The organism is Providencia sp. PROV_01 (genome assembly GCF_053098325.1).
In genome coordinates this window covers 2,681,026-2,911,711 of record NZ_JBRFKD010000002.1, presented here as the reverse complement: position 1 = coordinate 2,911,711, position 230,686 = coordinate 2,681,026, and the positions used below count along the sequence as shown (strand labels likewise).

Annotated in this window: 212 protein-coding genes, 1 tRNA gene and 9 pseudogenes (1 of these 222 cut by a window edge); 134 read left to right on the top strand and 88 right to left on the bottom strand. The window is 38.9% G+C overall.

All coding sequences use genetic code 11. The features are described 5' to 3' along the window. Window positions 1-328 precede the first annotated feature (328 nt). Entirely contained in the window at window positions 329-670 is a 342-nt protein-coding gene (locus ACU696_RS14125; RefSeq protein WP_181937006.1) for a hypothetical protein, read from the top strand. A 48-nt stretch (window positions 671-718) separates the two neighbouring features. On the opposite strand, the gene ACU696_RS14120 is transcribed toward ACU696_RS14125, so the two are convergent. Then, a complete protein-coding gene (locus ACU696_RS14120) occupies window positions 719-1,363 on the bottom strand; it encodes a glutathione S-transferase family protein (protein WP_004910501.1) in 645 nt (214 codons plus the stop codon). A gap of 284 nt (window positions 1,364-1,647) precedes the next feature. Here ACU696_RS14120 and sra point away from each other — a divergent pair, with 284 nt between their 5' ends. The 7 genes from sra (at window position 1,648) to ACU696_RS14085 (ending at window position 6,232) form a co-directional block, all read left to right on the top strand. Continuing rightward, window positions 1,648-1,836: a stationary-phase-induced ribosome-associated protein gene (gene sra / locus ACU696_RS14115; protein WP_004910503.1), complete on the top strand. Its 189-nt coding sequence runs from the start codon at window positions 1,648-1,650 to the stop codon at window positions 1,834-1,836. Window positions 1,837-2,062: 226 nt separating this feature from the next. Continuing rightward, a complete protein-coding gene (locus tag ACU696_RS14110) occupies window positions 2,063-2,842 on the top strand; it encodes a YaeF family permuted papain-like enzyme (RefSeq protein ID WP_196718502.1) in 780 nt (259 codons plus the stop codon). Window positions 2,843-3,172: 330 nt separating this feature from the next. Further along, window positions 3,173-4,102, top strand: coding sequence for a Gfo/Idh/MocA family protein (locus ACU696_RS14105; protein WP_109911283.1), 930 nt, complete (start codon window positions 3,173-3,175; stop codon window positions 4,100-4,102). An 80-nt stretch (window positions 4,103-4,182) separates the two neighbouring features. Beyond that, window positions 4,183-4,620, top strand: a complete 438-nt coding sequence (locus tag ACU696_RS14100) for a hypothetical protein (RefSeq protein WP_004910509.1) — start codon at window positions 4,183-4,185, stop codon at window positions 4,618-4,620. 114 nt (window positions 4,621-4,734) lie between these two features. Continuing rightward, the gene (locus ACU696_RS14095; protein ID WP_004910510.1) at window positions 4,735-5,163 is read left to right on the top strand and encodes a universal stress protein; all 429 of its coding nucleotides are present in this window, start codon (window positions 4,735-4,737) and stop codon (window positions 5,161-5,163) included. 125 nt (window positions 5,164-5,288) lie between these two features. Next, a complete protein-coding gene (locus ACU696_RS14090) occupies window positions 5,289-5,624 on the top strand; it encodes a hypothetical protein (protein ID WP_004910512.1) in 336 nt (111 codons plus the stop codon). Window positions 5,625-5,794: 170 nt separating this feature from the next. Next, window positions 5,795-6,232, top strand: coding sequence for a universal stress protein (locus ACU696_RS14085; protein ID WP_004910514.1), 438 nt, complete (start codon window positions 5,795-5,797; stop codon window positions 6,230-6,232). 53 nt (window positions 6,233-6,285) lie between these two features. Here the strand turns inward: ACU696_RS14085 and ACU696_RS14080 are convergent, their stop codons facing one another. Next, a complete protein-coding gene (locus ACU696_RS14080; protein WP_036958707.1) occupies window positions 6,286-6,579 on the bottom strand; it encodes a DUF5339 family protein in 294 nt (97 codons plus the stop codon). A gap of 246 nt (window positions 6,580-6,825) precedes the next feature. On the opposite strand from ACU696_RS14080, the gene ACU696_RS14075 reads away from it, so the two are divergent. Continuing rightward, window positions 6,826-7,224, top strand: coding sequence for a hypothetical protein (locus ACU696_RS14075; protein ID WP_231136489.1), 399 nt, complete (start codon window positions 6,826-6,828; stop codon window positions 7,222-7,224). Here the strand turns inward: ACU696_RS14075 and ACU696_RS14070 are convergent. Beyond that, window positions 7,221-7,862, bottom strand: a complete 642-nt coding sequence (locus tag ACU696_RS14070; protein WP_004910519.1) for a TetR/AcrR family transcriptional regulator — start codon at window positions 7,860-7,862, stop codon at window positions 7,221-7,223. The two genes, ACU696_RS14075 and ACU696_RS14070, sit on opposite strands and share 4 nt — an antisense overlap. Window positions 7,863-8,061: 199 nt before the next feature. On the opposite strand from ACU696_RS14070, the gene ACU696_RS14065 reads away from it, so the two are divergent. The 4 genes from ACU696_RS14065 to phoH all read left to right on the top strand — a co-directional run bounded on the left by ACU696_RS14065 (window position 8,062) and on the right by phoH (window position 11,867). Continuing rightward, on the top strand, window positions 8,062-8,874 hold the full coding sequence (locus ACU696_RS14065) for a threonine/serine exporter family protein (protein ID WP_004910522.1): 813 nt from the start codon (window positions 8,062-8,064) through the stop codon (window positions 8,872-8,874). Then, on the top strand, window positions 8,865-9,335 hold the full coding sequence (locus tag ACU696_RS14060; RefSeq protein WP_004910523.1) for a threonine/serine exporter: 471 nt from the start codon (window positions 8,865-8,867) through the stop codon (window positions 9,333-9,335). Before ACU696_RS14065 ends, ACU696_RS14060 begins: the two co-directional genes overlap by 10 nt. Window positions 9,336-9,611: 276 nt before the next feature. Next, window positions 9,612-10,586: an endonuclease gene (locus ACU696_RS14055; protein WP_419181534.1), complete on the top strand. Its 975-nt coding sequence runs from the start codon at window positions 9,612-9,614 to the stop codon at window positions 10,584-10,586. A gap of 495 nt (window positions 10,587-11,081) precedes the next feature. Then, complete coding sequence (phoH, locus tag ACU696_RS14050; protein WP_004910528.1) at window positions 11,082-11,867, top strand: phosphate starvation-inducible protein PhoH; 786 nt, start codon at window positions 11,082-11,084, stop codon at window positions 11,865-11,867. Window positions 11,868-11,941: 74 nt separating this feature from the next. On the opposite strand, the gene zinT is transcribed toward phoH, so the two are convergent. The 5 genes from zinT to ACU696_RS14025 all read right to left on the bottom strand — a co-directional run bounded on the left by zinT (window position 11,942) and on the right by ACU696_RS14025 (window position 16,329). Next, the gene (gene zinT, locus ACU696_RS14045) at window positions 11,942-12,586 is read right to left on the bottom strand and encodes a metal-binding protein ZinT (RefSeq protein ID WP_109911338.1); all 645 of its coding nucleotides are present in this window, start codon (window positions 12,584-12,586) and stop codon (window positions 11,942-11,944) included. Between the two features lie 216 nt (window positions 12,587-12,802). Next, on the bottom strand, window positions 12,803-13,642 hold the full coding sequence (locus ACU696_RS14040) for a siderophore-interacting protein (protein WP_004910533.1): 840 nt from the start codon (window positions 13,640-13,642) through the stop codon (window positions 12,803-12,805). A gap of 213 nt (window positions 13,643-13,855) precedes the next feature. After that, window positions 13,856-13,987 (bottom strand): DUF2474 domain-containing protein, encoded by a 132-nt coding sequence (locus ACU696_RS14035; protein ID WP_004264009.1) that lies wholly within the window; start codon window positions 13,985-13,987, stop codon window positions 13,856-13,858. Window positions 13,988-13,991: 4 nt separating this feature from the next. Then, entirely contained in the window at window positions 13,992-15,002 is a 1,011-nt protein-coding gene (cydB, locus tag ACU696_RS14030; protein WP_209101416.1) for a cytochrome d ubiquinol oxidase subunit II, read from the bottom strand. Then, the gene (locus ACU696_RS14025) at window positions 14,992-16,329 is read right to left on the bottom strand and encodes a cytochrome ubiquinol oxidase subunit I (RefSeq protein ID WP_109911286.1); all 1,338 of its coding nucleotides are present in this window, start codon (window positions 16,327-16,329) and stop codon (window positions 14,992-14,994) included. Before ACU696_RS14025 ends, cydB begins: the two co-directional genes overlap by 11 nt. 247 nt (window positions 16,330-16,576) lie before the next feature. Between ACU696_RS14025 and ACU696_RS14020 the strand changes: the two genes are divergently transcribed. Continuing rightward, window positions 16,577-18,001, top strand: coding sequence for an aminotransferase-like domain-containing protein (locus tag ACU696_RS14020; protein WP_004910542.1), 1,425 nt, complete (start codon window positions 16,577-16,579; stop codon window positions 17,999-18,001). Between the two features lie 95 nt (window positions 18,002-18,096). Then, window positions 18,097-18,663, top strand: coding sequence for a HutD/Ves family protein (locus ACU696_RS14015; RefSeq protein WP_226537837.1), 567 nt, complete (start codon window positions 18,097-18,099; stop codon window positions 18,661-18,663). Here ACU696_RS14015 and ACU696_RS14010 read toward each other — a convergent pair. Beyond that, entirely contained in the window at window positions 18,660-19,271 is a 612-nt protein-coding gene (locus ACU696_RS14010) for a LysE family translocator (RefSeq protein ID WP_196723347.1), read from the bottom strand. The genes ACU696_RS14015 and ACU696_RS14010 overlap by 4 nt on opposite strands. Before the next feature lie 160 nt (window positions 19,272-19,431). Here ACU696_RS14010 and ACU696_RS14005 point away from each other — a divergent pair, with 160 nt between their 5' ends. From ACU696_RS14005 to ACU696_RS13970, 8 genes are all read left to right on the top strand, one after another. Beyond that, window positions 19,432-19,905, top strand: a complete 474-nt coding sequence (locus tag ACU696_RS14005; protein ID WP_115167334.1) for an Lrp/AsnC family transcriptional regulator — start codon at window positions 19,432-19,434, stop codon at window positions 19,903-19,905. Between the two features lie 648 nt (window positions 19,906-20,553). Further along, window positions 20,554-21,897 (top strand): radical SAM protein, encoded by a 1,344-nt coding sequence (locus ACU696_RS14000; RefSeq protein ID WP_447343130.1) that lies wholly within the window; start codon window positions 20,554-20,556, stop codon window positions 21,895-21,897. A gap of 10 nt (window positions 21,898-21,907) precedes the next feature. Beyond that, window positions 21,908-22,597: a TorD/DmsD family molecular chaperone gene (locus ACU696_RS13995; protein WP_209101425.1), complete on the top strand. Its 690-nt coding sequence runs from the start codon at window positions 21,908-21,910 to the stop codon at window positions 22,595-22,597. 28 nt (window positions 22,598-22,625) lie between these two features. Next, the gene (locus ACU696_RS13990) at window positions 22,626-25,208 is read left to right on the top strand and encodes a molybdopterin-dependent oxidoreductase (RefSeq protein ID WP_213637438.1); all 2,583 of its coding nucleotides are present in this window, start codon (window positions 22,626-22,628) and stop codon (window positions 25,206-25,208) included. 13 nt (window positions 25,209-25,221) lie between these two features. Further along, window positions 25,222-25,764, top strand: a complete 543-nt coding sequence (locus ACU696_RS13985) for a DMSO/selenate family reductase complex B subunit (RefSeq protein WP_004264054.1) — start codon at window positions 25,222-25,224, stop codon at window positions 25,762-25,764. An 11-nt stretch (window positions 25,765-25,775) separates the two neighbouring features. Then, entirely contained in the window at window positions 25,776-26,630 is an 855-nt protein-coding gene (locus ACU696_RS13980) for a dimethyl sulfoxide reductase anchor subunit family protein (protein WP_209101432.1), read from the top strand. A 257-nt stretch (window positions 26,631-26,887) separates the two neighbouring features. Further along, window positions 26,888-29,011, top strand: a complete 2,124-nt coding sequence (locus ACU696_RS13975; RefSeq protein ID WP_109911293.1) for a TonB-dependent receptor family protein — start codon at window positions 26,888-26,890, stop codon at window positions 29,009-29,011. Between the two features lie 18 nt (window positions 29,012-29,029). Then, on the top strand, window positions 29,030-30,175 hold the full coding sequence (locus ACU696_RS13970) for an ABC transporter substrate-binding protein (RefSeq protein ID WP_198634920.1): 1,146 nt from the start codon (window positions 29,030-29,032) through the stop codon (window positions 30,173-30,175). Between the two features lie 74 nt (window positions 30,176-30,249). Here the strand turns inward: ACU696_RS13970 and ACU696_RS13965 are convergent, their stop codons facing one another. Genes ACU696_RS13965 through ACU696_RS13955 form a run of 3 tightly spaced genes read right to left on the bottom strand, consistent with a single transcriptional unit; the run spans window position 30,250 to window position 34,238 of the window. After that, entirely contained in the window at window positions 30,250-32,070 is a 1,821-nt protein-coding gene (locus ACU696_RS13965) for a CocE/NonD family hydrolase (protein ID WP_117161964.1), read from the bottom strand. A gap of 4 nt (window positions 32,071-32,074) precedes the next feature. After that, the gene (locus tag ACU696_RS13960; protein ID WP_226537839.1) at window positions 32,075-33,490 is read right to left on the bottom strand and encodes a YfcC family protein; all 1,416 of its coding nucleotides are present in this window, start codon (window positions 33,488-33,490) and stop codon (window positions 32,075-32,077) included. 25 nt (window positions 33,491-33,515) lie between these two features. After that, window positions 33,516-34,238 (bottom strand): IclR family transcriptional regulator, encoded by a 723-nt coding sequence (locus tag ACU696_RS13955; protein ID WP_117161963.1) that lies wholly within the window; start codon window positions 34,236-34,238, stop codon window positions 33,516-33,518. Between the two features lie 464 nt (window positions 34,239-34,702). Here ACU696_RS13955 and ACU696_RS13950 point away from each other — a divergent pair, with 464 nt between their 5' ends. Beyond that, entirely contained in the window at window positions 34,703-35,683 is a 981-nt protein-coding gene (locus tag ACU696_RS13950; RefSeq protein ID WP_209101436.1) for a Gfo/Idh/MocA family protein, read from the top strand. Between the two features lie 38 nt (window positions 35,684-35,721). Here ACU696_RS13950 and ACU696_RS13945 read toward each other — a convergent pair whose 3' ends face one another. After that, complete coding sequence (locus ACU696_RS13945; RefSeq protein ID WP_164529350.1) at window positions 35,722-37,371, bottom strand: alpha-keto acid decarboxylase family protein; 1,650 nt, start codon at window positions 37,369-37,371, stop codon at window positions 35,722-35,724. 124 nt (window positions 37,372-37,495) lie between these two features. Between ACU696_RS13945 and ACU696_RS13940 the strand changes: the two genes are divergently transcribed. Beyond that, window positions 37,496-38,389, top strand: coding sequence for a LysR family transcriptional regulator (locus tag ACU696_RS13940; protein WP_117161962.1), 894 nt, complete (start codon window positions 37,496-37,498; stop codon window positions 38,387-38,389). Window positions 38,390-38,458: 69 nt separating this feature from the next. Here the strand turns inward: ACU696_RS13940 and ACU696_RS13935 are convergent, their stop codons facing one another. Next, entirely contained in the window at window positions 38,459-39,637 is a 1,179-nt protein-coding gene (locus ACU696_RS13935; protein ID WP_110731894.1) for a calcium:proton antiporter, read from the bottom strand. A gap of 456 nt (window positions 39,638-40,093) precedes the next feature. Here ACU696_RS13935 and ACU696_RS13930 point away from each other — a divergent pair, with 456 nt between their 5' ends. Further along, complete coding sequence (locus ACU696_RS13930) at window positions 40,094-41,707, top strand: GMC family oxidoreductase (RefSeq protein WP_123382012.1); 1,614 nt, start codon at window positions 40,094-40,096, stop codon at window positions 41,705-41,707. 104 nt (window positions 41,708-41,811) lie between these two features. Here ACU696_RS13930 and ychF read toward each other — a convergent pair whose 3' ends face one another. Further along, entirely contained in the window at window positions 41,812-42,903 is a 1,092-nt protein-coding gene (gene ychF / locus ACU696_RS13925; protein WP_004910600.1) for a redox-regulated ATPase YchF, read from the bottom strand. Between the two features lie 102 nt (window positions 42,904-43,005). Continuing rightward, entirely contained in the window at window positions 43,006-43,596 is a 591-nt protein-coding gene (gene pth / locus ACU696_RS13920; RefSeq protein WP_004910601.1) for an aminoacyl-tRNA hydrolase, read from the bottom strand. Window positions 43,597-43,895: 299 nt separating this feature from the next. On the opposite strand from pth, the gene ychH reads away from it, so the two are divergent. Next, complete coding sequence (ychH, locus tag ACU696_RS13915; RefSeq protein WP_004910602.1) at window positions 43,896-44,168, top strand: stress-induced protein YchH; 273 nt, start codon at window positions 43,896-43,898, stop codon at window positions 44,166-44,168. 304 nt (window positions 44,169-44,472) lie between these two features. On the opposite strand, the gene prs is transcribed toward ychH, so the two are convergent. Genes prs through lolB form a run of 3 tightly spaced genes read right to left on the bottom strand, consistent with a single transcriptional unit; the run spans window position 44,473 to window position 47,005 of the window. Further along, window positions 44,473-45,420 (bottom strand): ribose-phosphate diphosphokinase, encoded by a 948-nt coding sequence (gene prs / locus ACU696_RS13910; RefSeq protein ID WP_004910604.1) that lies wholly within the window; start codon window positions 45,418-45,420, stop codon window positions 44,473-44,475. A 56-nt stretch (window positions 45,421-45,476) separates the two neighbouring features. Beyond that, on the bottom strand, window positions 45,477-46,352 hold the full coding sequence (ispE, locus tag ACU696_RS13905; RefSeq protein ID WP_109911298.1) for a 4-(cytidine 5'-diphospho)-2-C-methyl-D-erythritol kinase: 876 nt from the start codon (window positions 46,350-46,352) through the stop codon (window positions 45,477-45,479). Next, window positions 46,349-47,005: a lipoprotein insertase outer membrane protein LolB gene (gene lolB / locus ACU696_RS13900; RefSeq protein WP_447343129.1), complete on the bottom strand. Its 657-nt coding sequence runs from the start codon at window positions 47,003-47,005 to the stop codon at window positions 46,349-46,351. Before lolB ends, ispE begins: the two co-directional genes overlap by 4 nt. Window positions 47,006-47,587: 582 nt before the next feature. Here lolB and hemA point away from each other — a divergent pair. The 7 genes from hemA to ACU696_RS13865 are packed head-to-tail and all read left to right on the top strand — an operon-like array spanning window position 47,588 to window position 54,200. Then, entirely contained in the window at window positions 47,588-48,850 is a 1,263-nt protein-coding gene (hemA, locus tag ACU696_RS13895; RefSeq protein WP_004910608.1) for a glutamyl-tRNA reductase, read from the top strand. Between the two features lie 31 nt (window positions 48,851-48,881). Next, entirely contained in the window at window positions 48,882-49,964 is a 1,083-nt protein-coding gene (gene prfA / locus ACU696_RS13890; RefSeq protein ID WP_004264135.1) for a peptide chain release factor 1, read from the top strand. Next, entirely contained in the window at window positions 49,964-50,797 is an 834-nt protein-coding gene (gene prmC, locus ACU696_RS13885) for a peptide chain release factor N(5)-glutamine methyltransferase (RefSeq protein ID WP_004910612.1), read from the top strand. Before prfA ends, prmC begins: the two co-directional genes overlap by 1 nt. A 22-nt stretch (window positions 50,798-50,819) precedes the next feature. After that, window positions 50,820-51,629, top strand: a complete 810-nt coding sequence (sirB1, locus tag ACU696_RS13880) for an invasion regulator SirB1 (RefSeq protein ID WP_109911300.1) — start codon at window positions 50,820-50,822, stop codon at window positions 51,627-51,629. 46 nt (window positions 51,630-51,675) lie between these two features. Beyond that, window positions 51,676-52,530 carry a 3-deoxy-8-phosphooctulonate synthase gene (gene kdsA, locus ACU696_RS13875; RefSeq protein ID WP_004255137.1) on the top strand — a complete coding sequence of 285 codons (855 nt, stop codon included), beginning with the start codon at window positions 51,676-51,678 and terminating at the stop codon, window positions 52,528-52,530. Window positions 52,531-52,542: 12 nt separating this feature from the next. Continuing rightward, window positions 52,543-53,445 (top strand): TIGR01212 family radical SAM protein, encoded by a 903-nt coding sequence (locus tag ACU696_RS13870; RefSeq protein ID WP_004910623.1) that lies wholly within the window; start codon window positions 52,543-52,545, stop codon window positions 53,443-53,445. A gap of 20 nt (window positions 53,446-53,465) precedes the next feature. Then, window positions 53,466-54,200 carry a tetratricopeptide repeat protein gene (locus ACU696_RS13865; RefSeq protein ID WP_109911301.1) on the top strand — a complete coding sequence of 245 codons (735 nt, stop codon included), beginning with the start codon at window positions 53,466-53,468 and terminating at the stop codon, window positions 54,198-54,200. A 51-nt stretch (window positions 54,201-54,251) separates the two neighbouring features. Here ACU696_RS13865 and dauA read toward each other — a convergent pair whose 3' ends face one another. From dauA to ACU696_RS13835, 6 genes are all read right to left on the bottom strand, one after another. Further along, window positions 54,252-55,985, bottom strand: coding sequence for a C4-dicarboxylic acid transporter DauA (dauA, locus tag ACU696_RS13860; RefSeq protein ID WP_109911302.1), 1,734 nt, complete (start codon window positions 55,983-55,985; stop codon window positions 54,252-54,254). Between the two features lie 274 nt (window positions 55,986-56,259). After that, the gene (locus ACU696_RS13855; RefSeq protein WP_226537840.1) at window positions 56,260-56,649 is read right to left on the bottom strand and encodes a hypothetical protein; all 390 of its coding nucleotides are present in this window, start codon (window positions 56,647-56,649) and stop codon (window positions 56,260-56,262) included. After that, window positions 56,642-58,000 carry a phosphatase PAP2/dual specificity phosphatase family protein gene (locus ACU696_RS13850; protein WP_117161960.1) on the bottom strand — a complete coding sequence of 453 codons (1,359 nt, stop codon included), beginning with the start codon at window positions 57,998-58,000 and terminating at the stop codon, window positions 56,642-56,644. The genes ACU696_RS13855 and ACU696_RS13850 overlap by 8 nt, the downstream gene beginning before the upstream one ends. 181 nt (window positions 58,001-58,181) lie before the next feature. Next, a complete protein-coding gene (locus tag ACU696_RS13845) occupies window positions 58,182-59,948 on the bottom strand; it encodes a bifunctional alpha/beta hydrolase/class I SAM-dependent methyltransferase (RefSeq protein WP_198634925.1) in 1,767 nt (588 codons plus the stop codon). 9 nt (window positions 59,949-59,957) lie between these two features. Beyond that, entirely contained in the window at window positions 59,958-60,581 is a 624-nt protein-coding gene (locus tag ACU696_RS13840) for a CDP-alcohol phosphatidyltransferase family protein (protein WP_110731898.1), read from the bottom strand. Between the two features lie 243 nt (window positions 60,582-60,824). Next, entirely contained in the window at window positions 60,825-61,628 is an 804-nt protein-coding gene (locus tag ACU696_RS13835) for a helix-turn-helix domain-containing protein (protein ID WP_042851586.1), read from the bottom strand. Window positions 61,629-61,781: 153 nt separating this feature from the next. Between ACU696_RS13835 and ACU696_RS13830 the strand changes: the two genes are divergently transcribed. From ACU696_RS13830 to ACU696_RS13810, 5 genes are all read left to right on the top strand, one after another. After that, on the top strand, window positions 61,782-62,732 hold the full coding sequence (locus ACU696_RS13830; RefSeq protein WP_196719530.1) for a 4-hydroxyproline epimerase: 951 nt from the start codon (window positions 61,782-61,784) through the stop codon (window positions 62,730-62,732). A 9-nt stretch (window positions 62,733-62,741) separates the two neighbouring features. Further along, window positions 62,742-63,989: an NAD(P)/FAD-dependent oxidoreductase gene (locus tag ACU696_RS13825; RefSeq protein WP_196723371.1), complete on the top strand. Its 1,248-nt coding sequence runs from the start codon at window positions 62,742-62,744 to the stop codon at window positions 63,987-63,989. An 18-nt stretch (window positions 63,990-64,007) separates the two neighbouring features. Beyond that, window positions 64,008-64,874, top strand: coding sequence for a 4-hydroxy-tetrahydrodipicolinate synthase (dapA, locus tag ACU696_RS13820; RefSeq protein WP_123382005.1), 867 nt, complete (start codon window positions 64,008-64,010; stop codon window positions 64,872-64,874). An 8-nt stretch (window positions 64,875-64,882) separates the two neighbouring features. Continuing rightward, window positions 64,883-66,367: an aldehyde dehydrogenase gene (locus ACU696_RS13815; RefSeq protein WP_110731902.1), complete on the top strand. Its 1,485-nt coding sequence runs from the start codon at window positions 64,883-64,885 to the stop codon at window positions 66,365-66,367. 86 nt (window positions 66,368-66,453) lie between these two features. Further along, complete coding sequence (locus ACU696_RS13810; protein ID WP_109911311.1) at window positions 66,454-67,974, top strand: alanine/glycine:cation symporter family protein; 1,521 nt, start codon at window positions 66,454-66,456, stop codon at window positions 67,972-67,974. A gap of 8 nt (window positions 67,975-67,982) precedes the next feature. Here ACU696_RS13810 and ACU696_RS13805 read toward each other — a convergent pair. Further along, window positions 67,983-68,070 (bottom strand) — tRNA-Ser (locus ACU696_RS13805). 337 nt (window positions 68,071-68,407) lie between these two features. Between ACU696_RS13805 and ghrA the strand changes: the two genes are divergently transcribed. Both ghrA and ACU696_RS13795 read left to right on the top strand, forming a co-directional pair. Further along, window positions 68,408-69,349: a glyoxylate/hydroxypyruvate reductase GhrA gene (gene ghrA, locus ACU696_RS13800; RefSeq protein WP_004910644.1), complete on the top strand. Its 942-nt coding sequence runs from the start codon at window positions 68,408-68,410 to the stop codon at window positions 69,347-69,349. A gap of 138 nt (window positions 69,350-69,487) precedes the next feature. Next, window positions 69,488-70,039 carry a TorD/DmsD family molecular chaperone gene (locus ACU696_RS13795; RefSeq protein WP_004910645.1) on the top strand — a complete coding sequence of 184 codons (552 nt, stop codon included), beginning with the start codon at window positions 69,488-69,490 and terminating at the stop codon, window positions 70,037-70,039. A 144-nt stretch (window positions 70,040-70,183) separates the two neighbouring features. Here the strand turns inward: ACU696_RS13795 and ACU696_RS13790 are convergent, their stop codons facing one another. After that, entirely contained in the window at window positions 70,184-70,744 is a 561-nt protein-coding gene (locus ACU696_RS13790; RefSeq protein WP_004910646.1) for a lipoprotein, read from the bottom strand. A gap of 38 nt (window positions 70,745-70,782) precedes the next feature. Further along, window positions 70,783-71,988, bottom strand: a complete 1,206-nt coding sequence (gene mdtH, locus ACU696_RS13785) for a multidrug efflux MFS transporter MdtH (protein WP_004910648.1) — start codon at window positions 71,986-71,988, stop codon at window positions 70,783-70,785. Window positions 71,989-72,572: 584 nt separating this feature from the next. On the opposite strand from mdtH, the gene rimJ reads away from it, so the two are divergent. From rimJ to ACU696_RS13765, 4 genes are all read left to right on the top strand, one after another. Continuing rightward, a complete protein-coding gene (gene rimJ / locus ACU696_RS13780) occupies window positions 72,573-73,160 on the top strand; it encodes a ribosomal protein S5-alanine N-acetyltransferase (protein ID WP_109911314.1) in 588 nt (195 codons plus the stop codon). A gap of 83 nt (window positions 73,161-73,243) precedes the next feature. Continuing rightward, on the top strand, window positions 73,244-74,782 hold the full coding sequence (gene murJ, locus ACU696_RS13775) for a murein biosynthesis integral membrane protein MurJ (RefSeq protein WP_004910657.1): 1,539 nt from the start codon (window positions 73,244-73,246) through the stop codon (window positions 74,780-74,782). A gap of 360 nt (window positions 74,783-75,142) precedes the next feature. After that, complete coding sequence (locus tag ACU696_RS13770; protein WP_004255083.1) at window positions 75,143-75,379, top strand: hypothetical protein; 237 nt, start codon at window positions 75,143-75,145, stop codon at window positions 75,377-75,379. Window positions 75,380-75,422: 43 nt separating this feature from the next. After that, window positions 75,423-75,995, top strand: a complete 573-nt coding sequence (locus tag ACU696_RS13765) for a helix-turn-helix transcriptional regulator (RefSeq protein ID WP_109911316.1) — start codon at window positions 75,423-75,425, stop codon at window positions 75,993-75,995. 21 nt (window positions 75,996-76,016) lie between these two features. Here ACU696_RS13765 and argS read toward each other — a convergent pair whose 3' ends face one another. Continuing rightward, window positions 76,017-77,747: an arginine--tRNA ligase gene (gene argS / locus ACU696_RS13760; protein WP_004910662.1), complete on the bottom strand. Its 1,731-nt coding sequence runs from the start codon at window positions 77,745-77,747 to the stop codon at window positions 76,017-76,019. Window positions 77,748-77,913: 166 nt separating this feature from the next. Between argS and ACU696_RS13755 the strand changes: the two genes are divergently transcribed. From ACU696_RS13755 to ACU696_RS13735, 5 genes are all read left to right on the top strand, one after another. Further along, window positions 77,914-78,468 (top strand): VOC family protein, encoded by a 555-nt coding sequence (locus ACU696_RS13755; protein ID WP_209101441.1) that lies wholly within the window; start codon window positions 77,914-77,916, stop codon window positions 78,466-78,468. Between the two features lie 182 nt (window positions 78,469-78,650). Continuing rightward, window positions 78,651-79,412, top strand: coding sequence for a copper homeostasis protein CutC (gene cutC, locus ACU696_RS13750; RefSeq protein WP_196723374.1), 762 nt, complete (start codon window positions 78,651-78,653; stop codon window positions 79,410-79,412). Between the two features lie 291 nt (window positions 79,413-79,703). After that, window positions 79,704-82,127 (top strand): DMSO/selenate family reductase complex A subunit, encoded by a 2,424-nt coding sequence (locus tag ACU696_RS13745; RefSeq protein ID WP_196723375.1) that lies wholly within the window; start codon window positions 79,704-79,706, stop codon window positions 82,125-82,127. A gap of 10 nt (window positions 82,128-82,137) precedes the next feature. Next, window positions 82,138-82,755 carry a DMSO/selenate family reductase complex B subunit gene (locus ACU696_RS13740; protein WP_004910671.1) on the top strand — a complete coding sequence of 206 codons (618 nt, stop codon included), beginning with the start codon at window positions 82,138-82,140 and terminating at the stop codon, window positions 82,753-82,755. A gap of 1 nt (window position 82,756) precedes the next feature. Next, window positions 82,757-83,533 (top strand): dimethyl sulfoxide reductase anchor subunit family protein, encoded by a 777-nt coding sequence (locus ACU696_RS13735; RefSeq protein ID WP_209101445.1) that lies wholly within the window; start codon window positions 82,757-82,759, stop codon window positions 83,531-83,533. A 61-nt stretch (window positions 83,534-83,594) separates the two neighbouring features. Here ACU696_RS13735 and cmoB read toward each other — a convergent pair whose 3' ends face one another. The 5 genes from cmoB to ACU696_RS13710 form a co-directional block, all read right to left on the bottom strand. Beyond that, window positions 83,595-84,566: a tRNA 5-methoxyuridine(34)/uridine 5-oxyacetic acid(34) synthase CmoB gene (cmoB, locus tag ACU696_RS13730; RefSeq protein WP_004910673.1), complete on the bottom strand. Its 972-nt coding sequence runs from the start codon at window positions 84,564-84,566 to the stop codon at window positions 83,595-83,597. Window positions 84,567-84,568: 2 nt separating this feature from the next. Then, entirely contained in the window at window positions 84,569-85,318 is a 750-nt protein-coding gene (gene cmoA / locus ACU696_RS13725; protein WP_209101448.1) for a carboxy-S-adenosyl-L-methionine synthase CmoA, read from the bottom strand. A 131-nt stretch (window positions 85,319-85,449) separates the two neighbouring features. Then, window positions 85,450-85,848 carry an MAPEG family protein gene (locus tag ACU696_RS13720; RefSeq protein ID WP_004255048.1) on the bottom strand — a complete coding sequence of 133 codons (399 nt, stop codon included), beginning with the start codon at window positions 85,846-85,848 and terminating at the stop codon, window positions 85,450-85,452. Between the two features lie 150 nt (window positions 85,849-85,998). Further along, window positions 85,999-86,403: an NUDIX hydrolase gene (locus ACU696_RS13715; RefSeq protein WP_004910675.1), complete on the bottom strand. Its 405-nt coding sequence runs from the start codon at window positions 86,401-86,403 to the stop codon at window positions 85,999-86,001. Window positions 86,404-86,511: 108 nt separating this feature from the next. Further along, window positions 86,512-86,835: a DUF4377 domain-containing protein gene (locus tag ACU696_RS13710; protein ID WP_109911319.1), complete on the bottom strand. Its 324-nt coding sequence runs from the start codon at window positions 86,833-86,835 to the stop codon at window positions 86,512-86,514. Between the two features lie 495 nt (window positions 86,836-87,330). On the opposite strand from ACU696_RS13710, the gene aspS reads away from it, so the two are divergent. From aspS to ruvB, 6 genes are all read left to right on the top strand, one after another. Continuing rightward, a complete protein-coding gene (aspS, locus tag ACU696_RS13705) occupies window positions 87,331-89,100 on the top strand; it encodes an aspartate--tRNA ligase (RefSeq protein ID WP_123382002.1) in 1,770 nt (589 codons plus the stop codon). 5 nt (window positions 89,101-89,105) lie between these two features. After that, window positions 89,106-89,537 carry a dihydroneopterin triphosphate diphosphatase gene (gene nudB, locus ACU696_RS13700; RefSeq protein ID WP_004910680.1) on the top strand — a complete coding sequence of 144 codons (432 nt, stop codon included), beginning with the start codon at window positions 89,106-89,108 and terminating at the stop codon, window positions 89,535-89,537. Window positions 89,538-89,567: 30 nt separating this feature from the next. Beyond that, entirely contained in the window at window positions 89,568-90,311 is a 744-nt protein-coding gene (locus ACU696_RS13695; protein ID WP_004255032.1) for a YebC/PmpR family DNA-binding transcriptional regulator, read from the top strand. 269 nt (window positions 90,312-90,580) lie between these two features. Further along, complete coding sequence (gene ruvC / locus ACU696_RS13690) at window positions 90,581-91,102, top strand: crossover junction endodeoxyribonuclease RuvC (protein ID WP_004910683.1); 522 nt, start codon at window positions 90,581-90,583, stop codon at window positions 91,100-91,102. 142 nt (window positions 91,103-91,244) lie between these two features. Next, window positions 91,245-91,862: a Holliday junction branch migration protein RuvA gene (gene ruvA / locus ACU696_RS13685; protein ID WP_004910685.1), complete on the top strand. Its 618-nt coding sequence runs from the start codon at window positions 91,245-91,247 to the stop codon at window positions 91,860-91,862. 16 nt (window positions 91,863-91,878) lie between these two features. Further along, entirely contained in the window at window positions 91,879-92,889 is a 1,011-nt protein-coding gene (gene ruvB / locus ACU696_RS13680; RefSeq protein WP_004255021.1) for a Holliday junction branch migration DNA helicase RuvB, read from the top strand. 105 nt (window positions 92,890-92,994) lie between these two features. On the opposite strand, the gene znuB is transcribed toward ruvB, so the two are convergent. Further along, complete coding sequence (znuB, locus tag ACU696_RS13675) at window positions 92,995-93,780, bottom strand: zinc ABC transporter permease subunit ZnuB (RefSeq protein WP_109911322.1); 786 nt, start codon at window positions 93,778-93,780, stop codon at window positions 92,995-92,997. Continuing rightward, the gene (gene znuC, locus ACU696_RS13670; RefSeq protein ID WP_004910688.1) at window positions 93,773-94,540 is read right to left on the bottom strand and encodes a zinc ABC transporter ATP-binding protein ZnuC; all 768 of its coding nucleotides are present in this window, start codon (window positions 94,538-94,540) and stop codon (window positions 93,773-93,775) included. The genes znuB and znuC overlap by 8 nt, the downstream gene beginning before the upstream one ends. 76 nt (window positions 94,541-94,616) lie before the next feature. Between znuC and znuA the strand changes: the two genes are divergently transcribed. The 9 genes from znuA (at window position 94,617) to ACU696_RS13625 (ending at window position 105,132) form a co-directional block, all read left to right on the top strand. Next, complete coding sequence (znuA, locus tag ACU696_RS13665; RefSeq protein ID WP_004910690.1) at window positions 94,617-95,576, top strand: zinc ABC transporter substrate-binding protein ZnuA; 960 nt, start codon at window positions 94,617-94,619, stop codon at window positions 95,574-95,576. A gap of 20 nt (window positions 95,577-95,596) precedes the next feature. Then, window positions 95,597-96,937: a murein DD-endopeptidase MepM gene (gene mepM, locus ACU696_RS13660; protein ID WP_004910692.1), complete on the top strand. Its 1,341-nt coding sequence runs from the start codon at window positions 95,597-95,599 to the stop codon at window positions 96,935-96,937. 118 nt (window positions 96,938-97,055) lie between these two features. Continuing rightward, window positions 97,056-98,030 carry a lauroyl-Kdo(2)-lipid IV(A) myristoyltransferase gene (lpxM, locus tag ACU696_RS13655; RefSeq protein ID WP_004910694.1) on the top strand — a complete coding sequence of 325 codons (975 nt, stop codon included), beginning with the start codon at window positions 97,056-97,058 and terminating at the stop codon, window positions 98,028-98,030. A gap of 708 nt (window positions 98,031-98,738) precedes the next feature. Continuing rightward, a complete protein-coding gene (locus tag ACU696_RS13650) occupies window positions 98,739-99,626 on the top strand; it encodes a LysR family transcriptional regulator (RefSeq protein ID WP_123382001.1) in 888 nt (295 codons plus the stop codon). Window positions 99,627-99,784: 158 nt separating this feature from the next. After that, window positions 99,785-100,306 (top strand): fimbrial protein, encoded by a 522-nt coding sequence (locus ACU696_RS13645; RefSeq protein ID WP_110731910.1) that lies wholly within the window; start codon window positions 99,785-99,787, stop codon window positions 100,304-100,306. 56 nt (window positions 100,307-100,362) lie between these two features. Then, window positions 100,363-101,034: a fimbrial biogenesis chaperone gene (locus ACU696_RS13640; RefSeq protein WP_109913286.1), complete on the top strand. Its 672-nt coding sequence runs from the start codon at window positions 100,363-100,365 to the stop codon at window positions 101,032-101,034. A 1-nt stretch (window position 101,035) separates the two neighbouring features. Further along, window positions 101,036-103,522 carry a fimbria/pilus outer membrane usher protein gene (locus ACU696_RS13635; RefSeq protein ID WP_164528891.1) on the top strand — a complete coding sequence of 829 codons (2,487 nt, stop codon included), beginning with the start codon at window positions 101,036-101,038 and terminating at the stop codon, window positions 103,520-103,522. Between the two features lie 8 nt (window positions 103,523-103,530). Next, window positions 103,531-104,547 carry a fimbrial protein gene (locus tag ACU696_RS13630; protein WP_209101454.1) on the top strand — a complete coding sequence of 339 codons (1,017 nt, stop codon included), beginning with the start codon at window positions 103,531-103,533 and terminating at the stop codon, window positions 104,545-104,547. A 156-nt stretch (window positions 104,548-104,703) separates the two neighbouring features. Further along, a complete protein-coding gene (locus ACU696_RS13625; protein ID WP_164528889.1) occupies window positions 104,704-105,132 on the top strand; it encodes a DUF7832 domain-containing protein in 429 nt (142 codons plus the stop codon). 52 nt (window positions 105,133-105,184) lie between these two features. Here ACU696_RS13625 and pyk read toward each other — a convergent pair whose 3' ends face one another. Both pyk and ACU696_RS13615 read right to left on the bottom strand, forming a co-directional pair. Continuing rightward, the gene (pyk, locus tag ACU696_RS13620) at window positions 105,185-106,627 is read right to left on the bottom strand and encodes a pyruvate kinase (protein WP_109913282.1); all 1,443 of its coding nucleotides are present in this window, start codon (window positions 106,625-106,627) and stop codon (window positions 105,185-105,187) included. Window positions 106,628-106,827: 200 nt separating this feature from the next. Beyond that, window positions 106,828-107,673 (bottom strand): MurR/RpiR family transcriptional regulator, encoded by an 846-nt coding sequence (locus tag ACU696_RS13615; RefSeq protein WP_004910703.1) that lies wholly within the window; start codon window positions 107,671-107,673, stop codon window positions 106,828-106,830. A 472-nt stretch (window positions 107,674-108,145) separates the two neighbouring features. On the opposite strand from ACU696_RS13615, the gene zwf reads away from it, so the two are divergent. After that, entirely contained in the window at window positions 108,146-109,621 is a 1,476-nt protein-coding gene (zwf, locus tag ACU696_RS13610; protein ID WP_004910705.1) for a glucose-6-phosphate dehydrogenase, read from the top strand. A gap of 97 nt (window positions 109,622-109,718) precedes the next feature. Here the strand turns inward: zwf and pdxK are convergent, their stop codons facing one another. Beyond that, entirely contained in the window at window positions 109,719-110,567 is an 849-nt protein-coding gene (gene pdxK / locus ACU696_RS13605; protein ID WP_004910707.1) for a pyridoxine/pyridoxal/pyridoxamine kinase, read from the bottom strand. A gap of 633 nt (window positions 110,568-111,200) precedes the next feature. On the opposite strand from pdxK, the gene mdtJ reads away from it, so the two are divergent. Then, window positions 111,201-111,629 (top strand): multidrug/spermidine efflux SMR transporter subunit MdtJ, encoded by a 429-nt coding sequence (mdtJ, locus tag ACU696_RS13600; protein WP_004910709.1) that lies wholly within the window; start codon window positions 111,201-111,203, stop codon window positions 111,627-111,629. 1 nt (window position 111,630) lies between these two features. Beyond that, the gene (gene mdtI, locus ACU696_RS13595) at window positions 111,631-111,963 is read left to right on the top strand and encodes a multidrug/spermidine efflux SMR transporter subunit MdtI (protein ID WP_004254980.1); all 333 of its coding nucleotides are present in this window, start codon (window positions 111,631-111,633) and stop codon (window positions 111,961-111,963) included. A 177-nt stretch (window positions 111,964-112,140) separates the two neighbouring features. Here mdtI and ACU696_RS13590 read toward each other — a convergent pair whose 3' ends face one another. Then, window positions 112,141-112,488 (bottom strand): RidA family protein, encoded by a 348-nt coding sequence (locus ACU696_RS13590; protein WP_004254978.1) that lies wholly within the window; start codon window positions 112,486-112,488, stop codon window positions 112,141-112,143. A 149-nt stretch (window positions 112,489-112,637) separates the two neighbouring features. Here ACU696_RS13590 and ACU696_RS13585 point away from each other — a divergent pair, with 149 nt between their 5' ends. The 9 genes and pseudogenes from ACU696_RS13585 (at window position 112,638) to ACU696_RS13545 (ending at window position 126,074) form a co-directional block, all read left to right on the top strand. Next, complete coding sequence (locus ACU696_RS13585) at window positions 112,638-114,563, top strand: ATP-dependent DNA helicase (RefSeq protein WP_209101458.1); 1,926 nt, start codon at window positions 112,638-112,640, stop codon at window positions 114,561-114,563. Window positions 114,564-114,657: 94 nt separating this feature from the next. After that, complete coding sequence (gene tsaB, locus ACU696_RS13580) at window positions 114,658-115,356, top strand: tRNA (adenosine(37)-N6)-threonylcarbamoyltransferase complex dimerization subunit type 1 TsaB (RefSeq protein ID WP_164528886.1); 699 nt, start codon at window positions 114,658-114,660, stop codon at window positions 115,354-115,356. Window positions 115,357-115,600: 244 nt separating this feature from the next. Further along, window positions 115,601-116,203, top strand: a pseudogene (locus tag ACU696_RS13575) (Slp family lipoprotein). Window positions 116,204-116,634: 431 nt separating this feature from the next. Then, window positions 116,635-118,323, top strand: coding sequence for a long-chain-fatty-acid--CoA ligase FadD (gene fadD / locus ACU696_RS13570; RefSeq protein ID WP_004910720.1), 1,689 nt, complete (start codon window positions 116,635-116,637; stop codon window positions 118,321-118,323). An 84-nt stretch (window positions 118,324-118,407) separates the two neighbouring features. Then, window positions 118,408-119,529: a ribonuclease D gene (rnd, locus tag ACU696_RS13565; protein ID WP_004910722.1), complete on the top strand. Its 1,122-nt coding sequence runs from the start codon at window positions 118,408-118,410 to the stop codon at window positions 119,527-119,529. A 436-nt stretch (window positions 119,530-119,965) separates the two neighbouring features. Continuing rightward, entirely contained in the window at window positions 119,966-120,709 is a 744-nt protein-coding gene (locus tag ACU696_RS13560) for a Slam-dependent surface lipoprotein (RefSeq protein WP_196723377.1), read from the top strand. An 87-nt stretch (window positions 120,710-120,796) separates the two neighbouring features. Then, the gene (locus tag ACU696_RS13555; RefSeq protein WP_447343128.1) at window positions 120,797-122,209 is read left to right on the top strand and encodes a surface lipoprotein assembly modifier; all 1,413 of its coding nucleotides are present in this window, start codon (window positions 120,797-120,799) and stop codon (window positions 122,207-122,209) included. Between the two features lie 18 nt (window positions 122,210-122,227). Further along, window positions 122,228-125,236, top strand: coding sequence for a TonB-dependent receptor domain-containing protein (locus ACU696_RS13550; protein ID WP_209101473.1), 3,009 nt, complete (start codon window positions 122,228-122,230; stop codon window positions 125,234-125,236). 67 nt (window positions 125,237-125,303) lie between these two features. Continuing rightward, the gene (locus ACU696_RS13545; protein WP_110731912.1) at window positions 125,304-126,074 is read left to right on the top strand and encodes a TonB family protein; all 771 of its coding nucleotides are present in this window, start codon (window positions 125,304-125,306) and stop codon (window positions 126,072-126,074) included. 153 nt (window positions 126,075-126,227) lie between these two features. On the opposite strand, the gene minE is transcribed toward ACU696_RS13545, so the two are convergent. From minE to minC, 3 genes are read right to left on the bottom strand one after another with little or no spacing between them, the layout of a single operon-like run. Beyond that, window positions 126,228-126,512 (bottom strand): cell division topological specificity factor MinE, encoded by a 285-nt coding sequence (gene minE / locus ACU696_RS13540; RefSeq protein WP_004910733.1) that lies wholly within the window; start codon window positions 126,510-126,512, stop codon window positions 126,228-126,230. Window positions 126,513-126,515: 3 nt separating this feature from the next. Then, window positions 126,516-127,331: a septum site-determining protein MinD gene (minD, locus tag ACU696_RS13535; protein ID WP_117161948.1), complete on the bottom strand. Its 816-nt coding sequence runs from the start codon at window positions 127,329-127,331 to the stop codon at window positions 126,516-126,518. Between the two features lie 23 nt (window positions 127,332-127,354). Then, window positions 127,355-128,056: a septum site-determining protein MinC gene (gene minC, locus ACU696_RS13530; RefSeq protein WP_209101476.1), complete on the bottom strand. Its 702-nt coding sequence runs from the start codon at window positions 128,054-128,056 to the stop codon at window positions 127,355-127,357. Window positions 128,057-128,185: 129 nt separating this feature from the next. Between minC and ACU696_RS13525 the strand changes: the two genes are divergently transcribed. From ACU696_RS13525 to ACU696_RS13480, 10 genes are all read left to right on the top strand, one after another. Then, a complete protein-coding gene (locus tag ACU696_RS13525) occupies window positions 128,186-128,455 on the top strand; it encodes a YcgL domain-containing protein (protein ID WP_004910736.1) in 270 nt (89 codons plus the stop codon). Window positions 128,456-128,503: 48 nt separating this feature from the next. Next, window positions 128,504-129,592, top strand: a complete 1,089-nt coding sequence (locus tag ACU696_RS13520; RefSeq protein WP_004910737.1) for a lytic murein transglycosylase — start codon at window positions 128,504-128,506, stop codon at window positions 129,590-129,592. A gap of 19 nt (window positions 129,593-129,611) precedes the next feature. Continuing rightward, window positions 129,612-130,268, top strand: a complete 657-nt coding sequence (locus ACU696_RS13515; protein WP_004910738.1) for a fumarylacetoacetate hydrolase family protein — start codon at window positions 129,612-129,614, stop codon at window positions 130,266-130,268. A gap of 20 nt (window positions 130,269-130,288) precedes the next feature. After that, a complete protein-coding gene (locus ACU696_RS13510) occupies window positions 130,289-130,729 on the top strand; it encodes a YcgN family cysteine cluster protein (RefSeq protein ID WP_004910740.1) in 441 nt (146 codons plus the stop codon). Between the two features lie 467 nt (window positions 130,730-131,196). Then, window positions 131,197-131,406 carry a hypothetical protein gene (locus ACU696_RS13505; protein WP_004910742.1) on the top strand — a complete coding sequence of 70 codons (210 nt, stop codon included), beginning with the start codon at window positions 131,197-131,199 and terminating at the stop codon, window positions 131,404-131,406. Between the two features lie 91 nt (window positions 131,407-131,497). Beyond that, window positions 131,498-131,731 (top strand): putative hemolysin, encoded by a 234-nt coding sequence (locus tag ACU696_RS13500; protein WP_109913289.1) that lies wholly within the window; start codon window positions 131,498-131,500, stop codon window positions 131,729-131,731. Window positions 131,732-133,335: 1,604 nt separating this feature from the next. Further along, window positions 133,336-133,914 (top strand): fimbrial protein, encoded by a 579-nt coding sequence (locus tag ACU696_RS13495; protein ID WP_004910744.1) that lies wholly within the window; start codon window positions 133,336-133,338, stop codon window positions 133,912-133,914. Window positions 133,915-134,024: 110 nt separating this feature from the next. Then, a complete protein-coding gene (locus ACU696_RS13490) occupies window positions 134,025-134,726 on the top strand; it encodes a fimbrial biogenesis chaperone (RefSeq protein ID WP_102140365.1) in 702 nt (233 codons plus the stop codon). Between the two features lie 9 nt (window positions 134,727-134,735). Further along, complete coding sequence (locus ACU696_RS13485; protein WP_123381995.1) at window positions 134,736-137,216, top strand: fimbria/pilus outer membrane usher protein; 2,481 nt, start codon at window positions 134,736-134,738, stop codon at window positions 137,214-137,216. Beyond that, window positions 137,207-138,238: a fimbrial protein gene (locus ACU696_RS13480; protein WP_447343127.1), complete on the top strand. Its 1,032-nt coding sequence runs from the start codon at window positions 137,207-137,209 to the stop codon at window positions 138,236-138,238. The genes ACU696_RS13485 and ACU696_RS13480 overlap by 10 nt, the downstream gene beginning before the upstream one ends. 100 nt (window positions 138,239-138,338) lie before the next feature. On the opposite strand, the gene ACU696_RS13475 is transcribed toward ACU696_RS13480, so the two are convergent. Next, window positions 138,339-138,641: a helix-turn-helix domain-containing protein gene (locus tag ACU696_RS13475; protein WP_109912175.1), complete on the bottom strand. Its 303-nt coding sequence runs from the start codon at window positions 138,639-138,641 to the stop codon at window positions 138,339-138,341. Window positions 138,642-139,354: 713 nt separating this feature from the next. Next, window positions 139,355-139,699, bottom strand: a pseudogene (locus ACU696_RS13470) (DJ-1/PfpI family protein); the annotation flags it as partial. Window positions 139,700-139,939: 240 nt separating this feature from the next. Here ACU696_RS13470 and grxB point away from each other — a divergent pair. Then, on the top strand, window positions 139,940-140,578 hold the full coding sequence (grxB, locus tag ACU696_RS13465; RefSeq protein WP_004910754.1) for a glutaredoxin 2: 639 nt from the start codon (window positions 139,940-139,942) through the stop codon (window positions 140,576-140,578). Between the two features lie 78 nt (window positions 140,579-140,656). On the opposite strand, the gene ACU696_RS13460 is transcribed toward grxB, so the two are convergent. Both ACU696_RS13460 and ACU696_RS13455 read right to left on the bottom strand, forming a co-directional pair. Next, the gene (locus ACU696_RS13460) at window positions 140,657-141,094 is read right to left on the bottom strand and encodes an META domain-containing protein (RefSeq protein WP_109912177.1); all 438 of its coding nucleotides are present in this window, start codon (window positions 141,092-141,094) and stop codon (window positions 140,657-140,659) included. Window positions 141,095-141,108: 14 nt separating this feature from the next. After that, on the bottom strand, window positions 141,109-142,107 hold the full coding sequence (locus tag ACU696_RS13455) for a 2-hydroxyacid dehydrogenase (protein WP_209101652.1): 999 nt from the start codon (window positions 142,105-142,107) through the stop codon (window positions 141,109-141,111). Window positions 142,108-142,341: 234 nt separating this feature from the next. Here ACU696_RS13455 and ACU696_RS13450 point away from each other — a divergent pair, with 234 nt between their 5' ends. From ACU696_RS13450 to ACU696_RS13440, 3 genes are read left to right on the top strand one after another with little or no spacing between them, the layout of a single operon-like run. Next, complete coding sequence (locus ACU696_RS13450) at window positions 142,342-144,939, top strand: YdbH family protein (RefSeq protein ID WP_447343126.1); 2,598 nt, start codon at window positions 142,342-142,344, stop codon at window positions 144,937-144,939. 11 nt (window positions 144,940-144,950) lie between these two features. Beyond that, on the top strand, window positions 144,951-145,163 hold the full coding sequence (locus tag ACU696_RS13445) for a YnbE family lipoprotein (protein ID WP_102140371.1): 213 nt from the start codon (window positions 144,951-144,953) through the stop codon (window positions 145,161-145,163). Beyond that, window positions 145,160-145,489, top strand: a complete 330-nt coding sequence (locus tag ACU696_RS13440) for a YdbL family protein (protein ID WP_004910759.1) — start codon at window positions 145,160-145,162, stop codon at window positions 145,487-145,489. Before ACU696_RS13445 ends, ACU696_RS13440 begins: the two co-directional genes overlap by 4 nt. A gap of 80 nt (window positions 145,490-145,569) precedes the next feature. Here the strand turns inward: ACU696_RS13440 and ACU696_RS13435 are convergent, their stop codons facing one another. Further along, complete coding sequence (locus ACU696_RS13435) at window positions 145,570-146,169, bottom strand: FMN-dependent NADH-azoreductase (protein WP_196723383.1); 600 nt, start codon at window positions 146,167-146,169, stop codon at window positions 145,570-145,572. Between the two features lie 214 nt (window positions 146,170-146,383). Here ACU696_RS13435 and hrpA point away from each other — a divergent pair, with 214 nt between their 5' ends. Next, on the top strand, window positions 146,384-150,283 hold the full coding sequence (gene hrpA, locus ACU696_RS13430; protein ID WP_109912178.1) for an ATP-dependent RNA helicase HrpA: 3,900 nt from the start codon (window positions 146,384-146,386) through the stop codon (window positions 150,281-150,283). A 283-nt stretch (window positions 150,284-150,566) separates the two neighbouring features. Here hrpA and ACU696_RS13425 read toward each other — a convergent pair whose 3' ends face one another. Both ACU696_RS13425 and ydgH read right to left on the bottom strand, forming a co-directional pair. Then, entirely contained in the window at window positions 150,567-151,907 is a 1,341-nt protein-coding gene (locus tag ACU696_RS13425; RefSeq protein WP_371021248.1) for a basic amino acid/polyamine antiporter, read from the bottom strand. A 353-nt stretch (window positions 151,908-152,260) separates the two neighbouring features. Beyond that, complete coding sequence (ydgH, locus tag ACU696_RS13420; protein WP_109912180.1) at window positions 152,261-153,211, bottom strand: DUF1471 family protein YdgH; 951 nt, start codon at window positions 153,209-153,211, stop codon at window positions 152,261-152,263. Window positions 153,212-153,596: 385 nt separating this feature from the next. On the opposite strand from ydgH, the gene pntA reads away from it, so the two are divergent. Together pntA and pntB are read left to right on the top strand one after the other, a co-directional pair. Beyond that, complete coding sequence (pntA, locus tag ACU696_RS13415) at window positions 153,597-155,126, top strand: Re/Si-specific NAD(P)(+) transhydrogenase subunit alpha (RefSeq protein ID WP_209101478.1); 1,530 nt, start codon at window positions 153,597-153,599, stop codon at window positions 155,124-155,126. Window positions 155,127-155,139: 13 nt separating this feature from the next. Continuing rightward, window positions 155,140-156,528, top strand: a complete 1,389-nt coding sequence (pntB, locus tag ACU696_RS13410) for a Re/Si-specific NAD(P)(+) transhydrogenase subunit beta (protein WP_004910772.1) — start codon at window positions 155,140-155,142, stop codon at window positions 156,526-156,528. Between the two features lie 132 nt (window positions 156,529-156,660). On the opposite strand, the gene ACU696_RS13405 is transcribed toward pntB, so the two are convergent. Further along, window positions 156,661-157,857, bottom strand: a complete 1,197-nt coding sequence (locus ACU696_RS13405) for an MFS transporter (protein WP_447343125.1) — start codon at window positions 157,855-157,857, stop codon at window positions 156,661-156,663. A 167-nt stretch (window positions 157,858-158,024) separates the two neighbouring features. On the opposite strand from ACU696_RS13405, the gene ACU696_RS13400 reads away from it, so the two are divergent. Next, window positions 158,025-158,657: a TetR/AcrR family transcriptional regulator gene (locus tag ACU696_RS13400; RefSeq protein ID WP_109912182.1), complete on the top strand. Its 633-nt coding sequence runs from the start codon at window positions 158,025-158,027 to the stop codon at window positions 158,655-158,657. Between the two features lie 49 nt (window positions 158,658-158,706). Here ACU696_RS13400 and uspE read toward each other — a convergent pair whose 3' ends face one another. Next, window positions 158,707-159,654 carry a universal stress protein UspE gene (gene uspE, locus ACU696_RS13395; protein WP_004910778.1) on the bottom strand — a complete coding sequence of 316 codons (948 nt, stop codon included), beginning with the start codon at window positions 159,652-159,654 and terminating at the stop codon, window positions 158,707-158,709. 125 nt (window positions 159,655-159,779) lie between these two features. Continuing rightward, window positions 159,780-160,535 carry an FNR family transcription factor gene (locus tag ACU696_RS13390; protein ID WP_004254821.1) on the bottom strand — a complete coding sequence of 252 codons (756 nt, stop codon included), beginning with the start codon at window positions 160,533-160,535 and terminating at the stop codon, window positions 159,780-159,782. 364 nt (window positions 160,536-160,899) lie between these two features. On the opposite strand from ACU696_RS13390, the gene ACU696_RS13385 reads away from it, so the two are divergent. The 5 genes from ACU696_RS13385 to ACU696_RS13365 all read left to right on the top strand — a co-directional run bounded on the left by ACU696_RS13385 (window position 160,900) and on the right by ACU696_RS13365 (window position 166,503). Then, a complete protein-coding gene (locus ACU696_RS13385; protein ID WP_447343124.1) occupies window positions 160,900-161,910 on the top strand; it encodes an NAD(P)H-quinone oxidoreductase in 1,011 nt (336 codons plus the stop codon). 404 nt (window positions 161,911-162,314) lie between these two features. Then, window positions 162,315-164,255 carry a pyridoxal phosphate-dependent decarboxylase family protein gene (locus tag ACU696_RS13380; protein WP_117162203.1) on the top strand — a complete coding sequence of 647 codons (1,941 nt, stop codon included), beginning with the start codon at window positions 162,315-162,317 and terminating at the stop codon, window positions 164,253-164,255. Window positions 164,256-164,275: 20 nt separating this feature from the next. Continuing rightward, entirely contained in the window at window positions 164,276-165,484 is a 1,209-nt protein-coding gene (gene tyrP, locus ACU696_RS13375; protein WP_004910783.1) for a tyrosine transporter TyrP, read from the top strand. Window positions 165,485-165,755: 271 nt separating this feature from the next. After that, entirely contained in the window at window positions 165,756-166,307 is a 552-nt protein-coding gene (locus ACU696_RS13370) for a PadR family transcriptional regulator (protein WP_209101480.1), read from the top strand. After that, window positions 166,300-166,503, top strand: a complete 204-nt coding sequence (locus ACU696_RS13365; RefSeq protein WP_004910787.1) for a hypothetical protein — start codon at window positions 166,300-166,302, stop codon at window positions 166,501-166,503. Before ACU696_RS13370 ends, ACU696_RS13365 begins: the two co-directional genes overlap by 8 nt. Before the next feature lie 354 nt (window positions 166,504-166,857). On the opposite strand, the gene ACU696_RS13360 is transcribed toward ACU696_RS13365, so the two are convergent. Beyond that, on the bottom strand, window positions 166,858-168,474 hold the full coding sequence (locus ACU696_RS13360) for an ABC-F family ATP-binding cassette domain-containing protein (RefSeq protein WP_447343123.1): 1,617 nt from the start codon (window positions 168,472-168,474) through the stop codon (window positions 166,858-166,860). 418 nt (window positions 168,475-168,892) lie between these two features. On the opposite strand from ACU696_RS13360, the gene ACU696_RS13355 reads away from it, so the two are divergent. The 6 genes from ACU696_RS13355 to ahpF all read left to right on the top strand — a co-directional run bounded on the left by ACU696_RS13355 (window position 168,893) and on the right by ahpF (window position 177,138). Then, window positions 168,893-169,369 carry a GNAT family N-acetyltransferase gene (locus ACU696_RS13355; protein WP_110731917.1) on the top strand — a complete coding sequence of 159 codons (477 nt, stop codon included), beginning with the start codon at window positions 168,893-168,895 and terminating at the stop codon, window positions 169,367-169,369. Between the two features lie 371 nt (window positions 169,370-169,740). Next, window positions 169,741-170,811, top strand: a complete 1,071-nt coding sequence (locus ACU696_RS13350; RefSeq protein WP_004910790.1) for an HlyD family secretion protein — start codon at window positions 169,741-169,743, stop codon at window positions 170,809-170,811. Beyond that, a complete protein-coding gene (gene rbbA, locus ACU696_RS13345) occupies window positions 170,808-173,564 on the top strand; it encodes a ribosome-associated ATPase/putative transporter RbbA (RefSeq protein ID WP_196723386.1) in 2,757 nt (918 codons plus the stop codon). The genes ACU696_RS13350 and rbbA overlap by 4 nt, the downstream gene beginning before the upstream one ends. Before the next feature lie 5 nt (window positions 173,565-173,569). Next, window positions 173,570-174,694 (top strand): ABC transporter permease, encoded by a 1,125-nt coding sequence (locus ACU696_RS13340; protein WP_164529349.1) that lies wholly within the window; start codon window positions 173,570-173,572, stop codon window positions 174,692-174,694. Window positions 174,695-174,882: 188 nt separating this feature from the next. Continuing rightward, window positions 174,883-175,446: an alkyl hydroperoxide reductase subunit C gene (gene ahpC / locus ACU696_RS13335; RefSeq protein WP_004910793.1), complete on the top strand. Its 564-nt coding sequence runs from the start codon at window positions 174,883-174,885 to the stop codon at window positions 175,444-175,446. Window positions 175,447-175,563: 117 nt separating this feature from the next. Next, window positions 175,564-177,138, top strand: coding sequence for an alkyl hydroperoxide reductase subunit F (gene ahpF / locus ACU696_RS13330; protein WP_109912186.1), 1,575 nt, complete (start codon window positions 175,564-175,566; stop codon window positions 177,136-177,138). Window positions 177,139-177,332: 194 nt separating this feature from the next. Here ahpF and ACU696_RS13325 read toward each other — a convergent pair. Further along, window positions 177,333-177,497 (bottom strand): annotated as a pseudogene (locus ACU696_RS13325) (phage integrase); the annotation flags it as partial. Window positions 177,498-177,503: 6 nt separating this feature from the next. Next, window positions 177,504-177,707 (bottom strand): annotated as a pseudogene (locus ACU696_RS13320) (XRE family transcriptional regulator); the annotation flags it as partial. Here ACU696_RS13320 and ACU696_RS13315 point away from each other — a divergent pair. From ACU696_RS13315 to ACU696_RS13300, 4 genes and pseudogenes are all read left to right on the top strand, one after another. Then, window positions 177,699-177,875: pseudogene (locus ACU696_RS13315) on the top strand (baseplate assembly protein); the annotation flags it as partial. The pseudogenes ACU696_RS13320 and ACU696_RS13315 sit on opposite strands and share 9 nt — an antisense overlap. Continuing rightward, window positions 177,860-178,030 (top strand): annotated as a pseudogene (locus ACU696_RS13310) (phage tail protein); the annotation flags it as partial. The pseudogenes ACU696_RS13315 and ACU696_RS13310, both read left to right, overlap by 16 nt. Window positions 178,031-178,067: 37 nt before the next feature. Next, on the top strand, window positions 178,068-178,259 hold the full coding sequence (locus ACU696_RS13305; protein ID WP_004910797.1) for a hypothetical protein: 192 nt from the start codon (window positions 178,068-178,070) through the stop codon (window positions 178,257-178,259). A 12-nt stretch (window positions 178,260-178,271) separates the two neighbouring features. Beyond that, window positions 178,272-178,412: pseudogene (locus tag ACU696_RS13300) on the top strand (tail fiber assembly protein); the annotation flags it as partial. Between the two features lie 22 nt (window positions 178,413-178,434). Here the strand turns inward: ACU696_RS13300 and ACU696_RS13295 are convergent. From ACU696_RS13295 to ACU696_RS13280, 4 genes and pseudogenes are all read right to left on the bottom strand, one after another. Then, window positions 178,435-179,274 carry a phosphoethanolamine transferase gene (locus tag ACU696_RS13295; protein ID WP_264967506.1) on the bottom strand — a complete coding sequence of 280 codons (840 nt, stop codon included), beginning with the start codon at window positions 179,272-179,274 and terminating at the stop codon, window positions 178,435-178,437. A gap of 15 nt (window positions 179,275-179,289) precedes the next feature. Continuing rightward, window positions 179,290-179,946, bottom strand: coding sequence for a hypothetical protein (locus ACU696_RS13290; RefSeq protein ID WP_209101483.1), 657 nt, complete (start codon window positions 179,944-179,946; stop codon window positions 179,290-179,292). Between the two features lie 142 nt (window positions 179,947-180,088). Further along, a pseudogene (locus ACU696_RS13285) lies at window positions 180,089-180,487 on the bottom strand (phage major tail tube protein); the annotation flags it as partial. Between the two features lie 12 nt (window positions 180,488-180,499). After that, a pseudogene (locus ACU696_RS13280) lies at window positions 180,500-180,757 on the bottom strand (phage tail sheath C-terminal domain-containing protein); the annotation flags it as partial. Window positions 180,758-181,121: 364 nt separating this feature from the next. On the opposite strand from ACU696_RS13280, the gene ACU696_RS13275 reads away from it, so the two are divergent. The 3 genes from ACU696_RS13275 to yajD all read left to right on the top strand — a co-directional run bounded on the left by ACU696_RS13275 (window position 181,122) and on the right by yajD (window position 183,679). Continuing rightward, window positions 181,122-182,099 (top strand): DUF1852 domain-containing protein, encoded by a 978-nt coding sequence (locus ACU696_RS13275; RefSeq protein WP_004910801.1) that lies wholly within the window; start codon window positions 181,122-181,124, stop codon window positions 182,097-182,099. 29 nt (window positions 182,100-182,128) lie between these two features. Next, window positions 182,129-183,160, top strand: coding sequence for a methionine synthase (locus tag ACU696_RS13270; RefSeq protein ID WP_109912189.1), 1,032 nt, complete (start codon window positions 182,129-182,131; stop codon window positions 183,158-183,160). Window positions 183,161-183,331: 171 nt separating this feature from the next. Next, a complete protein-coding gene (gene yajD, locus ACU696_RS13265) occupies window positions 183,332-183,679 on the top strand; it encodes an HNH nuclease YajD (RefSeq protein WP_004910806.1) in 348 nt (115 codons plus the stop codon). A gap of 79 nt (window positions 183,680-183,758) precedes the next feature. On the opposite strand, the gene ACU696_RS13260 is transcribed toward yajD, so the two are convergent. Together ACU696_RS13260 and pdxR are read right to left on the bottom strand one after the other, a co-directional pair. Further along, window positions 183,759-184,340 carry a YebB family permuted papain-like enzyme gene (locus tag ACU696_RS13260; protein WP_004910807.1) on the bottom strand — a complete coding sequence of 194 codons (582 nt, stop codon included), beginning with the start codon at window positions 184,338-184,340 and terminating at the stop codon, window positions 183,759-183,761. A gap of 94 nt (window positions 184,341-184,434) precedes the next feature. Continuing rightward, complete coding sequence (gene pdxR, locus ACU696_RS13255; RefSeq protein ID WP_110731923.1) at window positions 184,435-185,922, bottom strand: MocR-like pyridoxine biosynthesis transcription factor PdxR; 1,488 nt, start codon at window positions 185,920-185,922, stop codon at window positions 184,435-184,437. 103 nt (window positions 185,923-186,025) lie between these two features. On the opposite strand from pdxR, the gene ACU696_RS13250 reads away from it, so the two are divergent. Further along, window positions 186,026-186,484 carry a GNAT family N-acetyltransferase gene (locus tag ACU696_RS13250; RefSeq protein WP_184957443.1) on the top strand — a complete coding sequence of 153 codons (459 nt, stop codon included), beginning with the start codon at window positions 186,026-186,028 and terminating at the stop codon, window positions 186,482-186,484. A 97-nt stretch (window positions 186,485-186,581) separates the two neighbouring features. Here ACU696_RS13250 and ACU696_RS13245 read toward each other — a convergent pair whose 3' ends face one another. The 4 genes from ACU696_RS13245 to ACU696_RS13230 form a co-directional block, all read right to left on the bottom strand. Then, window positions 186,582-187,130, bottom strand: coding sequence for an NADAR family protein (locus tag ACU696_RS13245; RefSeq protein WP_209101485.1), 549 nt, complete (start codon window positions 187,128-187,130; stop codon window positions 186,582-186,584). Window positions 187,131-187,229: 99 nt separating this feature from the next. Further along, window positions 187,230-187,952, bottom strand: a complete 723-nt coding sequence (locus tag ACU696_RS13240) for an amino acid ABC transporter ATP-binding protein (protein WP_109912194.1) — start codon at window positions 187,950-187,952, stop codon at window positions 187,230-187,232. Beyond that, window positions 187,939-188,703 carry an amino acid ABC transporter permease gene (locus tag ACU696_RS13235; protein ID WP_004910811.1) on the bottom strand — a complete coding sequence of 255 codons (765 nt, stop codon included), beginning with the start codon at window positions 188,701-188,703 and terminating at the stop codon, window positions 187,939-187,941. Before ACU696_RS13235 ends, ACU696_RS13240 begins: the two co-directional genes overlap by 14 nt. A 65-nt stretch (window positions 188,704-188,768) precedes the next feature. After that, complete coding sequence (locus ACU696_RS13230; protein ID WP_109912195.1) at window positions 188,769-189,536, bottom strand: basic amino acid ABC transporter substrate-binding protein; 768 nt, start codon at window positions 189,534-189,536, stop codon at window positions 188,769-188,771. 295 nt (window positions 189,537-189,831) lie between these two features. Here ACU696_RS13230 and ACU696_RS13225 point away from each other — a divergent pair, with 295 nt between their 5' ends. The 6 genes from ACU696_RS13225 to ACU696_RS13200 all read left to right on the top strand — a co-directional run bounded on the left by ACU696_RS13225 (window position 189,832) and on the right by ACU696_RS13200 (window position 195,318). Continuing rightward, on the top strand, window positions 189,832-190,740 hold the full coding sequence (locus tag ACU696_RS13225) for an AEC family transporter (protein ID WP_209101486.1): 909 nt from the start codon (window positions 189,832-189,834) through the stop codon (window positions 190,738-190,740). A 119-nt stretch (window positions 190,741-190,859) separates the two neighbouring features. Continuing rightward, entirely contained in the window at window positions 190,860-192,320 is a 1,461-nt protein-coding gene (locus ACU696_RS13220) for an AMP nucleosidase (protein WP_004910817.1), read from the top strand. Beyond that, a complete protein-coding gene (locus ACU696_RS13215) occupies window positions 192,301-192,864 on the top strand; it encodes a GNAT family N-acetyltransferase (RefSeq protein ID WP_080641505.1) in 564 nt (187 codons plus the stop codon). Before ACU696_RS13220 ends, ACU696_RS13215 begins: the two co-directional genes overlap by 20 nt. Before the next feature lie 30 nt (window positions 192,865-192,894). Next, the gene (locus ACU696_RS13210) at window positions 192,895-193,317 is read left to right on the top strand and encodes a helix-turn-helix domain-containing protein (RefSeq protein WP_004910820.1); all 423 of its coding nucleotides are present in this window, start codon (window positions 192,895-192,897) and stop codon (window positions 193,315-193,317) included. Between the two features lie 105 nt (window positions 193,318-193,422). Next, window positions 193,423-194,382, top strand: a complete 960-nt coding sequence (gene accA / locus ACU696_RS13205) for an acetyl-CoA carboxylase carboxyl transferase subunit alpha (protein WP_109912198.1) — start codon at window positions 193,423-193,425, stop codon at window positions 194,380-194,382. Window positions 194,383-194,427: 45 nt separating this feature from the next. Beyond that, on the top strand, window positions 194,428-195,318 hold the full coding sequence (locus ACU696_RS13200) for a LysR family transcriptional regulator (protein ID WP_117161936.1): 891 nt from the start codon (window positions 194,428-194,430) through the stop codon (window positions 195,316-195,318). Here ACU696_RS13200 and ACU696_RS13195 read toward each other — a convergent pair whose 3' ends face one another. The 6 genes from ACU696_RS13195 to ACU696_RS13170 form a co-directional block, all read right to left on the bottom strand. Continuing rightward, complete coding sequence (locus ACU696_RS13195) at window positions 195,319-195,777, bottom strand: RES family NAD+ phosphorylase (protein WP_004910825.1); 459 nt, start codon at window positions 195,775-195,777, stop codon at window positions 195,319-195,321. Next, window positions 195,774-196,235: a type II RES/Xre toxin-antitoxin system antitoxin gene (gene parS / locus ACU696_RS13190; RefSeq protein ID WP_004910826.1), complete on the bottom strand. Its 462-nt coding sequence runs from the start codon at window positions 196,233-196,235 to the stop codon at window positions 195,774-195,776. Before parS ends, ACU696_RS13195 begins: the two co-directional genes overlap by 4 nt. A gap of 88 nt (window positions 196,236-196,323) precedes the next feature. Next, window positions 196,324-196,791, bottom strand: a complete 468-nt coding sequence (locus ACU696_RS13185) for a YehS family protein (protein ID WP_196723395.1) — start codon at window positions 196,789-196,791, stop codon at window positions 196,324-196,326. Window positions 196,792-196,982: 191 nt separating this feature from the next. After that, on the bottom strand, window positions 196,983-197,297 hold the full coding sequence (locus ACU696_RS13180) for an AzlD domain-containing protein (RefSeq protein WP_004910828.1): 315 nt from the start codon (window positions 197,295-197,297) through the stop codon (window positions 196,983-196,985). After that, complete coding sequence (locus tag ACU696_RS13175; protein ID WP_004910829.1) at window positions 197,294-197,995, bottom strand: AzlC family ABC transporter permease; 702 nt, start codon at window positions 197,993-197,995, stop codon at window positions 197,294-197,296. The genes ACU696_RS13180 and ACU696_RS13175 overlap by 4 nt, the downstream gene beginning before the upstream one ends. Window positions 197,996-198,053: 58 nt before the next feature. Beyond that, complete coding sequence (locus ACU696_RS13170; protein WP_209101489.1) at window positions 198,054-198,908, bottom strand: helix-turn-helix transcriptional regulator; 855 nt, start codon at window positions 198,906-198,908, stop codon at window positions 198,054-198,056. A 485-nt stretch (window positions 198,909-199,393) separates the two neighbouring features. Here ACU696_RS13170 and leuE point away from each other — a divergent pair, with 485 nt between their 5' ends. Continuing rightward, window positions 199,394-200,035, top strand: a complete 642-nt coding sequence (gene leuE / locus ACU696_RS13165; RefSeq protein ID WP_164528843.1) for a leucine efflux protein LeuE — start codon at window positions 199,394-199,396, stop codon at window positions 200,033-200,035. A gap of 292 nt (window positions 200,036-200,327) precedes the next feature. Beyond that, window positions 200,328-200,801, top strand: coding sequence for an NUDIX hydrolase (locus tag ACU696_RS13160; protein WP_109912202.1), 474 nt, complete (start codon window positions 200,328-200,330; stop codon window positions 200,799-200,801). A 41-nt stretch (window positions 200,802-200,842) separates the two neighbouring features. Here ACU696_RS13160 and ACU696_RS13155 read toward each other — a convergent pair whose 3' ends face one another. Continuing rightward, window positions 200,843-201,457, bottom strand: a complete 615-nt coding sequence (locus ACU696_RS13155; protein WP_196723397.1) for a LysE family translocator — start codon at window positions 201,455-201,457, stop codon at window positions 200,843-200,845. A gap of 151 nt (window positions 201,458-201,608) precedes the next feature. Here ACU696_RS13155 and ACU696_RS13150 point away from each other — a divergent pair, with 151 nt between their 5' ends. Together ACU696_RS13150 and ddlA are read left to right on the top strand one after the other, a co-directional pair. Further along, window positions 201,609-202,493, top strand: coding sequence for a LysR substrate-binding domain-containing protein (locus ACU696_RS13150; RefSeq protein WP_196718394.1), 885 nt, complete (start codon window positions 201,609-201,611; stop codon window positions 202,491-202,493). Window positions 202,494-202,626: 133 nt separating this feature from the next. Further along, a complete protein-coding gene (gene ddlA, locus ACU696_RS13145; RefSeq protein WP_209101492.1) occupies window positions 202,627-203,730 on the top strand; it encodes a D-alanine--D-alanine ligase in 1,104 nt (367 codons plus the stop codon). Window positions 203,731-203,777: 47 nt separating this feature from the next. Here ddlA and ACU696_RS13140 read toward each other — a convergent pair whose 3' ends face one another. From ACU696_RS13140 to hisN, 5 genes are all read right to left on the bottom strand, one after another. Further along, window positions 203,778-204,329, bottom strand: a complete 552-nt coding sequence (locus ACU696_RS13140; RefSeq protein ID WP_164528842.1) for an adenylate kinase — start codon at window positions 204,327-204,329, stop codon at window positions 203,778-203,780. Between the two features lie 118 nt (window positions 204,330-204,447). Then, window positions 204,448-205,221, bottom strand: coding sequence for a GNAT family N-acetyltransferase (locus ACU696_RS13135; RefSeq protein WP_004910844.1), 774 nt, complete (start codon window positions 205,219-205,221; stop codon window positions 204,448-204,450). 3 nt (window positions 205,222-205,224) lie between these two features. After that, window positions 205,225-205,617, bottom strand: a complete 393-nt coding sequence (locus tag ACU696_RS13130) for a hypothetical protein (protein WP_231136482.1) — start codon at window positions 205,615-205,617, stop codon at window positions 205,225-205,227. A 327-nt stretch (window positions 205,618-205,944) separates the two neighbouring features. After that, a complete protein-coding gene (locus tag ACU696_RS13125) occupies window positions 205,945-207,105 on the bottom strand; it encodes an MFS transporter (RefSeq protein ID WP_447343122.1) in 1,161 nt (386 codons plus the stop codon). Window positions 207,106-207,132: 27 nt separating this feature from the next. Next, window positions 207,133-207,933 carry a histidinol-phosphatase gene (hisN, locus tag ACU696_RS13120; protein ID WP_164528840.1) on the bottom strand — a complete coding sequence of 267 codons (801 nt, stop codon included), beginning with the start codon at window positions 207,931-207,933 and terminating at the stop codon, window positions 207,133-207,135. Between the two features lie 88 nt (window positions 207,934-208,021). On the opposite strand from hisN, the gene ACU696_RS13115 reads away from it, so the two are divergent. The 3 genes from ACU696_RS13115 to ACU696_RS13105 all read left to right on the top strand — a co-directional run bounded on the left by ACU696_RS13115 (window position 208,022) and on the right by ACU696_RS13105 (window position 210,425). Further along, a complete protein-coding gene (locus ACU696_RS13115) occupies window positions 208,022-208,792 on the top strand; it encodes a DeoR/GlpR family DNA-binding transcription regulator (RefSeq protein WP_164528839.1) in 771 nt (256 codons plus the stop codon). 111 nt (window positions 208,793-208,903) lie between these two features. Then, window positions 208,904-209,824, top strand: a complete 921-nt coding sequence (locus ACU696_RS13110; protein WP_209101498.1) for an alpha/beta hydrolase — start codon at window positions 208,904-208,906, stop codon at window positions 209,822-209,824. Between the two features lies 1 nt (window position 209,825). Then, window positions 209,826-210,425 carry a LysE family translocator gene (locus ACU696_RS13105; protein WP_209101501.1) on the top strand — a complete coding sequence of 200 codons (600 nt, stop codon included), beginning with the start codon at window positions 209,826-209,828 and terminating at the stop codon, window positions 210,423-210,425. 40 nt (window positions 210,426-210,465) lie between these two features. On the opposite strand, the gene ACU696_RS13100 is transcribed toward ACU696_RS13105, so the two are convergent. Then, on the bottom strand, window positions 210,466-211,248 hold the full coding sequence (locus ACU696_RS13100; protein ID WP_109912213.1) for a GNAT family N-acetyltransferase: 783 nt from the start codon (window positions 211,246-211,248) through the stop codon (window positions 210,466-210,468). Window positions 211,249-211,432: 184 nt separating this feature from the next. On the opposite strand from ACU696_RS13100, the gene yqfB reads away from it, so the two are divergent. Further along, a complete protein-coding gene (gene yqfB, locus ACU696_RS13095) occupies window positions 211,433-211,762 on the top strand; it encodes a N(4)-acetylcytidine aminohydrolase (protein ID WP_004910859.1) in 330 nt (109 codons plus the stop codon). 307 nt (window positions 211,763-212,069) lie between these two features. Here the strand turns inward: yqfB and ACU696_RS13090 are convergent, their stop codons facing one another. The 5 genes from ACU696_RS13090 to ACU696_RS13070 form a co-directional block, all read right to left on the bottom strand. Next, window positions 212,070-212,936, bottom strand: coding sequence for an SDR family oxidoreductase (locus ACU696_RS13090; protein ID WP_109912215.1), 867 nt, complete (start codon window positions 212,934-212,936; stop codon window positions 212,070-212,072). A 28-nt stretch (window positions 212,937-212,964) separates the two neighbouring features. Then, entirely contained in the window at window positions 212,965-213,486 is a 522-nt protein-coding gene (locus tag ACU696_RS13085; protein WP_209101504.1) for a GNAT family N-acetyltransferase, read from the bottom strand. 130 nt (window positions 213,487-213,616) lie between these two features. Continuing rightward, entirely contained in the window at window positions 213,617-214,606 is a 990-nt protein-coding gene (locus ACU696_RS13080; RefSeq protein ID WP_004910863.1) for a D-cysteine desulfhydrase, read from the bottom strand. Window positions 214,607-214,621: 15 nt separating this feature from the next. After that, window positions 214,622-216,049 carry a Na+/H+ antiporter NhaC family protein gene (locus ACU696_RS13075; protein ID WP_164528835.1) on the bottom strand — a complete coding sequence of 476 codons (1,428 nt, stop codon included), beginning with the start codon at window positions 216,047-216,049 and terminating at the stop codon, window positions 214,622-214,624. 175 nt (window positions 216,050-216,224) lie between these two features. Next, the gene (locus ACU696_RS13070) at window positions 216,225-216,767 is read right to left on the bottom strand and encodes a GNAT family N-acetyltransferase (protein ID WP_004910874.1); all 543 of its coding nucleotides are present in this window, start codon (window positions 216,765-216,767) and stop codon (window positions 216,225-216,227) included. 153 nt (window positions 216,768-216,920) lie between these two features. Here ACU696_RS13070 and ACU696_RS13065 point away from each other — a divergent pair, with 153 nt between their 5' ends. Continuing rightward, a complete protein-coding gene (locus ACU696_RS13065) occupies window positions 216,921-217,775 on the top strand; it encodes a helix-turn-helix domain-containing protein (RefSeq protein WP_109912217.1) in 855 nt (284 codons plus the stop codon). Between the two features lie 2 nt (window positions 217,776-217,777). Here the strand turns inward: ACU696_RS13065 and ACU696_RS13060 are convergent, their stop codons facing one another. After that, window positions 217,778-218,677, bottom strand: coding sequence for a LysR family transcriptional regulator (locus tag ACU696_RS13060; RefSeq protein WP_109912218.1), 900 nt, complete (start codon window positions 218,675-218,677; stop codon window positions 217,778-217,780). Window positions 218,678-218,794: 117 nt separating this feature from the next. Here ACU696_RS13060 and ACU696_RS13055 point away from each other — a divergent pair, with 117 nt between their 5' ends. The 3 genes from ACU696_RS13055 to ACU696_RS13045 all read left to right on the top strand — a co-directional run bounded on the left by ACU696_RS13055 (window position 218,795) and on the right by ACU696_RS13045 (window position 221,674). Then, the gene (locus ACU696_RS13055; protein ID WP_109912219.1) at window positions 218,795-219,973 is read left to right on the top strand and encodes an MFS transporter; all 1,179 of its coding nucleotides are present in this window, start codon (window positions 218,795-218,797) and stop codon (window positions 219,971-219,973) included. Between the two features lie 170 nt (window positions 219,974-220,143). Then, window positions 220,144-221,220 (top strand): bifunctional DNA-binding transcriptional regulator/O6-methylguanine-DNA methyltransferase Ada, encoded by a 1,077-nt coding sequence (gene ada, locus ACU696_RS13050; RefSeq protein ID WP_109912220.1) that lies wholly within the window; start codon window positions 220,144-220,146, stop codon window positions 221,218-221,220. 244 nt (window positions 221,221-221,464) lie between these two features. Beyond that, window positions 221,465-221,674 (top strand): hypothetical protein, encoded by a 210-nt coding sequence (locus ACU696_RS13045; RefSeq protein WP_004910885.1) that lies wholly within the window; start codon window positions 221,465-221,467, stop codon window positions 221,672-221,674. 51 nt (window positions 221,675-221,725) lie between these two features. On the opposite strand, the gene ACU696_RS13040 is transcribed toward ACU696_RS13045, so the two are convergent. Next, a complete protein-coding gene (locus tag ACU696_RS13040) occupies window positions 221,726-222,973 on the bottom strand; it encodes an MFS transporter (protein WP_209101508.1) in 1,248 nt (415 codons plus the stop codon). A gap of 535 nt (window positions 222,974-223,508) precedes the next feature. Between ACU696_RS13040 and ACU696_RS13035 the strand changes: the two genes are divergently transcribed. Continuing rightward, window positions 223,509-224,660, top strand: coding sequence for an MFS transporter (locus tag ACU696_RS13035; RefSeq protein WP_109912222.1), 1,152 nt, complete (start codon window positions 223,509-223,511; stop codon window positions 224,658-224,660). Window positions 224,661-224,721: 61 nt separating this feature from the next. Here ACU696_RS13035 and ydeE read toward each other — a convergent pair whose 3' ends face one another. Further along, window positions 224,722-225,912 (bottom strand): efflux MFS transporter YdeE, encoded by a 1,191-nt coding sequence (gene ydeE / locus ACU696_RS13030; protein WP_447343121.1) that lies wholly within the window; start codon window positions 225,910-225,912, stop codon window positions 224,722-224,724. A gap of 303 nt (window positions 225,913-226,215) precedes the next feature. Next, window positions 226,216-227,373, bottom strand: a complete 1,158-nt coding sequence (locus ACU696_RS13025; protein ID WP_109912223.1) for an iron-containing alcohol dehydrogenase — start codon at window positions 227,371-227,373, stop codon at window positions 226,216-226,218. A gap of 251 nt (window positions 227,374-227,624) precedes the next feature. Here ACU696_RS13025 and ACU696_RS13020 point away from each other — a divergent pair, with 251 nt between their 5' ends. Further along, on the top strand, window positions 227,625-230,686 hold the beginning of the coding sequence (locus ACU696_RS13020) for a C80 family cysteine peptidase (RefSeq protein ID WP_209101511.1). It continues 4,258 nt past the right edge of the window; the window shows 3,062 of its 7,320 coding nt (coding positions 1-3,062); it begins with the start codon at window positions 227,625-227,627; its stop codon lies off the right edge, out of view.

The following is a 230,686-nucleotide window of genomic DNA, read 5'->3' as shown; positions in this document are numbered from 1 at the left end:
TTTCTTACTATACTGATTGTTTACAGAGGATCACAATAGAAACGAGAAATTTTCTAGGGGATTAAGAGTAAAAAACAGTTGTAATATTAAACTCAACTTAACATTACACACAATAAGGTTTTAATGTTGAACTTATTTAAATAACAAAATGATAAATATAAGAATATTTACGTTTTAAAGATGGATTTTAATTGATATCTGGTTATCATCATAATGAACATTATTTCAATAAATTTGGTCATATATGGCGAGAATAAAAATGAATTTTTTTAAAGTAATCATTGCGATACTTATTTTTGGTGCTGCATTTCTGTTAGGGGCACTATATATGAAACCAACTCAATTGAGTTTAGTTGAGCAAGTAAAAAAGAATGTTTATGATGTTTTAGCGTACCCACAAGCAGCAAAATTTAGAAATATTGAATATCATTTTTCTCGCTACACTGCGGATAATGGTAAGGTTGGTTATGTTTGTGGGGAGGTGTATCGATATAAAAATGATAAGCCTGACGGATTTAAGCGTTTTATTGTTAAATCTTATACCAATGATGAAGGCCGCATGGATATTTCTATTCCGTTTATTGACGGAGGACATGAAATATTATTGCCTGAACAGGTTAACCAAATTTGGAAAGATAAGTGCTCAAGTCCTGCTTCACCGCTCGAATAAGGAACTACGTGTGCTAAAATTTTGTAGCACACGCTTTTAGGTTATTTGTTATGCGGTCTGTTGGTTTATACATTTTAATGCTGCAGGGCGATTTATCATTTTTTTATAATAGTCAAGTAAAAATGGTGTGTTAGGGCGTTTTATCGGGGTTAATAGCCAACGTTGGATTGATAATGTGATAACGATATCCGCTAGAGAAAAATGGTTTCCATAGAGATAGTTCTGATGATTTTTTTGGGGCTGATTTTTTGATAACACAGATTCAATTATTTGCATTTTTTCATTCCATAAATGGATGCTTTTTTCCACGATTTCAGGTTGTTGTAGAAAAAAAGAATCCTGTCTTACTAGTGCCATAAATGCAGCTCGCCATGCTGGGTTGAGCTCTGAGATTTGCCAATCCATCCATTTTTCTATTTCAGCCCTAGCAAGTGGCTCTTCGGGTAATAAATCCGTCCGTTGGGATTTTGCCACTAGATACCGACAAATTGTGTTGCTCTCCCATAATGAGCCTTGTTCATGAACAAGGACTGGAATAAGCGCATTGGGGTTTAATTTTAAAAAATCGACTTGAATTAAATTCTCATGATTTCCCCAGTGATCTTCATGAATAAATTTAAGATCAAGCTCATGTGCAGTCCATAATACTTTTCGGACATTAATTGACGAAGTGCGGCCTAATATTTTTAACATTTACACCTCTGCTTAGTCGTATGAAATAACCCAATAACATGTTTTTTATTAAAATAGCCTTTCAAGCAAACCGAATATAATTTTAACGTAAAATATATAGTAACCATTGGGAACTAATAAATAAAACTGGATTATATATTACTAGTTTAGTGTTATACTGATTAAGTTACACTTTGTTTTGTTATTATTATGAAACAAAAAAGCCTTTGTGGTCAACGATGACTATGTTTTTTGATGTTCATTTTTTTAATGAATTTTTAATTTAGTAGTTTAAGGAGTCGATAATGGTTAGTAATAATAATGCACGTCGTTTGTTAGGTATGCCTTATAAATTAAGTCGTTCTAAGAAAAACATACGTGTTTCGCTAAGTTCTAAAGATAATGCCGCAGTTGCAGTACAAAAGAATAAAGCGACAGAAAAGAAAACATATCATTCAGTAACTGTTTTTTACCCAGAATATGTTATTAGTTAATTGAATGAATGTAACCCTCTAGTATTCACTAGGGGGTTGATGCTATTTAATTAAAATTGGATTTTTCTTATTAACTTACATTAACTCACTTCAATATACACCATTCCTACGCGTAACATTCAGAGCCTCTTATTATAAAAATAAACGGTAGTCATAAAATAGATTAAAGGATATTATCTGCATTAATTAAAAACTAAAAAGAAAGATCACTATTGGGTGTTGTAGAATGAAATTTTATTGTTGCCTACTATTTTTATTTTGTTTTTCTCTTTCAGGGTGTTCTACTCAATTTAAATCAGATGAAGAAACTAATCGCTTAAAATTTAATATTCAACACGCAAATACGGTTCCTATTGAGGATTCCGTTGAACCGTTGGCAGTTTCTGATATGTTGCCCGGAGATATTCTTTTATCGTCTGCTACAGGGTTAAATTCATGGGGAATTCGGTTATTTAGTATTAGCGGAGTAAGCCATGCATCTATTTATCTAGGCTTGGGCGAAGTTGCTGAATCTGTGGGAAGTGGCGTTAGGATCATTACCTTAGACCAAGCAGTGAAAGATTCTAATAACATGGTGGTATTGAGACAAGCAGGCTTAACATCATTACATGCAGAAAAATTACGCGAATTTTCAGTTCAAAATAATGGAAACAAGTATAACTATAAAGGCATTGTGATGATTGCTCCTTGGATGATCACTAAAAGAGTATGTGAACTTCCGTTAATTGGTGAAACGATACGTAATTTTTGCTTAAAAACCTTAGCTAAAGTTCAGTTAGGCGATAATGTGGACCAAGCTAATGGTTTCTTTTGTTCGCAGTTTGTCCTAGATGCTTATAAGTATGCGGGTATTCCCTTATTTGAAGGTAATTCATCGTGGATAACACCTGCGGATATATTGCATATGCGAACCGGTGATGTGCCGACTTTCATGCCCACTCAACGCCTAGCATATGTTGGGCATTTGAAATCATGGAGTTTTAGTAGTGCAATACGCAGAAAATAATAGATTATTTTAAATAAAAAAAAGGCCAACATATGAAGTTGGCCTGCTAAACTGGAAGCAATGTGAGCAATGTCGTTTGTGATAAACTTGAGTGATTTACTCAAGTATTCACGAGGTAAAAGATAACCATTCTCATTTAAGAAATCAACCCTTTTTTTTATGCAGTTACTTATTCACTCTCCCTGTTTATTTTCATTTTTTGTTTATATAAAACAATCTATTGTGTATTTATTTCTCATCAAAATTGTTTTTTTAACAAAAAAAAATTTTTTTAATTGATATTAATGAGATTATTCTTGCAGAGATTAACCATTAACAGGCGTGTTTACGATGCGAAAATTAAAGGTGGGTGTAGTTGGTTTAGGTTCTATTGCACAAAAAGCGTATTTACCAATTTTAACTAAAGAGGAAAACTGGGAGTTGGTTGGTGCTTTTTCTCCAAATCAATCAAAGGCAAAATTGGTGTGTGATAGTTATCGAATGCCCCTGTTTAGCAGTATTAACGCACTAGCACAGCAATGTGATGCTATTTTTGTTCACAGTGCGACCAAAAGCCATTTTGAGGTAATCAAGCTGCTATTAGAGGCTGACGTTCATGTCTATGTTGATAAGCCATTGACTGAGTTAATTGAACAATCGGAGCAATTAATTCAGTTAGCAGCGCGACGTCAAAAAATGTTAATGGTTGGATTTAACCGCCGTTTCTCGCCGTTTTATTTGGCAATTAAACAAGATATTAAAAATATAGCGTCTATTCGTATGGATAAACACCGTATGGATAGCGTAGGGCCGAATGACTTCAGGTTTACGTTATTAGATGATTATTTGCATGTCATTGATACTATAATGTGGATTGCACAAAGTAATGCAAAACTGATCAGTGGTAGCATTCACAAAACAAATACTGATGAATTGTTTTATGCCGAGCACCATATGCAAGCTGGCCAATGTTGGTTAACAACATCGATGCATCGCAAAGCCGGAAGCCAACAAGAGCAACTTGTTGTCATTGCTGAGGACAGTATTCATCAAATAACCAATATGAACCATTGGTGGAGTGAAAATGCCGTTGGGATCAGCGAGAAAAAACCGGCTAATTGGGACTCCATTTTGGTTCAACGCGGTTTTGATGGTGCAATTCGGCATTTTATTGATTCTGTTTCAAACCAAACTCAACCTTTGATCAGTGGAGAAGAGGGCTTGAAGGCTCAAAGAATGGTTGAAAAAATGATCTCTACAATGAATAAAGTCAGTGGTTAATTATCTTATTTTGTAAAAGTAATTATCGATTTTATTAAACGGTAAAATTTTAGTAGCTCATCACGTTATAGGAACACAGGATGATACCTTTCCAAGATAGCTCTGATGTATTATTTGTTGCAGGGTTTGGGCCGATAGTGACAGATTACAAAAAAAGTCATTCTTTTTATCTTGAGTTGTTAAAGTTACCTTTGAAGCCAATAGAAGAAGGAAGCCAATATTTAACTTGTGAGCAAGATGGGCTAGAAGGTGTTAAACATTTTGCACTTTGGCCTATAGAGCAAGCTGCCCAATCGTGTTTTAGTCAAAATGAGTGGCCTGAAAATATACTCACTCCGCAAAGTTGGATGGAGTTTGAGGTTTCAGACATCGAGAAGATCACGGATATTTGTCTGAAAGAAGGCTATGTCTTATTAGTTAATAATCGCATGGAGCCTTGGGGGCAAACCGTAACAAGGTTATTAAGCCCTGAAGGCATGTTAATTGGTTTAACTGTGACGCCATGGCTAAGAGAATAGCCTGCCTTTATTTGTAGTTAGAGATCTCATTTATCTTTGTGGATAAGAGACATTTATTAGTAATTGTTTATAATTTTGTTGTAGAACTTCATTTTAACTATTTTAGGAGGGGTTATGTATAAAACGATTCTGGTCCCTATCGATTTAACAGAAGATGAATTAACCAGCAAAGCCGTTCGTCATGCTGTTAATCTTGCAAAGCAATCTAGTGCTAAAATTCATCTTATTCATGTTTTGCCAATTTCTTCAGCAATTATTAATGCGTATGCTTTAGGTTACATGGAAATAAAAGACCGTGCGACGGTGAAAGCGGAAGAAGACATGAAAATGTTAATGGATTCAATTGATTTACCTCATGATGACGTTAGTTATACTATAACGTTTGGTTCTCCACGAGATGAAGTGATTAATACAGCAAAAGACATTAATGCCGATATTATTGTCATTGGCTCTCGTCGCCCAAATATTACAACTCATCTTTTAGGGTCAACAGCGGCGGGTATAGTACGTTACGCTGAAACATCAGTGCTGGTTGTACGTTAATAATTAGAGAAGAGCCTGCTCAATGGGTAGGTTCTTTTTTATTTCATTATTTGTATTGCCAATTCAATCAGTTTTAGCACTCAAGTTAATTGATCTTACTTATAACAAGGTGAATTTGAGTCAGTATGGAAAAGTTTTCACAAGAATTACTGCGTGTTGAACACTTTGTTCTGAGAGTTTTACGTTTTTATTTACTCGGGCTTTTGATTTTTTTTCTTGGGTTATTACCCGGTATAATCGGTTTTTATTTTATTGAAGGCCATTCAGCTGTTGAGTCAATGCTTAATGCGTTGTCTATGTTGAGTGGGCAAGCTATTGAGCCGGCTCCAATTACACGGGGAGGCCGTTTCTTTATCGCTATTTATGGTTTATTTTTACAAAGTGTTTTTATTATCAGTATTGGATTAATTGTAACTCCTTTTATTCATCGTATTTTGCATAAATGGCATTTAGAAGAATAATTTTTTGTTGTAATAGTAAGGGGCTTCACAGCTTTTTTAGTGCAGTAAGGCTATACTTCTAAAGACTAAAAAGGAAAATATTCACCCGCTACGCCTAATAACCAAGTTGTAAAAATACGCAACAATATAACTTGAATAAAAACGTCAACATAATTAATAAGGGGCATCATATGTATCAAACAATTTTGGTTCCCGTGGATATATCTGAAGATGTACTAACAGATAACGCATTAAAACATGCTATTTATTTAGCAAAAATTTCAGATGCGAAAATTCACTTATTTCACTCAGTTCCAGATGTTTCAAGATTTTCAATGAGTTATAGTTATCATTATGATTTACTGTCTTCATTTGCTAAAAAAGCACTTGAGCGCTCTGAAGAGCAGCTAAAAGAAATTATTGAAAAGATTGATTATCCGTCAGATAAAATCTCTTATAAGGTGGAGTTTGGTTCACCAAGAGATAAAGTTTTATCAGAAGCTGAGGCTATTGATGCTGACCTTATTGTTATCGGCTCACGCAATCCAAGTATTTCAACCCATTTATTAGGTTCAAATGCTTCTGGGATTGTTTCCTATGCGAAGATCTCGGTTCTCGTGGTTCGGTAAATAAAATAGCCTGCTGAGCAGGCTATTTTTTTATCTATTAAAAGCGAACAATTCTAGGGTGTTTTTACCGCTTCTTTGGCTTGCTCAATTGCTTTAAGTGCTTGGCTGCAAGCTTGCTCTTGTGCATCATCTGGGTAGCTAGCAAGGGCTTTTTTCGCTTCCTCTAATTGTGACTTCATTAATGCAATTTGTTCACCTGCATTGGCTTCATCTTTATATTGTTCTTCAGCTTGCTTAACAAGGTCATTCATTTCTTTGAAATAAGTATCACAGGTTGCACCTGCATTTGCATTAAATGCAGTGAAAGCCATTAAAAGGCTAAACGCAATTGGAAGAGTTTTTTTCATCGTATTTTCGCTTTTAAAATTCATAATATCGTCAGAATAACATTCCATATTCAAAAACGCACCACTCGAACACGTGAATGTTTTTAACTAATAAACTTTTTCTGCATATTGAGAATATTCCTGTTAGTCACTGTCAGAAATAGCATAATTTGCAAAATACAAATGATAATCATTCTTGACTATGGATGATACAAAAGTGTACATTCAAGTACACTTTAATTAATGATGACAACAGAGATGATTGTGATGAGTAAAAATATGATAAAAACAGAAAATTGGCCAATCTGCGAGATGAATATATTTCCATCAACTATGGATGAAACACGTTTATGGTTAGAGGAAATGGATATGTTATTGGCGAGAAGAAATGAATTTGTATTGATATATCCTCCAGTGGTTAAAAAAGAAAAACCATCATCAGAAGATATGCAAAGTATGAAATATGTGCGTCGTTGGTTGAAAGATGCAAAAGAAGCAATGGAACAGCATTGTCGCGCTCTAGTTGTTACGCTACAACCTGATGGCCGAGATAAAGAGGAGATGGAACGCATGGCTCCCATGTTGTCTGCGTTGTATGGTCCTCAAGTTTTAATCGCAACGGATGCAATAGCTGCAAAAGAGCAAGCCCAATCAGTTTTAGCTTAGTCGATTGTGGTTTTACTGATTTTACGGATATAACTGGCGATGATATCGACGGACATAGCAATTTGCTGTTGAATAAATTCATCGCTGGGCTTGAAATCGGCAACACAAAAAGTGGTGATAAACACATCCGCTTTTAGCATTTCTAGGTAGCGTGAAGAAATACTTAATAATGTTGTTTCATTTACTTTAACATCAGGAAGTAAAGCCAATTTCTGTGTTAACAAGCGATAGCTTTTTACAGGGCCTTGCTCAAAAAATGCATGGGTTATTTCAGGGAAACGGTTGTATTCACCTAAAATTAACCGATATAACCCGATGGATTCAGGTTTAAGAACATTCAATAAAAATCGAGAACCATAAAAAGAAAGTATGGACTCAATCGTATTTAGTGAGGGTGTTTTTTCGTTAGGTTCTTGAAAAATATCATCAATCATAGATGCAATAACAGCGGCAAACAACCCTTCTTTATCACCAAAATTTTTATATAAAGTCGTTCGAGAGCCTCCAGCACGTTCAATAATCATATCCAGAGTTGCACCTTCAAACCCATATTGCAGAAAAATTTCAGTTGCGGCAGTGATCAAAGCCTGATGACGACGTCGGCCTTTTGGGGTTTTAGCTGTAAGCGTGCTACTCATGAATGGCTAATCCTACTCTTTGTCTTCAAATAAGAAAATAACATAACAAATTTTACCAAATAGTTTAAATCACGTTACCTCAATCACAGATTTACCTGAAAGAGATCATCATTTAAGCTGATATTTGTCTTTATGATATTTATAAAGATTAACATGTTTAGGATGATATCTGAATGGTTGTCACAATATTGGGGGCAAGATGGCAGAGCATGCATTGAATGAACAAAAAATAGACCAAAATGATCCTGTTGATCAGCAACGTGAGGTAACTCGGCTATGTATTGAGTGTGGCTTATTGTTATTGCAACATGGCGCTGAAAGTATGCTCGTTGAACAATTGACAACCCGTTTGGGCATTGCACTTGGAGCAAATCAAGTTGATAGTGCAATCTCATCTAACTCATTAGTTTTAACCACCATAATTGATGGCCGCTGCCTAACGTCAACACGGCGTATTATTGACCGTGGTATTAATATGCATGTTGTCACCGAAGTCCAGCATGCGGTCATTCTCGTCGAACATCATTTACTAGACCGAAAACAATTACACAAGAAATTATCATCGATTAAACCGTTGCGATATCCTCGATGGTTAATGGTTTTGATGGTGGCTTTATCTTGTGCTTGTTTCAGCAAGTTGAATGGAGGGGGATGGGAAAGTGCATTAATTACATTTTTAGCCAGTGGCTGTGCAATGTATGTGCGACAAGTGTTAACTTCTCATCAAATGAACCCATTGATTAATTTTTGTATCACTGCGTTTGTTGCGACAACGGTCTCTGGATTATTACTGAAAATACCGTATTTAGCAGTCACTGAAACGATTTCTATGGCTGCCAGCGTATTGCTTTTAGTTCCGGGCTTCCCATTAATTAATGCAGTCGCTGATATGTTTAAAGGGCATGTTAATACAGGTTTAGCGCGTTGGACAATGGCGAGTCTCCTTACTTTGGCTACCTGTATTGGGGTTGTATTAGCAATGACAATCTGGGGTTTAAAAGAATGGGCATAGAATTTCTGTTCTCCTTATGTGAAAAAATGCTACTAGCGGCTATACCAGCAGTCGGGTTTGCTATGGTATTTAATGTGCCTGTTAGGGCATTGAAATATTGCGCTTTATTAGGTGCTATTGGCTATGGCTTTAGAATGATATTGATGACACTAGGGCTGCAAATCGAGTGGGCAAGTTTTCTTGCAGCAATTTTAATCGGTATTATCGGTATTCAGTGGTCGCGCTGGTGGTTAGCTCATCCTAAAGTGTTTACTGTTGCTGCCGTGATCCCAATGTTTCCAGGTATTAGTGCCTATATTGCAATGATTTCAGTCGTTAAAATATCGCAATTTGGCTATGATCCTGAATTAGTTGAGGTTCTAGTGACTAATTTCTTAAAAGCGTCTTTCATTGTTGGAGCCTTGTCTATTGGTATTTCTTTACCTGGTTTATGGCTATATCGCAAAAGACCAAGCGTGTAATTTTTAAGGGATGGCTTGCTGGTATTCTTGCTATATCCGTAAGCCATACTTTTTTCTTTTACTAATAAGAGTTAGATATTCTATTAAAGCTGCATAAATTCTGATGTGGGTGTTAACCATAAAATTGAGTCATCGCTGATATCATTAATGCTACTATTTGATTAGAATATGTGATATTTCTTCTTATGCATTAATGTGTTAGAGGAAAAACTAACGCATTCATTTCAATTCTTCGAATATATTCTTATTAGTGGTGTTATTTTGAAACAATTTAGCTTGTCCAAATATTATCAATTTGTTTTTTCGATTCTATTATTTATTTTTTCTGCTTTTTCATTTTCTGCACCAAGTTCATTTACTGAAGCCAAAGCACTGAGTAAAACTCAGGTTTATGCAGATCAAAATCACCAAGGTGAGGGAACAATATACTGTGGGTGCCAGTGGGAATGGGTAGGAAAAAGCGGAGGAAAAGTCGATTTAGCCTCTTGTGGTTATCAAGTGCGTAAACAACAGAACCGAGCCGAACGCATTGAATGGGAGCATATTGTTCCGGCATGGGTGTTTGGTCATCAAAGACAATGTTGGCAACAAGGTGGGCGAAAAAACTGTGTGTCTAGTGACCCTATTTTTGGCCAAATGGAAGCCGATCTGCATAATTTAGCGCCTTCTATTGGTGAGGTGAATGGTGATAGAAGCAATTTTAGTTTTGGGCAATTACCCGCTAATACGCCATATCCATACGGAATGTGCCGCAGTCGAGTTGATTTTAAACAAAAAGTCTTTGAACCAAGAGATGAGGCCAAAGGGCAAGTAGCCCGAGTATATTTCTATATGCATGACCGCTATAACTTATCTATGTCACGTCAACAACAACAGTTACTGATGGCTTGGGATAATAAATATCCTCCAACCCCTTGGGAAATCCAGCGTGATAATCGAGTCGCTAAGGTGATGGGCCATCATAACCCATTTGTGACAGGGGAGAAAAAATGGAGTTTAAATCATAAAAATAGCGCAGAGGGTGTTAATATTTCACCAGTCTCACCTTTAAATCAGCCTCAAGTAATAGAAAATAAATCTATTGTACCAAATACGGTTGAAATTAAAGGTAATCGCAATTCTAAAAAATATCATTTTTCACATTGTGCTAGCTTCAATACCATCGCTGATAAAAATGCCGTCATCTTCACTGACGAACAATTGGCTAAAGCCGCAGGTTTTGAGTTAGCGGGAAATTGTAAAATACGCTAATTATCCTTTAAAACCGCAATAGTTAACTAACTGATTATTGCGGTTTTATTTTTTTATATTTATGTGTGATAACGAAAAATTTTAATAAACGCCCAAAATTTTGTTAGAAAAATGTTGCTTTATCAAAAAAAATGACGCTATATTTAAAGCAGATGAAAACTGCAATAAAAACATGGACTCATTGAGGCACTAAAAATATTGCTGCTTGTCATATTACTGTCATATAGATTCATTAGTTTAAAAGTATCGCTGTTACAGGAGAAACTAATGGGAAATAAGTGTTTATACACGCGAGTACAAAACCGGTTACCACTCCATCATGAAATTTCCATGGTGAGATTGGTAACCGGTTTTTTTATTAGCCGAGTTATTGCATGGAGTTACAGCCACATAATAGATGTTTGATATTAACTTTGAGCTTGAAGGGAGCTCACCTCTGTTTTGAATAGTCCGTCATTTGAATTGACATCACTGATACCTGGAAGGGTTAATACTATGAGTAGACAGAAAGCTGCAACAAAGGCACGTCGTGAAATGAAACGTTCATCACGCAAAGATCGCTCAGGTCGTTTTGATATCAATAACGTCGCATCATTTGCTGAATTTACTGGCATTGAAGCTATCGGTATGGCAAAAGAACGTCGTGATGAATCCCCTATATTGCCCAGAAATGAAGCTCAAAAACTCTATATTAATTCCATTAAACATAAGCAATTAATTTTTGCGAATGGCGAAGCGGGATGTGGTAAAACCTATATCAGCACTGCACTTGCAGCTGATGCGTTAATTCATAAAGATATCAATAAGATTATTGTGACAAGGCCCGTTCTTCAAGCGGAGGAAGATCTCGGTTTTTTACCGGGTGATATGTCAGAAAAGTTTGCGCCTTACTTTCGTCCTGTCTATGACGTATTGGTGAAAAGGCTCGGCGCATCCTTTTTGCAATATTGTTTGCGCCCCGAAATTGCTAAAGTGGAAATCGCGCCATTTGCTTATATGCGAGGTCGAACATTTGAAAATGCCGTCGTGATATTAGATGAAGCGCAGAATGTCACTGTCACGCAAATGAAAATGTTTTTAACTCGGCTTGGTGAAAATGTGACGGTGATTGTCAATGGTGATGTGACCCAGTGTGATTTGCCTGAAGGTGTGTCCTCAGGGTTAACCGATGCATTACAACGTTTTAGTACTGATGAAATGGTTTCGATGGTGAATTTTACTATTGAGGATTGTGTGAGATCACAATTGTGCCATAAAGCCTTATTGGCTTATAACTATTAATTAGTTTTGTTATTAATTATATACCCCGCGATTTGTTCGCGGGGTATAGGTTAAATCTTTATCGAGGCAATTGATTAGTGGTAGAGCATTTCATGTACGATTTGCTCATCTGTGAGGGTATATGGGTAATAGGTTGGCCAATTTTCTAGTTGGCTTAATAATTTTTCCTGAGATTCGTTTCCCATATACAGGTGGAAATGCCCCGAGGCCTGTGGCTCAATAATATGGTCGCTAAACTGGATAAATTTGGGCGCTTTTGAGTTAGCATCTTTGCATTCAAACAAGTAACGGACGCCTTTTTTCCCTGAAGTGTAATGAAGAATTTTGTAACCGGCGTAGTCATATTTACAGCTGCTTACGGCACCGTTTTGGGTAAACTCAATAACATCATTTTCAATTCCAATGCTGTCAACATCGGTGGCATAGCCTTTTTTATAATATTCACGATACTCTTCAACCGTTTTATCTTTATTTTTCTTTGCTTTACTTTCTAAAACTTCATCGAGCTTTCCATTTAATAGTAATGGATTAACCGATTCCCAGATGCCTTGCCAATCGCTAAGAGACCTATCTTTGACGTCAGCATCTTCAAAAATCCCTTTTGAAGCTTGGAGTGCTTTCTCTGATTGTGGATGAGAGTGACTATGTGAGCCATGAGCAGCTGCTGTATAGCTAGTGAGAGCTAATGCGACATAAAGACTGGTTTTTAAAATTGCCATTTTGTACACAGTGGTTTTCCTATTTTTGTAGTGAATATAACGACCATAAAAACCATTATGTTATAACATAACAAATGTAAGAATGAAAAGTATTTTAGCTAGTTTATTGATGAGGAATATAATGACTAAAAACGTGATGAAGGCAGATAGGAGCAGGATATGAGCTCGCTTAGTAGAGTTTATAATCAATAAGCGAGCTAACTATTTGAACCGAAGTTAGTCGTCAGGGTTGTCCATTACAGCATGGCGTTCATGGTGATAACCTTCCTCATCATAACCATATCGCCAGTAAGGAATTGCATAGATATCATCACGACCAAAACCTTTTTCTCGACGAATATAACGACGCAAATCACGAATAATTTGGTCTTCACCCGCAATCCAAAAAGCGCAATCATTGTTTGGAATGTCCCAAGACTTAAACGTGCTAATTAATTCAGCTGTTTTGGTGATATCACCACAGATCCAAATTACGTCAACGTGTTCAGGTTTTTTCAGTTCTCGCACGTCTTTTGGGCTATCTAACCGTAGTACGACTTTACCTTGGGCATTTGCTGGCATTTTTTCTAATAATGCGGCAATAGCGGGTAGAGAACTTGAATCACCGGCCATGAAGTAATGTTGTCTGGCAGGCAATAATGGGTCTGGGCCACCCGGATTGGTAATCCCCATCCAATTTCCTGGTTTTGCATCACGTGCAAATAGGTATGCAGGGCCAGTTGCGCCATCATGCATAGCAAATTCAATATCTATCTCGCTAACTTCAGGGCGGATGGCTCTGACGGTATAGGTACGAACAAATGGACGAGGTTTGTCTTCTGGCCAGCTACGGCCTTCTTTACTTAGGATAGGGAGTGCGGGCTGGCTGATTAAATCAGGGGCTAAAAATATTTTCAGGTGCCCACCTTCACAATCAGTTGGGTATGTATTGAGTCTTTCACCGGTGAAAGTAATGCTGCGAATAGATGGGGTGATATCGGTAATGGATTTGACTTGAATGAGCTGTGGTGGAGCCGGGCGGTAGATGTTTTTTTCAACGGGTTGTTCAGTGGCCACGGACAATCTCCTTTATTAATGATAATTTTATTATATGGTAATTATTATCATTATCATGAATAACTTTGTAAGTTGCAACCGCTAGTGAGTGATTGGAAGAGGATATTTATAAAGAGAGATTTTCAACAGTAGGGAGGCAATTTACAGTGATGAATTGTTGATTTTAATAAAAATGCCGTATGATTTTTAGCATACGGCATATCGAAAGGTAGATTACTTCACTTTCATTCCGGCTGCGGTCATCATCAATTTAAACACGGAAGAGAAGGCAAATAGCGCCAATACACTTCCGAACCAGATAATGGCCATCCAACCGAGTTTTTTCCACCAAGGGGAGGCTGCCACGTTATCAGTGGTAACCTTGTTCTGGGGTAATTTTTCCTCTGAAGACATAGTAACTCCAATAGGTATAAACCAAAATAACAGGAATAATGAATAACGCACCGACTAACATAAAGCCTAAACTTTCGGATGGGCCAGCGGCATCACGGAAACTGACTGCGGGTGGAATGAGCGTTGGCCAGATACTGATACCTAGGCCAGTAAACCCAAGGAAAATCAACATTAAAGCCGCTAAGAATGGCACGCTATCGAATCGTTGTCGCTTAGCACTTTTTAGGATCAACCAAGTACAGCCTAATACCAGTAACGGAACAGGTAAAAAGAAGAACAGGTTTGGCAGAGAGAACCAACGCTCAAAAACGGCCTCATTTAACATCGGAGTCCAGAGACTGATCACCGTAATTACCGCTAACATCAGTAATGTTAATGGCCGTAGAACACGATACATCGTGCTACGTAAGTGGCCCTCAGTTTTCATGATCAACCACCCACAAGCTAATAGTGCATAAGCCACAACAAGGCCAAATCCGCAAAATAGTGGGAAAGGCGCGAACCAATCGAAATCCCCCCCCATGTAAACACGGTTTTCTACATGGAAGCCTTGGATAAAGGCACCAACGACCACTCCTTGAACAAAGGTGGCAAAAATTGAACCCCAAATAAAGGCGTGATCCCAATGGCGGCGGTGTGATTCATCCGCTCTAAAGCGAAACTCAAAGGCAACACCACGGAAAATCAAGGCCAATAACATGAAAGTTAATGGAATTGACAGGGCATCGAGGACAATCGCATAAGCGAGAGGAAAAGCACCAAATAAAGCGGCTCCACCTAAAACCAACCAAGTTTCATTGCCATCCCACACTGGGGCAACGCTGTTCATCATCAGATCACGGTCTTGGCTGTCTTTCAGCGCAGGGTAAAGGATCCCAATGCCTAAATCGAACCCATCCATGACAATATACATCAACATACTAAATACGATGATGACAAACCAAATGAGAGGTAAATCAATGCCCATGAGCTGCGTCCTCCGCGATACCTTTACGAATTAATTTCATCATGTACATATAGCCAATCCCGAAAACACCGCCATAAACGACAAAAAAGGCGATTAAACTGATGCTCATGTGCATTTCACCATGTGCACTGACCGCATCAGAGGTTCGTTGTAGCCCATAAACAACCCATGGCTGGCGGCCAATTTCTGTTGTAAACCAACCTGCAAGGATGGCTATCAGCCCAGAAGGTGCCATTAAAAACATAAAACGTAAGAATGTTTTCGACTCATAAAGGTTTTTACGGTAGCGAAGCCATAAACCCCAAACTCCAGCCGCTATCATTAATAAGCCAAGCCCGACCATTACGCGGAATGACCAAAACACCATAAACACGTTAGGCCTATCTTCTGGGGCATATTCTTTTAGCGCGGGGACTTGTTTATCAATACTGTGTGTTAAAATCAGGCTTGCTAAATAAGGGATTTCGATAGCGAATTCTGTTTTTTCCTTTTCTTGGTTTGGAATACCAAACAAGATCAGCGGAGTGGCTTCTCCGGGTTTGTTTTCCCAGTGACCTTCCATTGCAGCCACTTTAACCGGTTGATGTTTAAGTGTGTTTAGGCCGTGAGCATCCCCGATTAAAGCTTGAACAGGGGCTAAAACTAAAATCAACCACAGGGACATGGAAAACATTTTTTTCATGGCACTGGACTTGTTGCCTTTGAGCAAGTGCCAAGCGGCGGAAGCCCCAATAAAAAATGCTGCAGCAAGGAAAGCTGCTGTAGTCATATGCAGTAATCGATAAGGGAAAGAGGGGTTGAAAATAACGGCAAACCAATCAACGGGAACAATGCGCCCATCAATAATTTCAAAGCCTTGTGGTGTTTGCATAAAGCTGTTGGAGGCCAAAATCCAGAATGTGGAAATAATCGTTCCTAGCGCAACCATGCAAGTAGCGAAGAAATGCAATTTTTCACCTACACGGTTCATCCCAAACAACATAACACCGAGGAAACCAGCTTCTAAGAAGAAGGCCGTAAGAACCTCATAAGTGAGTAATGGCCCTGTAATACCTCCCGCAAAATCTGAGAAAAAGCTCCAGTTAGTGCCGAATTGGTATGCCATAACCAAGCCAGAAACAACACCCATTCCGAAATTAACCGCAAAAACTTTCGACCAAAAATGGAACAGTTTTATATAGTCTTGATCACGAGTTTTAAGCCATAAACCTTGTAGCACCGCAAGGTAACTTGCGAGCCCAATCGTAATGGCTGGAAAAATAATATGAAACGAGACCGTAAACGCAAATTGTATACGGGCAAGTTCCAGCGCAGTTAGTCCAAACATATTGACCCCTGAGTGGATATGTTAATGACACGCAACATTCAACGTTTTGATGAGAGCAATTGAGGCGCTAATCCTTAGCAAAAGAGATTGCTCACACCTGAGTGCAAAATAATCGCCATCCAACGAAAAATGTTTTGTGCTTATAGTTAAAAAAAAGTCAGGTGAATGTGTGGATAAGTAGAACATGAGACGATAAACTATAATAGTAACAATTATTGAGATATTAACTATAACAGTTGAGGCGGCTATGACGAGATACGAACAATTAGCAGCGCAAATTCGTCAGCAAATTGAAGACAATATCTGGCAAGTGGGCGACAGATTACCTTCATTGAGGGAAAGTGTTAAACAGTCTGGTTTAAGTTTAATGACTGTTGTGCAAGCATATCAGTTGCTTGAAAGCCAAGGATGGGTCGTTGCTCGCCCGCAATCAGGGTATTACGTGGCAAACCGCAATAACGCATTTGCTGCCGCAAAAGGAGGTAAAGGGCTACATTTGAATGAAAATGTAGAGATTAACGCCTCTATTTTTGGTGTCTTACAAGCTTGTAAGGACCCGAATATTATCCCATTTGGCTCCGCATTTCCAGAGCCCGCCTTATTAGATGACCCAAAACTCGCGAAATCACTCGCGTCTGTCGCTAGGCGCTTATCGAAATTTAATACACCAGCTAATTTGCCGCCTGGTAATGAACAACTGCGTCGAAACATTGCTCAGCGTTATGCAACTCAAGGGATCCATGTTGCTCCTGATGAAATCGTGATTACAGCAGGAGCCATGGAATCTTTAGTTCTGAGCTTACAATCAGTCACTCAGCCCGGGGATTGGGTCGTTATCGAATCACCTGCATTCTATGGTTCACTTCAGGCAATTGAGCGGTTAAAACTCAAGGCAATTGCTATTAAAACAGACCCGCTATTTGGTATTGATCTTGACGCGTTAGAGGATATTGCAAGCAAATATCCAATTAAAGCCTGTTGGCTGATGACACATTATCAAAATCCATTAGGCGGTACGATGCCGCAAACGAACAAAAAACGATTGGTCGATATCCTGAATAAGCAGCAAATTGCATTAATTGAAGACGATGTCTATGGGGAACTTTATTTTGGTAACAAACAGCCAATACCCGCAAAGGCACTAGATACTAAAGGAAATTTCTTTCATTGTTCTTCGTTTTCGAAATGTTTAGCGCCGGGGTATCGAGTGGGTTGGGTTGCCGCGGGTCAACACGCGACAAAAATTCAACATTTACAAATGATGAGCACCGTTTCTGCTAGCGTTCCCACGCAATTAGCTATTGCGGAGTACTTATCATTAGGGGGATATGACAACCACCTTCGTAAACTGCGTTTAACGATGGAACAACGTCAGCACCAAATGTTGAGTGCAATAGCAAAATACATGCCTCAGTCAGTAAAAGTTAATACACCAAAAGGTGGGTATTTTTTATGGCTAGAATTTGAACCGCCATTTAATGCTATTCGTTTGTACCAACTCGCACTAAAAGAGGGGATCAGCATCGCACCGGGAAGTATGTTTTCCACTAGTGATCAGTTTAATCATGCATTTCGTCTGAATGCATCGTTTACATGGAGTGAAAGGGTGGAAGAAGCAATGAAAACTTTAGGCCGTTTATGTCACTTTTTAATCAATGAGAGGCGTGATTAGTCACATTATCATTGTTAATTCATTGCCTTGAAAGATTAACTTTGCCAATCTAAGTATAAATCTAAATGTGTTAGCAGCAATAAATGGGAGGTAATGTGAAAATAAAATGTTTTGACACAATGGAGTTACCTATCCTGGATTGGCATGATGGCGGGGGGGCCAGCCAAGAAGTATTTTGCTGGCCAGTGGCATCGGACTATTCACTACGCGCAAGTATTGCAACCATTAAGCAAGAGAGCTATTTAAAACGTTATGCGGAAGGAGAAAGGTTGGCAATATTGTTGAATGACCAGCCGCTTCTGTTAACCGATACCAAAGCATTTGAGTGCCGATTAGAGCATGCAGGTGATCATGTCCAATTTTCAGCCCAGCAATTTTGTATGGTAAAAGTCCCAAAGCCATCAGTTAAGTTAATGAATTTTATTTTTCTAGATGATAGGTGGGCGGTTAAAAACTACTTCATCACTGAAGAGTGTAAATTACCAGCTAACCAAGCAGGGTTAGTCTATGTGCTCAATGGTGAATGGGAAATTTCAGGCGCAAATTGCCATCTTATGGCGCAAGGACAAGGAGCCTGGTGGCTACCTGATATCGGTGAAGGGGTGATAAAACCACTTAGCACCGATAGCAAGTTAATCTGGATTGAATTATTGCCTCGCTAACTAGTAGCTAAACCGATAGCAGCGAGTGTTAGCATACCGCCTGCAACCCCCTCGGTTATACGGCGTTTTTTATCATTATAAACTCGCTTATTATGCATGGAAGCAAATAATGCACCTATCACACCATAGATTACGACACACGAAAGTATAAAAGCAGCTGAAAGTATCAAAGACTGAACTGCCACACTTTCTGTCAGCTTAATGAAATTCGGCAAAATAGCGAAATACACCAATAACCCTTTAGGGTTAAGAAAGCTCGTCAGAAATGCTTTAGCTATTACTGCCTTTGTTGACACCGTTTGAATTTTTAAGTCTCCCGCTTTCATCGCAGATAACACCATGCGGATAGCAAGATAAGTGACATAAGTCACTCCAACCCATTTAATGGTGTGGAAAATCATAGGGGAAGCCGCAACAATTGCCGCTAAACCAAGTGCAGCCAGAATCGCATGCGCTATATAGCCCAGTATAATACCTAAATTAGCTTTCAAGGCAGCAGAGGTGCCTCCTGATAATCCTTGTGCGGAAATAAAAAGAATATCTGGGCCTGGTGTGCAGACTAAAGGGACTACGGTTGCGCTAAATAAGAGCAAGGTCTGTAACTCCATTTCAATTCCTCATTATTGTTTATTGTTAATTCACGCAACTGGCCAGTAGCAATAAAATTATAGCGATAATCCAGTGATATTGGATTTTTTTATTGCTTTAAAATAAACAATAATTGGTATTTAATATCAAAAATTAATATTAAATTGAGGTTGAGTACCAATGAAAGAAAATAGGCTAAAATTGGATGCCATTGATAGACGCATCTTACAGATTTTACAAAGAGATGGAAAAATTCAGAATATTGAATTAGCTAAAGAAGTGGGGCTTTCCCCGTCCCCTTGTCTGCGTCGTGTGAAATTGCTTGAAGAAGCCGGGGTTATCAAACGTTATGTGGCCGTATTGGATGGCAGTAAAATTGGAGCCGGTCTTTCTTTATTTGCACGTATTTGGTTTAAAACACAAGATGCCAAGACCATCAACCAATTCGTTGAAGACATTAAACAGATGCCTGAAGTCGTTGAATGCCATCTAATGGCAGGGGAATGTGATGCTTTGATCCGTATTGTAACGCAAGACTTAGCCTCTTATCGTCGATTTCATGCAGATCATTTAACACAAATTAGCAGCATTCAGAGTATAAAGACGGAGGTGCCAATGGAAACGGTTAAGGTGACTTATGCTTTACCACTTTGACGATAATGACCAACCGCGTGATAGTGACGAGTTGGGAGTGTCTAACGATGAATTATAATTATATCTTTAATTATGATAAAAAGATAAATAATAACTATGCTGTATTTATTAGAGAGGTTTATAAAATAAAAGAAATTAAATATGATAAATATGAATAGCTGAACATTTTTTGAAGTTTAATTTTACAAATTGAAATATTATTTCCTCTCTTTTAATGTTGAAAGGTTAGTTTAATATTATTTTAGAATGCTATTAAATGAGGTATTTTAATTTTATATGGCGATTTTTAAAGAGATAATTCTCATATAATGAGAACATGATTGAGTAATAACCTAGCCATAACGACAGCGATAGCTAATCATTTGATATATAAATAATGAAAGGAAAGTTTTTTTGATCCTGCGCAACACCATATTACGTCACTTACCTATACTGATATTAATTAAAAATCAAAATAATATAATGCGAATGTTTCTTATTTAAAATTATTTTCAATTTGCTCGGTAATGATGTGAGTATTTATAAGCATATTTCTAATTGTTATTGGCATTATAATGACAGTCTATTAATTGATTATTTACATTCTGAACCTAATTGAAAATTCACTGAATAATAGGAACTGTTTGCTCATAAATTGAAGGGAAATTTATGATCTATCCTATTACTGATAGAACAATATCGACAGTAAATAATCAAAAATTTAAGCGCTACGCTATTCGCTATTTGGATATCGAACAGCAAACACAGCAGGCAATCATAGAATATGGCCTTAATTTTGAAGCCCCTTTTGCACAGCAACATGAAATTGAGAAACTCAAACTAAGTATAAAGAATCATGGCGCAACTTTTGCCAATAATGGGAAGAGTATACATTGTAATTGGCTCTCGAGTGCTTGCGTGCAATGTCGTACGGGAGAAGGGAGTTATACGACATTTTTGTCATTAAAATGCCACCGCGATTGTTATTTTTGTTTTAACCCAAACCAAGAAAATTATCAGGGTTATCAACAGGAAATGCGTGATGCGCTTGGGGAAATTGATGCAATTGCCGAGCAAGGTTACCCTCTGACCCATATCGCACTAACAGGCGGGGAGCCTCTACTTTTTCGCCAAGAAAGTATCGAATTTTTCCAAGCCGTCCAACAGAAATTACCTCAGGCTCATAGCCGTTTATATACCGCTGGTGACCCATTAGACCGTAATACCGCATTAGCTTTAGCGAAGGCAGGCCTACAAGAAATCCGTTTTAGCATCAAAATTGATGATTCAAAAGAACGCATCACCAAAGTTTTGTACCGCATCGCGTTAGCTCGTGAAATTTTTCCAGCGGTTATGGTGGAAATGCCGGTGATCCCCGGTACAGAACAGCAAATGTATCAGCTATTAACTCAGCTTGATGACATTGGTATTGATGGTATCAATTTATTAGAGTTTTGTTTCCCACTAACAAATAGTGAAGCGTATCAAGCTCGAGGCTTCGAACTTAAAAATCCACCTTATGAGGTGTATTACAACTATTGGTATGCTGGTGGATTGGCGGTTGCACAGAGTGAATTAGCTTGCCTTCGAGTGCTTAATTTTGCACTCGAAAATAAATTATCGCTTGGGGTGCATTATTGCTCTTTAGAAAATAAACATACGGGGCAAGTGTACCAAAGTAATGCTTTTTTTGAACACAATGAAAAAATATTAGGAAAACATTACTTCTTCTCTTCTCAAGATTATTTTTTTAAAAGCGCCAAAGTTTTTGGTGATGATTGTGAAAAGGTGGCGGTTTTACTGAAACAAACAGGCGTTTCTTATTATCAAGATTTGTTACATGGTTTTTTGCAATTTAACCCTGAAGCAATTTACTTATTAACCTCGCTAGACAAACTACCTATTGCGTTGACCTCTCACATTGTTGAGCCCGATGAACAGGGCAATCATTTAATTAAAGAAGTGCAAATTGAACTCACTACACCCGCTGAATTTTTACTGACTGACCTGTAGGGATACATTTATGACTAATGACAACCAAATTTTAGATTTTCTGTATGCGCGTCAATTTGCTTATGACGTATTGCGGCGTTTGTTTATGGAAGAACCAACGCCAGAGTTATTAAGTTATTTGAGAGATTCAGGATTGCTGTTATTTCCCTGTGATGAAGTATTACCCGCGATGAGAAATGCCATAAATGACATGCATAAAGACTTAAACAATAGTCAGCTAAAAGCCAATACTGAGGGTTTTGAAAACTTGCATTGGGATTTTACTCGCTTATTTATTGGCCCAGAAGCCCCGCCAGCAGCGCCATGGGAGTCAACTTATGTTTCCCGTGACAAACTGTTATTTCAAGAAAGTACCTCAGCAGTGAAATCCTTTTATGAACAGTATGGCGTTCATTTACCGGAAGGGGATAGGGAAGCCGCTGACCATATTGGTTATGAGTTAGATTTTATGTGGCATTTAAGCCTGCGTATTACTGAACTTATTGATAGCGAAAATGAAACCGTTGATTGGGTTAACGTAAACGCGTTGTTGCTCGGGTCTGCCACATTTTTAAATACCCATCTATTGGCGTTTATTACGCCATTTTGCCGCTCAATGCATAACCATGCAGACACATTATTCTATCGTCAATTAAGTTCATTAGTTGAGCTTTTCTTACGCAATGATATTAAAAAAATCAATGAATTAGTCAATTTATAATAATAAACAAAATGAAGAGGTAAGAGCAATGTCAGAAAGACAGAAAATAGCCTTGAGTCGCCGTTCATTTATAGCTTGGACATCGGCGGCATCAGTGATGGCTACGTTACCGCTGAGTAAGCAATTATATGCGGCAACACCAGAGGAAGAAAAAGCGGTTGAGCAAGCAACTGATGCGGTCACTCAAGGGAAATGGAAGCCCGTGGCCTGCTGGCATAACTGTGGTGGCCGCTGTGTTAATAAAGCATTGGTGGTTGATGGCGTAGTTGTTAGGCAAAAAACCGATGATGTAGTTGCGGACTCACCTGATTTCCCACAACAACGAGGTTGTTTACGTGGCCGTTCACAACGTAAACAAGTCTTTGGCGCAGATCGCTTAAAATATCCAATGAAGCGTAAAGGCTGGGCTCCCGGTGGTGGAGATAAAAGCTTGCGAGGCCGAGACCAATGGGTGCGCATCAGTTGGGATGAAGCATTAGATATTGTGGCATCAGAATCGAAACGTATTAAAGAAAAATATGGGAATGAATCGATTTGGATCACTGGCGGTAATGGTGTTGATATCCAAAACGTTTATGCGAAAGCCGGGGGATTTGTTGGCGATTGGGGAACAACCTCATGGGGGGCATGGTTTGAAACACCGGCGCATTTAGGGTTACTTGAAGGGTTTTATACTTTTGGTACCAATGACCGCTTTGATATGCGTAACTCCCAGTTAATCGTGATGTGGGGAGCAAACCCAGCGTGGAGCAGCCCTGGTAGCCCAACTTATAATTACTATCAAGCGAAAAAAGCGGGAGCGCGCTTTATTAGTATTGACCCAAGTTATACGACCACGGCAGAGTTAATGGATGCAGACTGGTACCCTATCAACCCCGGTACTGACCATGCTTTAGCTCTGGGTATCATGTCTGCGTTATTAGAAATGGATAGCCCTGACAACCCATTGATTGATTGGGATTTCTTACGCCGTTGTACGGTTGGTTTTGATGAAAATAATATGCCAGCAGGCGCTGACCCAAAAGGTAACTTCAAAGATTATCTGTTAGGCACCTACACGGGAGAGCCTAAAACACCAGAGTGGGCCTCTAATATTTGTGGTCTGTCAGCTAGCGATATTCGCAAGTTAGCGCGTGAAATCGGCGGCACTAACCGAGTCGCATTGCTTACCGGTTGGGCGCCTGCTCGAATCCATAACGGTGAAGGATGGGTGCAAGCATTCTCAACATTAGGCTTTATGACTGGCCATATGGGAAGGCCTGGTCGCATGACTGGGGTCAGCTGCCACTTCGCAGCTGGAAATAATGGCACGCGGCTCGTAATGGCCGGAGCAAGTGGGTTACCTTCAATCCCAAACCCGGTTAGCTTGAAAATTAATCACAATGAGCTTAACCGTGCATTATTAGAGAAAAGATTCCGCCAACGTGGTGTAGGGGATGTCGATGCAAATATCCAAATGATAATTCACCCGTTTAATGCGACACTGCAAACACGAGCTAATATTTCGCAAAGTGTTGAAGCTTATCGTAAAGATGTGGAACTGATTGTAACTGCAGCATATGTTCCACATACTTGTGCTAAATATTCGGATATCGTCTTACCCGTGACGACAGAGTGGGAACGAGAAGGAACCATATTAAATCCAAGTAACCGCGAAGTTATTATAGCTGCGGTGAATGTAACTCCGCCACTTTATGAGGCGAGAAGTGACCAGTGGATTGCCAAAGAAATAGGTAAACGTCTGGGGATTGATATCGATGAGGTTTTTCCTGTTTCGGAAAAACAACAATTTTTTAATAAACTCAATGGCGCAACGATTATTGGTGAAGATGGTAAGACCACAGAGCCATTAATCACCATTACCCAAGCGGATATTGATGAATGGCAAGTAACAGGTAAGCCACAGCAAGGCCGAATTACCCTCAACGAATTTCTTACTGTTGGGAAATACCAAGTCAAGCGTACTTCTGGTGATAACTATAGTTATATTGCCTATGAAGATTTTATTCGCGACCCTCAAGCCAATCCACGACCAACACCGAGTGGTAAGTTCGAAATTTACTGCCAAACATTAGTCGAAAAAGCCGATGAATGTGGTTGGACGAAATTACCTCCCATTCCTGAATATATCCCATCCGCGAGCGGTTATGAGGCAAGTTTTAGCGACTTCTCGAAGAAGGAAAAAGGGGATTATCCATTCCAAATCTATAACCCACACTACTTACGTCGCTCTCACAGCACGCTTGATAACGTGCCTTGGTTGCGTGAACAGTGGCCAAGTCCAATTTATATCAATGCGTCTGATGCTAAACGTTTAGGTATTAAACACGGTGAAACTGTGTTGATAACGAGCCCACAGGGAAAAATTGTGCGTCCCGCATTGGTGACACAAACGATGAAGCCGGGTGTGGTGGCATTACCACATGGAAGTTGGACAAATGTTGATGAAAAAACAGGGATAGATATGGCGGGAGCCGACAATACGCTAACTATTCAGGTCCCTACAGGGCTTGGGACGTCAGGGTGGAACACGATGCTATGTAATATTGAAAAATGGCATGGAGACCAGCTAGTTCCAGATGCTGCAATTCCACAGCGTATTATTTTTTAGGGGGCAATAAGAAATGGATAAACAAGTTGGATTTTATATTAATGTTGCCACTTGCATTGGTTGTAAAACCTGTGTTGTTGCGTGTAAAGACAAAAATGATCTTGAGGTCGGGCGCAACTTTCGTCGTGTGTATGATATTGAAGTAGGTGAATATCCACGTCCTCGGACTTGGCATTTGTCTATTGCCTGTAACCATTGCGATGACCCGCAATGTGTCAGCCATTGCCCTACTACCGCAATGCACAAACGAGAGGAAGATGGTGTTGTATTAGTCGACCATGATAAATGTGTGGGGTGCCGCTATTGCACATGGGCTTGTCCATACGAGGCACCTCAGTTCGATGCCAGTATTGGAATGATGACTAAGTGCGACACTTGTCTTGATCTCCGTGAAAAGGGCGGAAATCCAATGTGTGTGGATTCTTGTCCTATGCGTGCGATTGAGTTCGGCCTAATTAGCGAATTACGTAAAAAATATGGCTCGAATGCAGATATTGCAGGGTTACCTAGTTCAAGTATTACCAAACCGAACTTGGTTGTCGGTACAAAAGGATAAGGAGAATTATCATGCATGAATTTCCATTGGTGGTTTTCACCTTATTTATGCAAGCTTCTGTAGGGTGCTTGCTAGTTTCATTGGTGTGCTATTTTCGTGTACTTGAAGGCGGAAATAACCGACAAAGCGTCCAGTTTATTAAACTGCCTATTTTAGCAAGTTTTATTCTGGGCTGTGTTGGGTTGTTAGGCTCACTATTTCATATGGGGAACCCGCTACACATGTTTTACACCATGTTGCATGTGTCGACCTCATGGATGAGCCGTGAAGTGTGGGCGACGGCAATCTATATGGCGCTCTTGTTTTTCATTATCGCACTGCTATTGCTTAAACAAAATGCGAATGCGTTGCTACTGCTGCTGAGTGCGTTAGCCGGTATTATCTATATGTATGCAATGTCAGCATTATACACTAATACCTTGTTTAACTTATGGAATGGGTTATTTACCTACGCCAGTTTCTTTGGTGCGGTATTATTGCTTGGTGGTGTGGTAGCGGCATTGTTACTGGTAGGTTCTTTACGTCGCCATGGCAAAGAAGAGCAATTAAAACGTGTGGTTAAAATTGCGCTAGGTATTGGTGTTATAGGAATTTTACTCATGTTTCTGGGCGCATTATCTCTACTAGGGAATATGGGAGAGCCAATTTTTATGGGAATGACACCACGTGAACTCCCTGATGGTTTAGTGAGCTTAAGCATTGTTAGAATCATACTTATTGCATTAGGGGTATTGTTTGTCGGTCGTTTACTGTGTCAAAAAAGTGGGCACAATCTGAATGCAACATTCGTCATGTCACTGGCAACACTCTGTATTTTTGTTGGCGAGGGAGTTGGTCGGGTAGTGTTTTTCTCACTAGGCGGTTAGTTCTTATTAGAAGTAAAATATTATCTGTTTTGCTTTTAACCATATGATGTCGTTAAGTAATATGCTCCGAGGGGAAATTTTCCCTCGGATTTTTTAGTTTTCTTCAGTTCTTTTCATTCTAAATCAAAAACAATAACCCTTTATATAATAAGGAATTAAGCTAGAGTAATTTCAAAATAAATAGTAAATTAAGTTGATTATCTGTAATAATTCTAATTATCATTATTGCTCTTAATCTCCTTTGTTACGTATTCCTTATGAATTTAAAAACTAGCAAACTACTCATACCATTAGCAATTTCAGCTACATTAGCGCCTTATTATGTTTTCGCTGTTGATAATTCAAGAAATGATCAAATTACAGTTACAGGTAATTGGCTTGAAAATACTGAAGATGGTGAGGTGGTATTTAATCACCCAGGTGCTCGAACAGTAAGATCTCAACAGCAAATTAAAGAATCGGGCAGTGAAACCATCGGGGATGCTTTAAAAGGTATCCCAGGGGTGCAGGTACGCGAAAGTAATGGGACAGGGGGGAGCGATGTTTCCTTAAATGTAGGGGTACGAGGGTTAACCTCACGTCTTTCACCGCGCTCAACGATTTTACTCGATGGTATGCCATTAGCCGCTGCGCCTTATGGTCAACCTCAGTTGTCGATGTCACCATTATCACTAGGTAGTATTGAATCTATTGATGTGATCCGTGGAGGGGCTTCTGTGCGTTATGGGCCGCAAAATGTGGGTGGCGTAATTAACTTTGTGACTAAACCTATCCCGAAAGACTTTTCTGGGGGTGTTTCACTTCAAACTCAAGGAGCTAAAACGGGAGGGCTAAAGACACTGGTGGATGCGTCCGTGGGGGGCTCAAAAGCGGATGATTCAGCGGGAGCGCTATTGCTGTACTCAGGGTTACACGGGCAAGGCTACCGTAAAAGCAACGATAATACTGATATTGATGACCTGATTTTAAAAACCCGTTATGCCATAACAGATAACGACGAACTACTGGCTAATTTTCATTACTATCATGCGATGTCAGGTATGCCTGGAGGGTTGACTCAAGCGCAATATAATGCGGACCCTTTCCAATCAACACGGCCTTATGACCGTTTTGAAGGCAATCGACAAGATATGTCATTGAAATACAAACATGAAGAAGATGACAAGCAATTTGAGTTAATGACATGGTTTAGTAAAAGTTATCGGGGTAGTTACATAGAAAGTGAGCATAAAGATAAAGCGAATGAAAGGCGTTTAGTTTCTTACCCTCGCCACTATACCGCTTATGCCATTGAACCGAGTTATTCGCAATTATTCCGTTTTAATGATATTTCACACGAAGTGACAGTGGGGTATCGCTATTTAAATGAGACCGCAGACGAAAAAGCTTACCGTTCAAATTGGTACCAAACGGGTACTCAAAGTTCGCGGCCGAGTACCAATGATTATTATCAACACACATCGGGTGGAACAGAAGCCCATGCGATTTATCTTGATGACACTATTGATGTTGGCAACTGGACAGTGATCCCCGGGATCCGCTATGAGAACATTAATATTCATTTAAATGATAGTTTTAAAAACCAAAATAGAAGTAAGCGCTATAGCGAACCACTTCCTGCGCTGGCCGTGATCTATCATATTGATGATGAATGGAAGCTATTTGCCAATGCGAGTACGTCATTCGGCAGTTTACAGTACTTTCAATTGAATACTAAAGGGGTTGGGAATTCCCCTGCGAATGGGTTAAGTGCAGAAAAAGCCCATAACTACGAAGTGGGGACTAAATACGATAATACCGCGCTATCCCTTGAGGCGACCTTATTCTATATCGATTTTGATGACCAACTGCTTTATGTTGAAAATACAACGGGTTGGACAAATTTGGGCGCCACAACTCACCAAGGTGTGGAATTGGCGGCAAGGTATAACCTGTCTGACCTGAGCGATAAATTGGATGGTATCAGTGTATACAGCACCTATACCTACACGAAAGCGGTTAGTAAAAAAGGTGACTTTGCCCATAAAGATTTACCGTTTTATTCACGACAGGTCTTTACCGCAGGTGGCCGTTATGAAACGGGAAATTGGGTATGGAACTTAAATACCTATGCGCAATCTACCCAAGAATCGCCAGGAACATCAAGCCATTATGTAACAAAACCCAGTGCGGATGGTCGATACGGAACAATCCCCGGTTATATGGTATGGGATGCACGAGGTGAGTACCATTTTGGTAAAAGTTTATCTGATTTAACGTTATCTGCTGGTATTAAAAATCTTTTTGATCAAACCTATTTTACACGTTCTACGGATAATAATTATGGTATCTATGTGGGGCAGCCAAGAACTTACTATGTTCAAGCATCCGTAAAATTTTAATAAATACAAGGCAAAACAATGATAATGAGAAAAATTATCAATATATTCGTGCTGATTTTTGGCGTAGTTAGCCTACTATTTTCGACTAGTAGCTTATCCGCACCTATCACGGTGACGGATATAGCGGGTAGGGACGTAACCGTCAATGCGCCGGTATCTCGAGTGATGCTGGCAGATAGCCGCGTTTTGGTTGCGCTGAATATATTACATCCACAAAATCCACTAAAAGGGATTATTGCTTGGGATGATGCGTTAATAAAAAAAGCGCCTGACCTGAGTGTGGCTTATAGTAAAAAATTCCCAGAATTAAGCAAGATCTCTGTTTTCCCAAACCCGTATACAACGGACTTTAGCGTTGAGAAAGCGTTGGTTGCACAGCCAGATTTGCTCATTTTTGATATTGGCTTAAAGAGTAAGCTCACAGAAAGTGGCACTCTATCATTATTGGAAAAAAGTGGCTTACCTGTGATTTTTATCGATTTTAGACAATATCCACTGAAAAACACCCTGCCGAGTATGACGTTATTGGGCCAAGTATTTGGTGAGGAACAACAAGCGCAAGCATTTAATCAGTTTTACCAGCAAAAGTTAGACTTAATCCGTTCAAGAGTGGCTAAACTTAGTCAAGAGCAACGTCCAAGCGTATTTATTGAACGAGCCGCTGGTATCCAAGGTGAAGATTATTGCTGTAAAACGTTTGGTAATGGCAATTTTGGTGAATTTGTTGAAGCAGCTGGTGGAAATAACCTAGGTTCCCAATGGTTCAGTATTGGAATGGGGGGAGAAATCAGTGAAGAACAACTGATTCACAGCAACCCGGACTACTATTTAATGACGGCAGCAGATTGGGATAACACTCGTAAAGGTAGTGCTTCTGTGCCATTAGGATATACCGGAAATAAACAAACTTCTTTGGCTAGGCTGAATAAGCTAATGGATCGCCCTAAATTTCGTTCATTATCTGCCTTCAAAAACAAACAAGTATTGGCACTCTATCAGCAATATTATGATACGCCATTTAATATTATTGCGGTGGAAGCAATTGCAAAATTCATCCACCCTGAGCTGTTTGCAGACCTTGATCCGCAAGCAGATAGCGATTACTTACATAAAACGTTCACTGCCTTAGAAGGTGATGGTGTGTTTTGGGTTCAAGCGGAATAATTATCTTCTCATGTAGCCCGCTTTAGCGCTGTTGGCAGCTAAAGTGGGCAAATAGTTTATTAGCTAATAATAGTTTAAGCCTCGTTGATCACCGGCAAAATAATTTTTGACGGGTGCTCACTAGAAAAATGTAGGCTATTACAGGCTATTTTCCACGTTCTGTCACCTGCGATAGTTTTACCTGTATTTGTATTGAAGTCATACTTAGGGAAGTTGCTACTAGAAATATCTAATCGGATACGGTGCCCTTTTGCGAAACGATTTGCACAGGCAAAGGGCTTAATTTTCACTTCGACAATTTCATTGGGTGTTAATAATTCCTTTTTCTCATATCCATGCCGAAAACGGCAGCGAATAATGCCATCTGTAATATTCATGGCATAACCTTGTGGGTAATCGGCACTAGGTGGGTAAACATCAATAAGCTTTGCAGTAAAATCCGTATCTAAAGCATCACTACTGATCCAAAGCGACACCTCTATTTCACCAGCTAAACAGACATCTGTTTGTAATTCTTCGGTTTCGAAAACTAAGACATCACAACGGGCAGAAAGAGGTAGGTTATTTTGTTTACTACCAAAAAATTGCGGTAATTCACGTTGGTTAAAAGCTCCTCCCCAAAATATCGGTTGGCCTGAAGTTAAGGCGCCGCCAATGGTAGGGACTGGGTGCTTAGGGTCATAACAATAGGATATTGAGGCTGTTTTAGTGTAGGGGTGAAGAGATAATTTGTTATCTGGCCACAAATAATATGCAGTTTTTTCAGTATTTGCTAAAGGCCATTGATGGCAGTTAAGCCATTTTCCACCATGCTCTATACGCCCTTGTCGGTTACGTTTACCGCTTCCACCACCCATCATAAATATCGTTACATCTTCATGATTGTTTTTGGAATTTTCATTTTTTAAGTGGGCTTCAAACCAGTTCAACCGGCAAGAAAGCCAACTTTCACTGACATTGTTATCAAATGCGGCGATATCACCGAACTCTGCGTCACCACTATGCGTGATATTGCGGTCACCATGGAGCCAAGGGCCCATGATTAATTTTTGAGGTGATTGTTTTTTAGTAACAAATGCATGATAGTTATCTAATGTTGAACTGACATAGGCATCATACCAACTGGACATGAATAATACTGGGATATCAGGTATTTGATCATAATAGCCTTCAGCATAGATGCCGATTTTCTGCCAATAATCGGAAAAACACTCTTCTTCCCATTGTTCAAATAAATACGATTCATATTCAGGGACGTGTTTAAGCAATGTTTGTCCTTGATACCATGGCATTGTTGTGAACCACTCATGGACATTTTCTTGTTCGAGTGCAGCTAAAATATCGGGAGATTGCTGGGCGAGTGGGCTTAGTTTAGCTTGTTTAAATGCCCAAGTTGCTTGTTTGAGTTCAAAAGCGCCTCCTTGACGGATCCCACATTGATAGGCGTTGGCAAATCCACCGGAATCCAGCACCATCGTGTGTAAGCCTGGTGGGTTTAGACACGCCATTGCTAATTGTGTATGAGCGGCATAAGAGAGGCCCATTGAACCTATTTTGCCATTACACCAGGGTTTTTCCATAATCCATTGTAATGTATCAAAACCATCTTCGGCTTCATTAATATATTTTGTGAACTTTCCTTCGGACTCATAGCGTCCACGGCAATCCTGATACACAACAATAAAACCATACTCATTGAAGTATTTCGCCATTTCCTGGCGTGTTATTTGCTGGCCTGATACCGTTTTTTCCGAACGAGAAGGTGCGCTTTTATCATAGGGGGTTCGCTCTATAATAACGGGAAAAGACGTAGTTGATTGAGTTTGTGGAAAGTAAACATCGGTAGATAGCATTATTCCATCACGCATTTTTATCCGGTAATTCTTCATATCCATTTTATTAATACCCTATGGTCACGGCGATAGTCAGTAAGCCGATACTGATTGCCATAAAAATTAAAAATAGCGGTAAAATATACTTCGCCCAAGTAGTCCAACTTACGCCTGCCGTAGCTAAGAAGATTAATAACCCACTGGATGTTGGTGTGATCATGTTAGTCAGCCCATTACCCATTAAAAATGCAAAAACGGTTGTTTGAGGAGAAACACCAGAAATTTCACCAACGGGGCCTAAAATTGGCATTGTGACAGCGGCTTGCCCAGACGTTGATGGAATGGCAATGTCTAATAATAGTTGAGAAATAAACATGCTATATGATGAAACATAAGGACCGTGATTACCGACTAGTCCAACTAATTGATGAATAATGGTATCGAGAATTTTACCTTGAGAAAGAATAATTTCGACCGCAGTCGCTAACCCAATTAACACTCCTGCGATAAGGACTTTTTTCATTCCACTGACAAATGCGTTAGCAGCAGCACTTGCGGTTAAACCACTACAAAAAGTTAAAATGACACTTAAGAATAAATAGTAAGCAGATAAATCATTATTTTTCCAATGCCAGCGATTAGATGCATAGACTAAAAATGCAACACCGATAGCTAAGACAATTAACATAAGTTTATGACGATGGGTTAATTGTGTGGTTTGATTATGTTCTTCAACCACATAGCTTGTGAGTGTCGTTTTACGAATACTATAGAAAATAAATAAAATACCGAGTGTAATAAAAATAAGGTACGCTGCAATCCGCATACTTAAACCACTAAAAACCGGTAGACCAACAAGCGGTTGTGCGATAGAAAGTGCATATGGATTGGTGATGGAGGCGAGGTATCCTACCTTAACCGCAATCGCTACAATGGCAAGCCCAATAAGTTCATTCAACCCAACGCGTTTCACTAAGGCAATAACCATGGGAATAACCAAAAGATACTCTTTGGCTAACCCCATAAAGGTACTTCCCATGGAAAATACAATCATTAAGAAAGGGATCAACAAATAGATATTGCCTCGGGTGACGTGAAGCAACCGTTCTAACCCTGATTCTATTGCCCCTGTTTTATTGAGAATTCCAAACATTCCTCCGATGAATAGAACCATATAAATAAGCGGTGATTGTTTAACAATTCCTTCGGGGATCGCTTTAAACAGTTGAGGTAAACTGACGGGAGCGGCAGTACCTTCTGCTGATTTTTCAGTACCTAATAATTGCTCTAACGTGATGTCTTTAGTGATAGTTTGGTAAGAGTCCGGAATGACTTTTTTACCATCGCGCTCATATTGGCCTGAATTAACAAAATAAGTCATTAAAAAGGCAATGATAACAATAGTTAACATTACTAAAACTGGATTCATTTGCCAGCCTGGTGGTGACGATGGAGTTTGTATAGTGTTGTTTGTTGGTTGCATGGTGTTGTCTCTTTTATTGTATTAATTATGAGTCGTAACCGAGCTGCCTTGATATGCGTAAAGCAGACAGAAGCAGTTGTTCAGTCATATCTTGTTCTTTTTCATCAGAAAAACGGCTTAGTGGTAAGCTAATGCTCAGTGAAGCAATGCATTCCCCGTGTTGTGAAAAGATAGGTGCGGCAATAGCACCGATACCTGCGGTTAATTCGCCTCGGGTAATGGAAAAACCTTGTGAGCGTATGGTGGCAATTGATTTTTCAATTGAGGGATTCTTTTCAATAAAATGTGCTTGAACATCTTTAGGGGAGTAAGCCAATAGTACTCTGCCTGACGCTCCAGATCCTAACGGCCGGCGATTGCCAGCTTCACTGCGTACTTGAAGTGATTGCCCTGATGGCTTATGAAGAACTTGTAAAATTTCACCGTTGTCACGTATACGCATTTGAATGTTTTCATCAAAACGTTGACGGAGTTGCTCTGCTTCAACTTCTGCGACTTGGATATAGTTTATTTGCTGGCGAGCGCAATTCCCCAAGCTTAATAATTGATGGCCTAAATGATAGGTCACTGGGTTTTCATTTTTTTGCACGAAATGACGGTTTTCTAACGTGCATAATAAACGGTATACCTTGGATTTATTCATGCCAGATAAGCGTGCAAGTTCACTTAATCCAAGATTGTTTTTTTCACCTAATAGCATTAATAACAATAAAGCATCATCAACGGCAGTGACAATATTCTCTTTCATCTTAACCTCGGTTGGTTTATACAGTAAACCATTGGTTTATTTGATAAAATTAGCATGGAGAATAATAAAAAATGATTCAAGAGAGTTGTTAATAAATTGTGATGTGAGTTAGGGTTTTAAAAAGGTTTATGTCAGTGAAAAAAAGAAAAATGAAATATTTATAAGATAAAACAATTGGTTATATAAAACGTAAAATGAGAAAGTTTTGCTGACAACGTGAATAGAAATTATTGTAAATGGGAAGCTAATCGTCATTTATGGCGGTTATTTGGTTCACCTAGTGAAATTGGCTCGTACATCAGTAATAAATAAAAGAACCTCCAGTGAAAAAATGTGTCATTTTTATTGAATTTTTAAGGAGAAAATACGGGAATGGCAGAGATTATCAAAAAGCATCGAAGATATTTCTTAAATAATGAGCCTTATGGCAAAATGAAATTCACTTTTCTTAATGGATAACAGAGATGAAACTAGCGCTGGTCGGTTCTGGAAAAATAATCATGTCGGCTCTTGATGCTTTAATACAGGTGCAAGGGATAGAGCTAGTCGCACTGTGTGTTCGGGCGGAAAGTATTGAAAAGGGACAGGTTATTTGCCAACAATTCGGTATAGCAAAGTTGTATACTGATTATCAAAAGTTGTTACAAGACCCTGATGTTGAGGTGATATACATAGGTTTGCCAAATCATTTACATTATCAGTATACCTTTGATGCATTGATGGCTGACAAACATGTGGTATGCGAAAAACCGTTTACACCAAATTGGCAACAGTTGCAGACGTTAATTTCCATTTCACAGACTAGGGGGCTTTTTTTGTTTGAAGCCATTACGTCTATTCATACCCCTGAATTTCACTTTATCAAGCAACACATTGATAAAATAGGTGAAATCAAAGTGATTCACGGTAATTATTCCCAATATTCAAGTCGATACAATGACTATTTGCAAGGCCGTATTCATGCTGCTTTTGACCCACAGCAAGCAGGCGGTGCGCTCTATGATATTAATTTATATAACATTTATTTGTTATCAGCCTTGATGGGAGCACCCAATAGTAGCCACTATATTTGTAATAAAGGATTTAATGGAATTGATACATCAGGGGTACTAACGGCCCATTTTGAGCGTTCAGTTGCATCTTGTGTGGGAGCGAAAGATTCGGCGAGCCCCGGTTACTTTATTATTCAAGGCACCAAAGGGCATATTCGTATCACTGGAGCCCCAAGCCTTTGCCAGTCAGTCGAGGTTTGTATTGATGGGGAAATATCCAACGTATCTCGGGATGCAACAATCAATCATATGGTCTATGAGTTTGCATTCTTTCGTGAGCAAATTGCTAGTAAAAACCATGCTAAATGCGATGAATTGCTTGAATTAGCATTAATTGTCTCAAAAATATTGCACCAATCACGAAACGATGTAGGGCTGGTATTTACATCATAAAGACATTGGCAGCGCAATGGCTGCCATAATTTGTCAATTTAAAATGAATATAAAGATGCTACTGATTTACCAAGTTTTTCTGCAAGCTCAGATGCGGCATATCTATCCATAACTACCTCAATATAGGCCGCATGGTTCGATAGTTCGGCCTGCTTAATCGCATTGTCTAATTCATTGCAGTTGGTTACACGCTGACAATACCAATCATTACAACCTAATGCGGCGGGGAGCTGTGCATAATTCCATTGGGGTAAGTCGTTGTAATAGGCTTCCGGATTTTTACACAGAAGTCGTTCAATTAAATAGCCATCATTATTTAGGACGAAAATAATCGGTTTTAAACCAAAGCGGGCAAACTGGCTAATCTCTTGGGCCGTGAGTTGGTGAGAACCTTCCCCAGTCACTAAAATAACTCGCTTCTGTGGCTCTGCAATTGCTGCACCAAAGGCTGCGGGAGTGGCCCAGCCGATAGATCCCCATAATGTTTGGTTGTGAAATTGTGCATTTTCAGGTAATAAAGCAAAACCTAACCCCATAGATGCTGTTCCCGTTTCTGCAATAATAATGTCGTCCTTACGGAACATTTTTTCTAGGCGAGGGTACAAATATGAGGCGGTAATTTGGCCATTTTCACCTTGCTGCGGTGATCCTAATCCTTGAGCTTTGAGCCCGGCATGGTTAAGTGAGGGCGCAAGTTCTTTTAATTTATCTAACACATCTTTCATCAATACATTCGGGTAGATAGCGGAACCCACTTTCACATGGTCAGAAAGAATGTTAATACAGCTTTCAGGGGCAATCGTTGCGGTAAAGCTGCCGGTGTTGAAGTCCGTTAATACTGCACCGATCCCCATAACACAGTCACAGCTCTCGACGAATTCTCGCACATCAGGGTTCATTAGTTTTCCATTATAAATCCCCATATATTGAGAGTTAGATTCGCTTAATACCCCTTTATCCATAAACATGGTGGCATAAGGTAGGCCAGTTTTCTGAATAATAGCCTCAACATCAGTCGTTAAGCCGAAACGAGCCGTTAAAATCCCAGGAATAATACAGGCTTTTGTACTCGATGTGAGTTTTTCAACAATAGCGGTAACCGCAGCTGATAATGACTTGCTATGACTTTTATTTATAGTGATAGTTTCAGGTGTTTCATCTGCTTTAATTGGCATAACAGCATAGTCAGAAGGGAAACCTAAATAAACGGGTCGAGATTCTTGTAAAGCGGTTGTAATTAAACGTTCTGTTTCGGCAATACAATTTTCAGGCGTTAAAATAGCGTGAGCACAGCTTAAATGTTGGCTCATTTGATAAAACACATCGAAATCACCATTTCCTAGGGTATGGTGAACTAAACGGTGTTTTTTTTGAACTCCGCTTGCTGGCATACCAACAAGATGAAAAACGGGAAGATGTTCGGCATAAGCGCCAGCAATACCATTTAAGGCACTGAGTTCGCCGACACCAAAAGTGGTTGATAACGCTGCGGCACCTTTCACACGGGCATAACCATCCGCAGCATATGAGGCATTGAGTTCATTGCAGTTGCCAATCCAGCGCATATTTTCACTTTCACATACTGCATCTTCAATAGGGAATGCGTAGTCACCAGCAACACCAAAAATATCGTGAATACCGATTTGGTAAAGTCTATCTAATACGTATTCGATAACCGTCTTATTCATCATGCTGATCTCCGTTAATCGTCTAGCTTATAGTTCTAAGTTGAATTATTTTTATCGTTTATTATGCTTTAAAGGAAATCACTTAAACTCATTCTATCTATAACTAAAAATTATAGGGGGCGAAATGGACATTCGTTCATTACGTTATTTTGTTGAAGTTGTGCAGCTCAATGGTTTTAGCCGCGCGGCAGAAAGTTTATTTGTAACGCAACCAGCGGTTAGCCGTAGTATTAAAAAATTAGAAGATGAACTTGGTTATACTTTGCTGATTAGGGAAGTCGATGGCGTTAAATTAACGGAGGAAGGGGATATTTTATTGGCTCATGCTAGACAAATTCTTTCACAATTTGGCAGTATGAAAAAAGCGTTACTGGAAAGGTCAGGCCCTATATCTGGAGTACTACCCGTGGGGCTACCACCCGTGATAGCATCGACCTATTTTGCTGATATTATTATGGCTTTTAGCCGACGTTATCCACAGGTGGAACTGAAAATTCTTGAGTTGGGTACACGCAAAATGCGAGAGGCAATGCTAAATGGTGAAGTTGAAACTGCCGCCGTGATGTTACCTTTTGCTGATGACCGCTTTGAAGTACACCCTTTTTCAACCGACCGATTAATGCTATTGGTTAGCAACCAACATCCACTTGCAATACGTGAATTTGTTAAATTTAGTGAAATAGCCGATGAGCCTTTTATTTTCTTTTCTGATGATTTTCTAATTAATGAACTTGTTGTTAGTGCTTGCGGTGTTTATGGTAAAAAACCCACTATTTCTGGGCGTAGTAGTCATTTAGATTTGGTGACAGCCATGGTAAGAGCTGGGGTAGGGATAACGCTACTTCCGGACAGTATGTGGCAGAACGCCAGTTCAGTGGGGGTATCCGTTATTCCAGTTATTGAGCCAATATTGGCTTACGACATTGCTTTAGCGACAGTAAAAAACCACCATCAAAGCCGTCGTGCACAAGCATGGCATGATTTGGCTTTGGATATGTTAAGAATAAGGAAAGTGTGAGCGAGGCTAACATAAAATTTGATACCCAATCGAGTATTTTCTTATGCAGCCTTCACGTTTTGTCAGCCACTACGGATAAAATAGAATAAGCCCAAATACAGCAAAGATGGCAAGGTGTATCCAACCTTGAATGGGAGATGTTTTCTGACCATTAAATGAAAGCATAGTCAGTAACATGGTGATTGCGAATAAAACAATTTCCGCGTTAGAAATCCCCATAATGACTTGTTTACCGGTAATAATGCCGATAATTAATACTGCTGGCACAGTTAAACCTACTGTTGAGACAAATGCGCCTTGGCAAAGGTTTATCGCTCGTTGCATTTCATTATTCATTGCCGCTTTTACTGCTGTGATTGATTCAGGTGTAAATACGATAATGGCGATCAGGACACCACCGACTGCTGCTGGTGCTCCTAAGGCTTCAATTCCGTAATCAGTCACGATGGCTAAATAATGCGCAAGTAACACAATAGGGAGTATCAGCCCAATTAACACACAAGAACGAATAATAATCGTTTTTTTGTTTGACTCAGCGTGGTTATCTTTCTTTTCGACATTATTGTCTGCCAAAGCATCGCTAGCTGAAATGTATTGTTCTGGGACATTCATCAGCCCTTTAGGCGGCTGGATAAAAAATCGTCGGTGACCTCGCATCTGCATCCACAAGAAAGCACCATAGATAAGTATAGTAATACCTGAAATACCAATGGCTTGCGTATGGGAATACTCCCCTTGGCTAGAGGTATAATTTGGTAGGATTAACGCTAAACCAGTCAGTAATACGATCATTGAAAGATAACTGTTGGTTCCTTGCGTATTATATTCTTGTTCACCATTTCTAGCTGAACCTGCGAGTAAGCAGATACCTACGACGAGGTTCATGATAATCATCATCACGGCGAATATGGAATCACGCCCAATAGTTGGAAAATCACCGGGACCTAGTAGAACCGAGGCAATAAGAATGACTTCAATTAAGACAATAGATAAAGTCAGGATCAGCGTTCCGTATGGCTCACCCAATTGTTCAGCAAGATGGTCAGCCTCTTTAACGACACCAAAGGAAGCGGTGAGAATTGTAATGAACAGCAGTAAAAAAATCCAAGTTGCACTAAATGCAGAAAGACTGTCATTAAGTAATGTTTCGCCACTTAAAATAAAGAAAATGACGACTAACCAAGAGCCGATTAACCGGCTCCAAGTTGTTAACGGGATGAGTGGACTATTGAAACAGAAGCGCCCCATATTGTTTTCCTTTAGAAGAAAGGGCCGTCCCTGTTGCTGATACGCACTTGAGGTCGTCCTCAAGCCGAAAGAATATTAATCGGTCATTACTATAGCATTCATCTATTATCTTGCAACTCCTGCATGGAAATAAGCTTTATAGTCGCGCTGATAACATCGAAGGGGATTGTGACTCGCTTAAACACGATAAAATAAGATATTTCTATATGACAGATTACTTATTAGCTAGCTATAAACATTCATTTATTAATAAAGATTGGATTAGGTTTAAGTATTGACTTTGCTTAAAATTTTTCTTGAATAAACAATGTTTATTAAGAGCCAATAATAATTACATAAGAAATTATTTTTGATTTTAATCACATATGTGGAATATTGTTCATACATTAATGAATTAAAAGCACTATTGTTAAAAAAATGAAAATAGATTGTTTGTTTTATTTGACGGGGTGACAAATGAGCGCAGTAAAATATGATTATATTATTGTAGGTGCGGGTTCTGCCGGTTGTGTTCTTGCTGCTCGGTTGATCCAAGAGACGCAATCCAAAGTATTACTTATTGAAGCGGGTGGTAGCGATAACCACTTGTTTATTCGTATGCCAGCTGGCGTGGCGAAAATTATTGCCCAAAAAAGTTGGCCTTATGAAACTGAGCCAGAGCCTCACGCGAATAACCGTAAAATGCAAATTGCCCAAGGGAAAGTGTTGGGGGGAAGTAGTTCTGTCAATGGAATGATTTATATCCGAGGCCAGAAACAAGATTATGATAATTGGGCTCTAAATTACGGCTGTGAAGGCTGGGGATACTCGGATGTATTGCCATGGTTTAAAAAGGCAGAGAGTAATGAAAGCCTGACAGGAGAATACCATGGAACAGAAGGCCCACTTCCTGTCAGTGAAAATAGATACCGGCACCCATTATCAATGGCATTTATTCGTGCAGCGCAAGAGCATGGTCTTCCTTATGTCAATGACCTTAATGGGGAAAGCCAGCAAGGAACAAGCTTTTACCAGACGACAACGCATAATGGAGAAAGAGCCAGTACATCAAGAACCTATTTAAAATCAGTGGAAAAGAGTGATAAGTTGACATTAAAGCTTGGCACTCAAGTGAACCGTATCATCATTCGCGATGGCCGCGCGATTGGTGTTGCCTATCAAGGGAAAAATGGTCATGAAGTTGAGACATTTGCCAGTTGCGAAGTATTGGTCTGTTCGGGTGCGATGGGCTCTGCAAAATTATTGATGCTATCAGGTATCGGGCCAGAGGAGCACTTGTCTTCGTTGGGGATCCATACTCATGCGAATCTACCTGTTGGTAAAAATTTTCATGACCACCTACATATGTCAATTAACGTCACGACTAAGCAGCCAATAAGTTTATTCGGCGCAGACCAAGGTTTAAATGCGATTAAACACGGGGTCGAGTGGATGGTATTTCGCAGTGGACTGCTCACCTCTAACGTTTTAGAAGGCGCTGCATTTAAAGACAGCTGCAACCAAGGCCGTCCTGATGTACAAATTCACTTTTTACCTATTTTAGATAGCTGGGATGATGTTCCTGGTGAGCCTCTGCCCGCAGCCCACGGCTTTTCATTAAAGGTCGGGTACTTACAACCTAAGTCCCGTGGTGAAGTTTTATTGCGCAGCACAGACCCACAAGCCCCACTAAAAATTCACGCTAATTATCTTGCCTCACCCGAAGATATGGAAGGTTGCAAACGTGCGGTTAAGTTTGGCTTAGATGTATTGGACTCCCCTTCATTACAAGTGCTAAGCAAAGAGGTTCTAATGCCACCTGCTTCTGTACGTCATGATGACGCTCAACTTGAAGAGTTTGTCCGAAATTTTTGTAAAACGGTTTACCATCCTGTGGGAACTTGTCGTATGGGAACGGATACCACAACATCAGTGACTGATTTGCGGTTACGTGTACATGGTATTGAAAACTTACGTGTCGTGGACTGTTCTGTGATGCCTGAAATTCCAAGTGGCAATACCAACGCACCAACGATAATGATTGCAGAACGCGCCGCAGCGATGATTATAGAAGATAGGAACGCAAATTAACCTTGTGATAGGCTGATATAGAAAAAACAGCATAAAACCAAGGTAACACCTGAGCTTTATGCTGTTTCAATAAACTTAAGGTACGTTATAGACCAATTGTGGTACTACACATTAAACAAGAAGTTCAGCACATCGCCGTCTTTAACGATATAGTCTTTACCTTCTGCGCGCATTTTACCGGCTTCTTTTGCGCCTTGCTCACCACGGTACTGGATAAAATCATCAAATGCGATAGTTTGCGCACGGATAAAGCCTTTTTCAAAGTCAGTATGGATTTTACCTGCGGCTTGTGGTGCCGTTGCACCGACAGGGATAGTCCATGCACGCACTTCTTTCACCCCAGCAGTAAAATAAGTTTGCAGGTTTAATAACTGATAGCCGGCACGAATAACACGGTTAAGACCCGGTTCTTCAATACCTAAATCAGCCATAAACTCATCGCGCTCTTCGTCTTCAAGTTCTGCAATATCAGACTCAATCGCTGCACAGACGGGAACAACTACAGAGCCTTCGGCTTCTGCAATTTTATACACCACATCTAAGAAGGGATTATTTTCAAAACCATCTTCATTAACGTTAGCAATGTACATCGTTGGCTTTAATGTTAAGAAGCTCAAGTAGCGGATAGCGGCTTTATCTTCATTAGATAACTCTAATGTACGCAACATACCTGCTTGCTCTAGGTGCGGCAAACATTTTTCTAATGCTTCTAATTCTGCTTTTGCGTCTTTATCGCCACCTTTTGCGCGTTTTTGGACACGATGGATAGCGCGCTCACAGGTATCAAGGTCAGCAAGTGCTAATTCAGTATTAATGACTTCAATATCTGCGGCAGGGTCAACTTGGCCTGCAACGTGGATGATATTGTCATTTTCAAAACAACGAACAACGTGACCAATGGCTTCGGTTTCACGGATATTCGTTAAAAATTGGTTACCTAGGCCTTCACCTTTAGATGCCCCTTTGACTAAGCCCGCGATATCCACGAACTCCATCGTAGTTGGTAAAATACGCTGTGGCTTCACAATTTCAGCTAATTGATCAAGACGTGGGTCTGGCATTGGCACAACACCCGTGTTTGGTTCAATTGTACAGAAAGGGAAGTTGGCTGCTTCGATGCCGGCTTTGGTCAATGCATTAAACAGAGTGGATTTACCCACGTTAGGCAGACCAACGATACCGCATTTAAAACCCATATGTTTCTCACCTTAATAGCGAGGGGCAGACATACGCTGCACCCAATGTTTAGAAATTGGCGCTGATTATACACAAAAAGTCGATTCGGATGAAATGAACTCTTATGCAGTTGCTTTGAAGCCATGTAGACGATTGATGGCTTTGTCCATTCCGTCTGCTAGCAGAATATCTGTACACCTAGCCGCTTCATCAATTGCATCATCAATGAGTTTTTGCTCAGATAACGGTGGCTTACCCAAAACAAAGCCAACCACTTTGTTTTTATCACCCGGGTGGCCAATACCTATGCGTAAACGATAAAAATTCGGGTTATTGGCGAATTTACTTTGAATATCTTTCAACCCATTGTGGCCGCCATTGCTGCCCCCTAATTTCATTTTAGCTACACCGGGGGGTAAATCGAGTTCATCATGGGCGACTAAAATTTCATCGAGATTGATGCGATAAAAATTGGCTATAGCGGCAACCGACTTACCACTTAGGTTCATAAATGTGGTTGGAACCAGCAGACGGATGTCATTACCGCCCATATTAATACGTGCGGTATAACCAAAAAACTTTGCTTCTTCTTTCAATGGCTGATTATGGCGCTCAGCCAGTAAATCAACATACCATGCACCTGCATTATGGCGCGTTTGTGCATATTCAGCACCCGGATTGGCAAGTCCAACAATTAACTTAATTTTGCTCACGGTGGTGATTTCACTATCAGTTATGAAAATAATGCCCTAGTTTACCTTGTGAAATGCAGGATGTACAAAATTGTGATGGATAAAGTAACTATGATTATAATTGCTTAATAAACTATTCGGGCTTTCTGATTTTTTGATGAAAAGCATTTTTTGTACAGATATTCTTGCTAACTTCCTTCCTTGTGATGTCTATCGCAAAAAATTTTACTTAATGCACTATAATCATTACATAAATATAAAGTATGACCGAATTTATTTACACATGCTTGCTTATCAGTTTACTGGTACTGGAGGTATATATGAAACGGAAAAGCGCTCATCTTCTTGGTAATGTCTTCATGGGAATCGGAATGGTGTTGATGATCGGGAGTATCGGTGTCAACTTATTCTCTCATATCGTTAACTTAGGCCTTTCAGAACTTATCACGAACGGTTCCTTATTCGGCATTTTTATCGGTGCGATGGTATGGTTAGTCGGTGCTAGGATCGGCGGCCGTGAAAAAGTTGCAGACCGTTACTGGCAATTGAAACAACAATATCATTCACGCAGAGATAATCACCGCTATCCATAACATAAATAGTCTAGAGCAATTAATTGCTGATAATGGTGAACGAGTTTGATAATTAGGCATTAAGAAGAGTGAAATCCCAAAGAATTTTGCTCTTTTGTCGTGAATATTGTTAGTTATTTTAGATGGCTATTTTTGTCGTTTCATAATGTGAAATCACCACTATGATCGGTGATAAAATATAAAAATGAGCCCCAGTGGCTTTTTCTGCCAAAATCATAAAGCCCCTGCAAATGACATTGCAGGGGCTTATATTTTTTTGTGACTTTTTCATCACGGTTGAACGCTAAAATCCAATATTGGAGAATTAGTGTTCAAACATTGCTGAAATTGACTCTTCGTTACTAATACGACGGATAGCTTCAGCTAACATACCTGAAAGCGTTAAGGTGCGAACATTGCTCAGCGCTTTGATTTCAGGAGAAAGAGGAATAGTGTCACAAACAATGACTTCATCAATGACTGAATTTTTGATGTTGTCTACAGCATTACCTGAGAAAATCGGGTGTGTAGCGTATGCAAATACACGCTTCGCACCACGTTCTTTCAGTGCTTCTGCTGCTTTACACAGCGTACCACCGGTATCAATCATATCGTCCACTAAGATGCAATCACGACCTGAAACATCACCAATGATATGCATGACTTGAGAAACGTTCGCACGTGGGCGGCGTTTGTCAATAATGGCCATATCGGTGTCATTCAGGAGTTTTGCGATAGCTCTAGCACGTACCACGCCGCCGATGTCTGGAGATACAACGATTGGGTTTTCCAAATTCTTCTGTAACATATCTTCCAGAAGAATAGGGCTACCAAATACATTATCCACAGGAACATCAAAGAAGCCCTGGATCTGCTCTGCGTGTAAATCGACAGTGAGCACACGGTCTACACCTACACTTGACAGAAAATCGGCAACAACTTTAGCGGTGATTGGTACACGGGCAGAACGTACGCGACGATCCTGTCTTGCATAACCGAAGTAAGGGATAACAGCGGTAATACGACCAGCAGATGCACGGCGTAGGGCATCGACCATAACAACCAGTTCCATCAGGTTATCGTTGGTTGGTGCACAAGTTGACTGGATGATAAAAATATCACCACCGCGAACATTTTCATTAATTTGAACACTGACTTCGCCGTCGCTAAAACGACCAACAGCCGCGTCTCCAAGATTAGTGTAAAGGCGGTTAGCAACACGTTGTGCTAGTTCCGGTGTAGCGTTACCAGCAAAAAGCTTCATATCGGGCACGAGAAAAACCTCAGGCTTGCGTCCAGAGAGATATTGTTGACCAACAGCGACAAGGCTTATTGGTGCAATACACGGGTTATCCCAGCGCGGAACTTGTGCAGTGGGGAAACGTTAACGCCTTGAGCGACGAACCCTTGCACCCACGATGGGGCTTTATTTAACACCTGCAGGGCATCCGCTTGTGTTTCAAATTCAGAAAAAACACATGCGCCTGTTCCTGTAAGGCGAGACGGAGCATATTCTAACAGCCAAGAAACAAGCTGTTCAACCTCACGAAAACGTTTTCTTGCGATTGGTTCGCAGTCATTTGCGTACGGAGCCAGTAATAATGCGGCTAGGGAGCGTTTTGGAGAATTTCGATTTAATTGTGGATCTGTGAAGATCATCGGGGTTGATATTTCAATTCCGGGATGAGCCACCAAATACCATTTCTCTTTAGGGGAAGCTTTGGTTAAAATATCACCAACCCCTTCGGCAAAAGCTGCATGCCCACGAACAAACACAGGAACATCTGCTCCTAATGATGCGCCTAATTGCGCAAGGACTTCATCAGAAATCTGTGTTTTCCAGTGTTCGTTAAGCGCAATTAAGGTAGTTGCTGCGTTTGATGAGCCTCCACCAATACCACCGCCCATTGGTAATATTTTATGAATACGGACATCGGCACCTAGTGGGCCACTGTGTTGCAACGTATCGCGGCAATAGGATTGTAATAATCTAGCAGCCCGTAAAATTAGGTTTTTTTCGGGGGGAACCCCTTGCATATCCGTCAATAAATTCAACTGGTCGTCATCACGTGTTGTGATAGTGATTTCATCGCCATAATCGACAAATTGAAATAGAGTTTGTAACTCGTGATAGCCATCAGGGCGTTGGCCGGTGATGTACAAAAAAAGATTTAATTTTGCCGGAGAAGGCCATGTTAACGTCATTTTTTCAGTGTCCAACTATCCATTTTCAATTTGATAAGTCTATCCCCTTGGCGTAACTCGAGATAGTTTGGCAGCATTGGTGTTGTTTTGCTGTCATAGGAAATATAGTTGAGCTGCCATGTTTCACCATTGCTTTTAAACGTAACACTTTTTAGCAAGTGGTTTTCATCTAAGGTGAAATCTGTTGCACGTCCGGGCGAGCCAGTTAACCAAGCGGTTAGGTTATCAATTGGGATTTCCATACCAGTGAGCTGATAAATCAACTCGCTCGGCACGTCACTCATATGGGTTTGACCATCTTTGGTAGTTAATCGAGCTAAATCAGGTTCAACGGTAAGTTCAAGTTCGCGGCTACCTAATGGGTTGGTTAACAATAAACGGTATTTTTCCGGTGTATATTGTTGCCAGAAAAACTTAGCGTACGTTTTTGTTTCTCCTCCGTTATAGGCAAAGGAGCCCCGTGTTTGGTAGTCACGTAACTGACTTAATTCTTGTTGATGTGCTTTCCACTTAGCATCCGATGCGGAGCTGGTTCCTTTCGTGGTTGTTTGTGACGTTGTCACGCAAGCAGTTAGCAAGACGCATGAAAGTGGTAAGAGGCGAAAAAAGTGCTTATTTATGTGCATAAACGGTAAAGCTTGAGTTAATTGCATATCAAATCTCAAAGTTGTATTGGGCGCTGATAGCAGTCTCTATTGAGTTACTTGCATTTAAAGAGGTTTAGTTTAGCGCGATATGGCTATCTGAGTCATCTATTGCACTCGATGATATACCTAACCGATAAAAATCTGTAAGTGATTTACTGTTTGTATACAAATAACATAGTGCATTGACAGCGGGAATGGTTTTCTAAAGTGGCTATTAAACCAATCCAAGCTCGTCACCATTTGCTTTCTGTGCGAAATAATTGCATCCTCTATGCATCTTATCGCAGTTAATTTATCATTGTTAATAATGATATGGCTGATAATCAGTTTTATATAGTATAAATAAACGATAAAATTACGATCAGTTTTGACTGATAAAATCGCCATTACGTCTGTTATTTCGGTTTATTTTTTGGCATGGGTCATCTTTCTGAAGGATAGGCTTATGCAAACCGTAGAAAGAGAGACGCGGATCATCTACAATAGAACAATATAAATAACAGTATTGCTAAATTGGTAGGAAATACCCATCGAGCATAACTGAAAATAATTAGCACTGTAAGCAATGTGAGCAAGTCGTAAAGCACAATGACCTTATTAGCCTTAGGTATCAACCATAAAACAGCACCAGTAGCCCTGCGTGAGCGGGTAACGTTTGGTCCTGAAAAAATTGACCATGCACTTGAGGAACTTCTCAAACAGCCTCAAGTGAATGGTGGTGTTGTGCTGTCTACCTGTAATAGAACTGAGCTTTATTTGAGCCTTGAATCGCAAGAACAAGCTCAAGAACAGCTAGTAAAATGGCTGTGTGATTTTCATGGTATAACCCAAAAAGATTTACAACCGAGTCTCTATTGGCACCAAGACGACCGCGCGGTGAGTCACCTAATGCGTGTCGCTAGTGGCTTGGACTCACTTGTTTTGGGTGAACCACAAATATTAGGGCAAGTAAAAAAGGCGTTTGCGCTTTCACAAGGTAACCACTCGTTATCGAGCGAACTTGAGCGTCTTTTCCAGAAATCGTTTTCTGTTGCAAAACGTGTGCGCACAGAAACCGATATTGGCGCGAATGCAGTTTCTGTCGCATTTGCGGCTTGTACACTTGCCCGCCAAATATTTGAATCACTCAAACATTTAAACATCTTGTTAGTGGGTGCAGGGGAAACAATTGAACTTGTGGCGCGTCATTTACGTGAACATGGCGTACAAAAAATGATGATAGCTAACCGAACACGTGAACGGGCGGAGTTATTGGCCAATGAGGTCAATGCACAAGTCATTTCGTTATCAGATATTGATAACCGCTTAGCGGAAGCTGATATTGTCATTAGTTCAACGGCGAGTCCTTTACCTATTATAGGGAAAGGGATGGTCGAACGTGCAATGAAAATACGTCGTAGTAAGCCGATGTTATTAATTGATATTGCCGTTCCTCGAGATATCGAACAAGATGTTGAAAAATTAAGAGATGTTTATCTCTATACTGTGGATGATTTGGAATCTATCATTGCACAGAACCTTGCTCAGCGAAAAGCCGCAGCCGTTGAAGCTGAATATATTGTTGAGCAAGAAAGTAGCCACTTTATGGATTGGTTGCGCTCACAAGCGGCAGTGTCTACAATTCGCGATTATAGAGAACAAGCTGAGGCCATTCGGGCAAACATGACTGAAAAAGCGTTGACCGCTATCCGTCAAGGCGCAGACCCTGAGCAAGTGATCATGCAATTATCGCAACAATTAACCAACCGCCTTATTCACGCTCCAACCAAATCTTTGCAGCAAGCTGCAGGTAATGGGGATGTCGAGCGTCTAAATCTACTTAGGGACAGCCTAGGGCTGGACCATCAATAACCACATTTTAATCATAGGTCTTATATAACGAATGAAGCCTTCTATTGTCGCAAAACTAGAAGCATTACAAGAACGCTACGAAGAAATTGAAGCGCACCTTGCTGATGCAGGTGTAATTGCCGATCAAGACCGTTTTCGTGCTTTATCAAAAGAATATGCCCAATTATCTGATGTCGCTAAATGCTTTAGCGCATGGCGCACAGTACAGGATGACATCGAAACAGCTGAAATGTTGTTAGACGATCCTGAAATGAAAGAAATGGCTCAAGAAGAGCTTAAAGAAGCCAAAGCGCGCAATGAAGAGCTCGAACAGCAATTACAATTGTTGCTGCTTCCGAAAGATCCTGATGATGAATATAACTGTTTCGTTGAAATCCGTGCGGGTGCCGGGGGAGACGAAGCGGCAATTTTTGCGGGTGATTTATTCCGTATGTATAGCCGTTATGCAGAAAACAACCGCTGGCGCGTTGAATTAATGAGCACGAGCGATGGCGAACATGGCGGTTTTAAAGAAGTCATCGCGAAAATTTCCGGTGATAGCGTTTATGGTCGCTTAAAATTTGAGTCAGGTGGTCATCGTGTTCAACGTGTTCCCGAAACGGAATCTCAAGGCCGTATTCATACATCCGCTTGTACTGTAGCGATTTTACCTGAGCTGCCAGAAGCTGAATTACCTGAAATCAGCCCTGCGGATTTACGTATTGATACTTTCCGCTCATCGGGTGCGGGTGGGCAGCACGTTAACACCACCGATTCCGCAATACGTATTACCCATATTCCGACAGGCATTGTTGTTGAGTGCCAAGATGAACGTTCACAGCATAAAAACAAAGCGAAAGCGATGTCTGTATTAGGTGCGCGTATTCGCCAAGCCGAAATGGATAAACGCCAAGCTGCAGAAGCATCTGAACGTCGTAATCTGCTAGGTTCTGGTGACCGTTCTGACCGTATTCGTACCTATAATTTTCCGCAAGGTCGAGTAACTGACCACCGTATTAACTTAACGTTATACCGTTTGGATGAAGTGATGGAAGGAAAATTGGATTCACTTATCCAACCTATCATCAATGAATACCAGGCAGACCAACTTTCTGCGTTGTCTGAGCAGGAATAATGCAGTATATCGAATGGGTCAAGCAGGCAGTCAATCGGCTGTCTGCAAGTGACAGCGCGAAGCGAGATGCTGAAATTTTACTGGAGCATGTCACAGGTCGCAGCCGTACCTATCTTTTTGCATTTGGTGAGACAGAACTCAACGCTGAAGAATGCCAACAAGCTGAATGTCTTTTGCAACGCCGTGAGAAAGGTGAGCCTATTGCCTATATTATCGGTGAACGTGAGTTCTGGTCCCTTCCTCTTTACGTCTCTCCTGCGACATTAATACCTCGGCCAGATACCGAATGCATTGTTGAACAAGCCTTATCTAGGTTAACAGAGCAAAAAAATCAAATTTTAGATTTAGGTACTGGGACTGGGGCAATTGCACTAGCCTTGGCATCTGAAATGCCGCAAAGTCAGGTTATCGGTGTTGATTTTAACCCTGATGCAGTTGTTTTAGCACAACGAAATCAGCAGCGCTTGAATATTTCAAATGTCAATTTTATACAAAGTAATTGGTTTGCTTCACTATCAATTCAACAATTTGATATGATTATCAGTAATCCACCCTATATTGATGAAAATGATACGCATCTCAGCGAAGGTGATGTGCGATTTGAGCCATTAACCGCTCTAGTGGCTAAGAATGAAGGCTTAGCTGATTTAATGCATATCATTCAAGAATCTAAAAAATATCTTAAAAATCAAGGGTGGTTGCTTCTTGAGCATGGCTGGACACAAGGTCTTGCAGTGCGTGATTTATTTGAAGTACATGGGTACACCAAAATTGAGACCTGTCTTGATTATGGTGGAAGAGAGCGAATTTCACTCGGTCAATGGAATGGTTAAGTGGCATAGCAGTGGGAATGTAATGAAAACCATAGCGAATATAGAATTTAATCAACTCCCTTTAAGTGAAGGGATCATGACTGTTTCACAATGTATCCGTCATGATTTCCCGCTGATGAAAGTGCAAGCTCAGTTAGATAGCTTAGTCTCATCGGCCAAGTCTCGTATCGATTTAACCGCTGATAACGAAACAAAAATTCAGCAATTGGCCTCACTTTTTTACCAAGAGTGGTCATTTGGTCCAGCTGAAGGGATCTATTTGTTATCGGATATGCTGTGGCTAGACAAAGTATTGTCATCTAAGCAAGGTACGCCAGTGACACTCGGTGCTATTTTTTTATATATTGCCGAACGCCTTGATATTGCGATTTATCCCGCTATTTTCCCTACTCAATTATTATTTATTAGTGAAAGAAATGATGGCAGCCAATGGGTTATTAACCCTGTAAATGGCGAGTCTTTATCATTACACACGTTAAATTTGTGGCTCAAAGGAACCGTTGATCCTTTTTCTGAATTTTACTACGACCAACTTGAGACAGCAGAAAACAGCATTGTTATTCGTAAAATTTTTGACACACTCAAAGCTGCATTAATGGAAGAAAAAAAGATGGAGTTAGCGTTACGGGTTTGTGAAACGCTTTTGACTCTTGATCCTGAAGACCCTTACGAAATTCGTGACAGAGGGTTAATTCTTGCACACTTAGATTGTAATCATGTGGCATTGAGCGATCTCAATTATTTTATTGAACATTGCCCAGAAGACCCTGTCTCTGAAATGATTAAAATACAAATTTATTCGCTGGATAACCATCCAGTCGTATTACATTAATTAACATACAGGCCGATTTTCCTGTTTCAATATTAAAGGTAAGAGTATGCAACAGAAAGTAGTCAATATTGGTGATATCAATGTCGCGAACGACTTGCCGTTTGTGTTATTTGGTGGGATGAATGTATTAGAATCTCGCGATATGGCGATGAAAGTGTGTGAGCATTATGTCACAGTGACACAAAAGTTGGGGATTCCTTACGTATTTAAAGCGTCATTTGATAAAGCTAACCGCTCATCAATTCACTCTTACCGTGGTCCAGGTCTTGAAGAAGGAATGAAAATATTCCAAGAGTTGAAACAAACATTTGGCGTAAAAATCATTACGGATGTTCATGAGCCAGCACAAGCAGCCCCTGTTGCCGAAGTCGTTGATGTCATTCAATTACCAGCGTTCTTAGCCCGTCAAACGGACTTAGTTGCAGCAATGGCTAAAACAGATGCGGTAATTAATATCAAAAAACCTCAGTTTATCAGCCCAGGACAAATGGGAAATATCGTTGAGAAATTTATCGAAGGTGGTAACGATAAAATTATTCTTTGCGACCGTGGCGCAAACTTTGGTTATGACAACCTAGTTGTTGATATGCTTGGCTTTAATGTCATGGTTCAAGCATCAAAAGGCTGTCCTGTCATTTTCGACGTAACCCACGCATTGCAATGCCGCGACCCATTTGGTGCCGCATCTGGTGGCCGTCGTGGTCAAGTTGCTGAGCTGGCAAGAGCGGGAATGGCGGTTGGGATCGCAGGGTTATTTCTTGAAGCCCATCCAGACCCAGACAACGCGCGTTGCGATGGCCCATCAGCATTACCATTAGATAAGCTAGAACCATTCTTAAAGCAAATGAAAGCAATCGACGAGGTAGTAAAAAGCTTCCCTGAGTTAGATACAAGTCGCTAAGTTAGACGGTTTATGCAGCTCACCGAAGTCGTTTCTATGTTCGGCGCTGATTTACAGCGCCGATATGGTGAAAAAATTTATAAAATTACCTTACATGGTGGTTTTAATTGCCCAAACCGTGATGGCACCCTTGGGCGAGGCGGCTGCACCTTTTGTAATGTGGCCTCTTTTGCCGATGAAAGCCAATCTTCTAAAACCATCAGTGAACAAATTCACCAACAGATTACCCGAATTTCCCGCGCAAAACGTTATTTAGCTTATTTCCAAGCCTATACCAGTACTTACGCAGAAGTGAGTCTGCTAAAACAGCTCTATGAAGATGCTTTACAACAGGCTGATATTATTGGTTTATGTGTTGGAACGCGCCCTGATTGTGTTCCTGACGCGGTATTATCTTTATTGAGTTGTTATCAGCAACAAGGGTATGAAATATGGCTTGAGCTAGGTTTACAAAGTGCTCATGATAAAACGCTACATCGTATTAATCGCGGCCATGGTTTTGATGCATACCAACAAACAACGCAAAAAGCGCGTAGTCTTGGATTAAAAGTTTGTACGCATTTGATTTGTGGGCTACCCGGTGAAAATGCCCAAATGAATATGCAAACATTGGATAAAGTACTTGAGTGTGGAACGGATGGCATCAAACTTCACCCGTTACATATTGTTGAAGGTAGTGTAATGGCAAAAAGTTGGCGAGCAGGGCGCTTGGCAACACTTTCTCTTGATGAATATACCCAAATTGCCGGTGAAATGGTGCGTCATACACCAACTGACATTGTCTACCACCGTATTAGTGCCAGTGCAAGAAAACCTACGTTACTCGCCCCGAGCTGGTGTGAAAACCATTGGGTAGGAATGAATAACTTATATCAATACTTCTTAAAATGGGGTGGCCAAGGCTCTGCGCTTTGACTTCTTTAATGAGAATAATTATGAAATCAAACTTTTATAAAGCTATTATCGTTTCATCCCTCATTACGTTTTCTTTTCAAGCTACCGCTCAACTTGATATTACCCCTGAAGATAAACAAAAATTTGTACAAACTCATCAAAAAGCAACGAAGAAAGATACCCTTGCTCAGTATCAGCTGGCTCAAATGTATTTTTCCGGTTTAGGTGTTCTACAAAATCTTAATAGTGCGCGTTTATGGGCAAACGAAGCCGCAAAAAATGGTAATGCAGATGCTTATGCGTTATTAGCGGATATTAATCTATTAAGTGATAGTTACTTTTCACAGGAATTAGTTGATGCACGTAAATACGCGATTAAAGCGGTTGAAATGGGTAGTACACGTGGAAAAATCAGTTTAGCAGAGTCATTGATAAACCCAATTGCAGGTAAAACGGACTATCAACAGTCTATAGAACTTCTCAATGAAGTTAATGCGCTAAATAACCCAGACTATTTTATTGCTCCAATTTTGCTTGGCGTTATCTACCTAGATGGCCAAGGTGTCGCAAAAGATGAAAAGCAAGCACAACAATGGTTTGATAAGGCTAATGAGATGACTTATCCAGGGTATGCAGAATGGATGGCTGCATTTAGATTTTCTGAAGATAACACAGGAACGGTGGCTATCGACCCAGCAAAAGCAAAAAAATTAAGGGTAATAGCTTGCGAAAAAGGGAAAGAAGCAGGGAATGAAATGTTTTGCTTCAATGAGTAACAGTTAAACCGCCATGTAAAATAACATGGCGGTTTAGTTAAGGGACTTAAATTAAGACGCTGTTGTTGCCTTTTCTGTGTCGATAGAACTCGCCTGTTCGATAGCCTTAACAGCTTCAAGTGCATGATCTATTGAATTATAAAAACTTAACACGCCTTCAATCGGTGTCACTTTCGCTCTTGCCAAAGTTTTTAATGGCTGGAACGGAATGTCACAAACTAAGACATGGGTATCTTTGCGTACGGCATCGATGAATTTTTCGAAAGCTTCTAAGCCACCCGCATCTAAGACCGGTACAGCGTCCCATTGCATAATGATGGTTTCATAACCTGCGCTTTTGACACGTAATTCATCAAAAATACGCTCGGCAGCAGCGAAAAATAATGGGCCGTTTATTCTTACGACTAAACGGCTTCGCTCTTCATCTGTTTCTGCTAATTGTGTTGAACGGGTCATATTGGCAATACGTCGCATAAACAATAATGACGCGAGAACAATCCCGACAGTAATAGCAATAACCATATCAAATAGAACAGTTAGAGACATACATAGCACTAATACAATAATGTCATCTTTTGGCGCGCGTTTAATCAGGTAAACGACTTTACCCGCCGCACTCATGTTCCAAGCTACAATCAATAATAATGCAGACATGGCGGCTAATGGCAAATAAGAGAGCATTGGAGCAAGAACTAATAATGTAAGTATCACCAATATTGAGTGAATAATCGCAGAAATGGGGGATGTTGCACCTGCGCGAACGTTAGCTGCAGAGCGGGCTATTGCAGCGGTTGCTGTGATCCCACCAAAAAAAGGCGCCGCAATGTTCCCCACACCTTGGCCAATAAGTTCACTATTGGAATGGTGTTTGGTTCCTGTCATGTTGTCCAATACTACGGCACATAGTAGTGATTCAATCGCACCAAGCACTGCCATAGAAAATGCAGCGGGCATTAATGCGGTGATCATCGCCCAATTAATTGGCGCACTTCCAGGGAGTTCCCATGGCAAAATAAACTGCGGTAGGATAGGGGGAATACCATTACCTTCAGTGCCATCAGGCAATAAATAGCTAAATTCAGATCCAATAGTCGCGACTTCCATGCCAAATAATGAAAGCACCCACATGACGAAAGTCCCGACAATAAGGGCTGGTAAATGGCCGGGAAATCTTAATTTTAATTTAGGCCAGAAGATAAGCACCAAAAGAGTTGAAAGCCCAATTAGTGTGTCGCTGTATTGAAACGTGGGGAATGTATTACCAATAGCAATTAGCTTATCAACATAGTTTTCTGGGACATGCACCATTTGCAAGCCAAAAAAATCTTTAATTTGCATTGTGGCAATGGTAATAGCTATCCCCGAAGTAAAGCCTAATGTGACTGAAACAGGGATATATTCAATAAACTTACCAAAGCGGGCAAACCCCATGGCAAGGAGTATGACACCGGACATTAGGGTAGCGACTAATAACCCACTCAACCCAAATTGCTGTGAAACAGGGTAGAGGATCACCACAAAAGCTGCGGTGGGGCCAGAAACGCTATAACGAGACCCACCTGTTATCGCAATGACGATACCTGCAATAGCCGCGGTATATAGCCCATATTGGGGGGGAACGCCACTTGCAATAGCTAAAGCCATTGCGAGCGGAATAGCGATAATACCCACGGTAATACCCGCGATTAAATCCTTAATAAAGCGAGTAGCCGTATATTTTTCTTTCCAACAAGAATCTATTAGCGCACTAAAAGGGCGCAACCTATTAATTTTTTTTGTACTCATTATACCCTACCAAATAACAGGGTGAAAAATAAACGAAATATGTACCTATAAGGATACGCTTAGTAACTTGAAAAAAATCTGTTATGTATCAATGAATCTGCAATTATCATAACGTTTTCAGTAACAAAAGTAAAAAACCGTTATATTATAAAGAAAAACAGTTAGAATACATTTTATATGGCTACTTTTTAGTTTTAGGTATACATATATGCAATAGCAATCTTATTTTTTGAACTGTAAATATAAATAATAGTACTGGTTAATGCTTAATTAATTAACTAGTTATTATTGCGACCAATAACCCTATCCATTGCAGTAGTACTAACCCAAGTGCATGGGTGAAAAGACGTTTAGTCCCAAACCACCTTTGCTGCATCGTGCGGTGTTTGATTTTGTTCGGAAATAAAAAATTTAATGCATTATCAAAATGTTCTGTTTCATTATGTGTGTAGATAATTTTAAAAAAATGGTTATCTAGCCACAGGCGATATATATAATACTGGCAAACTATAAATATAATTATATTGGTGAATAAAATATATTTAGGGTAATTAGAATAGAAATACAAAGCAAATTGACAAAATAATGCCAATACAGACCCAGTAGCAAAATAACGCCAACTATGCGTTAAAATAGTGATAACGTCACCTTGTTGTTTATTCATCAATGTATTCATTATTCACTCGACTTATATGGTAATCGGCATACCAATTATTCAGTTGTTGTATCGTTGCTGCATTTAAAATTACTTGTGGGCGAGCATGTTCAACTAATGCTACGGCTTCTTCTATGTTTTTTGCATCGCCATGATGTACCAACCATGCAACAGCAACAGTTGCACTTCGTGAATAACCTAATTTGCAATGAATGTATACCGCCCCATGTTTTACCAGTGTATCCATAGTATGGACTGACTTTTCGATATCTTCCGCGCTTAGTGGTAACAAATCAATTTGCGGTTGGCTACAATATTTCAGCTCTTTGCTGTAAGAATTGCGAGGCCATTCGCAAGTCATATCTAACACAGCTTGAGTTTGCAAAGCGTAAAGTGGGCGCCCTCCCAAAACAATGTGTTTATTAACAATACTGGGTTGTGCGCAGTGTTTAGCGAAGTAATGATAGGTTCCCCAAGCAATCAGCCGGTATGGTAGTAACAAAATAGCGGCAGAAGGGGAAATATTCCCTTCAGGTGTTTTTTGGAAAACGCTAGCACCAGCGCCTAAATAGCCAAGGGTAATAAAAAAGAGGGCGACAGCGGGCCATAATAGTAACCAAGCGAATCCTTGGAAGATAAACGCAAGAATAAAGCAAGCAAGAGAGCCTATGCCATAGTTTTTGCTCATTTTAAAACTGCGAGGTGAGCCAGTGTAATGCCATTGCCAGTGAGTTTGTATAGGAAGTAAATAACTAATTAATATGCCAACGGCAAAGCCGGTGACGACATCAATAAAGTGGTGCTGCCAAGTCGTCAATACGGACAGGAGAATGAGTATCGACCAACTATGAAGCAACCAGCGCCATTTTGTTGGTGTATGCGCTCGAAAACGTAACCATAAGATCCACAATAAAATAATATGTAATGAAGGGGCTTGGTTAAAGGGAAGATCAAATAATTCTAGACTGTCAAACATCCAGCCAAATAGGCCATCAGTGCTTGGTCGAGGGAAACTAAACTTAAGTGGAAATAGTAAAAAACCAATACAAGCGACAATCGAAGCCGTGATGAGCCGTAAGCCATGGATCGATTGTTCTTTACGGGTTGTGCAAATAAATAAAGATAACCCATAAAAAAGGTCAATGCTCCAATAGGGAATGATAGACCAAGGGAGAAATGGAATATGGGTTTCCCAAGAAAAAACGATAGAAGGAACCTGGCCTAACGTTGCGGTATACGTATTGACTTGGCCATAAGTTAGGAAGAAAAAAGGTGCTAGAAAAACTAGCCATAGCAAACCAGAGCGTATTATTTGGCGTCGAGATACAGCCTGTTGAGGTTTGCGAGTTGCGGTTATCATCCTTTATCCTATTCCTTTAAATGGCAACGAACTGGCGGTGATATCAGTAAATGATTAGGGAAACAAATAACGCTAAGCAGCATAGGTGCTTTGCGGGCAATAAACAATGGCTATCACCTAAAGTTGAAGTTAGTGATTGATGCCAACAATGTGGCATCAATCACAATGCGAGATAAATAGACTAACGTCGTCTAGCTATGGATACGCTGAATATTCCCCAGTTATCAATTAATTGGTTTAGTTTTTCAAAGCCCGCGTCTTCAACTAATGTATCCATTTCGCCTTGGCTACGACAACGCATAACCCATGCTTGGCCACCTTGGTGGCTTGGTAGTACCCGAGCAATCATTTCAACTTGAGGGTGCCATGGCTGGCAAGTATAAATTAATAGCCCGCCAGGAGGGATAGCTCGAGAAAGTCCATTTAATGAAGCGTTTATCATTTCATTACTGGGGAACAGTTCATACAAACCACTGACAATGCCAATTGTTGGAGAGGGTGAAACCGCGGCTAAATCATCGGCGTCAAAAGCATTGCCTTCAGTAAATTGAATTTTATCTTCAAGATAACGTTCCTTAATATGTAATTGTCCTTGCTCAACATTGATAGGGCTATAGTCTCTTAATAGGACAGACTCAACTTTGCTATAATCATTAATTGCATCAAAGATATAACGACCTTGGCCTGCGGCAATATCCATAATTCGAACCGGGATACCTGTCTCCGTGAGGTCACGTATCGCTTGCCGAATAATATTTTCAATATTCACTTTGCGTTGGCGTATTCCTTGCCAGCCTATGCTGTTGAGATACTGCCTATCAATCACACGGCCAAATAAGCCTTTACCTTGGGCTTTGTCGCGGTATACGTAATCGAGAGTTGAACCTGAATCAAACCCTTTGTCATAACCAATGCAAATACCTTCAGAAGCTTTACCTAGTGTACTCATTGATTTGCTCATAATTTTATAAGCAAGATTTTTAGGGCACCATTTAGGCAAAGGAGTCATGAGCGAACGATATTTTTCAGCACTGACACTCCAGATATCTTCATATTGATAATTATGTTGGTAGCGCGGTAAGGCGAATAATTTCCCAATAAAATCACGAATTTTTTCAATTGGGATATGGCGTTCTTTTTCACCTAATGTGTCGTGGTAAAAACCGGGTAATATATGTTTTTCTTTTATTGGGGTATTTAATCTTTCAAAAAACTGATGTTGAGGTCGATGGTGGACAACGTGGTCACTACCTGAAATAAATAATTGAGTTGGTAAGGTAATTGCACCTGCATCAGCCACTACACGTTCAGCTGTTTTATATAATTCAAGTAAAATATTGACGGCAATAGGGCGAGTGATCAATGGATCGCGATTAAACGAATCAATTCGTTGTTCATCATGAGTCAGAAATTTAGCTTTGACATAGGAATTCACATAGAACAAACCGCGAGCCTTTTGCATTAAAGCAAGCCCTGTCCGGGCAAATGGGACATACAATTTAACCTTAAATGCAGGAGAGGCGAGTACCATCCCACGAATTTTGGGGGCGTAATCATGAACCCAAGCGGAGACAAGGACGGCACCAACACTTTGTCCGATAACAATGATATTTTCTAAGGGAATATTATATTGGGAGGAAATGTGACGTACGAATTCATCGACATCATTGACAGATGTGCTTAGTGAAGGGCTATAACCTCGCGGGCCATCATTTTTACCATGACCACGGGCATCCCATGCAAACATCGCATAGTCAGGTAAATTGAGTTCATCGACTAAATGGGCGACACGGCCAGAATGTTCATGGCCACGATGAAATAAAATAATCGCTTTGTTGGTCGAAGTCTCTGTTGGCCAATGTCGATAAAAAAGAGAAGTATGGTCACTGGTGGTAAATTGGGACTCAATAACGGGACGTTGCGTCAGATAATCTGTCTGAGCGTTCATAATTCTTCCTTAATTATTATTCGCCGATGTAGATAATTCACAAAGTGCACGACGAATACGGTTATAGCAAGTATAAAACAGCAACAAAGTTAAAAGGATAAACAGATAACTTATCCAACTAGAAAATATAATTTGCGGGAAAATACTGACAAGCAGCCCTAACGCACCGAAAATAAAGGCTCGATCACTTTTACCAATAGGGCCGTCATAGCGACGAGACGCACCAATTGCTTGAGTGATAACACCAATAAATTCAGTAAGTAGCGTAAGAAATAGAATGAATAAAATAAGCCAAAATACTTGAGGGAAAATAACCGCAAATGGTAGGTATAGTGCGATATCTGAAATAACATCACCAAGCTCATTCAGGATTGCACCAAGGTGGCTTTTTTGGTTGTGCTCCCTTGCTAACATGCCATCAATCGCATTGAGTGCCATACGAATAAACAGTACGAAAGGTAATAAAATAAACAGGTGTGGGTTTGGAATGAACAGTAATAGCATTCCGCAGATCACAGACAAAAGTAAAGCTGCCAAAGTGACTTGATTAGCCGTCACACCCGCACTAAATAGCTTACGAACAATTGGACGAAGAAGATCTTGAAATTTAGGTTTCAGATCGTAAATGGTCATTGAGTATTCCTTTCTCGTCACCGCACTTAGATGCAGCATTGGGATATATCAATACCCGATTGATGGATGTCTGCAATAAGAGCTATCTTAAGTTAGGAAATAACCAAGGGAAGTTATTTAGTAATTATATCGAAGATACTGCGGTAATTATTTGAATAAACGGCCAAAAAGCACTTCATAAAATCTAAAGAGAATGAATTTATCGGTATTAAGGAAAAACGGGTTAACCAATATGATACTCAGTCAGGCCAATATCCTTTGTTTATCGATTTTTGAACGCATTCGTTTAAATTGGCTAGGTGTCATGGTGGTCATTTCTTTGAATTTTCGGCAGAAAGCGCTGTGATCAGCATAAGCACACTTACTGGAAATTTCAGTAATTGAAAAATCATCTTCGAGCAGTTCAATCGCATGTTCAAGGCGCATTTTTTGAATATATTGTTGAGGGGTTATCAAAAAAATAGCTTTAAACTGGCGGTTTAATTGAGAAAGCGAGAGGCCAGATATGTCAGCAAGAGTTGTCATTTTTATTGCGGTATCGAAATGCTCACTAATATAGCGTTCAACACGGCTAAGTTGGTTGTTTAGCTTAGGGCTGACCGATTTAACATCTTGTAAATCCACTGAAATACCTGCAACTCCAATAACTTGGTTACGTGTATTAAAAATAGGAACCTTAGTTGTTAAACACCATCCCAACAAACCCGCTTTATACAGGTGAAGTTCAAGTTTATTAATGACGCTAATTTTTTTCTCCATCACTAAATAATCTTGAGAACTATAGCTTTGGCCTAGTTCCGAATGAAAAATATCCTCAGCACATTTACCAACCAGATGATTAACGCTATCGATTTTACAACGGGTGGCTAAATTATCATTGGCCAAAACATACTTTGCATTATGGTCTTTCACAAAGAAAGTCACATTCGGCAAGGTATTAATGAGGGGCATCACTAAGCCTAAATGATTTAATAGAACATCAATATTATCAACAGGAAACAGCATGTTCTCCTGACTAATCAATAACAATTTATTTAGATTGATCATGCTGCGCTCCGAAATATTAAATTAATTTTACTAGTTCTGTTAAATATTTTTAGATTGTGCAGAAAAGCGCATAAGTTTGTTAGAAAGATATCAAGAGTTGTTAACAAAAATCAAGCATTCTATTAACAACGATAATAGATAGGATGCTAACCAATGCAATATCAATATACCAAAATTGAAGTTATCGATTCCCATACTGCAGGTGAGCCAACTCGGCTCGTTATCGACGGATTCCCTGATTTAGGGCAGCAAAGCATCGCATCAAGACTGGAGATATTACGCCATCAACATGATGTATGGCGTAAAACCACCATTTTAGAGCCACGAGGTAATGATATTTTAGTGGGGGCACTATTGTGTAAACCACAAAACCCAGCAGCAGCAGCCGGTGTGATTTTTTTTAACAATCAAAGTTACTTGGGAATGTGTGGCCATGGCACTATCGGTTTAGTGGCTTCATTGCATTTTCTCGGTCATATCACTTTCGGTAAACATCTTATCGAAACCCCGGTAGGGGATGTTACGGCTCATTTACATCAAGATGGCAGTGTGAGTATTCAGAATGTTTATTCATATCGTTATCGCAAAGCGGTACAAGTTAATGTTCCAGAACTCGGTACCATTGCCGGGGATATTGCTTGGGGCGGAAATTGGTTCTTTCTTGTTGATAAGTCACCAGTCGCTATTGATTACGAAAACATTAAATTACTGACAGAAGTCAGTTTAAAGATTAAACAAGCCTTATCCGATCAAGGTATTTACGGTAAAGATGGCCAAGAAATTGACCATATCGAATTATTCGGTACACACCCCGAAGCCAATAGCCAAAGTTTTGTTTTATGCCCAGGCGGCGCTTATGACCGCTCCCCTTGTGGAACAGGAACAAGTGCCAAACTTGCCTGTTTAGCCGCGGATAAAAAGCTGGCGGCAGGTGAAATCTGGCATCAAGCCAGTGTGATTGGCAGCCAATTTCAGGCCAGTTTTCAACAGGCTGATGAAAACGGCATTATTCCGACTATTCGCGGGCATGCCTATATCAGTGGGAAAAATACCTTATTGATAGATGAACAAGATCCATTTCGTTTTGGAATTTCAGTGGCATAGGGGAATGAAATGGAACGCAAATATCCAGTGATTGTAGTGGGTGGCGGCATTATTGGTCTGAGTATTGCACTGACAGTGCAAGCTAATGGGTCACAAGTGCTGTTGCTTGATAAACATGAAATTGGCCAAGGTGCTTCATTTGGTAACGCAGGGCATATTGCGACAGAACAAGTTTTTCCGATTGCGGATCCGAGCGTTTTAAAATCAATTCCGAAAATGTTATTTGATCCACTAGGCCCTTTGCGTCTGGATTGGCGCTATTTATTACCGCTAACACCTTGGTTAATAAAATTATTGGGTAACATGCGCCATAAGCCTTTTACCCATATTCATCACACATTGATGACACTAAATAGTGCCGCTTTCGATTCATGGCAAGCATTTATTCAGAAATGGCAATTAAATGAGCTTGTCAAAATGAAGGGTTCACTATTGGTGGCAGAAAAAAAAGAGACGCTCGATAAGCTAAGCCAGCACAGTGAGTACCTGCAACGTATTGGTATGGCTAATCAATTGATTGATCAAGATACGCTATTAACGCGCGAACCTGCTTTATCTGAAAGCCAAATCGGTGGCATTTTTTATCCCGATACAGGCCATGTTGTGAATTTATGTGCATTACACCAAAAACTGACAGAAGCTTTTATCGCTGCGGGTGGGCAGATATTAACCCACTGTGAAGTAACAGAAATCACATCAACGTCGAATCAACAAGCGATATTGACAACCACTCAAGGGCAGTTTACAGGACAAAAAATAGTGATTGCAGGGGGCGCATTCTCTAAATCGCTAGTCAAAATGGTGAGTCGTATCAAAGTGCCACTTGAAACTGAGCGTGGTTATCATTTGATGTTGCCCCATGAATTAGGTCGATTATCGATACCAGTATCAAGTATGGATAGGCGTTTTATAATGACGCCAATGTCTCAAGGGCTACGCCTCGCAGGAACCGTAGAATACGCAGGGTTAAAACGTCCTGCGAATATGCAGCGAGCTCAACATTTTCTCCCGTTAGCACAACCTATGCTAAAGGAAACATTAAATAGCCAACAATCTACATCATGGATGGGGTTTCGCCCATCTACGTCTGATTCATTACCAATTTTAGACCATAAAGGCCCCTATATTTTTGCATTCGGTCACCAACACTTGGGGCTAACCCAAGCGGCGATCACCGCAGATATTGTGAATAGTTTTATCCATCATCAGCCGACAAGTATCGACTGTACCCCTTTTTCCATTGAACGATTTCTTTAATTTTGAGGAGAATTCAAAATGAATTTCCATGGCATTCTTGTTCCATTAGTGACCCCATTTCATGATGATTTAACATTAAATGTCAGTGCGCTTGCTGAATTAACTGAAAAACTTATTGAGCGGGGTGTGACGGGTTTAGTGGTTTGTGGGACAACTGGGGAGTATTACGCATTAAACGAAGATGAACGTAAGACCGTGCTGTCAACCGTTTGCAAAATTGCCAAAGGGCGAGTGACATTAATTGCGGGTATTAATGATTTATCAACTGAGGGGGCTATTGCACGTGCGAAACAAGCTCAAGAACTCGGTTATGAAGGGTTAATGCTGTCTCCACCGCCATATAGTTTGCCGGACCAGCAAGGTGTATTTGCCCACTATGAAAAAGTCGCAAAATCAACACCATTACCCATAATTATGTACAATTTTCCAGCTCGGATTGGTATTGAAATTGACATTGAAACGGTTATTAAGCTAGCCGAAATTGACAATATTGTCGCTATCAAAGAAAGCAGTGGAAACTTTAGCCGAGCACTGCACTTATTACAAACACCATTCAAAAATTTTGAGGTCATTTGTGGTTGTGATGACCAACCAGTGGATTTCTTCTTTTGGGGTTCCAAAAGTTGGATTGCGGGAGCTGGTAATGTATACCCAGCAGAGCAAGTTGCTATTTTTAATGCCGCGCAAGCGGGTGACTGGCAACAAGCCAAGCAGATTATGAATGAAATTTACCCTGCGATTTACTCAATGGAATCAGGTGATTATAACCAAAAAGCCAAGGCGGGTTGCTTGAATGGCACATTCAATGTCGGCCCGGTTCGTTTGCCTCTGTCAAATCTAGCGTCTCAAGAACGCGATGATTTTATTAAATTAATTAAGCGCTAGGGGGGAATATGACTCTTACCCAGCAGCAGGTATTTGAACGCGCAAAACAAGGAAAACTGTGGGCGGGCAATTTAATTGCAGGGCACCCAGAACAGCAAAATAGACTAGAAAACCGGACCCCAATCGACAACAGCATTATTGGTTTTATTGCAGATGGTGATGAGAGCGATATTAATGCCGCGGTACAGGTGGCGCGTGACACGTTTAATCAAGGTGAATGGCGCGGGTTATCGCCGCAAGAACGTAAAGCTATCATGCTTAAATGGGCTAATCTGATTGAAAAACACAGTGAAGAACTTGCGGCGCTAGACTGTATTGATGCAGGTAAGCCTATCACCGAATGCTTAAATACCGATTTGCCCGCAACGATTGACACCTTTTATTGGTATGCCGAAGCGATTGATAAACTGTTTGGCAAAATTGCACCAACCAGTCATCAAGAGTTGGGGTTAATAGTGCATGAGCCTATTGGTGTGGTGGGGGCGGTATTACCGTGGAATTTCCCTGCTCAAATGTTTGCGTGGAAAGTAGCTCCAGCTCTTGCTGTAGGCAATTCGGTGATTGTGAAACCTGCCGAACTAACCTCATTAAGCGCGCATCGTATGGTGGAACTGGCCTATGAGGCGGGTATTCCTAAAGGTGCATTAAGTCTAGTTTGTGGATTAGGTGAAAAAGTCGGGGAAGCGCTTGGCCGCCATCATGATGTTGATATGGTGTCATTTACCGGTTCAACAGATGTGGGACGCTTATTTTTAAAATATTCCGCCGAAAGTAACTTAAAAGAAATTGTACTCGAATGTGGCGGTAAAAGCCCGCAAGTGGTGTTTGAAGATGCGAATATTGAAGCCGCAATTCCACATATTATGGCGGCGGCTTTCTGGAATATGAGTGAAAACTGCAGCTGTGGTTCTCGCTTAATTGTGCACGAAAGCATCAAAAAAATACTATTAGAGAAGCTTGCCGTCGCCGTTAAAGAATGGAAAGTCGGAGACCCAAGGCAAGCAGATATTTCAATTGGGCCAATGGTCGAACAGGCTCATTTTGAGAAAGTAAAATCCTTTTTAGATATCACGTTAAAAGAGGGAGGAAAATTAGTTGCGGGTGGAAAAATTCATCATGAATTGGGGGCGGGATGGTATATCGAACCGACAATTTTTGATGAAGTCACGCCTGAAATGTCGCTATTTAAGCATGAAGTTTTTGGCCCTATTTTAGCCGTCACATCGTTTAAAACTGATGATGAAGCGGTTGCTTTAGCTAATGACACTCAATATGGCTTAGCGGCTTCATTTTATAGCCAAAATATTCACCGAGCCATGCAAATTGCACAGCGTATTAATGCGGGTACTGTTTCAGTCAATGGCTTTAGTGAGGGCAATATTACAACGCCGTTTGGTGGTTTTCGTCAATCAGGTTTTGGCGGTAAAGACAACGGGTTAGAGGCATTTGAACAATATACTCAAACGAAGGTTATCTGGTTTATCCATCAGTAAAACGTTGGCCTGAGCCCCTAGTGGACTCAGGTTTTTTTTTACCCTGCAAATACAAATAAACAATTACAATAACGAAGGAGTACAAAATGGAAGCCATCGTTAATACAATCGTTGGTTACATCTGGGGTAATGCATTAGTAGTATTATCGCTAGGTGTTGGGCTCTATTTTACATTAGCAACTCGTGGTGTGCAGTTTCGCTATCTTATTAAAATGGTCTGTTTGTTAAAGGAAAATAAAGCGTCAAAAGAAGGAATTTCCTCCTTCCAAGCATTCTGTTTAGCATTATCAGGGCGAGTTGGGGTGGGTAATATCGCCGGTGTAGCGACGGCCATTGCCGCGGGTGGTCCTGGGGCGATTTTCTGGATGGTTGTCATGGGGTTATTAGGCGGAGCAAGTGCGTTTATCGAATCAACACTCGCTCAAATATACAAGCAGCGCTCTGATGGTCAATACCGTGGCGGTTCGCCTTACTATATCGAGAAAGGGTTAAAATTGAAGCCATTTGCCATTATGGTAGCTGCTGTTATTTGCCTATCTTATGGTGTACTAGTTCCGGGTATTCAAGCCAATACCATAGCTGACTCCTTTCAAACTTCATTCAACTTACCCCCAATTGCGACAGGCGGCATTGTGACAGTGCTGATGGCATGGCTAATCTTTGGCGGTGTAAAACGTATTGCGAGTGCTGCGGATAAAATCGTGCCAATTATGGCGTTAGCGTATATCGTCATGATGGTGATCATCTTAGGTAGCCATTACGAACAAGTGCCGGGAATGTTCAGTTTAATTTTCCGCAGCGCGATGGGAATGGATGCCGTATTCGGCGGTATTGTTGGTACGGCTGTTTCATGGGGTGTACGCCGTGCGGTTTTTTCCAACGTAGCAGGGGCGGGTGAAGCTACATTTAGCTCTGCGGCAGCCGAGGTAAGCCATCCTGTAAAACAAGGGTTAATTCAAGCATTTTCAATTTACATTGATACTGTTGTTGTGTGTACAGCATCAGGTCTAATGATCCTTGTCACGAATATGTATAACGTTTTTCCAGACGGTTCGGCAACGGCCTTAGTTGAGTACGTTCCAGGGGTTGCTGCGGGAACCGCATGGACACAAATGGCGGTATCAACAGTCTTTACTTCCGCAGGGTCGGGATTCGTCTCAATCGCCGTATTTTTATTCGCATTCACAACATTGATGGCCTATTACTATATTGCAGAAACCACAATTGTTTACCTTGATAGAAAATTACGTTACCCCATTCTAAAACTGATACTAAAGTTTGTATTTTTGATTATTGTTTTTATGGGAAGTGTTCAGTCTGTCAGTTTAATGTGGAGCCTTGGCGATATTGGGTTCGGTAGTATGAGTTATCTTAATCTTATCGCCATTGTCTTCTTATCAAAACCGGCGCTACGGGCACTTCGTGACTTTGAACGGCAGGAAAAATTAGGTGTTGATCCAGTGTTTGACCCGAAAGTGGCTGGAATAGAAAATGCAGAACTTTGGGAAGATATTAGCCGTGAATACCATGCGCAAGGAATAGGTATAGAACCGAAAGAGAAACAAAATAAAGGGATGGTATATCAAGAAGAAGAAGGTAAAAACTAGAAGAAAAATGGCGGTGAGGGAGGGATTCGAACCCTCGATACGTTGCCGTATACACACTTTCCAGGCGTGCTCCTTCAGCCTCTCGGACACCTCACCGTTTTTCTAAATCTGTTGTGGAGTAGGGAATAAAAACCTGCTCTGCAACGGGGCGCTACTATAGGGAAAATAGCGTCTTACGTCAACTCCCTATTTATCCTTTTTCCGACTTTTGTTGCTGTTTAGCTAAATAAAAAACAATTTGATTATTATCTAATCTCAAATGTTATCGGCTAAGGTAAATAATACTTTTAATGTTAATTTAAAACGGCAAGTAACAGAAGTAAAAACCGTTAGCTAGTTAACAAAATTCTGATTGTTTACAGTGTATCGGCTTGATTAACTTGAAAAGAAATCCCATTCGGCACACTCTGTTAGAAACCAAAGAGGAGTTGCCATGAATATTTTATTTTACCATCCATTTTTTGATTCGAAACAGTGGATTGACGGCATGAAAGCACGCTTACCACAAGTGAATATTCGCCAATGGGAAAAAGGGGATAACCAAAGTGCGGATTACGCCATGGTTTGGTTACCTCCTTATGAATGTCTCGCTGGTCGCAGTGATTTAAAGGGAATTTTCGCTTTAGGCGCAGGTGTGGATGCTATTTTAAAACAGGAACAAGATAAACCTGGGACCCTGCCTGCAGGGGTTCCCGTAATGCGTCTGGAAGACACGGGCATGGCGATTCAAATGGAAGAATACGCTTGTGCAAAAGTGTTAAGTTACTTTCGTCGTATGGATGAATATCGCCAATTACAATCACAGCGCCAATGGAAACAGTTACCGGCCTACCAACACGAAGATTTTGTCATTGGTGTGATGGGCGCAGGGGCATTAGGACAAGCAGTTGCAAAGCGCTTAGTAAGTTTCGGTTTTCATGTAAGAACATGGAGTCGCTCTGAAAAACAACTTGATAACGTAAAAAGTTATTTTGGCCATGACCAACTAGCTAATTTCCTTTCTGGTACTCGTGTAATTATTAATCTGTTACCAAGTACTCCAGAAACGGTGGGAATTTTAAACCAGCAACTATTTAGCCAGTTAGAGCAAGGGGCATATGTTATCAACTTAGCACGTGGCGCCCATCTGATTGAACAGGATTTGCTTTTAGCCCTTGAATCAGGACAAGTTACAGGTGCTGCACTTGATGTATTTGCGAGTGAGCCGTTGTCGCAAATGCACCCGTTCTGGACGCATCCCCGCATCGCTATCACACCCCATGTTGCCGCCTTTACAAAACCGAAAGAGGCGATGGATATGATTGTCAGTAATATCCAACGCATCGAAGCAGGGCAAGCGCCTGTTGGTGTCGTTGATATGCAACGCGGTTATTAGTCACTTCTTTGTTGCAAGTGGTCTTTATGACCACTTGTAATTATCTCCCCCTAATATCTTTCCTATTTTTTCGATATACTGAAAGTAACTGCTTCAGTCACGAGGTGTGACTACTGAATCTGTAAAATAGGATAATATATGAACGAATTTTCAATCGTCTGCCGTATTTTAGGGACACTATTTCAACGTAGTCCCTCTGATAGCCTCGTAAAACCGCTTATTGATATGATTGCTCAAGATAAATTAAAAGCATCATGGCCATTAGAACAAGATGAGTTGTGGTCACGCATGGCAAAAGACCTCGACGTCAATGCAGTTAATGCGGATTACCAAGCCCTATTTGCAGGGGAATCTCCTTCAGTTTCAATGTTAGCGAATGATTACGATTCTGAAATTACAGAAGCAGAAGTTCGCGAATTTTTAACCGTTAGAGGAATGACCCTGACGAATGCGTCTGCTGACGCTTTTGGCGCATTGCTACTCGCGGCTTCTTGGTTAGAAGACCAAGCGGCAGAAGATGAAACTGCCGCTCAAGAAGAATTATTTGATAGCTATATCCTTAGTTGGTATGGCAGCTTTTTAGGTAAAGTTGAAGCGCATGCAACCACTACCTTTTACCGGACTTTAGCCCAAATTACGCGTGATGCAGTCATTGCTCTGCGTGATGAACTTGACTCAGAAACTGAATAATTGTGACGTTGTCACTTTTTTGTGGTGATGTTACTGATGTTTTAGTTAGCGGTATTGATTAATAATTTTGATTGAATAAAAAAGGCAACAGATTTTCTTGTTGCCTTTAATGCTTTTATCAATCGAAATTATTTATGGTTAAAATTAATCAACTAATGGAATGACCAGTTTACCCGGTTTGATTTCAAGCCCTTTAGCGAGTTTTTTTGCGGTTGCTTCAGCCGCGCCATTATCAGGATTTAACACATAAACAGGTTGGGTTTCAAAGAAAGTTTCAAGGGAACTATTCAAGTAAGGAATAACCGCTGACATCGCTGTATCCATATTTTCTGGCATCACTTTGTAACTGCTAATATTCAATTCTTTTAAGTAAATTGAACCTGTTTTGGCATCAAAATAAGGGCGAGCAGTGAGTGTCAGGTTAATTTGCGCTTCTGCTTTACCAATCAACGAGTCTAATTTAACGGTTGCATCCCCCGTTAAAGCAACTTTTCCTGGTTCACTGCGGCCAATTTCTGATTTTAAATTAGCGAGCTGAATATCCGCATCAGCAAAACCCGTAATACCGACCTTATGGTCATATTTTACTTTATTAGCAAGGTAATTATTAATTTGTGACTCACTAATACTAAACTCAGATAATTGATTACAACCCGATAAGAGAGTGAGAAAGCCTACCATAGCGGCGATTAAAAACTTCTTCATAGAGACTCCTTTTACAGTAATACCGCTAGTTTAGCGCATTACTGCCCACTCAACATGACTGTTTCAATTTTTTTACGGTTAAATTGCTTATGCAGCGCCCATAAAGTGATAAAACCGATGAGTCCTAATAAGAACCAAGGAAGTTGAGGCAGGTTCCATTGGTGACCAATATCGTACATCCAGCCGCCACCGGTATAACCGACTGCTCCACCTAAAGCAAGGCCTAAGCGACTAAAACCCATATAGCTGCCTCGTGCTCGAGGGTCAGCAAGAGATGCACTTAATGTTTCTCTCGCTGGGTCTGCAGTTACCGTACCTAAATAAAATAGGCAAATAAGGGCGAATAGCGTATTGAGTGAGGTTGTCATGCCAATCGGAAACATGCTGAGACTCATTAAAAATAGCCCGGCCATGAGCCGTTGTTCAAGGCGAAAATGTTTTTCGCTCCAACGCGCAATGGGATAAAGCAATGTTAAAGATATCGCTGCTTCAATCGCATACATCCATTTGACGGCAGTGGGTGTGCCAGCTAATTCATTGACAACAATAGGAAACATAAGCATTACTTGTACTGACAACATAAAATAACCTGCCAATGTGACCACATAAGTTACAAAGCGTTTATCTTTCAGTACGCGTCCCATGCCTTCTTTAATGGGGGTTCTGACGGTTGAGATTCGATAAGCAGGTAATAACCAAGCATTGCAGATAGCAGCAATAATAAACACAGCAGCGCCAACCCAGCAGACATAATGGAAGTCATACTGTAGTAGCCAACTACCAATCAAAGCACCGATAACTGCACCAGCACTGTCCTGCATTAACAGCAAAGAATAAAAACGGCCACGTTCATATGGGCGAGTTAATTTAATAACTAATGCGGTTCGTGGGGGATCAAACAAGGTTCCACCCAGAGCAGAAAGTATGCAAGATAGCCATAAAACCCAAGGGTCATGGGCCACCGCCATGACTGCAAAACCACTGGCACGTAATAGCATTCCAATGACAATCATGGGCTTCGCGCCAAACCGGTCAGCGATAGCACCGCCAAAGATACCTAAACCTTGTTGAACAAACTGACGAAGCCCTAAGGCAAAACCAACCACCACGGCGGCCCAGCCCAGTTGATCAACAAAACGAATAGAAATAAGCGGAAAAACGACAAAAAAGCCTAGGACAACCAACATGTTGTCAAGCAAAAGGAAATACTTGCCAAGGCTTCTTGCCCGTGACACTTGCGCCATGAGAGACACCATTAGAAAAATAGCAAAGGGGGAAAGTTTCTTAAAATCAGTTATCAATAATATCAGTATAATAGGGTTCAATAGATGATATTTTTTTATCATAGTAACGTGAGGTATCGATGATTTATTTTTATCAATAAATATTCGTCATACTTCACTCTGTGACGGTGTTGACTGCGTTCGGCTAGTTGGGTCACATACGAGTGTATGCTCCCCAAGCTATCCTCGCTGGTCGCCTAGTCACAGCGCGAATTATTTAGAATATTGATAATTGATAGAGGTCATACTTCACTCTGTGACGGTGTTGACTGCGTTCGGCTAGTTGGGTCACATACGAGTGTATGCTCCCCAAGCTATCCTCGCTGGTCGCCTAGTTACAGCGCGAATTATTTAGAATATTGATAATTGGTAGAGGTCATACTTCACTCTATGACGGTGTTGATTGTGCTTGCTGGCCTTAACGATGTATTTTAATTTTCAGAACATATTTTTCGTCAGCGCATTGTAAGCTACACTTTAACTTTCTAAGTTATTGGCTTGGAACTAGAGAAAATATCTGGCTTTTTATTAATTAAGGGTTAACGATGTTTGGTTATCGTTCAAATGTACCGAAAGTGCGCCTTGTCACTGATAGAATGGTTATTCGTTTGACTTATGAGCGTGATAATTATCGACTAGCTGATTATTACAGCCTGAATAAAGACTTTTTAATTCCGTGGGAACCCATCAGGGATAACTCACATTACCAGCCTGCGGGTTGGCAGAATCGGTTACAAGTCATGAATGAAATGCATCGAGAAGGAAGCGCTTTCCATTTCTTACTATTAGACAAAGAAGAAAATGAAGTCATGGGGGTAGCGAACTTTAGTAATGTATTACGTGGCTCATTTCATGCATGCTATCTAGGTTATTCATTGGGTCAAAAATGGCAAGGCCAAGGCCTAATGCATGAGGCGTTAACCCAAGCAATCCGTTATATGCAGCAACACCAAAAAATGCACCGAATTATGGCAAATTATATGCCTCATAATATGCGTAGTGGTAATTTATTGACTAAGCTTGGCTTTGAACGGGAAGGTTATGCAAAGCAATACTTACAAATCAACGGTGAGTGGCGTGACCATGTATTAACGGCACTGACCGATAACACTTGGGCGCTGAATAAAGCCTAAATTCCTAATTTACTTTTCAATCGTAGTCAGTTGCAGTGCACACTGTTAAACTGATGCGATTGTATTCTTTTAGTCTATCAATCATGAATTTATTAAAATCATTGGCGGCAGTAAGCTCCATGACCATGATGTCTCGTGTGCTTGGCTTTATTCGTGACGCCATTATCGCTCGAGTTTTTGGTGCAGGAGCGGCTGCAGACGCCTTTTTTGTCGCATTTAAATTACCGAATCTTTTACGCCGAATTTTTGCCGAGGGGGCATTTTCACAAGCGTTTGTTCCCATACTGGCGGAATATAAAAACCAACAGGGAGAAGAAGCCACTCGTACATTTGTCGCTTATATTGCCGGGATGCTAACCCTTGCTTTGGCGATTGTGACTATCCTTGGCATGATAGCCGCTCCTTGGATCATTTATGTCACCGCTCCTGGGTTTACCGATGACGCTGATAAATTTGCGCTGACTACTGACCTTTTACGGGTCACATTCCCTTATATTTTTCTGATTTCACTGGTCTCCCTCGCTGGGGCAATTCTCAATACTTGGAACCGTTTTTCGGTTCCGGCATTCGCGCCGACATTGCTCAATGTCAGTATGATCATTTTTGCCGCTTTCGCAGCCCCATACTTTAATCCACCCATTATGTCATTGGCATGGGCGGTGCTGGTTGGTGGTGTCTTACAGCTAGTCTATCAGCTCCCATATCTTAAAAAGGTGGGCATGTTAGTGTTACCACGCTTGTCATTTCGTGATAGCGGGGTTTGGCGTGTAATGAAAATGATGGGACCCGCCATTATTGGGGTGTCTGTCGCTCAAATTTCTTTAATTATCAATACGATATTCGCCTCTTTTTTGCAATCTGGTTCAGTGTCATGGATGTATTACGCCGATAGGCTAATGGAATTGCCATCTGGAGTACTTGGTGTGGCTCTCGGAACGATTTTATTGCCTTCTCTCGCGAAAAGCTTCACGAGCGGTAATCAAAATGAGTATCGCCAATTGATGGACTGGGGGTTGCGCCTTTGTTTGTTATTAGCCTTGCCATGTGCGTTAGGGTTGGCAATACTCTCTGAAGCATTAACGGTGTCTTTATTCCAATACGGTAATTTTACCGCGCATGACTCATTAATGACGCAATATGCTTTAATTGCCTATTGTGTCGGTTTAACGGGGATGATTTTGGTGAAAATTTTGGCACCGGGCTTTTATTCACGCCAAGATATTCGTACGCCAGTAAAAATTGCGATTGTCACTTTAATATTAACACAATTGATGAACTTAGCCTTTATTGGCCCATTGCAACATGCAGGCTTAGCCTTATCCATTGGGTTAGCAGCTTGTTTTAATGCAGGGGTTCTCTATTGGCAATTGCGCAAGCAAGATATTTTTCAGCCTTTAGCGGGTTGGAAAGGGTTTATATTTAAATTATTGATAGCCTTAATTGTAATGGGAGCCGTGCTATTTGGTGTCTTACATTTCATGCCATCTTGGCAAGAAGGTAATATGCTGATGCGTATGCTACGTTTGATAGGCGTCGTAATTGTTGGAGCGGGAAGTTATTTCGTTGCTTTATACGTGCTTGGGTTCCGCCCTCGTGACTTTATGAAACGTAGTATTGCCTAATTAATAAGAAGGTCAATGACCTTAAAAGCCCAATTTTAATGAGGAAATCTCATAAAATTGGGCTTTTTTATCTCTGCAATCTATGTAGTTAAGGTGCCAGCAGGCATAGATTCTTTCCCTTCAATTTCTAATTATCTACGCAAATTTATTCTCTTTATAACTGAATTATTAATTTCAAAATCATTTCATGAAATTTCAATTAATTGTTTTCATTGATAAAAGCAATAGCCAACTCTATTTTTGGAGTATATTTACTGGGTTGTTGTGACAACAACTAATTTCAGGGAAATATTCAATTTATTGGATATTGTTTGTTGACTATTGTCAACGCAATGGCTATGTTATGTATCACGGAGGTCGATGAAAAAACACCCAAATAAGCATGTTCAGGCTGCTATTGAATATGCGATAGAAAATGGCTGGGTCTGGGTTACAGCAGGAAACTCATCACATACTTTTTGCAAGTTACGTTGTGGTAACGCAGTGGGTGAACACAAAACACATATGATGAGTGTCTGGTCAACGCCAAAAGTTATGGAAGTGCATGCTAAACAGATAATACGTAAAGTGAACCACTGTATTGCTCTTTTAGGTTAATCCAAGCGGCTTAGGCCGCTTATTTATGTAAGATGGGGAAATTATGGCGGTATTTACTTTCACATTAACACTATCGGGTGTGACTGCTGATACGGAAGGCTTAGTTGATACCATATTTGCCGCAGGCTGTGGCGATGCATTGGTGTGCTTCTATGGTAAATCGGTTTATTTAGAATTTGATAGGGAAGCGGAATCTTTTGATCGTGCAATTGAAACTGCGATTACAGATATTGAAAGTACATCAATGAGTATAAAAGTGGAATCTATTGATTCCGCTTTGGTTGGGCTAAGTGATATTGCAGAATTGACAGGACTAACCCGTCAAGCAGTGGCTTTGCTGAAAGATGGGGCTCGAGGTAAAGGTCATTTCCCTGCGCCCGTACAACGTTTGAGAGGGGCATCTCCGTTATGGGACTGGGCGAGTGTTGCTGATTGGCTACAACAGAATAACCGGTTGTCGCATAACCCTGAACTTTATGAACAAGCAAAAATACTTTGTAAATGGAACTTAGTACTCCGTAATTGCGCGAATGAATATATCGATGAATTGCAAAAACTAACAACAAAGCTAGCGAAACAACGCAAACAAAAACGGCTCACCGAAGTGAACCGTTAATAGACAACCTATAGATTTGAATTACATTCTTTCAACGGTTTCAATACCCAGTGTGTCTAAGCCGGTTTTTAACGTTCTTTGGGTTAATGCAGCCAATTTCAAGCGGCTTTGGCGCTGGGCTTCGTCATCAGCTGACAAGATAGGGCAGTGCTCATAGAAACCAGAGAACAAACCTGCTAATTCATATAAATAAGCACACATAACATGAGGTGTACCATCACGAGCGACAGTTAGAATGGTTTCTTCAAACTGTAATAAACGTGTCGCAAGTGCAATTTCACGAGGGTCTTGTAATGAAATAGGCAGAGTTAAGTCTGCATGGGTTAAATTGGCTTTCTTGAAAATAGAAGCCACACGAGTATACGCATATTGCATATACGGAGCGGTATTTCCTTCGAAAGCTAACATGTTGTCCCAATCAAAAATATAATCCGTCGTTCTGTTTTTGGATAAATCAGCGTACTTAACCGCACCAATACCGACCACATTTGCGACGTTAAGTAATTCATCTTCAGGCATATCCGGGTTTTTCTCACGGATCAATGCTTGAGCGCGTTCAACCGCTTCATCAAGCAAGTCTGATAAACGAACAGTACCACCGGTACGAGTCTTAAACGGTTTGCCATCTTTACCTAGCATCATACCGAACATATGGTGCTCAAGCGCCATTGATTCAGGGATATAACCTGCTTTACGGACGATGGTCCATGCTTGCATCAAATGTTGATGTTGGCGTGAGTCAATATAGTAAAGTGAGCGGTCAGCATGTAAGGTTTCATAACGGTATTTAGCACAGGCAATATCGGTTGTTGTATACAAGAAGCCACCATCTTTTTTCTGGACGATCACGCCCATAGGTTCGCCTTCTTTATTTTTAAATTCGTCAAGAAAAACAACCGTCGCACCTTCACTCTCAACCGCTAAACCTTTAGCTTTTAAATCTGCAACAATACCCGGTAGCATGCTGTTATATAAGCTTTCACCCATCACGTCATCTTCAGTTAAGGTGACGTTTAAGCGGCGGTAGGTTTCTTGGTTTTGTTGCATGGTGATATCAACCAATTTACGCCACATTTGGCGGCAATACTCATCACCGGATTGCAATTTCACAACATAACCACGTGCGCGTACCGCGAACTCTTCATCTTCGTCGTAGTGCTTTTTGGCTTCACGGTAAAATTCTTCGAGGTCTGCAAGTGCCATATCCGTGGCATCTTCATTTTGTACTTTTTCAAGATAGGCAATTAACATACCAAATTGCGTACCCCAATCACCGACGTGATTGGCTCGAATGACTTTATGACCAATAAATTCCTGGGTACGTGCCGCAGCATCACCAATGATGGTTGAACGCAAGTGACCCACGTGCATCTGTTTTGCGACATTAGGCGCTGAATAGTCAATAACAATCGTTTCAGACTTGACTGGTGCGATACCTAAGCGCTGTGAAGCTAATGCTTCTTCAACATGCTTTTCAACCCAAGTTGGCTCAAGGAAGATATTAATAAAGCCAGGACCTGCAATTTCAACTTTGCTGGCAATCCCTTCCAAATCTAAGTGATTAACAAGCTGTTCAGCCAGTTGTCGCGGAGCCATCCCCATCTTTTTAGCCGCGCCCATCACTCCATTAGCTTGGTAGTCACCAAACTGAGCTTTAGCGGACTGACGCACAAGTGCATCACTGCCTTCTGGAGCACCCGCTGCTAACATCGCAGCACTAATTTTATCTGAAAGAATCGCCTGAATATTCACCGAATTACCTTAAATTACGAACATAGTTACCGCATTGTGCCATCACATGCGCATAACTAAAAGGTGGAAGAGAAAAATCGGCAGGTTTTATACCACATTTTGGGGCTCTCATGCTACAGTCTGCGCCATTGTTTAGCAGATAAGTTTTTGTAAAGGGGGGCTTTAAGTGCCACAGTTTAGCAAAATTTCGCAATTACAAGATTTATGGGATAACCTACCTGTATTTATTAGTAAATTACAACAGATGGCGCAGGAGATAAACCTATCATTGTCATCCTTTCCGATAGACCACATTTCAGTGCGTTGTCATCATCTTGCAACTGCAGAACGTTGGCACCAAGGGTTACTGCAATGTGCGCAACTTTTATCTGACAATGTAATTAATGGTCGGCCGATTCGTTTATATGAGCTAAGCGAGCCATTAAACATCGTAGGCCAAGATGTATTTATGATTGAATTACCTTTCCCAAAAGACAAAATTTACCCGAAAGAAAGCTGGGAACATATTGAAATGGTAATTGATGTTGAGCCAAGTGAGCTAGAAACTTCGGCATTCCAGTTGCTACCTGACCCTTTGCCCCAAGGGTACCGAATGAAGATGAGCCAGCCTAAAGGGCAGCAAGAAAGGTTGCCAAATCCAACATTAGCAGTGTCAAATGGTGAAGTAACCGTTAAATACCATCCATTTCCGCTAAAAAAGATAATTGAAAGTGAAAAATAAGTGATGTAATTAACGTTATTGATCAATAATTCTCATTAACTTTTGGCGGTGTGATATCCATCCGATAACATTTTTTAATAAATGGCATTATTAGCCGAATTGTTAACGTTTAACATTAAATCTTTTCATTATTTTTGGGGCACATAAAGCAGGTGTTTTATTGCTCTATTTCGGAGGTTGTGATGGCAAAACTGGAAATCTGTTGTTTTGGAATTGAATGCGCCCAAGTGGCTCAAGAGTATGGTGCAGATCGTATCGAGCTTTGCTCTGGCGCCGCTGATGGTGGCTTAACACCCAGTTATGGCTACCTGAAACTGGCAAAAGAAAAATTGCATATTCCAGTTCATCCTATTATTCGTCCTCGTGGTGGTGATTTTTGCTATAACATCAGTGAATTTGACGTGATCCGTGAAGATTTAATTATGATTAAGGAAATGGGTTTTTCAGGCGCTGTTATTGGTATATTGGATAGCGAAGGGCGCATTGATATCAACAGGATGCACACGTTGATGGAAATAGTACAGGGGATGAATATTACCTTCCACCGTGCATTTGATATGTGTATTAACCCATTGTTAGCTTTAGAACAATTAAAGGAACTCGGCGTAGCTCGCATTTTAACCTCTGGGCAGCAACAAAGCGCGGAGCTAGGTTTACCGCTATTGAAAGAGTTACATGAAAAAAGCCAGCAAATTAATGGCCCACAAATAATGGCAGGTGCGGGCGTACGTTTGGCCAATTTAAGTAAATTTATGGAAATCGGCTTATCTGAGGTGCACAGTTCCGCGGGGAAAACGGTACCATCAACCATGAGTTACCGCAAAGTGGGCGTGACAATGGCCTCTAATAGTGAATCAGATGAATTTACTCATTATTGTGTGGATGGTCCTACGGTCGAAGCGATGAAGGACTTTATTTCTATTACAGAAAAAGTTTCTGTTTAATTGCTGCCGGACTCAATACACAGCTTTGATATAGAAATTTTACATAGCTTGTTATTCTTTAAGGAAAATCAATTCGTTGGTTTTCCTTATTGTTTTTTAGTCATCAACTAGTTTAATGTCATTAAAATAGTCAATAAGAAGACTAAAAATATGATTTATTTATCATTAATGGTTTAATTATTGCTTGTGTTGATGCATGTCAATTAACCCTTATTTTTATAAGGCTACTATCTAATTACTATAAGAATACTAAGTAATTCAATTTATAATAATTAATAAGGTAGCAATGTAATGATCAATAAAATCAGGGAAAAAGCGCTGAGCCGGCGACAGTTTATTCAAGCCTCTGCCTCTGTCGCTACGACAACGTCTATTATCAGCTCCATCTCTCTCCCTTTTTCCGCTCAAGCAACACCAACCATCACAATCCAACCCGATGAAGTCAGCGAAAAAATCAAATACAGCGCATGCTTAGTCAATTGTGGCAGTCGCTGCCCACTCAAAGTACATGTAAAAGATGACGTCATTACTCGTATATCGAATGAAACCATGTATGACGACATGCAATTTGGTTTACATCAAATACGTCCTTGCTTGAGAGGGCGTTCTGTTCGCTGGAAAACCTATAACCCAGACCGCTTGAAATACCCGTTATTGCGTACAGGTAAACGGGGAGAAGGAAAATTTAAACGGATCAGTTGGGATGAAGCAACGACGATTGTGGCGCAAAAATTGCGCTCAACCATTGATACATATGGCAATGAAGCGATTTACTATCAGTATGGTTCAGGATCTACTGGTGCTAATTTACAAGGGCGTAATGCCTGTAAGCGGTTACTAAGCCAACTCGGTGGGTTTCTTGATCAACATGGAACCTACTCAACTGCACAAATAAACGGCGTTATTCCGTATGTTTATGGCAAGTTGGATGATTCACTGTTGTCTGAAATAGCCAATAGCGATTTAGTTGTGATGTTTGGTCATAATATTGCGGAAACACGGATGTCCGGTGGCGGCCAATTCTACGAAACCCTAAAAGCATTAGAAAAAAGCCAAGCTAAAGTCATTATTATTGACCCGCGCCGTACCGATAGCGTGACAACGCTAGGCGCTGAATGGATCCCAATTTATCCGGGGACAGATGGTGCACTTGTGGCTGCGATTATCCATACATTGATTAAAGAACAATTAACGGATGAAGACTTTCTAGCGAAATATTGTGTGGGTTGGGATAGCCAGACACTTCCTGAGTCTGCACCCCAAAATGGCTCATATAAGGATTATATTTTAGGGCTCGGTGATGATGGTATTGAAAAAACACCGCAGTGGGCTAGCCAAATTACAGGCGTCTCACCGGTTCGTATTATTCAACTGGCTCGTGAGTTAGGTAATGCGAAAGCCGCGTGGATTTCTCAAGGCTGGGGATTGCAAAGAACGGCATCGGGTGAACAAGCAGCACGGGCTGTGATGATGTTACCGATTGTCACGGGGCATATTGGGCGTCCAGGAACGAATGCCGGAGGATGGGGAGGAAACGTGGCGTATTCGGTGCCAGGTTTTGCTATCCCAAATCCAGTTAAAACCAAGATCCCGTGTTTTATGTGGACAGATGCGATTGCGCGCGGAACCGAAATGACGGCGACAAATTCAACACTGCTTGGTAAAGAGCGTCTTGAAACGAATGTGAAATTTTTATGGCACTATGCGAGTAATGTCACGGGTAATCAACATTCTGACTTAAACAAAACCCACAAAATTCTAACAGATGAGTCTTTATGCGAATTTATTTTGGTGTGGGATACGCATATGACGCCATCGACTAAATATGCGGATTTAATTTTACCCGATGTGACCAGCGTTGAATCAAATGATTTAATTAATAACTCGTATGCCAGCGGTGCTTATCACTACGCTATTCGCCTACAAAATGCGATTACCCCATTATGGGAGTGTCGCCAATCTTATGATGTTTTAACTGATATTGCTGAAAAACTGGGTATTAAAGACCAATTTACTGAAGGTCGTACTCATGAGCAGTGGATAGAACATTGCTATAACCTGATGCGAGAAAAAAATCCACACTTGCCAACGTTCGAAGAAACGAATGATATGGGGATCGTGGATAGAAAATTGGCAAACAGTGCAGATTATATTGCATTAAAACCATTCAGAGACTCACCTGAAACCGCGCCATTACCTACACCATCGGGTAAAATTGAAATTTATTCAGAAAGGCTCGCTAAGATAGCGAAAGAGTGGGAATACCCAACTGACCAGCGAATACCTGCTGTACCTGAATATTGTGTAAATGCTGAAGGCGTTGAAAACAAGCAAGCTAAACAAAAATATCCGCTGCAAATGACAGGCTATCACGATAAAGGCCATGCGCATTCTTCATATTTTAATATTGCGATGTTACGCGAAGCCGTTCCTCACCAGTATTGGATTAACCCAATTGATGCATCAGCTCGTGGTATTCAGGATGGTGATATTACTGAAATTTTCAATGACCGTGGACGTATGCATATTAAAGCAAAAGTGACGGAGCGCGTATTACCCGGTGTGATTGCAGTCCCGCAAGGTGCTTGGCGAGAAGTCAATGAGGAGGGGGTCGATATTGGCGGTTGTATCAATACACTAACGACACAACAACCTTCCGCCCTTGTTAAAGGGAATCCACAACATACTAACTTAGTTGACGTGAAACGTGCATAAGGAGCGATGAATGAAACAGTATGGTTTTTATTTTGACTCAACAAAATGCACTGGGTGTAAAACGTGTCAGGTGAGTTGTAAGGATGAAAAAGACCTTGATTTAGGGCCTAAATTTCGTCGGGTATACGAGTTTGGTGGTGGAACATGGCAGCAACAAGAGGGGATATGGCAACAGAATGTTTATAGCTACTATCTATCAATATCCTGTAATCATTGTTCTAACCCAACCTGTGTTGCAGGATGTCCAACTGGCGCTATGCACAAACGTGAGCAAGACGGACTAGTGGTGGTCGACCAAACAATTTGTGTTGGATGTCGCTACTGCGAGTTACGTTGCCCATACGGCGCACCACAGTATGATGAAAAGAAAAAATTGATGAGTAAATGCGATGGATGCTATGAACGCGTCGAAAAAGGGATGAAGCCTGTTTGTGTTGAATCTTGCCCACAACGCGCATTGGACTTTGATGATATCAACATCCTTCGCGAGCGACATGGCAATATTAGTGGGGTAGCCCCCATGCCAAACCCATCTCTTACTAATCCTAATATTGTCATTAAGCCGCATAAAGATGCTAAACCTTGTGGTGACAAAAGCGGGAAATTACAAAACCCAGCAGAGGTATAACATGCACGAACTTCCACTCGTTTTTTTCACCGTATTGGGGCAGTCGGCAGCAGGTTTATATTTATTGGCGTATGCGAGCCGAAAACTGGGGATGTTGGGCGAAAACCAATTACGTCATGCCAATATAGCGGCATTTGTCATCATGATCATTGCGCTAGTCATTGGAGGATTACACGTTGGGCAGCCTCTACGCTTCTTTAATATGCTTTTAGGCGTAGGCCGCTCACCAATGAGTAATGAAGCTTTACTCAGTGGTATTTTTGTCGCTTTTGGGGCCGCAACTTTATTATTCACCTTATTGATTAAAAATAAAGCGCTAAGTGAACTGTGTAATATTGCCACGGTTATTTTTGGTTTGGCATTCGTATGGTCAATTCCTCAAGTTTATAATATTGCCACAGTAGCCAATTGGTTTACTGTTTTCACGACATTACAAATGTGGATGACACTATTAGTCTCTGGTGGCGCGTTAGCTATCCTATTTGGCGCTCAGCGGTTAGGGGCGATGGTATTTTTGATTGGTTCAATTATTATTTTTGCTACTCGCGCGGCTTATGTGTCATTTTTAGGCGAGACAGGGCCAGAGATTAGTGCCGAGCAAGCTGGTTTTTGGAGCTTCCAGTTAGTCGTCTTAGCGGTGATGTTATTTGTTTACCCGGCGCTGTTATATCGCGGAAGAAATTCATCCGTACTATTAAGCCTATGTGCGCTAGCGGTTATTTTAGCCGAGTTATCTGGCCGAATTGCCTTCTATAATCTATGGCAAATAACAATGTAATCGCTTCTTAACCACTATGACAATAAATGCCTATGACTTGATTGCCATAGGCATTTTATCTTTATGGCTTACGGGCAACTAAAATTGCACGTAGTGGTGCGGGGTAACCTTCGATAGTTTTAGTTTTATCATTGGGGTCTAAAAATTCAGCCAGTGAATCTGTTTTCATCCATTGTGTGCGGCGTTGCTCTTCCAAAGAGGTTACTTCTTGGTCAACAATTCGGACATCGACAAAACCACATTTCTCTAGCCAAACTTTGAGCATTTTAGCGGAAGGTATAAAATAGACATTACGCATTTGGGCATAGCGCTCACCGGGGATTAAACACTGAAACTCATCCCCCTCAATAACCAGGCTCTCTAAAACCAATTCTCCTTCGCTGACTAATTGATTCTTAAGTTGCCACAAATGGTCGAGTGGTGAACGGCGGTGGTAAAGTACACCCATTGAGAACACAGTATCAAATGCTTTCAACTCAGGCAGTTGTTCAATACCTAAAGGCAACAAGTGAGCGCGTTGATCATCGCCTAATAGCTTTCTTACTGCTTCAAATTGGCATAGAAATAATTCCGTTGGGTCAATCCCAACGACAAATTTGGCATCTTGTCCTAACATACGCCACATATGATAACCGCTGCCGCAACCGACATCTAAGACATAACGGTCTTTTAGTGATGAAATATGGGGTAATACGCGATCCCATTTCCAATCGGAGCGCCATTCTGTATCAATATTGACACCATAGAGAGAAAATGGGCCTTTGCGCCATGGCATTAATTGTTGAAGAATATTATTTAGGCGGCGAGTCTCGCCTGCAGTGAGCTCGGGTTCACGTGTCGCTGTCACGCTATGCTGTAAATCCAAATCAGTAGGAACCATGATTGGCAGGTTATCTAGCATTTTTTCCCATGAAGAAAAACCACCGTGTAACCCTTGTTTTTTCCATTCTGAAAGTTGTGCTGGAAGCGTTACAAGCCAATGACTTAGCGGGCCAACGGCAATTTGTTGGTAAAAACGACCAAAATCAATCATGCCTAGACCTCTTTGATGGCTAACAGTGAACCAAAATTAAAGCACTGGAACCAAACTTCACAGTGAGTAAAACCGGCATTTTTTAAACGCGCTTTATGTGCATCAACAGAATCTGTGAGCATCACATTTTCTAGCATGCTACGTTTTTGGCTGATTTCTAATTCGCTATAGCCATTTGCCCGCTTGAAATCGTGGTGCATATTGAATAATAACTCACCGATTTCTTTGTCTTCGAAGTTAAACTTCTCGGAAAGGACTAAAATACCGCCGGGTTGTAGCCCTTGATATATTTTACTGAGTAATAATTGGCGATCTTCTGGGTTGAGAAACTGTAAAGTAAAATTGAGCACAACCATGGAAGCATTTTCGATATTTACATCACGAATATCACCTTCTATAACGTCAACCGGTGTATCCGCTCGATAGGCATTAATATGGCGGCGGCAACGTTCAACCATAGCCGGAGAGTTATCAACAGCAATAATTTTGCTTTTTTCTACTGTAATATTACGCCTTATTGATAAGGTTGCTGCACCTAAAGAGCAGCCTAAATCGTAAACATGGCTGTGGGGTTTGACAAAACGACCCGCAAGCATGCCAATCATCGTAATAATATTAGAGTACCCTGGCACGGAGCGTTGGATCATATCAGGGAATACTTCAGCAACTTTTTCATCGAATTGCCAGTCACCAAGGTTAGCGATAGGCGCAGAGAAAAGGCGATCTTTTGAGGTTGGATCTGAGTTTGACATAAGTTCTGTATTAAGCAAAAACAAAAGTAGTAAAGGATTGTATCAGAAAGGCTGTCTACTGAAAATCAATCCATAAGCAATGAAATAATGAGCGGCACATTAATAACTTGTGCCGTTACAGAGAGTAAAAACTAAAGATTAAATGAAACGATTTGCAGCCAAGGTAGGTAATAAGTATTGGCGATAACCATCAGTGCCATTGCAAGGTAAGTTGCTACCATGCCTGAACGGCGATATGAGTAATCGTGATTTTTCAAACCATAAGAGTGCAGTATTCGACCGGCAATTAAGATCAGGCCACAAATATGAATCATCCACACTTGTGCGCCATTCATTTCCATTAAAAGCAATAAAATTAATGAGATGGGAATGTATTCGATGGCATTACCATGAACGCGGATTGCGGTTTGTAACTCATAAAAACCGCCATCACCATAAGCTATACGGTATTGATTACGCAGCTTCACAACATTTAAGGATAATCTAAGCAGCAGTAAGGCACCCAGTACAGCATACAAAGAGCTGACCATTTTTTACTCCACCATAAAACGAATCAAACTATGAAAACACCTAAAAATATAAGTTATAGTAATGGGTATTAACAATATTTTGTGAATTGTAAATCCTAAAAAGCCGTTAGACAAATGAAATCACAACTTTTTTTGGGTAGTCCTCATGCTCTAGTTGATCAAACCTTCTTTCTTTAAGCGAGTTAAAATAGTCACCGCCGTGGTTGAGCAGCGCGGTAAATCGTCAATGCTGAACCAATCTAGCTCAGCAATCTCAGCAGCAGGGTGTGGCTCGCCTTGATAGTCTGCAAAGTAGCAACGAATACGGACTTGCGTTCCATCTGTTTTTCCATCAGCAGGGCCAATAAACTCACCATAAAACCGGATAGAAGCGGCATCTAGCTCAAGTTTTAATTCTTCGCTAATCTCACGGCAGAGCGCTTGTTCATCAGTCTCGCCTTGTTCGCGTTTTCCGCCGGGGATGTAAAACAAACTTTTATTATGGGAACGTACCATCGCAATTTTGTGATCTGATAAGGTGATTAACCCAAGCTTATCAATGATTTTAGCACTCATAATATGGCCACTCTGTTATTTAACGATGATAAGAGAATTATTGCTGTAAGTGAGTCATTAAGTAAAATGATAAAATTACTTAATGACTTAAATTATATTGTTTAAAAATTATTTTTTCTCAACGATTTTTACCAATTCATAACGGATACTTGGCGCATCAGCGGGTGGGTTTGGCACATCAAATTGCTTCACTTGCAAGGTATAAGAGAAGCCTGGTTGGTATTCGAAGCCTTGAATTGAACTATAAAAAAGTTGCCAATCATCACTTGGATTTTCTTTCACTTTCATGCACTTCATTGGGGCAACTCCCATACAATCAGCAAGTGAAGAATCGATGTAAAAAGTTTTTGTATTATCAGTCTCTGCGGGTTTCATGTTTTGGCATCCAGCGAGTAGTACGAACATGGAAGTGGCAAGTAACAATTTTTTCATGGGCAATCCTTAAACTGCAGATGGTGATTAATTCAGCGTTATATCTGTCTGTTGTGATTATAGCAAACTGAAAAAGGTAACGATTCTGAAATAGAAAGATTAATGATTAAAGAAGTATTTATTAATCAATAGTTGAATTGGAAAACATTAAGTGATGTTACTTTGCTCAAAAAGACATCGAACTAACAAAATAAACCTCTGCTGCAATATGTACATGGTGCGGATAGTCCCTTAAAATCGATAGGATCATCATGATAGGCGTCTATCTCGCCATTCAATCTTGTTATTGTTGATTAGCCACAACAATAATTGATGAAAATATGATTAAAAACAAAATGGTTTACGTGTTATGTAGAATACGTAACTATTTGTCTAACAGAATTTCCTGTATAATGTCTGCCTTTTTGACATTCTGAATTTTCAGCTCAATGTTCAGCAAAATGCCAAATTTCCGCAGCAAGCAAATGCACAACAAGCTGAGTAAAAGGATATTGTATGCGTACTAATTATTGTGGGCAGTTAAACATCGCTCACGAAGGCCAAAAGGTCACTCTTAGTGGATGGGTAAACCGCCGTCGCGATCTAGGTGGTTTGATTTTTATCGATATGCGTGACCGTGAAGGTATCGTGCAAGTTTTCTTCGATCCCGATCGTAAAGACATATTTGAAAAAGCGTCAGAGCTGCGTAATGAGTTCTGTATCCAAATCACAGGGACAGTACGCGCACGTCCAGATAGCCAAAAAAATAAAGACATGGCAACGGGCGAGATTGAAGTATTTGCTGAAGAACTGAATGTTTTTAATAAGTCAGAGCCGTTGCCATTAGATAGCAACCAAACGAATACAGAAGAGCGTCGTTTAAAATATCGTTATTTAGATTTACGCCGCCCAGAGATGTCTGAGCGTCTGCGCACGCGCGCCAAAATCACCAGCTTTGTTCGTAATTTTATGGATAACGAAGGGTTCTTGGACGTTGAGACACCAATGTTAACCAAAGCAACACCAGAAGGTGCTCGTGACTATTTAGTACCAAGCCGTGTTCATAAAGGTAAATTTTATGCATTACCGCAATCACCTCAGTTGTTTAAACAATTGCTGATGATGTCTGGTATTGACCGTTATTACCAAATCGTAAAATGCTTCCGTGATGAAGACTTACGAGCAGATCGTCAACCTGAATTTACCCAAATCGATGTTGAAACCTCGTTTATGACCGCAGAGCAAGTGCGTGAAATTATGGAACGTATGATCCGTAATTTATGGTTAGAGGTAAAAGGGGTTGATTTAGGTAACTTCCCAATCATGACCTTTGCAGAAGCTATGCGTCGTTATGGCTCAGATAAACCAGACCTACGTAACCCAATGGAGTTAGTGGACGTCGCGGATATCGTAAAAGGTGTTGAATTTGCGGTGTTCTCAGGTCCAGCAAACGACCCGAAAGGCCGTGTTGCGGCTCTGAAAGTCCCAGGTGGCGCTGCTATGACGCGTAAGCAAATCGACGAATATGGTCAATTTGTCGGTATTTATGGTGCGAAAGGCTTGGCTTGGATGAAAGTTAACGAACGAGCTCAAGGCCTTGAAGGTATTCAAAGCCCAGTCGCAAAATTCTTGAATGAAGATGTGATTAACCAGTTACTAGACCGCACAGGCGCAGTTGATGGCGATATCTTGTTATTCGGTGCGGGTGCAAAAAATGTCGTAACCGATTCAATGGGCGCGCTACGTTTGAAAGTCGGTCGTGACTTTGAATTAACCGATTTAAATAGCTGGCAGCCACTGTGGGTGATTGATTTCCCAATGTTTGAAGATAATGGTGAGGGCGGGTTAACTGCGATGCACCATCCATTTACTTCTCCTAAAGATTTCTCACCTGAAGAATTGGCCAGTAAACCCGAAGAAGCCGTTGCTAATGCGTATGATATGGTCATCAATGGTTACGAAGTTGGCGGTGGTTCAGTACGTATTCACCGCAATGAAATGCAACAAACGGTATTTAGTATTTTAGGCATTAATGAAGAAGACCAACGCGAAAAATTTGGCTTCTTATTAGATGCATTGAAATATGGCACGCCACCACACGCAGGATTAGCCTTTGGTCTTGACCGTTTAGTGATGCTGTTAACAGGAACCGATAATATTCGTGATGTTATTGCTTTCCCGAAAACAACAGCGGCAGCATGTTTAATGACGAATGCTCCAAGCCATGCGAATCCTGATGCATTGACGGAGCTCGCTATCGCCGTGGTTGCGAAAGACGAAGAGTAAGTTCAATGAAAAAATATAAGCGCCCGGAATCGATATTAGTCATTATTGTGGCTCAAAGTAGTGGACGGGTGCTTATGTTACGACGTAAAGACGACCCAGACTTCTGGCAATCAGTGACCGGAAGTTTGGAGCCTGATGAAACGCCGTATGAAACGGCGTGTCGTGAAATTAAAGAAGAAACGGGTTTTGAGGTTGAACAAAACCAGCTGCAAGATTTGTCGCACAGTATCATCTTTGAAATTTTCCCACATTTCAGGCATCGTTATGCACCTGATGTTACGCATTGCAAAGAACATTGGTTTAAAATGGTGCAAAGTGAAGAAAAAATGCCATTACTGACGGAACACAGCGAATATCGTTGGCTAGCCCCTGATGAAGCGGCGAGCTTAACGAAATCCTGGAGCAATAGTCAGGCTATTTTAGAATTTGCTGTTTAATTATTTATTGACGTTTTTTGGAGATATTTCATGGCAGGTCATAGTAAATGGGCCAACACCAAACACCGTAAAGCGGCACAAGATGCTAAGCGCGGTAAAATTTTCACTAAAATTATCCGTGAATTAGTCACAGCAGCCCGCTTAGGTGGTGGTGATCCCGCAACAAACCCACGTTTACGTGCAGCGGTGGATAAAGCATTATCGAACAACATGACTCGTGACACCTTAAACCGTGCTATCGCACGTGGTGTTGGTAATGATGATAACGATAATATGGAAACCATCATTTATGAAGGTTATGGCCCGGGCGGGACAGCAGTTATGGTTGAATGCTTAAGTGATAACCGTAACCGTACTGTTTCAGAAGTGCGCCATGCATTCACTAAAACAGGTGGTAACTTGGGTACAGACGGCTCCGTTTCTTACTTATTTACTAAACGCGGCGTGATCACTTATGCACCGGGCGTTGATGAAGATGCCATAATGGAAGCGGCATTAGAAGCGGGTGCTGATGATGTTGAAACTTATGATGATGGTGCAATCGATGTTTACACAACGCCAGAAACTTTTGGTGAAGTGAAAGACGCATTAGATGCTGCGGGTTTTACCAGTGAAGCTGCAGAAGTATCAATGATCCCGTCGACCAAAGCAGAGCTGGATGCTGAAACGGCGCCTAAATTGTTACGTCTTATTGATATGTTAGAAGATTCAGACGATGTACAGGAAGTTTACCACAATGGTGATATTTCTGACGAAGTCGCTGCCACACTGTAATTTGTGAGGCACTAAATGGCGGCATAGTCATTTAGCATAATCCGCGTAGAGAAAGCGGGCTGGCGCAGCCTGTTTTCTCTAACGCCTTCTACTCTTTCCTTTCCCTTATCCGCTATACTTTCTTCTATATCAACGAGCTAACTCGCTTTTAGTTTTTATCAGCTATTCAAATAGCTATTTAGTTGAAATTGATAGTATTATGAGATGGATAGTATTATGAAGCTTATTAGAACAACATGATTAATATAAAGAGGTATAAGTAAATTTATATGGCGATTATTTTAGGTATTGACCCCGGTTCTCGTGTTACGGGATACGGTGTTATTCGCCAGCAAGGCCGGCAACTACTGTATTTAGGTAGTGGGTGTATTCGTACACAAGTTGATGATTTACCAAGTCGTCTGCAACGAATTTACGCGGGTGTCTCGGAAATTATCACACAATATCAACCGGATGTACTATCCATTGAACAAGTTTTTATGGCGAAGAATGCGGACTCCGCATTAAAACTTGGGCAAGCGAGAGGCGTGGCCATTGTTGCTGCTGCAAACATGAATATACCCGTATTTGAATATGCAGCTCGTCAGGTCAAACAAACAGTTGTAGGTACGGGAGCCGCAGAAAAAAGCCAAGTACAGCATATGGTTAAATCAATTCTAAAATTGTCAGCGAGCCCACAGTCTGACGCAGCAGATGCTTTGGCAATTGCGATTACACATTGCCATTTCAATCAAAATCTTTTAAAAGTTGGCGACCCACGGTTAGTTTTAACTCGTGGACGTTTAAGATAGCGAGTTTATCTTAAACAGAATTGCTTATTAATAAATAGCGTGTAGCTGGATATGCATCCAGCATTTTTTGTGGTATAAACAACAGTATTAATGATAATAAACCAACCTGCTCAAGGTTTAGTTAGTAATAGAGGGCTTCAATGTGATAGGTCGTTTACGTGGTATTGTTTTAGAAAAGCAACCTCCAATCGTATTATTAGAACTACAAGGTGTCGGTTATGAAGTCCATATGCCAATGACTTGTTTCTATGAACTGCCCGATATTGGTCAGGAAGCTATTGTTTTTACTCACTTTGTTGTTCGTGAAGATGCCCAGTTACTCTATGGTTTTAACGATAAGCAAGAAAGGGCATTATTTAAAGAGCTGATCAAAGTAAATGGTGTTGGCCCCAAATTAGCCCTCGCGATTTTATCCGGTATGTCTGCTCAACAATTTGTTTCCGCTATCGAACAAGAAGCTATTGCATCACTGGTTAAATTACCTGGAATTGGTAAGAAAACCGCAGAACGTTTAGTGGTCGAAATGAAAGACCGCTTCAAAGGCCTCAATGGGGATTTATTTAATCCAAATAGCGACATTAATCTGCCAAATGTAAACAGTAAAGTTCCCAATATGGCGGATATCGAAGCAGAAGCTGCCGCCGCATTGATTGCTTTAGGGTATAAACCACAAGAAGCAAGTCGAATGGTGAGTAAAGTTGCAAAACCGGATAGCGATTCTGAAACATTGATCCGTGATGCCCTTCGTGCCGCACTTTGATTGAGAGAATTTTAATATGATTGAAGCTGATCGCCTAATAACTGCTGAAGTATTACAGTCAGATGAAGAAGCTATTGACCGTGCGATCAGGCCAAAGCTATTGAATGAGTATATTGGTCAGCCTCAGGTTAAAGACCAAATGGAAATATTTATTCAAGCAGCGAAAATGCGAGGCGATGCGCTTGACCATCTGCTCATCTTTGGCCCTCCAGGGTTAGGAAAAACAACTTTAGCAGGGATTGTTGCAAATGAACTCGGTGTTAATCTGCGTACAACTTCAGGGCCCGTATTAGAAAAAGCAGGCGATTTAGCTGCCATGCTAACTAATTTAGAGCCCCATGATGTCCTATTTATTGATGAAATCCATCGATTATCCCCAGTTGTTGAGGAAATACTTTATCCCGCAATGGAAGATTACCAACTCGATATCATGATAGGTGAAGGGCCTGCAGCGCGCTCGATTAAAATTGATCTCCCGCCTTTCACATTAATTGGTGCAACGACTCGGGCAGGGTCGCTCACATCACCATTACGTGATCGCTTTGGTATTGTGCAACGGCTAGAATTTTATCAAGTTGATGATTTACAACATATTGTCAAGCGTAGTGCCCAATATATGGGGTTAGATATCACCGAAGAAGGTGCGCTACAAGTTGCGATGCGTTCAAGGGGAACTCCACGTATCACTAACCGTTTGTTACGTCGTGTGCGGGATTTTGCTCAAGTGAAAGGTGATGGTTCGATTGATGGGCTAATTGCTAACCAAGCTTTGGACATGTTAAATGTCGATGCTGCAGGTTTTGATTATTTAGATAGAAAGCTTCTAGTTGCTATCATTGATAAATTTATGGGTGGTCCTGTTGGTGTTGATAACCTCGCAGCAGCCATTGGGGAGGAGCGTGAAACCATAGAGGATGTTTTAGAGCCTTATCTTATCCAGCAAGGTTTTATTCAGCGTACCCCTAGAGGTCGAATGGCGACGGTTCATGCGTATAACCACTTTGGTTTAACGCCTAAAGAAATTTAATTATATTAAATGAATAAATATGGCCCCAACATTGTTTTCAATGTTGGGGCCATTTGCATTAAAAATAGTATGTAATGACTGAAATTATGTAGCTTAAAGCTTAAATTAATTTTTCGCTTTTATTGCTAAGCTTAGTACAAATAGAATAGCCGATACCAACACGACTGACGGCCCAGCAGGGGTATCGTAGAAAGCAGAGAAAGTTAGCCCCCCGGTTACAGCAATCATACCAATTAAGACAGCGATGAAAGCCATTTGCTCAGGTGTTCGAGCAAAACGCCGAGCCGTTGCTGCAGGTATAATCAATAAAGACGTAATAATTAACGCCCCAACAAATTTCATAGCGATACCAATTGTTAGTGCGGTAACTAACATCAGTAATAAACGCAGTCTTTGAATATTAATCCCATCAACAAAAGCAAGCTCAGGGCTAACCGTTATGGACAAAAGTGCCCGCCAACGATAAAAAAGCAACCCACAAACGACAATAACGCCAATAAAAATCGTTATAATATCTTCATAGCTTACTGAGAGTAAGTCACCAAATAAGTAAGCCATTAGGTCAACGCGGACATTAGCCATTAAGCTAACAACGACTAAACCTAAAGACAGTGAACTATGTGCCATAATACCCAGTAAAGTATCAACGGCAAGTTGTGGGCGTTTTTCTAGCCAAACCAAAATTAAGGCTAATAGTAAAGTGACAGCAATAACGGCATAGAATGGGTTGATATTTAATAGAAGCCCAAATGCGACCCCTAACAATGAAGCATGAGCTAGCGTATCGCCAAAATAGGACATTCGGCGCCATACAACAAAAGAGCCTAGAGGACCTGCCGCAATGGCAAGTAGCATGCCTGCTATCCAGCCAGGTAATAGTAACTCAATCATGTTTGCAGTCCTTGCTGTGCTGGTGACCAACAATAATATTGCCTTCTAAATCATGTTGATGATTATGTTGATGGCGGTATACACCAAGTTGTTGTGCACCGCGATAACCAAACATAGCGACAAATTCTGGGTGGTTTGAAACAACATCGGGCGCACCAGAACAGCAAATATGGCCGTTAATGCAAAGTACTTTATCTGTTTTTGCCATCACGAGATGCAAGTCATGGGAAACCATTAATACAGCGCAGTTAAGCTCAGTTCTTAATTGGTTGATTAAGTCATATAGTGCAACTTGACCTGTGATATCAACACCTTGAGCTGGCTCATCAAGTACGAGGAGATCCGGTTTATTGAGTAGGGCACGAGCCAGTAAAACACGTTGTGTTTCACCGCCTGATAACTTTTGCATCGGTTGTTCAAGTAAATGCGTTGCTTTGACTCTTTCGAGTGCAGGTAACAAATGCTCTTTACGAACACCAAGTTTTAATAACATAAAACGTTTAACAGTAAGGGGTAGCGTCGTATCCAAATGAAGTTTTTGTGGAACATAGCCAATAGCGAGAGAAGAAGGACGCGTAATAGTACCTGATGTAGGGGCAAGTAGCCCGAGTACAACACGTACAATTGTTGATTTTCCAGCTCCATTCGGGCCTAAAAGGGTTACGATATCACCTTTATTCAGTTCAAAGGTAACATCATTGAGAACCTGTTTTTCGCCAAATGAAACAGAAATCTTATTTAAAGTCAGTAATGGTTGCATGTGAAAAACATCTTGCAGAATTCATGTTGTGTTATATTATAACATTTCAAAATCAAAATCACGGAAAAAGACTGCTATGATACATAAATCGAAAAACATTGCCTGCAAATTTCTTTTTGGAGCAGTGGCGAGCTCCGTATTAAGTGCAACAATGGTATCAGCTGCGAATGCTGATGTTGTGGCCTCAATACGCCCACTGGCCTTTATTGCCGCGGGAATTGCAGATGGTGTCACTGAGACACAAGTTTTATTACCAGACGGTGCTTCGCCCCATGATTATGCACTTAAACCTTCTGATTTGAAAAAAATTAAACAGGCTGATTTATTCGTATGGGTTGGTCCTGATATGGAGATGTTTTTACAGAAGCCAATCAATACATTACCACAGAATAAACGCCTAGCATTGGCTGAACAGAAAAACATTAAGCCACTTCTTATGGCAGAGTCCCATGAAGATGAACACGACCATGAACATGGAGATGAAGCTAATCATGACAAGGATCACGAACATCATCACCACGGTGAGTATAATATGCACATCTGGTTGTCTCCAGAAATTGCAAATTTTGCTGCGCAAGACATTTATGAGCGTTTAGTAGAGCTTTATCCTGAACAAAAAGATAAGCTAGACGTAAACCTTCGTAAATTCAAAGAAAATATGACGCAAAATGATCAGAAAATTGCTAGTATTTTGCAGCCAGCTAAAAACAAGGGTTATTTTGTTTTTCACGACGCTTATGGCTACTTTGAAAAACACTATCAATTAGCTCCATTGGGGCACTTTACGATAAACCCAGAAATACAACCTGGCGCGCAGAAATTACATCAAATACGAACACAATTGGTTGAGCATAAAGCGCAATGTGTTTTTGCTGAGCCTCAATTCAGGCCTGCTGTGATTGAAAGTGTAGCACGTAATACGGGGGTGAAAATGGGAACTCTCGACCCACTAGGAATTGGGCTGGCGATAGGGCCGGATAGCTACATGCAGTTTTTGACTCAATTATCAGAGCAATACGCCAGCTGCCTGGATTAAAAATAGAAGGAATTGTTTAAGTGCAGCAAATGGCCAAAAGTCTGGCTCAGGTATACGGTAGCCTGTCTAGAACACACAAAATTGTATTAAGTACGCTCACTGTAGCGACTATGGCCGTCGCAATTTGGCGGCCAGTTCATGTACCAACAACAGCTGAATATGATGGTACACCGGATACCATCATTCCGCTTTCATTATTACCTGCAAGTGATGCTACCGACGATATAATTCAAGACAGTAGTGAACAGCTACCAGATGAAGGCCTCGCTGATACTGAAGCAGAAGCCGTAGAGACGGGAGGAGTGGCTGCGCCTCTCGTCCATGAATATGTTGTTGCAAGTGGTGATAACTTAACGACTATTTTAACTCAATTCGGTATTGAAGCTGGTGACGTTGCAACACTATCTAACCAACATAAATCACTGAGAAATCTGAAGATAGGCCAGTCATTAAATTGGTCGTTAACTGATCAGGGTGAGTTAGAGTCATTAACATGGGAAGTTTCTCGCCGTGAGACCCGTGTATTTACCCGTGTTGGGACGACAAACAAATTTGAAGAAGCTAAGCAGATTCGCGAAGGTGAATGGACTAACAGTGTTTTAAACGGTACGGTTGACGGCACATTTGCGCAAAGTACAAATAAAGCGGGCTTAACGCGTAATGAAGGCCGTGAGGTAATTAAAGCTTTACAATGGCAGGTTGATTTCAAAAAATTGAAAAAAGGCGATAAGTTCAGTGTATTAATGAGCAGGGAAATGCTTAATGGTCGCAGTGAACAGAGCCAACTTATTGGTGTTCGCCTACAAACGAATGGAAAAAGCTATTATGCTTTTCGCGCTGAAGATGGGCGCTATTATGACAGTGAAGGGAATGGTTTAGAACGTGGTTTCTTACGTTTTCCAACTGCTAAGCAGTTTAGAGTCTCTTCACAATTCAACCCTCGGCGAGTTAACCCAGTTACTGGGCGCGTAGCACCGCATAAAGGTGTGGATTTCGCAATGCCTGTTGGCACACCAGTACTTGCTGTTGGCGATGGCGAAGTGATTGTTTCAAAATACAGCGGCGCTGCAGGTAACTTTATTGCAATCCGTCATGGCCGCCAATATACAACTCGTTATATGCACTTACGTCAATTATTAGTTAAGCCAGGCCAGAAAGTTAAGCGCGGTGATCGTATTGCGTTATCAGGCAATACAGGGCGTTCGACTGGTCCTCATCTACATTTTGAAATGTGGGTAAATCAACAAGCGGTAAATCCACTCACCGCAAAATTACCGAGTTCTGGTGGTTTAACAGGAAAAGAGCGTAAAGAATATTTAGCGCTTGTGAAAGAAACGAAACCACAACTCAAGCTACAGTAATTTAAGTTTCTATTTTTATCACTGGCAGGTACTTGTATCTGCCAGTTTTCTTTGTAATGCTCCCGTAAACTATTATTATAAGCTATAGAAAGATGGCTATTATTCACTTGAGTACAGCATGAATAAAGATCAAGACACTGATAGTAAAAAAGGCTATGTGCCAACTTTTCACCGTTCTTACCTATTACCTAAATATTGGGGGGTGTGGCTAGGGGCTGGTGTTTTAGCGGGATTGGCTTTCATTCCTGTTAAGATCCGTGACCCTTTACTTGCTAAAATAGGAAAATGGGTTGGGCGGCTTGCTAAAAGTGGCCGTCGTCGTGCCAAAATTAACTTACTTTATTGTTTTCCGGAATTGACCGAACATCAACGAGAAGAGTTAGTTGATCGCATGTTTGAAACCGCACCACAGTCTTTTGTCATGTTGGCAGAGTTATGTCTTCGTGGTGCGAGTAAAACGCTAGCGAGGACACATTGGCATAATCAAGAAATTATAGAGCGCTTAAAACAGCAGCAAAGTAATGTTATTTTTATGGTTCCTCATGGCTGGGCTGTTGATGCGCCAGCCATGTTATTAGCAGCAAAAGGCCAACAAATGGCTGCAATGTTTCATCACCAAAAGAACCCTGTTGCCGATTACTTATGGAATAAAGCGAGATACCATTTTGGGGGGCGTTTGCACTCAAGAGAGGCGGGGATTAAGCCTTTTATCGCTTCTGTTAGGCAAGGTTATTGGGGCTTTTATCTTCCTGACCAAGATCATGGTGAAGAGCATAGTGAATTTGTTGATTTTTTTGGTACATATAAGGCGACATTACCTGCTATTGGTAGGCTAATGAAAGTTTGCAAAGCGAAAGTTGTACCGCTATTTCCCGTTTATGACCATAAAACGCACCAATTGCATATTTATATCCGTGAACCAATGGATGATATCGATGGTAAGGATGATAAGTACATTGCACGAAGAATGAATGAGGAACTGGAATATTTGGTTTCTCCGAATTTAGAACAATACACATGGATATTAAAGCTATTAAAAACGCGTAAAGAGGGGGAGATAGAACCTTATCAACGTAAAGATCTCTACCGTTAGTGTTTAGTTTTACAGAATAGTGTTTAAGCCATTACTTTTTAAGTAATGGCTTTTTTTATTTAAAAGTGTGTATTTATAGAATGAACGAGAATTCATATTATTACTTGCCTAACATCAGATAAACTAGAACTAATAAATATCAAACCGTATCGTTTTAAGTAATTATTATGCTGATGATATTATCACTGGCAGTAATTAGCCAGTGTAACATTAATCATGCAATTAGATCTTAGTATATATACTGAAGCAGCTTTATTTCAATGTTTGTATTGTGATATTCCTTTTTATTTATCTAATGTAAAGCCAACCATGCAGTAGATAACATTACAAAATCATCATTAAATGACTAGCCAGTTATGGTTATTATTTGTATGCTTTACAATAATTATAGTTGAGTATTGGTTTTTTCTTCTAAAATTATTTTTTTTCATCTTTATGAAATTATTATTTTTTTAATTTAAAATTGAAATTATTTATTGGTTATTTATGTTAATTATATGATAAGTGTAAGGCTATATTTAAAATATAAAATCAATCTTTATATTAAAAATTATTCCTTACATACTAAAAAAAAGAGAATAAATAATTTTAAACATATGAGTAAATACTAAGCATTATGTATAATCACTTATTAACGATATATAAAATATATTGCTATATTTTAATTATATAATAAAAATGACTCCCAGATTAATACTTGGAGACTCTATGGAAAAAACTCGAACAACGTTAGATCAATGGATAACTCTACAGGCAGTGGTTGACTACGGTGGTTTTGCTCAAGCAGCTGAAATTTTGCATAGGACACAATCATCAATTAGCTACACCATTAGTAAATTAGAGCAAACATTGGAAATTGAAATATTTTCTTTAGAAAAACGTCGTGCAGTATTAACTAAACAAGGAGAGCAGCTATTAGCGCTATCGAGAGAGGTAACAAATAAAGCAATTTCATTAGAAGAGGTTGCTAAATCATTAAATTATGAAGGAAATAATAAAATTAATATTGTTATTGATTCACTATATCAAAGTGATGAAATACTGAAGAAAATTGGGGGGTTAAGTCGCTCTAGAAAGGATTATGATATTGATTTGAAACGTGTTTTATTAAAAAAAACAGATGTTTTTGAAGTTAAAAATTATGATTTATTAATTACTCACCATTATGTTGAGTCGCTAAACCCTATATTTCTTGAGCAAGTTGAGGCGGTGTTTGTATCCAATCCAAATCATAAGCTTCAACATTGTCAGGCTGATAATGTATTGAAATCAATGGAAAAAACAACATTGATTGCTTTGGGAACTACAGATATGGATAGTATAAAAAGCATCCAAACCATTCATGTTCCTAATGTGGATTTAGCAATTCAATTAACAGAGAATTCGATTGGGTATTTATGGTTACCAAAAAATTTAGTCCAGAAGGAATTGAATAATAATTCATTAAAAGAGCTGAAAACAGCAAATAAAAAATCATTCTATAATTTTTATATGTATCTGAATAAAAATTCAATGGCTAATGAAATTTTAAGATACCACCTAATTGATAATGAAAAAGCTAAATTAATGAGTCAATTAATGAATAACCAAAATTAAACATAAATATTTTAGATGTCATTTTAAAAAATTCAATGTATCCATTAGTTAACTTAACTAAAGGTAAATGGTATATTCCTTTAGAACATCTAATATGAGTAATTTATTTATTCATATAATAGTAATTAATAATTAAAAATTTTATTATAGGAACTATTATGAGTATTCTAAAAAAATCCCTAGCAGTAATAGGGGTTGCTTTAGCTGTAACATCTGCGCCAACTGTTTTTGCTTCAGGTACAATTAATTTTACCGGGGAAATAACTGACATTGCTTGTACAGTTGATAGTAATTCAAAAAATTTAAATGTTGATCTTGGAAAGGTATCAGCTAAAAGTTTAGCTGCACAGGGTGAAGTTGCAGGATTGAAAGACTTCACGATTAAGCTTGTTGATTGTCCAGCAAACTCGAAAGTAACTGTACGCTTTGGTGGTACACGTGATACTGCAGACCGCGATATTCTTGCCATCAACCAAGGTGCAGGTGTTGCAAATAATGTCGGTATTGCTTTATTTGAAAAAGACGCAACAACACAAATCAAATTATTTGATGACTCAAAACAAATTGAATTCGATGGTGCAACTGTAGACTTAGATTACGTAGCTCGTTATAAAGCTACAGGCGCAGCAACTGCAGGTCCTGCTAATAGTAGTGCAGTATATAGCATTCAATATCATTAATTATTTGGAGGGCACAATGGTTGCCCTCTTTCTCACATCAATATCATGGCTGTTTTATGAAAAAAATATTTTTTTCAATCTGTATATGTTTATTTTCTATTTCTAACATCTCTCAAGCGTCAGGTATTAGTGTAGGTGGAACACGTTTTGTCTATGAAGAAAACAAACGTGAAATTGATATCCCGATTTTTAATAGTGATAAAGAAAAACCATTTTTAATCCAAAGTTGGGTTTCTCCATTTAATGGTGAGGGTAAAGCACCATTTATTGCTACGCCACCATTATTCCGAATTGAACCAGATACAAATGGCTCAGCGAGAATTTCATACATAGGTGAACCTATAAATTCAAATGAAGAAAAAATCTATTTGCTTAATATTAAATCAATACCACCGAAAAATAATAGTATTGAAAATGAGCTACAGATAATTATAAACTCACAATTTAAATTATTTTTAAGGTCGAAAGATATTGAACCTTTTGATTTTGAGAAGGTTAATTTAGTTGAAAAATCAGATGGAGTTATGATTGATAACCAAACACCATATCATTTATCAATCAAAAATATTCTTATCAATGACAAGGTTATTGATGGCGCTAGCTTAATATACCCATTTAAAAATGACTACATTCTTAAGAAAAAAATAAATAATGGTGATTCAATAGTTGTTCAGTTTATTAATGATTATGGCGCTATCATAGAGAAAAAACCAAGTAAGAGTATCTAAGATGTCAATTCTCTATACCAAAAATAGACTTATGTATTCTAAATTTTTTACTACGATCAGCTTGATATTGTATGCCAATAATACAATTGCTGAAGATATATTTGATATCAATGCCATCAACACTGGAATTGAAAGTCAAGTTGCCGATGTGAATAGCTTGGGCTACTTGTCATCCACAGGTGGGCAATTACCAGGTGACTATTTTGTTGATATTTATATTAATGATCAACGGGTGGACAATAAGAATATTACATTTTTATTTGATGATAAAACTAAAAAACTACTCCCTAAAATAACAAAAAAAATGCTACTAGATTGGGGGGTAAAAAACTCAGCAAGCGAAAAATTCTCAGTAATTGAAAGTGATGAATATTTGAACGATATTGCTCAGATTATTCCTAGCGCTAATTATCAATACAAATTCGAAATCCAACAGCTACAAGTTAGTATTCCTCAAATTGGTTTAGAAAATACTAGCCGAGGTTACGTTGAACCGAAAGAATGGGACGATGGAATTAATGTGGCATTTGTTAATTACACTGCAAGATTTAATAAGCATTGGTACCAAAATAGAGATAACAGAGATAATACATTCTTAGGTTTAAGAAGCGGTATTAATATAAATGCTTGGCGTTTGCGTAGCTATAGCACATATAGTAATACAACCAATGAAACAAATTGGAATAACTTACAAACCTATATAGAGCGAGATATCAGAAGTTTAAAAAGTCGATTAACGATTGGTGAAACATCCTCTGATAATGGTGTGATGGAAAGCAACCCTTATCGTGGGATAAGGTTAGCTTCCGATGAAAGTATGTTGCCTCAAAGTGAAAGAGGTTTTGCACCGACAGTCACAGGAATTGCACAATCAAATGCGATTGTTACTATTAGGCAAAATGGTAATGTGATTTATCAAACAACTGTACCCCCCGGTGAGTTTTCAATTAATGATTTATATCCAACTTCATACAGTGGTGACCTTGAGGTCTCCATTGAAGAAGCTAATGGAACAATCCGATCTTTTATTCAGCCGTTTTCAGCGGTACCAATGATGCAAAGGGCTGGTGCATTAAAATATAGTGTAGATATTGGTAAATATAATGTTGATAGTGCACGGCGTAAACCAAATTTTGCGCAAGCATCAGCAATTTATGGGTTACCATATAACTTATCCGCTTATGGAGGTTTTTTAGTTTCCCAAGGCTATCAAGCTTACACAATAGGTACTGGAGTAAACTTAGGTAATATTGGTGCGATATCGACAGATATTACACAAGCATCGGCACGATTGATTGATAAAAAGAAGGCAGAAGGGCAATCATACCGAATTCAGTATTCAAAATATATTCCAGATACAGGCACTTCTTTTTCTTTAGCATCATATCGCTATTCAACAAAGAATTATTATGATTTCTCTGATTCGAATAATTACTTTTATAACATCGATCGGAAAAAACAACAGTTTCAAGCATCAGTATCCCAATCACTTAACGGAATAGGTTATTTATCAGTGAATGGTTACCAGCAATATTATTGGGATAAAAGTGGTTCAGATAAAAATCTAACAATGAGTTTTAGTTCTAATTATAATTCGATGAATTACAGTGTTGCTTATTCTTATACAAAGCAAGATTATTCGAATACCAATGACCAAATGCTGTCATTAAATTTAAGTATTCCTTTTGATTTAGGGTGGAGAAATAATTGGATCAATTATAGCTATAATACCAGTAAAAAAGGCGACTCTATTAGCTCATTGAGTTTTAATGGTACGCAATTAGAAGATAATAATTTGCAGTATGACCTCACACAAAGATACCACCATAGCCATGATGAATATAGTAATTCCATTAGTGCAAGCTATATAGTTTCATCAGGGGAATACAGTGCAGGCTATAATTATGATCCTAAATATCATTCTGTCTATCTAGGTGCAACAGGAGCATTATTACTGCATTCTGGAGGGCTAACGACATCACGTACTATTTATGATTCTGCAGTGCTCGTAAAAGCTGAAGATATTGATAATTTAAAAGTGAATAATGCGCAGTCGCTCTATACTAACTCTTCAGGCTTTGCTGTAATTCCTACGGTTACACGCTATGAACGAAATAAAATTAGTGTCGATACTGCAACATTAAGTGGTAATAATGATGTTGCTATTAATACAACAACTGTCGTTCCTACTCAAGGAGCTATTGTATTAGCTAATTTTCAAGCAAAACGCGGCGCTAGAGTATTACTAAAACTGCAGCATGCAGGCAAACCAATTGCATTTGGCACACAAGTTTCTGTTATAGAAAATGAAGAGCAAGTGACTGGAGGTATTGTTGCAAATGATGGGGAAGTGTATTTAAGTGGTGTTCCAGAGCAAAGTATCGTCATTGTAAAATGGGGTAATAGTCATAATCAACAATGTACAGTTCCACTTTCATTATCGTTAGAAAATGAAAAAATTCAGTTTATAGAACGAACTTGTGAATAGGAGTCGTCATGAATAATTTAGGATTAAAAATCGGCATTCCGTTACTTTTATATTCACAATTTGGTGTTGCAGAATTTAGGGATGAATTTACTAACCAACTTGTTAATTCAAATAAAACACTTTATGTCTCACGCACATTACCGGTAGGTACTTTTATTGGTTCAGTTGATTTAGGTACGCATTCCCCTTGGGTGTGGTGGAATGTAACTGGTAATACAGAAGTTGGTATATATTTACCAAACGTATCTGGGAATTCAAGGTACATTTCTGGTGTAGGCTATGTGAGAGAAGTTAATAGTTCAGGTGTTGGTTATGCTTTACATGGAACAGTGATGACCCCTTGCTCTGGTTCTGCGTATGTTGATGGAGTAAATACGAAAGATGGAAATATTAGTAATAGGTTAATTTGTGGTTCTAATGCATCATCAGCAAGATATACTGTAAAGTTAAGAGCAGATTTTTATAAAGTTGGTAATAATGTTAAAAACCAAACTTTACCAACCACTTATGCTGCGATGTTAATTTTGTTCAATAATAGTTTTATTGCTTCAGACTCATATGGAAGAATTGAACCAAAAGTGACTATAGGGCCAATTAATATTATTTCGAGTGGTTGCGAAGTTAAAAATAAGTCAATAGATGTGCCGTTCGGTAAAGTCAGCAAATCGTCGTTTACAGGTGTTGGTTCAACAAGCTCCGAGAGTAAAAGAAACTTTCAAATTCAATTAGACTGCGACCCTATATCACCGATAAAAATTACGTTTATTGGATCGCAAGACACAAGCCAAACACCGGGGGCAATTGCACTCAATAGTTTAACTGATGAAAATACAGCGAAGGGCTATGCAATCCAAGTAAAATATAACGGAGCACCAATTAAGCTTAATCAGTTAATGCCTATCGTTGAACAAAATAATGTAGGCCAATATAACATTCCGTTGGAAGCTGCTTATATCCAAACTCAATCTATAACAACTGCTGGGGAAGCAAACGGTACGCTACAATTTAATCTACAATATCACTAAGCTCTATTTGCTCTGCACGTAACAGAAGTGAACTGCAGAGTTTTACTGTTTTGTATTACTTATTATTTAGCCATCATTTTGCACTTTATCTTAATTCATCACTAACCTGAAGTAAGTTATAGTTAGCTTTTATTGATGAATAAGTTGAGGACGACTATGGCATTTGATCGTATGGATTGGCATTACGGTGGTGATTATCCATCAGACTTACCAAATGAGAATGGAGGCACCCATATTGGCTTTTATTTAACATGGATTATTCATAATAATTTAGTAGGAGAATTTCATACTGAAGAATCAGGGGAAGAACTCGCATTAGTTAAAGCTCGAAAGTTGGATGGTCGTGAATTTTTGATGACAATGTGTGATGAAAAATTTATAGATGAAGATTTAAGTGATGAAGGTAATGCTTTTACTCAGTTTTACTATGCAGCGGAAGAGAAGGGCTATTTTGAAGATTATGAAGGTGTCCTTAAAGGCCATTTACCAACAACTTACCATATAGAAAACTCATGGGAAAATTATGATAAAATTGCCCCTGTAATTAGCGAAGCATATGCCAAATGGAAACAAGCTCAAGGTTAGATAGAGCACTAATATAAAAGACAGCCCCCACCTATAGGCGAGGGCTAAAAGATTATTCGACCTCTAGAATACGACAAGTATTCGTGCTACCTACGGTGCCCATTAAGTCACCCTGAGTGACAAGAACCACGTCACCACTCATTAAATAGCCGTTATCACGTAAACGTGTCACTGCTTCATTAGCAGCCGCAATACCATCTGTGTGGGTGCTACAGAAAACAGGGGTAACACCACGGTATAGAGAACATTGGTTGAGCGTTTTTTCATGACGAGACATTGCAAAAATAGGCAAGCCAGAACTGATACGAGACATCATACGAGCAGTACGACCAGACTCAGTCATTGCAATGATAGCTTTAACCCCTTTAAGGTGGTTAGCTGCATACATTGTTGACATAGCAATTGCTTCTTCTGGGCTGCTAAATTCTGCATCTAAACGGTGTTTAGATACATTCAGGCCAGGCATTTTTTCTGCACCAAAGCAAACTTGTGCCATTGCAGCTACCGTTTCTGCAGGGTACTGGCCTGCGGCAGTTTCAGCGGAAAGCATAACGGCATCGGTACCATCCAACACCGCATTCGCGACGTCCATGACTTCGGCCCGCGTTGGCATTGGGTTAGTGATCATCGATTCCATCATTTGTGTTGCAGTGATAACCACGCGATTTAATTGACGTGAACGACGGATTAATTTTTTCTGAACAGCAACTAACTCAGGATCGCCAATTTCTACACCGAGGTCACCACGAGCAACCATGACGACATCAGAAGCGAGAATAACCTCATCCATGACTTCATCATTGGCAACGGCTTCAGCACGCTCGACTTTAGCAACAATTTGACATTCACAACCCGCATCACGAGCTAATCGGCGCGCATAATCTAAATCTTCACCAGAGCGAGGGAATGAAACGGCTAAATAGTCGACATTAATTTTGGCTGCGGTTTTTATATCTTCTTTGTCTTTGTCTGTTAATGCTTCAGCAGAAAGACCGCCACCGAGTTTATTAATACCTTTATTGTTAGATAATTGGCCACCAACAGTAACTTCTGTAAAGACTTGTAATCCTTGGACTTCTCGGACTTTTAATTGAACACGCCCATCATCAAGAAGTAAAATATCGCCTGGAACGACATCGGCAGGTAAGCCTTTATAGTCGATACCCACTTTTTCTTGGCAACCTTCACCTTTACCTAAATTGGCATCAAGAATGAATTTATCACCAATATTTAGGAAAACTTTACCATCTTTAAACGTAGAAACACGAATTTTAGGGCCTTGTAAATCACCGAGGATAGCAACGTGACGTCCTAAACGAGCGGCAATCTCACGTACTTTATTAGCACGCAATAGATGGTCTTCTGGAGTTCCGTGGGAGAAGTTAAGGCGAACAACGTTGGCGCCAGCATTGATAATTTTTTCAAGATTATTATCGCGATCGGTAGCTGGACCAAGAGTTGTAACAATTTTAGTTCTTCTAAGCCGTCTAGACATGTATTACTCCGTTGACCTGTAATGGTGTTGATAAAAGAGTGAAACCATTTCACCCCATTTCGAAACCTGTTTACTGCAAATAGGGATGCTGACACGAGCACAGCTATTATATACAGCCAATTTCTTAATGCTATCAGGTCTGTAAAACTATTAAAGCCTGAAAAGCAAAGAAAAGCATTTATACTGTCAGTTTATTGCCTTTAGATGCTATCAAACCGCGAATCACGTAATGCTTCTTTGACGCGCTTCAAGTTATCTCTAAATTTTTCACCTCTTCTTAACGTAAAACCCGTTGTTAATACGTCAATGACTGCGAGCTGAGCCATTCTTGATACCATCGGCATGTAGATATCTGTATCTTCAGGCACATCAATAATGATAGGTAGGGTAGCGGCTTGGGATAGCGGAGAGTTTTCTGAGGTAATTGCTATGACGGTGGCATCGTTTTCCCTTGCTAAACGAGCCATATCAACTAATGCTTTTGTTCTTCCCGTATGGGAAATGAGCACAATAACGTCTCCTTCAGTACTATTGATACAGCTCATACGCTGCATGACAATATCATCGAAGTATATGACAGGAATATTAAAGCGGAAAAATTTATTCATTGCGTCGTGGGCGACGGCAGCAGAGGCACCAAAGCCAAAAAAACTGATTTTTCGTGCTTGGGTTAATAAATCAACTGCACGGTTAATTGCACTAATATCGAGCGTGTGTTTCACATTATCTAACCCGGCCATAGCCGATTCGAAAATTTTGTGAGTATAGGTATTTACTGTGTCAGTTTCTTCTATATGGCGATTGATGTAAGGGGTTCCATTGGCTAAGTTTTGTGCTAATCGTAATTTAAAATCAGGGAATCCTTTCGTGCCCATTTTCCGACAAAAGCGGTTTACTGTTGGTTCGCTAACATCTGCTAATTGCGCTAGAGTGGCGATACTAAGATGAATGGCATTTTGTGGCATACCTAAAATAACCTCAGCCACCTTTTTTTCTGATTTACTTAAAAAATCGAGACTTGTTTTCATTTGTTCTAAAATATTCATATAGCAAAAGCGCCTATTTCATCGAAAGGAGAAATTTGTGAGTCATCACGTTATCCTATTGTTGATTTTTAATTTCTTGTCGTGATGCTGTAATAGAGAGTGAAAATATACTATGTAAGATATGTAAGCTATCTGAATGCAGGTGATAACTAGCAGCTTTTTGTGAAACTTTGACCCGTATCTAATTTTCAGATTAGTAAACATCCTACATATTTTGTTATTTTTTTACGGAAGCTGTCTCCATTCAGTTAAATCGCATCTTTTTAATACACTAAAAATTATTCAGTGTGTAACATAAGAGCAAACAGGGAATATGTTGTTTTTTTCATCATAAAAACTGTGATCGGTATCATGAAGATTTACTGGGCACTAGCAACAGGGTACATTAGCGGAATTAGGGCTAATTTTAACAAAATTACAATAAGGCCTATCCTAGTTAGGTCTTACATTCCGCAAATTGAGGAGAACCAATATGGCGGTACATAATGCTGCTCAAGCTTGTGACTTAATTATTTTTGGCACCAAGGGAGACCTCGCTCGTCGTAAGCTGTTGCCATCGCTTTATCAGTTAGAGAAAGCAGGTTACATTCATCCAGACACGCGTATTATTGGTGTCGGTCGAGCTGAATGGAGTCAAGATGATTATGTCCACTTTGTCAAAGAAGCGTTAGATAAGTTCTTAAAAGAAGATCTCGATTCAGCATTGTGGGAAAAATTGAGCTCTCGCTTGGATTTTTGTAACTTAGACGTTAACCAGACTGAAAGTTTTGTGCGTTTAGCTGAAATGTTAAAACAAGATGCACAACCGGCTATCCATTACTTTGCCATGCCACCGAGCACCTTTGGTGCAATGTGCCAAGGACTGGGTCATGCTAAATTAAATAAAAAGCCAAATCGTGTTGTCATGGAAAAACCACTGGGAACGGATTTAGCGTCATCACAAGAAATTAATAATGAAGTGGCCAAGTATTTTGATGAAAGCCAAGTTTATCGTATTGACCACTATCTTGGTAAAGAAACAGTTTTAAATTTACTCGCACTGCGTTTTGCAAACTCGTTATTTATCAATAACTGGGACAACCGCACTATCGATCATGTCCAGATCACAGTTGCAGAAGAAGTGGGAATCGAAGGTCGTTGGGGTTATTTCGATCAAGCAGGCCAAATGCGTGATATGGTGCAAAACCACTTATTGCAAATCTTAACGATGATTGCGATGTCACCACCGGCAGATTTAACTACTGACCGTATTCGTGATGAAAAAGTGAAAGTCTTACGTTCTTTACGTCGCATTGACCATACTAATGTGCGTGAAAAGGCTGTACGTGGGCAATATACCTCTGGTTTTGTTCAGGGCAAAAAAGTCCCTGGATATCTAGAGGAAGAGGGGGCGAATAAGCAAAGTATGACTGAGTCATTCGTTGCTTTGCGTGTTGATATTGATGACTGGCGTTGGGCGGGCGTGCCTTTCTATTTACGTACAGGGAAACGCCTACCGGCTAAATGTTCAGAAGTTGTGGTTTATTTTAAAAAGCCCGCGTTAAATATTTTCTCGGAAAGTTATCAAGATCTACCTCAGAATAAATTAACTATTCGTTTGCAGCCAGACGAAGGGATTGATATTGAAATTATGAATAAGGCACCAGGCCTTGATCATAAACACCGTTTACAAACCACTAAATTGGATTTAAGTTTCTCCGAAACTTTCAACCAAACTCACCTTGCTGACGCCTATGAACGTTTATTGCTTGAAGCAATGCGCGGCATTCAAGCACTGTTTGTTCGCCGTGATGAAGTAGAAGAAGCATGGAAATTTGTTGATTCTATTATAGATGCATGGGCAATGGACAATGAAGCGCCTAAACCATACCAGGCAGGGACTTGGGGGCCGATTGCATCTGTAGCGATGATTGCTCGTGATGGTCGTTCGTGGAATGAGTTCGAATAAAATTATCAATACTTGAAATATTAGACGGTGTATTGACTAAAATGGCGGGATAATCCCGCCATTTCTCTATGCTTGTTATATCGTGTTATATCGTGGTTTAAAGAATCAATTCACTACGTCCTGTAGCAGCCATGTGAATAATCGCTTGTTCGATGCGTAAACACGCCATTTTAGCGGCATCAGGAACGGACAGCCCAGCTAATAATTGTGCGGTGAGTTCTGCACCAAATAAATCCCCCGTTCCTTTTGGCGTGACAGGGTAACGTTTGTGGCGGATCACGGCCACGTCATCTTTGGTAACACAGACCACTTCGATATTATCATCATCAGGCTGGAAAGCACTTGTGATGATTACCCACTGTGTATTTCCTTTCAATAAGCTGCGGGCTGCAGTTGTTGCATCATCCAAATTATTAACTTGTTTGCCACTTAAGGTCATGAGCTCGAATTTGTTTGGAATAATTCCTGTTGCTAAAGGTATGACTTTATCACGGTAGACCTCGGCAATTTCAGGGGGAATATAAAAACCACTGTCCTCATCCCCCATGACTGGGTCAACAATAACCGGCAGTGCAGCTCGTTCTTTGCGGACGAGGGTTAACCAGTCAGCTAAGTCTTGAGCTTTTTCTGGGGAGCCTAGATAACCAGTCAAAATAGCTCTTACAGAATCTAAACTACCACGTTCAACAAAACCGTTTAAATAACCACGAAACCACTCTCCAGGTAACTCCCCACCATAGCAAGTGGTATAATGAGGAGTATTACTCAGTACTACGGTAGGGACTGCAGCTACTCGTAAACCTTGTTTTGTCAACGCTGGAACGGCAATGCTATTCCCAACGCTGCCATAAATAACTTGCGACTGAATTGATACGACATCATAAGGTAATGGTGTTGCATCTGCGGCATTTTGGAAACTATTGGAGGTAAGGCTAAAGGTATTCATGGCACTCTCTTCGGCATATTACAATCATATGGCTACTATAAGAAGCTTGTTCAATCAGGTTGTCAATGTTAAAAATCGAATAGTATATTTTAGGTGTGATGAGAGTATAAAAAGTGGAATAAAGAGATTTTTTTATAAAATAATTCCAATGAAAAATTTATCGTTGCCGCTTGTTTATTCGTATAATTGTTGATAGTTCAAGGGTTGATTAGCATATAAATGAATAGTTATTCATATTTTATTCAATGCAAAAAATGTTTATATTCATTGACTTAATAAAGTTGGCATGCTAAAAATAAGCTGAAATTAACTATCAACATGAGGGTTCGGAGTAAATTGGGTAGATGTCTACCTGATGAAAAGAATAAGATATCATGCTTAGCTCAACTAGCGGCAAGATCAGCAAGTCCCAAAAAAGAACGACACACAGGCTTTTCCTTTCAGCTATCCTTTCCAGTGAACACTACTGGTGTGGTGCATTATAGCGTCTCTCTCGATTATTCATTTCGCTGAATAAACTCAGCAACACCTTGTTATTTATTTGAATTTTCAACAATCGCGCAATAGTAATTTGTCTATTTGTTCTGTACAAAAAACAGGCTATTACGTGGCTGTACATAGAGAGATATTATAATGATTTACTGGATATTTTTAGTATTAGCTATCGTTGCAGAGGTTATCGGTACATTATCAATGAAACATGCCAGCGTTAGTGGTGATTTCACCGGTATGGTGGTGATGTATGTCATGATAGCAACATCATACATTTTGCTTGCCATTGCAGTTAAAAAAGTGGCATTAGGTGTCGCCTATGCACTCTGGGAAGGTATTGGCATTCTTTTTATCACAACATTTAGTGTCATGTGGTTTGGAGAATCACTATCACCGATGAAAATAGGTGGATTAGTATTACTGATCACCGGTATTGGGTTGATTAAATCAGGCACCAAAAAAGCCACCGTTCGTCAATCTGCACAGAAAGTAAAACAAGTTACACAAAACGCGGTCAATGCTGCCAAAACAAATGCTTTAGTTGGACGCGAAGCTAAGTCGGAGGCGTAATATGGCGAGTCATTTTGAATGGTGGCATGCTGCGTTTTTGATCCTAGCCGTAATATTAGAAATCGCAGCTAACATTTTGTTAAAAATGTCGAATGGATTTAAACGATATTGGATAGGTATTCTCTCCCTAATTGCGGTACTCGGAGCCTTCAGTGCATTAGCGCAAGCTGTAAAAGGAATCGAACTTTCAATTGCTTATGCATTATGGGGAGCATTCGGTATTATCGCGACAGTAGCAGCAGGTTGGATTCTTTTCAATCAACGGCTAAATTATAAAGGCTGGGGGGGAATTGTGTTGCTGTTGCTGGGGATGGTACTTATTAAGATGTCATAATGCTCATCATATTTTGCGTTGTCGCGTTGTTGGCTGCATTCGTTAACCCTAGTCACATACTTTTGTATGCCCCAAGGGATTAACTCACTTGCCGCCTAGCGACATCACAAACTATTTAGAGCATGGATGGGCGCTAATAATTGGCGCCCATTTTTATGCAAAGCAAAACCTGTCTAATCAATCAATTGCTGCAACAATCTTAATTTCAACTTTATATTCTGGCTTCATCAACAATGCTTGGACAGTACAGCGGACAGGCGCACTTCCAGCAACAACCCAAGCATCCCATGCTTGGTTCATACCAGCAAAATCGGCTTTATCAGCAAGAAAAATGGTGGCATCAAGAATTTTACTTTTGTCTGAACCAACACGTTCAAGCATGACATCAATTGCCGCGAGCGTGTTTGCTGTTTGAGCAACAATATCAGCGTCAAGGTTTTCAGGCACACTGGTGTAGTAAATTACATTATTGTGAATAACAGCTTCAGACCAACGATTATCCGGGTCAATACGTTTGATAGTCATAATTATTCCTTATTATACATGTGGCTCAAGAATAACAGTTTGTAGGCTGGATGAAAATCAGTTGTTCAAGGGGATAATAATTACCTCAGCAGGGTTAATAAACTCATGGTAAAGTGTGTCCTCATTATTACTAATAAATAGGTCTTGTAGTGCACGACGATTTTTCTGCGGATGGCTTTTTAGCCAGAACAATTCCCGGTTTTCAGCCTCGAGAAGCACAAGTTACGATGTCGAACGCAGTAACTGGGTCGATTGAGCAGCAGCATGTGCTGGTGGCGGAAGCCGGTACTGGAACAGGAAAAACTTATGCTTATTTAGTTCCTGCATTGCGTAGTGGAAAAAAAGTCATTGTTTCTACGGGGTCAAAAGCCTTACAAGATCAACTGTATCACCGGGACTTACCGACAATTATTGATGCCATGGGTTACACTGGGCGTACAGCCTTGTTAAAGGGGCGATCAAATTATTTATGCTTAGAGCGATTAGACCAACAGTCCCTCGGTGGTGGTAGTCTTGAACCTGAAATATTGTCAGCGGTAGTGAGGCTACGCAGTTGGTCAATTGAATCTGAGTTAGGTGATACGAGTACCTGCCATGATATCGCTGAAGACAGCCCAGTTTGGCCGTTAGTGACGAGTACCAATGATAATTGTCTCGGCAGCGACTGCCCACGTTACCAAGACTGTTTTGTCTTAAAAGCACGTCGTAAAGCCTTAGAAGCGGATATTGTTGTTGTAAATCACCATTTATTTATGGCTGATAGAGTCGTGAAAGACACGGGTTTTGGTGAGCTAATTCCCCAAGCAGAAGTCATGATTTTTGATGAAGCGCACCAAATTCCAGATATCGCCAGCCAATATTTTGGTCAGCAACTTAGCAGTCGTCAACTACTTGATCTTGCACGCGATATGATTATGGCCTATCGAACTGAGATAAAAGACCAAGTGCAACTACAAAAAAGTGCAGATAGGCTCACGCAAAGTACACTGGATTTCCGGCTCAATTTGGGGGAAAACAGTTTTCGTGGTAATTTACGTGATTTACTAAAACGCCCTGAAGTGCAAAGAGCATTGACATTACTTGATGATTCTCTTGAACTTTGTTACGAAGTGATTAAAACCACTTTAGGCCGATCACAGAGCTTAGACTCAATTTTTGAGCGCGTCACTATTTACCGAAATCGTTTGAATCGTTTAAAAGATGTGACGATTGCGGGTTACAGTTATTGGTTTGAAAGTTATGGTCGCCATTTTTTACTGGCGCTAACCCCCTTAACGGTTGCAGATAAATTCAGCGAAATGATTGCAAGTACGCCAGGCAGTTGGGTTTTCACATCAGCAACTTTGTCGGTAAATGAAAAATTAAGTCACTTCACTGACCGTTTAGGTTTAGTCAGTGCAAAAACGTTATTATTAGCCAGCCCATTTGATTATCAAAGCCAAACCTTATTATGTGTTCCCCGTTTTTTACCCGAGCTCAATCAACGAGGTCTAGCACAAAAATTAGCAACAATGCTACGACCTATGATTGAAAAAAATCAGGGGCGCTGTTTCTTTTTATGTACATCGCACCTGATGATGCGTGAATTGGCCGAAGAGTTTAAATCCTCATTGACATTACCCGTCTTAATGCAAGGGGAAAGCAGTAAAAATAAACTGTTATCCCAATTCATTTCAGCAGGGAATGCCGTTTTAGTTGCTACCAGTAGTTTTTGGGAAGGGGTTGATGTGCGAGGTGATGAACTGACTTGTGTCATTATCGATAAACTCCCATTTACTGCGCCGGATGACCCATTATTAAGAGCGCGTATCGAAGATTGTGAATTACGAGGCGGAGACCCTTTTTCTGATGTTCAATTACCAGATGCCGTGATTACTTTAAAACAAGGTGTCGGGCGGTTAATTCGTGATACCAGTGACTATGGTGTCATCGTTATTTGTGATAACCGCTTAGTGACACGTCCTTATGGTGAGGTTTTTTTACGTAGCCTTCCGCCATCACCGCGAACAAGAAGTATACAAAAAGCAATTGCATTTCTTGAAGAGAAAAGACAAGAAGTTAATAGAACGAGGTAAATCCCACCTTGTTTTTCTGCTATTCCTACGGCCGTTTATGTTAATATAATCGGCATCTTTCAATTAGAAACTATTAATTTGCCGGAGTTTAGGCATGTCGAGTCGTATTCTTGCTGTTGATACAGCAACAGAAGCCTGTTCAGTCGCACTTTGGTGTGAAGGTGATATTATTTCTCGTTTTGCGGTTTCTCCCCGTGAGCACACGCAAAAAATCTTACCCATGGTTGAGGACGTTCTTGCGCAAGCCGGAATGGGGTTAAATCAGTTAGATGCATTAGCTTTCGGGCGAGGCCCAGGAAGTTTCACCGGGGTTCGTATTGGTGTTGGTATCGCACAAGGGTTAGCATTAGGAGCTAATTTACCCATGATTGGCGTTTCCTCTTTAATGACACTTGCCGAAGGCGCCTTTCGTATAGCGGGGCATAAACAGGTATTAGTGGCTATTGATGCACGGATGTCAGAAATTTATTGTGCCCAATATCAGCGAACATCTGAAGGTCACTGGTTAGGTGAAGAAACCGAAGCTGTTCTACTTCCCGATGATTTTAAAAATAAATTTACTGGGCTTTCAGGGGCTTGGAGTTATGCAGGAACTGGATGGGAAGCGTATCCTTCATTGCTGAATGACTCAGCTTCATTGTCCAATAGCCATATTACGCTGCCTGATGCGCAAGATATGTTACCCATTGCTGCGCAATTATGGCAACAGGGAAAAGTGGTTGCCGTTGAAAACGTCGAACCTACTTACCTACGTAATGAAGTTACATGGAAAAAATTGCCTGGTCGTGAATAATACATGGGAAATTAATTGATTTGAATTGGCTATATCACGTGATATAGCCAATTTTTTATATTAAACAGAAAATAAATCCAATATTGAATAATAAAAATACGAATCGAATCATTCAATAATTTAGGATATTATTAGGGTGTAATAGAATTCTTATGGCTACTTTTAACATATCGTGTTTTGTTTGCTAAATGCTATTTAAAACTGTATTACCTGAATTTATAATGTCGCTAATCGGAGGTGGTCTATGAACATTGAATTAAACTGCCGTAATGCACTTAAAGGCCTTTTTGTTGCAAGCATATTAGCACTGACAGGGTGTGTTTCGATACCTGCTTCAATTCAAGGTTAGGTGCAAAACCCAACAGATAACTTAACATCCGTACAAAATGCTCCTGAAATGTATATTGGGCAGGAGGCACGTTTTGGCGGGAAAGTGCTTGCAGTTAAAAATGAAACAGCAAGAACACGTTTAGAAATTGCGGTGATGGCATTAAATAAATATGATGCTGCGCCAGAACTCAATTCCCCTTCTATTGGGCGTATTTATGCGTACCTAAATGGTTTTCGTGAACCAAGTGATTTTACTAACCGTTATATTACTGTGGTGGGGAAAATCACTGGGGAGCAACAAGGAAAAGTAGGGCAAGTTCCTTATAAGTATGTCACGTTAGATGTAACAGGTTTCCAACGCTGGAATGTTGCACAAAGTGTCATGCTTCCGCCATCTGGCCCGTGGGGTTATGGTTATTATGGTGACCCGTATTTTTATAACCACCCGTGGGGCTATGGTTATGGATACGGTTATCCTGGAGGCCCAGTACCCGTACAAACGTATCTAACAGAATAATGATTATCTTTCTTTATTTAAAAGCCCTGCTTATAGCGGGGCTTTTTTGTTGATATAGAAAAGATTATCTAAATAAGCGCTAACAGATGAAAGTGCGTAATAAAAACATTAACTAAAATTTAGTTTCAATAAAAATGACTTTAGTTAACGTAATAGGTTAAATCCTTTCTTAAGTGACTAGATAAGCTCTCCAAAAACAACGTAACATCATGTATAATTACGCAATCTTGTACAGATTTATATCTGTTTAACTAATTTAAGACAAACAAGGCGGCTTAGTCCGCCTTGTTTTTTCTTGAAGGAACAAAATTTATTTAGTGATAGACCTCTCAACCTTGACATTGTCTGTTTTTCAAACTGGTACGCTGAGTTAATAATTTGTTAAAAGAGATGTTGAGTATAATAACTTCACTAAATTCAGGAGTAACATTTTGGAAAAAATCTGGCTAAAAAATTACCCTGCTGATGTGCCGGAAGAAATCAATCCTGATAGCTTCGCTTCTCTAGCAGAGTTACTTGAAAATGCGGTTTCTCAATTTGCCGACCAACCTGCTTTCATTAACATGGGGGCGGTGATGACTTATCGGAAACTTGAAGAGAGAAGTCGCGCTTTTGCTGCCTACTTACAAAATGGACTTGGCCTTAAAAAAGGGGATCGTGTCGCATTAATGATGCCAAACCTATTACAATATCCGATTGCTTTATTTGGGATATTACGAGCAGGGATGGTTGTAGTAAATGTTAATCCACTCTATACCCCAAGAGAGTTAGAGCATCAATTGAATGATAGCGGTGCAACAGCGATTGTTATTGTATCGAATTTTGCGCATACACTGGAAAAAATTGTTTTCAATACCAAAGTGAAACACGTCATTTTAACGCGTATGGGTGACCAACTTTCACGTCCTAAAGCCACAATCGTTGATTTTGTAGTTAAGTATGTCAAACGCTTAGTCCCTAAATATAATTTACCAGACGCCATTTCCTTTCGCCGCGCTATGCATTATGGCTATCGTATGCAGTACATTAAGCCTAACATTACCGGTGATGACTTGGCCTTTTTGCAATATACCGGTGGAACAACCGGTGTTGCTAAAGGGGCGATGTTAACTCATCGCAACATGTTAGCAAATATTGAGCAAGCAAGAGCGGCTTACGGGCCTGTACTGAAATTTGGGGCTGAATTTGTTGTCACTGCTTTACCGCTGTATCACGTTTTCGCTTTGACAGTTAACTGCTTACTATTTATTACGGTGGGGGGAGTTAACTTATTGATTACCAACCCTAGAGATGTACCTGACACCGTAAAACAACTAGGACGTTATCCCGTTACGTCAATTACTGGTGTTAACACGTTATTTAATGCGTGGCTGCATAATGAAGAGTTCAAAAAGTTGGATTTTTCACGTTTACGCCTTTCAGTTGGAGGCGGAATGCCCGTTCAAAAAGCCGTTGCAGAAAAATGGCAGAAGCTGACAGGGAAACATTTACTCGAGGGGTATGGGTTAACAGAATGTGCACCACTAGTAACGGGTAATCCTTATAATTTAACCAGTTATAGTGGAAGCATTGGTTTACCTGTTCCGTCAACAGATGTTAAATTCCTTGATGACGACGGCAACGAAGTCGCTATTGGTGAGCCTGGCGAAATGTGGGTAAAAGGTCCACAAGTCATGAAAGGGTATTGGAACCGGCCTGATTCTACCGCGGACACGATAGTGGATGGTTGGTTAGCGACGGGGGATATCGCAGAAATAGATAGCGAAGGTTATATTCGTATTGTTGATCGCAAAAAAGATATGATCATCGTTTCAGGTTTTAACGTTTATCCAAATGAAATTGAAGATGTTATTTCGGCACATCCAGACGTTATAGAATGTGCCGCAATTGGCGTACCAAGTGAAAGTACGGGTGAAGCGGTTAAAGTTTTCGTTGTAACGAAAAATGCGAATTTAACGGGTGATGAGCTAAAAACCTTTTGCCGTCGTTCATTAACCGCGTATAAAGTACCTAAGATATTTGAATTTCGTGATGAATTACCAAAATCTAATGTGGGTAAAATTTTGCGTAAAGACCTACGTGATGAAGAAAAATTGCAAAGAGAAAAATCACCAGTATGATTGTGGTTTAGTCTTAAACAAAGAATAGATGACGCCGGTTTTAACCGGCGTCATTGTGATGAAAATAAAAAAGAGAAACTTGTTTTGAATTATCGTTTAGTAACTACAGATAGTGAATTAGCCCAAGTATGCCAAGAGGCTAGTAATGCACCATGGCTCGCTTTGGATACCGAGTTTGTTCGTACCCGAACATATTACCCACAACTAGGTTTGCTACAGCTATATGATGGAAAGCAAGTTTCGTTAATTGACCCATTATTAATCACGGATTTTAGCCCATTTAAAGCACTTTTAACCAACCCAGAGCAACTAAAATTTTTACATGCGGGGAGTGAAGACCTCGAAGTGTTTATGCATGATTTCGATTGTGTACCTGAGCCGATGATCGACACACAAGTTGTGGCTGCATTTTTAGGTTACCCAATTTCTTGTGGTTTTGCGTCATTGGTTGCTGAACATTTAGGCATTGAGCTCGACAAAAGTGAATCACGGACAGACTGGCTCGCGCGTCCGCTAAGCGAAAAACAGTGTGATTATGCAGCGGCGGATGTACTTTATTTGCTACCATTAGCTGAAATTTTAATGGGAAAAGTGACTGAAGCAGGCTATTTGGAAGATGCAAAAGATGAGTGCCAACGTGTTGTGGCTCGTCGGCAAAAAACACTAAAGCCAGAAAAAGCCTACATGAATATCCATAATGCGTGGCAACTACGTGATGAACAGCTTGCTTGCCTACAATTATTAGCACAATGGCGTTTAAACCAAGCTAAAGCACGTGATATGGCGGTTAATTTTGTAGTGAAAGAAGAGCACCTGTGGAAAGTAGCCCGCTATTTACCAGGCTCTCTTGGTGAACTCGATGCACTTGGTTTAACGGGGCAAGAAATTCGTTGCCATGGTAAGCGTTTATTAGCGATTGTCGAACAAGCAAAACAACTTGATGAAAGCCAATACCCAACACCGGTGGCGAATATTACTGAACAGAGCCAATACAAAAGCGTGTTTAAAGAAATTAAAGCAGTGGTTAAAGATATTGCTGAAAACGAAAAATTTAATGCAGAATTATTGGCCTCTAGACGGCAAATTAACCAATTACTGTCTATTCATTGGGGGTTAAAGTCTTCAGCTACACCTCCTGAGCTATTGGCTGGTTGGCGAGGGCGATTACTCGCTGAGCCCATAGCAAAGCTCTTAGCAAGCGTATAGCATATTATGAGGTACAAGAAGAGTACTTCTTGTATCTCATTTAAATAACCTAGTTTACTTTCTCCACCTGTATTTCATTTATATTTATTGTTTGTCAATATATTTATAAAAATATACGTTTTATTTATTAATCAATATATTTATTTTACTTTTATCCAATAATTGTAATTACTCTTAAAAATACAATTAATTCTAAATTGGAACTATAATAAATAAAATTAGATATTATAGGGTTTTTAATTAACTGTTTAAAAAATAAAAGATTATTTTTTCTTATTGCCTAATAATAAAAAATTGAATTATATCCCTCTCATTTGTAAATAAAAATCATTTGCATATACTCAATCTCGAACATTAAAGGAAAGCATAAACTTTTATTTAATGTGTCTTTTTAAAAAACTACCTAATTCAAACTTCTATTGAAAAGGACGCGCAAATGAAGAAATTATCATTAATTACAGTTGCAGTATCTTTCTCTATATTTTCTGTTGGTGTTATGGCAGAAACGGTATCAAAACAAAGCTTAGATTATGGATATAATCAAACAAATATTATTGTCGATAAAACTCAATCAACCATGGGGCCACACGGGGGGAGTATCGGTGCACCGGGAATTGGTTTTCGCTTTATGAAGGAAGGCAAAACCATATCATTTTCTGGCTTAAAATATATGGTAACACAAAAGCCAGACAACGTGTATGTTTTGGAAAGTGGCGGTAGCCCGCACGGTGGCATGGGCAAGTTCCAATTTAGTCAAGTTGCAGATGCCGAGGTATATTTCGGTGATTGGTCACAAACTGGCTTAGCCGATGATGCAATGCACACGGTTTATTTCTCCGGTGCAAATGCAACAACAGAAGTCCCAACCAGTGGCCAAGCGACTTATACTATAGCAGGCATTAACCAATTCGCAGGTGAAGCAAAACAGACGGGTTGGTTTAATGCTGATTTTACGGATAAATCATATACAGGTGCATTAGAAGGAACGAATAGCCACTCCATGATGGGCTCCATTGAAGAAGATGGTAAATTTATCGGTGCTGCCATTGCTAATGGAACAGATCATGGTGAGAGTATGGGACAACTCTTTGGGGAGAATGCTGAACAAGTGGCAGGTATTCTTTTCTATGAGAGTAATCGTGAGCTAGACACGGCATTTGGTGGGCAGAGAGACGAATAATTACTGAAAATATAATTGGATAAAAAAAGTAGGCAAAAGGAAATTTGTCTACTTTTTTATTTGTATCATTAAAATGGTAATCTTAATATGTTTATTTTTAATAAAAAAACAAATTTAATATATATAATTTTATTATTATTTTTTTCTCCACGCTCAGCACAGGCAGTTCAAGATATAAAAGAGGAGATTACTAATGGTCTAAATGGTTATAGTAACAAAAAATATCAGTCAGAAATAAATAATATAAAATATAGTAAAAAAAATATCGACGAACTTGGCTTTATTCTTTATGATCTAATTCAGAAGAGGCATTTTGATGCAATAAATAAAATTATTGATAATTATGTTAGTCATAAAGACCATGATAAAGAGTTGGTTAAATATATTCACTCTGAAAAGGCGATATTAAATGATGAATATGATTTGGCAATTAGGTTATATAATGAAATTTTAATTCACAAGCCTAATATGCTTTTGGTTGAGTTAAAACTTGCACGAGCACTAACTTATGTTAAACATTATGAGGCAGCATTGTCGATATATCAGAATATAAAAACAAAACATAGCGGGGGAATATCAAGTAAGTTAGCTGAATATATTGAAAATAAAATAATATATTTAGAGAATAAAAATCGCTGGCAAGGAATGGTTAAGCTAGGTTCAAGTTATGATTTTAATTTAAATGAAGCATCAAATAGCCGTGAAATGTACTGTTTTCGTAGTAAATATATGAATAGCAGCAATCAGTCTATCGCAGGTGGAAAATGGCATTATTATATTAAATCAACAAAGCGGTTTCCTCTCGTGGGTAACCATTCAGGGCTATTATCATTCGGTGCGTTTGGGTTAGAACCGATGAAAACAGTCACGGCTAGAAAAATAAATATATTTGTTAGCGGGGGTTATCAATTTGAGAATGCGAATACAAAAATCGGCATATTGCCCATATTTGAAGCCAAATGGCATGATAACCAATATTATAATTTAAGCCTAGGAGGAAAAATAGCAACAGAATATACGTTAAATCATCGAGTAACTATTTTAGGTGATTTTGAATATAAAAATAAAACGTATCCTCATGAGTATAGTTTTAATGATGGTGATAAATGGATCTATTCACTATTTGGGACCTATTTAGTTGATTCTCAGTTAGTCGCTTTTGGGGGAATACATGGAGCCAATCGGGAAAAACAACGCAATAGTGATAGTTATTCACAGTATGGGATTAGAGCCGGTTTTTTAAAGGTCACCGAACTGTGTGATTTACTTGTTGCGGTAGGTTACAAGCAAACAAATTTCGAACAGTTTGATGTGTATTTAAATGTAAAAAGAAAAGATCAAAATAGATATTTAAATGCCCAAGTAACATTTGATAAAAATAAAATATTAACTTTTACACCTTCTATTTATTTTAATAGCCAAGTGAATAAAAGCACGGCAGATATTATTTATTCTTTTAAGCAAAGTGAAGTCGGTGTCAATTTCACCAAGAAATTTTAATTTTCACCGGAACAGATAATGAAAATCAAAACAGTGATAGCCATTAATATCGTGACAGGGTTATCTATTAGCAGTATTGCAAGTTTAGTCTACGCCCAACAAAGCGAAAACATCGGCTCTATTGTGGTAAATGATAAAGCGACCACTATCAAAGAGCGTGATAGAAAAGGGGCAGACGACCAATATGATAAAGACGAATCAAATATTTATATTAGTAAAGAAGAAATTGATCGTTATAAAGGCACTAACCCCGCAGATACCATTAACCATGCAGTAGGGGTATATAGTGGTGATGCCCGTAATAGTGGAGCGATAGACCCCAATGTACGAGGGATACAGGGTCAAGGGCGTGTCCCGGTGACTGTGGATGGCACAGAACAGGCTATCACTGTGTGGCGTGGTTATAATGGTGCGAATAACCGTAATTATATCGACCCGAATATGATTAGTAGCATTAAGGTAATGAAAAGTGCAACGCTAGACCGCAATGTGCGTACATCGACAGGCGGTGGAGTTGCCATAACAACGCTAGGCATTGATGACGTTGTGGATAAATACGGCAAGTTTGGTTTTGATATTAAATTAGAAACATCGAGTAACTCTACAAAGCCGCGGATTAACCATTTAAACCACGGTATCGATTACCGTGATGATAAGCGCCTAATGAGTTCATTAGAGATCCAGAAGTTTCGTGGAATTTATTTTCAAGATCGCGAAATGCTGGTTGATGCTCGTAGTAAAGGTAACGCCAAATTCTTTAATCTGAAAGATAACGCAGCGCGCATTGCCATTGGGACACGGCAAGAAAAGTTTGATTTGATGTTGGCATACAGCTACCGCAACCAAGGCAACTATTTTGCAGGGCGCCGTGGGGCGGATAAATTTTATGATGATATCATTACCTATGACCCTAATAACCCGAATAAGGCGATAGACCCCTATATACCCTTTGTAGCTAGGATTTACGGGCCAAATACAGAGGTGGCGAATACCTCGAATGAAATGTCGACGTTGTTGACTAAATTAAATTTGATGTTACCGAATGCGCAAGATTTATCTCTGGGTTATATGCGTACAGTGAGTCATTATGGCGAAATCATGCCATCACAAATTCGTTACTATGATCTTGAGGGGAAAATTCCGCAATGGCCTTTGGCTAACTTAGCCTTAAATACGTTTTATGCCAATTACTCGTTCAAACCCGAGTCCATTGGTTGGATTGATTTTCGCTTAGGTTATTGGTTAACAAAGACCGATTTAAATTCAAATACCGCAGGGGGGCAACCAAGGGAACCATTAGAAAGGGATTGGAATTATGAACTCAACCGAGATAATGGTGTGGGTAAAAACCCTGCTATCAATGGCACCTTAGTTGATGGCATTAAATTAAACCAACTTAACGATCGCTATGGTGTCTCATTATCCAATAAATTTCAAATTACACCTGAATTTAAAGTGACTTTAATGGGAAGCTTAATTGATGAAACCATTGGTAGCCGTGAAGATATTTTTAATTCGGATTCTAGCCCCAAGGGGAACATGTTCCGTGCTATCCCAAGGGAAGGTAAGCGTCGGGAATATAATGGTACTGTTCGGTTTGATTGGCAGCCAACTGATTGGTTAAGCCTGAATGCAGGGGCGCAATATATTAGTTACTGGTCAAGGGATTTATTAAAAGAGAGACGCATTGCGGCCAAAGATGCAAATTATGCGCCCTATAGCCATATAACCGCTCGAAACTATAGGTTATCCCGTTTATTAAGTGCAAAAGAATACCAAACAATACAGCAGTATGTTGATGATAAAGGGAAAACATTTAAAGATACAGTAGAAAGATCTTATGAAAGGCGAATTTTTATCGAGAAAGCGCTAAAAATGAAAAAGAATGCTTTAGGACATACAGGCTTTAATCAACGCAATAGGAAAAATTTAGAATTTAGAATCACAGAAATGGACCATATAGTGAAATGGAAGGTCGATGAAAATAACCGATTTATACGCAAAAATAACCCATTCTATAATGGGGAAGTTGATTTAAAAGAAGAAGCAATAGACCCTGTAACTGGCTTAAAAGCCAAAAAACATCGATTGGGGCATAGTAATATTTATGGATTAGATGAAGTGTTCTATACAGATGACCAAAAATTTAAAGCGCCGAAAAGAAATGAAGAATCAGCTTGGGCGCCTGCATTAGGAGTAACACTTTATTTAACAGAGAATGACCGAATATTTGGGCGTTATTTAGAGACCGTTAGAATGCCAAGTATCTTTGAAGACACTATTGGTTTTTCAGGGGGACGTGAAGCAAACTATGTGCCACCGGTTTATTTGCCAGAACGCAGCCATACAATAGAACTGGGGTATGTGCGTAATTTTCAAGAACTGGTTGCGGCAGAAAATCATGCTGACTTACGCATAAATTACTACAACACCGTAGTCACAAATGCCTTTGATAGGAACGACAGGTTAGTCTTTACGCAGGTTGATAAACATAACACAGCTGGTTTGGAACTATTGGCACGTTATGATAATGGCTGGGTATTTGGTGACTTAGGGGTAGATTACCGCTTAAAAAATGAAGTTTGTGATGAAGTCTCATTGATGGTGATGGACCCCTATAATAAATTTGGGGGCTCAGAGTGTACAACAGCTGGGTTCCCCGGCGGCTATTTACGTACTCAATTGCAACCCAAATACAGTATTCATGCCAACCTAGGTTTACGTTTCTTAGATGAAAGCTTGGAAGTGGGTAGCCGTATGCGTTATCACAGTAAAGCAAAAAATGAGGATGAGGCGGAAATGATAGATAAATATCCATTCTCATATGCACCATTAAATAATAGCCCAATGAGCTGGAATGCGGTTTTTACTGCTGATGCTTATGTTAATTACCAGTTTAATAAAGACCTATCGTTTGAATTATTAGCTACAAATTTATTTGATGAATATTATATTGATCCTCTAACCCGCAGTATGATGCCGGCACCGGGTAGAACTATACGCTTCAATGTAACAAGTCGCTTCTAAAAGGGATTCCCCTTCGTTGATGTAGTTATGTTTTGGCATTAGCGAAGGGGCTATTAGGGATATTAAAATGCTTACTCTACGTTTTAATTTTGCTGTTATGGTTTCGCTATTATTTCATTTTGGTATCGTTTTTTATTGCTTAAGTGCTGAAAAAACACGTCACGCACAAATTTATACGCCAATAAAGGCGGCGATTATCTCTATTGCATTGACGCAAAATGTAATTGAAAAGCAAATAAGTGATGTCACATTAAATAATAAACTAACTGGCGGTTTACTTTCTGAACCGCAACAAAATGAAAATGCGGTAATCAAAGTTGCTAATAAAAAAAGTACGCATAGTGATGAAAATAAAGTTTCGGATGTACAGAAAAAAGTTATCGAGAAAAAAGAACAAAAACAACCAAATAAAAAAGTGATTAAGCGGAAAGAACAACAACAAAATAAAAAAAACGATGATGTAAAACAAGAACAGCAAGCTGGCCAAAATAGTACTTTATCAAATGCCGCAGGGGAACAGGGTGCGCAAAATACGAGGGCAGTAGGGGATAATATAAGTGCGAATTATCAATCTTATATTGATAAATTACGTAGAGAAATAGAGCGCCATAAACGTTACCCAAGAAAAGCGAGAAATACCCATATTCAAGGAAAGGTTCTGGTGAATTTTACGCTTACGTCATCGGGAGAGATAACAAGGGTGAGTATTGCTAAGTCTTCTATGCATACACAACTCGACCAAGCTGCGTTGACGGCTATAGCAAAGAGTCGCCCTGTTGGCATACCACCAGAGGGTTTAAAAAAACAGATAACATTGTCAATTGAATTCGAGTTATAAATTGCCTAATAGCGGTGGGCTTTCAACCTGAATAGCTGTTTGAAATTAGCGCCCGAGGGTAGTTCTTAATTTATTGTTTTATATTAATAAGATAAAAGCAAGCCGCGACCTATTGAATTAATCCTAAAATTAGACAGCGGCTTTCTTTGCAAATTACTTTTCTTCTGTTGTTGTTTTTATTTCGTCACCTTCAGGTAGCGTAACGTTTAGTTCAAGAACAGAAATATCATCCCCTTTTTGCTCAAATTGCACTGATAACATCTCAGGGTCAACTTGGACATACTTACAGATAACCTGCAAAATATCTCTTTTCATATCTGCAAGATATGGGGGCTCGCTATCACCACGGCGGCGTTCTGCAACGATGATTTGTAATCGCTCTTTTGCGATATTCGCTGTCGTTTTTTTTCTCGACAGAAAGAAATCCAATAAAGCCATTATTTATCCCCCAAATAGGCGTTTTAAGAAACCTTTTTTCTCTTCTTCAATGAAACGGATAGGGCGATCTTCACCTAAAATACGAGCAACACAATCATCATAGGCTTGGCCTGCATCAGATTCTGTATCCAAAATGACCGGTTCACCTTGGTTAGAAGAGCGCAGTACAGATTGGTCTTCAGGAATAACACCAATCAAAGGAATACATAAGATTTCCAGAACATCTTCCATGCTTAGCATATCGCCACGGGTTACACGGCCAGGGTTATAGCGTGTTAATAATAAGTGTTCCTTAATGGGGTCTTCACCTTTTTCTGCGCGACGTGATTTTGATGCTAAAATACCCAAAATACGGTCAGAGTCACGGACAGAAGACACTTCCGGGTTGGTAGTGATAATGGCTTCATCAGCAAAATAGAGTGCCATTAAAGCGCCACTTTCAATACCTGCTGGGGAGTCACAAACAATAAAGTCAAAACCAAGATCATCGCTTAATTCATCAAGAATTTTTCCTACCCCTTCACGCGTTAATGCGTCTTTATCGCGTGTTTGCGAAGCAGGTAAAATGAATAAATTTTCGGTGCGCTTATCTTTGATTAAAGCCTGATTCAGGGTTGCATCACCTTGGATAACGTTTACGAAGTCATAGACTACTCGACGTTCACACCCCATGATGAGGTCAAGGTTACGTAGGCCGATATCAAAATCGATCACCACCGTTTTATTCCCTTTTTGTGCCAGGCCAGTAGCTATGGCCGCGCTTGAAGTGGTTTTACCAACGCCACCTTTACCTGAAGTCACTACAATTATGCGTGCCATGAATAATTCCTTGTAAATAAGGTCTAATTTAAATATTCGATATTAAGTTTGTTATCAACTAAACAAAGTTTAGCTGCTTTGGCGAGAAATTCAGCAGGGATTTGATCGCTCAGCCAATATTCACCTGCAATGGAGACCAGCTCAGCTTGCAAATGAGTACAATAAATCTGACTTTCAATATCGCCGGAGGCCCCTGCTAATGCACGGCCTCGCATCACGCCATAAATATGGATATTACCATCTGCTAATAGTTCTGCACCTGCACTAACATTACTTGTGACGATCAGATCACTATTTGGTGCATAAATACGTTGTCCAGAGCGAACAGGGGTATTGATAATACGAGTTTTACGATATAAAGGCTCAGTTTGAACTGTAGCAGCCTGAGGCTCAGGCTGAATCTCAACAGGTTTTTGACTTTTACCTTCGTTTAATATCGGTAAACCAGCATCGTTTGCTTTTTGTCGCATTTGCGGGTTAGTACACCCACTAACCCCAACAATACGTAATCCCGCAGATATAACAGAACGATGAATGCTCTGTAAATCTACATTTGGGGATAATTCAGCAATGTTAATCACGACAGGAGCATTTTTAAAGAAATCAGGAGCTTGATTTACTTTATCTTGCAGCGCTTTTTTGATGAGTTTAGGCTCTTCACTGTATAAGTGAATAACTGAAAGAGTAAAACTGCTGCCTTTAAGTTCTATTGGCGATTGTGGCATCTATCCAGACTCAGCAAATTAAAATTTCCGAAACAATCCTCGGGTGAAGATATTCTGTAAAACAATAGCATGTTATAGTTACTATATACTTCAAGCAAGCTAATGAACTAAGAAAAAGAGTTAAATATAATGATTTGTGCAATTTATAGAAGCCCTAAACGTGACCAAACTTATCTTTATATTGAGAAGAAAGATGATTTTTCACGTGTTCCTGATGAATTATTAGCCCAATTTGGTACACCTCAATTTGCTATGCTTGTCTCATTAGATAAGCGTGAAAAGCTCGCCAATGCTGACTTGGCAAAGGTTAAATCTGACCTCTTAGAAGTTGGTTATTACTTACAATTCCCACCTCCGGTGGAAAATTTGCTTTCAGAACACAAAGAACTGAATAACTAGAGCAAATTAAGAAAATCCTGAAAAGCAATGACAGTCTGGAGGAGACAAATGAAACCAACGTTATTATATACATTAGTCGCTGGTTTGTTTTTAACAAGTTGCTCTGCAACTCATAACGAATCAATTGTTACTCAACCGATTACAGCAGAACAAAATGCGGCTATAGCGCAAGAAGTCGTTGCTTTAGATAAAGCATTTCCTATTGAACAACGTGAACCATCACAATTTCCTGCTTATGTGGAATTACTGAAAGAACATGCTATTGAACAGGGGATTAAGCCTGCCACCATTGAACGTGCTTTTGCTAATATCCATTTTATTGAGCGTGTAGTGAAAGCAGATAAAGGCCAACCAGAGAAAAGGGCGACGGTTACGTTAGCAAGCTATTTAAAAAACGTATTACCACAATCGCGTATCAATGCAGGCTATGACAAATATTTAGAAAACAGATCCACTCTAGATGCTATAAGTGATAAATATGGCGTTCCACCTCAGTTTATTGTTTCATTATGGGGATTAGAAAGTGGTTTTGGGCGCTCACAGGGTAAAGAAGATGTTATCTCGGCACTCGCGACATTATCTTTTGAAGGACGAAGAGAAGCGCTTTTTAGCAAACAACTTTTAGCTGCGCTTGAGATAATGGATAAAGGTTATATCCCAGAAGATCAACAGCTCAAAGGTTCATGGGCTGGAGCGATGGGCCAGAGTCAATTTATGCCAACCTCTTATTTGTCTTATGCAGCAGATGGTGATGGTGATGGTAAAATGGACATTTGGAATAATAAATCTGATGTTTTTGCATCCATCGCTAATTATTTATCAACAGAAGGTTGGCAAGCTAAATTACCATGGGGTTACCAAGTTAACTTGCCTGTAGATTTTAATAAAACGTTGGAAGGTGTAAAAGCAGAACAAGGAAGATCTGTTAGTGAATGGCAAGAACTAGGTGTTACATTACCTGCATTCGCTCAGTTACCTTCAGGCGTAAAAACGTGGGTGGTTATTCCGGATGACCCTGAAGGCAGGACATTTTTAGTGACCGAAAATTTTCGAACCATTATGCATTGGAACCGCTCGTATTATTTTGCATTGAGTGTATGCATGATGGCAGATGGTATCGCTAATAAAATACAATAACGATAATAGGAGTACTATTATGTATCAACATCGTGACTGGCAAGGTGCGTTACTGGATTTCCCTGCAAATAAAGTTGTTTGTGTTGGTAGTAATTATGCAAAGCATATAAAAGAAATGGGGTCTGCTATACCGGAAGAACCTGTTATTTTTATTAAACCAGAAACTGCCTTGTGTGATATTACTCAATCAATTGTTATTCCAAAAGATTTTGGTGCTGTTCATCATGAAATTGAAATGGCAATCTTAATTGGTATGCCATTAAAAAATGCAGATGAAGATCGTGTATCACGTTCTATCGCCGGTTATGCAGTTGCATTAGATTTAACCTTACGTGATTTGCAGGCTAAATTTAAAAAAGCAGGTCAGCCATGGGAAAAAAGCAAATCATTTGATGGTTCATGTCCAATTTCTGGCTTTATTCCTATTAGTAACCCAAATGACTTACAAAATGTTCAGCTTTCTCTGGAAATAAATGGTGAAGTTCGCCAAGAGGGCTCAACGCGTGATATGATCACGCCAATTTTACCTCTGATTAGCTATATGTCCCGCTTTTTCACATTACGTGCAGGGGATGTCATCTTAACGGGTACACCTGAAGGTGTTGGCCCATTAGCTTCTGGTGATATGCTAAAATTATCAATTAATGATCACTCGCTGACTACACGGGTTATTTAAGTATAGGATTAAAAAGTATTATGTCGCAGTTCTGGCAATTTAAAACTTTAGATGAAATGACGGATGAAGAATGGGAATCTCTCTGTGATGGTTGCGGGCAATGCTGCTTACACAAATTAATGGATGAAGATACAGATGAAATCTATTTTACTAATGTCGCTTGCAATCAGCTAAATCTAAAAACTTGCCAGTGTAAGCATTATGAAGACCGCTTCAGTTATGAAACGGATTGTATAAAACTTAATCGCTATAACTTAGAAACATTTGGATGGCTGCCAAGCACTTGTGCTTACCGTTTGTTATTAGAAGGGAAGCCTCTCCCGGCCTGGCACCCATTAAAAACCGGCTCTAAAGCGGCAATGCATAATGAAGGCGTGTCTGTTCGCCATATCGCGGTCAGAGAAATTGATGTGGTGGATTGGGAAGAACACATTATGAATAGGCCGATGGGTAGGGGGTAGTAGTAACCCTCTATGATACAGTAAGTTATTATGGAAATATCACTTTCAACTGTAGGCTTATTTGCCATTCTAAATATTGCTATTTTACCGGCAATAATTTCTTTTTTTGAAAAATTTAGCCAAGTTGCATCGATGATGATTTATTCATTTTAATTGGTGCATTATAGTGTGTTAAATGAAAGTAAATAATAATCACACTACTACAAGGTGTGATTATTTATTCTATTAGTTATAGAAGTTTTCAATAAATATTCAATATTGCCTTCTAGTTATTAGCCTTATCAGTCTTAAAATTTTAACTGCATGAAAATCTATCTTTAAAACCAACCTCTCACAATTTTTTATGTTATATCTTAAAACCATAATATTTTTATTTGAGGAAAAATGATGATTTGTGACCTCTCATTTTGCTTTTCTCAAGATACTTAGCTAATCTATTTCTTGTAAGAGTAACATGGAGGATGGAAATGAAAACATTTGGTGTGGTACTCACAATTATAGGTCTCATTACCGCGATTATTTCTTACAATATGGATGTAAGTATTCCTATCGTTTATGGTGAGAGTGTGAAGGATTCAGGGCTGGCATTTGATAGGCAGAATTATATTATTGGCAGTTTGCTAATTGCCTTTTTTGGCATTTTGATTGTCCTTTTTGACAACAAAAGGCGTAAGTAAAATGGCTTTTATTTATTAATAAAATCAGTTTATATTCGTCTCATTCCATAATAATAAATGAACGTTCCAAATTAACTAAAGAATATTTCTTATGAAGAAAACACTTATGTTAGTGAGTTTTGCTGCTATTTCCGGATGTGTTTCCAATACAACCGCAATTGAGTCAAAAGCGGTAGGCATGGCCAACCCTGCTTCGGTGTATTGTGAACAAATTGGTGGGAAATTAGAAATTAAGAGAACAGAGCAAGGGCAACTCGGGTACTGTATCTTGCCCTCAGGTGAGAAAATAGAAGAGTGGGCTCTATACCGTCAGAACGAACATTAACCAATTATTCACTTCTTGATTACTGCTACAGCGAAAACTTAGTGAAGATTTTGCTGTAGTTCCAATCTAACAGTTCCAATCCAATAATATTTCTATTTTGCATTAATTATTTCTTGAAATTAGCCGATATTACTACTAGTTGTCAGCGTATTTTTGTCATTTGATCAACTAAATAGCGATGTAATAACAGGACTAATACTTATTAAGCTCATCATAAGGGGGGAGGCAATATTTTGATAGCTTCATATAGATTTAGTAAGGATGACCTCATCTGTTTATGGCAAATTATTGATATAAAATATTTTTATCCACTAATGTCTCATAACCGGTAATTTGTTGTACTAAAATAGAAACAGCTACCTTATGTTATGTAATTGCTAAATAAATTAGTCTTATTAGAGTGATTGATTTGCCAAAAAGACGTTAAACTGTCTGCTAGTGGATAAGTAATAGAGTAAAACATCATCTTTTAGCGATGGCTTTTTGGATTTGATCACACTTTAACACACGCAATGAGTTATTTAGGAATATTCTTAATGTTAAAAATTGATGCATAGATCACATTTCCATGGGGTGTTCGTTTTAAGAAAACATCATTATTTTCATTAGGTTATAAAGCAAGAAAATTGATATAACACAGTTTATAGTTTGTACAATTAATCGGGGTTTCTTATCCTATATCAAAAATAATGATAATTTTTTTTAACATAGCTTCGGCTAAATAATTTGGTATTCTGGTTTTTACTACAAGATCAAGTTGAATGAATAAAGGATTATATTGCGATTTTATCGCTATTTCCTTTATCATTTTTATTTCCCTCATTCCATTTATTTTTTAATTTTGATTAAAATCGACATTTACCTCGTAAAAATTCACATTTTTAAACTTTAATAACGACCAAAGCAGACTGTTAATATAAAAGAACGCCTATACACCCATAATGTGTTAATTTGATATTCAAGCATAATAATTCGAAATTTAATATTTGTAATTGACGGGTATTACATATCTTCACAGATCAATAAATATTAATTATATTAATGTTTGAGCCTTTATGTGATATTCATTATTAGATTAATATTGTGGATATTTTGCGACAGAAAGTATCAAAATGTGAATTAAAATATGTATTCAATCCAATTATAACGATTTTTGTATTTTATAATAATTTTCATTTTTTAGTTTGGTTGAATTAAAATAAGATAATACAAAATTAATAGATATTAAAATCTAAATATTAAGCTTTGTACGAGTAAATTAGTGGAATCAGCACATCAAAATGCTCAATCAATAGGTTTGTTTTAATAGTCTTTACCTATCAAAAAATTAATAAGTGATGAAAAAAACGATTTAATAAAATTTAAGTTATTATGTATCCTCTCTTCGAAATCATATAGAGCATATGATTATAAATTCTAAATAGGACTAATTAAGAAAGATATTTATTTGCATTAGTAAAAATGGTTTAAAAATGAAACATAAATGACTAACTGTATTCAATATGCGGTGGAGTTTTTATTTTTCTTTATTTACCAATAAATTAAATAAAAACTTAATAAGTTCTTTAAATGTAAGAATAAAAATCTCATATTAGGAAATGAAAATGAAGAAAGTACTACTGACCGCTGTTGCTACAACAATCATCGGCTTATCAACAGCTAATGCAGCAAATAAAGTTGGCGGTGGCCAAGTTAACTTTAACGGTAAAGTAACTGATGTTTCTTGTACTGTTTCTGTTGACGGTCAAGGTAGCGATGCAAGCGTATACTTAGCACCAATTTCATTGGAAGAAATTCAAGCAGGTGGTAAAGGTACATTATTAAAACCAAAAACATTTGCAATTGATGTGACTAACTGTTCAGCAACATCAGTTGGCGGCAACGCTAAAACGATCGGTGTGGTGTGGACTGGTGGTAACTTATTAAGTGGTAGCGAAAAATTAGGTTATTTAGCGAATACTGATTCTACTGGTGCGAAGAATATCCAATTTGTCTTATCGGCTGATGATGCTAAAAAATTCATCGTACCAGGCGGCGACAATCAACAACCATCCGAACTTATTACCCAAATTGACCAAGGTTCACGTTTCCAATATTACGTAGGTTATATCACCGATAAACCAACAGAAGTTACTGCAGGTGAAGTTAAAAGCTACGCAACTTACGAAATCACTTATCAATAAGAATAGGTTGGTTGTTTTAAGTTAGTGTTATTAGACGTTGTAGTAAAACACTAATGGATATTATTGCAATAAGCGGTAGAACACTGCCGCTTTTATGTTTTGAGGTTTAAATGAAAGCTATCGTATTAGCATGTTGCTTTATCTTCAGTATTAATTCGTTTGCTAACAATATAATTGTTAATGGTACGAGGTTTATTTACCCTGGAGATGAGAAAGAGATCACCGTACAACTTTCAAATACAGCAGAACGTCCTGCGGTTGCTCAAGCTTGGCTTGATACAGGTAATGCATCAGAAACACCTGATACGATAAAAACCCCATTTCAAATTACTCCTCCTGTTTCTCGAGTAGAAGCAAAGGGTGGTCAAAATTTACGCATAAAGTTAATGGATAAAGGGCAAATTCCCCAAGATAGGGAAAGTTTATGGTGGCTTAATATTCTAGATATTCCACCTACTGTAAAAGGCAAAGATGGGGAAATGCAGAATGTTTTACAGCTAGCAATTCGTTCTCGTTTTAAGTTTTTTTACCGGCCTGTTGGGCTAGGTAGCCGAGAATTAGCTCCTGAACAGTTAGTTATCAAAACAAATGGTAAGAATATTGTTATTGAAAATCCAACACCTTTTTATATTACGGTCACAAAAATATCCACCGATGGAAAGGTTGGCCTTACAGATAAAACTGTTTTAATAGAACCCAAAAATCAAACATTAGTTGAATTAAAGCAGGCAATTAAGTCTGGCAGTAAGGTTGTTGTTAACAATATTAATGACTATGGTTCAGATGTTGCGGTGACTCTAACTGCAAAATAGGAATATATAATGAAACAGCGAGAGTTAAACAATAAATATAGCAATACACTCTCTGTAGTCTGCTTTATTACGTCATGGATTGTTCCCGTATTCCATGCCTCAGCTGAAGAAGAAACCTATGAATTCAATAGTGGCTTTATTATGGGAAGTAAAGACAACGTTGATTTAGACCGTTTTAATGCGACAGGGATTAGTCCAGGAAAGTATTCAGTTGATGTATATACGAATAATGATTGGAAAGGGCGTTACGAACTTAATTTTGAAGAACAAAAAAATAAACAATTAGGGGTTTGTTATACCCGAGAGTTACTTTCAAACTTAGGTATTGATACTGAAAAATTTAATCCATCAATTGATAAAAACAGTGCTACTTGTCTGCCGTTGGATGAGTGGAACAGCGACAAAGAAGTTAAAGATATATTTCATACGTCGACACTACGTTTAGATATTTCTGTACCGCAAATTTACGAACAAAAAATTTCTCGGGGTTATGTTTCTTCGCAATTTTGGGAAACAGGAATTCCTGCATTAAATATTGGCTATATGGCTAATTACTATGATAGCCATATCAGTGGAAACCAAGGTTCAAATAGCTCTAGCGCCTATTTAGGCGTTAATGCTGGCTTAAGTTATGATGGTTGGCTATTGAAACATATAGGGAATTTGGGTTGGCAACGTTCTACAGGTTCTGAATGGAATAGCAATCAAACTTATCTGCAAAGGCCCATTGCCGCACTAAAATCAAAAGCGACTATTGGGCAGTTTTATACGGATGGTAATTTATTCGATAGTATTGGCTTAAGAGGGGCTAAGCTAACAACGGATGACAATATGTATCCAGATGGGATGACAACTTATGCGCCTGAAATTCGGGGGATCGCTCAAAGTAATGCCTTAGTGACGATTCGGCAAAATGGCAATATTATTTATCAAACAACCGTGTCTCCTGGGCCATTTAGTTTGAATGATGTTTACCCATCGGGTTATGGTAATGATTTGAATGTTACAGTAAAAGAGGCTGATGGTAGCGAGACTAATTTTAGTGTGCCGTATTCTTCGTTAGCACAATTATTACGTCCAGGGTTTACGCGTTACCAAATAGCGGGCGGTAAATCTGATTCTGAAAATTTAAGAAATCGTCCTTTTGTTATGCAAGCGACTCTTCAGCATGGGATTAATAATACATTTACCCTTTATGGTGGGGTCACTGCTTTTGATGATTACCAAGCTTATTTGTTAGGAAGTGGTATTAATACTGGGATTGGTGCGGTTGCAATTGATGTAACGCAATCTCGCATTGTATTTAATCATCGTACAGATTATGGGCAAAGTTATCGTTTTACATTTAATAAGTTATTCACTGAAACAGACACTAATCTTGTGTTAGCAGCATATCGATATTCAACGAAAGATTATTACAATATTAATAATGCACTTTATGCTATTGATAACGATAAACGTGGCGTTGTCGATACATTAGGGCGTGAAAAAAATGGTTTCAGTTACACTATTAACCAAAATTTACCTGAAGGTTACGGTGGAATTTATTTCATGGGGCGTATTTCAAGTTATTGGGATAAGTCAGGAACAGAAAAACAATATCAACTAAGTTACAACAATAGCATCAATCGCCTTTCATATGGTTTGTCATTTATGAGGGTATATACACAAAATAGCCATGATAAAAAAGATGACAGGCTCGGTGTGAACTTGAGCATTCCTCTTTATTGGGGAGAGAATCAGGTGTCCACCTTAACGTCTAATACTACATTTAATAATGAAAAGTTCGGAAGTAGCCAAATAGGTACCAGTGGTACGTTTGACCGTGATAATAATTGGACATACGGAATCAATACCTCAGTTGCAAATGGTGGTACGAAAAATATCGGTCTTAATACTAGCTACCGTACATCGTCGGTCAATACAAATGCGAATTACAGCCAAGGTGAAGGTTATCGCCAATATGGTGTAGGCGCAAATGGGTCATTAGTTTTGCACTCCGGTGGAATAACGCTAACGCCGAATAATGCAACCACAATTGCATTGATTGAGGCGAAAGACGCAGAAGGTGCATCAGTGGTAGGGGCGATGGGGACGACAATTGATAGTCATGGTTATGCTATTGCGCCTTATGTAAGAGCTTATCGCACTAATAAAATCGAAATTGACCCGAAAGGCAGTTCTGAAGATATTATTTTTGAAAATATGTCATCACAGATAGTTCCTTATGAAGGTAGTGTCGTTAAGGTTAAATTTGGTACTAAGATTGAAAAAAATGTGGTTTATAACGTTAAAAGATCTAATAACAAACCACTACCATTTGGCGCTAATGTGACAGACCAAAAAGGTGAGGCAATCGGTATTGTTGGGCAAGGTGGTATGGTGTTCATTAGCAGTGAAATTGCAACTAATGCCATTATTACGTGGGATAAAGGTCAATGTACATTCTCATTAGCTGCAGGAAATAGTAAGGAAGTTCTATGTCAATAAAAAATCAATGGTTTTGGTATATTGGGGTAGGGTTACTATTTACCGCAAATGGCGTATCTGCAAATAATGGGCGCCCTGGATACATCTATATGAATAGTTGCGAAAGAACAAGTCAGCCGGCATATAGAGTAGATATGAGACTTGGAAAAATTGTTGTAGATCCTAACCTTCCGGTTGGGAGTGTAATTAAAACACAAGATTATTCAATGAATACTAACCAAACCTACCTCTGGTGTCGTGGAAAGGTGAATATTGAGGCTGAAGTGGTCATACCTGATTTACGCGATATTGGTGGGAAAGTTTACCAAACGAATGTTGAAGGTATTGGTTTAAAATTCCACCGTTCATCGGGTCGGCAGCATTCTATGACTTACCCAAGTACTTTTCCTACAAATGTGGGATATTATAGTACCCCAATGTCATTAAATGATTCTACTTTTACGCTAAGTATAATAAAAACGGCTAAATATACAGGAACCGGAACACTAGCAAGTGGTATTTATACCACTTATGGATATAAACCTAATAACAGTCCAATCTTAGTTAGTTATTTAGATGCAAATGCTATTACTATCGTTTCTCCATCCTGCCAAGTGACAAGTGGTGAAAATCAAAATGTAATGTTAGACCCTATAAAACGAGTTCAATTAACAGCGAGAGACCAACCTGCAGGTGAAAAAGATTTTACCATAAAGTTGAAATGTAGTGGCGGTACTAGTTTTACAGGTAAGACTAATATTGATGTTACTTTTAGCGGGATAAAAGCGACAGGGACTCAAGTAAATGGTGTTTTAGCAAACCAAAGTACCAATAGCCCAGCAAAAGGAATTGGTGTTCAAGTTATAGAACGAAAAGATAAAAGCCCAATCAATTTTGGCCGCCCATATCGTGTAGCATCATTAAATAATAATGATACAAAAGATATCGATATAGAACTTACCGCTCGTTATTTTCAATATGAAGACAGAACTTCACCCGGTGAAGTTTATGCTCAAATGCGCTTTGATATTACATATGATTAATTATTAAAAGTATTTTATTTAATAATAAAGGCTGATTTTATATTTAGAGTCAGCCTTTATTTTATATTAAAAATGATAATTCGTAGTTATTATAGAAGACTTATTTCAAATCAACAATTATGCTTTCAGCAACATACTGTCGTTCTTTATTGATATGTTCGGATTCATCATTTTTTTCATTTTTTAATCCACTCGTATAACCTTGGAAAAACCATTCAATGGGGCAATTTAGCGCTTCAGCGATATCAACTAAATGATTGATAGGTATTTTATTAATTCCATTTTCATAACGTGAGATTTGCTGTTGACTTAAATTTAATTTATTAGCTAAATTAGCTCCAGATAGACCGAGTTCTTTTCTCCGGTTTTTTATTTTAATACCAATTATAGTATGAATGTCCATATGACATCCTCAATTTATATGAAGGGTTATTATTTAATGCACTTAATTAAAATTACATTTGATAGTATATTAAAAACTAAAGTGTTTTAAAAGATTTAAAGAACATAAATATGATGAAAATCGCGATTTAGAGCTTTAAACATTAATAAATAATAACATTGTTTATAGTAAGGGATTATAACGAAAATAAGTAAAATAGCTAATGCAAGAATTCATCAAACTAAGATTGTTAAAATAAGAATTAATATTAACAAATTTAAATGGATACTTAAAATTTAATGGTTATAAAAAATGGTTAATTATTTTCTTTGTTTTCAGTTAGTTGCTTTCTTTTTGGGATGTGTGAGATTGAAAATGTAAAGTTAAATCATGAGAATAAATGTTAATTTTTTGTTTTTATTGGTTGGCGGAGTTATTATTTGAATAATTAAAGATGACTAATAAATCAATAATATTTATTAGCTATCAAATAAGTTGATTTAAATAAAGCTATAAACATCTTAAATGATTACTTTTGAAAAAGGATCATGATTAGCATCTTTATTCCATATATACTCCATTTTAAGCGCAATATTATTTGCAATGTCTCGGTTATAAAAATCGCAGATAATCTGTAATGACATATCAATACCTGCGCTAATGCCAGATGAGGTATAAAACTTATTATCATGAACCCATCTTGCTTTAGATTGCCATAATACTCGGTCATTGAGTTAAGTTACCCACTGATAAGCGAGCTTATTTGTTGTAGCCTTAAAGCCGTTTAAAAGGGACGTTTGAGCAAGAAGTGCGGAACCAGTACAAACTGAAATGACAGTTTCCGCATACTCGACCTGTTTTTTCAGCCACTGAATATAATCATCATTCTGCGATAATGAGCGAGTACCTTGCCCTCCAGGTATCAAAATATATTGATAGAATGGGGTAAGTATAGGGCGTGTATTGACTGTAACCCCTTGAGAGCTAGTCATTGCCTTTCCTGAAGGTGATATAAATTCAATTTGGCAATGTTCTAAGCGGCCAAATACTTCAACAGGCCCCATAACATCAAGGGTTTCAAAATTATCAAAAGGATAATTGCGATGGAATTTAGCTGCATATTTTTTTCAGGAGTAGCCATTATTAAACGTATTTTGCCATGATCTGTATTTCATTATTGGGATTTTGTGCACTCTATTACATTTATTTTTCCTTGCGCTAAACAAAATTTTACAAGCGTGATAAGACATAAATGTAAGCACTCAAGTATACTGTATAAACCTATTGTAACTTTTATTATCAAATTAGTGAGGTTAACAATGAAATTATATATTTATGACCACTGTCCGTTTTGTGTCAGAGCAAGAATGATTTTTGGTTTAAAAAAGTTAGCAGTAGAGCAAATCGTTTTATTCGATGATGATATAGAAACACCGACAAAAATGATTGGTCGAAAAATGTTACCTATTTTACAAAAAGATGATGGAAGCTATTTACCTGAAAGTTTAGATATTGTTCATTATGTTGATAGTATTAATGAACCTAAATATGCAAAAGGGAGTATTGCTCCTGAAATAGAGACTTGGTCTAAAACGGTTTCGGCGGTGGTATATAAGCTTGTAACACCACGCTTTACTCAAACGGATTTTCCCGAAATCAGTACAGCGGAAGCTAGAGCAGCATATATAAGCAGAACATCAAAATCTTACGGCGACTTAAATGAGCTTAAAAAAGAAACACATACGTTGCTAGTTGAATTAGAGCCGCAATTATCTTTATTAGATGCGTGGTTAGAAACACGGAGCGAAGATATTGATATTAATGATTTTATTATTTTTCCAACCTTACGCAGTTTGAGTATTGTTGAGCACTTATCATTTAGCACAAACATTCGGAATTATATGGAGCGAATTGCAAAATCTACGAATATTAACTTGCTATTTGATAAGGCTAAATAGCTTACTTGGTTGCCAGTTTAGTGGGTTTTGTTAAATGCCAACCGCCTCTAAAAGAGGCAGGTTGTGCAGGATAATCCATTAATGGACGTAGTCACGTAGTGTATAAACTAATTTGTAATGACCCTGAATTAATATTAGCTGATTGTTTTTTAAAGAAATAACAGCGCCATCAGACAGTACTCGGTTTATCATTGAATCCCATTTAGATAAATCTTCATCAACACATTCGAGTTCCGTTCTAGTTAAGTTTTTTACAGTAATTTTTGTGTTTTTGATATCGCCAAACCCGTTAAAATCATTACACATTGATGCAGAAACAAACATTTTCTCGCCAAAAGAAAGGGAAGGAGCTGTTTGCTTACTGTTAATGGCCTTACCATTCACTTCAGTGAGAATAAAACGATGATGCATTAATTTATTTTCAAGTGCTTGGTCATCATTTTTCGCATTGACTTGATGAGTTTGGCAAGCAGCTAGCAATAAACCCAAAATTGTAAGTGGAATTAGGCGTTTCATAGTTCCAGACCCAACTATGCGTCAACAACATTAGGGCAAATTTCCCCACAACTTATTTGACGGATATTATTAAGCGTAGTTTGACTGATGCTTGTTAATGCTTCTTCCGTTAAAAAAGCTTGATGCCCTGTAAACAATACGTTGTGGCAAGAGGAAAGCCGACGAAAAACATCATCTTGTATGACATCATTAGATTTATCTTCGAAAAATAAATCGCGCTCATTTTCATATACATCCATACCTAAAGCGCCAATTTTCTGCGATTTTAGTGCATTAATTGCCGCAACAGAATCGACTAATGCGCCTCGGCTTGTATTGATGATCATGACTCCATTTTTCATCTTCTTGAAGGCATTTTCATCGAGTAAGTGATGATTTTCTGGTGTTAATGGACAATGAAGAGAAATAATATCTGATTGCTCATATAAAGTATCTAAGTCAACATATTCAGCACCCAAATCTAAAACAGCTTGGTTCGGGTAGGGGTCATGTGCGAGTAAACGCATTCCGAATCCCTTTAAAATACGTAGTGTTGCTTGACCAATTTTTCCTGTGCCGATAATACCCGCAGTGCGGTTATGCATATTAAAGCCTGTTAATCCCTCGAGAGAGAAATTTGCATCTCGAGTACGCTGGTACGCACGGTGGATCCTGCGATTAAGACATAGCATCATACCAACAGCATGTTCGGCGACAGCTTCAGGAGAATAAGCGGGCACGCGGACAACCTGAATACCTAATTCTTTAGCTGCTTGTAAATCAACGTTGTTAAAGCCAGCACAACGTAAAGCTAAAATTCGAATATTTAGTGCGGCAAGCTCTTCCAAAACAGCGCGATTAGCTTCGTCGTTAACGAAAATACAGATGGCATCGGCACCAACCGCATTTTTAGCGGTTTGAACCGTCAATGGAAAATCAAAATATTCAATACTAAAATTAAATCCAGAATTTTGATTAACTTGTTCCATGTGCTTGCGGTCATACTGTTTGGTACTATAAGAAACAATTTTCATCATAAAGACTCCAATTTTTAGGAACCAATTAGAAAAGAGTAGGTAAAAAGGTGTACCTACAAAATATAAACTCAGAATAAGGCAATTAAGTTTGTAAATCACCTATAAATTAAGAAAATAGGTATCTGTTTACGATTGAATGTGGTTTATCTTTGTTAGTATCACGTTTAATAAGAAAATTTTGCTGAAAATTATCACGTGCGCTATAGAACAATTCGAACAAGGGACGCAGTAATGCAGTTAATAAAAAGAGCATTCAGAACATTACTCTACTTTTTGGGTGGAAGCGCTGCTCTCTTAATACTCTTATGGATAACGATATCCCACTGGGTGCCAGTTGTCGCATCGCACTATCTTCCTAAGCCACTTAAACTTTCATTTTCAGAACCAAGAATTAGTTATGGTCAATTGGATATAGCAAGTATCAGTATAACAGCAAACAATTGCACTTTGGTTCAATTGAATAGCACAAGGTTTTCTGTCTTTCCCTTGCATGCTATTGTGGATGGTCTTGATGTTAAAACTGAATGTTTAAGTGCTCTTGAGCCAACTAATGAAACAGTTAATGACCCGATTAATATTGCAGAGTTTATCGATAATCTCCCTGTTTTTTCATTAGTTATAAATAATACCAATATACAACCATGGAGTGATTACCAAGGTAGTATCTGGTTGCGTAAAAATCAGGTTAACTCTCTACAGTTTGATTTTAGAGGGGATAATTTAAGATTATCATCTTTAATTACGGCTGAGCATCAATTGGTTATTAAAGATTTCTCTGCGTACCTACCAGAACAAAAGCAAACAATAGAGTTATTTGGTGATGTTCAATTGCCATTAATGGCTAATCAATTTCCCGAAAAGGGGGAATTGAATGCTTACTTTAAGTTAATCAACCCAGAAAAATTTTTACTGGCTGAATTTGGTTGGGTGAATGGCCAAGGGGTATTAACGGTCAAGGATACAGAAACACAAGAAGAATTACTTTATCTACCATGGGCGCTAACACCATCTAACATACAGATATCTCAAGGAAAATGGCAATGGAAAGAAGCAGATATTCCTTTGCAGGGGGGAGTTAATTTTCAAGTCGATAACTGGGATAAAACGTTAAGTGAAATGGTTTTCTCAGGGCGTGTCAATATGCTTACACAAGCGAAGAAAGGTAAAGCTAATATTGTTTTAACACTGCCAGCCACTCAAATAGACTTACTCGATACGAATATTAATTTTAGTTTAAATGGCCAAGTTAAATATGATGACATGGTGCTGGATATTAATTTACCCGCTAAGCTTTCAGGTCAGCTAGCAGCCCCAAAAATTTCTTTTTTATCCAGTTCATTATTAAGAGCTTATGGCCGCCTTTCTGAAACACTTGTTCTGAATGAAGTTAGATTACCACTCGCGGGAACATCATTAAGTGAAGATGGTATTTCAGGGCGTTTACAAGCTATCCTTAAGGTTAAAGAACAGTACTGGGGAGATTTCGACATTCATTTGGATGGTAAAGCCAATAAGTTTGCTTTAGATAAGGGAAAATGGTTTTGGAATTATTGGGGAAATACCAATTTGCCTTCATTATCAGCTAATTGGGATATTAAGGGTAATGGGAGTTGGCAGGACACTTTAATCACATTAAATAGCTTAAATACAGGGTTTGACCAAATACAATATGGGCTCTTATCGATGAGAGCTCCACGCTTACAGCTAAGTAAGCCATTGGTTTGGCAGCGTGATCAGAATAAAGCCAATTTTAATGGAAAATTACAGCTTACCAGTGAACGGATGCAATTCGGTACTGAAAGTTATCTGCCAAGGATCACATTAAACGCAGATCTTAGTGGAAAATCTCCTGCTGAATTTCAACTTAAAGGCGATTTAAGTACTAAAGATGTAGGGCCAATAGTCATTTTTGGGCGCTGGGACGGTGAAAGATTAAGAGGGGAAGCTCGTTGGCCTGAACAGTCGGTCACGGCTTTTCAAACGTTAATTCCTGCTGACCTTGGTATTGAATTAAAACAAGGAAAATTATTTTCTCAAGCCGCTTTTTCAATAACGCCGGAAGATGGTTTTATTGCAGGAGGACACTGGCGCGTAGAGAATACTAGTCTTTGGTTAAAAGATGGCGAATTATCAGGATTAGATTTTGTTTTACCGTGGCGTTTAAAACAAAGTACTTGGACTTTGGGCGCTAAAGCACCTGTTGAGTTGCGTATTAAGCAGCTCAATAATTTATTCGAATTAACTGATATTAAAGCAGATCTCTCTGGTTCTTATCCGCCAACGGAAAATTCGCCATTAAAACTGACTAATGTAGGCTTTAAAACATTAGGGGGTGAAATATCGATGGATTTACTGCGTTGGCCACAAACTCAAGCCGCTACGATAAAATTAAGGCAGATTGAACTTAGCCAGTTATTTACCATACTAAGAGTGTCGCAATTTGCTGTTTCCGGTAAAGTTAATGGTGAATTACCTTTTTATTTAAATAACCCAGAATGGATAGTTAAAGATGGATGGTTAGAAAATAGTGGGCCATTAACATTACGATTAGATCCCCAATTTGTTGATTCTATCCGAGAAGATAATATATCTGCAGGTTCCGCAATGGGGTGGTTACAATATTTGGAAATAAAACGCAGCCGTACAGATGTTAATGTTACAAATTTAGGGATGTTAAAGATGACAACAATCCTTGAAGGGTATAACACGCAAGAAAAGAAAAAACGTGAAGTTCATTTGCATTATCAACATGAAGAAAATATCTTTCAATTATGGCGTAGTTTACGATTTGGTAGCTCTTTAGAAGAGTGGTTGGAAAAAAATTTATAATGAGCATAAGAATGAACGTGAAAATATTAAAATTCACTACAGCTATATCGATCGCATTGTTGTTATCAGCTTGCTTGCGAGTTGAGGTCGCAACACCGGATAAGCCCATCAATATTAATATGAATGTAAAAATTGAACATGAAATCCAAATAAAAGCGGATAGGCAAGTAGAAGAATTATTGAAAGAAAATAGTGATTTGTTCGGTGAGGTAAATCCTAAATGAGTCGAATTATCAAGGTACTAGCACTATGTTCATTATTGACTGCTTTTCAGACGATAGCAATTACGGTTGATGAAGCCAAAGAAACAGGCCTATTAGGGGAAACACTGTCGGGCTATTTAGCTCCGATTAATACGAGTAACCAGGAGGCAACTAAGCTAGCAGCACAAATTAACCAAGAACGAGAAAAAAGATACAGCGAAATTGCTGCAAAAAATAACCTAAAAACAAATGAGGTCGCTAGGATAGCAGGGCAAAAACTCGTAGAACGGGCAAGTCCTGGGGAGTTTGTGCGTGGCATTAATGGCCAATGGTTACAAAAGAAATAAAAAGCGCACTCAGAAAGTGCGCAAAATATAACAATGGTAGCTTTGGGTTTTAATAATATATGACTTAAAAAGACTATATCTTAAGCGATAATAGTATTTATATGGTTTTGTGCTTGTTGATGTGCTCGTTCAACGGACTCTTGGCCTAACGATGTTCCTTCAGCAAAAACGAACTCAACGTCTGTAATGCCAATGAAATCTAAAAATAATGTTAAATAAGGCACCATGGTATCTGTTGGTGTACCTTTATAGATACCACCTCGACTCGTTAATACATAGGCACGCTTGTCTTTTAATAAGCCAACAGAACCTTGTTCTGTATATTTAAACGTGTGCCCTGAGCGAGCGATAAAGTCGAAGTAATGTTTTAAATGAGAAGAAATCGTAAAGTTATACATTGGAGCTGTAATAACAATCACATCGTGAGCTTTAATTTCATCAATCAACGTATTTGACAGGTCTAAATGTGCTTGTTGTTGTTCTGTTTTCGTGTCACTCGGGCTAAAAGCTGCTAAAATTTCACCGTCAATCGCTGGAATTGGCTCTTTGACTAAATCTCGTACAGTTACTGTATCTGCTGAGTGTTTTTCCTGCCATTGTTGAATAAAGTAATCTGCCATTTTATTGCTTTGTGAATAGTCAGCCAGAATACTTGATTTCAATAGTAATACTTTACTCATGTGTTCCTCTATTTTTAGGTAAAACTTTATTGGTAATGATACGTAAGGTGTAACTGATTGATAGGAAAAAAATTAGATAGCCTTCTTCAAAAAAATTGATGGTATTTTTATGTGATAATAACAATTAAAAATAAAAACGAAATTTAGCCCTTACAAATTGCGAAGTGGATTGGCTAGCGTGTATTGAAATTTATTAAAGATAAGGATTTAACAGGTGAAATCCATTCTGACAGCATTAACCGCTGATATTGGACAAACTTCATTACGTGACCAATGGTTACTAAAGAAAAGAGTGCAAGGTATTGCAAAGATCCAGAACGAAAAATCGCGCTCTGCGGTACTTGACGCTATTAAAATAGATATTGAAAAGGCCAAACAAAAAGTTGAAATTAAACGATTAAATGTGCCTAAAATTGTGTATCCGGATAATTTACCCGTCAGCCAGAAAAAAGAGGTTATTTTAGATGCCATTAAAAAGCATCAAGTAGTTATTGTTGCAGGTGAAACGGGCTCCGGAAAGACCACCCAAATTCCAAAAATTTGTCTAGAACTTGGCAGAGGGGTCCTAGGATTTATAGGCCACACTCAGCCAAGACGTTTAGCCGCACGCTCAGTCGCGACACGTCTTGCTCAAGAACTTGAATGTGAATTAGGTTCAAATGTTGGCTATAAAGTGCGATTTAGTGACCAAGTGAGTGAAACAACTCAAGTCAAATTGATGACTGATGGTATCTTGCTTGCGGAACTACAAAATGACAAATTGCTGTTGCAATATGACACTATTATCATCGATGAAGCTCACGAAAGAAGCCTCAATATCGACTTTATTTTAGGTTATTTACGTCAATTATTACCAAGACGCCCTGATTTAAAAGTTATTATTACATCAGCAACTATTGACCCAGAACGTTTTTCGAAACACTTTAATCATGCTCCGATTGTTGAAGTGTCTGGCCGTACCTATCCGGTTGAAGTCCGTTATCGTCCTATTATGGGAGATCAGAACGATAGCGACCGTGACCAAATAGATGGGATTATAGATGCAGTAAATGAGCTATCTGTTGAAGGTAATGGCGATATATTGATTTTTATGAGTGGTGAGCGGGAAATTCGTGATACCGCAGATGCGTTATCAAAACTTTCTTTACGTCATACTGAAATCTTACCATTATTCGCAAGGCTTTCTAATAGTGAGCAAAATCGCATCTTTCATCCTCATGGAGGACGTCGGATCATTCTTGCAACAAACGTAGCAGAAACATCATTAACTGTACCTGGTATCAAATATGTCATTGATACCGGTTATGCACGTATTAGTCGTTATAGTTACCGTACAAAAGTACAGCGTCTCCCTGTTGAAGCTATCTCTCAGGCTTCCGCTAATCAACGTAAAGGGCGCTGTGGCCGTGTTTCCGATGGGATTTGTATTCGTTTATATTCAGAAGATGACTTTCTATCACGCCCAGAGTTTACAGACCCTGAAATTTTACGGACGAATTTAGCATCAGTTATATTACAAATGACTTCTATTGGTCTTGGTGATATTTCTGCATTTCCATTTGTAGAGGCTCCAGATAAACGTAATATCCAAGATGGTGTGAAATTACTGGAAGAGCTAGGTGCAATTAAGTCCCACAAACAGGCAGATAAAGGCTATCAATTGACAGATACAGGTCGGCAGCTAGCTCAGCTTCCTGTTGACCCAAGACTTGCTCGGATGGTGATTGAAGCACGTAAACATGGTGCAGTACGTGAGACAATGGTGATTGTTTCTGCATTATCAATTCAAGATCCGCGGGAGAGACCGTTAGATAAACAGCAAGCTGCTGATGAAAAACATCGCCGTTTCCATGATAAGCAATCAGATTTCTTAGCCTTTTTAAATCTTTGGGATTACTTAAAAGAACAACAAACGCAGCTTTCTAACGCCCAATTTAGAAAAATGTGCCGCCAAGATTTTCTCAATTATTTACGTATTCGAGAGTGGCAAGATTTATATACTCAGCTGAGGCAAGTGGTAAAAGAGCAAGGTTTTGCAATTAATAGTTCTGAGGCTGATTTTCGAAGTATTCACGTTTCGCTATTGGCTGGGTTACTTTCACATATTGGTCAAAAAGATGCCGATAAACACGAATTCACTGGGGCTAGAAATGCACGTTTTACTATTTTCCCAGGTTCGGGGTTGTTTAAAAAACCACCAAAATGGACAATGGTTGCGGAACTTGTTGAAACATCGAAATTATGGGGAAGAATTGCCGCATCCATCGATGTTGAGTGGGTTGAACCCTTAGCTGAACATTTAACTAAACATAGTTATAGTGAGCCTCATTGGTCAAAATCTGAAGGCGCGGTAATGGCATCCGAAAAAGTGACTCTATATGGGCTACCTATTGTTGCGTCAAGGCAGGTTAACTATGGGAATATTGACCCATTACTATGCCGTGAGTTATTCATTCGTCACGCTTTGGTTGAAGGGGATTGGGTCACTCGCCACGCATTCTTTAAAGAAAATCTGAAATTATTATCAGAAGTAGAGGATTTGGAGCATAAATCACGTCGACGTGACATTTTAGTTGATGATGAAACATTATTTGCATTTTATGACCAACGTATCCCGAATGATGTGATTTCTTCCCGTCATTTTGATAATTGGTGGAAAACAGCATCTAAGCAACAATCTGACCTGTTAAGCTTTGAAAAAAGTATGCTGATTAAAGAGGATGCCAGCAATGTTTCGGCACTTGATTACCCTAACTATTGGCATCAAGGAGATTTAAAATTTCGGTTGAGTTACCAATTTGAACCTGGAACTGATGCTGATGGTGTGACGGTACATATACCTCTTGCTGTATTAAATCAGGTTCAGAATATTGGCTTTGATTGGCAAGTTCCTGGGCTGCGTCATGAGCTAATCGTTGCTTTAATTAAATCACTACCTAAACCTATTAGACGAAATTTTGTCCCTGCACCTAATTATGCTTCTGCATTTTTAGAACGAGTGCCAGAGCCTGAAGGCAGCGTATTGGATAAACTTGAACGTGAATTACGCCGTATGACAGGTGTCACTGTTGAACGTGAATCATGGCAATTAGCGCAGCTTCCAGCCCATTTAAAAATGACGTATCGTGTTGTGGGTGACAAAAATAAAACCGTTGCGGAAGGGCAAAATCTTGATGAGCTAAAAAATAGCTTAAAAGAAAAAGTGCAAGAAACGTTATCTGAAGTTGTGGATGACGGTATTGAGCAACACGGGTTACATATTTGGAGTTTTGGCGAATTACCTCAACGTTATGAGCAAAAAAGAGGCGGATATTCCGTTAAAGCTTATCCTGCGTTAGTCGATGAGAAAAATAGCGTTGGTATCAAGGTATTTGAAACCGAATTGGAACAACAGCAAGCAATGTGGGCCGGAGTGCGTCGGTTATTGCTGTTAAACATTCCATCGCCAATTAAATATCTACATGAAAAATTACCAAATAAATCAAAATTAGGTCTGTATTTTAACCCTTATGGTAAGGTATTAGAGTTAATTGATGACTGTATTGCTTGTGGCGTCGACCAAATAATTGCTGATTTTGGTGGTGCGGTATGGGATGAAGTGCAGTTTGAAAAACTGAAAGAGTTTGCACGTGCAGAATTAAATGATGTGGTTGTTAATATTGCTAAGCAAGTTGAACAAATATTAACAGCGGTGTTTGCTATCAATAAACGTCTAAAAGGGCGGGTTGATTTTTCGATGGCGATAGCGTTATCGGATATAAAAACACAAATGTCGAATTTGGTATTTAAAGGCTTTGTGACCACTCATGGTTGGAAGCGCTTACCTGATATTCTTCGTTATTTAAATGGAATAGAGCGGAGATTAGAAAAATTAGCGATTGACCCTAACCGAGATCGTGCTCAAATGAGTAAGGTAGAGCATGTTCAGAATATGTGGCAACAATGGCTAGCTAAATTATCTCCAATTCAGAGAAATATGCCAGAAGTTCAAGAAATTCGTTGGATGATTGAAGAATTGCGAGTTAGCTTGTTTGCCCAACAGCTTGGAACACCATACCCAATTTCGGATAAACGCATTATGCAGTTGATGGAACACTTATCACAACAGCTGTAAGAACTATTATTTTTTACTCATTGGCGCTTCACATATTGTTTATGTGAAGCGTTTTTTATTTTAGTTAATCTTGGCTTATTTAGTTACAACATACTAAAGGAAATTAAAAATATAAACTTTCGAGTTCGTACAACAGTCATTTTCACTAAAATAAGAGAGCGAAAAATAGTGAAAGAGGTGGGGGTAATAGAAAATTATTGGGCTATTAAGCGACCAGGGACTAGGATTTTGCAGCAGATTAGGGCTTAAATTTACTCATAAAAATTAAGCCCTTTATATAAGACTAGGCAACCAAATAATAGAGCGCAGGAATAGCGGCTATCGCAATGGCATATGCCATAATTTTTTCAATCGCTTTTAATGGCATTTGGTTGGTTTGCTGCTGACGAGCATAGAAAAAGACCAAAATACCTGGAGCATACAAAACGACAGATAATAGCAAATTAATTAACCCTGATGCATAAAGCAGCCATAAACCATAAAGGCTGGCAATAGCTCCAACGGCAAGTAATGCTTTATTATGACGTTCAAAAGCCACTTTTACTAAAAATGCGCCAACAAGGAAATAAGGGACTAAAATCATTTCAGAGGCGATGGTAAGCAATGTGTTGTAATTACTCCCACTAAGCCAAATAAGAACCAAAGATAGTTGTACTGCACCATTGGTGAGCCATAAAGAAGATGATGGTGCATCATTTTTATTTAATTTGTTGAATATTTTAGGGAATGATTGATATTGGGCTGCGATATAAGGTACTTCCGCAGCCATAATAGTCCAGCTTAGATAAGCCCCACAAACGGAAATAATTAGGCCTGCCGCAATAATAATATCACCACTCGAACCAATTAAATTTACCATGAGCGGAGCCATGGATGGGTTTTTTATTTCTGCGAGTTCAGCTCTAGGCATGATACCTAGGGAAAGTAAGGTAACAAGAATGTAGATAATTAATGCAGAACTTACTGCAAAAATTGTTGCTAAGCCAACATCACGGCGATTTTTAGCTCTAGCAGAAACGACAACAGCACCTTCGATACCAATAAATACCCAGAGTGTAATCAGCATGGTATCTTTAACTTGTTCCCAAACCGGAACACCAAATTCGATACCACTAAAATCTGCATTGAAAATATCAAGTTTAAACGCAAAAAAAGCCAATACAATAAATAAGCCAAGAGGAACCAATTTTGCCATTGTAGCAAGTTTATTAATCCCAGCGGCTGTCTGTACCCCTCGAAGAACTAAATAATGAACAAACCAGAGAAGTATGGACTCTCCGATTAGAGCTTGCCATGTATTCCCATCACCAAAAACAATGTTATCAGGCGTATCCGTAAAAAAACTGATTGCTGCGAATACGATAACGAGATAAGACACATTGGCAACTACCGCACATAGCCAATACCCCCAGGCTGAACAAAAACCAATTAATTCCCCGAAGCCGACTTTTGCGTAAGTAAATATTCCACCGTCAAGGTCAGGACGTATGCGGGAAAGTAACAATAGGGCAAATGCTAAAAAGAGGATACCCACACCTGTAATTGACCAACCAATTATTAATGCGAGTGGGCTGGCAACTTCCGCCATATTTTGAGGGAGACTAAAAACACCGGCGCCAACCATTGAGCTAAGAACTAGCGCTGTTAGTGCGGTAAGACTCAAAGTATTTTTCAAAGTAAATCCTGAACGTTCAGAAATCAAAAGTTAAAATGACGTTAAAATGCCATTGCAATAATTAGTTTAACTAGTAGCCATTAAAAAAGCAGATAGAATGACTACATGTTTTCATAGGTGTGGATTCTACGAACGAAATGACAGATATGCAATGGCAATGTATGCATTTTTAAAGATGTTTTATGCACTTTTTTAAAAGAATGGAAGTGAATAGAGCCAAAGAAAATAAATAACGTAAAGAGAAAGTATAAAAACAAAAAAACCAGCCGAGTAGGCTGGTTTTAACATCACGTAATACTGGGTTATTTAAACAAGTCAGCACTGATGGTGACACTTCCACCATTAGATTGCCATTCTCTTGTAATATGGAAATACTTAGCCCCTTTAGCTTCAGCACGTTTTGCTATTTGGTAACGTACTTCTGGCGTATTGGTGTAATATCCTGAGAATGTAATAGAGTCAAATGGAACCATTTGAGCTGCTGCTGTTTTGTTCACTTCTTCAATAACATAGCCACTTGGCAGAGTCACACTAGTACGACCTGGCTGGCTGCTAGAGGTTTCAAAGAAACGACCGACTGCGCTTGTTGGCTCTTCAGAAGATGCAACACCTGGGATACGTACTTTTTTAGCTGCTTCACCGCCTTCAGCTAATAGAGCTCGACCAGCTTCTGAATCAGCAGGAACCACTGCGTCTTCATTAAGTACTTGTCGTTTCGGGGCATCTTTCTTATAGATGTAAGCCGTTGCTAATGTGTTTCCACCATCATTCATTGCGATATTACGAACCACATAGAATGAGGCTGCATTTTTTTCAAGGGCTTTTTTAGCAATAGCCTCATAGAGGTCTGGTTGAGAAGGGTAAAAACCGCTTACCGTAACAGTATCAAAAGGCTCATATTCTGTTGCGTCAGTTTTTGACATTTCTTCAACACCACCGAATACACGACGTTTCGGTGTACCAACTTCTGGTGCATCTTTTGCGTAGACATCTGCAACAACACGCATGTTGCCGCTATCACCTACATCATCAAGGCTTTGAATGTAAAAGGCATATGCCCCCATTTTATCAGCCCTACGGGAGACTGCATCGGATGCTTCATAAATAGCATTAAAGCGCCCGGTAACTGTTATACGCTCATAAGGTTTTAATTCAGTAGCCTGTTTTGGCGTCAATTCAACAGCCGCCTGAGTAGCCGTTATACTAGTTAATGATAACACCGCGGCTGCGATGACCGTAGTTTTCAGCTTCATACAAAATCCTTCCGCCTTGCGCAATTTATTATAAACATGCTGAATCTTAGTTGTATCACATGTACGTGATTATTACACGTAACGGAACCCGTTGTCTCATGATTTTCTTTTTATGAGAAATAAATAATTATTGACTAGTTAAATTTACCAGATTTTTTAAAGTATCCAGTATTTTATTGACCTAAAACTAAGATTTTCACTGCGAATTCCATTTACTGTCTAAGAATCGAGATCAATTATGGATCAAGAAGCTTATTTTCAGTAGGTTATTAGAACATTAAAAATCTGTTTATGCACAAAATAAGACTTTTCTCTGTGATGATAGTCATTATTTTAGCAAACACTCTATTAACAACATTACGTTAGGCATTAAAAAGGGAACATTATGCGTATTGGTATACCAAGAGAAAGACTTGCCAATGAAGCGCGTGTTGCAGCTACACCATCAACAGTGACTCAACTTCTTAAGTTAGGTTTTTCTGTCTGTGTAGAACAAAATGCGGGTCATTTAGCCAGTTTTGATGATGTAGCATACGAACAAGCGGGGGCAGAAATCGTTGATCGTGATACTGCATTTGCTGCGGATATCGTTTTTAAAGTCAACGCGCCACTGGATGATGAAATTCCTCTGTTAAAAGAAGGGGCAACACTGGTGAGTTTCATTTGGCCGGCACAAAATGCTGAGCTAATGGAAGCGTTAAAAGCTCGGAAAATTAACGTGATGGCGATGGATGCCGTGCCACGTATTTCACGTGCCCAGTCACTTGATGCGCTGAGTTCAATGGCAAACATTGCAGGCTACCGTGCAATTGTTGAAGCTGCTCATGAATTTGGCCGTTTTTTTACGGGGCAAATTACGGCAGCAGGTAAAGTGCCTCCAGCGAAAGTCATGATCATCGGTGCTGGGGTTGCTGGTCTTGCTGCAATTGGTGCAGCAGGTAGCTTAGGCGCTATTGTTCGCGCTTTTGACACTCGCCCTGAGGTGAAAGAGCAAGTTCAGAGTATGGGAGCTGAATTCCTTGAGCTAGATTTCAAAGAAGAGGCTGGTAGTGGCGATGGCTATGCCAAAGTGATGTCAGAAGCATTTATTAAAGCTGAGATGGAATTGTTCGCTGCCCAGGCGAAAGAAGTCGATATCATTGTGACTACGGCACTGATCCCAGGTAAACCCGCACCTAAATTGATTACCAAGGAAATGGTTGAATCAATGAAACCAGGGAGTGTGGTTGTCGACTTAGCGGCGCAAACTGGGGGAAACTGTGAATTAACTCAAGCAGATAAGTTGGTTGTGACTGACAATGGCGTAAAAATCATTGGCTACACTGATTTACCAAGCCGTTTGCCAACTCAATCATCACAGTTATATGGAACAAACCTTGTTAACTTGATGAAACTGCTATGCAAAGAAAAAGACGGTGAAATCAACATTGATTTTGACGATCTGGTTATTCGCGGTGTCACAGTGATTAAGCAAGGTGAAATCACCTGGCCTGCCCCCCCAATTCAGGTATCTGCTCAACCGCAGGCGAAACCGCAATCGGTTGAAAAAGTTAAAGCGCCTGAGAAAAAGATGTCACCGACGCTGAAATATGGCTTGATGGCATTAGCCATCATCTTGTTTGGTTGGTTCGCTAATTCAGCGCCAAAAGAGTTTTTATCGCACTTTACGGTATTCGCATTAGCTTGTGTGGTCGGTTATTACGTGGTGTGGAATGTCACTCATGCATTGCATACACCGTTAATGTCAGTCACTAATGCTATTTCAGGGATCATCGTCGTGGGCGCCTTGCTCCAGATTGGAAACGGTGGCTGGGTAAGCTTCTTATCCTTTATCGCCATATTGATCGCCAGTATCAATATTTTTGGTGGGTTCACTGTAACCCAACGCATGTTAAAAATGTTTCGTAAAGGGTAAGGGGTAACTTATGTTGTCGAGTGGAATTGTGACAGCAGCTTATATAGTTGCTGCTATCCTATTTATTTTCAGCCTTGCTGGGCTATCCCGTCATGAAAGCTCCCAACGAGGGAATACTTACGGCATCATCGGGATGGCTATTGCATTGGTAGCCACGATTTTAGGTCCTCACAGTGCTAATGTGGGCTGGATGATCGTTGCGATGGTTATTGGTGCAGTGATTGGTATTCGCTTAGCGAAAAAAGTTGAAATGACAGAAATGCCTGAGCTGGTGGCTATTTTACATAGTTTTGTCGGTTTAGCAGCAGTGCTGGTTGGTTTCAACAGCTTTATCGCAAGTGAAGGGCACGCTGATGTTGTGATGGAAAACATTCATTTAACAGAAGTTTTCTTAGGGATCTTCATTGGTGCGGTTACCTTCACTGGCTCAGTGGTCGCTTATGGTAAATTATCAGGAAAAATGTCATCAAAACCGATGATGTTACCTAATCGCCATAAACTGAATTTAGCGGCGTTAGTTGTTTCATTCATTCTGTTAGTGATTTTCGTTAAAACAGAAAGTGTGGGCTTACAAGTCTTCTTGATGCTAATCATGACTGCGATTGCTTTAGCTTTTGGCTGGCATTTAGTGGCATCAATTGGTGGAGCGGATATGCCTGTGGTTGTTTCAATGCTGAATTCTTATTCAGGTTGGGCTGCTGCAGCGGCAGGTTTCATGTTAAGCAATGACTTGTTGATCGTCACAGGGGCATTGGTCGGTTCTTCAGGTGCGATTCTGTCCTATATTATGTGTAAGGCGATGAACCGTTCGTTTATCAGTGTTATTGCAGGAGGCTTCGGTACAGATGGCTCTTCAACAGGCACAGAAGAAGAAATGGGTGAGTACCGTGAAAGCACGGCAGAAGAAGTCGCTGAAATGTTGAAAAATTCAACATCGGTAATTATCACTCCAGGCTATGGTATGGCGGTTGCACAAGCACAATACCCTGTTGCGGATATCACCACTAAACTACGTGAACGTGGTATTAATGTGCGTTTTGGTATTCACCCTGTAGCTGGGCGTTTACCTGGCCATATGAACGTATTATTAGCCGAAGCTAAAGTACCTTATGATATCGTATTGGAAATGGATGAAATTAATGATGATTTCTCTGATACCGATACCGTTCTTGTTATTGGTGCTAACGATACGGTTAACCCAGCGGCTCAAGAAGATCCAAACAGCCCAATTGCAGGTATGCCAGTTCTTGAAGTTTGGAAAGCAAGCAATGTCATTGTATTTAAACGTTCAATGAATACTGGCTATGCTGGGGTACAAAACCCATTATTCTTCAAAGAAAATACGCAGATGTTGTTTGGTGATGCGAAAGATAGCGTTGATGCAATCTTACGTGCATTGTAATTTAATGAGTTACTAATTCATTTCAAAAAAAATTAGCAAAGTAAATAAGAAGGGGGGATTGGTTAATTCCAGTCACCCCTTCTTGATATTTGAGAGTTAAATCAGTTTATGTGATGCAGTCTTATAAACGCATCATTTGAGGCAAAATCGAGCGCAATTGGTTAGCCCTCGAGCAAAGGTAAACACTAATAAAAACGCTAGTGTTGATATTATGAGCATGCTCATCATGAGAACTCCGCCATTGAAATTATCCATGACATATCCTCCCACTAAGCTACCAATAGTAATTAAAATTAAAAACATAAAGGTAATCAAAGCTGAACCTTTTTCGGTTAATTCTGGAACATGAACGTGCATCCACATGTTGATTGTTGCAGGAACCATACCCGCAGCAACTCCCCATGAAAAAACAAATATGATACTGATTGCCCAATTAAAATCTAAAACAGATAATGCGAGAAAAGCTAAGGCCAATAAAAGTGCACTAATCGCAAAATTATAACGAACATTATGTTTTCCGACATAACCTGCCAGTATATTGCCAACGACGCTAGCCACTCCAAAAAAGAGTAATAATGCTGAAATTTGCCCTTCGATAAAGCCTGCGGTTTGTTTAAAGAATACCGTAAAATAATTATAGGCAGAGAAATGTGCTAAAAAAATCAGTGTGAATATAACTAACCCTTTACGTGCAATAGGGTGCGAGGGCATCAATAATAACTCTTTCCATTGCATAGACGAGTACGGCTTTAATGATGGTAAAGAAAAATACTGCATTAAAAATGCGATAGCGCCCGCAATGACTAATGCAATATAAGGTGTTCTCCAACCATAGTTATCAGATAGCCAAGCGCCTAGAGGTACGCCGAGTACGGTAACTAATGTGACTGCCGAAAAAAATATTGTTACGGATGTGGTAATTGACATGTTTTTAGGTGCTAAACGTACGACTAAGCCAGCAGCAACACCCCAAAAACCCCCTAATGCAATTCCTAATGCGAAACGACCTAATAAAACTAAACTAAAATTAGAAGCGAAAGCCGTAATTGCGTTGGCTAATATCATGAGAGCAACTAAGAAAAGTAATACTTGGCGTCTATCGATATTTTTTGCATAAATGGGAACAAATAGGGAGGATACCATACCTGCGATAGATGTGACTGTCACGGTAAGTCCTGCAGTACCTGTTGATATTTGGAAATCATAAGCGATATTATTCAGGACGCTAATCGCTAAAAATTCACCAGTAACAATAATGAAGCAAGCAAAAGTTGCAGATAATAGTGAAAGCCAGTTACCATTGTGCGAAGAAAAATGAGTTGTTGTCATTTGCTTTCCATGAAAATTGAGTTATTTACAAAAAAATAATTTTATAGTGACCGCTATAAAATTATAGTGCTATTCTTTATGCAAATTTAGGCGCTGTCAATTATTTTTGTAGTGACCACTATAAAATAGTTATGGCATCGTGAGTTGACTGCGAGTAAAGTGAGAAGATGAATCAAATAAAACGCGGGCGGCCTAAAGGCTTTGACCAACAAGATGCATTAGCTAAAGCCATGTTACTTTTTTGGCGAAATGGCTATGTTGCAACCTCAATTAGCGATTTAACTCATGAGCTAGGTATCACCGCACCTAGTCTTTACTGTGCTTTTGGTGATAAAGCATCGTTGTTTAATCAATGTATTGATTATTATTTGATGAATGAAGCTTGCCCTATTTTGTCTATCGTAAAGCAAGCTAAAACGGCGAAAATTGCGATTGAATTACTGATGTACGAAAGCGCCAAAAGGCTAATTCAGCCAAACAAACCCGCAGGTTGTATGTTGATTACTGCGGCAATGAATGGGGCGAAGCAAATCGAAGATGTGCAATTAAACGTTCAAGAAAAACGTAAGAGCTATCAAGAGATTCTACTAGAGCGTATGCGCAAAGGTATTGCTGATGGCGATGTTGCACCAGATGCACCGATTGAAGCTATCGTTGATTTTTATATCACGGTAATTGATGGTTTTACCATCCAAGCGTGTGACGGAATTGAACTTGAGAGGCTGAATCAAGTTATTTTTAATGCTATGCAGGTTTGGCCAGTACTTAATTCCAGCCAACATAAACAGAATCAGGATTGAATTGCTCCCCTAGTTAGTGAATTAGGGGGAGCAATTTTTAAATGATTAATTAATCTTCATCAGCAGGGGTGATAGGGCAGACAAAGCCGTCAGGTTTAATCGCTAATAAATCACATTTTAGCTTATCGATGACATGCTCTGCGGTATTCCCCAAAAAGGCCGCTGAAATCCCTGTACGGCCTAAAATACCCAGCACCACAACCCCCGCATGTAATTCTTCACACATGTCAGGAATAATTTTTTCAGGTAGGCCTTCACGGACATGGGTGTACTTTTCATCAATCCCAAATTTTTGCCGTAGCTCTTTCATCGCAATTAAATGTTGGCCACGTAGTGCGTTGTTATATAAGCTCGGGTCGAAATCGGGCAACTCTATGGCAATATTCATTGGCGCAACAGGATATGCGCTTACTAAATGAATTTCCTGTTCTTTAATAATGCGTGTTGCTAAGTCTTTTGTTTTTTCGACCAATTTAATATTGAGGTCATCGTGATAAGATTCCTCATTTGATAAATTAACGGCAACAACCACGGAACCGTGGTCTGGCCATACTTTATCTTTCACCATCCAGACAGGAGCAGGGCATTTTCGGAGTAAATGCCAGTCTAACGGGGTAAAAATAATTGACTCGAAATTATCGGTTTGATGTGCCATTTTCAGTAATAAGTCATGTTCACCACTGATAACTTCCTGAATAATGGCCTCATATGGCTTGTTGTGCCAAATAACTTTAATTTCAATATCAATGCCTGCTTCAAGATAGAAATGAGCTTGTTGTTTGATCCACGCTGCTTTTTGGCTTATTACACCTTTACGCATGGCATTACGCTCTTCAGGGGACAGTAATGTTGTCATGTCATAGGAAAGGTCGTAGATAGGCAAAAACGCTTTTATCCGTCCACCATTACGCTGCACGATGTAGACAGCACGTCTTAATGCAGGTTGATCATCCTGATTTGGGTCAATTGCAACTAGCAGATTTTTATAGTTTGCCATATTGAAATCCTCTCGATACACGGATATTTCCATATAGATAAACTATGATATTGAGATTAAATAGGCAAGAAATCTAGGGAAAAAAATGAAAACGGATCACTGATAACGTGATCCGTTTAGGGATATTAGCATGTAATTGCGGAAACTTTACCAGCAATATCAGTCAGTTTAGCCATATCTTCGATGGTGATATACTTACCTTTAACACTCAGCATGCCACTTTTTTGAAAGCGGCCTAATAAACGGCTGATGGTTTCAACAGTTAATCCAAGATAGTTACCAATATCTCCACGAGTCATGGTCAATCTAAATTCTCTTGGTGAAAAACCGCGTTCTGCAAAGCGGTGTGAGAGGTTAAGAATAAATGCAGCTAAACGTTCTTCCGCATTTTTCTTAGATAATAAAAGGATCATTTCTTGGTCACCTTTAATTTCACCGCTCATTAAACGCATAATTTGCTGACGTAAATTAGGCATTTTGCCTGATAAATCATCTAATGTTTCAAAAGGTATTTCACAAACCATTGATGTTTCAAGTGCTTGTGCAAAACTTGGGTGCTGTGTATGAATGATGGCGTCAAAACCAACAAGGTCTCCAGCTAAATGAAAACCGGTAATTTGCTCATCGCCTTCTTCGGTTATTGTATAGCTTTTTATTGTACCAGAGCGGATGGCATATAATGAACGCAACTCATCGCCTGCTTTAAACAAAGCTTGGCCTTTTTGAATTGGTTTCTTGCGTTCGATGATATTATCAAGTTGATCCAGTTCATGTTCATTCAGCGTAAAAGGAATGCAAAGTTGGCTAATACTGCAGTCCTGGCAATGAATAGCACAACCACCAGACTGGATGCGACGAACAACTCTTTTTTCTGGGATCATATTTAAGGCTCAATCAAGTTAAAATTATTGATATGAGTCAATTTTAACATAAGATAATGCAACTGGTAAGTAGTAATGTATGACAGAATCGACTTAATAAACAAAAAAACCAATCAGAGAACATGGAAGAAATTAGTGAATTTAGATATTAATGCTAAATTAAAGAAGATTACTAAATATAAAATTTGATATAGATTAAATTTCACCCTCTAAACGATAAAAAGATGACAGATATCACCATTGTAATTAATACTTAAAATTATAGTGCTTGAGCACGAAATATTAAACTAATTAGCATTAATTTAACACGAAAATAAATTTATGAATATCAATTTTTCAAATTAACCTCAATAAGGAGATTATAATGACACTTACTCAACAGTCTTTACCCACTTCGATGACAGTTGTTGACATTATAGAACCTGGTGGGTCAGAAAAGCTGCGATTAATTGATAAACCGTTACCTAGAATTTCTGCAGGGTATTTACTTGTTAAGGTGGAAGCTGCGGGCGTTAATCGTCCTGATATTTTTCAGCGTAAGGGATCTTATCCTCCACCGGCTGATGCTTCACCGATTATGGGGCTTGAAATTGCAGGAACTATTGTAGGCAAGGCGGATGATGTAGCGGAATGGCAGCTAGGTGATAAAGTTTGTGGGCTGGTTGCTGGGGGCGGTTATGCGGAATATTGTCTAGTGCATAAGCACATCGCCTTACCGTTAGGGAATTTATCTTTTATCGAGGGGGCGGCAATACCTGAAAACTTTTTTACTGTTTGGGCAAACGTTTTTCAAATCGGCAAGTTAAAAAAAGACGAAACAGTACTTATTCACGGGGGAACATCGGGTATTGGTAGTGTGGCGATTATGTTAGCGAAAGCGTTTGGTGCAACAGTGATTATCACTGTTGGTTCTGAGGATAAGGCTGAAGTTGCAAAATCGTTAGGTGCAGATTGTGCTGTTAACTATAGAAAAGATGATTTTGTTGAGGCTACGCTCAATTATACCTCCTCTCGAGGTGTAGATATGGTCGTGGATATTATCGGTGGCGATTATGTTGCAAAAAATTATCAAGTTGCTGCTAAGTTTGGGCGCATTATCCAGATTGGGATGATGAAAGGTAACCCTAAAGAGTTAAATATGATGCCTTTAATGGTAAAAAGATTAACTCATACGGGATCAACAATGCGTTCTCGAACTATTGAAGAAAAAGTTTTGATCGCACAAGAGCTCAAAGAACAAGTTTGGGGGATGTTACAAAAAGGTGAAATTAAACCTATTGTTAACAAGATCTACCCTTTAGCCCAAGTAAAAGACGCTCATGAGTATATGGAATCAGGTGACCTTACTGGTAAAATTATCCTAATAAACAATTGACTATAATTTTTTAATCTGGTTTTTATTGTTGTATTACGATATATTTATAATAGTAAAAACCAGTCCATTTATAACAAATAATTTACATAATCAAGTCTTTTTAGCGTAAATATCTCTTTACAGTTAACTAAATTTTGATTTTTTGTGCTCGTCCACAAATTAGAATGAAATTCCAATTGGTTTGTTAATAATTTAATAAAAATAGATTATATCTATAAACAAGTTGGCCATTAACGGTTTGTTTATCAATAAGTAATCCTTAAATGATATTTTTAAATGTATATCATTAATATATTGATATCTTTTATATAAACACAGCCCGTTATGCACTTTCCAATGATATTAAGTTAAGTGACTTAAATGCAACTAGCGGCTGCTAATTGCAGTTTGAAGGTGTAGTAATGATGAATAATTTTAAAAATGCAAAGATGAATGTAGATGCATTGTTTTTAGGCCCTAAATCTGAAAATGCTGTCTTTTTCAAAGAAATGATGGAATATTCAGTGAGTGAACACATGCATTGGCGCTCTAGCTATCATCCAGAAGACCCTGATCTTATCTCTACCGTTGACCGCTATGCCCCTGAATACCGAGATACGTTATATCGTACAGAAGGTATTCTTAATCAACTCTCTTCAAAATTAAAAACAACATCAGTTCCATGGTTCTCTCCACGTTATATGGGCCATATGAATGCAGATACGCTGATGATTTCTAATTTAGCTTATGTTATGGCGATGATGTACAACCCTAATAATTGTGCACAAGAATCTTCTCCGACGACAACCGTTTTAGAAATAGAGGCCGGATTAGATTTATGTGCCATGTTTGGTTATGACGTACAACATGCTTGGGGGCATATTACATCAGGTGGGACAGTAGCTAACTATGAAGGATTATGGGTGGCTAGAAATATTAAAACACTACCGTTGGCGGTTATGCAGCACCCAAAATCCCAATACTTGCTAAAGGGGAAAACCGAAAAAGAGTTGCTCAATCTTTCAGTGCCTACAGTTCTAGATTTAATTGACGAATTAAAGAAACAGCAAATTTTTGAAGAAATTCGTGATCTGACCTGTCGTGGCGTTGGAATAGAGCAAGGAAAACTCGGTAAGTTATTGGTTCCTCAGTCTAAACACTATTCATGGATGAAAGCGATGGATATTCTTGGTTTAGGCCAACAGAATATTGTGCAACTACCCGTTGATGCAAGTTATCGAACGGATGTGTGTAAAATGCGTGAAACCGTATTTGCATTGATTGAGCAAGAAGAACCTATTTTAGCAGTCGTTGCCGTTATGGGAACCACAGAAACTGGCGCAATTGACAATGTCAAAGAAGTCATTGAGCTACGACGTGAATGTGAGCAACGTTTTGGTGTTTCTTTTTATGTGCATATCGATGCTGCTTATGCGGGATACGCTTGTGCGATGTTTCGTGATGAAGAAAATCAATTTATGGAGTATGAGAATTTAATCCAACGGTATCATAGTGAAGGAATTTTCCCTGAAAATATGGTGTGGCCAAAACGCGATGTGTATGAAAGTTTTAAAGCATTAAGCCAAGCTGATTCTATTACCGTTGACCCTCATAAAGTGGGGTTTATTCCGTATGCGGCGGGGGCAATTTGTATGAAAGATAAGCGGATTGTAGATTTGGTTTCTTACCATGCCGCTTATGTATTTGAAGAAGTGCAAGAAAAACAGCGTAAAGCAGAAAAAACGCAAAATGTATTACTTGGCTCTTCCATCATGGAAGGATCAAAAGCGGGCGCAACCGCCGCAGCGGTATGGGCTGCACACCGCTTAGTCCCATTAAATGTTTTAGGGTATGGAAAAGTGATTGCCGCAGGGATCATCACAGCTAATTGGATGATTGACAAAATTAATCAATGTGAGCCTTTCATTATTGATGAGCGTCAATTTTCAATTATAGCGATGCCTACGCCTGATTTTCATATGATTAACTTTATGTTTCGTGAAATCGGAAACACCTCTTTAGAAAAGCAAAATCAGCTCAATAAGCGGCTATATGAATTATGCTCTTATGCAGCTGGTCGGAGTTATTCTAATGATTTTCTCACCTCATCAACTTCGCTAACTTATGACGAATATGGTGATAATCCATTGAATTTATGTCGAGATGCACAGTTCTCTGATAACGAATGGCATAAAGTGCGGTCAATTTATGTACTACGGGCAGCGATCATGACGCATTGCTTGCGTGATAGGGCACATTTTGAAACCTATTGGGCGGAGTTAAAAAATATCTTTGAAGATAAACTGCAACAACTCATTAATGAAGAAAATAAGTCAAATCATTCCAATTATAAAATTAATATTTAATTGATTGTTAGGATCTCAATATGAAAAATCGCACACTTGGTAGTGTATTTATTGTTGCAGGTACTACGATTGGCGCAGGTATGTTAGCTATGCCTATCGCGGCTGCTGGTAATGGGTTTTTAGTTAGCTTGGCTATGTTATTAGTGTTATGGGCATTGATGTGTTACACAGCATTGCTTTTGGTCGAGGTTTATCAACATGAATCCCACGAAACGGGGATTGGTAGTGTTGCGCAGCGGTATTTAGGGTCTAGCGGCAAATTTATTACGGGTTTCAGTATGATGTTCCTTATGTATGCACTGACAGCGGCTTATGTCAGTGGTGCAGGGGAAATCATTACTTCAAATTTAAAAAGTAGTTTTGCCATTGAAATGGCCGATTGGATGGGAATTGTTGTATTTACCGTCATTGGCGGTGGCGTTGTATGTTTCGGGACTTCATCCGTAGATTTTATCAACCGTATTTTATTTGCTGCAAAAATTGTTTTCCTAGTCATTATATTGGCATTAATGATACCGCATGTTGAGCAACAAAATTTATTGGCTGCGCCAACTGAAAAAGTTCTCATTTTATCTGCGATACCGGTATTTTTTACCTCATTTGGTTTTCATGGTAGCGTCCCAAGTATCGTTAAATACATGGGAGGGGATGTCAAAAAACTGCGGGTTATTTTTATCATCGGAAGTGCTATCCCATTGATTGCTTATATTTTATGGCAAATCGCAACCTTAGGGAGTATTGGTACAACCACGTTCGTTGGTATTTTAGCTGAAAACGCAGGGCTTAATGGACTATTAGATGCAATTAAGGATGTGGCTCAATCAGGAAAAACAGAGTTAATTGCACAAATGTTCATGAGCTTGGCTCTAGCGACATCTTTCCTTGGGGTTGCTTTAGGGTTATTTGACTTTTTAGCAGACTTATTTAAACGTCAAGATAATGCTTCAGGGCGTCTACAAACAGGTTTACTAACCTTTGGACCACCGCTAGTTTTTGCTTTATTTTATCCTAAAGGGTTTGTGATGGCATTAGGGTATGCCGCAATTGCACTTTCAATACTAGCTTTATTACTACCTAGTGCAATGGCATTTAAATCAAGGGCATTGAACCCACAGAAATATCAAGTATTGGGTGGTGGATTAGGTCTATCATTGGTATTTATTTGTGGCATTATAGTTATTGGTGTTCAGTTAGGGATTGTTTTCAACATATTACCTAATATTGGCTAATAAACCGTTTACTTGCCAGCTGTCTTTTGATAGCTGGCTTGTTCCTTTCCTTAAAGCCTTTCTCAAATTTACGGCATAATTTACTCAGTTAGACAATTTACCGCACATTTTTTACTGTTGTATCGACATTTAGTCGGTATAATCCATATAAGAATGATTATCATTAGCACGTTATGCACAAAAACAGATATATCTAAAGCTGGCATTTTCTGTAAAAGTAACTATTATGTTAGATATATCGGTTTTAGAGTAAATAACCCTGAGAATTTTAATGGCCAGTGAACAACAACTAGACCCGTGTTTGTGTAACGGTAAAAGTGTCAGTCGTATGTTTAACCCTAAACAGTTAAGGATTTATATCCTACATTTACTGACGGGGGGAATTAATTATGGTTATGAGTTAATAAAAAAAATTGCAGAAGAATCGGCAGGTTTTTATTGTCCAAGTCCGGGTGTAATTTATCCGACTCTAACGTTATTAGAAGAGTTAGGGTTTATTTCAGCGGGTAAAGATAATGGAAAAGGGCGCAAGTGTTATGTGATTACTCCAGAAGGTCGCTGTTTTTTATTACTCAAAGCTGAAATATTGGCAGAAGTTCAACTAAAATTAAAATATGCACAGGAATTAAAAGCAGGTAATCAATTTGCTAATGAAATTGAATGTGCTGTAGATAAATTTAAGTCATTGTTGAGACACCAAATCGTGATACAACAGTTGACAAAAGAAGAGACAACAAGAGTCGTTGAGATCATTAACCGCGCAGTGGAACGAATTGAGCAAGTTAATGCGGTGTTAGTGGCAGAGGGAAAATCAAATGGCTAAAACGAATGATATTATACAAGCAAAAGAGCATTTATATATGAAAGAAACAAGCAAAATACCACAGAGCAACGACCCGGTTACTTCTGAAAATGAACCGCCTGTGAATACGAATAAAGATGTTAAATTTAAAGAGGTTGTTTGCCCCAATGTCCCAACGTCATATTTTAAGCGAGCTAAAAAACAAAAAATAAAATAATAATTTGGATAGTTTACAAAATCTTTATTCATACGAAAGGCATAAAGAATAAATGCAATTATTTTCATTATTGATGAATAACAGTACTCAATTTTCTATTATTTCGTCAATAAGGTCAATTTTAGGGTACATATAATTATTTTGTAAACTGTAACTATCATCCTATATCAGTATACGACTTATTGAGAAGGCCCCCTGATCACTTAGCGTCATCAGGGGGTATCGGTTATAAGCCCAATTTAGCGTGTATTTGGGCTATTTCATTTATCCACTGTTGTTGTAACTGTGGCTTTTGGTGGCTTAGTTTGCGTTTTTGATCCGCAAGTAACTTTTGCTCTAATATCAGTAATTTTTCTAGTAGTCATCTTCATGCGCAGGTTCCTCACAAGGAATTTTAATCGCCGATTTAACAGAGACATCTCTCCCAAGTGTAGGCGTTAATAATGACTGGGATTGCAGCTCGATTTTATGATAAATATCATCAACATTAAGGTATTCCTCTAGCCGATTATCATCGATAAACCAGAAGCGTTGGCAGCTATTTTCAATGAGCCATCTATCATGGCTTACAACCAATAATGCTCCAGAAAATAAGCTAATTTGTTCACAAAGCGCTTCCTTGCCTTCTAGATCAAGGTGATTGGTAGGTTCGTCCAATAAAATCAACTCGTACTGAGCTAAACTTAAACCAATAAACAATAACCTAGCGCGTTCTCCACCACTCAGTGTTACTACTTTCTGTTGATGGCGTGAATAAGCAAAACCAGCGCCAATCAAGGCCATTTTTCGTTGTTCATCGGTTAAAGGTGCAAAATGACGTAGTGCCTCTAGTAGGCTATCATTATCATTTAGCTGCTCTAATTGTTGGTCATAATAACCAGCACTGATTGCTGGGTGAAACTTCAATTGCGAGCTATAACGCAAATCTTGTTGATAACATTGCCAAAGTAGACGTAATAGTGTCGATTTACCACAGCCATTAGCGCCCATGATGGCGATACGGTCACCACTTTTCACTTGATGAAATGCCGTTTTAAACAACTGATTTCCATTCGGTGTTGAAACAACAGTGTATTCCAACTCCAAAACTCTATCTGCAGGAATCGCTTTGCCATTTAAAGCAAGCTTCCATTGATAGCCTTCAGTTAACTCAGTTTGGGCATCTTTAAGCCGATCAATATGTTTTTCCATCTGCTTGGCTTTGCGTGACAAGGCTTCATTGTCATACACATGCCCCCAAATAGCTAAGCGCTTGGCACTTGATGCAATACGGTCAATTTCTTTTTGCTCGGCTTGATTACGACGTGCATCAGTAATGTCTTTTTCACTCAATGCTTGCCGTGCTGCACTGCAAGGTAACCGATAAAAATGCAGTGATTTATCTCGTAAAATCCAAGTGCAGTTACTCACCTTATCTAATAATGACTGGTCATGAGACACGAGTACGAAACTGCCTTTCCATGACTGTAAGAAATTACCTAACCAAATAAGTGTGGGTAAATCTAAATGATTACTTGGTTCATCAAGTAGTAGTAAATCGGGCTGCTCAATTAAAGCACGACCTAGAAGCAAACGAGTATGTTGCCCTCCACTGATGGCATAAGCTTTTTGTTCCCACTGTTCAGGTGTAAAACCTAATTCTGATAATAAAACTTCAGCCCGCCAGCGTTCAGTGACTTTGTCTTGTTCAGGTAATTTTTGAACCAGTGCATCAAGGAGTGTTAAGGAAGCAATATCATCGGGTAAATGTTGTTCAATATAAGCAGTAACACAGTGGTTCGCATAAGTAATACTGCCATTATTAGGGGACAATTGCTGGGTTATTAGCTTCAATAATGTACTTTTTCCGCTTCCGTTATGGCCAATTAAACCAATACGGTCGCCTTGTTGAACGGTAAAAGAGATATCATTCAATAAAGTCGAGGTTGAAGTATCGTAATTTAGTGATTTTACAGTTAATAAAGTGCTCATAGCTTACTCAAATTTTAGGCATAAAAATGCCAGGGCATAGTCGTCACGACAACCCAGTAAGCTGAGGGAAGATTTTCTTTAGTGGCTTCGCTCAGGCAGGGTTATCGCAGTATAAAACTGTGAAAGCCTGAGCTCTGGCGATTACCAAAGAAGTGTGAGTATTCAATAAGATCACACAACAGCATAGATTAGCCTCCTTAATATTTGTTAAGTTAATCCATGAGATAATCATAGCAAACATAGTCTTTGGCAAACAATGTCCAGAAATGCGTTGTTTGATTATTATTGTTAAATTAAGTATATCCACAGATATAAATGATACTTATATCATGCACGAAGAAATGAATAATACTGCTGTGAATTGGGTTCTTCGTTGGTAGCGTTTAAAATTAGGATTCAAAAGCTAAGAGAGCCCCACATGAACGTAGAAATAAAGTCAGCAACCCACCAAGATGCCGCTTTGATATTAGATATGATCATTGAACTTGCGGATTACGAAAAAGCACGTCATGAAGTGAAAGCTACAGTTGCTGATATCGAAAATTCCTTATTCGATGAAAATTCAAGCACTGAAGCATTGATTTGTTATGTCGATGGGCAGCCAGCAGGGTATGCCGTATTCTTTACAAGTTATTCAACATGGTTAGGTAATAGTGGCATTTATTTAGAGGATTTATATGTATCCCCTAATTATAGAGGGGCAGGAGCCGGAAAAAAACTATTGAAACATATTGCAAAATTGGCCGTAGATCGAAAATGCCAGCGTCTGGAATGGAGCGTTCTTGATTGGAATCAGCCAGCGATTGATTTCTATAAAAGTATAGGTGCGCAACCACAGGATGAGTGGGTTCGTTACCGCATGGACGAAAAAACGATAGCTGAATTTGCTTGCTAATATTTATTCAAATCAAATGTTATTAATAAAGCCAGTAAACTAATTGACTGGCTTTATTTTTTATATATTGAATTAAATGTATACAATTAATGCCTTATTATTGTTTTTATCTGTCTATTCTACCTTTTTGTGACACAAGGCAACTTCACTTAACTTAAATGCTGATAAAATTTTATTAAATTAGATAGATAGCTAATTTAATAACTGTGTTTACACGTACTAACATAGTTAAAAAATAAAAAATTATTACTTTTGTCTTAGTTGTATTTATTTAGCATATAGGACAGTTATATCGTTTTATTAATATTTACCAGGTTAATAATCAAAATAATTGTTGTTCCTTGTTTTCTCATTTAATGGAAAGGGATGGTATGAAAATAAATAAGCAAAAAATATCTTTTTACATCATTTTAATAATAATTATTGTTGCGGGTGGTTTTTATTACTGGAATGTTAATTCAGGTGGGCTACCTGCTGGATTTGCACAAAGTAATGGCCGTATAGAAGCAACGGAAATTGATATTGCGACTAAGACTGCAGGGCGCATTGAAACGATTAATGTAAAAGAAGGCGATTTTGTTAAAGAAGGGCAAGAACTTGCTCGTATGGATACACGAGCGCTCCAAGAGCAGCTTCATGAAGTACAAGCCCAGTTACGCCAAGCGATTAGTGCAGTGACAACAGCCGAATCTGCTTTAGCCCAACGAAAAAGTGAAAAAGTTGCCGCTCAAGCGGTTGTTCGCCAACGTGAAGCGGAATTAGACGCCGCACAGAAACGATTAAATCGCTCTAGAGCTTTGGTAAGAACCAACGCTGTTTCTCAACAACAAGTCGATGACGATACAGCGCAGATGCAAGGTGCTCGCGCAGCACTGGAGGCGTCAAAAGCGCAAGTTGCCGCCGCGACATCAGCGATTGATTCTGCAAGCGCCGGTATTGTCCAAGCGAAAAACCGTGTTGATGCAGCGACAGCAACGGAACGTCGCATTATTGCGGACTTAGATGACAGTATTCTAAAAGCACCAAGAAACGGGCGCATTCAATACCGTGTCGCTGAGCCTGGAGAGGTACTTGGCGCTGGTGGGCGGGTCTTGAATATGGTCGATTTAAGTGATGTGTATATGACCTTTTTCTTACCGACTGAAGATGCAGGTAAAGTTGCCTTAGGCAGTGATGTTCACATTATCCTTGATGCTGCACCAAACATCGTGATCCCAGCAAAAACCACGTTCGTGGCAAGTGTTGCACAATTCACACCCAAAACCGTAGAAACACAAAATGAACGCTTAAAATTGATGTTCAGAGTACGTGCGCGTATTTCCCCTGAGTTATTAGAGCAACACTTAGAATATGTCAAAACAGGGTTACCTGGTAAAGCGTATGTACGTTTGGATCCGAATGAATCTTGGCCTGCTGAACTTGAGGTGAGATTACCACAATGACCAATAGACTGATGGATGATGTGATTATCGATATACAGCATGTCAGCCAGCATTATGGTGATAATTGTGCGTTGGATGACATTGTACTTTCCATCCCAGCAAGAAAAATGGTTGGGTTGATTGGTCCAGATGGTGTAGGAAAATCAAGCTTGATTTCTCTGATCGCGGGGGCAAGAGTGATTCAAGAAGGCCAAATAACGGTACTTGATGGTGATATGAATGACATTGAACACCGCCGAGCTGTTTGCCCTCGCATCGCTTATATGCCACAAGGTTTAGGGAAGAATCTCTACCATACATTATCTGTTTATGAAAACGTCGATTTTTTTGGGCGTTTATTTGGCCAATCAAAAGCTGAGCGTGAATATCGCATTCAAGATTTACTTGAAAGTACAGGGCTTGCACCCTTTAAAGACCGTCCTGCTGGCAAATTATCAGGAGGCATGAAACAAAAGTTGGGATTATGCTGTGCGTTAATTCATGATCCCGATTTATTAATTTTAGATGAACCTACCACTGGGGTTGACCCGTTATCTCGTGCACAATTTTGGGATTTAATCGATCGTATTCGTTTGCGACAAACCAATATGAGTGTTTTGGTCGCAACAGCTTACATGGAAGAAGCCGAACGTTTTGATTGGTTAGTGGCAATGGATGATGGCAAGGTGCTTGCCACTGGCCATGCATCTGAATTAAAAGCACAGACGCAATGTGATGACCTTGAAGCTGCGTTTATTCAATTACTACCAGAAGAAAAGCGTAGTGGACACAAAAAAGTGGTTATCCCGCCACGTGATACATCAAAAGACAATGTTATTGCCATTGAAGCGCAAGACTTAACCATGCGTTTTGGTAACTTCGTCGCCGTTGACCACGTTAATTTTAAAATCCCTAAAGGGGAAATCTTTGGCTTCTTAGGCTCCAATGGTTGTGGTAAATCCACTACCATGAAAATGCTGACAGGCCTACTTCAAGCCAGTGAAGGGCAGGCATGGCTATTTGGTCAAGAAATTGATCCTAAAGACATCGAGACTCGTAAACGCGTCGGTTATATGTCGCAAGCCTTCTCGTTATATAGTGAACTCAGTGTTGAGCAAAACTTAGTTCTTCATGCCAAGCTTTTCCATATACCGGAGGATAAAATCCCTCAGCGTGTGGATGAAATGTGCCAGCGTTTTGAACTTGAAGATGTGCGAGAGGTAATGCCTGACGATTTACCTTTGGGAATTCGTCAACGGTTATCTTTAGCTGTTGCTGTTATTCATGAACCTGAAATGTTAATCCTCGATGAGCCAACATCAGGAGTGGACCCTGTTGCCAGAGATATGTTCTGGAACTTAATGGTCGATTTATCAAGGCGTGACGGCGTCACAATTTTTATCTCAACTCACTTTATGAATGAAGCCGAACGCTGTGACCGAATTTCATTAATGCACGCAGGAAAGGTACTTGATTGTGATACGCCTGCAAACTTAACCAAAAAACGCGGATTAGCGACGTTAGAAGAAACCTTTATTGCTTATTTGCAAGATGCGGTGGGTGATGCAGGGCAAGGGCAAGAAACTGCACCTGAGTTCCATGTTGACCCTGAACTAAAAGAGCAAGCAACCGAAGCGTTGAAAAAACGCTTTAGTTTACGTCGGTTATTTAGTTATTCCATCCGGGAAGGCATGGAATTGCGTCGAGATCCTGTCCGTTCTACATTGGCGTTATTGGGAACTGTAATTCTTATGTTTATCATGGGTTACGGTATTAGTATGGATGTAGAAAATTTACGTTTTTCAGTACTCGATCGCGACCAAACAGGGCTAAGTCAGGGATATACTCTGAACTTAGCAGGCTCACGTTACTTTATCGAACAACCACCAATTAAAGATTATGATGACTTAGAGGCAAAAATGCGTAGCGGTGATGTTACTGTTGCGATTGAAATTCCACCTAATTTTGCTAGGGATATCGCTCGTGGTAATAACGTCAAAATTGGCGTGTGGATTGATGGTGCCATGCCAAACCGTGCTGAAACTGTGCGTGGCTATGTACAAGCAATGCACTTAGCATGGCTAAGTACGATGGCTGCTCGTCAACCCGTAGGTGTTGCTGGTATGCCCGCTATCGACATTGAAACTCGATATCGTTATAACCCAGATGTTCGCAGTTTGCCGGCGATTGTTCCCGCGGTTATTCCATTATTATTAATGATGATACCCGCCATGCTGAGTGCGTTAAGTGTTGTTCGAGAAAAAGAACTTGGTTCGATTATCAATCTTTATGTCACCCCGATCACCAAATTAGAATTTTTACTTGGAAAACAGCTCCCTTATATTCTATTAGGCATGTTTAACTTTGTATTACTTTGCATATTATCAGTGTATATATTTGGTGTTGAATTCAAAGGTAGTTTTCTGACATTAACGCTGGCAGCATTTCTGTATATCAGTATTGCAACAGGTATGGGGCTGCTAATTTCATGTTTTATGAAAAGCCAAATCGCAGCAATTTTTGGTACTTCTATCATCACATTGATACCAGCAACTCAGTTTTCAGGAATGATTGACCCTGTCTCATCATTGGAAGGTATTGGCCGCTGGGTTGGGATGGTTTATCCAACATCACATTTTTTGACTATCACGCGAGGAACCTTCTCTAAGGGGTTAAATTTATTTGATTTACAGTCATCATTTATTCCATTACTGATCACCGTACCACTGGTTATTGGGCTAAGTGTTTTATTCCTGAAAAAGCAGGAGGCATAGTGATGATACGTAAAATTCAGAATATTTTTAATTTAGGAATCAAAGAATTGCGCAGTCTGGGCCGCGATAAAGCAATGCTAGCCTTGATTGTCTTTGCTTTTACGGTATCGATTTATTCGTCGGCAACGGTGACACCCGGTTCTTTACATAATGCTCCCATTGCGATTGCTGACCAAGATAAGTCACAGTTATCAAACCGGATAATCAATAGCTTTTACGCACCTTATTTCTTACCCCCCATAGATATCACACCAGACCAAATTGATGGCTTGTTAAACCGTGGCTCATATACATTTGCATTAGATATTCCGCCTAATTTTCAACGTGATGTGCTTGCCGGCCGGCATCCAGAAATTCAGGTGAATATTGATGCAACACGAATGAGCCAAGCCTTCTTAGGGAATAGTTATATTCAAAACATTACCTTAGGTGAAGTGAACGAATTTTTAGCAAAATACCGCAGTAATGCGAGTTTGCCTGTCGATCTGGAAGTGCGCATGCGCTTTAATCCTAACTTGACGCAGTCATGGTTCGGTTCTGTTATGGCAATTATCAATAATATTACGATGCTATCGATCGTTTTGACGGGGGCAGCACTTATCAGGGAGCGAGAGCACGGTACCGTTGAGCACTTGATGGTCATGCCACTAACACCATTTGAAATTATGATGTCAAAAATATGGTCAATGGGGCTGGTGGTATTGATTGCATCCGGTGTTTCCTTAATTTTAGTGGTAAAAACATTGCTACAAGTCCCCATAGAAGGGTCTATCTTATTGTTTATGTGTGGAGTTGCCTTGAGTTTATTTGCGACAACATCAATTGGTATTTTTATGGGGACAATTGCACGATCTATGCCTCAGTTTGGTTTGTTGATGATTTTAGTACTGTTGCCATTAAACATGCTTTCTGGCGGGATGACAGCACGAGAAAGCATGCCCCAGCTCGTTCAAGATATTATGTTAACCATGCCGACCACACACTTTGTTAGTCTAGCTCAGGCGATTTTATATCGCGGAGCAGGTTTCCAAATTGTTTGGCCTCAATTTGCAGTGCTCGTTGTGATTGGCGCTGTATTCTTTTCCCTCGCACTCATTCGTTTTCGCAAAACGATTGCCACCATGGCTTAACTCACTGAACATAAAATAGACCTTATAAATAAAACGCTTGCTGAACAGAACAGGAAGCGTTTTAATGTCTCACCTATTGATTTTTAAAATATGATTAGGCTGTACCTATCAAATCGATAGTAGGTAATGATTGGATTAAGCTGCTGTAAAACAGTAACTTAATAGGCAACCAAACAGGAGAACATCATATGTCATTAATTAATACTCAAATCAAACCATTTACTAACCAAGCATTTAAAAACGGTGAATTCATCGAAGTTTCTGAGAAAGATGTTGCAGGTAAATGGAGTGTTTTCTTCTTTTATCCAGCTGACTTCACCTTTGTTTGCCCAACAGAATTGGGTGACATTGCTGACCATTATGAAGAATTCCAAAAATTAGGTGTTGAAATTTTCTCTGTTTCTACTGACACACATTTTACCCATAAAGCATGGCATGCAAGTTCAGAAACTATCGGTAAAATCAAATATGCAATGATTGGTGACCCAACAGGCGCATTAACACGTAACTTCGAAAACATGCGTGAAGATGAAGGCTTAGCAGACCGCGGTACTTTCGTTGTTGACCCACAAGGTATCATCCAAGCGATTGAAGTTACAGCAGAAGGCATTGGCCGTGACGCTTCAGATTTACTGCGTAAAGTAAAAGCAGCGCAATATGTTGCTAGCCACCCAGGTGAAGTTTGCCCAGCTAAATGGAAAGAAGGTGATGCAACGCTGTCCCCATCTTTGGACTTAGTCGGCAAAATCTAATTAATCTAGCTTAATTGATTAATACTGAATAATTCAGGTTGCAGGTGTCTAGGCCTGCAACTTGGATCATGACGGGTATATGTACCCGATTTTATGATAAAAATTAAAGGGGATTACATGCTCGACAATAATTTACAGGCACAATTGAAAGCCTACTTAGAACGTTTAACTAAGCCCGTTGAATTAGTTGCTAATATAGATGACAGCCAAAAATCAAATGAAATCAAACAGCTGTTAGAACAAATTGCGTCGTTGTCTGATAAAGTCACTGTACGTGAAGAACGAAATAGTGCAGTAAGAACACCTTCTTTTTTAATTACTAACCCAGGTACAGATAGTGGTTTGCGTTTTGCCGGCTCGCCTCTGGGACATGAATTTACGTCTCTTGTGCTGGCTTTATTGCAAATCGGTGGTCATCCATCGAAAGAAGCACAAGAGTTATTAGAGCAGGTTAAAGGTCTTGAAGGCGAGTTTCATTTTGAGACTTATTATTCTTTATCTTGCCATAACTGCCCAGATGTTGTTCAGGCACTGAACTTGATGGCAGTTTTAAATCCAAATATTAGTCATACCGCTATTGATGGTGCACTTTTCCAAAATGAAATTGATGAACGTAATGTAATGGGCGTTCCTGCGGTTTTCCTGAATGGAAAAGAGTTTGGTCAAGGGCGTATGACATTAAGCGAGATTGTTAGCAAAGTCGATACCAATGCGGATGCGCGTGCAGCAAAATCACTAACAGAGCGCGAACCTTTTGAAGTGCTTGTTATTGGTAGTGGTCCAGCAGGGGCTTCAGCGGCAATTTATACGGCTCGTAAAGGGATCCGCACTGGTGTGATTGGTGAGCGTTTTGGTGGCCAAGTCATGGATACGGTTGATATTGAAAACTATATTTCAGTTATCAAAACGGAAGGTGCCATTTTTGCAGGTGCATTAAAGAACCACGTGGACAACTATGATGTTGATGTTATTGATGGTCAATCAGTTGCAAAACTGATCCCAGCTGCAGAAGAAGGTGGATTACACCAAATCGAAACAGCATCAGGTGGTATCTTAAAATCACGCAGTATCATTATTTCAACGGGTGCGCGCTGGAGAAATATGGGTGTTCCGGGGGAACAAGAATATCGCACTAAAGGCGTAACATTCTGTCCGCATTGTGATGGCCCATTATTTAAAGGTAAACGTGTTGCTGTTATTGGTGGCGGTAACTCGGGTATTGAAGCGGCTATCGACTTAGCGGGTGTGGTTGAACATGTGACCGTACTGGAGTTTGCACCAGAATTGAAAGCAGACTCAGTATTACAGCAAAAAGTACGTAGTCTGAAAAATGTCGATATTATCGTCAATGCACAAACCTTAGAAGTAAAAGGCGATGGCAGTAAAATGACCGGACTTGAGTATAAAGACCGTACCGATGATAGCGTACATTTATTGGAAGTGGCTGGCGCATTCGTACAAATTGGTTTATTGCCAAATACCAATTGGTTAGGTGATACGGTCGCCAGAAACCGTATGGGCGAAATTGAAATTGACGCTCGTAATGAGACCAGTATTAAAGGTATTTTCGCTGCAGGTGATTGTACTACAGTCCCTTATAAGCAAATTATTATTTCAGCCGGAGAAGGAGCAAAAGCCGCACTTAGCGCCTTTGATTACCTAATTCGCACAAGTACCAGAACCGCTGAATAGGTGTAATTTACTTTATATTCAGTGAGTTGTAGTCAAAAGGCACTCGGGGGCGAGTGCCTTTTTTTTGTGCATAATCTGTACAAAAAAGGCTCAAAAGTGCCTAAAAGTGTTCAAGTGTGGACAATTTGTGGATATGCAAAAGTTAAATTTGTATTGCTTTTCGTCCTCAAAATCATCCTAAAACGAACAACCTATTAAGCTAACTCTGTTCCTCCTTTTAATGGGTTGTATGTAATCGCATCTTGAAGAAAGTCCGGTGCAAAGTGTGCGTAGGTCAGGGGTTGCTGTAATGTTGAGTGCCCTAAGATCCTCTGCAAAGTAATAATACTACCGCCATTCATCATAAAATGGGTTGCGAAAAATTGTTAACTAGTTTTCTTGTCTGAGTGGGGTGAGCCTGAATTTTCGTGCCTAGTGTGCGCTAAAGCCGGTGCGATTTGGCCAGCTTCGGGATTCACCTCATCGAACATGAACCAATCTCGGTATTTTCTAAATCGGGGGTGCTTAAAGAATTTCATCGCAGACTCCAATGATATTTTAGCTTTTCCACTTTCATATCCATGATAGGTAACGATTTGAGTTTGTTACCCGCATCGGATGTGGTCGAGTTATTAGATTATGAGGTGCTATTCGCCGAGCGAAAAGCCGCGTTAATAGCTGCTATGCTAGTAGAGTAGCGGGAAACGATTACACGTACATTGGACTTAGAATCTGAGCCGTTAACCAAGTTATTGCGGAACAAGTGATCCCAGAAAATGAGGGCGGTTGGTGGATGAGGGAAATTGGTTTGTTTGATAAATCGGGGTTATTGGTGGTCGTGGCGAATTGCCCTGAAACTTATAAGCCATTATTGGCCGAGGGCTCAGGTCGCACGCAAACTATCCGTATGATTTAGTGCTGAGATTGAAAGTGACTTAAAAGGCGTTTGGGTGTTCCAGTCTACTTATGATGAGTTTACAAAAACCGAGAAATTAGGTTTCAAAGTTATACAAAACTTTAACCGATTCCCAGAATGGAAAGAACTTGGAGCGACTGAATTGAAAGAAAAAGAAGTTTACATAGCTAATAAATGTAAAGTTAAATTGATCAATCATGCAGATAAGATCATAACTCCATTATAAGATACATTAGATTTAGGGATTGCTTTAGAAAGTGAGAAATTACAATTAAGCGCCTGGAAAAGATATCGAGTAATATTAAATCGAGTAGAGATTTCAACTGCGTCGGATATTATTTGGCTAGTTTATCCGTCATATTTTAAGGATGCCTTATGAGTGAAGGCATCCCATTTTATTCTTATTTGGAATAATCATCGGGTAAATCATCAAACATGCGATGATTTCTATTAAAATCAATTATGATATTTTGGTTAGGGCAATCATTTTTAGACAACATATCACAATTACTTTCAATATTACTTTCTTCTATTCCGGTCCACTGAGAAAATAAAGACATAAAACTTAGCCCACTACGACGGCTGTTTATTATTTCTTTATGCTTAGAATTATAAGATGTGATGAAAAAAGGCACTTCATAGTTCTGCTTGTACTTATCACTATGTGCCAATTCATTTTTGTCATATGTTAAAGATAACGCATGATCAGAAAAATACATCATTGACCATTTTGATTTAGTTTTACTTAAGTCAGAATATATTTCTGATAACAATTTATCTGTATTTTTTATACTCTGGACATAACAAGAGAATTTTTTATTCTGATAAAAATGATCAAACTGCTCCTCTGTTCTGGTACAAAATGGCGTATGACTTCCCATAAGATGAACAACAATAAGTTTTTTAGGTACTTGGGACTTCAAAGCCAATTTAAATTCTGGTAACAATGCATCGTCTGGAGAGACTGATTTATCATCTGAACTTCTTCTTTTAATAAAAAAACTATTGTTTGCTCTTCGTCCAATAGCGGCAACTGAGCCGTCATATTCACCCACAAATCCTTGATTAGATAACCAGTAAGTATCAAAACCTGCTTTGTTAGCTAATGTCATGATGTTATTACCGATTTCAGGATATAAGGATAAGCTATGCGTTAAAGAAGGTTGTGTCGAACTCGCTGCAGAAGTGTAGTTAGTAAAAAAAGTCCCATTGATGGAGCTCATAAATGGTGTGTTCTGTATTTTAAAACCGTATTCTTACATAAAATCTTTTCGGACACTTTCACCAATAACAATAACGTAAGTATCATATTGGTTATTAACGTCAGTGATTTTAAAAGTGTCATCACTTGTATATAATTCAACCTCATTGATTAAGGAATAAATAGAATAAATGAGCTCTGTAAAAAAACGAGTTTCTGGTGTTCCTGAATTAGCCGCTCTCTCATATTTACCACTTAAAGCATATTTTGAGGGAGTGAAGAAAAAAACCACCATTACGATACTTAGTATTGTCTTTTTATGATAATTCATCGAATTGGCTTTAATAAAGCTAACTAAAGTTCCAAAAGCGAGTATTAAGATAGAATAAATAAAATATTTATTATCTATATTTGATATAAATTCTCGTGATTCTTGTATGTCGGTATAATAAAAGGAAGCAACTGTATTATATGTAGGGGAGCCATAGATCAACCCGACAGGTAAATAAATAGCAGCTAAAATAGTGAAAAATAAAACAATAAAACGGTAGATACTATTTTTCACATAAAGCAAACCAATGCTTATGAAAAATATATACAGCGGCTTGAATGGATAGCCCATTACCTTGTGTAATATAGAAAAGAGAAAAAATAATGCGATAAACTTCAGCATTATTTTGCTTAAAATTACATTTTGTATTTTCTGGATCATAACTAGCTTTTTAACAATTCACTCTTAATTTTTGCCGCGTAGATTAGCACAAATAGAGTAAACGAAACATAACAATAGGATTGAATTTTTGATATTATCAGAAAAATTTATCATTGATTGAGCTATGTCACTCATTATAAAGTTCTATATCATGGCTATGCTCATGGTTGTTTGTGTTATCACCGGCTTTCGCACTGCCTAAATCCAATTCAGTGAAACGCCCGCGAGTTTGAATTTCACACGGAACGGATTCACCGGTTGAATCATTGTAGTAAGAGCCCGCAAAGCGGAATTGCTTACCGTCAATGGTAGCGCCCCAGCTTTCCAGCAATTCAGACATTAAGCCCCCCATAGAGGCTTCCATATCTAATGCACCAGAATCAAAGCCCATCATGACAGCCACAGAGCCCACCATACCGGCACCCTGATAATCCTCTGTTTTTAATGACAGCTTTGGTGGGGTGACTTCTTCTACTTGTCCAAGATAGGTTTGGCCATCAATAAACAGGTCAAACATAAAAAGTTTTTTAGGCATACCCATAATTCAATTTCCTTAGCCCAGTTGGTCAAAAACAGCGAAATACTCGTCAGTGAATTCTTGCGTTAATGTCAGGTTTTCCAGTGGCGGTACGGGGGTGTACTTGTAGCGGATGTTCGCCTTACCATCGCGTAAATTTTCTTTCGGGTTATCCGATGGGTCATACCAGCATTGGAACCCTAATAAACGGCCTTGCGTGACGAGTTGTGCGCCTTTGCGATTGATCCCATCGACAATATCTTTTACCAATGAGGGCGTGAGTGTTTTGTCGATTTTTCTATATGTACTAAATAAATTTATTTCACTGACCAATGTTTAAGTCTTCGTGTCGAGTATTCATCCCCTCTAGGAAATTATCCATATAATACACTTAATGCTATGAATTATAATGAAAAATAATATTTCTTAGTTCTCTGTCACATAATTAAAATAAGTGAAATAAATGATCATGAAAATCGTTCATGTTTGAAATGAAATTAAGTCGCTTTCACTCAATCAACAGCTCTGGCATAAATTAGACAACGCAAACAAATTAACGTATTTACAACATAAAGATTGATGAATGGACAACTAAAACTTCTAGAAAATCAAGAAGTCAATTGAGTTTCCATCTTGGAATTTAGGGTGTGACGAGACGATGAACAAAAATTTTACATTTACGATTAAAAGTAGTCTTTTTGACGAAAATTATAATCCTTCTGAAAATACACGTATTACAACTAACTTTGCTAATTTAGCCAGAGGGAAAAATCGCCAAGAAAATTTGCGTAACACGCTTGTCATGATGAACAACCGTTTCAATACATTAGCTTACTGGGATAACCCTAAAAGTGACCGTTACTCTATCGAACTTGAAATTATTTCTGTTGAGATGAGTGTTGAAGGGAATAGTAATACCTTTCCTGTGATTGAAATATTGAAAACCAATATTGTTGATCACAAAACAGGCAAACGTACTGAGGGCATAGTTGGAAATAACTTTTCATCTTATGTGCGTGATTATGATTTTAGTGTTTTATTGTTAGACCACAATAAAGACCAAGCAAACTTTAGTATTCCAGAAAATTTTGGTGACTTACATGGGAATATCTTTAAATATTTTGTTAATTCTAGCGAATACAAAACCCATTTTAGTAAGGCGCCAGTCATTTGTTTAAGTGTCTCAAATAAAGATATTTATCATCGTACGGGTAATCAACACCCTGTACTAGGTATTGAATATCAGCAAAATGGGGCTTCATTAACGGATCAATATTTTAAAAAGATGGGATTACAGGTTCGTTATTTTATGCCTCAAAACAGTGTTGCACCGCTGGCATTTTATTTTACGGGAGATTTGCTGAGCGATTACAGCAATATTGAATTAATTAGCACGATTAGCACGATGGAAACATTCCAGAAAATTTATCGCCCGGAGATTTACAATGCGAACTCCGTTGCGGGACCATGCTATCAACCGAGTTTGACGAACCAAGATTATTCATTAACAAAAATTGTTTATGACCGCGAAGAACGTAGCCGATTGGCTATTGAGCAAGGGAAATATACGGAAGAACACTTTATTGAACCCTATAGGCATATTCTAGAGCAATGGTCTGCTAACTACGCGCTTTGATTAATTATAAATATTTAAGGTCAATTATTATGAAAACATTATTACCAACATCTACCGCGGGTAGCTTACCAAAACCTTCTTGGCTTGCTGAACCTGAGACGCTTTGGTCTCCTTGGAAGTTGCAAAATGAAGAGCTCATTGAGGGAAAACAAGACGCACTGCGCTTATCCCTTGAAGATCAACTGCGTGCTGGAATTGATATTGTTAGTGACGGTGAGCAAACACGTCAGCACTTTGTGACGACATTTATTGAGCATCTCAGCGGTGTTGATTTTGCAAAGCGTGAAGTGGTTAAAATTCGCGATCGTTATGATGCAAGTGTGCCAACGGTGGTTGGCGCGGTTGAACGTCAAAAGCCTGTTTTTGTCGAAGATGCTAAATTTTTACGTAAGCTAACGAACCAGCCGATAAAATGGGCGCTTCCTGGACCAATGACGATGATTGATACCCTGTATGATAATCATTACAAAAGTCGTGAAAAATTGGCGTGGGAATTTGCTAAGATTTTGAACCAAGAGGCAAAAGAGCTTGAAGCGGCGGGCGTTGATATCATTCAGTTTGACGAGCCAGCTTTTAATGTATTCTTTGATGAAGTGAATGATTGGGGCGTAGCCGCGTTAGAAAGAGCCATTGAAGGGCTGAAATGCGAAACTGCGGTTCATATCTGTTATGGATACGGCATCAAAGCTAATACTGATTGGAAGAAGACGTTGGGCTCCGAGTGGCGACAATATGAAGAGGCTTTCCCAAAACTACAAACCTCGAATATCGATATTATCTCTTTGGAATGCCATAACTCCCATGTTCCAATGGATTTGATTGAGCTTATTCGCGGTAAAAAAGTGATGGTGGGGGCGATTGATGTAGCCAGTAATATTATCGAAACACCAGAAGAAGTCGCCAATACGCTACGTAAAGCACTGCAATTTGTGGATGCAGATAAACTTTATCCATCAACAAACTGTGGGATGGCGCCGTTATCTCGTCGTGTCGCAACCGGTAAACTCAATGCATTAAGTGCGGGTGCTGAGATTATCCGCAGAGAATTGTTGAATAAGTAATCTAAGTATAAATTAACGGATAAAAGGACCCAGAATTGATGAGGTGCCCTATAAAATTGGGACTTCATGATATCTGGGTTTTTTGTTGCATTGAGTTTCTTTTTTTGTTCTGACTTGAGGTATATTAGGCGTATTATTTCAAAATTACGATCTTCAATAGGAATATTGGCAATGGCTTTGATCCCTAAAAACTATGCGCGATTGGAAAGTGGCTATCGTGAAAAAGCACTTAAGATTTATCCATGGGTTTGTGGGCGCTGTACCCGCGAGTTTGTGTATTCAAATTTGCGTGAATTAACCGTTCACCATATCGACCATGATCATACTAATAACCCCGAAGATGGCAGCAATTGGGAACTATTATGCCTATTTTGCCATGATCATGAGCATTCGAAGTACACAGAGGCTGAGATGTATGGCACTAATGTTGTTGCAGGGGAAGATGCGCAAAATGATGTTGAAGCAGCAACCTATAACCCATTTGCTGATTTAAAATCAATGATGAATAAGAAAAAATAAGTATCATTGCAGACTCAGGCTGTTGTATTTAAAGGCACTCTATCGAGTGCTTTTTACGTATTTAAATCCATATTGGTTATTAATGAATATCCTCATGACTACGATATACGAGTGATAGTTCAGGGTGATTCCATAGGCTTGCGGGCGTCACTGTAGTGCGTTTCCATGGGATATGACCAATAAACCAAAGTTTCCAGAAATTTAATTTTGCACTCGGATTTTTAGTTAATAATTCTTCAAAGGTTTCAATTTCGCCAATTTGGATTGATAACGCAGATTGGTAAATATCAAAAACAAACTTAGAGCAAAACTGCCTAGGTGAATTGTAATTAAACCCGGTGTGGTAAAATTTGTTTAAGCGAGCAGGAACTTCAGCGACTAATGCTGATTTTTGTTCATGGGTTAGTGTATGAGCAAATCGACGTACACTGTAACGATTACCAGATGAACGGGAAATAAAGCGAGATAAGGTTGTGGTTGTTGAAAGCGGAACACGACTTTCTGCAATCAAATAGTCTTCGCCATTATGGCCGACAATCATGCCAACATGGTTACTCCAACATAAAGATGCTGAGGCTATTTGGCGAAATAATTCGGTCCCAATACTGGTAAAGACAACATCGCCAACTTCGTACTCATGTGGATAATTTATTTTTGTCATAAAAGTACCTCAATATAAACAATGCTATTAAGGTACAGTTATAAAGATTAGAAAAATTTCTAGCTATCGGATAAAAGCTGAAAATCATTTTTGTTTAACTAGGGTATATTTTACTCAATTGTTCGCTAAGTAGTTTTACGTTGCTAATTATCTCGTTTTCACCATGAGCAGCGTAGCCAAATAGAATCGCATTTTGGTGAGCACTCTGAATGCAGTAACGCGATAGCGGTTGTGCACCAAAGCCTAACAGACGGCATTGGTTAAGGATCAGGTTAATATCATAACCATCTTTAACCCAACAAACGGTATGAATGCCTGAGTCTGTCATTTGTACATCAAATATATGCGGGAGATAATGGTTGATGGCATTGATAAACGTATTTTGTCGGTCGTAACATATCTTTCGTATTTTTCTGACGTGGCGTGCATAGTGGCCTTCTTGGATAAACTGCGCTAAAGCTGCCTGCTCTAAATAACTACAGTGGCTATCACTATAATATTTCATCATGGTGAATGCCTCACTCAGAATTTCTGGCACAATTAAAAAACCTAAACGAAAACCGGGATACATCATTTTAGAGAATGTCCCTGCATAAATAACACGTTGATGATTATCTAAGCCTTGTAAGGCTTGAATAGGTTTTGATAGAAAACGAAATTCACTGTTATAGTCATCTTCAAAAACCCATGCATTATTTTGTTGTGCCCAATCCAATAATGCTAAACGTCTCGGTAAGCTGAGAGTGGTGCCGAGAGGAAACTGGTGAGAAGGCGTGGTGTAAATTAATTTTGCTGTTTCATGATGTTTTGCACCGTATACAATATCCATTCCTTCTCTGTCAGATGGAATAGCGGCAATCTCAGCACCTGCTGCGGTTAAAATAGCTCTCGCACTATCATAGCCAGGGTCATCTAACCATACTTTATCCCCTTGTTGTAATAAGACTTTTGCGGCTAAGTTAATAGCTTGCTGTGTTCCATTGACAATAATAATTTGTTGCTGTTTACAATGAACTCCGCGAGTAGAACGAACGTAATCGACTAATAAATTTTTAAGCGGGGTATACCCATCAGGGTGATTAAAATGCGTAATTGTATGTTTAGATTTACGCCAAACTCGGCCTAATAATCTACCCCATAATTCATGTGGAAATTGGTCAACACAGCCAATACCAATATTAAACATTGAGTTCTTATCGGTATTCGGCCGTGAGTTTTTCCATAAATTTGTTAAAGTAGAAACTCTAGGGTTCAGATTTAATGCAGGGTATCCAGATTGGTCGCGCTGTTTAGTACTACTTATGGTGCCAACTAATTCATCAGGAATATGGGGCGAAACATAAGTTCCTGAGCCTTTTTTCGAGTAAAGATACCCTTCATCAATTAATCGTTCAAACCCAGCAATAACTGAATTTCGCGAGATTGACATCATTTCTGCTAATGCTCTCGATGAGGGTAGTTTAACACCGGCAGCAATACGTCCATCTAAGATAGCGTTACGTATTGTGTGATAAACATTTTCCTTAATGTGTCCATCTTCAAGTAAAAGTAATGGGAACTGCGCATGTTGTTGGCGTCGCATAAAGTGGTTCCTAAATAAATAACAAAAGTGTCTCTTATACAGGGCCAGATTGCTATGTACTATAACTCCATTATGTAATATGTCTACAAATGGAAGGGTTATTATGAGTAAAACAACATTATCAGTTACCGTAGAATTTGTTGCTCCAGAACATTATCCTGCATGGTTAGTGTACTGGCTGGAATATCAAAAATTTTATCGAGTAGATTTAAGCGAAGAAATTACCCTAAAAGCATGGGAGCGCTTTTTTGATGAAAATGAACCGATGTATTGTGCGGTTGCGCTTGAAGGTGGAAAAGTTGTTGGTTTTGTGAATTATTTATTTCACCGTTCAACATGGGCAGAAAATGATTTTTGTTACCTAGAAGATTTATATGTGACACCAGAAATGCGCGGGCGGCATGTAGGAAAACAATTAATTGAATTTGTACATGCACAAGCACAAGAAAAACAATGTGGCCGCTTATATTGGCATACACAGGAAACCAATTTACGAGGTCAAAAATTGTATAATTGGGTAGCAGAAAAACCAGGGGTAATTGAATATAGAATGCCTTTGTAATAAAACGCAGTAGCATATCCTATATTCAGTAACCTATCGATAGGCCCGTTGTTTAGTCACAACGGTTTTTTTGTTTTTATCAGAAAATAAGCAAAAATTAGGCAGTTAGATTGGCTAACTGACTTCTAACCTCCATCAATGCAAAACCGAGCAAATTTAACCCTTTCCATGTTAATGGGTTTTCAATATTTTCAGTATCTTCGGCAAGGCCTATTCCCCAAATTTTATCAACGGGGCTAGCTTCAACCAGAACACGTTCGTTTGTGGCAAGTAAAAACTGCTTAATTTCTTTATTTTGAGAAAATTTGGCCATATTCGCCGCAACAACAATGGTAAAACGGTTTTCATCCCATATATCTTGTTTAAACCCACGAACCTCACGGCCAAATGCTTTAGCTGCACCAGGATTTGGTGCATGAATAATTTTATCCAATGTTTCTAAATCACCAAATAAGCGTGCTTTTTCTGCCATCATAAAATGCTCTGCGCTAGCAAAACGGTGATTATCGATAACAAATGGGGAAGGGTACCACTGGCTGAAACAGCTTTTTGTAATTTGGCTTTGCTTGGTTTGGTGGCCCCAGAAGAAAACATATTTAAATTTTTTCCCTGAGCGGTATTGTTTACAGAGGCTTTTGATATCCATAACTTAAGTTTTATTAAGGAATAATATTCTTAGCTTATCGATAATAAAAAGATTTGGATATCAGAAAAACCTGCTTAGCCTACTAAGCAGGTAATAAAATTAAAGTACTTTACTTAAAAACTCCGCAGTTCGTGGGTTTTTAGGTGCAGTAAAGAGTTGTTCTGGTGTGCCTTCTTCTTGAATTATGCCTTGGTCAATAAACATAACGCGGTCAGCAACTTCACGTGCAAATCCCATTTCATGGGTGACGATAACCATCGTCATACCTTCATTCGCTAGGGTTTTCATCACAGAAAGTACCTCCCCAACTAATTCAGGGTCAAGCGCAGACGTCGGTTCATCAAATAACAAAATGGACGGTTGCATTGCTAAGGCCCGGGCAATAGCAACACGTTGCTGCTGCCCACCGGATAAACTGGCAGGCCATGCATCAATTTTATCTAACAGCCCTACTTTGGTTAGGAGCTGTTCAGCTTGTTTAAGTGCCAGTTCCTTTTTTATTCCTTTTACTAAGGTTGGTGCCATCATTAAATTTTCTAACACGGTCATATGGGGGAATAAGTTAAAACGCTGAAACACCATCCCCACATTTTCTCTCATTTTATTTAAATCGGTTTTAGGGTCATGAACGTTAAAACCGTTAACTTGTATTTCACCGCCATCTGGGCGTTCTAGTGCGTTTAAACACCGTAAGAAGGTACTTTTGCCTGAGCCAGAAGGGCCTATGACACAAATCACTTCTTGAGGTTTAACTTCGCAAGAAATACCTCTAAGTACATGAGCATCGCCAAATTTCTTTTGTAAATTATTAACGTAAATCACTTCTGCCCAACCTTCTTTCCATATATTGCACCAGCTGAGCAAGTATAAATGTCAGCATCCAATAAATCACAGATATCGTTAAGTAGGGTTCCCAATAAGTTGCATAAGCACCGGATACCGTTCTCGCTGCATAGGCGAGATCAGCTAAGCCAATTGCGGAAGCAAGGGAGGAATCCTTAACAATCGCGATGGCATTATTTCCAAGCGGGGGAAGGATACGACGAAAAGCTTGTGGAAGGATCACTTTACGCATTGTTTTTGCCCAACTCATACCAAGCGCACGCGAGGCTTCCATCTGCCCTTTGTCAATAGATTGAATGCCCGCACGAAAAATTTCAGAAACATAAGCCCCTGAGTTTAAAGTGATTGCAATGACACAAGATAAAAATGCACCGTAATCGGAGCGGAGCATTTTAGCCGTATCAATAGACATTATCCCTGAGGTAACAAATAGGCCATCACGCGGGTTAATAAATAGTGGAACTAAGGCAAAGTGAACAACCATTATTTGAACAAATAGCGGAGTACCACGAAAAGCACTGACATAGAAGCGAACAGGCCACTGCACAAAATAATGTAAAATCGGTTTCCAAATTCCTTGCTCAGCTTTGGCAGTTCTTCCTAAGCCGAGAGTTAACCCCCATAATGAGCCTAAAATAACGCAAATGATGGTTGCTTTTATCGTCATCATTGCGCCTTCAGCAAATAATGGAGCATATTCTTCAATTATTTCCCAACGAAACGCAGACATCTTAATTTTCACCCTGATTTATAACATGAAAAAGCCATCTAAGGATGGCCTTAAGTTAGATTTAATTATTGTTTTGGTAATTGAGGAACGTTTTCATCAAACCATTTTTGATAAATTTTATTGTAAGTACCGTCTGCAATAATTTTTTCTAAGCCATTATTTATTTTTTGCTGTAATTCGCTATTTCCTTTTGCGACAGCAATACCAAAATATTGTTTTTCGAAGTGGTTATCGTAGATCAGTTTAAATTTTTTCTCTGGGTGCGTTTTTATGTAATATTTAATCACACCAACATCACCAACAGCTGCATCAATACCATCTTCAAATAGCTCTTGTAATAAAAGCGGTGTATTGTCGAAACGTTTAATTGATGTACTGTTTTTTCCGATTACATCAGAAACAACAATGTCACCTGTGCTGGAGTTGACGACACCTACATTCAGCTCTTTTAAGCTATTTAAATCTTTTACATCAGATGTTTCGCTGATAACGATCGCTTGCTCAGCAGGGAAATAGGGATTAGAAAAATCAACCATATTTTTGCGTTTATCGGTAATTGTAATCCCCGAAATTAAAATATCCCTATCACCTGACGATAAAGTCGCAAAAATCCCTTCCCAAGGAGTATTGACAAGTTTAACGTCAAAACCTTCTGCTTCCGCGATGGCTTTAATTATATCAATATCAAAGCCTTCGAGTTGTTTTTGGCTATTTTCATATTCGAATGGACGGTAAGTCCCACCAGCACCAACCGTATAGCTTTCTTTTGCGTAAACATTCCCGGCGAAGGCTGCCAATGACATACAGCCAGCAAAAACTAATTTTTTAAACATACCAACCTCTTTAATTATGCATTTATAGTGAATAAAAATACATAATATTGTTGTGGTAAGCAAATGATTTTTATATGCCTAAGTGAGATAATTTTAGGGTTCAGTTTTTGTGTGGAAAAATATTTATTTAAATATAAACGAGAAATAATCGATTAAATCTTGGTTGATGGAACAATAAATTAGAGAAAAGGCCAAATATTGAAATAGAGCTTTTTTTACCTATCCATCACAAAAACTTAACGATAGACTAATTAATATACTTAGCTAATACTCAAATAAAACAGATTACGTTCTCATGGATAAGATTTTATTAGTTTTGTGGCCATTATTTTCTCTAATTGCAATGGGGTTTGTATTACGCCGTTCGACAATAGTTGGCACTGATTTTTGGCCGAGTGCTGAAAAGTTAAACTATTACATTTTATTCCCTGCATTATTAATCAACAGTTTAGCAATAGCACCATTGGATAACCCTAAATTACCCTATTTAGCGAGCGCCATTCTATGTGTTTTAGCGATTAGTTCTGCGTTAGTTCTTGGTTGCAAATATTTATTCAAAATTCCTATCCCACGATTTGGGGCTCATATCCAAGGAATTACGCGTTTTAATACTTATTTAGGGCTGGCCATTGTTGCAGATTTATTTGGTAAAGAAGGCATTGCTATTGCTGCAGTCATTATGGCTGTTTTAGTGCCAAGCTGTAATGTCATAGCTGTACTTTCATTATCTTCTGGGCAAAAAGTCTCCGTTAAGCAAATTTTATTGCCGATCATAAAAAATCCATTAATTATTTCTTGTGTTGTGGGAGTGTTATTAAATATATCGCCTGTGGGGTTACCGTTTGGATCTGATCAATTTTTAAAATTACTCGCAGCCGCTAGTTTACCACTAGGCCTAATCTGTGTTGGGGCCGCATTACAAACCTCAACGTTGAGAAGTGAATTTAAACCCATCATGACATCGACACTGTTACGCTTACTTCTTATGCCTATTTTAGCGGTAACAGTAGCGAGTTTATTTTCATTGCCAAATCTTGAAACAACCCTATTAGTGCTATTTTTTGCTATTCCCACTGCACCAACCGCTTATATTTTAACGCGCCAGTTAAATGGAGATAGCCAGTTAATGGCAGGTATAATAACCTTACAAACCGTGGTTGCTGTGTTCACATTACCCATTGTTTTATCCTTTGTAGTACATTAATTGTGAATATATTAATTGTGGGATAAGCACATTAGTCTCGATATATTTTGCAACTATCACACTGATACTCTATGTTATCGGAGATGATTTTATCTGATGATAAGGAGTTGTGTGTGTCTTTGGAAAAATGCCAGAAATATGAAAACTTATCTATTGAAGATGTTTTGGATAAACTTTCGTTGTTATATAGCAATGCGATAGATTCATTAAGGGACGCTATCGCTATTTATGTAAAAGAAGGCCGCATACCAGATATTACAGAAAGGGAAAATGGGTTATTCGCTTACCCCGAGCTATGTGTAACATGGGAAGGAAAAATCGATCATTGTGAAAAAACACGTGCTTATGCTCGCTTTGTTAAACGAGGCGATTACACCATTACGGTGACGCAGCCAGATTTATTCCGTGCCTATTTAGTTGAACAGCTGTCTATTTTGCAACAGGATTATGATGTTACTTTTGCTGTTCGCCCTTCAAAAATTGAAATTCCTTATCCTTTTGTCATTGATGGGTCAGACTTAGTGTTGGATAGGAGTATGAGCAGTAATTTAGCTGCATATTTTCCTATAACCGATTTATCTCACATTAGTGATGATATTACCGATGGCTTGTATTCTGCTACGGATGAAATGCCACTGTCCCATTTTGATGCATTACGTGTGGATTTTTCATTAGCACGTTTGAAACATTATACCGGAACCCCACCTGAGCATGTTCAACCGTATATTTTGTTCACCAATTATAACCGTTATGTTGATGAGTTCGTGAATTGGGCATGTGAACAGGTACGAGATCCTGAAAGTCGTTATATTGCATTATCTTGTGTAGGGCATAATTATTTAACCGCTGAAAATGCAGACCCGCAAATTGCCACTTCTGATTTAACATGGAAAAAATTTCAAATGCCTGCATATCATCTAATCGCTAGGGATGGTGCAGGGATTACTTTAGTGAATATCGGTGTTGGGCCTTCAAATGCAAAGAATATTTGCGACCATTTAGCGGTTTTACGACCACATGCTTGGTTGATGATAGGCCATTGTGGTGGATTAAGAGAAAGCCAAAAAATTGGTGATTATGTTTTGGCACATGCTTATTTGCGTGATGACCATATTCTTGATGATGTATTACCGCCAGATATTCCTATTCCAAGTATTGCAGAAGTCCAACGCGCGCTGTATGACGCAACGAAACAAGTTAGTAATATGCCTGGGGAGTTGGTAAAGCAACGGCTACGAACAGGAACCGTTGTTACAACAGATGATAGAAACTGGGAATTACGCTTTTTTGCAACGGCTCGCCGCTTTAGTTTAAGTCGCGCTGTTGCAGTGGATATGGAAAGTGCCACAATCGCAGCACAAGGTTATCGTTTCAGGGTTCCCTACGGTACGCTTTTATGTGTTTCGGATAAACCTTTGCATGGTGAGATTAAATTACCGGGCCAAGCAAACAGTTTCTATGAAGGTGCAATTTCTGAACACTTACAAATAGGTATTCGTGCTATTGATTTATTGAGGCAAGAAGGGGATAAATTACATTCAAGGAAATTAAGAACGTTTGATGAACCCCCATTTAGATAGCAAGGAGATGCAATCAATGGCTGTAATACCTGAGCTTGAGACAGACAGATTAATATTAAATAAACACCAAGTGAGTGATTTTCCTGCACTTGCGAAGTTATGGGCGACCGAGTCGATGGTTCGCTACATTGGCGGTATGCCATCTAGCGAGCGCGAGTCATGGATGAGAATGTTAGCTTATGGTGGCTTATGGCCATTATTAGGTTTTGGTTATTGGGCTGTCCGCGAAAAGGTGAGTGGCCAATATATTGGTGATTTGGGGTTTGCAGATTTTCATCGTATGGTCGAGCCGCAAGTTAAAGGCATTCCGGAAGCGGGCTGGGTCATTGCACCTGAATATCAAGGAAAAGGTTATGCAACAGAAGCGATGCAGGCTGCATTGTCTTGGCTAATAAAAGAAAATAAGTTTCGGCAATCTATTTGTTTTATTGAGCCGAGGAATTTAGCATCTTTACGCGTGGCTGAAAAATTGGGTTACGTAGTTGACCGTGAGATATTTATGAATGGCACGATCACGGTACTATTACGGCAACAATTAGCTTGAGTTGTGAATGTTAGAGCGGGTTATTATCTCATGCATGATGAACTAGATATTTCTCAAGTTAGCCAATTATCAGGTTTAGCGGCATCAACCTTACGTTATTATGAAGAAAGAGGTTTGATTAAACCGATAGGCCGCAAGGGGTTAAAACGGGTTTATCATGGGAAAGATGTTATGACCCGCTTATCTTTAATTGCATTAGGGCAGGAAGCTAAATTTTCACTCGACGAAATTGCTACCATGCTCAATCATAAGGATGGCCCTAATATTGAACGTGCGAGCTTACTCGAAAAAGCCGAGGAGATTGAGCAAACCATACAGGGGTTATCTGCATTAAAAAAAGGTATTTTACACATTGCGAATTGCCCTGAAAAAAATCACTTTTTATGCCCTAATTTTCAAAAAATCATGGAAAATAGTTTAAAATTAAATCAATTGAAGAAAAATCAACGCTAAATAACTATCCCACTTTTGGTAATAATCAATCCTATTTTCAGGCATGGAATGGGATTGATTCTCTGGTTACACTCCTAAGATTGCAGTTACCATTTTAGGAACGATATGACTAACCATTTTCTTGCATTTGAGAAACCCATTGTTGAACTTAATGATAAAATTGAGGCGCTTATTGCCTTCAAACAGAAAGGGCACCCTTCAGAAATTAAATTAGATGAAGAAATCCAGCTCTTGAAAAAAAAGAGTCATTCGCTGACGAAAACGATATTTGCATCTCTTGGGGCATGGGAAATTGTTCAATTAGCTAGGCATCCATTAAGGCCTTATCCTCTTGATTATATTTCATTAATATTTACTGAATTTCAAGAATTAGCCGGTGACCGTGCTTTTGCTGATGATAAGGCGCTGGTGGGGGGGCTTGCTCGTTTGGATGGTAGGCCGGTTATGGTGCTGGGGCAACAAAAAGGGCGTACAACAAAAGAGAAAGTTATGCGTAATTTTGGTATGCCGTCGCCAGAAGGCTACCGCAAAGCACTCCGTTTGATGAAAATGGCGGAACGTTTCCACTTACCTGTATTGGTATTTATTGATTCTGCGGGAGCTTATCCTGGCGTTGGCGCTGAAGAGCGCGGACAAGCAGAAGCCATTGCTCGTAATATTATGGAAATGTCGCGCTTAAAAACGCCCATTATTTGTGTCATTACAGGTGAAGGTTGTTCTGGTGGTGCGTTAGGCATTGGTGTGGGGGATCGTATTAATATGTTGGAATACAGTACTTATGCAGCGATATCTCCGGAAGGTTGTGCTTCTATTTTATGGAAAGACTCTCAAAAGGCACAAATTGCAGCAGAAGTGATGGGAATGACTGCTCCACGGTTAAAAGAACTAGGCATTATCGATACCATTATTTCAGAGCCTTTGGGTGGAGCTCACCGTGACTATCAGTTAGCTGCAGAACAATTAAAACAACAATTACTCACTGATTTAAATGAGTTAATTCAATTAGACATGGAAGTATTGCTGGCAGAGCGGTATCAAAAAATAATGGATTTTGGATACTGCTAATGCTATTAGTTCAGATTAATAGAGAGTGAACTGTAGGGATTAGAAATGGCTGTTGACCTGAATTTATTGAAAGTATTTATTGCCGTTGCGACACAAGGAAATTTTGTCAATGCGGCAAAATTACTTTCAATGCCAACATCGAATGTGAGCCGTTATATTAAACAGTTGGAACAACAACTTAACAGCCAGTTAATTGAACGTACAACCCGGCAAATGCGGCTAACTGAAACAGGAAATATTTTATTTGAGCAAAGCCAAAGGTTAGTTAGTGAATTAGAGCAGATTGTGGTGCAAATTTGTCATCCACAACAACTTACTGGAACGTTACGGCTAACTATCCCCAGTGAATTTGGTAGTCTATTATTCGCGGATTTATTAGCGAAGTTTGCATTATTACACCCACAATTAAATATTCACTGTGATACACAATTAATGCCTCAAGATGTTATTAGTGATGATATTGATTTATTACTCACATTTCATCGCGGTCACCTTGAGGACAGTAGCTATCACTCACGTTTAATCAAATCATGGCAAAGTGTTGTAGTTGCCGCTCCCCAATTAATTGAACAAGTAGGAAAACCATGTTTATTTAAGGACTTAGCTAATATGCCGTGTATTTCAAGCTTGAGTGCATTGCAGGGGCAACCATGGATATTTATTGATTCAGAGGGTTTACAGCAAAAAGTGATAATTAACAGTAATTATCGAGTAAATAGTGGCATTCTAGCTCACGCTGCCGCAATGAACGGCGTTGGTTATGCCATTCTGGCATTAGAAGCGTGTGCCGAACAGATTACACAGAATAAATTAGTGCAAATAGAATTCGATGGAGTATCACCAGCCCCAATAGAGCTGCGCGCGGTTTATGCGAGCCGTAGTGCATTATCACCGAAGATAGACACTTTTTTACAGTATTTGTTAGCAAATATTTAACTATGCTAAGCGTGGGTCAACACTAAAATCCAGCGGTTTAACAGTATGTATGGCTTTTTGAAATTGCGGGTGCAACGGGTTAATAATTGCATTGTATTCGTAGGGAATAATACAAGAGGGAATTAATAATACTAAGCTATCTTGGTTATTTAGCCATGTAGTACCAATATCCATGGTAGAAGTTGGCGCTGGGTCTTGCTGCCAATCTGTTGGAAGGTGGTCTAACGATAATTTCATCACGTACCTGTCATTGATATCGATGGATAGCAAACTGAACTGGTTTAATAGTAAGTCTTGATTGATGTGAACGAGTATTTCAAGGGTGGCTAATGAAATACTGGTTGAAGTATAAACAGCGGGAGTTCCTTTATGATTCCAACGCCCACCGTAGAGCATGGCTCCTTGACCAGACCATGCATCGTGAATAAAACTGGATTTAACCAATCGATACAAAATCATGAAAACACACCATGCTCAATGCGGCCAATCAAATCAATTACCTCAATGGCTCCACTTTCTGTCGCAATAAGCTCAATAGGGCGTAAATGGCCTAACCCTTTAACGGGGTGATTAAGCCAATCACCTGCTGCATGTTTATCTCCATTAAATAAACGCACTGCCGCATCGAATACGCGTACTAGACGAGCAATTCGTTCGCTTTCATCAGCATTGAGGGGTTGGCCTGCATTTTTGCGACGAGCAATATTGCGTTCATTAATGCCGGATATCCGTAATAATTCAGTTTTACTCATCCCTGACCATTCTTGGATATTGTCTAAAACAGAGACAGACAGCCCTTGGCGTAAGAAGTGGGTCAATTCAATACCACGTTCGGCAGGTAACCCTACATGGCGCCATAGTGGTTTAAAAGATGAAGCAGTCGGTTGAAGTGGGGTTGTGGGGATATAGTTTCTCATTTGAACCTCCTGACATTTGTCATTTTCATTATAGACAAATGTCAGAAAAATGCAAAATTAATGAACAAAAAACAAACAGAGGAAATAGTTATTTATCACCACGTAGACGAATTGTCAGGCCTTTTAGGAAGTAACGCAATAATTGGTCCCCACATTCGCGATAGTTTTTATGTCCTGGTTTACGAAAAACAGCGTTAAGCTCAGGTTTGGATACACGAAAATCAACAAGCTGATAGATTTCAATCATATCTGTATCTTTTAATTCAAAAGCTACGCGTAATTTTTTGAGCATAATATTGTTATTAAGGCGGCTATCAACGTCAGGTGCGGGATGATTTTCATCTTTACCACGGCGGTGATAGATTAAACCATTCAGAAAATGCCCCATTACATTGTCATTGCACTCAACATATTCAGGCTCATTATCTTTTTTTAACCAAGTCACCATTTCTTCTTTTGTAACAGCCAACTCTGTGAGTTTTACGATTTTAACCATTTGGGCATCGCTTAGATCCAACATATAGCGAACACTACGTAAAACATAATTATTAAGCATGGTATTGTATTATCCATTATCTATAAAAGTTAATTGGCTATTTATTGAGTAAGTAAGGCCAATAAAGTATTCACTATGACAATCAATGACAGGGTGAAATTGAAAAGGAATGTATTTTGAGAGGGGCATATTATGAGGGATTAACCAAGATAAAGCAAAGCGTTGAACGATGCTTTATCTTGAATATTAAGTTAACCGATAAAATAAATAAGGGAATAGAAAAATACTAAAGTAAGACCGACAGTTAACAGCATATTTTTCAATACTGAGGCAACAATGACACAGAATAACGCCCCCCATAAATAAGGATTATCTGGGAAGGAGCGTAGATCATGGTTTTCTAATAGGATAACAGGGGCACAAATTGCGGTTAGCAAGCAAGGCGCTGAGTACCCTAGTGCTTGACGAACCACGAGGGGCAGACGTATTGGTAACTGTGGTATTAGGAAAATATAACGTAGAGTAAAAACAACTGCTGTTAAGGTAATAATTAAAAGCCAAATCATTTTTCCTCCTTCAATAAACGTGAAACGGCCACCGATACAAACATCCCACCCACACCAGCGATAACAATAGCACTACTAAAGGAGTACATTGAAAGTACGATGGCGACAACGAGTGAAAAAATAACACCACAAAGCGTACTTATTTTTCTTGTTAGTGGAACGACGATTGCAAGCAAAGTTGCAACCACAGAAAAATCGAGATGTAAGCGGCTCAAATCGCCCACAATATTGGCCATCGCAATCCCACAAAGGCTGGTGATTAACCAAACGATATAAAAACTAAACCCAGCACCAAAGAGATAGGGAAAACTTAAACTTTGGCGTTTAGCTGCGCTAATCGCAAATAATTCATCTGTTAATAAAAAGCCGATACTAAGGCGCTGGGGCGTTGTAAAGTCTTTAACTTGAGGGCGTAATGTCAGCCCATAAAGTAAGTGCTGAGAAGTGATAAAAAAAACAGAGATAACAATCGTGATATAGCCCGCACCTGAATTTAGCAATCCAAGGGTGACTAACTGTGCTGCGCCTGCAAATACCATTGCAGACATCGCCACACTTTGCCAGAAATCGAGACCTGTTTCGACCGCCATTGAACCTGCTAATACCCCCCATGGAATAACAGCAAGATTAAGAGGAGCGGTATGAACAGCTCCTGTCATCATCGCTTTTTGCCATTGGTTACTTTGTTGTGATGCCATTTAAACTAACCTTGTTGTAATTATGAACACTTTTATAATTTGATTGATTTTAAAGAGATTAAATATTAGTAGATAGAATAAAATTGCTCTTTTCACCGATCCGATGCCGAATAAAATTCCCAGGGGTAACTCCAAGGGCCTGTTTAAAATGTCGAGTGAAATGACTTTGGTCGGAAAAACCGCATTGGTTTGAGACTTCTGCAGGCGTATTTCCTGCTAATAACAGTTTTTTTGCCTTGTGTAAGCGGGCTTGTACTAAGAATGCGTGTGGTGTAATTCCTGTATGCGATTTAAACTGTCGTAGAAAGTGCCATTGGCTAAAACCTGATATTTCGGCTAATTGGCTTAATGAATGTTCTTGTTCGCAGGTGTTGATGAGCAAGTCACAAATTTGTTCTATGCGTTGCTTTGCGGGTGTTATTTCTGTTAATTCAATTTTAGTGCGGTTGTAACGTAAGGTTAGCCAACTTAAAGAGGATAACAACAAGGTTTCCTTGAAAAGGGTATTACCTGATTGAGGTAATAGATTAAACAATAAGCGGAGTTGGGCGCTAAGCCCTGCATCCTGTATCACTGCAATAGGAAACCAGGGTACCAGCCCTTGGTGCTCTGTTGTTAAACCGAGTGTGAGTTGGGTAAAAAGTTCTGGAGTAGGGTAAATAGCCTGATAAGACCAGCCATTTTCCATTGCTGATGAGCCAGTGTGAATTTCATCGGCATTAACTAAAATTATATCCCCTTTAGGCGCGTAGTGGTTTTCGCCAGTACGGAAAAATTGTTGTGCGCCTTCTTCGATAACACCAATGCAAAACCCTTCATGACTATGGCGAGAAAATTTTTGTTGATGATAACGGGCTTTGATCATTTCAAGGCCGTTGAGTTCCTCTAGATGAAAATAGTTAGCGCTTTCCATGGAATTCCTAAAATAATAATGATTAATAACTCAATATTTTTTAATAAAATGTTAAAAGAAAATAATCTTAGCTTGCTATTAAATGAGGTGTTTTAATTTTATACAGTTTTTATCCAACGTTACTTTTAAATAGCACCGACATTTATGTTATAACGTGAAACCTCACTCAAATCACTATTACTATTCCATTTGTTTTTGTGGTGTTAAATTCTTTGTTATTAACAAATACTGGTATTAATCACTGTCTTGCTAGGTGTTTGTAGTCCGCTTCTGATTAAGTTGGTTTGCGTGGTTTATTGTTCTTGTTAGGTGTGTTACTTCATTGCTATAAAACCAGATTATTTTAATTTGTTGAAATTATATTTTATATTTGCATTATTCATTAGTGATATCTTTTATGGAGTGAATAAAGTCTGTATCATAATAAATATAAAGAAATTATGTGAATTTTTTGTTATAACTTTTATTGAGTTAGCGGGTTTCCTATGCTTGAAAATCTCGGTATTACAAACTTATGGACTTATCTTATCGGTGTTATTTTTATTACATTGGTACCAGGCCCTAATTCTTTATTTGTTTTAACTAGCAGTGCGAAATATGGTGTGAAAAATGGTTATAAAGCAGCATTAGGTGTCTTTACAGGAGATGCTATGCTCATTTTTCTATCATTTTTAGGGGTTGCATCTTTAGTGAAAACATCGCCTATCTTTTTTAGTGTTATAAAATACGCAGGGGCGGCTTATTTATTTTATTTAGGGATTAAAACCTTATATAGCGTATTGCATAAGAAAGAAAATACAGGTGATGTTGATTCAATTACTTTAGAAACCAAGGGTACCTATAAAAAAGCCGTTTTTTTAAGTTTACTAAATCCTAAAATGATCATTTTTTATGTTTCATTTTTTATCCAATTCATTGACCCAGCATACCCAAGCGCGGGTGTGCCATTTTTTATTCTTGGCGCCATTTTAGAAGCCTGTAGCATGATTTATTTATCACTATTGATTTTTGGCGCGGTTGCCGTAACGAATATGGTTAAACATAATAAAAAGCTATCTAAATTATCTAATAGTTGTATTGGCGCTGTATTCTTGATGTTTGGAGCAAAACTTGCACTAACCGCATAATAGTTTTATCAGAAATAGCCGGCCCAAGCGCTGGCTATTTTTTTATCACTGTTACCCACTCACTAGCTTCCGTTTAGTGTCTTCCTTGCCCGTTTGACGGTATAGTGTTTGCATGCCTGGCGTGTATATCTAGTTAGCATCTCAGTCATTAAAGCTATTGTTGCAGTCAATGAAAATACGCAAGTGACATTAGCAGAGTTAATGCCTTATGACTGGAAGGCCGCGAGGTGTTAAGCTCGAAAATAAAAATACAACGTAGAAATAGTAAAATGGAAAAAAGGGCAATGATAGGATGAACGAGGAAGTTAAACATTTTACGGCAACAGCAATGATCCGTAATGAGCATGGTGAATTTTTATTACACGAACATCAAAAGCTTGGTTTTTGGTTACCTCCGGGGGGCCACATCGAAGTGAATGAAGAGCCACAGCATGCTGTTTTTCGAGAAGTTCTTGAGGAAACTGGGTTAGAGTGCCAAGTAGTCAGTTGTGGTTTCCCGTTTGCATCACAAATCCATGATTCATCCCATACACAAGTACTGCCGTTGCCTATCGCTATCTTGAAAGAGTTTATTGTCGATAAAAAGAAAGGTAACCATTGGCATATTGATATGATTTATTTATGTGAGTTATTGCCTTCATCACAACCGCCTTTTGCACCATTTGAATGGGTGCCATTTGAGGCGCTCGCCAAACTCAATATTCCAGCCGACGTGATTGAGTTGGCGAAAGTGGTCAATGAATATTATCGGTTGCAGGGTAAATAGTTATCATGAATGTGGACATGGGTAGGAATGTAAGTACAAGATTAATTTATATTAAAGAATAATAAAGATAGTCCCAATAGAATGAGTAGTGCACCAATTGTTCTATCCATAATAAATTGGTAGTTAAGAATTTTGTTTCGTACTACGGGTGTCGCAAAGAAAATAGCAATTAGACTAAACCAAAGCCAATGAGCGAAAGAAATAAATAGGCCATAACTTAAATTTAACCAAATTGAGTTCTGTGTACTGATAACTTGGCTGTACACAGAAACTACAAAAAACATGGTTTTTGGGTTTAAAGCATTCGTCAAAAAACCATTTTTAAAAGCGTTTAAGGCAGATAATGGCCTTGATACTGCATTATTTGAGGATATTTTTACTTTATTTGTTAATGAGTTAAATCCGATATACACCAAGTAAATTACACCAATAAGTTTAACTATTAAGAATAATGTTGGTGAATTCATGATGACCAGCGTGATACCAAAAACGGTATAGAACACATGAACCTGTACCCCAATAGCGATACCTAGCGCACACAATAAGCCTGTTTTAATGCCATAGGTATAACTATTGCGAGTTACCATAGCGAAGTCAGGCCCTGGACTAATTACGGCTAAAATGGTGATGGTCGCAACTGCAATAACTTCATTCATATTAATTTCCTGAAAGGTAATAGAAACAGACTAAAAATGTATTTACTTTGAAATAATTTGTTTATTTATTGTTTTTATTATCAATGGATTGAATAAAACTAAAAAGCGATTTATCCTGACGCAAATCTGTCAGTTTTTGTTACCTATATATATGAAACTACCACCGTTAACATCATTACGTTTTTTTGATACTGCTGCGAAAGCAGGCAGTTTTGTGAAGGCAGCAAAAGAGCTAAATGTGACTCATAGTGCGATTAGCCGACAAATTCGTTTATTAGAAGAATATCTTGGTGTTGAGTTATTCGAACGAAGGAACCGAGCTGTTTTTTTAACGGCTAACGGGCAAATATTGTTACAAACAACTAGTTCGATATTTGAACAGCTTAAAGACGGTGTTGAAAAGATAAAAAGTAGCACGTTTCCTAATGTTGTTAGCTTGTCTTGTGAACCAACAATTGCAATGAAGTGGTTAATTCCTCGACTTACGCATTTTTATCAACAATATCCTCATATTACGGTACATCTAGTTGCCGCAGGTGGTGTTATTGATTTTACAAAAGCGAACGTTGATTTAGCATTGAGGCGTAATGATTTTAAATGGAATGACAATCTTTTTGCAGTAAAAGTTTGTTCAGAACGCATGGGGGTTGTGGTTCGGCCTGGACTTGATCTTAAGAAAAACTTTGCTCATATACCACAACTGTCGACGACATCTAGACCCAATGCATGGACAACTTGGCAGAATATAAAAAAAGTTACTCTTCCAAATAGTAAAACTATTACATATGAGCACTTTTACTTGTGCATTCAAGCTGCATTGGCGGGGCAAGGAGCAGCGCTTGCATCATTTTTGATGGTTGCGGATGAAGTACAATCAAAGCAATTAGCCGCACCATATGGTTTCATTGAAGATAGTTCTGCATATTATTTATTGTCATCGAAACCTATTGAAAAGGGCAGTGCAGCAGCTATTTTTATCCAGTGGCTAATAGAGCAGGTGAATATCAGTATTGAAACCCTGATTGACGGAAGATAATTACCTATCAAAAAAAGAAGGTTTGATTATAAAGCCAGCGAACCCTAATGAAAAATAAATAATTTATGTCATAACCATTTCTTTGCGTGCTATATTTCTCTGCTAGGTTTGGTGTTTTATGTCGGAGCAAATAATGAGCAAGATACGAGTAGGTGTTATTTTTGGTGGTCGATCAACAGAACATGAAGTTTCGCTACAGTCCGCTAAAAATATTATCAATGGATTAGATCGCAATAAATTTGATGTATGCCTTTTGGGAATCAATAAAGAAGGGCAATGGCATGAATATAACGAATCTGATTATTTATTGCATGGTGATGACCCGTCTCGTATTGCCTTGAATACACCAAAACGTAGCATTGCACTTGTTCCGGGAAAAACGCGAGAACAATTTATTTCGCTTGAAGATACGAAGCCATTGCCGCAAATTGATGTTATTTTCCCTATTGTTCACGGTAACTTAGGTGAAGACGGTTCACTGCAAGGCTTATTGCGTATGGCGAATTTACCGTTTGTCGGGCCGGGGGTTTTAGGTTCGTCGGCCTGTATGGATAAAGACGTTACCAAAAGATTACTTAGAGACGCAGGCTTAAATATCGCCCCGTTTATTACGGTGTTTAAAAATGAACGCGCAACAACGAAATATGAAGCCACTGTGGCACAATTAGGTTTACCGTTATTTATTAAGCCGGCAAATCAAGGTTCATCTGTTGGGATCAGCAAAGTCAGCACTAAATCGGAATTTGACTCGGCACTGGATTTTGCCTTTTTATTTGATACGAAAGTCCTTATTGAAAGCGCAGTAAAAGGGCGTGAAATTGAGTGCGCAGTATTAGGTAATGAAGCGCCTCTTGCCAGTCCTTGTGGTGAAATCGTGTTGCACGATAGTTTTTATGCATACCATACCAAATATATTGATGAGAATGGCGCATCTGTCGTTGCTCCTGCACAATTAGATGAGGCGGTGAGTGATAAAATTCGTGAGATTGCCTTATCCGCATACCGCGCATTAAATTGCTATGGAATGTCCCGTGTGGATGTTTTCTTAACAGAAAATAATGACGTTGTTATCAATGAAATCAACACATTGCCTGGTTTTACGAATATCAGTATGTACCCTAAACTATGGCAGCAAGGCGGTATGACCTATCAGCAATTAATTAGCCGCTTAATTGAGTTAGGAATTGAAAAATTTCAACAAACGGCGATGTTGAAAACGGCATGTAATGAGCTTTAATCGCTGAGATAATACTATCTCGGTAGTTTTTATGACTACCGAGATGTTTATTTACTCTGAACTTGAGCTTTTATCTGTTGTAAAAATAAGTTTGTTTCTTTTGGTGAGGTGAGCCGAACAAACTGAATATGGCGTAAATTGAGATTTGCCATATGACTTAGGTTTCTTTTCTTATTTGGATAGTAAGTCTTTAGCAGCCACAAAATTATCGAATCGCGACTGAAAAAGGCATTTTTCCAACGTTCTTTATTGCCCGTATTTTCCCACAGCTCTTGTCCAGAACGAATGCGCGCTAATGTGCGTGTAATCGACTGATAAAGGGTTCGAGGCAAGGAGTAATCCAACCAAACCACCATGTCGACTTCTTTCCATTTAATGGGTTGAGTCCGTGTATAGTTGCCATCAAGAATCCATCCAGATACCGCTTTATCTAATGTAGCGGCGAGTTTCTGGTTAAGCTCATCATCTGAAGAACCTTGCCAATTTGCTAGCCAATATAAGCTATCTAACTCAATAGAAGGGACATTTAATAACAAAGAAAGTTGTTGGCAAAGGGTACTTTTACCGCTGCCACTAGTGCCAATAATATTAATTTTCATATGTAAACATCAGACAATTTTGTCACTAGGGTTGATCTGGAAATGACTGAATTTGGAACCATTGTATGAACAATGATCCCAGATTAGATGCCTCTACAAATAACACTATTGCTTTAAATTATTTGCACCAGACATAATTGATGTAGCGAAATAATGGCACAAAACCAAATTTTTTATACAGGTCAAATCCTGCTTCTGAAGCATCAAGGAAACAGTGCTCTACACCTTGCTGGCGGCAAAATGCTAAAGCATAATCAATGAGTTGTGATGCATAGCCATTACCTTGATGGCTTGGCTCAGTACCAATATCATCAAAACGGGCTAACGTTCCTTCAATTGTTACGGTCATTGAGGTCGCTGGCTCTCCGTTGACGAGCAACACAAGGTGAAATTGTGGTGCGCCTTGTTGCAAAGCATCCTCATGATAACGCACATATTCTTTAATAACCTGGTCGTGCTCTTCAGATAGATAAAATGCGGAAACAAGTGGCTTAGCCCACAAAGACAAATCGTGATTCGCTAAGACGATATCGACTTGGTTATCAGGCAGTTCAACCTCATTTTGTTTTGCTAAGGTCAACGCCATTGCGGTAGTGACGCTGTCACGTTTGTAACCTAGTGACTCAGCCTCAGTTACCACCTGTTGGAGCATCTCTTCGGGGATCACTAAAGTATGGTTTTTCTTCTGTGAAACAAACAGGTTGTGAGCCTGCATAAAGGCGTGACTGGTCGAGTCAGGCTGCAAATAAATGAAGTTAAACGCCGGCGAATTAAGGGGCGTTAAATAGCAAATTGTGTGTTGTGCAATCTGGATACTATGTTCACAAATAGATGTCCAAAATGTTTTTTCAATCGATTGATAATGTCTTAAATAGTACAACGGAATATTCATTTGTCAGTTACCTGATACAAAACGAGTTAATCGATATGGGCCTAATGCGGCTTGTTCTATTCCATGCAAGATTTCATCTTGAGCCAATTGGCATATCAAAGGCGCTAGCGTAATCGCAGCGTGCATACTGATAATATATAAACCTTCAAAATCAGCAACTTTTCCGACAATTGGCATCTCATCTTTAGGCATAGGTCGCATTCCTATGAAAGCGTTTTCAAGATTTAACGTGTTACTACCTATAAATGAATTTTTAATCGTTGTAAGGGCGTTTTGTGCGATAGCCACTGCACTGTGCTCGGGCTTTTCGCTAATATAGTCTTCAGCACAGAGTATTTTACCTGAACCTGCCTGTCGTAGCTCCATTTGTGGTGTTGAAATGATATGTTGAACCAATGTTTGTTCGATAGAATCATTGATGTGCGCAATGATAGAGGGAGAGGAGCTAACAGGTAATTCAACATTAAGCGATTACATAAGCGCAGCCGCGCCAGCACCAATAATGATAATCTTTTTTTTTATGAGTAGGGTTCATTTAGCCTCAGTATATATGGAAGTCACTAGCAGAAAAATCAGATGGAATTTTAATAGTTTAATGAATAATTATATATATGAAATCTATAAATAGAGCACGATTGTTCCCATTTTTATCAGATATGAACAATTGATGAGAGAAAACGGAGTGTAAGGCTACAATGCAGTAGCCTTAAGAGATTCAAAAAATTACACACGGATAAAACGAGTTACAAAAGCAATAATAACTAATAATGCAGAAATTAATAATAATGCAGTTGCCAAGGACAATTGAAAAGCAACAAAACCAATAGCTGCAGGTCCAGCCAAAATACCTAAATAGCCTAAAGTTGAAATTGCAGGTACGGCAAGAGCCTCTGGCATCGTTTTTTGCTTCCCTACAGCAGAAAACATCACCGGTACTATATTAGATGAACCCGCACCGACTAATGCAAAACCTATGATGGCAAATATGAGATGAGGAGATAAAACAGCAATAACAAAACCAAGGCAAGCGAGCAAAGCACCTAAAAATACGACACGAGCAGAACCGACTCGTATAACAATTTTGTCGCCCAGTAATCGGCCAATAGTCATGGTTGTGGCGAAAGCCGCAAAACCTAAACCGCCTAAAGTTTCTTTTAATCCATGGTGTTCAATTAGAAATACAGCTCCCCAGTCAAGAACTGCGCCTTCAGCAAGAAAAACGGCAAAACAGACAATCCCAATAACTAAAACAATGCCTTTCGGGATAGCGATAAGGGGGCCAGTTGGGGCGTTAGCGTAGGGGATTAAACCGTTATAGCAAGCCGCTAATAGAACCACCGCAACAATTGAAATAATCATTGATGCCATTGTCGCGGAAACGCCAAGTAGCAAGATCAAACTCATGATACCTGCACCTGCTATACCCCCGACACTATAAAAACCGTGAAAACCAGACATAATTGGCTTGTCGGATGACTTTTCAACAATAACAGCTTGAATGTTCATCGCGCAATCTATTAAGCCAATGAAAATTCCAAAAAATAATAAGGCAACGATGATAAAGTTAACTTGCGATAAAGAAGATAAAATGGGGAACAACAAACAAAAGGCGATAGTGGAAAAAACCATTAAGCGGCGGCAGCCATACTTGGCCGCTAATGCTCCGGTCACCGGCATAGCAATAAGTGCCCCTCCACCGAAACATAATAATAGCATGCCAAGGGTGGCATCATTTGCTCCTGTGTTAAGTTTGACATAAGGAACAATGGCTGCCCAGGCCGCGGTAACAAAACCAGCAATAAAAAAAATAATTCGAGTAGAAATTTGCTCCCTTTTAGCGGGTATTAAGGAAACATGGCTATTAACTTGTTGAGTAGATTGCATTTTATAGGGCTTCTTAAAAAGATAAAATTAACTACCTGTATTTAAGATAGTCAGAATTTGTTCATGAAGATATGGGCAACCCGTTGCTACAACGGCACCACCTGCTTCAGCTCGGCTGCCATCCAATGTAGTAACTATGCCACCAGCACGTTCTATAATAGGGATTAATGGAACAATATCATAAGGTTCCAGTGCGAATTCGACACAAATATCGATTCTACCCGCTGCTAGCATTGCCATTGCATAGCATTCTCCCCCATAGCGAGTCATTAATACTTGTTTCTCAAGCGCCATAAAATGAATGTCTGATCGTGCGGCAATAGGTTCAGGTGATGTGGTATGCAAGATGGCTTGTTCGAGTTTGACGTGTTTGCGAGTGGATAAGCGATATTGTCCGTGAGAGCTACTGGTCCAGCTTCCGTGTTGGTCTGCCCAAAAGCGTTCACCAATATAGGGTTGGCTCATCATCCCCATGACCGCTTTGCCATGCTCAGTTAGGCCTATCAGGTTTGCCCATAAAGGGAGTCCACAAAGGAAAGGGCGGGTTCCATCGATGGGGTCAAGTACCCATTGAATGGGACCTGTACCCGTTATTCCATATTCTTCACCCATGATAGAATGCGTTGGATAATGTTTAGATATCAGTTCTCGCATGGCTTTTTCTGCGAGCTTATCCGCTTGAGTGACTGGATCGAAGCGATAGTTGGCTTTGAGTTTGTTTTCAATAACACTAAGTTCATTTGCTCGATAGTATTCAAGAGAAATTTTACCGGCTGTATTGGCAAGTTCATGTAAGAAAAAGCTATCTGGTAACTGAGAGTGTGTCATTTAGTTGTCCTCGAGTGCTTGAACAAGATAGTGTTTGACATCTTTTCTTGCTCGATTATGATTGCTAAAAAAGTTAATGAGGAAGTGTATGCTCGATTATGTCGCTTTTCCAGAACAAAGGCAAAATAAAATTCGCCAGTTACTACAAGATGAAGGGCGTGTGGTTTGCACGACGTTAGCCCGTGAAATGCAAGTATCAGAGCATACTATTCGCAGGGATTTAAATGAATTAGCACAAGAAGGCGTTTGTCGTCGAGTCCATGGCGGTGCGGTCAGTATGCTTGAGGAAAAGGGCACATTCGAGCAGAGAACGACACAAAACCAAGATGAAAAAATCAAAATAGCGAAGGCTTGCAATAAACTAGTCAAACAAAATACCTGTATTTTTATTGACTCAGGTTCAACTAACTTAGAAATCGCTCGTTATTTACCTTCAGAGCTATCGTTGACGGTTGTGACTCATTCTCCAGCAATAGCATTAGAACTAATGAAGAAGCCACTATGTGAAGTGATTTTAATTGGTGGAAAATTAAACCGTCAAGTTGGCGCGAGTATTGATATTTCTGCAGTGAATCAAATCAATCAAATCCATTTTGACCAATGCTTTATTGGTGGCTGTGCTTTAGATCCACAAATGGGGGTTTCGATATTTGATTATGAAGAATCTAAATTTAAGAAAATCCTTTTTGAACGCAGTAATCAAGTCATTATGGGGGTAACCGCAGACAAATTACCTGGAGTTGCGAGGTATAAGATTGCCAATTGTGAACAAATTTCAATTTTAGTTATGACAACAGAATTGAATAAACAAACGACTGACTTGTTTACTAATATGGCAATAAAGATTGCACAAGCATAGGCCACATGTCTAACTTTTATCTTGTATCATGAGGGCATTTTAGGTGCTATTTGTTATAAAAAAATCAATATAATATCTTCGAAAGGCCCTTATAGACATGATGAGTGCGCGATGAAATTAAAAATGACTACCTTGTTACTTTCACTTTATTCATTGGGTGTATTTGCTCAGGATTTATCTGTGAATATGCAAACCATGCACTTTGCAGGCAAAGAAATAAACTATTACTTAATCCAAAAACAAGCCGAAAAATCAAAGGATTTATTAGTTCTATTACAAGGCTCTGATTGTAAAAGCGTCATTAATAATCCAAACATGCTGAAAAATTTCGGTGTGGTATTTCCTGATAATGATATTTTATTAGTTGAAAAAACAGGGTTAAACAACCTAGTGGGGGCTAATGATGAAGAAGCTTCGGAAGAAGAGTGTCCTGTTGACTATATGTCGAAAGACTCGCCATTAGAACGCGCCAATAATTATGTAGCAGTATTACAACAATTAAAAAATGATTATCAACACATAGTGCTATTAGGCGGAAGTGAAGGTGCACTGGTAACTAATTTAATTGTTGCACAAGAAAATTTTATAACCGCATCCGTTGCATTGAATGTCGGCGGACAATATTTTATTAATGATGTTCTGTATAGTATTGAAAATAATACACCTAAAGAAGAAATTGCTAACTCAAAAGAAGGTTTTAAACAATTTGCAGAAGCGGTAAAACAAAAGCAATTAAATAACGACCAATTTGTCAGCGGCCATGGCCCGAAATGGTGGTATGAGATGCTCACCATTGACAATTTAAAACTTATCCAGTCAGTTAAAACTCCACATTTGGTGATACAAACGATGGCGAATACCAACGTGGATGCTCATGGTACAGACAATATGATGAAACAAATTCGTAATCCCCATGTCAGCTACCGAGCATATCAAGATTTAGACCATTTTTTTAAAGATAAAGATGGGCAGTTACATATTGAACAAATTGTGACAGATATTCAACATTGGTACCAAACGGTGACAAAATAAAGTGGATATACTCGGCTTTATCGTTATATTATTCCCCATTGTCGTGTCACCGGGAGCAAGCTTTGCGATTGCTTTAAATAGTGTGTTAAACCAAGGCATTAGAGGACTGTTTATACCTATTATTGGAACGGGATTAGGCATTTTAACTCATGGTTTTTTAGTTGGAATTGATTTAAGTAAAATACTGGTTTCTTACCAGTGGGTAATGAATTTAATTGGTATTTTAGGTACATTATATCTATTGTATCTTGCTATTTCATTGATCATTCCAGGAATTAATGCCAGTAAAAGAGAAAGCTCTCAAGAAATAAAAAAAATTACGGTCAAAGATGCTTATTTAGCTAATTTACTTAACCCAAAAGCGATTATTTTATATTTAGTCGTTGTTTCAAAATATGCAGGAGCTGACCCGTCACTTGCTAATTCTCTTGTATTATCACTTATCCATATTATCATGATGGCTTTATGGCTGCTGTTTTCTTGCTCCGCTTTAATTATTTCTTCTTCCTCCCTGAGCGCCTCAACATTACGAAAATACATTAATATTGGTGGTGGAGTGTTGCTATTAGCGATTACACTAGAGCCTTATTTTTTTAGGTAAAGTAAAATGCACCTTATTTATTAAGATGCATTTAATAAAATCATTCCGAAATATAGCTGTAGTAATTAAATATAGGTACAAAACCCAGTCTTTTGTAGATAGATAACCCTTCACTGGATGACTCTAATACACACTGTTTAGCCCCTTGTTGATGGCAAAGGTATAGCGCATGTTTAATAAGTGAAGTCGCGAGCCCTTTACCTTGGTATTGAATATCAGTACCAATATCATCAAGTCGAGCTGTTTCATTATTAAATGTCATAGTTAAGGTTGAGACTGGTTGCTGATCTGCAAATAAGACTAAATGCACCATATTAGTTTGTTTATCAAGTGCTCTTTGGTGATAACGAATATACTCGTCAGTAACAGTTGAGTCACTTTCATCTGTATCAGAATCGACAGGGAATGCTGTAATTAACGGCTGAGCCCAATCCTTGAGTTGATTATTGCTGAACACAACCTGAAAAGCCGCATTAAGCTGCGGTGGTGAATTGTACTGAGATAAAACGTCTTGCGGTAAAATCATTGCGGTTGATTCACCATCATAGATTAACCCCCGTGTTACTATTTCTGACTCAAATAGAGAACGTATTTGGCCATGAACAACAAGGACATAAGGCTTAGCTTGTTGTTTGAACAGCATTTCAGCCTTCTCGTAATCTGAAATGAGCGCACCTTGGTGGAGGTAAATATAATTAAATATAGGCAATGGTAGCTCAGAAAAGTAAGCACTAGTTTGGTTGCTGATTTTCACTACATTTGCACATATTGCAGACCAAAAATAGTGTTCTTGTTGATAGAACAAATTTTCATTGTTATCCATTATGTATACTCAATTTATAGTAGTAGATAATATTTTTATGGCTTGATTGTATATAAAACGCAATGATCGCTATAGTATTCGTATAATTGAAAGCACGAAAAGAACCATTTTATTGCAATTTATTGGGTTTATAAGAAAATAGGTCTTCCTAGAAAAGACATTGCATAAAAATAAGAGAATTATTATGAATAACGCCCCAGACACGATAACCTTTTTTGAGCGTTTACTTCCACTGGTGGTTTCCGGTAAAAAAATTATCACTATCCGTGATAAAAGCGAGAGCGATTATGTTCCTGGGACTATTGTGAAGGTATACGCGCTGGAAACAGGTGAATATTATACTGATATTAAAATATTGTCGGTAGAGCCCATTTCTTATGATGACATTTCTGAATACCACGCTAAGCAAGAAGCCATGAGTCTAGAGACGTTGAAAGCGCTTATCAAAGAGATTTACCCAAACGAGCAATATTTATACGTAATCACTTACCAATTGCTGAATAGCACTGACTGATCACGAATATAGTTTTTTGGCAATTTGTAAAAATGCCTTTGTTGCCGGTGATGCTTGGTTCTCGTTAATAACAGCAAAAGTAATACTACGCTTAACTGGTGGGCTAAGGGGGTTCACCATTAGTGGCTGCGGGTGCAGGGGTATTTATTGCACTAAATCCGCTGAGTGCGGTTATTGTGGGAACTCTATTTCTTAATGAGCTACTCAGTACAGTGACCTTTATTGGCGGAATATTAATTTTTGGAGAATACTTATTGCGAATAAAAAATAATATAAAAATAGGCCAAATTAGAGGCCTATTTTAAGTTTATTTGAATTTTTCTTGATGTTTTAAAATAAATTCTTTTAGTGATGTTGGCGCTTTACCCGTTATAGTTTGAAAATTATCAAAAATTATTCCTGAACGGTCTAATTCCCCATTGGTAAAAGCGACATAATGGTCATAGATACTTTTCATATAAGCGAGTTCTAAATTATTTTTAACGGCATGTTGCCAAAACTCATTGGGATTTTCTGCCTGATAGCTGAAAGGGATCCCCAATTGTTCTGTTAATAATTCAGCTATTTGTGTGTAGTTTTTGTCTTCATAACCAAGACGATAAATTTGGCTTGCATGCTGTTGCGGGTTAAGTAAGCAATAAGCCGCTAGTTCAGCAACATCGGCACAGTCTACCCAACTGAGTACTGCATTGCCAAAATAAGAGCGCAAGACACCTTTTTGTAAGTTTTCATCTCCTTGATAACCCAGTAAGTTTTGCATATAAGATTCGGGGCGAAGGTGAGTAAATTGTATTCCTGACCATTCAATATAGCGTTCAATAAGCTGGTGCCATGCCCAATGGGCCACTTGAGCGCTATCGTCCCCACAGGCACCTAAGTGCACGATATATTTCACGGCCGATTTTTTTGCAATATCAACGAAGACCTTACTTTGTACAAGCATATCAATGGTATAGCCCGTCATCATGAAAACGGAATCTATACCCTGTAAAGCGGTTTCAATAGTATCTGGCTTATCATAATCCATAACAACAGTTCGATAAGGTGTGTTTTTCAACTTAGCAGGATCTCTAACCGCTAAAACAATATCATGATAGCCTTTGTTCTGTAATGATTGGATAAGGTAATGACCAACCTGGCCTGTCGCACCAGTAATAAGAATTGTATTTTTCATGAATATCCTATAGTTACAATATATTCAGTTAAAGTGTTTTGCTCATAATATATTCAAGAGATTTCTGTGTTTCGCTTGTAAATAACATTTCTTTTAGAATATGCATATCGTTTGACTGATAAAATGCCATTGCTCGAGTGTTACTTGCGAGAACATCTAGCCATAGCAAAGAGTCACCTTGTTGTTTTGCGAGCGCTTCAATAAATTTAAATACGGTTTTTCCATAACCTTTACCTGTAGCGCCAGGAGAAAAGTAAAGCTTATTTAACAAAGTACCAACTAAATTAGTTTCAGGTATACAGGAGTGATAGGTTAGTTTTACTAAACCGATTGGGCTCCTATTTTCAATAACATACCAATCAATATGCTGTTGATTAAGGTCTTCAGTGATTTTAGTTGTGCTGTATTCTTGATTTAAATATGAGTTAAGTTCATTTTGGCTATTCCATAATGTAGCAAAATGATGCAAATAATTTTCCGTACCTATTTTATGTAGCAATAACGCGTCGTGTTTCGTTGCTTTTCTTAGTATATGGGGAACTTGGTTCATAAATGTTTTCTCCTGTGCTTTATCAGTGTATAGCAATCAATTGATAAATGTCATAGAAGAGGAAAAATAGAGCATTTTTGGTATTAGAGAGAAGATAAAAGGACTATTTAGCCCTTTTATCTGATGATGATTATTTAATTGTTTGGCTAATATCTGAGTAAGCAAATAACGCTTGGGCTCCACCTGTATGAACAAATAGAATGGGGGTTTTTTCTTCAGAGTTTTCTAAGTAGTCAATTAATCCAGCCATGGCTTTACCGGTATAAACTGGGTCTAATAAAATACCTTCTTGCCTCGCTAATAAATTGATTGCTGCGAGGCCTTTTTGGTTTGGCATTCCGTACATGGGGGTAAAGAAGTTATCCCATAGTTGTACTTTGGGTGTTTTAGTTAGATCCAGCCATTGAGCCAGTTCGGATTGCAATTTTTCAACTTTAGGGGCTTGGTCTTGTTGTTTTCTTGAAACGGTGACACCAATTACTTGGCTTTGTGGTAACAGTTCTTGCAAGCCAATGGCAAGCCCTGCATGCGTTCCAGCACTCCCGGAGGCAACAATAACTTTGTCAAATTCTATATGTTCTGGCTTCTGCTGAGCTATTTCAATAGCACATTGAATATAGCCTAAGGCACCTAATGCATTTGACCCTCCAACAGGGACAATATAGGCATCTTTAAGAGAAAGTGTTTTTATTAATTCTTCCAGTTGAGATTGCGGATCGGTTAGTTCGTCACACATAACACAACGAGTGGCAAATAAATCAGTTAATAATTTATTACCATTATGAAGAAAGTTAGGATTATCGCTTTGAATTGGATTTTCTAACAATGCAACGCATTCAAGCCCATGCATAGCGGCAACTGCGGCTGTTTGGCGGACATGGTTTGATTGAATTGCCCCCGCAGTAACAATAATTTTTGCTTTTTTGGCTAATGCATCAGCCATTAAAAATTCTAGTTTACGCAGTTTATTTCCCCCCATGGCAAGGGGAGTCATATCATCACGCTTTATATAAATCTCACGACCAAACTTACGCGATAAATTATTCAATCGATTAAGTGGAGTCGATGCGTTAAGTAAATCTATTTTTGCAAACTGTGCTAGTCGTTGTTGAAGAGACATCTAAATTCCCAATAATTAATAAGAGAAACCAAGGTAAAGGTAAATAGCAAGAACAATACTGGCAGTCACTAGTGCATAAGGCATCTGTGTTCGAATATGCTCAATATGTTCGCAGTCTGTCGCCATTGATGCAACAATAGCATCCGCAGAAATTGGAGAGGTCATATCGCCAAATATTGAGCCAGAAATTGCTGCACCAATCATATATTCCACAGGCATTCCTACAGATAAACCTAATTGAACTCCGATAGGGATCATTATTGCGAAAGTACCCCAAGAGGTGCCTGTTGCTAAAGACATAATGGCGCTAATTATAAAGATAAAACCAATAGAAAAACCTGGGGCCATAACGCCTTGAGTGACTTCAGCAATATAAGCACCTGTATTTAACTCAGCAGAAACATTACCCATTAAAAATGCTAAAATCATAATGGAGCTAATTTTTAGCATATTGGCATAACCGACAAACAATTCTTTAAAGAAAGCATCAATATTTAGTAACCGTCGACCGATAAACCAACAGAAAGATATCATAGTACCAAACATGACTCCCCAATATACGGATGTCGAACCGCTTCCTTTACTAAAGTCACCATCACCTGTGATATATAGTGCGATAGGGACCATTAATACTGTAGATAAAATAGGTATAAAGAAGTTTAATGAAGAATGAGCATTAGGGTGGTCAATAATCTCTTCTTCGTTATCCTGACGTTGTAATTGAGAAATGTTCCCAGCAATAAAATTTTGTTGGTATGTATCTTCTGCTTTTTTCATGGGACCCCATGAAATATTAGTAAATACATAGAATAGGATCGTTATAATGGATAACCAAGCCATTAAATTGTAACCAATCGACGTAATTAAAATATCAAAAGGCTCGCCTTGAATCAGCCCTTGGGAAATTTGTACCCCAATTAACCCCATTATTACCGCTCCCCACCCATTGATGATGGCAGAGGAACAAACAGAAACACACGCAGTTTGGATAATATAGGACATTTTTTCAGGGGCAACACCATATTGTCGTGCGAGATTTTTAGTTGAAGCTCCAGCGACTAATTGGTTAATTGAACTTTCAATAAAAATAAGAGAAGTAATGATAATGGCGAGCAACTGAGTAGATTTACGGTTTTTAATTAATTTTGTCTTATTGGTAAGTAACTGAACTAAAGCACGAACGCCACCTGTAACCACAACAAGTCTCATGATCCCACCGATCATAACCATAAAGACAATTGTTCGCGTATTTCCTGCAGATGAAAATGTATCAATAATACCATCAACGGTACCTTGTACACCTAATAATACGTTGTGGTCATGAATGACAGTAAAACCAACGAGTATTCCTAACATTAATGAAAGCATGACTTGGCGAGTTAATATCGCCAATATTATAGTCACAATGGGAGTGATAACGGTCCAAATACCATAGTCCTGCATGTGTTTACCTGTGATCCGAGAGAAAATATGAATTTTATAATTGTTGAAAAATCATAGCATTAATAGGAACACGGTAGAATAATTTTATGTAGTTTGAAATACGTTGTGACAATAAATTAATAAGAAAAAGGCCAAACAGATAAATGTTGGCCATATGTATAGATAGAATCAAATATTACTGTCGAGCTTGCCACTCTTTAGCTGTTATTTTACTAATATCTTCTGTTTTAGTTTCGCCAATTAATTCAATAAATTGTGGTTCAAGAGTTGCATAGTATTTGAAGCCACATTTTTCTTGAGCAATTTTAGATTGTTCGTTACCTTGAAAGTAACCGCACCACAAATTATCTAATTTTAAATCAGTGAAAGCATGGTGAATGATGGCGTTAATTGATTCTGGAATAATGCCTTTTCCCCAGAACGGTACACCAACCCAATAGCTAACTTCTGCGTCATTTTCACCAATAGGAAAATTACTTTCATGGCTGAATGATAAACCAATCAAGCCAATAGCTTGGTTCTCATTTTTTAACGTCACAGCGTAAATTTCATCACGCATAAAAATATTTTTGATAATAGAAAGACTTTCTTCTTCGCTTTTGTGAGTAGGCCAACCTGCGATTGGGCCAATTCTTTCATCTTTTGCATAGAAATATAAATCCGCGGCATCTGTTTCTTGCCAAGGACGCAGTATTAACCTATTTGTTGTAAGTACCATTTTATCATCTCCTCATTACGCTATCTCCTAACTTGAAAGTTATTTTAGGTATTTATAGAAATAAAATAAGGGCATAACTTGTTCATTTTAGGTACTTATAACAACTTATTTGTTATGGTAGTGCGATATGGTGCAAATTAAAGTACAACGATCATGATGCATTTAAAAAATTATCAAATTGATTTGCCTGAAGTCATTCGGATTGGTGAAAGCCATATGGATAAAATGCAATTTAAACCGATTAAAACATCTTATGTGGCGGTTTGTGTGTGCAAGCAAGGATATGCAACATTCAATATTAATTTCAAACGGTATCCAGTACGAAAAAACGACATAATCGTTTTGTACGATGATTCCTTTGCAATGCTACAAGCCAAATCACGCAAATTTCGTTTGGAGTATTGGTTGATTGATAAAAAGCTAGCAGTAGAAATTGCTTATGCATTACCACATCAACTTTTTGCTTTTTTTAATGACTTCCCTGTGATTTCAACGCCATTAGAAAAAGCTGCACTATTTGAAAGCTGGAGATATATTCTTCTAACTATCGTGTCTAACTGGAGTGGTCATGGGCTATTACAATTAAAAAATCATTTGCAAAATTTATTTTTAGAAATTAGTAATCATGCACAACACACTTCTATCAAACCAGAAAATAAAAGCCGCCAAGAGCAACTGTGCTGGCGTTTTTGGGGCTTAATTACGACCTACTGTAAACAGCATAAAGAAGTGAAATTTTATGCGGAGCAATTGTCGATCACACCATTTTACTTATCTAAAATTAGTCAAAGTTTTTTTAAAGACTCACCAAAGGTATTGATTGATAGGCAAGTGATTCTAGAAATAAAGGCATTATTAGAAATTGGTAATTTATCCATTAAGCAAATTGCGGATGAATTAAACTTTGAAGATACATCTTATTTATGTCGCTATTTTAAACGGCATACAGGGATGACGTTAACGGGATTTAAAAAACGCATTGAACAAAAAGAACGGAAAAATAAATAATATTAATGTGGTTCAATCTTTGTTGAGTATTTTTTTATAAATTCAATGAAACAGCGTAAGCGTGGTGAAACAGCTTGGTTACGATAGTAAACGGCATTTATAGGTTGGCGAGTTTTAATGGTTTTCTTTTCTAATACTTGTACTAATTCACCACGAGCGAAAGCGTCTAGTGTGACGAAATCAGCTGAACATAAAATGCCTGCACCTTGAACTGCAAGGTGAAATAAAACTTCGCCGCTAGTGCCTGAAATATCAGGTGAAATCTTAAATAAATCCCCATCATGAGTTTTTATTGGCCAAATATTTAATGAATCAGGTTGAGTGAAGCCTAATAAACAGTGTTGTTTTAATTCTTCAATACTTTCCGGTACGCCATATTTTTCAAGATAATCAGGGCTGGCAACGAGTCGTTGTCGACTAAAACCTAATAAGGTGGCATTGAGTGAAGAATCTTTGAGGACTCCAATACGAAAAGCTACATCAATTCGTTTTTCTAACAGATTTGTAATTCCTTCATAGTTATGGATCTCAAGTTCGATTTGCGGATAAAGTGCATAAAATTGTGGAATCAATGGGGCAATAACATGAGTCAAAAAGGGAGTTGATGCATCTATCCGTAATTTACCTGAAGGAACAGTCTGTCGTATTGAGAGCATATCTTCAGCTTCTTGAGCTAGTTCAACTATTTTTCGCGATTTCTGCAAAAATGCAGCGCCTTCATCACTAAGTTTAATTGAACGAGTTGTTCGGTAGATTAACGTCGTATTTATTTTTTCTTCAAGCCTGAGTAATAAACGACTTACTGTCGATATTGTCATGTTTAATTGCTCTGCTGCTGCGGTGATAGAACCACAATCTACAACGCTAATAAAGGCCTGAAGCTCTTCAAAAGTTATTTTCATTATTGCATATCCGGCAAAAGTTATTTTCACCTTAACGCCTTTTTAATTGAGTATCAATGTGAAAAAATTCTGCTCATTAATAAAAATGTTAATAATTTATTTCAATAAGGTTTTTAAATGAGAATTAACACGGCATTACTAGCATTAGCAATAGGGGCTTTTGCTATTGGAGCAACAGAATTTTCACCAATGGGAATGCTTCCTTATATTGCTGACAATCTTAAAGAAGACATTCCTTCTGTGGGGGTGATAGTGGTTATTTATGCCCTTGGAGTTATGGTTGGTGCACCTATTATGACGCTATTGTTAGTCAAAAGGCGCCCTAAAATAGCATTAGTATTTTTGATGTCGATCTTCACTATTGGGAATGTATTATCGGCAATGTCACCTGATTTGGTGACCCTGTCACTTTCTCGTTTTATTACCAGTTTAAATCATGGTGCATTTTTTGGATTAGGCGCAATTGTTGCGGCAAGCGTGGTTCCTCCAGGAAAACAAGCAAGTGCAATAGCGGCTATGTTCATGGGGTTAACAATAGCCAATATTGGTGGCGTACCTTTGATGACGAAATTAACACAAGTCGTAGGATGGAGGCAGGCATTTTATTTAATTTCAATTTTAGGCATTTTGACGATTATAAGTTTAATTTGGGCTTTACCAAATAACCTAATGGGGACAAAAGTGGATGTAAAAAATGAATTGCGTATTTTACGGCGCCCTCAAGTCCTGTTAGGCATGTTATCTACTGTGTTAGGTGCGAGCGCAATGTTTACGTTGTATACCTATATTACACCAATGTTAATGAATTTTATTCAGGCTTCAGACCAAATGGTCACAATAATGTTAGTGATTATCGGTATAGGCTTTACTGTTGGTAATTATATTGGTGGGTTATTTGCAGATAAGTCACTTTTTAGCACTTTAATAATATTTTTCATTATGTTGGCATTAAGCATGGCTATATTCCCATTTATTGCGGTAAATGCATTTGGTGCGGGTGTCGGCCTAATGGTATGGAGTATTTTTAGCTTTGGTATTGTTCCTCCTATTCAAATGTTAGTCATGAATGCAGCAAAAGGTGCGCAAGCCTTAGCGTCCTCCGTTAATATAGGTGCCTTTAATTTAGGAAATGCCATTGGCGCAGCAATTGGTGGGATAGTTTTATCCTATGGGTATAGCTATTCAATGATTAGTTTTATGGGGGCACTAGTCGCTGTTTTGGGAATTATGGTTATTCTGGTTGTTTTTCGCAAAAAATCCGATTCTAAAATGGAAACTGAAATTGCATGCAGCTAATTTTATTGTACTTATTCTTCATTTGATAATTAATGTAAAATCACCGTTAAGTGGATTAAAAGGATCCCTCGCACGGAATAAATAAAACTTGAATTAAAAAGCAATGTTCGGAGTTTTTTGCAATTGTAGTTTGTCATAATTAATGCAATTAACTAAAGAAGGGCGACATGATGACAACTAAAAATTTGTGGAATACGCCAGAACAGAGATGGCAAGCGGTGGTTGAAAGGAATAAAGCCGCGGATGGTCACTTTGTTTACGGTGTAAGAACCTCTGCTATTTATTGCCATCCGTCTGCTGCTGGCCGTTTACCAAATATAAATAATGTTGAGTTTTTTGATAATGAGCAACAAGCGATTGAACAAGGCTATCGTGCAGGAAAACGCTTTCGGACAGAAACATCACAATTAACCCAATTTTATCAAGAGCAAATTGAGAAAGCTTGTCGTTATATTGAACAGCAAGAGCAAACGGTGAGTTTGGCTGCATTAGCTAGTTACATTGGTATGAGTCGCTATCATTTCCACCGTTTGTTTAAAGCGCAAATAGGGTTAACACCAAAAGCCTATGCGGATGCATTTCGCCATAAAACCTTGCAACAACGGCTTCAAGAAAAAAAACGAATTACTGACGCTATTTATGATGCGGGTTATCAATCAAATAGTCGCTTTTATGAAGCCTCATCTCAACGACTAGGAATGACGCCGAGTGAATGGAAATCAGGAGGGGGGGGCAGTAAAATTTACTTTGCTCTTGCGGTTTGCTCATTAGGGACACTATTGGTTGCACAAAGTCCGATAGGTGTTTGCGCCATTTTGTTAGGGGATGACCCTGAGCAGTTATTGAATAATTTACAGGATAAATTCCCAAAAGCAGAGCTGATTGGAGGAGATGACGGCTTTGAGCAACTGGTTGCTCAGGTGGTAGGTTTTATTGAAGCACCTGAAATTGGATTAAATTTACCATTAGACATTCAAGGCACTGCATTTCAACAACGCGTTTGGCAAGCTTTACGTAATATTCCAGTAGGGGAAACAGTAAGTTACAGTGATATAGCAGAAAAAATTGGCAAGCCTAGTGCCGTCAGAGCGGTAGCTAATGCCTGTGGTGCAAATATGTTAGCTGTCGCTATTCCTTGTCACCGAGTGGTTAAGAGTAATGGTGACCTTTCAGGCTATCGTTGGGGCATTGACCGAAAACAAGCGCTATTGTTAAAAGAAGCCCAGTATAAGGCAGATAATAGTTAATGATAGCTAAGGGGATCACGGGTAACCATAGTATTCATATAATTATTTCTAGTGAACTACCTTAATTAGAATATTTAAAATAAACAGCACCTATATTAATATATAATAGGTGCTGTTTAGTAAACACAATATAGTATCTAGAACTAAAGTTTTACTTTTAGAAGTAACATGCCAATATAAAGAGTTAGTTGAAACCCATTTTCCTGCTAATACTCGTATTTCGCGGCCACAAGGAGGATTTTCATTGTGGGTTGAACATCTACCGGTTGATAGTCGTAAATTACTCGATATTCTACATCGTAATAAAGTCACCGTTTTAACAGGGGAACATTTCTCGACCGGCGGATGTTTCCTTAATCATTTGCGAATAAACTATGCGCTTCCATTAATCGCAAGGCGACGCAATGCAATTAAAATATTAGGGGAAGCATTAAAAGTCACAAGCTTAAAATAATATAAAACCCCTTATTCAGTAGATATGAGTCATGAATAAGGGGAATAATAGTCATTGAATGGTGGGTTTCGGTTGACTATTTTTAGAATAGAATAAGTAAATCACATAGAGAAGTGTAAAACTGGCCGTGTAACCTGTAAAAATCATCCAGAAGGTTTTCCAATCTACTATACCATTGACGGTATTAAGCTCGATAACCCAACCACATAATACCGCCCCTAAAAACGTACCAAATCCATTGACTAATGTGGTGAATACGCCTTGTGCTGTTGAACGAAATTCGGGCGCAATTTCTTTTTCCAAAAATAGTGCTCCTGCGATATTAAAGAAATCAAATGCACAGCCGTATACAACCATGGATAAAAATAATGCCAGTGTACCAATCGCAGTGAAATCACCATAAGCAAATAAGCCTAGTCGTAAAATCCATGCAATCATACTCATAAATAAGATGGTTTCAATTTTGAATTTTGTGAGTAACAGCGGCAAGAGTAAAATAAAGACAATTTCTGAAAATTGCGATATCGATAAAAAGATAGTGGGGTATTCAGAAAAAACCGAGCCTCTAGCTTCAGGCATTAATGCCATATCTTGTAAAAAGGGAACGCCAAAGGTATTGGTAATTTGTAAGACAGAACCTAATAGCATGGCAAAAAACAAGAATACTGCAACTCGCCCCTTTTTAAAGAGTAAAATAATATTTTGGCAACTAAAGCTAGATTTCTGTTCTTTTTTCTCAATTTTACAGGCCTGTGTTGAAATAAAGAAAATAGAAAAGATACTGAGGACCACGGATGCGATCGCACCTACATATAATTGATAAAAACTCATTTCCAATTTTAATAAGCTAATTGTCCACATAGCAACAATAAAACCTACGGTGCCGTAAACGCGTATTTTGGGAAAATAAACATCCGAATCGAGTTTTTTTGCGCTCAACATCTCAAAAACAATGCTATTACAAACGGAAATAGTTGGCATATAAAACATTAGGTGAACTAATGTCATAATAAATAGCAAGGTTATTGAGTCACTATGCGCCATTGCGATCAAAAATACAGCAGAAATAATATGTGAAGCAATATACACCAGTTTTCGGTTATTAATTTTATCTGCAATAAATCCGATAATAATCGGTGAACATAAAGCTGAGATGCCTAATGTACTAAAAATCAGGCCAATTTCACCACCTTTGAAATGTAAGGTATTGAAGAGGTAAGACGCAAAAGTAACCAGCCATGAGCCCCAGATAAAAAATTGAAGAAATGAAACGAATTTCAGCCGAGCAGTGATATTCATGTTTATACACCTTCCGTTAGCCTAAACATGCTTTAATGTAATTATTAAATAAACTGTTCTTTTCAATTAATTTAATAACCAAACATGGAAGCACCCATCTTGTTATTGTTTGAGCATTATAAAATAGTTAATGTGAGTTTTTTTTGATATGGAAGAGGCAAATCATCGATTAGTTGTAGGAATTAGTCCCTTTTTATAGGAGATTTCACGTATCAAAATAAAGATATAATAAAATAAGTGTGAGAATTAACTCTTCTGAATTTAAGATGATTAAATGATAGTTAATATATATTTAACTTAGTCGGTATTACTTGAATTTAATTAATATTTAAGATTTAATAGGCATCTCTTCAGCCTCATACTTTCAGTATGCTATCCCAATTAATATCTCAACATTTCCAGTAGTCAGCTTGACTGCGCCCTAGTGGCTCGCTACCAAAAAACTTACCTCAACTACTTTTTTAAAATTCAAATTTTAAAAGTACCAATCATAAACAATGATTGGAAATTCGATGTATATCAAAACGAGAATATTATGATATCTACTCATTACCTGCTGCTTTTATCCGCAGTAGCGGTATACCTTGTGGGTACCGCAGAATTCATGTTATCGGCGATTTTATCGCCGTTAGCAAATGTTTTTCATGTTCAGCCCGACCAAATTGCTTGGTTGATATCAGCTTATGCATTGGCCTATACCTTGGCAGCGCCTATTATAGGTTTCTTATCAGATCGAATTGATAAACGAAAAATTGTACTCATGGCTCTTTTGTTATTATCACTTGATAGCTTGGTTATTATTTTTGCGCCTAATTTATTGATTGCACTAGTTTTAAGAGGATTTGGTGGATTAGCATCTGCCGCACTTGTTCCGGTTATCTTTGCCCTTATTGCTGATGTGATGAGCGAAAGTAAGCAAGCTGCAGCAATGGGAAACATTATGATGGGAATGACTGTCGGTATTATTACCGGGCCTATCATCGCTGGGGCATTAGTTCAGTATTTTGCGTGGTACGCGCCATTTATTTATACCGCGGTAGGGTGCTTAGTGGTATTCATCATAGGGATATTTACGCTACCTCGTTCACAAAAAGTAACCAGTAAAAAATTATCTTTCATAGCGATTAAACAAAAAGGTATTGTTCGACTTATATTAGCGAAAGGTCTATGGAATGGGGTGTCAGTCTGTATGTTTCTGCTTGCGGGTGAAATATTAAGGCAAAGATCACACTTAGAAAGCGTTGAAGTTGGCAGTCTAATGGGATTATTCGGGGTCGGATTATTATGTGGCAATGGTTTGGTTGCAAGAATAGAGAGGATTAAGACGTCAAATAATACAAAACTCATTGTTATTATTTTAATAATCATGGCTGCGATTATGTTATTTCTTAGTGGGTGGCTTTCGTTAATTGGTCATGGCTTATGCTTAACTATTCTTGGGGGGATGTTGGGATTAGCATCTCCCATAAGTACCTCAATGTTAGCAAGGCAAAGTGCAGAGAATAAAGGTTTTGTCTTGTCGATATCCGAGAGTGTGAACAACTTGGTTTTATTATCTGCACTACCCGTATTTTCTTTATTTTTTTCGAAAGGTCACCTTGTGATTTCTATGATCATGATTGTTATATTCTTGAGCTCCGCTATTTTTTTAGTTTTCCCGACAAGACAGAGAAAAGACAGAGAATAAAAAGATAGTAGATTGCTTATTTTTCTCCACCGAAAATGGTTTTTCAGTGGAGAAAAGAGTGCTATTGGGCAACTAATAGTTGTTTCTTTCTTAGATGCATTCCATTTAACATGGATAGCCAAGCTAAAAATGTAATAAACATAAGAATAATAAAAATAAAATAGGGTGGAAGTTCTGTTAATACAACCCCTGTTAACATCGGATTAAATGCACCACCAAGCAGCCCTAAAGATTGGGCCGAAAAGTAACTAGCCTTCATTCCGTCTGGTGCAATACTATCAATCAGCATATATTCACCAGGGGCATAAATTAATTCACCCAGAGTGAAAATAAAGGCACCAAGAGCCCAAAGGTATAAATTTTCATGGGCATACATAAAGGTTGCCAACCCTAAAATAAAAAATAGACTGCCTAATGTCATTAATTTTCTTAAATTATCTGGGGTGATGCGTTTTCCGACGGTATATTGCAACGTCACCACGACAATCGCATTCACAGGCAAAATAACACCAATAACCACTTGAGCGAAATCACTGTCCGCTACAGTAATGGCGTACTGGGATATCCAAGTCGTAAAAGTACCGAAAACTAATGAGCCTAAAAACGTTGATAAAATAAACCAAGCTAGCACTTGGTCTCGTAGCATAGCGACAGGGTTCCATTTACGGACTTGGCCTTCTCCTAATGGTGTCGGCTTTATGCTCTGTACAAACCTTTGTATAAAAAATATCGGAAAAGCGGCAGAAATTGCGGCTAAATAGAATGGCAAGTTAATACTATACATTAATAACCAAGTACCAATTGGTGGTCCAACGGTCCAGCCTATATTAATAAAGGTATAGTTTAAGGAAAATATTTTTGCTTTTAATGCAACGGTGAGGGTATCTGCGAAATACGCTTTTAGTACCGTAGAGAATACGGAATAAGAGCAATTTATTAGTGAAAAGAAAATAATAACTAAAATTGCATTATTAACGATAGGTATTGCAATAAACCCACAAATAAAGGCGATAACAGCAAATAACATACAGCGTTTTTTGTCTACGCGGTCAGCTAGCATGCCAAAACCCATGCTAAATAAAACACCGACTACCATAGCCATTGACATTGCAACACCAACAATATCAATAGCCATTTTATATTCACGGGTCAGGTAAATAGCCATGAAGGGCAATGTCGCACCACGCCCAATAGTTAAGAGCAGTGACGATGCAAGTAATGCACTGTTTGATATATTAAATTTAGATAACATGGCACACAACCTAACTCATTAATTGTTGTTATAGATTTGTTTCAGACGTTCTGTAAGCTATAAAATACCTAAATTTACTGCGGTGAGATATGGTGATTAATGCTCAAAATTGAAAACAATATTTTGCTGATGCTAATGTACCATTCTCAATTAAAAATCTGGTAATATGAAATACAATCTTGATAATTAAATGTTATATGCTGTTGTAATCACCAAGAATTTAAAGTGAGTTATAAGGCGAAGGAATCTTGACGTTAAAATAGAAAAAGGTGCAATTTTGCACCTTTTCGAAAGAAGTAAACATTATAAAGCGGCAGTATATACTCGGCGGCTAATATCTAAATTAATATCTTGGTGCTCACCTAATTTCACCATACCATGTGCAGCCAAGCTATTGACTAAGGGCTCAATAACATCTTGATTCAGCTGGTAGTCACTGAAACGAGTACCCACTCGCATTTTTTCAAAGAACTCTCGAGTTAACTCAATGGATTTGAGTGCTTTCTCTTGTTCTGTACCTGACGTAATTCCCCAAACTCGTTCGGCATATTGCACTAATTTGGCCTGTTTTTGGGCTAATTTTTCTGTCAGCATGGACGGTAGAACAATCGCGAGTGTTTGTGCATGATCCAAACCATACAACACAGTAATTTCGTGACCTAACATATGGGTAGACCAGTCTTGTGGAACACCAACACCGATTAAACCGTTTAAAGCCAATGTGGCTGTCCACATTAAATTAGCCCGAATATCATAATCTTTCGGAGTCTCTAGCGCTTTAGGTCCAATTTCGATTAATGTCTTCAATAAACCTTCTGCAAATGCATCTTGTACATAGGCATTTACTGGATAAGTCAAATATTGTTCAATCACATGAACAAAAGCGTCAACGACGCCATTACTGATTTGACGAGCCGGTAAGGTATAGGTTTTGACTGGGTCAAGAATAGAGAACTGAGGAAATACGTGGTCACTCATAAATGCAAGTTTAGAGTGTAGTTCTTCACGAGTAATCACAGAACCTTTGTTCATTTCAGAACCTGTAGCAGGTAATGTTAATACAGTTCCAAACGGTAGCGCAGTATTTATGGTAGTGCCTCTATTGGTGACCACTTCCCACTTATCACCTGGATAATTTACCGCTGCCGCAACAAATTTAACGCCATCAATGACCGAACCGCCACCAACAGCCAGCAAGTAGTCAAAGCCTTCCTTTTCAATTTTATCGACCGCTTTTATCAAGGTTTCATAACGAGGATTAGCTTCAATTCCACCAAAATGATCGAATGTTCGAGATCCTAAAGCTTGCTCAACTTCATTTAAGGTTCCTGTTTTTCTTGCACTTTCACCGCCAAATAAAATAAGAACCTTAGCATTTTTAGGGATAACTCGGTCAAGTTCACTGATTTTACCTTCACCAAACATGATACGAGTGGGGTTATAAAATTCGAAATTGTTCATATATGGCCTTCGCAGAAAGTAGAAATGAATCCAAATAATTACATGCATATAATATAATTACAAGTAAACATAATATAATCATTAAAATGATTGTGTATCATATCGATTTGATGGCTTATATTTTAATAGAGAAATTATCTTGAGCGTTGTTAGTTGTAGTTAATCTTAATTGTTTTTTTATATATTTTACTGATGTGGCAATCTTGTTAAGTTGAAGATGGGTTTTAATTTGACAAGGAATGAAAATTTAGATGATAAATATAAATGATAAGAAAACTAATGATGAAATAATTAATAAAGATGATGATTTTATATTTTTAACAGAACACATAGATGGCAGCCCATTAGTAGGGGAGCAGTCCTCCGAACTTAAAAATATATCTAACTGGTTTAATCCTATAGATGAATTCACAAGGCTTACAATTTTTCATCATTTAATGAGTCGGCCTACAAGTGACTCGACATATAATTATCATGTTTTAATCCAAATAGGAGGTGATGACTCAGCAGCTAAATCAACGGGGAGATTATTAGCAAAATTTCCTAGTAATTCACTTGTTATACAGTTTGATATTAAAAATGAACAGTGGAAAGTACTACATGGTGATTTACAAACTCAAGTTAACGGGAAAATACGTTGGGCGGTTATTGGCCATGGTCAATATACTGGACGTAACCAGCAAAGCCACCTTGAAGGGTACCAAGCTTACCAACTTATTACAGGTTTGAAGTATCTTAAAAATGATGTACTGAAGGCATATCCACCTAATAAGATTGTTTTGGCAGGCTGCCAATTAGGACGCGGGGGGGTAAATGAAAACTTTGTTTTTAGGGCAAGTGTCGAATTAGCTAAGTATGGAATATACCTTCCAGTAGTAGGTTATAATCGACCTATCGGTATCACGAGTGACAGTAAAAAAATAACTTGGCCATATAATTTAGCAGGGGAAAAACAGTCTACTAAAAATTGGCGGTTGGAAATTAATATTAACCAAATTAACCAACAGAGCTATATTAATGGAAAGCATGCCAGTTTATATTTTATCGATGAGCTAAGAAGTGGTGAGTTAGAAGTTTGGCAATTAATCAAAGATGAGCATTCTACTGCTATGGATATTTTTAGGGATCCAAATAATGAGTATAAAATCGATATTGATTTGATTAAAAAAGTGGCTTTTAATCATGATGCATACGCTATTTTTAAACAGAAGTTAAATGCGAAAGATACTCAATTTAATAGTGATTTTAGAAGTGAACTAATTCGTGAATATGAAAATGTTGGAATATTAGAAACACCATTATGGTTAATGATTAATAAAATCAATGTGAATGCTAATCCGCAAAAAATCAACGATACTGTCAAAATTATTATTCGCTCAGGAAGAGGCGTTGTAGGCAAAAAATATGCTGAAGATCTCGTTAATGAGCTCCCTAATAGCACATTATTGTTTCAATTAAACCCGAATACAATGGAATTTTTCTCAGAGTATGGCGACATAGAGCATTTACTAAAAGTAACTAAACAACAGTGGATATTAATAGACAATATTCATTCTGAACCTGGTTTTATTCAAAACTATGCAAACTCATTAAATGTGTTAAAAACAAGATATGGTTTTAAAATGCCAGAAAATATTATTCTATATTTAACCGATAAAAAGGCACTTTTGACAAAAGAAGAAAAGGTGATTTTTGGCGAGGAGTTAACGAGTAAGCTAAAAACAAATGGGATATATACTAAAGTTTTTTTTGAAAATAATTTTGAACCAAGACATAAAATAAAAGCATTACTTGAAGATATTAGTATAGGTAATTTACTAGCAGAGCATATTGATATTAATAAACATCTTTATTTAAAAGGGTATTTTACATTCCAAGATGGAAGTGTCGATAAGAACAAAATAAATATTGCAGCATATGACCCCATTATCAGTAAAAAAATTAATAAAATTTGTGACGCTGAGAATGAAAATGATTTCTCTCATATGTGGAATTCAATATTTATTGATGATGACACCACTAGGATTAAACAGCAAGCTATTGAAGTAAAAAATATTTTGGAGTTTTTGAGCCTCCAACCTGAAAAAATAAACTACTTAGGTAAGCAGTCTATAAAACGTTTGAGTGAGCTATTCCCTAGTGGGCAAGGCTTTAATCATGCAGAAGTTTTAAAACTAGTCCAAGATCCAATGAAATTAAGAAAATATAATCAATATATTGATGATTTTTTAATCCTCTATATAGATATTAAAACTCCATTTGGAAACGAAAAGTCATTAAAAAAAGAATTTAGATTAACTTTAGATTTACATGAAAAACGAAAATCGAATTATGCAGCATTATCTCAGTTATCATATAAAATGGGGTTCAATGTTACAATAAATAAATTGCCAGTTGAAATACATTCATTTGAGAATATCTGCTTTTTACGTTTTTTACAGTATAGCAATTTAACTGACGAACAAATTTTGCAACTTAATGAAAAGTTTGAGGTTTTAACCAAGCTAACACGGAAAAAAGAATTAAGTAATATTACCAATAAAGAGCAAGAAGTGCTCAATAGATTTGATGAAATATATCAATCGAATCTTGATTTATTAGGAGCTGTTTCTAATGAAATTAACGAGCAATCTCACATATTATTATTTGATAATATGGAAAATAATCAGATTATCACTTTTCAAAGTGATAAGGAAATATATACAATTACAAGCTATTCACGTAATGATAAGTATTTTTTGACTTTATCTGATACGACAGGTGTCGAACTTGTTATTGGCCATTCAGAATTTAATCAGGCAAAGAAACACTTATCTAATGTTTTTAATGATTATATTAACCAAGAAATAACGCAAGAGGATGGCTCAGTATCAACCAGAGGAAATATTGCGGGATTTAAGCACAAAGTAGGCGAAGCCTTGTTTGGTGAAGTGCAAATCATAAATACAGAGAGTGAAGCATACCTCAGGATGCGGCAAAGCATAATGAGTGAGCTAGATATTTTTTTTAAGTCATCAGCAATATCAGTGATTGATGATACGGAAGTTACTTTTGGCGAGCAGGTAACATCATTAAATAAACTTAGAGATATTGGGGCAACAATAAATGGTGAGCCACTAGATTTTAAGCATATTCAGGTACTTAACTGGGAGGGGGATGTTAAATTTAACCCTGATAAATTAGCCTTCCAACTAACCTTTTTAACTGAGGATCTAAAAGATACTAATCTCATTAAAATGCTTAATAAGAGTTTGCAAAATGACCAAATAACACGACGCATTGATGTTAACTCAGAGATCCAACCACGGGCAGT

What these genes read in the sequence shown, in the direction of transcription:
- ada (WP_109912220.1), top strand. Translation starts at nt 220,144, where the DNA reads ATGACAACTAAAAATTTGTGGAATACGCCAGAACAGAGATGGCAAGCG.
- uspE (WP_004910778.1), bottom strand. Translation starts at nt 159,654, where the DNA reads ATGGCAAACTATAAAAATCTGCTAGTTGCAATTGACCCAAATCAGGAT.
- ydgH (WP_109912180.1), bottom strand. Translation starts at nt 153,211, where the DNA reads ATGAAGCTGAAAACTACGGTCATCGCAGCCGCGGTGTTATCATTAACT.
- sirB1 (WP_109911300.1), top strand. Translation starts at nt 50,820, where the DNA reads ATGAAAACCATAGCGAATATAGAATTTAATCAACTCCCTTTAAGTGAA.
- ACU696_RS13790 (WP_004910646.1), bottom strand. Translation starts at nt 70,744, where the DNA reads ATGAAGAAGTTTTTAATCGCCGCTATGGTAGGCTTTCTCACTCTCTTA.
- ACU696_RS13065 (WP_109912217.1), top strand. Translation starts at nt 216,921, where the DNA reads ATGATGCATTTAAAAAATTATCAAATTGATTTGCCTGAAGTCATTCGG.
- ACU696_RS13085 (WP_209101504.1), bottom strand. Translation starts at nt 213,486, where the DNA reads ATGAACCAAGTTCCCCATATACTAAGAAAAGCAACGAAACACGACGCG.
- ACU696_RS13990 (WP_213637438.1), top strand. Translation starts at nt 22,626, where the DNA reads ATGTCAGAAAGACAGAAAATAGCCTTGAGTCGCCGTTCATTTATAGCT.
- ACU696_RS13590 (WP_004254978.1), bottom strand. Translation starts at nt 112,488, where the DNA reads ATGACTATCAAACGTATTGACCCGGATAATCGTTGGTCTGAAGCTGTT.
- ACU696_RS14070 (WP_004910519.1), bottom strand. Translation starts at nt 7,862, where the DNA reads ATGAGTAGCACGCTTACAGCTAAAACCCCAAAAGGCCGACGTCGTCAT.
- ychF (WP_004910600.1), bottom strand. Translation starts at nt 42,903, where the DNA reads ATGGGTTTTAAATGCGGTATCGTTGGTCTGCCTAACGTGGGTAAATCC.
- ACU696_RS13475 (WP_109912175.1), bottom strand. Translation starts at nt 138,641, where the DNA reads ATGGACATTCATACTATAATTGGTATTAAAATAAAAAACCGGAGAAAA.
- ACU696_RS14065 (WP_004910522.1), top strand. Translation starts at nt 8,062, where the DNA reads ATGGCAGAGCATGCATTGAATGAACAAAAAATAGACCAAAATGATCCT.
- ACU696_RS13275 (WP_004910801.1), top strand. Translation starts at nt 181,122, where the DNA reads ATGAACAAAAATTTTACATTTACGATTAAAAGTAGTCTTTTTGACGAA.
- ACU696_RS13180 (WP_004910828.1), bottom strand. Translation starts at nt 197,297, where the DNA reads ATGATTTGGCTTTTAATTATTACCTTAACAGCAGTTGTTTTTACTCTA.
- ahpF (WP_109912186.1), top strand. Translation starts at nt 175,564, where the DNA reads ATGCTCGACAATAATTTACAGGCACAATTGAAAGCCTACTTAGAACGT.
- ACU696_RS13025 (WP_109912223.1), bottom strand. Translation starts at nt 227,373, where the DNA reads ATGAACAATTTCGAATTTTATAACCCCACTCGTATCATGTTTGGTGAA.
- ACU696_RS14110 (WP_196718502.1), top strand. Translation starts at nt 2,063, where the DNA reads ATGAAATTTTATTGTTGCCTACTATTTTTATTTTGTTTTTCTCTTTCA.
- mdtH (WP_004910648.1), bottom strand. Translation starts at nt 71,988, where the DNA reads ATGGCGCAAGTGTCACGGGCAAGAAGCCTTGGCAAGTATTTCCTTTTG.
- ACU696_RS13185 (WP_196723395.1), bottom strand. Translation starts at nt 196,791, where the DNA reads ATGCTTAATAATTATGTTTTACGTAGTGTTCGCTATATGTTGGATCTA.
- ACU696_RS13385 (WP_447343124.1), top strand. Translation starts at nt 160,900, where the DNA reads ATGACACTTACTCAACAGTCTTTACCCACTTCGATGACAGTTGTTGAC.
- ACU696_RS13445 (WP_102140371.1), top strand. Translation starts at nt 144,951, where the DNA reads ATGAACGTGAAAATATTAAAATTCACTACAGCTATATCGATCGCATTG.
- ACU696_RS14075 (WP_231136489.1), top strand. Translation starts at nt 6,826, where the DNA reads ATGAGTAAAAATATGATAAAAACAGAAAATTGGCCAATCTGCGAGATG.
- ACU696_RS13210 (WP_004910820.1), top strand. Translation starts at nt 192,895, where the DNA reads ATGCATGATGAACTAGATATTTCTCAAGTTAGCCAATTATCAGGTTTA.
- cmoB (WP_004910673.1), bottom strand. Translation starts at nt 84,566, where the DNA reads ATGATTGATTTTGGTCGTTTTTACCAACAAATTGCCGTTGGCCCGCTA.
- ACU696_RS13625 (WP_164528889.1), top strand. Translation starts at nt 104,704, where the DNA reads ATGGCATTTGATCGTATGGATTGGCATTACGGTGGTGATTATCCATCA.
- zwf (WP_004910705.1), top strand. Translation starts at nt 108,146, where the DNA reads ATGGCGGTACATAATGCTGCTCAAGCTTGTGACTTAATTATTTTTGGC.
- znuC (WP_004910688.1), bottom strand. Translation starts at nt 94,540, where the DNA reads ATGCAACCATTACTGACTTTAAATAAGATTTCTGTTTCATTTGGCGAA.
- pdxK (WP_004910707.1), bottom strand. Translation starts at nt 110,567, where the DNA reads ATGAATACCTTTAGCCTTACCTCCAATAGTTTCCAAAATGCCGCAGAT.
- accA (WP_109912198.1), top strand. Translation starts at nt 193,423, where the DNA reads ATGACTAACCATTTTCTTGCATTTGAGAAACCCATTGTTGAACTTAAT.
- ACU696_RS13965 (WP_117161964.1), bottom strand. Translation starts at nt 32,070, where the DNA reads ATGGATATGAAGAATTACCGGATAAAAATGCGTGATGGAATAATGCTA.
- minE (WP_004910733.1), bottom strand. Translation starts at nt 126,512, where the DNA reads ATGGCTTTATTGGATTTCTTTCTGTCGAGAAAAAAAACGACAGCGAAT.
- ACU696_RS13850 (WP_117161960.1), bottom strand. Translation starts at nt 58,000, where the DNA reads ATGATAACCGCAACTCGCAAACCTCAACAGGCTGTATCTCGACGCCAA.
- ACU696_RS13500 (WP_109913289.1), top strand. Translation starts at nt 131,498, where the DNA reads ATGAAGAAAACACTTATGTTAGTGAGTTTTGCTGCTATTTCCGGATGT.
- ACU696_RS13125 (WP_447343122.1), bottom strand. Translation starts at nt 207,105, where the DNA reads ATGCAATCTACTCAACAAGTTAATAGCCATGTTTCCTTAATACCCGCT.
- znuA (WP_004910690.1), top strand. Translation starts at nt 94,617, where the DNA reads ATGATACATAAATCGAAAAACATTGCCTGCAAATTTCTTTTTGGAGCA.
- phoH (WP_004910528.1), top strand. Translation starts at nt 11,082, where the DNA reads ATGAGTAGACAGAAAGCTGCAACAAAGGCACGTCGTGAAATGAAACGT.
- ACU696_RS13450 (WP_447343126.1), top strand. Translation starts at nt 142,342, where the DNA reads ATGCAGTTAATAAAAAGAGCATTCAGAACATTACTCTACTTTTTGGGT.
- ACU696_RS14005 (WP_115167334.1), top strand. Translation starts at nt 19,432, where the DNA reads ATGAAAGAAAATAGGCTAAAATTGGATGCCATTGATAGACGCATCTTA.
- ACU696_RS13870 (WP_004910623.1), top strand. Translation starts at nt 52,543, where the DNA reads ATGCAGCTCACCGAAGTCGTTTCTATGTTCGGCGCTGATTTACAGCGC.
- ACU696_RS14060 (WP_004910523.1), top strand. Translation starts at nt 8,865, where the DNA reads ATGGGCATAGAATTTCTGTTCTCCTTATGTGAAAAAATGCTACTAGCG.
- ACU696_RS13400 (WP_109912182.1), top strand. Translation starts at nt 158,025, where the DNA reads ATGAATCAAATAAAACGCGGGCGGCCTAAAGGCTTTGACCAACAAGAT.
- mdtJ (WP_004910709.1), top strand. Translation starts at nt 111,201, where the DNA reads ATGATTTACTGGATATTTTTAGTATTAGCTATCGTTGCAGAGGTTATC.
- ACU696_RS14120 (WP_004910501.1), bottom strand. Translation starts at nt 1,363, where the DNA reads ATGTTAAAAATATTAGGCCGCACTTCGTCAATTAATGTCCGAAAAGTA.
- minC (WP_209101476.1), bottom strand. Translation starts at nt 128,056, where the DNA reads ATGCCACAATCGCCAATAGAACTTAAAGGCAGCAGTTTTACTCTTTCA.
- ACU696_RS13955 (WP_117161963.1), bottom strand. Translation starts at nt 34,238, where the DNA reads ATGAAAGAGAATATTGTCACTGCCGTTGATGATGCTTTATTGTTATTA.
- ACU696_RS13840 (WP_110731898.1), bottom strand. Translation starts at nt 60,581, where the DNA reads ATGACCATTTACGATCTGAAACCTAAATTTCAAGATCTTCTTCGTCCA.
- ACU696_RS13560 (WP_196723377.1), top strand. Translation starts at nt 119,966, where the DNA reads ATGAAGAAATTATCATTAATTACAGTTGCAGTATCTTTCTCTATATTT.
- ACU696_RS14010 (WP_196723347.1), bottom strand. Translation starts at nt 19,271, where the DNA reads ATGGAGTTACAGACCTTGCTCTTATTTAGCGCAACCGTAGTCCCTTTA.
- ACU696_RS13355 (WP_110731917.1), top strand. Translation starts at nt 168,893, where the DNA reads ATGAACGTAGAAATAAAGTCAGCAACCCACCAAGATGCCGCTTTGATA.
- hisN (WP_164528840.1), bottom strand. Translation starts at nt 207,933, where the DNA reads ATGACACACTCTCAGTTACCAGATAGCTTTTTCTTACATGAACTTGCC.
- yajD (WP_004910806.1), top strand. Translation starts at nt 183,332, where the DNA reads ATGGCTTTGATCCCTAAAAACTATGCGCGATTGGAAAGTGGCTATCGT.
- ACU696_RS13195 (WP_004910825.1), bottom strand. Translation starts at nt 195,777, where the DNA reads ATGATTTTGTATCGATTGGTTAAATCCAGTTTTATTCACGATGCATGG.
- prfA (WP_004264135.1), top strand. Translation starts at nt 48,882, where the DNA reads ATGAAGCCTTCTATTGTCGCAAAACTAGAAGCATTACAAGAACGCTAC.
- ACU696_RS13720 (WP_004255048.1), bottom strand. Translation starts at nt 85,848, where the DNA reads ATGGTCAGCTCTTTGTATGCTGTACTGGGTGCCTTACTGCTGCTTAGA.
- ACU696_RS13825 (WP_196723371.1), top strand. Translation starts at nt 62,742, where the DNA reads ATGGAACGCAAATATCCAGTGATTGTAGTGGGTGGCGGCATTATTGGT.
- znuB (WP_109911322.1), bottom strand. Translation starts at nt 93,780, where the DNA reads ATGATTGAGTTACTATTACCTGGCTGGATAGCAGGCATGCTACTTGCC.
- ACU696_RS13150 (WP_196718394.1), top strand. Translation starts at nt 201,609, where the DNA reads ATGAAACTACCACCGTTAACATCATTACGTTTTTTTGATACTGCTGCG.
- mdtI (WP_004254980.1), top strand. Translation starts at nt 111,631, where the DNA reads ATGGCGAGTCATTTTGAATGGTGGCATGCTGCGTTTTTGATCCTAGCC.
- ACU696_RS13815 (WP_110731902.1), top strand. Translation starts at nt 64,883, where the DNA reads ATGACTCTTACCCAGCAGCAGGTATTTGAACGCGCAAAACAAGGAAAA.
- rbbA (WP_196723386.1), top strand. Translation starts at nt 170,808, where the DNA reads ATGACCAATAGACTGATGGATGATGTGATTATCGATATACAGCATGTC.
- ACU696_RS13365 (WP_004910787.1), top strand. Translation starts at nt 166,300, where the DNA reads ATGGCTAAAACGAATGATATTATACAAGCAAAAGAGCATTTATATATG.
- cydB (WP_209101416.1), bottom strand. Translation starts at nt 15,002, where the DNA reads ATGGGCATTGATTTACCTCTCATTTGGTTTGTCATCATCGTATTTAGT.
- ACU696_RS13505 (WP_004910742.1), top strand. Translation starts at nt 131,197, where the DNA reads ATGAAAACATTTGGTGTGGTACTCACAATTATAGGTCTCATTACCGCG.
- nudB (WP_004910680.1), top strand. Translation starts at nt 89,106, where the DNA reads ATGAAAAAATATAAGCGCCCGGAATCGATATTAGTCATTATTGTGGCT.
- ACU696_RS14125 (WP_181937006.1), top strand. Translation starts at nt 329, where the DNA reads ATGAAACCAACTCAATTGAGTTTAGTTGAGCAAGTAAAAAAGAATGTT.
- ACU696_RS13640 (WP_109913286.1), top strand. Translation starts at nt 100,363, where the DNA reads ATGAAAAAAATATTTTTTTCAATCTGTATATGTTTATTTTCTATTTCT.
- ACU696_RS13070 (WP_004910874.1), bottom strand. Translation starts at nt 216,767, where the DNA reads ATGGTACTTACAACAAATAGGTTAATACTGCGTCCTTGGCAAGAAACA.
- ACU696_RS13520 (WP_004910737.1), top strand. Translation starts at nt 128,504, where the DNA reads ATGAAACCAACGTTATTATATACATTAGTCGCTGGTTTGTTTTTAACA.
- sra (WP_004910503.1), top strand. Translation starts at nt 1,648, where the DNA reads ATGGTTAGTAATAATAATGCACGTCGTTTGTTAGGTATGCCTTATAAA.
- ychH (WP_004910602.1), top strand. Translation starts at nt 43,896, where the DNA reads ATGAAACGGAAAAGCGCTCATCTTCTTGGTAATGTCTTCATGGGAATC.
- ACU696_RS14020 (WP_004910542.1), top strand. Translation starts at nt 16,577, where the DNA reads ATGACGAGATACGAACAATTAGCAGCGCAAATTCGTCAGCAAATTGAA.
- ACU696_RS13380 (WP_117162203.1), top strand. Translation starts at nt 162,315, where the DNA reads ATGAATAATTTTAAAAATGCAAAGATGAATGTAGATGCATTGTTTTTA.
- ACU696_RS13080 (WP_004910863.1), bottom strand. Translation starts at nt 214,606, where the DNA reads ATGTCTCTTCAACAACGACTAGCACAGTTTGCAAAAATAGATTTACTT.
- ACU696_RS13115 (WP_164528839.1), top strand. Translation starts at nt 208,022, where the DNA reads ATGCTCGATTATGTCGCTTTTCCAGAACAAAGGCAAAATAAAATTCGC.
- ACU696_RS13710 (WP_109911319.1), bottom strand. Translation starts at nt 86,835, where the DNA reads ATGAAAAAATTGTTACTTGCCACTTCCATGTTCGTACTACTCGCTGGA.
- ghrA (WP_004910644.1), top strand. Translation starts at nt 68,408, where the DNA reads ATGAATATTTTATTTTACCATCCATTTTTTGATTCGAAACAGTGGATT.
- ACU696_RS13270 (WP_109912189.1), top strand. Translation starts at nt 182,129, where the DNA reads ATGAAAACATTATTACCAACATCTACCGCGGGTAGCTTACCAAAACCT.
- lpxM (WP_004910694.1), top strand. Translation starts at nt 97,056, where the DNA reads ATGAATAAAGATCAAGACACTGATAGTAAAAAAGGCTATGTGCCAACT.
- parS (WP_004910826.1), bottom strand. Translation starts at nt 196,235, where the DNA reads ATGAGAAACTATATCCCCACAACCCCACTTCAACCGACTGCTTCATCT.
- ACU696_RS13495 (WP_004910744.1), top strand. Translation starts at nt 133,336, where the DNA reads ATGAAGAAAGTACTACTGACCGCTGTTGCTACAACAATCATCGGCTTA.
- ACU696_RS13945 (WP_164529350.1), bottom strand. Translation starts at nt 37,371, where the DNA reads ATGAATAAGACGGTTATCGAATACGTATTAGATAGACTTTACCAAATC.
- ACU696_RS13835 (WP_042851586.1), bottom strand. Translation starts at nt 61,628, where the DNA reads ATGATCAATCTAAATAAATTGTTATTGATTAGTCAGGAGAACATGCTG.
- ACU696_RS13715 (WP_004910675.1), bottom strand. Translation starts at nt 86,403, where the DNA reads ATGAGTGCTAAAATCATTGATAAGCTTGGGTTAATCACCTTATCAGAT.
- ACU696_RS13490 (WP_102140365.1), top strand. Translation starts at nt 134,025, where the DNA reads ATGAAAGCTATCGTATTAGCATGTTGCTTTATCTTCAGTATTAATTCG.
- ACU696_RS13100 (WP_109912213.1), bottom strand. Translation starts at nt 211,248, where the DNA reads ATGGATAACAATGAAAATTTGTTCTATCAACAAGAACACTATTTTTGG.
- ACU696_RS13745 (WP_196723375.1), top strand. Translation starts at nt 79,704, where the DNA reads ATGATCAATAAAATCAGGGAAAAAGCGCTGAGCCGGCGACAGTTTATT.
- ACU696_RS13545 (WP_110731912.1), top strand. Translation starts at nt 125,304, where the DNA reads ATGCTTACTCTACGTTTTAATTTTGCTGTTATGGTTTCGCTATTATTT.
- ACU696_RS13615 (WP_004910703.1), bottom strand. Translation starts at nt 107,673, where the DNA reads ATGAATATTTTAGAACAAATGAAAACAAGTCTCGATTTTTTAAGTAAA.
- ACU696_RS13075 (WP_164528835.1), bottom strand. Translation starts at nt 216,049, where the DNA reads ATGCAGGACTATGGTATTTGGACCGTTATCACTCCCATTGTGACTATA.
- dapA (WP_123382005.1), top strand. Translation starts at nt 64,008, where the DNA reads ATGAATTTCCATGGCATTCTTGTTCCATTAGTGACCCCATTTCATGAT.
- ACU696_RS13135 (WP_004910844.1), bottom strand. Translation starts at nt 205,221, where the DNA reads ATGAATATTCCGTTGTACTATTTAAGACATTATCAATCGATTGAAAAA.
- ACU696_RS13230 (WP_109912195.1), bottom strand. Translation starts at nt 189,536, where the DNA reads ATGTTTAAAAAATTAGTTTTTGCTGGCTGTATGTCATTGGCAGCCTTC.
- ACU696_RS13425 (WP_371021248.1), bottom strand. Translation starts at nt 151,907, where the DNA reads ATGGTTGGCGCCGGTGTTTTTAGTCTCCCTCAAAATATGGCGGAAGTT.
- ACU696_RS13935 (WP_110731894.1), bottom strand. Translation starts at nt 39,637, where the DNA reads ATGGGGCGCTTCTGTTTCAATAGTCCACTCATCCCGTTAACAACTTGG.
- ACU696_RS14080 (WP_036958707.1), bottom strand. Translation starts at nt 6,579, where the DNA reads ATGAAAAAAACTCTTCCAATTGCGTTTAGCCTTTTAATGGCTTTCACT.
- ahpC (WP_004910793.1), top strand. Translation starts at nt 174,883, where the DNA reads ATGTCATTAATTAATACTCAAATCAAACCATTTACTAACCAAGCATTT.
- ACU696_RS13055 (WP_109912219.1), top strand. Translation starts at nt 218,795, where the DNA reads ATGAGAATTAACACGGCATTACTAGCATTAGCAATAGGGGCTTTTGCT.
- ACU696_RS13350 (WP_004910790.1), top strand. Translation starts at nt 169,741, where the DNA reads ATGAAAATAAATAAGCAAAAAATATCTTTTTACATCATTTTAATAATA.
- hemA (WP_004910608.1), top strand. Translation starts at nt 47,588, where the DNA reads ATGACCTTATTAGCCTTAGGTATCAACCATAAAACAGCACCAGTAGCC.
- kdsA (WP_004255137.1), top strand. Translation starts at nt 51,676, where the DNA reads ATGCAACAGAAAGTAGTCAATATTGGTGATATCAATGTCGCGAACGAC.
- ACU696_RS13630 (WP_209101454.1), top strand. Translation starts at nt 103,531, where the DNA reads ATGAATAATTTAGGATTAAAAATCGGCATTCCGTTACTTTTATATTCA.
- ACU696_RS13950 (WP_209101436.1), top strand. Translation starts at nt 34,703, where the DNA reads ATGAAACTAGCGCTGGTCGGTTCTGGAAAAATAATCATGTCGGCTCTT.
- ACU696_RS13200 (WP_117161936.1), top strand. Translation starts at nt 194,428, where the DNA reads ATGGCTGTTGACCTGAATTTATTGAAAGTATTTATTGCCGTTGCGACA.
- ACU696_RS13930 (WP_123382012.1), top strand. Translation starts at nt 40,094, where the DNA reads ATGAGCGCAGTAAAATATGATTATATTATTGTAGGTGCGGGTTCTGCC.
- ACU696_RS13695 (WP_004255032.1), top strand. Translation starts at nt 89,568, where the DNA reads ATGGCAGGTCATAGTAAATGGGCCAACACCAAACACCGTAAAGCGGCA.
- ACU696_RS13985 (WP_004264054.1), top strand. Translation starts at nt 25,222, where the DNA reads ATGGATAAACAAGTTGGATTTTATATTAATGTTGCCACTTGCATTGGT.
- ACU696_RS13160 (WP_109912202.1), top strand. Translation starts at nt 200,328, where the DNA reads ATGAACGAGGAAGTTAAACATTTTACGGCAACAGCAATGATCCGTAAT.
- ACU696_RS13960 (WP_226537839.1), bottom strand. Translation starts at nt 33,490, where the DNA reads ATGCAACCAACAAACAACACTATACAAACTCCATCGTCACCACCAGGC.
- zinT (WP_109911338.1), bottom strand. Translation starts at nt 12,586, where the DNA reads ATGGCAATTTTAAAAACCAGTCTTTATGTCGCATTAGCTCTCACTAGC.
- ACU696_RS13980 (WP_209101432.1), top strand. Translation starts at nt 25,776, where the DNA reads ATGCATGAATTTCCATTGGTGGTTTTCACCTTATTTATGCAAGCTTCT.
- ACU696_RS13855 (WP_226537840.1), bottom strand. Translation starts at nt 56,649, where the DNA reads ATGAATAAACAACAAGGTGACGTTATCACTATTTTAACGCATAGTTGG.
- ACU696_RS14100 (WP_004910509.1), top strand. Translation starts at nt 4,183, where the DNA reads ATGATACCTTTCCAAGATAGCTCTGATGTATTATTTGTTGCAGGGTTT.
- tyrP (WP_004910783.1), top strand. Translation starts at nt 164,276, where the DNA reads ATGAAAAATCGCACACTTGGTAGTGTATTTATTGTTGCAGGTACTACG.
- ACU696_RS13485 (WP_123381995.1), top strand. Translation starts at nt 134,736, where the DNA reads ATGAAACAGCGAGAGTTAAACAATAAATATAGCAATACACTCTCTGTA.
- ACU696_RS13995 (WP_209101425.1), top strand. Translation starts at nt 21,908, where the DNA reads ATGACTAATGACAACCAAATTTTAGATTTTCTGTATGCGCGTCAATTT.
- ACU696_RS14025 (WP_109911286.1), bottom strand. Translation starts at nt 16,329, where the DNA reads ATGTTTGGACTAACTGCGCTGGAACTTGCCCGTATACAATTTGCGTTT.
- ACU696_RS13735 (WP_209101445.1), top strand. Translation starts at nt 82,757, where the DNA reads ATGCACGAACTTCCACTCGTTTTTTTCACCGTATTGGGGCAGTCGGCA.
- ACU696_RS13170 (WP_209101489.1), bottom strand. Translation starts at nt 198,908, where the DNA reads ATGGAAAGCGCTAACTATTTTCATCTAGAGGAACTCAACGGCCTTGAA.
- ACU696_RS14090 (WP_004910512.1), top strand. Translation starts at nt 5,289, where the DNA reads ATGGAAAAGTTTTCACAAGAATTACTGCGTGTTGAACACTTTGTTCTG.
- ruvC (WP_004910683.1), top strand. Translation starts at nt 90,581, where the DNA reads ATGGCGATTATTTTAGGTATTGACCCCGGTTCTCGTGTTACGGGATAC.
- pdxR (WP_110731923.1), bottom strand. Translation starts at nt 185,922, where the DNA reads ATGCGACGCCAACAACATGCGCAGTTCCCATTACTTTTACTTGAAGAT.
- dauA (WP_109911302.1), bottom strand. Translation starts at nt 55,985, where the DNA reads ATGAGTACAAAAAAAATTAATAGGTTGCGCCCTTTTAGTGCGCTAATA.
- ACU696_RS13460 (WP_109912177.1), bottom strand. Translation starts at nt 141,094, where the DNA reads ATGAAACGCCTAATTCCACTTACAATTTTGGGTTTATTGCTAGCTGCT.
- yqfB (WP_004910859.1), top strand. Translation starts at nt 211,433, where the DNA reads ATGAATAACGCCCCAGACACGATAACCTTTTTTGAGCGTTTACTTCCA.
- ACU696_RS14095 (WP_004910510.1), top strand. Translation starts at nt 4,735, where the DNA reads ATGTATAAAACGATTCTGGTCCCTATCGATTTAACAGAAGATGAATTA.
- ACU696_RS13360 (WP_447343123.1), bottom strand. Translation starts at nt 168,474, where the DNA reads ATGAGCACTTTATTAACTGTAAAATCACTAAATTACGATACTTCAACC.
- ACU696_RS13455 (WP_209101652.1), bottom strand. Translation starts at nt 142,107, where the DNA reads ATGAAAATTGTTTCTTATAGTACCAAACAGTATGACCGCAAGCACATG.
- ACU696_RS13845 (WP_198634925.1), bottom strand. Translation starts at nt 59,948, where the DNA reads ATGAACGCTCAGACAGATTATCTGACGCAACGTCCCGTTATTGAGTCC.
- minD (WP_117161948.1), bottom strand. Translation starts at nt 127,331, where the DNA reads ATGGCACGCATAATTGTAGTGACTTCAGGTAAAGGTGGCGTTGGTAAA.
- ACU696_RS13550 (WP_209101473.1), top strand. Translation starts at nt 122,228, where the DNA reads ATGAAAATCAAAACAGTGATAGCCATTAATATCGTGACAGGGTTATCT.
- ACU696_RS13830 (WP_196719530.1), top strand. Translation starts at nt 61,782, where the DNA reads ATGCAATATCAATATACCAAAATTGAAGTTATCGATTCCCATACTGCA.
- ACU696_RS13440 (WP_004910759.1), top strand. Translation starts at nt 145,160, where the DNA reads ATGAGTCGAATTATCAAGGTACTAGCACTATGTTCATTATTGACTGCT.
- ydeE (WP_447343121.1), bottom strand. Translation starts at nt 225,912, where the DNA reads ATGTTATCTAAATTTAATATATCAAACAGTGCATTACTTGCATCGTCA.
- ACU696_RS13035 (WP_109912222.1), top strand. Translation starts at nt 223,509, where the DNA reads ATGATATCTACTCATTACCTGCTGCTTTTATCCGCAGTAGCGGTATAC.
- ACU696_RS13510 (WP_004910740.1), top strand. Translation starts at nt 130,289, where the DNA reads ATGTCGCAGTTCTGGCAATTTAAAACTTTAGATGAAATGACGGATGAA.
- grxB (WP_004910754.1), top strand. Translation starts at nt 139,940, where the DNA reads ATGAAATTATATATTTATGACCACTGTCCGTTTTGTGTCAGAGCAAGA.
- cmoA (WP_209101448.1), bottom strand. Translation starts at nt 85,318, where the DNA reads ATGTCAAACTCAGATCCAACCTCAAAAGATCGCCTTTTCTCTGCGCCT.
- ACU696_RS13940 (WP_117161962.1), top strand. Translation starts at nt 37,496, where the DNA reads ATGGACATTCGTTCATTACGTTATTTTGTTGAAGTTGTGCAGCTCAAT.
- lolB (WP_447343129.1), bottom strand. Translation starts at nt 47,005, where the DNA reads ATGCAATTAACTCAAGCTTTACCGTTTATGCACATAAATAAGCACTTT.
- ACU696_RS14085 (WP_004910514.1), top strand. Translation starts at nt 5,795, where the DNA reads ATGTATCAAACAATTTTGGTTCCCGTGGATATATCTGAAGATGTACTA.
- ACU696_RS13110 (WP_209101498.1), top strand. Translation starts at nt 208,904, where the DNA reads ATGAAATTAAAAATGACTACCTTGTTACTTTCACTTTATTCATTGGGT.
- ACU696_RS13040 (WP_209101508.1), bottom strand. Translation starts at nt 222,973, where the DNA reads ATGAATATCACTGCTCGGCTGAAATTCGTTTCATTTCTTCAATTTTTT.
- tsaB (WP_164528886.1), top strand. Translation starts at nt 114,658, where the DNA reads ATGTCGAGTCGTATTCTTGCTGTTGATACAGCAACAGAAGCCTGTTCA.
- ACU696_RS13810 (WP_109911311.1), top strand. Translation starts at nt 66,454, where the DNA reads ATGGAAGCCATCGTTAATACAATCGTTGGTTACATCTGGGGTAATGCA.
- ACU696_RS13175 (WP_004910829.1), bottom strand. Translation starts at nt 197,995, where the DNA reads ATGGCATCACAACAAAGTAACCAATGGCAAAAAGCGATGATGACAGGA.
- ACU696_RS13235 (WP_004910811.1), bottom strand. Translation starts at nt 188,703, where the DNA reads ATGTCTGCGTTTCGTTGGGAAATAATTGAAGAATATGCTCCATTATTT.
- ACU696_RS13650 (WP_123382001.1), top strand. Translation starts at nt 98,739, where the DNA reads ATGGAAAAAACTCGAACAACGTTAGATCAATGGATAACTCTACAGGCA.
- ACU696_RS13250 (WP_184957443.1), top strand. Translation starts at nt 186,026, where the DNA reads ATGAGTAAAACAACATTATCAGTTACCGTAGAATTTGTTGCTCCAGAA.
- ACU696_RS13390 (WP_004254821.1), bottom strand. Translation starts at nt 160,535, where the DNA reads ATGATCCCAGAAAAAAGAGTTGTTCGTCGCATCCAGTCTGGTGGTTGT.
- ACU696_RS13765 (WP_109911316.1), top strand. Translation starts at nt 75,423, where the DNA reads ATGGCGGTATTTACTTTCACATTAACACTATCGGGTGTGACTGCTGAT.
- pyk (WP_109913282.1), bottom strand. Translation starts at nt 106,627, where the DNA reads ATGTCTAGACGGCTTAGAAGAACTAAAATTGTTACAACTCTTGGTCCA.
- ACU696_RS13770 (WP_004255083.1), top strand. Translation starts at nt 75,143, where the DNA reads ATGAAAAAACACCCAAATAAGCATGTTCAGGCTGCTATTGAATATGCG.
- ACU696_RS13645 (WP_110731910.1), top strand. Translation starts at nt 99,785, where the DNA reads ATGAGTATTCTAAAAAAATCCCTAGCAGTAATAGGGGTTGCTTTAGCT.
- ACU696_RS13555 (WP_447343128.1), top strand. Translation starts at nt 120,797, where the DNA reads ATGTTTATTTTTAATAAAAAAACAAATTTAATATATATAATTTTATTA.
- ruvB (WP_004255021.1), top strand. Translation starts at nt 91,879, where the DNA reads ATGATTGAAGCTGATCGCCTAATAACTGCTGAAGTATTACAGTCAGAT.
- ACU696_RS13090 (WP_109912215.1), bottom strand. Translation starts at nt 212,936, where the DNA reads ATGAAAAATACAATTCTTATTACTGGTGCGACAGGCCAGGTTGGTCAT.
- ACU696_RS13480 (WP_447343127.1), top strand. Translation starts at nt 137,207, where the DNA reads ATGTCAATAAAAAATCAATGGTTTTGGTATATTGGGGTAGGGTTACTA.
- ACU696_RS13970 (WP_198634920.1), top strand. Translation starts at nt 29,030, where the DNA reads ATGATAATGAGAAAAATTATCAATATATTCGTGCTGATTTTTGGCGTA.
- ACU696_RS14000 (WP_447343130.1), top strand. Translation starts at nt 20,554, where the DNA reads ATGATCTATCCTATTACTGATAGAACAATATCGACAGTAAATAATCAA.
- ACU696_RS13740 (WP_004910671.1), top strand. Translation starts at nt 82,138, where the DNA reads ATGAAACAGTATGGTTTTTATTTTGACTCAACAAAATGCACTGGGTGT.
- ACU696_RS13290 (WP_209101483.1), bottom strand. Translation starts at nt 179,946, where the DNA reads ATGATCCAGAAAATACAAAATGTAATTTTAAGCAAAATAATGCTGAAG.
- aspS (WP_123382002.1), top strand. Translation starts at nt 87,331, where the DNA reads ATGCGTACTAATTATTGTGGGCAGTTAAACATCGCTCACGAAGGCCAA.
- cutC (WP_196723374.1), top strand. Translation starts at nt 78,651, where the DNA reads ATGGCAAAACTGGAAATCTGTTGTTTTGGAATTGAATGCGCCCAAGTG.
- ACU696_RS13405 (WP_447343125.1), bottom strand. Translation starts at nt 157,857, where the DNA reads ATGACAACAACTCATTTTTCTTCGCACAATGGTAACTGGCTTTCACTA.
- ACU696_RS13865 (WP_109911301.1), top strand. Translation starts at nt 53,466, where the DNA reads ATGAAATCAAACTTTTATAAAGCTATTATCGTTTCATCCCTCATTACG.
- ACU696_RS14105 (WP_109911283.1), top strand. Translation starts at nt 3,173, where the DNA reads ATGCGAAAATTAAAGGTGGGTGTAGTTGGTTTAGGTTCTATTGCACAA.
- leuE (WP_164528843.1), top strand. Translation starts at nt 199,394, where the DNA reads ATGCTTGAAAATCTCGGTATTACAAACTTATGGACTTATCTTATCGGT.
- ddlA (WP_209101492.1), top strand. Translation starts at nt 202,627, where the DNA reads ATGAGCAAGATACGAGTAGGTGTTATTTTTGGTGGTCGATCAACAGAA.
- ACU696_RS13245 (WP_209101485.1), bottom strand. Translation starts at nt 187,130, where the DNA reads ATGGATATCAAAAGCCTCTGTAAACAATACCGCTCAGGGAAAAAATTT.
- ACU696_RS13795 (WP_004910645.1), top strand. Translation starts at nt 69,488, where the DNA reads ATGAACGAATTTTCAATCGTCTGCCGTATTTTAGGGACACTATTTCAA.
- pntA (WP_209101478.1), top strand. Translation starts at nt 153,597, where the DNA reads ATGCGTATTGGTATACCAAGAGAAAGACTTGCCAATGAAGCGCGTGTT.
- ACU696_RS13515 (WP_004910738.1), top strand. Translation starts at nt 129,612, where the DNA reads ATGTATCAACATCGTGACTGGCAAGGTGCGTTACTGGATTTCCCTGCA.
- ACU696_RS13370 (WP_209101480.1), top strand. Translation starts at nt 165,756, where the DNA reads ATGGCCAGTGAACAACAACTAGACCCGTGTTTGTGTAACGGTAAAAGT.
- ACU696_RS13635 (WP_164528891.1), top strand. Translation starts at nt 101,036, where the DNA reads ATGTCAATTCTCTATACCAAAAATAGACTTATGTATTCTAAATTTTTT.
- ACU696_RS13215 (WP_080641505.1), top strand. Translation starts at nt 192,301, where the DNA reads ATGAACCCCCATTTAGATAGCAAGGAGATGCAATCAATGGCTGTAATA.
- ACU696_RS13260 (WP_004910807.1), bottom strand. Translation starts at nt 184,340, where the DNA reads ATGACAAAAATAAATTATCCACATGAGTACGAAGTTGGCGATGTTGTC.
- ACU696_RS13975 (WP_109911293.1), top strand. Translation starts at nt 26,888, where the DNA reads ATGAATTTAAAAACTAGCAAACTACTCATACCATTAGCAATTTCAGCT.
- ACU696_RS13435 (WP_196723383.1), bottom strand. Translation starts at nt 146,169, where the DNA reads ATGAGTAAAGTATTACTATTGAAATCAAGTATTCTGGCTGACTATTCA.
- rimJ (WP_109911314.1), top strand. Translation starts at nt 72,573, where the DNA reads ATGTTTGGTTATCGTTCAAATGTACCGAAAGTGCGCCTTGTCACTGAT.
- murJ (WP_004910657.1), top strand. Translation starts at nt 73,244, where the DNA reads ATGAATTTATTAAAATCATTGGCGGCAGTAAGCTCCATGACCATGATG.
- ACU696_RS13525 (WP_004910736.1), top strand. Translation starts at nt 128,186, where the DNA reads ATGATTTGTGCAATTTATAGAAGCCCTAAACGTGACCAAACTTATCTT.
- prmC (WP_004910612.1), top strand. Translation starts at nt 49,964, where the DNA reads ATGCAGTATATCGAATGGGTCAAGCAGGCAGTCAATCGGCTGTCTGCA.
- ACU696_RS13060 (WP_109912218.1), bottom strand. Translation starts at nt 218,677, where the DNA reads ATGAAAATAACTTTTGAAGAGCTTCAGGCCTTTATTAGCGTTGTAGAT.
- ACU696_RS13225 (WP_209101486.1), top strand. Translation starts at nt 189,832, where the DNA reads ATGGATAAGATTTTATTAGTTTTGTGGCCATTATTTTCTCTAATTGCA.
- ispE (WP_109911298.1), bottom strand. Translation starts at nt 46,352, where the DNA reads ATGACGTTAACATGGCCTTCTCCGGCAAAATTAAATCTTTTTTTGTAC.
- ACU696_RS13155 (WP_196723397.1), bottom strand. Translation starts at nt 201,457, where the DNA reads ATGAATGAAGTTATTGCAGTTGCGACCATCACCATTTTAGCCGTAATT.
- ACU696_RS13140 (WP_164528842.1), bottom strand. Translation starts at nt 204,329, where the DNA reads ATGAAAATTAATATTATTGGCACTAGTGGCAGCGGTAAAAGTACCCTT.